The organism is Glycomyces xiaoerkulensis (assembly GCF_002798405.1).
GTDB classification, from domain to species: Bacteria; Actinomycetota; Actinomycetes; order Mycobacteriales; family Micromonosporaceae; genus Glycomyces; species Glycomyces xiaoerkulensis.
This window is the reverse complement of the sequence record NZ_PGGV01000016.1, coordinates 114,700-341,131: the sequence shown is the minus strand read 5'-3', so window position 1 is coordinate 341,131 and position 226,432 is coordinate 114,700. Positions and strand designations below refer to the sequence as shown.

The window sequence follows — 226,432 nt, the reverse complement described above, 5'->3', positions numbered from 1 at the left end:
GCATCGCCAACTGCAGCAGCGCCCCGTCGCCGGTGAGGTAGTAGAACCGGGCGCCCGAGGCCTTCGCGCCGCGCTCGGTGTCGAGCAGGCCCAAGGCGGTGCCGAGATCGAGGTGGTCCCGGACGTCCTCGGGGACGGCGGTATCGCCGACCTCCTTGAGGAGGACGAAGTCGTCCTCGCCGCCCGCCGGTGCGCCGTCGGCGACCAGGTTCGGCAGGGCCTTGCCGGCGGCGTCGAAGGCGGCGGCGGTCGCCGTCACGCGCGCCTCTGCGGCCTTGACCTCCTCGGCGAGGGTCTTGGTGCGCTCCAGCAGCGCCTGCTTCTCCTCGCCCTGGGCCTTCGCGATCTGCTTGCCCAGGCCCTTCTGCTCGGCGCGGAGGGCCTCGAAGGACTGCAGGGCACTGCGGTGGTCGGAGTCGGCCGACAGGAGCGCGTCGACGGTCTCGGGGGAGTCGCCGCGCTTGCGCTGGCTGTCGCGGTAGGCGTCCGGATTCTCTCGCAATGCTCGCAGATCGATCACGTCCCCAGATTACCGGCCTGGTCTCGCGACCCGACAAAGCCTTATCGTGGCCGTGTGCCGGTGGAAATGAACGCGAAGGAATTCGAAGCGGCCGTGGCCGACGCGCTCGACGCGGTGCCGCACGAGCTGATGGACATGTTGGACAACGTGGTGGTCCTGGTCGAGGCCGAGCCCGAAGGGCCCGACAAGGACCTGCTCGGGCTCTACCAGGGCACGGCGCTGACCGACCGGGGCTGGGAGTACGGCGGGGTCCTGCCCGACACCATCACCATCTACCGGGGGCCGACGCTGCGGATGTGCTCCAGCAGCGACGAGGTGGTCGACGAGGTCGCGATCACCGTGGTCCACGAGATCGCCCACCACTTCGGCATCGAGGAGCACCGGCTGCACGAGCTCGGCTGGGGCTGAACCTGGACCGGCGCAGATGCGAGCCTGATGGCAGGTATCGCTCGCATCTGCCGGTATATGATGCGTCCTGTGACGCATTTCCGCATCGGTGAGGCCGCCGAGCTGCTCGGCGTCAGCGGCGACACCGTGCGCCGCTGGATCGACGGCGGCCGCCTCGCCGCCGACCGCGACCACCAGGGGCGCCGCCTGATCGACGGGGTGGACCTGGCCGCCTTCGCCCGCTCCCGCGCCGCCGGCCCCGTCGCGGGCGCCGATTCGACCTCGGCGCGCAACCGACTCCGCGGCATCGTCACCGCTGTGGTCAAAGACCGGGTCATGGCCCAGGTCGACCTGCAGGCGGGACCGTTCAGAGTCGTGTCGCTCATGAGCCGCGAGGCCGTCGACGAACTCGACCTCCGGGTCGGATCGGTCGCCGTGGCCGCGGTCAAGTCGACCACGGTGGTCGTCGAACGGCCCGGCGGCGCAGGCGAGAAGGAGCAACCGTGAAACGCGCCGCCGCGGCCGTGGCCGCCCTCACCGCCGCGCTGACCCTGACCGCCTGCGGCGGCGACGAGGACGGCGCGATCCACGTGTTCGCGGCCGCCTCCCTCACCGAGGCGTTCACCGAGATCGGCGAGGACTTCGAGCGCGCGAACCCGGACGCGAGCGTGGTCTTCAGCTTCGCCGGCAGCTCCACGCTGGCCGCCCAGATCGGCGAGGGCGCCCCCGCCGACGTGTTCGCCTCCGCCGACGCCGCCACCATGGACACCGTCGTCGGCGACGGTCACGCCTCCGAGGCCGAAACGTTCGCGCGCAACCGGCTCGTCATCGCCGTCCCCGAAGGCAACCCGGACGGCATCGCCGGCCTCGGCGACCTCGCCGGTCCCGGACTCCGGGTCGCCGTGTGCGCCCATGCGGTCCCCTGCGGAGCGGCGTCGCAGACCGCGCTCGAGGCCGCCGGAGTCGAACTGACCCCCGCCACCTACGAGACCGACGTCAAGGCCACCCTCGCCAAGCTCACGCTCGGCGAGGTCGACGCGGCCCTGGTCTACCGCTCCGACGTCCAGGCCGACCGGGACGGCGTAGACGCCGTGGCGTTCGCCGAAGCCGACGCGGCCGTCAACGACTACCGGGTCGCCGTCCTCACCGAGGCCGCGAACCCGGACGCGGCCGAGGCGTTCGTCGCCCACCTCGGGTCGGAGGCCGCGCTCGAGACGCTCACCGCCGAAGGATTCCGGACGCCATGACCGCCCCGGCAGCACCGACCGACCGCCGGCGGGGGCCGCACCGGCGGCGAATACCGGTCGCGCTGCTCGTCCCCGCCCTACTCGGCCTGGCGTTCCTGGTCCTGCCGCTGCTCGGGCTGCTGCTGCGCGCCCCGTGGTCGACCATGCCGGAACGACTGACCGAACCCGGTGTGCTCGCCGCGCTGTGGCTGTCGCTGCGGACCGCTACGGCGGCCACGGTGCTCAGCCTGGTGCTCGGCATCCCGCTCGCCTGGCTGCTCGCCCGCGTCGACTTCCGCGGGCGGAGCCTGGTGCGGGCGCTGGTGACAGTGCCGCTGGTGCTGCCGCCGGTGGTCGGCGGTGTCGCGCTGCTGCTGGTCTTCGGCCGCAGCGGCCCCGTGGGCTCCCGGCTGGACGAGGCGTTCGGCATCACCCTGCCGTTCTCCACCGCCGGAGTGGTCATGGCGATGACGTTCGTGGCGATGCCGTTCCTGGTCGTGTCGGTCGAAGGCGCGCTGCGCGGCGCCGACGTCCGGTTCGAGGAGGCCGCGGCGACGCTCGGCGCGGGCCGCTGGACGGTCTTCACCCGCGTCACGCTGCCGCTGATCGCGCCCGGCATCGCCGCCGGGACGGTCCTGTGCTGGGCCCGCGCCCTCGGGGAGTTCGGCGCGACCATCACCTTCGCCGGGAACTTCCCCGGCCGCACCCGGACGATGCCGCTGGCGGTGTACCTGGCTCTCGAGACCGACCTCGAGGCCGCGATCGTGCTCAGCCTGATCCTGCTGGCCGTCTCGGTCATCGTGCTGGCGAGCCTGCGCGACCGCTGGACGGCCGCCCCGTGAGCGCCGCGAGCGAGGGCCTCGACTCCCATCTGGTGGTCGACCGCGGCGCCTTCCGGCTCGACCTCGAACTGCGCGCCGCCGCCGGCGAGACCGTGGCCCTACTGGGCCCCAACGGGGCCGGCAAGACCACCGCGCTGCGCGCCCTGGCCGGACTCGAAGCGCTCTCGGAGGGGCACATCGCCCTCGACGGACGCGACCTCGACCGGCCCGGCAGCCGGCGGTGGACCGCGCCCGAGCACCGCGGCATCGGCGTCGTCTTCCAGGACTACCTGCTGTTCCCGCACCTGAACGCGCTCGACAACGTCGCGTTCGGGCCGCGCCGCCGGGGCCTGGGCCGAAGCGCCGCCCGCGCCAGGGCCGCGGCGCAACTGGATCGCGTGGGCCTGGGCGAGCTGGCGAAGCGGCGCACGCGGCAGCTCTCGGGCGGGCAGGCCCAGCGGGTGGCGCTGGCGCGGGCACTCGCGCTCGACCCGGGCCTGCTGCTGCTCGACGAGCCGCTGGCCGCACTGGACGCGCGCACCCGGCTCGACACGCGTGCCGAGCTGCACCGGCACCTCTCCGACCACCCCGGGGCGGCCGTGTTGGTGACGCACGATCCGGTGGACGCCCTGATGCTCGCCGACCGGCTCATCGTCGTGGAGGAGGGGCGGGCCGTCCAGGAAGGCGACGCCGAGTCGATCACCGCCAGGCCCCGCACCGACTACGTCGCCCGCCTGGTCGGGCTCAACCTGTACCGGGGCCGGGCCGAGGGCCACCGGCTGCGGCTGGACTCGGGCGGGGAGCTGGCGGTCGCCGATCCGCTCGACGGCGAGGCGTTCGCCGCCTTCCGGCCGAGCGCGGTGGCGCTGCACCCGCGCCGCCCGGAGGGCAGCCCGCGCAACGCGTGGCCGGCGACGGTCACCGGGGTCCACCGGCACGGCGACAACCTGCGCGTCCAGCTCGACGGGCGGCTCCACGCGGTCGCCGACGTGACCCCGGCCGCGGCCGCCCAGCTCGGGCTAGGTCCGGGCCAGCGCGTCTGGGCGGCGGTCAAGGCCGCCGAGATCCGCGCCTACCCCGCTTGAGTCGTCGGTCTCGCGGCGGTCGGCCCGGCGGACCATCGGCAGGCAGCAGGCCACGGTGGCGATGGTGCCCAGGCCGATCAGCAGGTAGGTCTGCCGGGTGGAGAGCACCTCCGCGAGGGCGCCGCCGAGGACGAAGCCGCAGAGCATGGCGGCGTTGATGATGCCGTTGACCTTGGCGCCGGCGCGCCCGCGGAAGCGTTCGGGCACGCGGCGGGCGATCGAGACCTGGGTGATCGAGTTCATCGAGGCGTTGATGAGGCCGCCGATCAGATAGAGCGGCACCAGCATGAGCACGGTCGGCAGGGGCGAGCTGAACAGCAGGGTGATCACGCCCATGCCGGTCAGCGCCCCCATCAGGAGCAGGGCGAGGCGGCCGTCGCGCGCGACGCGGGCGATGGCCGCGGCGGTGATCCAGGCTCCGGCGGCCATGCCGGCGGTCCAGGTGGCGTTGATCAGGCCGTAGGTGCTCTCGGAGGCGCCGAAGACCTCGCGGACCAGGAAGACTTCGAGGACGTTGGCCGCGCCCAGGCAGGCGATGACGGCGGCCAGCCCGATCACCATGGCGGTCAGCAGCCGGTCGCCGCGCAGGTGCCAGGCGGGCCGCTCGGTGTTCCCGGCGGGGGCGGTGTCGCGGCGGACGCCGCCGCGGCGGGTGCGGACGTCGCAGGACAGCAGGGCCCGCAGCAGGGCGCAGCTTGCCGCGACCAGGAGCGCGGCGCCGGTGCCGTGGGCGGCGACGATGAATCCGGCGGTCGCCGGGCCCGCGGTCATGCCCACCAGGTTGCCGGTCTGGACCGTCGCCACGGCGCGCGGCAGGTCCTTCGCGGTGGCGATGACCGGGACGAGCGCGCTGACGGTGGGGCTCAGCAGCACGGTGCCGGCGGCGTTGACCACGACCAGGGCCAGTAGCGCCGGGAGGTGGTCGGTGAGGACCATGCAGGTGATGGCGGCGGATTGCAGGAGTCCGCTTCCGGCCATGAGCGCGCGGCTGTCGAAGCGGTCGGCCATGTGTCCGGCGACGGGCGCGAGCAGGACGATCGGGAGGGTGGCGCAGAAGATCAGGGTGGCGACGGCGGCCCCGCCGAGGCCGGCGGACTGGAGCTGGAGGATCAGCGCGAAGTCGGCGGTGAACATGGCGGTGCCGCCGAGCAGTGAGCAGGCGGCGGTGGTGTAGAGGTCGGACCAGCGGGTGCCCTCGGGGAATGATGTGAAAGACATATTTCGAAAATACTATTTCAGATCTAAGTATAAAAGATGTTTTTCAGATTTTTTCGGGAAGCTTCGCGCCTAGGTGTGCGGGAAGATGCGGGTGAGGTAAGTGAGGATGACGGTGCCGTCTTCCTCGGTTCCCGAACGTGCGGCGTGCGCCAGGCTCTTGCGGGCGAACTCCTCGTTCAGCTCCATCAGCCGCGACCGGAACTCCTCGGCCTCCTCGATCGTGAGCCGCAACTGCCCCTGGGACAGGTTCGACAGGTCGCGCAGCTCCGGTTCGACCTGGTCCCTGACCTCCAGCCAGCGCTGGAAGCTCCGGGCGTGCTGGTCGTTGAACGCCTGGGCCATCTCCCGGCTGACGACCTTGTCGCTCTCGGGGGCGTCGGCCTCGGCCCCGATGTCCAGGGACTGGAACTTCAGTCGCCAGACCCGCTCGCGCGCGTCGCCCCGGTTCGGCGCCTCCTCCAGGTACCCGGTCTTGGCGAGCGTCCGCAGGTGATAGCTCATCGCGCTCGGAGTCATGCCCGCCGCCTCGGCTATCTCGGTGGCCGTCGCACCCTCGAAACCCTGGAGCCGGCGCCTGCTCAGGAAGTTGAAGACCTCGAGTCTCGCCGGGTGGGCCAGGGCCTTCATCCGTTCGGGATCGGTGATCCGGACGCGGGCCAGATCGGGCACCGGCGGTTCCGGCGGTGCGGGGGGCTCCGGTGGAGCGGGCGGCTCCGGATTCGAAGCAGACGTTTCAGGCATGCCTCTAGCTAACCACGCAGGTCCGCACCCGCGGCGAGCACTCAGCCGCCCGCGCCGCCCGCACCGGCGGCGCTGACGGCGACGGTGGCGGCGATCGAGGCCATGACCGCGGCCTGGGCGCCCTCGACGGCCTTCCGGGTGGCGTGGCCGCCCCACATGCCTTCGGAGATCGCCTTGAAGACCTTGCGGGCCCGCCGGTGGTCGCGCCCGGGGAGGGCGGCCTTCTCCAGGTTGAGGGCGTAGACCAGCGAGGCGAGCGCGGCGGTGCGGGCGTCGTCCGTGCCCTCGGCGTCGGCGGTGGCCGCGAGCCGGTTGCGGGCGTCGTCCTCTACGGCGGAGTCGCCGGGCAGGTGGCGGTGGAAGGGGATGAATCCGAGCGCCTTCTCCCCGCGGTGGACCAGGAGGCCGCGTGCTACGAGGCGGTCGAGGACCGCCCGGCGCTTGCCCTTGGCGGCCCGCTGGACCGCCGCCTGGGGTTTGCGGGGCCCGTCGGCGGCGAGCTTGTGCAGCGCCTGGTCCAGGAGCGGGTCGCCGGTGGGTGCGGGCTGGACGACCCGGACCTTGCCCTCGATGACGTCGATGCGTCCGGCCAGGGCCAGTTCCAGGATGGTCGCGCCGCCCAGGCCGATTTCGAGTTGGCTCGATTTGTTGAACCCGGAGGAGTCGTCGTAGGCGAGCAGGAGCACTTCGTCTAGCAGGGAGGCCATGCCGTCAGCCTAGGACGGATCGGCCGGCCGCGGGAATCACTCGTGGCCTGCCTCACGCAGGCGCCGGAGCCAGGCGGTGGAGTCGGCGAAGTCGGCGTCGGTCTGGCCCGGAGGCGCCGGGACCGGCGCGTCGGCGTGGTCGCGGCGGTAGGAGCCGAGGTAGCGGACGTCGGCGCAGATGCGGCGCAGCCCCATGAGCGCCTCGCCCATCCGGGCGTCGTTGAGGTGGCCGGCGCAGTCGAGGAAGAAGGCGTAGCGGCCCAGTCCCTCGCCGGTGGGGCGGGACTCGATGCGGGTGAGGTTGATGCCGCGGATTGCGAACTCGGTGAGCACGGCGAGCAGGGCGCCGACCCGGTCGTGGTCGATGTAGACGGCCAGGGAGGTGACGTCGTTGCCGGACGGCTCGGGAGGCGGCCCCGGCCTGACGACGTGGACGAACCGGGTCTCGGCCCTCGCGTTGTCCCCGATGTCGAAGGCCTGCACCGGAAGCCCGGCGGCCTCTGCGGTGAACGGCGCGCAGACGCAGGCGTCGGCCTCGCCGCGCCGGACCTGCTCGGCGGCCTCGGCGGTGGACAGCGCCTCGAGGGACCGCGCCGAAGGCAGTTCCCGCCGCAGGTAGCCGCGCACTTGCGCGAGGGCGTGCGGATGCGAAGCGACCGTGGCGATCTGGTCGGTCGCCTTCGCCGAGGCGAGTACGAACGTCACCGGCAGGACGACCTCGCCGGCGATCACCAGCGGGTCACCGCCGACCAGCTCGTCGACGGTGACGGTGACCGTCCCCTCCTGGGAGTTCTCCAGCGGCACGAACCCCGCGTCGACCTGCCCGCGGCGCACGGCCTCGAGCACCTCGGCGACCGAGGACATCGGGGCGGTGTGCGCGCCCTTGGCGTCGGGCAGGCGCCGCAGCGCGGCCTCGGTGAAGGTGCCGCGAGGGCCCAGGTAGGCGAACTCCATGCGCCAACGCTAGCAAGCTCGGGCTGAGACGGTTGTCTCACTGGAGCCCCGGCGTAGACGGGCGGGTTCGGGTCACGTATGCTTGTCGGGCCCGAGCGGAATTCCGCGGTGGTAAGCCCAGTGATTTCGAGATGCGGCGCTTCGCGTCGACTGTCAAGCCGCTGAGAGCCCCCATCGTCTAGAGGCCTAGGACGCCGCCCTTTCAAGGCGGTAACACGGGTTCGAATCCCGTTGGGGGTACACCGAGGCGCGGTTCCGGTCACACGGAAGCGCCTGGTATAAATTAAGAGGTCTTACGACCTTGGAGGATCTCGATCCACTCAAGGTCCCGTGGAGCAGTACGGAGTGCTCGCCGCCCTGTCAAGGCGGAGGTCGCGGGTTCAAATCCCGTCGGGACCGCAGAAATGGCCCGCTGGACGACCAGCGGGTTTTTGCTTGCCCCATCGGAACGCGCACCGCCGGTCAGCGTCGGCCTCCGGTGGGGTCCGGCGGCGGGCCCGCCTCCCCGGACTCTCTGAGCCGGGCCGCCCTGGCACGGTCGTCCTCGGTTTCGCGGACGGCTTCCTGCTCCGGGTCCTCGGGCGGCGCCTCGGTCTCCTCGGCGAAGACGTCCCAGCTGTCGACCAGGGCGCCCGCCTGCGGGTCGGCATCGTCCCGTCCCTCCTCGGAGACCTCCTCGTCCGGCTCCTCCGGGCGCTCCTCTTCCAGCGCCTCGTCCAGCGGCACCCCCGTCCGCTCCTCGGCGGGGGTCGTGCCGTGTCTGGTGACGCCCCGGTAGTCCTCGGCTTCGAGGATCTCCTCCTCGAGTGGCTGCTCGGTCCGCTCCTCGTCGTCGACGTAACCGAACGCTTCCTTCTCGTCGGCCGAGTACGGCCTGCGGTCGTCCGACATGGCTCCTCCTTCGCTCCGTACCCGGGGGCTCGGGATTGGTTACCCACGCAAACCGATTCGACTCCTCCGGCGGCGGGCGCTAGCGTGAGTCGATGACGTGGACTATCAAGCCGATCGAGCGCGAGCGCCCGCCGAACACCGGCCCCGAGCGCGACATGCTGGAGGGCTTCCTCGACTACCACCGCCGGACGCTGCTGGTCAAGAGCTCCCGACTGCCCGAGGACCGGCTCAAGCGGGCCCCGGTCGCGCCCTCGGGGCTGTCGCTGCTGGGACTGATCCGGCACCTCACCGAGGTCGAGTACGCGTGGTTCTCCCAGTGCGTCGACCGGCGGCCCGCCGACCAGATCCCGTACTACGCTCGCGAAGGCGACAGGGAGGTCGTTTTCGGCCAGGCGTCCCGCGCCGACCCCCGGGAGGCCGTCGAGCGCTACCGGCAGGCGATCGCGGACTCCCAGGCGGTCGCCGCCCGGCACGGCCTCGACGAGGTCTTCGAGCATCCGCGTTTCGGCCGCATGAGCATCCGCTGGCTGTACCTGCACATGATCGAGGAGTACGCCCGCCACAACGGCCACGCCGACCTCATCCGAGAGTCCATCGACGGCGTCACCGGGGAATAGAGCCCACCGGCGTCCGCGCGTGCCCGGGATCTTCAGAGCTCGTTCATCTGACATTCACCTTTCCCTTGAATATTGTGGTGTATGACGAAAAGCGAGCCTTTGACCCCGTTCGGAGCCGATCTGCCCCCGGACCGGTTCCTCGACCGCGAGGAAAGCTGGCTGCGCTTCAACGGCCGAGTGCTGCGCCTCGCCCAGTCCCCCGAGCTGCCGCTGCTGGAGCGTGTCCGCTTCCTGTCGATCTTCTCGTCCAACCTCGACGAGTTCTTCATGGTCCGCGTCGCCGGCCTGATGCGCCGCATCGCCACCGGCCTGCCCGTCCGCACTTCCTCGGGCAAGCCGCCCCAGAGCGTCCTCCACCGCATCGCCGCCCTCGCCCACCGGCTCAGCCTCGAGCACGCCGAGTACTTCCGCGACGAGATCGCGCCGCTGCTGGCCAAGGAGGAGATCGCGATCCTCCGCTGGGAAGACCTCGCCGAATCCGAGCGGGGCCCGGTGCACGAGCTCTTCCGCACCCATATCTACCCGGTGCTCACCCCGCTCGTCGTCGACCCCGCCCACCCGTTCCCGTACATCTCGGGCCAGTCGCTCAACCTCGCCGTCCAGGTCAGCGACCCCCGCAAGGGCGTCATCCGCTTCGCCCGCGTCAAGGTCCCGCCGCTGCTGCCGCGTTTCATGGCCGTCTCGCCCGGCCGGTTCGTGCCTCTCGAGGACGTCATCGCCGCGCATCTCGACCAGTTGTTCCCCGGCATGGACGTCCTCGGCCACCACACCTTCCGGGTCACCCGCAACCAGGACCTCGAGATCGACGAGGACATCACCGAGAACCTGCTGCAGACGCTCGAGCGCGAGCTGCTCCGCCGCCGGTTCGGGCCGGTGGTGAGGCTCGAGGTGGAGGACACCATCGACCCCGGCGTGCTCGAGCGGCTCACCACCGAACTCGACGTCGGCGACGAGATCGTCTACCGGCTGCCCGGCCCGCTCGACCTCGCCGGGCTCGGCGCCATCGCCGACCTCGACCGCGCCGAGCTGAAGTACCCGCCGTTCCGGCCCTCGGAGAAGGTGCTGCCGCCCGACGCCGACCTGTTCGGGGTGCTGCGGGAGCAGGACGTCCTCGTCCATCACCCCTACGACTCGTTCACCACCTCGGTCGAGCGGCTCATCGAGGAGGCCGCCGCCGACCCGCAGGTCCTGGCCATCAAGCAGACCCTCTACCGCACCGGCGGCAAGTCCCCGATCGTCGACGCGCTCATCAGCGCCGCCGACGCCGGAAAGCAGGTGGTGGTCGTCGTAGAGCTCAAGGCCCGCTTCGACGAGCAGGCCAACATCGACTGGGCGCAGAAGCTGGAGCAGGCCGGATGCCACGTCATGTACGGCATCGTCGGACTCAAGACACACTGCAAGCTGGCGCTGGTCGTGCGCGAGGAGAACGATGGGAGCCTGCTGCGCTACAGCCACATAGGGACCGGCAACTACCACCCCAACACCGCGCGGCTGTACGAGGACTTCGGGCTGCTCACCAGCGACCGAGCTGTCGGCGAGGACGTCAACGCCGTGTTCAACCACCTCACCGGCTACTCCCACGCCGAGGAGCACCAGCGCCTCCTGGTCGCCCCGCGTTCGCTGCGCTCGGGCCTGATCGACCGGATCGAGCGCGAGATCGAGAACCACCGCAACGGGCTCCCGGCCGGGCTGCGGTTCAAGTGCAATTCGCTGACCGACGACGACATGATCGACGCCCTCTACCGCGCCTCCCGCGCCGGAGTGCCGGTCGACCTGCTCGTCCGCGGCATCTGCGCCCTCCGCCCCGGGGTGCCGGGCCTGTCCGAGCGCATCCGGGTCCGCAGCATCCTCGGCCGCTTCCTGGAGCACTCCCGGATGTACGTGTTCGAGAACGGAGGCGACCCGGAAGTATGGTTGGGCAGTGCGGACCTGATGCACCGCAACCTCGACCGGCGCGTCGAAGTGCTGGTGCAGGTAACCGGCGATGCCCATCGGCGCCAACTGATCTCGGTGCTCGATCGCGGCATGGACGACGGGACGCGCATGTGGCGGCTCGGACCGCTGGGACTGTGGTCCCGTCCGTCCACCGGCATCGAACACCAGGAAGTCCTCATGCAGGAGCACCGTTGAACCGACCCGAGATCTTCGCCGCCGGCGCCGTGCTGTGGCGGCCGGGCCCCGGCGAGCCCGAGCTGGCGTTCATCCACCGCCCCAAGTACGGCGACTGGTCGTTCCCGAAGGGGAAGCTCAAGCGGCGCGAACACCTGCTGGCGGCCGCCCGGCGGGAGGTGTACGAGGAGACCGGCATCCGGCCCGTGCTCGGTCGGCCCCTCGCGCCGTCCTTCTACGACAAGGAGGGCCGGCTCAAGCGGGTCGACTACTGGTGCGCCACGCCCGCCGCCGAAGCGGTCGACGACGCGGTTGATCCGAGCGAAGTGGACGGTCTGGAGTGGGTGCCGCTGAGCCGCGCCGCCGAACGGCTCACGCACGAGCGCGACCGGCCGGTCCTGGCCGACTTCGCCTCGAACCCGGTGCGCCGGACGGTCCCGTACATCTTCGTGCGGCACGCCGTCGCGATGTCCAAGGCCGACTGGTTCGATCAGGACGAACTGCGCCCGCTCAACCGGCGCGGCCGCGAACGCGCCGCCGAACTGGCGGTCCTGCTGTCCGGATACCCGTCCGGGACCGCCTACTGCTCCTCCAGCGGCCGCTGCCTGGAGACGCTGCTGCCCTACTGCGCGGGCGAGGGCGTGCCGCTCATCGGCCTGCCCGAGTTCACGATCGGCGGCGCCAAGCCCGGCCGGGCGCAGCGCCGCATGGACCGGCTCATCGAGGACGGCGAACCGGCCGTCATCTGCGGCCACGGCGAGAACCTCACCGAGCTCATGGAGCACTTCTGCCACCGGCTGGGCGCCGATGCCCCGCCCGAATCCGATCTGGCCAAGGGCTCCTTCCGGGTCTTCCACACCAGCGAGGGTCGGCTGGTCGCGACCGAGCACCACGACTGACACCGTCGGCAATCCGACAAAACCGCGTCTTCGAGGTCACCCACTCGTTTTGACAGGAGGAACACCTGTCACGAAGGGACCCCTGATGCCGGGAGACGCCCACGAACTCATCGCAATGGCGATCCGGGACGAGCCTCGCACCGCCGCTTGGTTGCTCGACCTCGCGGACTTGGACCGCCGGGCCCACGTCTGCAACGGCGCCGAGACCCGCAGTGAGTCGGTCGGCTCGCCCGGGCCCACTGAGCGTCGGGCCGACGCCGTGGTTCGGCTGTCGCTGCCGAACGAATCGGACCGGATCGTCATCTGCGAGGCGCAGAACTCATGGAAGGACGAGAAGTATTACCGCCTCCCCGGGTATATGACCCGTGCGTTCGAGGATCATCGGATACCGGTGGAACTGGTGCTCATCTGCAGCGAGGACTCGCTGGCGATGCGCTACCGGAAAGGGGTGTACCTCGGCCCTGGGAACACCATGATGGTGCACGCCCTCGGCCCATCGGATTTCCCCGATCTCATCGACCCGGACTCGGTACCCAGTGTCGGGGGTGCGGTCGTGGTGGCCGCGATCTGCAAGAGACCACGGACTCGCGCACCCGAGTCGTTCATATCGACACTCGACCAGCGCCTCGGTACCATCGAAGCAGGGCGAGCCGCCGACTACGCCAAGTTCTTGCTCACGGCGCTGGCCGAGGCGCCCGCCAGGATGCTGGAGGAACTCATGCAAACCAAGTCAAGGCCCTATCACTCGGAATACAGCGACCGCCTCCGCACGGAGGGCCGGCAGGAGGGCCGACAGGAAGGCCGGGAAGAAGGCGCGGTTGAGCACGCCCGCAGCGTCCTGCTCAGGATGATCGAGACCTCCTCCGACCGCACCGCCGAGGCGCAGCGCAAGCGCATCGAGGCCTGCGACGATCTTGAGCAGCTCGACGCCTGGATCACCGAGTTCCTGGCAAAGGGTTCTGAAGCGAGCATCTTCCACCCATAGTCGCCCGAGCCTGCCGAGGGCCGGTGCGCCGGAGGCGCACCGGCCCTTCCCGTACTAGCGGCGGAGACGGATGGAGTCGAGGTAGATGCCTCCGGCCCGGAAGCGCAGGTAGAGGTCGTCGACGCCGGCGGCACCGGTCAGCGGGGCCTCGACCTCTTCGAACCGCTGCAGGTCGCCGGTGACGGGGACCGCCGCCCGCCCGAGGAGTTCGCCGTCCGGCGCGCCCCGCCGGACCTCCACCACCGGATCGGCCAGGTCGGCCCATTCGGCGGCGCTGGTGGCCGCGCGGAGCACGACCGCGGTCGCGCCCTCCAGGTTCACCTTCGTGAAGCCCACGAAGTCGCCGCGTCGCCGCGAGCCGACCGAGTGGTATCCGCCCTCGCGCGCGAGGGTGTTGAGCTTGGAGACCTCCCAGTAGGTCACGCCCTGGGCGATCGTCGCCCGCTCCCAGATGTTGCGCGTCGAGGACAGGTCGAGCTCGCCGATCGTCTCGCCTTCGATCGCCACGACCGCCTCCGGGCCCTCGGCGCCCGCGAAGAACGCGTAGCGGCCGGTCTCGACGACCCGCTTCCCGGAGACGACGTCCCAGACGAACAGGTCGTCGGGGTCGACCTCGATCGACACGCGGCGGGTCTCGCCGGGGGCGACGCCCCTGACCCGCCGGAAGCCGGCCAGTTGCCGCCGCGGGACGCGCTCGCCGTAGGCCGAATCGAGCGAGCGGGCGTACACCAGCGCCACCTCGTCCGAGGTCCGCTCCCCGGTGTTGGTCAGGTCGAACGACACGGCGAACGGCTCGGCGGCGGACGCCTGCCGCGGCACCTCGAGGCCGCCGTACTCGAAGGTGGTGTAGGTCAGCCCGTGGCCGAACGGGAAGAGCGGCTCGGCCGCCGAGTAGCGGTAGGTCAGGCCTGCGGCGATCACGTCGTACTCGAGCATGTCCGCCTGGTCGACGCGGAATTCCTCGGTCTCGGCGCCGGGTTTCGGGAGCGACTCGAGGTCGGCCGGCCAGGTCGCGGTGAGCCGCCCGGCCGGGGAGTGGTCGCCGAACAGGGCCTCGGCGATCGCGGTGCCCGCCGCCTGGCCGGCGTGGGAGGTGTACACGATCGCGGCCACGTTCGGGTCGTCGGCGGCCTCGCCGATCGCCAGCGGGTAGGACGAGACCACCACCACGACCGTCCGGCCGGGCTTGGCGGCGGCGGTCTCGCGAACCAGGTCGGCCTGGCGCGGGGCGAGGTCGAGGCCGGGGCGGTCGAAGCACTCGCGGGCGTTCATCAACGGGTGGTTGCCGACCACCACGACCGCGTAGTCGGCCTCGCCCGCGATCGCGGCGGCCGCGGCCGGGCCGTCTTCGACCAGGGTCTCGGTGAGCGGCGTCTCGGGCCGCCCCTTGGCGAGCGGGAGCGTCCCGTCCTCGGCGAGGCCGACGTGGAAGGCGTCGGCGGGCGTGATGTCGGCCTCGACGTGGTTGAGCCCGAACATGGAGATTCGGTCGCCCACGTGGCGGTAGTGGAAGTTCTGGAAGGTGAACCAGGCGTGCGCGTCGACCATCTCGTCGTCGGCGGCGACCAGGACCGGCCGGGTGTCGCCGCCGGCGGCGCCGGCCTGGTTGGTGAAGCTCGCCGGGCCGTCGCCGTGCTCGAGGATGTCGCCGGTCACGAACTTCCCGGTGCCGACGTTGCGGAACATGTACTGGTCGTGGGCCCAGTCGTAGACCTCGAAGGTCTCGTCGCGGCCGATCGATCCGGCGCGGGCCGCGAGCGTCCCATCGGCGGCCGGGGCGACGTAGTGGTCGCCGGCCCGCCAGGCGATCCGGTCGTTGCCGCGGTGGTGGGTCACGTTGCCGGCGCCGATGCGGTCGCGGATCGCCTGGAGCGGGGTGACGCGGTCGTCGACCAGGGGGCTGTAGTAGTCGCGCAGGTTCACATCGGACAGCGCTCCGAGGACGGCGACGCCGGAACCGTCCGGGAGCGGGAGCAGGTCCTCGTTGCGCAGGAGCACGAGCTGTTCCCGGGCGGCCCGGAGTGCGAGCTCGCGGGACTCGGGTCGGTCGTGCGGGGCGTCGGTCACCTCGATCCGGTTGTACGGGCAGGCGTCGCCGTCGAGGAGGCCGGTCCGCACCAGGAACATCAGCCAGTCGCGCGCGACCCGTTCGGCGTCGGCCGAGGTCAGTCCGAACAGGCCGCGCCGGACCGCCTCGGCGGCCTTCTCGCCCAGCGGCAGTTCGGAGCCGTCGCGGAAGTTCGTCTGTCCCGCCTTGAGCATCAGTCCCGAGGCGTAGACCAGGATCTCGTCGGCGTCGATCCGGCGGCCCTCCTCGGCCGCCAGAGCCGCAGGATAGGGCACGTCGCGTGCCTCGGGCGTCTCCCAGGTGTCGAACGGTGCGCCCTTGGTGGTGTTGAGGTTGACCGCGTCCCAGCCGTCGGGCAGGAACATGAACCCGTCCGGCGCCCATTCGCGCCGCAGCGTGTCCATCATGGGTCCGATGATCGCCGGTACGCCGTTGACGAGGTTGTAGGCGGTCATCGCTCCGCCGACCGCGCCGGCCTCGACCGGTTTGCGGTAGGGCACGGCCTGGTATTCGTGCAGCGCGCGCACGCTCATCGACGACGAGGTGCGGTGGCGGTGCCATTCGTGGCAGTAGCCGAGGAAGTGCTTCATCTGCGGCAGCACGCGCACGTACTCGGGGTGGGGGCCGCGCAGGCCGCGGGCGTAGGCGGTCGCCATCGCGCCGACGTGCAGGGGGTCCTCGCCGAAGCCCTCTTCGTAGCGGCCGGCCAGGGGGTTGGACCGGATGTCGGCGACCGGCCCGAAGGCGGCCAGGGCCTCGGGGTCGCGGGAGCGCATCTCGTGGGAGACGACCTCGCCGATCCGTTCGAGCAGTTCGGCGTCCCAGGTGGCACCGAGGCCGATCGCCTGCGGGAACAGGGTGGCGTTGCGGTGGTGCCCGGAGCCGTGCAGGACTTCGGCGAAGCGGTTCTGGAAAGCCGGGAGCTCGTAGCCGTCGGCGAGGGTCAGGCCCTCGGGGATGCCGCCGAAGCAGTGGAGCTTCTGCTCGTCCGACATGAGGGCGAGGATCGCTTCGACGCGTTCGGCGGTGGGCCGGGCGGGGTCGAGGTAGGTCGGTTCGGCCATGGTCTTCCGTTCGGTGGGGTGTCAGTGGCCTCCGAACATTACGACGTACGACCCGACAAATTCAAGTGGGAATCGGGGCCTCGCCCCCGACCGCTACCATCGCTCCCATGCTCCGCCCCCCAACCCCGCTCCCCGCCCTGGGCATCGACTTCGGCACCTCCCACACCATCGCGGTGGTCCGGCGACCCGACGGCAGCGTCCGGCCGCTGCTGTTCGACGGTGCCCCGCTCATGCCGTCGGCCGTGTGCGCCGGGCCCGACGGCGGCCTGCTGGTGGGCAACGACGCCCTCCACAGCGGACGCCGCCACCCCGAGCGGTTCGAACCGAACCCCAAGCGGCTCATCGACCGCGGCTCGATCCTGCTGGGCGACGACGAGTACCGGGTCGTGGACTTGATCGCCGCGGTGCTGCACGCGGTCGCCGACGAATGCCGCCGCGTGGTCGGACCGCCCCGGCAGGTGACGATCACCGTCCCGGCCGTGTGGGGCCCGACCCGCCGCCGCGTCATCGAAGCCTCCGCCGCCGCGAGCGGGCTCGGCCGCGTGCGACTGGTGCCCGAACCGGTCGCCGCCGCCACCTACTACGCCGACGCCCTCAAGCACCACATCTCCATCGGACAGTCCGTCGTGGTCTACGACCTGGGCGCCGGAACCTTCGACGCGAGCGTGGTGCGCCGCACCGCGAACGGCTTCGAAACGGTCGCGCTCGACGGCCGCGGCGACCTGGGCGGCCTCGACATCGACGCCGCGCTCATCGAGCACCTGGGAAGGACGTACGGCGAGCACGAGGCCTGGCCGCGCCTCACCGGCCCGGCCACCTCGTCCGAGCGCCGCCGCTCCCGCGAGTTCCGGGAGGAGATCCGCGGCGCCAAGGAGCGCCTCTCGCGCCACCAGCAGGTCGACATCGCCATCCCGCTGCTGGAGGTCGACGCCCACCTGACCCGCGCCGAACTCGAACAGGTCGCCGCCCCGCACCTGGAGCGGACGATCCGGGTCACGCGGGCGGTGATCGAGGCGGCCGGACTCGACCTCGGCGGCGGCTCCGGCGTGTTCCTGGTCGGCGGCGCCAGTCGCATGCCGCTGGTGGCGACCGTCCTGCACCGCGCCCTCGGCGTCGCTCCGACCGTCCTCGACCAACCCGAGGTCGTGGTGGCCGAGGGCAGCGTCCTGTGGACCGAGGCGCAGCCGCCCGCTCCGGCCCCGCCGGTTGTTCCGAACGCCGCCACCGGCCCGACCGGGGGCTCGCTGCCGCCGACCCCGACGCCGCCGCCCGATCCGCCCTCCGCAGCCGAACGGGCCGCGAAGAAACGGCGCACCAGGCGGATCGTCCTGGCGGTGGTCCTGGTCGACATCCTCATCGTCGCCTCACTCATCCTGTCCCTCCGTCCCGACGGCGACGGCGGCGACGGCGGCGACGGCGGCGACGGGACACCGGTGAACGCGTCGGTCTCGGTCGAGCTGCAGACCGAGGCGACCGCCCACGAGGGCGCGGTCAGATCGGTCGTGACCGTCCCGGACGGCCGGTACTTCACCGCCGGCCAGGACCGCACCGTCAAACGGTGGGACACGGGATCGCTCGAGGCCGAGGTCGAACTCGAATACCCCGTGTTCACCATGGCCGCCGTGCAGCATTCCGACGGCGACCCGCGGGTGGTCATCATCGACGCGCGCTTCGGGATCCACTTCTGGCACCCGGACGAATCCGACCTCGAGACCCTCTTCGAACCCGACGAGGACGCCGACCCGAGCGCGATCCGGCGGTTCAAGGTCGGTACCTACGACGGCCACGCCACGTTGGCGGCCATGAGCGACGCCGGCTACGGCGCCTTCGACCTCGAGGACCGGACCCCGCTGACCGATGGCGCCGAGTTCACCGAGGAGCAGGGCAACGGCTACTCGAACTTCGCGGTCTTCGACGACGCCATCGACGTCGTCACCGTCACCGCCGGGGGCGAACTGGTACGCCACGACGCCGAAACCGGCGAGGTCGCCGACGTCGAGTTCGAGCCTCCGACCGACTGGGACTCCGGCGACACCCCCGAGTCGCTCAGCGTCGTCAAGATCGGCGGCACGCCGCACGCCATGGTGCTCAAGGAAGGCGACTTCCACTTCTGGAACCTGGAGACCGGCGAATTCGGCTGGAGCACCGGATGGGAGCCCGACACCGGATCGCGTCTCGTCACCGAGGCCGTGACCGTCGGCGACGGCCACGCGCTCATCGCCTACGGCGGCGACAGCGGGGCCGAACTCGCCGACATCGCCACCGGCGAACCGCTCGCCGACTTCGACCGGACCGACTCGGTCGATCCGAGTCCGGTGATGAGCGCGGCAGCCGGAACCGACCGCGGGGATACGATCGCGATCACCGGTCACGACGACGGGACCGTACGGCTCTGGAAGCTCGAGGAAGGCTGAACCTTGATTGTCCTCATCATCGCCCTGATCATCGTGGCGGCCGTCGCGGTCGGCTACTGCATCTGGGCGCTGCGCCAGGAGCGGACGGCCGAGACCGTGATCGACCTCCCGGCTCCAGCCCACCGGGTGTGGGCGGTGCTGACCGACTTCCCCGCCTACGGCGAGTGGAACCCGCTCATCACCGAGATCAGCGGCCAACTGGGCGAACAGGACCGGCTCGAAGTGGCCCTCGCCCGGAAGGACGGGAAGACCGTCCGGCTCCGCCCGACCGTCCTGCGGGTCTCCCCGGCCCGGCAGATCCGCCTGCTCGCCAAGACCGGCCCCGGCGGCCTGCTCGTCGGCCAGCACTACTTGGTGCTCGAACCCAGAGAAGACGGCACCACCAGGCTCGTCCACGGCGAGCGCTTCACCGGCCTGTTGGTGCCGTGGATGCCGGACCTGGTGGCCGAGACCGAGGAGCAGTTCGACTCCATGAACGCAGCGCTCCTCGACCGGGTCAGGTTACGGACGCGGGTCGGCGCCGCGGCATCCGCCGCGGCGCCGACCCGTTTGCTGGACCCCGTGGTTTACAGCAGGCCGGCTCCCACCAGGCCGGTAGCGTCGTCGACGACGCCCTCGGGGGCGGCACCGCCGTCGAGCAGCCCGCCGACGACCGGAACGCCGCCGGTCACCGAGTCGGCGGCGCCGGTCACGGTGTCGAGCCCGGGGACGCCGCCCGCGGGGAGCTGCTCCTCGACGCCCGCCGCGCCGGCGGACTCGGCCGAGTCCGACTCCTGGTAGCCGCTGTGCTTCTTGTGGCTACCGCTCTCGTCACCGGGCATGTCGGCGTCGGCGCCGCCCTCGCAGGAGGCGTCGGCGGCACCGAGGACCGCGATGGCGTTGCCGCACACGTTGACCGGCGCCTGCACCGGCGCGTAGACCTGGTTGCCGTTGCCGAGTCCGGTGTTGTCCTGCGTGGTCAGATCCTCCACGGGACCGTCGTTCGAGGCCGAAGCCCCGCCCTCGCATTCGGCGCCGGCCGCGCCTCCGATCGCCAGCGCGTTGCCGCAGGCGTTGATGGGCGCCTGGATCGGCGCCAGCAACTGGTTGCCGTTGAGCAGTCCGGTGTTCCGCTCGCTCGTCACCGTCGAACCCGAGCCGGCCTCCTCGATGGAGGCGTTCGAGCCGCCGGTCGACCAGGCGTCGGCCGCACCGCCGACGGCCGCGGCGTTGCCGCTGATCTCGGTCGGGACCTGCACCGGCGCGTACGCCTGGGTGCCGTTCAGCAGGCCGATGTTGTCCTGCGTGGTCAGGTCGCCGCCGACGCCGCCGTTGGTGGCCTCCGCGCCGCCCTCGCAGGCCGCGTTCGCGGCCCCGAGGACCGCGGCGGCGACACCGCACACGTTGACGGGCGCCTGCACCGGGGCGACCACCTGGCTTCCGTTGACCGCGCCGACGTTGTCGGACGTGGTGATGTCATCGCCGGCCGCGTGCGCCGTACCGGCGCCGGCCACGAGGACAGCCCCCGCAGCGATAGCACCGCTCTGTGCAGTCTTGCGTGCCCATGAATTGTTCACGAACCGTCACCTTTCAGGGTTCTCGTCGTTGCATCACGTGTCCCCCGTGAAGCTCCCCGACTCCGGTCCGCGGGCGCACCCTCGGACTGGAGTGGAGATTCGTGCCGGTGAGCGGGACGCCCAGGACCGGGCCCGTGTCCTGGTCCGTACCGCTCACCGTGATCCGCCGGCCGGGGACGGAAGCGACGGTGAGATCCGTCCGAGGCCGAGGCGGTCGTCTCGCTAGAAGGGCAGCGGGACCGGAAGGCCGCCGCCGAGGTCTCCGAGCAGGTCGTCGACCGGGCTGCCCGCCGGAGCGGCACCCTGGTCGGCGGGCATGTCGGTCTGGTCGGTCCGGGCGTCGGCGGGAGCCGGAGCGGTCTGGCTCGGGGCCAGAGTATCCAGACCCGGAGCCGAATCGACCGGGAGTCCGTCCAGACCGGGCACCGCCCCGGTCGGGTTCGGCAGGCCCCCCAAGAGCTCGGGAGCCGCCTGGACGTCGTCGAGATCGGCCTGGTCGGCTTCGGCGTCGGCGGCCTCGGCGGCCGTCCCCGCGAACAGCAGAGCCCCCGTGGCGATCCCTCCGACGAAGGTCGCCTTACGCATGGCGCGCATTTCCATCTGCTATCTGTCGCCTTTCTTCAGACCACACGGGCGTCCGCGGTGCGGCTGGGGAATCAGCGCAGCGCGAGGCACCGTGAGGACCAAGTTCGTGAGTTGTCAGTTCGGTCGCAGCGAGCCGGGGCGCGTCGCGCTCGCCGGTGGCGGCCCTCAGCCGCAACCGCGCCGACTGGAACGCCGACGACGGGTCGAGGGCCGTGCACGCTGCTGGCGGTCCGGTGACACCTCCGGCCGCCGACTCCGCGGACCGTTGGCCGCGCAGCCACCCTGACTAACTGAGGAGATGCGGAAGCGGTTACGCCCGCACGCGAAGAAATTCGAAAACATCGGTGCCTTGCCGCCGACCCGACACTTTCGGACCCGTTTGCCCTAGAGAGTTACCTTCTTGTGCCGCTTGGACTCCCAGACCATCGCGGTGAGCACCAGCGCGGCGCCCAACAGCGCCAGCAGGATCGGGCCGGCCACCGGACCCGAGGGCGCCTGGAGCGCGTTCTGCTCGCTCTGCCAGGGCCACAGGGCGCGCAGCGATCCGGCCAGGAGCCCGGCCAGGACCGCCATCGTCGCTTGTCGACGGTGGTGGAGGAGCCACTGGAGGAGTTTGACGAACGAGCCCAGTCCGATCATCGCGCCGAGAGCGAAAGTCCCGATGAAGGCGAGGTTCCGGTCGTCGACGGCGTGCTGGACCGGCACGTACAGGCCCAGGGCCAGCAGCAGGAAGGAACCGGACACGCCCGGCAGCACCAGGGCGTTGACGGCGACCGCGGCGCCGAGGAACACCATCCACAGCGGCGGGTCGGACAGCTCGGCCTCCGGCAGGCCGGTGAGAAGGAACGACACGGCCGCCGCGGCCACAAGGAGCACGACATCGAGCACGCGGAACCGGTGCGGCATCATGCGGACGGGCACGGCGACCGAGACGGCGATCATGCCGAAGAACAGCCCCAGCATCGGGGCCGGGTGCGACTCCAGCAGCGGGGCGACGGTCTGCAGCGTCAGCAGAAGCACGACGGCCATGCCGGCCAGCACCGGAACCAGCAGCGGCCAGTCGACGACCTGGAGTGCCCGCAGGCCCGGGCCGAACCCCCGGCGCTTGACCGGCCCGGAGACGAGGGCGCGGGCGGCGTGCAGCAGCTCCCCGGCGGCGTCGATCAACTGGTCGTACAGGCCCACCACGAGGGCGATGGTGCCGCCGGAGACGCCCGGCACGCCCTCGGCGGCGCCGATGAGGCCGCCGCGGAGGGCCGAGAACGGGGCGGAGCGCCACGAGGTCCGCCGACGCGGACCGCCCCGGGAGGCGGGGTCGACCGGGACCGGGCCGTCGTCGGTGCTGTGGTAGATCGTCACGCCGCCAGCCTAGTCGGCCCGCATCGGAGGCGCCTCGGTCGTACGGGTGGTAATGCGCGCTCGCGAACCCGGGCACCTTGCGTTCGCGCATGTGCAGGGCCGGGCCATACTTAGTGGTAAATCGCGGAACTTACGGCTCGCACGCCCATCGTGGGGCCGGATGACTGCTCGCAAGGGCGGCGTGGAGGGAGGGCTCGATGAGTCGCACGGTCGGGCCGTACAAAGATGTCGAGACCGCTCGTGTCGAGGGCGCCTATGAGCTGTGCGAAGGCGTCGACGAGACCGGGCGGGCCGTGCACATCCTGACACTGGGCACGAGCTCCGCCCGGGACCCGGCCCGCCGCGGCCTGCTGTCGGACACGGTGGCCTGGGCCTACGCGACCGCCGGCCCGGACGACGCGCCGATCCTGGTGGCCGACCTCGAGGGCGAGCAGCCCTATGTGGTGGTGCTGCGCGATCCGCGGCTGCGCGGCGCCGACCGGATCATGGAACGGCTGCTGTCGCTCGGACCGGCGTCGGGGCCGCTGCCGGCCGGTTCGGCCCCGCACCGGCCGCAGGCACCGGCGTCCCCGGCCGGGCCGCCCTCGGCGCCTCCGATGTCGCCGGCGGTGGCGATCCCGCCTCCGAAGCGGCGCTCGCAGGTGCGGCCGATCCTGATCGGGATCGCGAGCGTGGTGGTGATGACGGCGCTGGTCGTCGGCGGTTGGATCATCTGGACGGCGCTGGCCTCGGGCGACGGCGACGGCTCGTCGGCTCCCGCGGCCGACGAGCGCGAGTCGGCGGTCGGCGAGGAAGCCCCCGAGGACGCGGCGGCGGAGGAGGCGCAGGTCCCGGAGTGGGACCCGGAGGCCTCGGACGTCGCGCTGGCCGGTGAGCCGTTCGGCGAGTCCGCGGACACGAAGGTCGTCGCCTACGAGGGCTGGCCGTTCGCCTTCCGGACGCCGGCCGACTACGAGTGCGCCCGGGACGAGGCGTCCACCGAGTGCAGTTCCGCCGGCGGGGACTCGACGGTGCTGGTGGCGTGGTCGGTGTGCGAAGGCGACTGCGGCGAGGCGGCTCGGGAGGAGCTGCGGCGGCAGCTCCCGTACCAGCCGATGCAGTTGCTCGAGAACGGGGACGCCGCCTTCTCGGTGCGGACCCCGTACGGGGAGTGGAAGGCCTCGCTGAGCGTGTTCCTGCCCGGCGGCGAGGAGACGCTGCACGTGACGGCGGTGATCGAGGCCGACCAGGAGCGGGCCGGCGAGGTCCAGCCGGTCCTCAACGACGTGTTCAACCAGGCGTGGTCGCTGCCGCGGGAGTGACCGGCGTCAGCCGCCCGACGAGTAGGCGTCCCAGGCCTGGAGGACGGCCTCGACCGCCGAGGCCGACTGCTCCGGGGGCTGGGGGACCGACGGGCCGAAGCCGGAGGCGCTCAGTATTTCCGGGTACTCGGGCAGCCCGTAGGAGCGCAGCAGGTTGTTCGCGGCCTCGCGGCGGTCGTCGTCGAGGTCGGCATCGATCAGCATCGGGTATTCGAACTGGCCCACCTGGGCCGGTCCGATCGGCTCCTGGAGCCCGGCGCCCTCCTGCTCGTTCAGGCGCCGCACCTGTGCGGCCGACATGACCTCGTAGGCGTCGTCGGAGGCCCCGGAGGCGGAGTCCTCGGTGACGCCGAACAGCACCATCCACTTCAGGCTCGCCGGGTCCTCCCGGGGGTTCTCCAGCGACACCTCGACGCCGTCGGGGGTGACCTGGTCGGTCGACTCCCCCTCGGGCAGCGCGAGACCGACCGCGCTCGAGGCGGTCGAGGTGTTGAGCACGTCCCACTGCTCGTCCAGATCCCGCTCGGGGATGTGGAGCCACAGCCCGGTCTCGGGAATCCACACGTCGGCGTCGACTTCGTCGATCTCGGTGCCTTCGGCGGCGGTCACGTCGATCTCGGCGCACACGTCGGAGCCCTTCTCGGGCGCGCCGCCTCCGGCGTCGACGAACTCCTCCAGGACCGGCGCCAGCTCGGGCGCGGCGGCCACGGTCAATGTGGTCTCGGTCCCGCACGATTGCACGTGCGCGATGGCGGCATTCAGCGTATAGGCCGTGACCGGCCCGAACACGGCCAGCAAGGCGACGCCGCCCAGAAGGCGCCGACCCTCCTTGGAGAGTCGGTGCGGTCTGCGGTGTCTGCCGGTCATGCGACCAGTGTATGGCCGGACACAACCTGAGTCGAGGTCTGCCTATTCGGTTATCCGCCCCGGCCGGGGCGACCGGCCGGGGGCGGTTCAGCGTCGACGGCGCCGCTTGGGCGGCGTCAGCAGGTCGGCGACGATCCGCATCGTTTCGGGGACGAGGCGGAAGTAGGCCCACACCCCGCGCTTGTCGCGCTCGACGACCCCGGCCTCGACCAGGATGCGCAGGTGGTGGCTGACGGTCGGCTGGGACAGGCCCAGCGGCTCGGTCAAGTCCGCAACGCAGGCTTCCTGATCGGGAGAGGCCTGGATACGGCTGATGAGCTGGAGACGGTTCGGGTCGGCAAGTGCTTTTAGGACACCTGCGATGCGCTCGGCGTCGGCAGAAGAGAGCGTCTCTCCGCTGACCGGCGAAACGGGCGTCTCGGCCTCAACGGTGACTCGCACCATGATCGCGTTCCTTCCGGATGGTTCCAGGCGGGGACCGGACGATTGGCCGCGCTGCCATCAATCCAGTTCCAACCCTGAATATGCCCTTGCGTTGTGGCCGGGCGGTAACGGCTACACTTCCGGCCCGCAAAAGGTTCGGTTCCTTGGATCCGAATGGGAGCTGCACCACGGCTCCTACCTGATCCACAACCGAGAGTACGCCGCAGTCGCCACCTGGACCAGCGATCCCGCCGGCCCGGAATTCCACGACTCGACCACTCTCGACGGGCCGTGGAGAAGCTACCAGGGCTAATATCAATACACGCCAATATTTAACCGTTTACCGGTTGCCGCCGTGAGATGGAAGTCACGCTCTGTTGGTGATGTGCGTCTCATTATCTAGAACTATCCGCTGGTCCGCAGCGTAGGGACCTCGGCAGAGAACCCCATAGGATGTTTTCCATAGAGCATCCGGCTCATAACGAGTCGTACAGGAGTATTGTAATAGTACGACGCGACTCACACCCAGAACGACAACTCCGGCCGTCCCCTGCAAACCGGACTCCGAGAGGCCGGTCCGCGCAATCGCCCGCGGACGGAGTCACTCCGGGCGCCCGGCCATTCCGGCCGCGCCGCGCGCGGCCGTTCTATCGAAAAGTCCGTTCAAAGAATGGGTCCCGTCCCCCCGGAACAATCCACCCCTTCGACTACCGCACGCGCGGCGGCGCGGTGGAATCGCGCTCGATCAGCTCGGCTTCAATGGAGAGCTGCTCGGGGAACTCACCGTCCTCCTCCACGGCCGCCTCCAGCGCTTTGGCCCCCATGTCGTGGAGCGGCAGCGCCACCGTCGTCAGCGACGGGGTCAGGTCGCGCACCACCGGGATGTCGTCGAAGCCGGCCACCGACACCTCTTCCGGGATCCGGACCCCGCCCTCCCGCAGCGCCGTGCACAGGCCGGTCGCCTGCACGTCGCTGGTAACGAACACCGCCGTCGGCAGCTCGCCGCGCTCGAGCAGCTCGCGCCCCGCCTGATAGCCCCCGTCCCGGCTGAACTTCGAGGCGACGTGGACGAGCTTCGCGTCCGACGGGAGCGCATCGGCGAAACCGTCGCGCCGCTCCCGGACGACCTGGAGCTTCTCCGGCCCCGAGACCACCGCGAAGTCGCGGTGGCCGATGCCGACCAGATGCCGGGCCAGCGCGCCGGCGCCCTCGCGGTTGGCGGGACCCACCACCCGGCCCGGCAGCCCCGGCTGGCCGACGCTGACGACGGTCGCACCGAGCTCGAGCAGGTCGGACAGGTGGTCGGCCAGCCGGCCCTCGGCCGCTTCGTCGGTGGTTCGCGAGCCGGCGACGATGACCGCGCGGGGCCGGTAGCCGCGCAGCGAATCGAGGTGCTGCACCTCCGAGTCGGGGTCGATGCCGGTGTCGGCGATGAGCACCCGGACGTTGCGGCGGGCGGCCTCGGCGAGGACGCCGCCCGCGATCTGGCCGAAGTAGGGGTCGGTCACGTCGTGCAGGAGCAGGGCGACCGTCTGCGAAGTGGACCGGGCCAGGACCTGCGCCCCGACGTTGGGGGCGTATCGCAACCGGCGTGCCGCCTCTCTCACCCGTTCGCTCAACTGATCGCTCACGCGGTGAGGGGATCCGTTGAGGACGCGGGAGGCGGTGGCCACCGAGACACCGGCGGCTCGGGCGACATCGGCCAGTCGGGCCGGCTGTTTACGTTCCATTTCGCTGAGGCTACCGACTCTCTGAAAGCGCTGCTCAGGCGGTCCTGAAGCGCCGTTCCCTCCATACGCGCCATACCACATACGCCACAGCCGCAACGCCGATTCCGGCCGCGGCGATCTTGAGTCGCTTCGGCCCCGACAGGGCGGGCCGGAGCTCGACCGGGCGTCGGAAGGTCAATTGCGGCCAGCCCTCCTCGGCGGCCAGGCGCCGCAGGCCCCGGTCGGGGTTGACCGCGCGCGGGAAACCGACCGCCCGCAGCATCGGCTCGTCGGTGATCGAGTCGGAGTAGGCGAAGGACGCCTCCAGGTCGATGCGGCGCCGGGAGGCGAACTCCCTGATGGCCTCGGCCTTGGCCGGCCCGGCGGCGTAGAACCCGATCTCGCCGGTGAACCGGCCGTCGGGGCCGATGAGCATCCGGGTGGCGATGACGTCGGTGACCCCGAGCATCGTGCCGATGGGCGCGACCATCTCCTCGCCGGAGGCGCTGACCAGCACGACCGCCCTGCCGGCGGAGCGGTGCGCCTCTATGAGGGCGGCGGCCTCGGCGTAGACGAACGGGTCGATCAGCTCGTGCAGGGTCTCCTCGACGATCTCCCGGACCTGGTCGGCGGGCCAGCCGCGGGAGAGGGCCGCGACGTAGTCGCGGGTGCGCGCCATCTGCTCCTCGTCGGAGGACCTTCCGAGCCGGAACGCCAGGTGCGAGTAGGCGACCTTCAGGACGTCGCGGCGGCCGAGCAGGCCGCCCCGGTAGAGCGGGCGGCTGAACGCGAGGGTGCTCGCCTTGGCGATGACGGTCTTGTCCAGATCGAAGAAGACCGCCCCCTTGGCCTCGCCCTCGGGCGCCGAAGGGGCGGGATTCGGCTTGAGCGAGAGTGCCGGCGAGCCATGGATCGGCTCCTCTGGGATCATGCCGCCAGTCTAGGCGCAACCGCCGACCGCCACCTCCGGTTATCGAGCGGCCTTCCGGGTGGTGTCGGTCGCGGCCCGTAGGCTTGCGCCATGCCGAAGAGCCAGCGGATCTCCTACGCCTGCGCCGCATGCGGGCATCGCGTCGCCAAATGGGTCGGCCAGTGCCCCGACTGCGGGGAGTGGGGTTCGATGGAGGAGTCCGCGGCCCCGCCGCGGCGGACGGCCGGTCCGGCGGCGCCCGTCTCGAGCGCGCGCCGGCCCGCGTCGCCGGCGCGTCGGATCGGCTCGGTCTCCGCCGAGCAGGCGGCGAGCCTGCCGACCGGGATCGGCGAGTTCGACCGGGTCATGGGCGGCGGGCTGGTCCCCGGCGGGGTCACGCTCATCTCCGGGGAGCCGGGCGTGGGCAAGTCGACGCTGCTGCTGGCGGTGGCCCACCGGTTCGGCGAGGCCGGGTACGGCCGCGCGCTGGTGGCGACCGGCGAGGAGTCGGCCTCGCAGGTGCGCCGCCGGGCCGACCGGACCGAGTGCCTGTCCGAGGAGCTGTACCTGGCCTCCGAGACCGACCTGGCCGCGGTGCTCGGGCACGTCGACGACGTGAAGCCGTCGCTGCTCATCCTCGACAGCGTCCAGACGGTCATCGCAGGCGACGCCGACGGCGTCCCGGGCGGGGTCACGCAGATCAAGAGCGTCGCCGGCGCGGTCATCGCCGAGGCCAAGTCCCGCGACATGGCCGTCGTCCTGGTCGGTCACGTGACCAAGGACGGCAACATCGCCGGGCCGCGGGCGCTGGAGCACCTGGTGGACACGGTGGTGCACTTCGAGGGCGACCGGCATTCGATGCTGCGGCTGCTGCGCGGGGTGAAGAACCGCTTCGGGCCGGCCGACGAGGTCGGCTGCTTCGAGATGACCGAGGACGGGATCGTGTCGCTGGCCGACCCGTCGGGGCTGTTCCTGGACGACGCGCCGAGCGAGCCGACGCCGGGGACGTGCGTGACGGTGACGATGGAGGGCCGCCGGGCGGTGCCGGTGGAGGTGCAGGCCCTGCTGGGCAAGTCCATCAAGGACGGCGCAGTGCCGCGGCACACGGTCTCGGGGCTGGACCAGGCCAGGCTGAACATGGTCCTGGCGGTGCTCACCCGACGCGGCGGCCTGCGGTTGCTGGACCGCGAGGTGTACGCGACGACCATCGGCGGCATCCGGGTGCGCGAACCGGCCTCGGATCTGGCGCTGGCGCTGGCGCTGGTGAGCGCCGAGCAGGAGATCGCGGTGAGCGCGGACCTGGTCGCGATCGGCGAGGTGAGCCTGACCGGTCAGGTGCGGCGGACGGTGAACGCCGACCGGCGGCTGTCCGAGGCGGGGAGGCTGGGTTTCAAGACCGCGATCGTGCCGCGCGGCTCGGTGGTCGAGCGGCACCGGGGCATCGAGGTGATCGAAGTGGAGACGATCAACGACGCCAAGCAGGCGGCGGCCCGGTCCTGGGCCCGGCGAAGCTGAACCTATCGGCATGCCGCGACCCGACGGTCGGCGAGGAGCTTGTCGACCGCCTCTTCCGTCCGGGTGAACAGTTCGCGGTAGTGGCGCTCCCGGGCCTGCCCTTGGAGGTCTTGACCCTCACTGTCGAACAGGGCGGCCACATGGGTGTCCGGTACGTCGCAGAACTCCGAAACCCCCCGCTTCAGCGGCCCTTCCAGGAGCGTGATCACCAGATCGGAGTTCGGGTCGTCCTGAGTGAGCCCGGCCAGGCCGAGCCACAGCATCCGCTTTCCCGCCATCGGGGACTTGCTCCGGCCGTAGGTCAGACCGTAGTTCCAGACCCGATCGAACCATCCCTTGAGGAGGGCAGGCAGCCCGAACCACCAGACCGGGAAGACCGGGACGATCACATCGGCCGCGTGGACGCGGTCGACCTGAGCGTGGACCTCCTCGGAGTAGCGCTTGTCGCGGTTGCCGTAATCCGGCTCGTCGGCAACGTTGTTCCTGGGATCGAATCCCTCGGCGTGGAGGTTCAGGAGGTCGATCCGGTATCCGGCGGCCTCCAGTCGCGTCGCCGCCCGGTCGGCCACGGCCGCGGTCAGCGCATCCGAGCGATGGTGGGATACGACGACCAGGGCGGTGAGTTCGGCATCGGTGGCGCGGTCTTCGGTGTGTTCGCTCATGGATCCAGTACAGTCCGGATTCGCTGGACGGGCCATGGCCGAGGACCACCTGTTCCTTGGTCATCGTCTACTCTTGCGCGCGTGGATCCCATGAGTCACATGCTCGGCGGTATCCGCGCCGAGGGCGCGTCGGTGAGCCGGATCTCCCTGGAACCGTCGTGGACGACCCGCTTCGCCCACGAGTCCTCGCTGACCATGCTCACGCTCGTCGTCGGCGGCGGCTCGGTGATCCTCGGCGACGGCTCCGAATACGTGATGAACGCCGGCGACACCGCCCTGGTCAAGGGCCCCGAGCCGTTCCGACTGGCCGCCGCCGTCCCCGGGGATTCGCTGCGGACCGGTGAGGGCACCCGCCTCGGCGACCGGTGGCCGGACCAGGGCGAGGAGCGGACCACCGCGGTCGTGGGCGCCTACCGGTCCACGCGGGCCGGCCACGAGCGCCTGCTGCGAGCACTGCCGCAGGCCCTGGTGCTCCACGAGGAGACCGACGACGTGCTCTGGCTCCAGTCGCTCGAGGACGCCCTGCGCCGCAGCGACCGGGCCGGAGGCCAGGCCATGATCGACCGCGTGCTGGACTGGGGGCTCGTCTGCACTCTGGGCTGCTGGTTCGACATGCAGGGCCGAGAGGCCCCACCGTGGTACCTGGCGGTGACCGACCCGGTCGTCGGACCTGCGCTCGAGACCATCCACCAGTATCCCGCCGAACCGTGGACCGTCGGTTCCCTGGCGGCGGAGGCGCACGTCTCCCGCGCGTACTTCGCTCGGCGATTCACCGAGGCCATGGGCCAGGCGCCCCTGCGGTATCTGACCGAATGGCGTATGGACCTCGCCGAGGAGCTTCTGTCGGATCCGAATCCGAGCGTGCGGGAAGTGGCCGCAGCGGTCGGATACTCCGACCCGTTCGCCTTCAGCACGGCTTTCAAGCGGCACCGGGGCATGAGTCCGAGGGACTTCCGGACTCGACACGGCTGAGCGCCCGCCCCGGAGCCGTTCCTCGCGCATGCCGGTCCCGCTCAAGGCAGCCGCCCGGTAGCGGGCCGTTCGGCCCCGAGCCCCGCCTACCCTGGAGACCATGCGTCGAAGCACATCCGCCCCGTCCGGAACGTATGCCCCTACGGCAACGCCCGGTGGCGCTTCGATGCCCGCGCAGACGACTTCGAACCGAACGGATGCGTGTCGGCAATGTCAGTACAACGCCAGATCCCGAGGGTCGACCGCACCCCGAAGGAGACGATGTGAGCATCCCGAACGAACGCCGGAAACTCGGCCGCACCGGCATCGAGGTCACGCCCCTGTGCATCGGGACGAGTCCGCTCGGCCGACTCGAAGACCCCGGTGATTTCGACAGCGCCGACGCACGCGCCGTCGCGACCGTCGAGGCGGTGTTCGACAGCCCGGTCAACTTCCTCGACACCTCGAACGGCTACGGCATCGCCGAGCAGCGCGTCGGCGCAGCCGTCCGGAAACTCGGCGGCCTGCCCGAAGGCTTCGTCCTGCAGACGAAGGTCGATCCGGATCCGGTCACGAAGGACTACTCCGGGGCGCGCGTCCGCGCCTCGGTCGAGGAGAGCCTCGAGAGGCTCGGCGTGGACCACCTGCCGATCCTCGCGCTCCACGACCCGGAGTTCATGTCGCAGGACGGGTTCGCGCCCGGAGGCGCGCTCGAAGCGCTCGTCGAGTTGCGGGACGGCGGCGTCGCCGACCACCTGGCGGTGGCGTCCGGCGCGCTCGAGCTGAGCGAGCGCTACCTGGACACCGGCGAGTTCGACGTGGTGCTCAACCACAACCGCTTCACGCTGCTGAACCGCTCCGCGGAGGCGCTCTACGCGAAGGCGCGCGAGCAGGGCATCGGCGTGCTGAACGCCGCGCCGTACGGCGGAGGCATGCTGGTGAAGGGGCCTGAGGCGCAGCCGAAGTACGCCTACAGGGTGCGCGAGGACGCCTTCCGCGAGAGCGCGGTCGCGATGGCGGCGGCCTGCGAACGCGCCGGAGTTCCGCCGGCCGCTGCGGCGCTGCAGTTCTCCATGCGCTCGCCGCTGGTGGACTCGACGGTGGTGGGCGTCACGCGTCCCGAGCGGGTGCGGGAGTCGCTGGACCTGATGGCCGTCGACATTCCCGCGTCGCTGTGGGAGGAGCTCGACGCGCTCGCCCCGGAGGCCTCGATCTGATCGGAGCGATCGAACCGTCCTGCGGGGCGTCCGGGTTCAGCCGAGCCAGAACCGATTGACCTCGCCCGAGCCGGCGGTGACCAGCACCGGCCGTCCGTCGAGTTCGGAGACGGCGATGTGTTCGAATCCGAGTCCGGGCATGTCGGTCTCGAGCAGGATCTCGCCGGAGGCGACGTCCCAGAACGCCATCGTGCGGTCGAGGGTGCCTGCCGCACCGACCAGGGTCCCGCCGATCTCGACGACCGTCATCGCCTTGACGGTGCTGCCGTCGATGTTGACCTCGGGGCCGTACTCCCGGTTCGCGGCCACGTCCCAGGCGACCGCGTTGCCGCCGAAGTCGCCGGACACCACCAGGACGGTCTCGCCGAGGTAGCCCACGGCGAACTCGCTGACGCTTCGGTCCTCGTGCTCGTACATGGGGTAGTCGTGGAAGAGGGATCCGGTGCCGAGGTCCCAGGCGCCGACGCCGTACTCGCCGCCGACGACGTTGGCGGCGACCAGTACCGACTGCTCGCCGATGTCGATGACGTCGCCGTAGCCGACCGAGAGTCCCAGGTCGTAGGTGTAGTGCTCGATCGGGTCGAGGGTCGCCAGATCGGTCACGGTGATCTCCTTGCCGGCGTTGACGAACACCGGCTGCCCCCGGTATTCGGTGACGGTGGTGATGTCGTAGTCGCCGCCCAGGTCGATCTCGCCGAGATTCTCGCCCGAGGCGAGGTCCCAAGCGTGCGCCAGTCCGACTTCGACGGAGATGACCACGACCTCGCCGTCGACCTCGGCCGCGTGGAGTTCGGTGACGGCGTTCTCGTGCTCGGACAGCGGCGGCGCGGCCTCTTCGCCGGTGTCGAGGTCGTAGATCTCGACGTCGCCGTCGCGGGTGCCGGACAGCACGACCGGAGTGCCGTCGAGCTCGGCTACGGTCATCGCCGAGGCTCCGGCCATCCCGAGAGACCAGGTCTCGCCGATCTGCTCGCCGAGCGAGTCCAGGTCGGCGTCTTCGAAGGAGGGGATGGCGCGCATGGAGGCTGCGGCCGGATCCGCTCCGCTGCCGGATCCGGTGGATTCACCGGTGGTCTCGCCGGTCGGATCGATGGTCGCTTCATCGGCCGGGTCGTCGCCGCAGGCGGCGAGCGCCCCGGCGAGCACCACACCGGTCGCGGCGGCGACCGGCCTGCGGAGGGAGTTGAGTGCCATGCGAATCGGGTCCTCTCGTGCGGTCGTCGGCTCTGGTCAAGAAACCTAGTCGGTGGCGTCAACCCGGCCATGGACGGGCGGCCGCGGGCGCTGCGACACGATGTGACCTGGGGAGGTCGAAGTCCGAATCGTTCCCGACTCGGGCGTCGGTGCGCCTAGAGGCCGAGCTTCACCAGGTCGTTCCTCGAGGCGACGCCGAGTTTGGGGTAGGCCTTGTACAGGTGGTATCCGGCCGTGCGCGGGCTGAGGTAGAGCTGCTCGCCGATCTCGCGGTTGCTCAGACCCGCGGCGGCGAGCTTCACCACCTGCAGCTCCTGGGGTGTCAGCCGCTCGGACAGGTCGGGCTCGGCCTCGATCGGGCCGGAGTCCCCGGCCGCTCGGAGCTCGCGGCGGACCCTGTCGGCCCACGGTTTCGCGCCCAGCCGCTCGAACACCTCCGCGGCCGTGCGCAGCCGCGCCTTGGCCTCGTTGACTCTTCTGGCGCGCCTGAGCCATTCGCCGAGCAGCAGGTCGGTCCTGGCCGTCTCGAACGGGAACGGGTCGTCTTCGCGGTGCAGGTCGGCGGCGCGCTCGAAGTGCTTGCCCGAGTCGGCCTCGTCCGACAGCAGCCCCCGACAGCGCTCGACCATCGCCGCCCAATGCGGCTTCCCGGTCGCCGCGGCCCAGGTCTGGAACCAGGACCAGGCGTCGCCGATCCGTTCGGGACGGCCCGCGCGCACGGCCGCCTCGACCACGACCGGCACGTGCGTGAGGGCGTCCCCTGGCGCCTGCGAATCGAGGTGGGCCAGGTACCGCTCGAGCGCGTTCCCGTAGCGGCCGGAGCTGAAGTCCAGCAGCGCCAGCGCCGTGTCGGTGGAGACCGACGTTTCCGGGGCGCCGTCGGTGGCCCGCTCGATGATGTCGCGGGCGCGGGTTTCGTCGCCGCGCAGCGCGGCGATCGGGGCGAGCACGTGGGCGCGGGCCCGCACCGGCCAGATCCTCTGGCCCAGTTCGTCGGAGATGTCGACGGCGCGGTCGGCGAGGGCTTCGGCCTCCCGCCAGCGCCCCCGGTGGAACTCGGTGATGCCGTTGAGGACGAGGACCCTCGGCAGCGGGCCGGAGGCGCCGATCTCGCGGCACTCGCGCACGAGGTCGGCGGCGTCGCGTTCGGCGGCGGCCATGTCCCCGATCATGGTGTGCCACCAGATCATCATGGCACGGTTGGACAGCGAGTTCTGGCTCTGGAATCCCAGGTGCACGTCGATGAGGCGGCGCAGGGAGTCCACGCCTTCGGCGACGGTGACCGAGCACGAGCGGTTGAATCCGGCCGAGGCGATCGCGAGGTCGCGGACCAGCGGCGCATGGTCGAGGCCGAGGCGTTCGGCGTGCTCGGCGGCCACTTCGGCGCGGGAGAAGTCGCCGCTCTGCCAGGCCAGCTCGACGGCGCGGAACAGCGGGTATCCCGCCGCTTCGTGCCGCCCGGCCATGAAATGGTCGGCGGCCTCCATCCACAGCCGGTAGGCCTCGCGGCCGTCGCCGCTCCAGGAGGCGACCGAGGCGGCGACGGTGTAGGCGCGCCCGAGGACGGTCCGGTCGCCGGTGAAGCGGCCGACCTGGAAGGCCAGTTCGGCGGCCTTCGGGCCGTTGCCGGCGGTCAGGGCGGCTTCGGCCGCGCGCATCAGGCGGCGGCCTTTCTGGGAGCCTTCCGGGCTGAAGGAGGCGGCGCGCTCGAAGATGGAGTATTCGACCGAGTGTCCGCCGCACCCGGCGGCGCATTCGGCCGCGACCTCCAGGTTCTCGGCGATCTGCTCGTCGGGCCCGGTCGCGGCGGCGGCGAGGTGGAAATAGCGACGGTGGTCCTCGGGGGCGTAGGACTCGGCGAGGGTCCGGTGCGCCTCCAGGCGGCGGTAGCTCGGCGCGCTCCGGTAGGCGGCGTTGCGGATGAGGGGGTGGCCGAATTCGAAGCGGCCCTGGTGGTGCCGGATGAGGTCGTCGGCTTCGGCGGGGGCGAGATCGGCGAGGGTGGAGCCGAGTTTCTCTGCGGCGGCGAGGATGAGTCCGCTGTCGCCGGAGTCTTCGGCGGCCACCAGGAGCAGGAGGGTACGGGTGGCCTCCGGCAGGCGCTCGATGCGGTCGGTGAAGGTCTGCTTGAGGCGGACGGTGGTGGAGCGGCGGTGGCCGGGGAAGGCCGCGGCCAGGCGAGGGTCGGTCTCGACCGGCGGCAGTTCGAGGAGCGCGAGCGGGTTGCCTTGGGCGGCTTGGAGGATGCGTTCGCGGGTGGAGGGCGACAGACCGGTCATGCGCTTGCCGAGCAGGTCGGTGGAGGCGTCTTCGCCGAGGGGGCCGAGGTTGAGCTCGTCCAGGCCCGGGGCGGGGAAGTCGGGGGCGTAGCCGTCGCGGGCGACGAAGACCATGGCGACGCGTTCGGCGGCGAGGCGGCGGGCGGTGAAGAGGAGGACGTCGGCGGAATCGCGGTCGAGCCAGTGGGCGTCGTCGACGATGCAGAGGACGGGGCGGTCGTCGGCGGCCTCGGAGAGGAGGCCGAGCACGGCCAGACCCACGGCGAAGCGGTCGCTGCCGGGACGGGCCTGCCCTTTGGGGATTTCGATCAGGCCCAGGAGGATGCGCAGGGTCCGGGCCTGGGGTTCGGGGAGGGCGTCGAGGTGGCCGGCGAGCGGATGGAGGAGGGCCTGGAGGCCCGCGAACGACCAGGTGGTCTCGCTCTCGACCCCGACGCAGCGCAGCACGTTGAAGTCCCCGGCGGAATCGGCGGCGGAGTCGATCAGGCTCGACTTGCCGATGCCGGCCTCGCCGCGGACCACCAGCGCGGCACCGCGCGATGCGCGTGCGTCGTCGAGAAGGGACTCGAGGGCGGCGGTCTCGGCGGCGCGTCCGTGCAGCATGGCTCCAAGCCTAGCTCTGCGCAAAGGCCGCAGAACCCCCCGAATCCCAGGTCGGACCTTCTCGGTGCCGCTGCCGCGGCGCCGCCGAAGGCCGGCGGTCCGGCGCGGCGGCGCCGGACCGCCCCCTCACGCCGGCAGCGGGGCCTCCTTGCGGGCACTGACCAGCGCCCGCGCCCACCACCGGAGCTCGTCGAGGAACGCCTTGGCGAACGGCTCCGAGTCGGCGAACCCGGTGAACTCGCCGTTCTCATCGAGCTTCTCCCAGTACATCGGGAAGGCCAGCGAATGCCGGATCGTCATGGCGCGCACCTCGGGGAAGATCTGCCGCAGGTGCTCGACCGCGCGCACGCCCCCGGATCCGGCGCCGTACGAGATCAGCCCCACCGGCTTGGCGTGCCACTCGTGCATGAAGTAGTCGATGGCGTGCTTCAACTGGGCCGGGTAGGAGTGGTTGTACTCGGGAGTCACGACCACGAAGGCGTCGGCCCGGTGCAGGCGTTCGCCCAGGCCGGCGACCGGCTCGGAAGGCCGCTCCGGCGTCGCCCACATGTCCCGCTCGCCCAGGTACTGCGGCAGGCCCGCCTCGCGCAGGTCCACCAGGTCGACCTCGAAGTCCCCGTGCGCCTCCGCCTGCTCGGCGATCCACTCGGACGGCACCGGGCCCCAGCGGCCCTCGCGCGTCGAGCCGATGATGACGGCCAGCTTCAGCCTCTCTGACATGTCGTTCCAACTTTCATCGGTTCGGTACGGGTTCGGGAACGAAGCTACGGACGGACCGACTGGAGGCGCATCCGTCGGCCGACCGGCGGCCGACCGGTCCAGTCGGCCCCGCCGGGCTGAGCCAGTCGGTCGACGGATGCCGCACGCGTCGGCCCGTCCGTACGTTCGGGACCATGACGAACACACTCGACCCGGCCCCGGAGGCCGAGCGCACCCGGTGGGGGACGATCCTCGCCGTCGGCTTCGCCCAGCTCGTCGTCGCCGGCGGCATGTCCGGCGTCGCGGTGGGGCTCCCGCCGATCCGCACCGCCCTCGGCGTCAGCGAGGCCGCCACCGCCTGGGTCCTGCTGGCCTACGCACTGCCGATGGGCGCGGTCGCCATCGCCGCCGGGCGGCTGGCCGACCGCGCCGACCTCCGCGCGGTCGCGGTGTTCTCGATCGGCGGCCTCACCGTCTTCTCCGCCGCGGCCGCTCTGGCACCGAACTTCGCGGCCCTGGTCGCGGCCAGAGCCGCCCAAGGGCTGCTGGGAGGGCTGCTGTTCGGGATGACCGGCCGGATCGTGGTGACCTGCTCGATCGAAACGCAGCGCGGCCGCGCGATGTCGGCGATCACCCTGATGATGACCATCGGCGGCATGGGCATGATCGCCCTCGGCGGCTTCATCGTCGCCGCCTTCGACTGGCGGGGGCTGTTCTGGATCTTCGCCGTCGCCGGGGCCGGCGCCGTCATCGCCCTGCGGGCGACGGTGCCGAGCAACGGCACCGGCCTGCCGCGGGTGGACCGGACGATCCTGATCGACCTGGCGACCTCCGGCGGCGCGATCTTCACGTTCCTGCTGGCGTTCGAATACCTCGACCGGGCCCCGTGGATCGCGCTCGCGGCGCTGGCAGCCAGCGTCGCGCTGGGGGCCGTGTGGGTCCGTCGGCCCGACTCGGCGCCGACCGTGGCGATGCTGCGGAACCCGGCGATGGCCGGTGCGCTGCTGAGCCTGACGCTCATGTCCGCGTTGACCGGCCTGCTGAACTTCAGCCTGCCGTTCCTGCTCACCGACGTCCACGGGGTCAGTCCGGACCTGGTCAGCACCGTGCTGCTGGCCTTCGTCGGGGGCCTGGCGGTCATGACGCCCGTCTCGGGCTGGCTGGCCGACCGGTTCGGGGCCGGGCGCGTCTCACTGGGCGGGGCGGGCCTGCTCCTGGCCGGGATCGTCCCGCTCCTGCTGGTCGACGAGTCGACCTCCCCGGCGGGCATCGGCGTCCGGATCGCGGCGATCGGCCTGGCCTTCGGCGTGTTCAACACCCCGATGAACACTTATCTGCTCGCCACCGCTCCGAAGGACCAGTCGGGCACGGCCGGGGCGTTCATGGCCACCACCCGCACGATCGGCACCTCGCTGGGACCGGTCCTGGCGGCGCTGGCCTGGGGCCTGGGGGCGACGGCGATCGACGGGTACCGGCTCTCGGCTTGGACCGTCGCCGCGACCATGCTGCTGGGAGCAGCCGCCATGGCTACTACGAAACCGTGGCGGTCCCGCACTCGAAGCGGTCGCCCGTTATACGGCGACGACCCGAAGTGTCGATTCCAGGCCGAGGAAGTCATCCGGATTCCGGGTGTAGAGCGGGATCTCGTGAACCGAAGCGATCGCCGCGATCATCAGATCCATTTGGCGCGGCTTCGGAGACCGGCCCTGCGACAGCACAAGTGCCGCAAGGGTGCCGAATCGACTCGCGGCCTCACCGTCGTACGGCAACGGTTCGAAGTCAGCGACCGCGGCGCTGAGTTTCTCCAGACGCACCGCGCGCTGCGAGGACGACCTCGCCATCGCAATGCCTTGGTGCAGTTCGGTCATAGTGACGGCGGTCAGTTCGGGGACGTCGGGAAGCAGATCCAGTTCGACGTCCTGAAGGTCGATGTACACGCAGGTGTCGAGCACTCCTCGAGGCTCAGTCTCGTGCATCGGCCCGCTCCCAGGGGTCGTCGTCACCGACTCGGTTCTCGCCGAAGAATTCGTCGGCTTCTCTGCGCATCTCCGCGTAGTCGACCGGAGGGAGCCTCCGGTGCCGCTCCATCAGTTCCGCGGAGGAGACCTTCCGGCGCCGACTGCGAGGGCGCACCTCCGCCACCTCGATACCGTTCCGCGTGATGACGTAGGTTTCCCCGTTCTCAACGGCAGTCATCACGGCCGCAGAGTTGTTGCGGAATTCGCGCTGGGTGATCGTCTCCATACGGAGTACGATAGCACCGCGGGACACGTGGGGCTACCGGGCGACGGTCCGCACCTACAGGTTGAGCTTGGCCAGTTCGGTCCTGGAGGAGACCCCGAGCTTCGGGTAGGCGTTGTAGAGGTGGTAGCCCACCGTCCTCGGGCTGACGAACAACTGCTCGCCGATCTGGCGGTTGGTCAGGCCCTCGGCGGCCAGCCGCACTACCTGCAGCTCCTGCGGGGTCAGCCGCTCGGCCAGGTCCGGGCCGGTCTTGATCGCCGTCGAGTCCCCGGCCGCACGCAGCTCGCCCTGCGCCCGCTCGGTCCACGGGTTCGCGCCCAGCCGCTCGAAGACCTCGGTCGCCTCGCGCAGATGCGCCCGGGCCTCGTTGATCCGGCGCTCGCGCCGCAGCCACTCGCCGAACACCAGCTCGGTGCGCGCCCGCTCGAACGGGTCGATGTCGTCGGCGTGGTGCAGCTCCACCGCCCGCGCGAAGTGCGCGCCCGCCTCCGCGTCGGCATCCAGCAGCCCGCGGCACCGCTCCACCAGCGCCTCCCAGTAAGGGCGCCCGGTCGCGTCGGCCCAGTCGGCGAACCAGCCGAACGCCTCCTTGACCTCCTCGGCCCGGCCGGCCCGGAAGGCGGTCTCCACCAGCGTCGGCACCTGCGTGAGCAGCTCCATCGGCGTCGAACCCTCGACCAGGCGGTGCAGCCGGTCGAACGCGGCCTCGTACCGGCCCAGCCCGAGATCGAGCAGCCCCAGCGACGTGTCGGCCGGGATCACCGAATCCTCCGGGGCGTCCTCGATCGCGGCGGCGATCAGCTCGCGGCATCGCCGCTCCTCGCCGCGGATCGCCGCGATCGGTAGCAGCACCCAGACGCGGCCCTGCATGAGCGCCCGGCGGTCGTTCGTCTCCGCAGCCAGCTCGATCACGCTGGTCGCCGCCGCCTGCGCGTCCGCGTAGCGGCCGTAATGCAACTGCGTCTGCGCCTGCACCAGCAGCGCCTGGATGAGCGGGCTCGTCGCGCCCGCCTCGCGGCAGTCGCGGACCTTCTCGCTCGCGGTCAGGTGCGCGGCCGGCACGTCCCCGGCCAGCAGCCGCCAGCGCGCGGCCAGCACCTGGTCGAAGCGGCGGAAGTCGTCGTGGAGCGGCTGGTAGTAGTCGTAGAGGCTCCGCAGGGCGTCCACGGCCTCCCCGGCGGTCACCCACGGGCGCCGGTTCAGCCCGGCGGCGGCGCGGGCGAGGCGCTTGGCCCAAGTGTTGTTCGAGCCGCCGAAGCGGGTGGCCAGCTCGTTCGCGTACTCGACCTTCGCGAAATCGCCGGTCTCCCACGCGTTCCACACCCCGCGCAGCAGCGGGTAGCCGGTGTTCTCGTGGCCGGTCACCGCGTAGTGCTCGGCCGACTCCATCCACACCTCGAACGCGCCCGCGTCCCCGGCCCACGACAGGATGGTGGCCCGGATGAGCGCGGTCCGCGCCAGCAGCACGTGGTCCTCGGTGAGCCGCTCGGCCTTCTCGGCCAGCTCCAGGGCCTTCTCGACCAGGCCGGCGGCGTAGGCGGTGTGGGAGGCCTCGACCAGGCGGCGGGCGCGCTCCTCAGCCTCCGGGGTGAAGGACGCCGACCGTTCGAGCGCGGCCATCTCCGCTACGCATCCGCCGCGTTCGGCCTCATAGGACGCGATCGATTCGAGTGCGGCGGCGGCCTTCTCGTCGGGGCCGGTGGTGGCCGCGGCCAGGTGGCGGGCGTGGCGGATGTCGCCCTCGCCGAACGCCTCGGACAGGGCCCGGTGGGCGTCGATGCGGCGGGTCCGCGGCGCCGAGTGGTAGGCGGCCGAACGGATCAGCGGGTGGACGAACTCGATGCGCCCCATGTGGTAGCGGACCAGGTCGTCGATCTCGGCGGGCTCCAGGTCGGACAGGTTCGCGCCGAGCCGCGCGGCGGCCTCGGTGATCACGGCCGTCTCGCCGGTCTCCTCGGCGGCGGCGACCAGCATGATGGTGCGGGTGCTCTCGGGGAGGGCGATGATCCGCTCGGTGAACGCCTGCTTGATTCGCGAGGTGGTGGTGTAGCGGCTGTTGGAGGCCTCGGGGCGGTGCATCGGGTCCTCGTGGTCGGCGACCGGGAGCTCGAGGAGCGCGAGCGGGTTGCCCTCGGCGAGGCGGAGGATCCAGTCCCGGCTGGTGAACGGCACGGCGTCGGCGCGGGTGTCCAGCAGGGCCTGGGAGGCTTCGGCGTCGAGCGGGCCGAGCGTGAGTTCGGCGATGCCGGGGGCGGGGAAGACCGGGGCGAAGCCGTCGCGGACGACCATGACCATCGCGACCGACTCGGTGGTCAGGCGCCGGGCGGCGAACAGGAGCGCGTCGGTGGAGTCGCAGTCCAGCCAGTGGGCGTCGTCGATCACCACGTACACCGGGCGCTGCGCCGAGGCGTCCACCAGCAGGTTCAGCACCGCCAGGCCGACCTGGAGGCGCTGGGCGCGGCCGGCGCCGTCGCCCATGCCGAGCGCGGTGCGCAGGGCCTCGGCCTGGGCGGCCGGGAGGTTGTCGATGCGGTCGAGCAGGGGGTGCAGCAGCATCTGCAGACCGGCGTACGACCAGGTGTGCTCGGCCTCGACGCCGAGGGTGCGCAGGACGGTGAACCCGTCGGCGCGGTCGACCATGGCGTCGACGATCGCGGATTTGCCGATGCCCGGTTCGCCCCGGACCACCAGCGCGCCGCCGTGGCCGAGGCGGGCACCGTCGAGCCGGGCCTGGACGGCGTCGACCTCCGCATCGCGTCCGTACAGGACGGTGCGGGAGGCGTGGTTCGGCGCGTCGCAGTAGGTGGGGGCCGTGCCGTCGACTCGGCATTCCACCGCGGCTTTGCTCGTCATGACCCCGATTGCGGGGCGGGCGGTGGACTTCACGTCGACTCCAGTCCTCGTCGCGACAGGGCTCCCACCAGGGTAACCGCGGACCGGTGGGGACGCATCCGTCATTCGACTGGGGTCTGCCGGGGCGGGCCCGACTTGGCTCGGCGACCGGCCGATTCCCAGTCATCCGCACCAGTCGATCGACCTACTCCCGCGCGGGCGGGCCGCCATAGCTTCGGGGCCATGGAAACCACCGCTCGTTCGAAGCACACGACGGCCGACGCGATCGGCTGGGTGCCGGTCGCGTCGGCCGCTTACGCGCAGGCGGCCGCCTTCGCATCGGCGGCCGTGCTCGCCTTCCTGGTGACCGACGCGAGCGCGGCCTTCGGGGCCGCCGGCGGATCCCGGCTGTGGCCGTTGGGCGTGTACGCGCTCGGGCTGGCGGCCGCGGCCAACGCCACGCGCCAGGCCGGGCCGGTCGGCCGGGCCCGGTACAGCGGGTCGGCGGCCCTGGCCGGGTTGACGCTGTCGGCGGCCGCGGTCGCGCTGGCGCCGAGTTTCGCGTTCCTGCTGGTCGTGTCCCTGCCGATGGGAGTCGCGGCCGGGCTGGTGATCGCGATCGCGGGCCGGGTGCTGGTGGCCGCGCGGGTCGGGGACGGGACCGGTTCGGTGGCGCTGTCGGCGCTGGCGGCGCTGGCCGGGGTCGGGGCCGGTGCAGGGGCGCTGGCGGCGCTGCCGGCTTTCGGCTGGCGGGGCGTGTTCGGGCTGGTCGTGGTGGCGGCGGGGCTGGCGGCGTGGAAGTTCGCCGAGCACGCCCCGCCGGAGTGAGCTGCCGGGTATTCGGAGGTTTGCCCGGCTGTACGGGCGCCGATTCGCCATCCATCCTGTGGCCGGCGCCCGGCTCGGGGCCTGGGTGAGGTTCGAGACACCCGGGCCCCGTTTCGGTTTCACGGGCGCTGGGTCAGGCGTGTTCTCGGGCCCGCTCGCAGGAGGCCGGATTCGAGTTCGCGGCCCATGATGTCCTGGGCCAGTCCCGCCACTTCGAGCAGTGCCTCGAGGTCGACGCCGGTCTCGACGCCCATGTCGTGGAGCATGTGGACGACCGCTTCGGTGGCGACGTTCCCGGTGGCTCCGGGGGCGAAGGGGCAGCCGCCGAGGCCGCCGACGCTGGCGTCGAACTCGGTGACGCCGCGGTCCATCGCCGTCAGCAGGTTCGCCAGGGCGGTACCGCGGGTGTCGTGGAAGTGCATCAGCATCGGCAGGTCGGTCTCGACCGCGTCCAGCAGGTCGGTCACCCTCCTGGGGGTGGCCATGCCGGTGGTGTCGCCGAATGCGACGCGGTCGGCCCCGGCCTCGGCGGCCCGGTCGACGATGCCGGCCACTCGCGCCGGGTCGACGTCGCCCTCGAAGGGGCAGCCGAAGCTGGTCGCGATGATCGCCTCGACTCCGGCCAGGTGTTCGTGGGCGAGCTGGACGATGTCGCGCAGTTCGGTGAGCGAGTCGTCGGTCGAGCGGCCCACGTTGGCCCGGTTGTGGGTATCCGAGGCCGAGACCACGACTTCGACGGCGTTGAATCCGGCCTCGAGGGCCCGGTGGACGCCCTTGAGGTTCGGGGCGAGCGCGCTGTAGTGGATGCCCGGGTGGCGCTCGACCGACCGCCACACCTCGTCGGCGTCGGCCATCTGCGGCACCGCCCCCGGGTGGACGAAGCTCACCGTTTCGATGCGGGCCAGTCCGGTGCGCGCCAGAGCGTCGATCAGGCGGACCTTGTCGGCGGTGGGCACGGGCGGTTCGTTCTGGAGGCCGTCGCGCGGGGCGACCTCCCGCAGCGAGACGCGATCGGGGCGGTGCACGGGCGTCCCTCCCTTCGACTCAGCCCATGCTATCCCACTATCCGGGAGCGAGCGAGCGGAGCGCGGCCTCGCGAAGCAGGTCCCTGACCTCGTCGGGGCCGACCTGGTCGCCCAGGGCCAGGAACGGGGTGGAGTTCATCAGGCCGAACGCCCCGTGCGCGAGCACCCGCGCCTGCTGGGGCTTGAGGCCGTCGGTCAGCTCGCACAGCACCCGCACCCATTCCTCGACGTAGAGCCGCTGCAGCTTGCGGACCTCGCGGCGGGGCTCCTCGGGGAGCCGGTCCAGCTCGTGCAGGTGGAGGATGACGATCTCGGGGGAGTCGACGGTGACCGCCAGGTGGAAGTCGACCAGGGCCTCGAGCGCGGCCCGGGGGTCGGCCGAGTGGAGGGAGGCGTAGTGGCGGCCGCCGGTGAGCAGGCGCTCGGAGACCGGGATGAGGGCGTCGGCGAGCATCTGCTCCTTGCCGCCCTTGAAGTGGTGGTAGAGGGCGGGGCCGGTGATGTTCGCCGCGGCCCCGATGTCGTCCATTGAGACCCCGTGGTACCCGTGTTTGGCCAGGAGTTTCACCGCGACGTCGAGGATCTCGCGGCGGCGCTTGGAGCCGGCGCGGCCGCCTGCGGCGAAGCCGGCGAGCCGTCCGACGGCATCGTCTGGTTCGAAGTTCACCAGCTCCAGGGTACCGTTCAGTCGGAGGGCCTCCGCTGTTCGACGGGGCTGTCGCTGAGCAGGTTCTGGATTTCGCCCTGCATCTCCGCGTTCTCGGTGTCGGCCTCGGCGAGCGCGAAGTTCCCGTTGCGCACGTCCATGATCGACTGGTAGGAGTTGACGCGCATGCGGGGGATGCAGTGCGGGTATTCCTTGACGATCCAGGCGATGAGGTGTTCGCGCACCTCGCAGCGCAGGCTCCACTGGTTGGAGGGGTTCTCCGCCGAGATGGTCAGGCGGATGCGCATGTAGGGGCCGACCGCGTCGATCACGTCGATCCCGGAGTAGCGTCCGTCCCAGAGCGGGTTGACCGTCAGGAAGCGCCGCAGTTCAGCGCGCGCCTCGGTGACCGGCAGCCGCCAGTCGACGTCGATCGAGATCGTCCCCAGGACCGCGGGATTGTTGCGGGTCCAGTTGACGTAGGGCTTGTCCTTGAAATAAGAGGTCGGCATGACCATGCGGCGCTCGTCCCAGATCCGGACGACCACGTACGACAGGGTGATCTCCTCGATGCGCCCCCATTCGCCCTCGATGACCACCACGTCCTCGAGCCGCAGCGCGTCGCCGAACGCGAGCGCCATGCCGGCGAACACGTTCGACAGCATCGCCTGGGCGGCCAGGGCGGCGACGACACCGGCGACGCCGGCGGCGCCGAGCATGGTGGTGCCCAGGGCCTTCAGCTCGGGGATGTTGAACAGGACGATGCCGACCGCGACCAGCCACACTCCGGCCGAGATGAGCCGGTAGAGGACGATGACCTGCGTCCGGCGCTTGCGGCCGTCCACATCGTCCTGCTGGAGGGAGCCCCAGCGGTCCTGCACCGGACTCTTGGCGGCGCTGAGCAGGTTGGACACGAGCCACGCGCCGCTGGCGACGGTGCCGAACAGCAGCCCCTGGCTGAGGTCGGCGTTCCATCCGTCCTCGCCTCCGCCCCAGCCCGATTCGTCCTGCTGGACGAACAGCAGGATCTGGACGCCGCCGGTGGCGGCCATGACCTGGGCCGGGCGCAGGGCCTTTCCGATCAATTCCGACCAGCCCTGGGAGGCGTGGCGCAGCAGCAGCCATTTCACCAGAAGGCGGGCGAGGCTCACTACCAGGGCGGAGAGGAACGCCACCGCGATGATCATCATCCAGGGGTCGAGGTTGCGCATGGAGACAGGTTATAGGTCCGCGCATGAGATGCACTCATCACGGGGCCGCCGAATGGAACCGGCCGTATTCCGGTTTCCCGGAATACGGCCGGCGGTCGAGCAGCGGAATTCGATTCTTCTTGCGCCGTAAGGTCATTACGGCTGTTCCGAGCGGCCGGTCTCGGACCTGGCCTCGGTCTGGGCGTCGGTGCCCGAGCCGTAGCGGCCCGAGGAATAGCTCTGCCCCATGGGATCGGCGGGCTGCTGCCGGCTGGAGACGGACTCCTTGGCACGGGCGGTCTCGGTCTCGGCGCTGCTGAGCATCCGCTCCCAGCGATCGCGCATCGGGCCGATGAGGCCGCCGCCGACGCCGACGATGATCACTCCGGCGATCGAGGCGAACACGGTCCACATGATCGGCTCGGTGACGGTGTCGGCGATGCCGGCCTGGCCGGTCGCGGCCACGGCGCCGATGAAGATGATCGCGACCTGGGCGATCCGCGCGAGCGTCTTGCCGTAGGCCGTTTCCGAGAGCACGCCGCTGATCAGACCGAACACCGCATTGGCGACCGCGAAGGCCACCACCAGGATCAGGATCGCGACGAACAGGCTCGGCAGCCAGGCGACCAGGGCCGTCAGCAGCTCCGACACCGGGTTGGGCCCGAAGGAGCCGAACGCCACCTGCAGCACGAACAGCAGCAGCATGTAGTAGATCAGCTTGCCGAACAGCCCACTCATCTCGTAACTGCCGGTGAAGCGTCGCAGGCCGGACCTCTCGCCGAGCCGGTCGAGCCCGACCTTGGCCAGTAGCTTGCCCACCAACTTGCCGATCCATTTTGCGATGAACCAGCCGATGAGCAGGATGGCAAGGAACGCGAGGGCTCTGGGCACGAATTGCACGATGTCGTCGAATGCATTCTGGAGGCTCTGCATAATATCCATGAGCGCAGAATAAGACAACAATCGGCGACTCCGTCGACTTTCCGATAAATGTCGCTCGATCAGGTGGGCCAAACGCGCCAGCTTTTCCAGGATTTACTCGGAGTCGGACCGCGCTGGCCCTGATAACGAGACGCATTCACGCTCGAACCGTAAGGGTGCTCGGCCGGGGACGACAGCCTGAAAACGCACAACTGCCCGATCTTCATTCCCGGCCACAGGGTGATCGGCAGATTCGCGACGTTGGACAGTTCCAGAGTGACGTGCCCGGAGAAACCGGGATCGATGAATCCGGCCGTCGAGTGGGTCAGCAGCCCCAGGCGGCCGAGGCTCGACTTGCCCTCGAGGCGCGCGGCCAGATCCTCGGGCAGCGTGAATATCTCCAAGGTCGAGGCGAGCACGAATTCCCCGGGGTGCAGCACGAACGGTTGGTCCGGGGCGACCTCCGCCGATTCGGTGAGCTCGTCCTGGCGTTCCGCGGGGTCGATGTGGGTGTACTTCTGATTGTTGAACACCCGGAAGCGCCGGTCCAGACGCACGTCGACGCTCGAGGGCTGGATCAGCTCGGGCTCGAACGGCTCGATGCCGAGCCGCCCGGCCTTGACGGCGCCGGCGATGTCGCGGTCGCTTAGCAGCATGGCCTCAGGCTAACGCCTCGTCCGGCCGTACCGCGTAGGCCACGGTCCCCAGCTCGACCAGGTCCCAGTCGTCCGGGACGATCGCGTCGCAATCGTCGATCTCTTCGGCGCAGACGACGGCGTCGACCTCGCTCACCTCGGCTCCGGGACGGCCGGGGACGACCGACCGGAGCGCCACCAGCTCGACCTCGTCGGGCAGCAGGATCCACCACGGGTACTCCCAGGAGTCGTTGCCCTGGACGAGGCCGACCGTCTCCACGCCGGAGCCGGCCACGGCCGCGGCCGCCTCCTCGTACTGCGGGAGCCATTCGAGCCGGCGGACGAACTGCTCCTCCCGATCGTCGATGGTGAACACCGACCAGGCGCCGGTCAGGCGGCGCGGATACCCGTAGGCGACCGTCAGCAGTCCCGCCAGGGCGGCGGTGACGGCGAAGACCGAGACCAGGCCGCAGGCGATGACCCGGCGCCGGCGCCGGTACAGGCCGCGGGAGAGGACGGCCAGCAGGATGCCCCCGGCGGGGGCGGCGAGGACGACCAGGAACATCACCAGGCGGTTGATCCACGGCTGCCAAGCGACGGTGGCCGCCAGCAGGACGAACGCCGCCACCAGCGCCGAGGCGTAGGCGCGCCGCAGGCCCGGGCCCTGCCACAGGAACCGGGCCAGCCCTGCCAGGACGGCCAGCGCGGTCAGCGGGAACGCGGCCCGGTCCTCGTCGGGATACCAGGCCGGGACCGGGAACGCCGTGCCTTCGAAAGTGACGGCCGGGTCGTTGACCTCGACGCCGACCAGGTCGGCAAATCCGTCCACGCCGGAGGCGAGAGCGTCGGCGAGCGGCCGGATCGGGGTGTCGAGGGCGGTGTGGGCGATGCGCAGCCCGTTGACGGCCAACAGGCGGGGATCGGCGGTCTCGGTGCCGACCGAGTCGCGCAGCACCGGCGGCCCGAGCGGGTGCCCGAACGTCGAATGCATGCGGGCCAGGAACGGCCCGACCAGGGCGATCGCCAGGACGATGACGGCGACCGAGGCGAGCACGGTGCGCAGCCGGTCGACTCGGGCGGTCGGCATGAAGTCGCGCGAGCACTCCTCGGGCTCGTGGCCGCACGCGCAGCGCCGCCTGCGGTGGCGGTCGCGGCGGAGCCGACCGATGCCCCACAGCAGCAGGAGCGGGCCGGCGGCGAGCAGGCCGGTGGTCTTGGTGACGGCGATCAGGCCGAGCGCGAGGCCGAGGAAGAGCGCGTCGGAGCGCGGCGGTGCGGCCGCGCCGCGGCCCGCGCCGAGCAGGCCCGGGCCGCCGTGTTCGCCGGGTCGGGTGAACTCGTCGAGGACGAGGGTGGCCAGGCAGGCGACCCAGGCGGCGGCGACCAGGTCGACCTGGGTGCTGGAGGCCTGGAGCAGGATCTCGGGGGTGGTGGCGAGGAGGAAGACGGTGGCGACCTGGGCCATCGGGCCGCCGCCGAGCTGGGCGGTCAGGCGGGAGGCGGCCAGGGCGGCGCCGATGGCGGCGAAGTACTGGAGCAGGTTGTAGGCGGCGTCGCCGCCGGTCAGGAGCCGCAGGTGGGTGAGGAGGTATTCGGCGCCGGGGCTGATGTCGACCTGGCGGTGGATCTCGGTGGCGTAGGGCGCGACCGAGCCGTTCTGGACCCAGTGCTCGATGCGGGGCAGGTGGTAGGTCTGGGAGTCGAAGTTGCCCGGAGAGGCGGCGACCGCGAGCACTCCGGCGCTGAGGAGCAGGATGGCGATGATGCAGGCCAGCGCCCACTGCCAGGCCGGGGCGGCGGCCGCGGCCGACCGGGTCCGCCGCCAGGTGCGGCGGGTGGCACCGCGTCCGCCGCGCAGGCGGTCGCCGATGGCGCGGACGGGTGCGGCGTCGCGCAGGAGGCGGGCGGCCACGGCCGCAGCGACGGCGGCGGTGGCGGCGATCCAGGCGGCGGCCAGGGGGCCGGGCGCGAGGGCGCCGAGGGCCGAGAGGAGTTCGACGGTGCCGATCGCCCAGGCGCCCAATAGGACGGCGGCGCGGATGACGGCCAGCCGCATCGGCGCGACGAAGGAGCCTTCGAAGGGGCGGAGGGCATAGGCGAGCGCGGGCAGCAGGACCAGGAGCCACAGAACGAGCAGCACGGCTCCATTGAACCTCACCCTCCGGCCGATGCCGCCGCCGAGTTGAGGCGTTATGGTAATCGAGTCGTGTTCAGACGCGGGGGACGGAGCAGCAATGTTGTTGTCGATTCTCGTTCCGGTATTCAATGAGGCGCACCTCGCCGCCGGAACGATGAAGGACCTCCTGGGCGTGGAGTTCCCCTGCGAGACCGAGATCGTGGTCGTGGACGACGGATCGCGCGACCGCTCCTGGCAGGTGCTGCAGATCTTCGACGATCAGCCCCGGGTGAAGCTGATCCGCCACACCAGGAATCGGGGGAAGGGCGCCGCGATCCGCACGGCGGCCGAGTCCGCCTCGGGCGATTACGTGGTGGTGTACGACGCGGACGGCGAGTACGAGGCGAGTGATCTGCCGCGGCTCTTGGCGCCGGTGCTCGACGGCCGGGCCGAGGTGGTGTACGGCTCGCGCTCGTTCGGCTCCCATTCGGCCTATTCGTTCTGGTATGTAATGGGCAATAAGGGCATCACGCTCGCGGCCAACCTCCTGTTCAATTCCTATATCTCCGACCTGGAGACCTGCTACAAGCTGATGCCGCGCAGGCTGTACCTGGACCTGCGGGTGCGCTCGGCGGGGTTCGGCATGGAGGCGGAATTGACCGCCAAGCTCCTCAGACGCGGCGTGCGGCCCTTCGAGGTCCCGATCTCCTACACCGCCCGCACCCGCGAGGACGGCAAGAAGATCACCTGGTCCGACGGCGTCCACGCCCTCTGGCTGCTCGGCAGGGAGCGCCTCCGGCGGCGCTGAGCGCTCTCGGACCGCGGCCGCGCGGACCGATGGCCGGGTGCTAGCGCGTACGGAGGACGCCGCGGACGGCCAGGACCGTGAGCACCGCGAAGACCGGGTAGAGGACCGCCCCGACGGCCAGTTGCTGGAGCATCTGGGCGACCGGTCCGTAGTGGTGGACGTGGTCGATCTGGAGCGCCGGGTCGCCGAAGGCGCGCGTCGCGGCATCGGACAGCGGCGTGCCGCGCCCGACCAGCGCGTCGTGGACCAGCGGACCGGGGGCGGTGACCAGCGCGAACGCCACCCCTGTGAGCAGTGCGAACCAGGGCCACGCCCGCCGGGGCCGCTGCGGTCCGGCGCGTCGCCGCCGTGCGATCCGGACCGACCAGCCGGTCAGGAACGGCAGCGTAACCGCCAGCACCGGGGTCAGGGTGAGGAAGGCGATGGTGTCGTCGAGGAGCCAGTGCACGTACCAGGGAATCGGCGGGCCTCCCTTCTCGAGCGCGGTCGAGTGGTACCAGAAGAGCGCCAGGCCGGCCCCGTAGCAGTAGGCGGCGCTGATGAGCAGCAGGGTCAGCGCCGAGAGCGGGTCGCGGTAGTAGTCGCGGCAGTGGGTCAGCAGGCTCCGCGGTGTCGGCGGCGGCATCGTTCCGGCCTCCGGTCGGCGGGCCCGGGGGTCGAAGACGGCGCGGACGGCCGCGGTGTGGTCGGGGGAGCGCATCGGGATTCCTTTCATCGGGGAGCGGTGCGGCCCTGGCGCGGCGACGGTGCATTGGAGCGCTCCCAATCGATGCGGAGTGCTCCCCGTGCACGGACGCGGGCATGGCGTGAGAGGGGGGAGTGGAGGCGCCGGCGGCCGCGACTCGGGCAGCGTGTCGGCCGGACGGTCAACGCGGGGTTCGCCCGCGGTCGCACTCAGAATACATCGATCTACTTCGATTTAATAGGGCTGAGTGCCACGAATTCACCAGCAATGGGTCTCAATCATCCGAAATCACGACATCGAGCCGCCGGGGGCCGTGGACCCCTTCCACCCGCTGGAGCTCGATGTCGCTGGTGGCCGAGGGGCCCGAGATCCAGGTCTGGGGATTGGAACGGTGCAGCCGGGGCAGCGCCTCGGCGAGGTGGCCCACGATCCGCTCGCGCTCGACGACGATCACGTGGTGGTCGGGCACGAGGCTGACCGCCCGCCGGCCCTGGGCGGGGCCGGCGTCGAGCATGATCGTCCCCGAGACGGCCACGGCCGCCGCGCAGCCGGTCAGCACCGCGTCGGCCGCATCGAGATCGGCGGTCGGCAGCCGGTCGTCCTCGACGAACTCCGCGCCACCCGTCCGCCATTCGGCGGGGAGGTCGGCCGGGACCACCACCCGCCTCGCGTCGCCGAGCGCGTCGGCGATCGCCCCGGTGCCGCGGTGGACCCGGGCCCGGTAGTCCTCCAAGCGGTCTATGAGCAGATCGACCACGTCGGTCCCGGGTTCGAGCGCGCGCCGGTAGTCGCGCGGCACCTCCGGCGCCGGGCCCGCGCCCTCCAGGGATTCGCGCAGCCGCGCCAGGATCTCCTCGCGGGCGTTCACCGCTCCCGCTCCTTCCACCAGTCTCTGAAGCTCAGCCGCGGCGGCACGCTCATGTCCCGGCTGCCGGTCCACTTCGACCCCGGCCACGGCAGCCGGCGCACGTGTCCGCGCCCCCGCCACGGCCGCGAGAGGAACCGGGCCGCCCGCAGCGCCGCCCGCCAGAGCCGCGGGCGCGCCATCACACGCTGAGCCGCGCCCATGACCGCCCGCTCCCCGGCGCCGTGCGGCCCCTGCCGGCGCAGGTGCACCAGGACCTCGGGGATGTTGATCTTGACCGGGCAGACCTCGTAGCAGGCCCCGCACAGGCTCGAGGCGTACGGGAGGTCGTCGTGCTCGCCCGGTTCGAGCTGCGGGGCGAGGATGGCTCCGATCGGCCCGGGGTAGACGTGGCCGTAGGCGTGGCCGCCGGTGCGCTCGTACACCGGGCACACGTTCAGGCACGCCGAGCAGCGGATGCACGACAGCGCCTGCCGTCCGACCTCGTCGGCCAGGACGCCGCTGCGGCCGTTGTCGAGCAGGATGATGTGCACGTCCTCGGGGCCGTCGCCCTCGGTCGCACCGGTCCAGACCGAGGTGTACGGGTTCATCCGCTCCCCGGTCGAGGACCGGGGCAGCAACTGCATGAACACCTCGAGGTCGTCGAAGCGGGGCAGGAGCTTCTCGATCCCGACGACGCTGATGAGGGTCTCGGGCATGGTCAGGCACATCCGGCCGTTGCCCTCGGATTCGACCACGACCAGCGCACCCGACTCGGCGATCGCGAAGTTCGCGCCCGAGACGGCGACCTTCGCCGACAGGAAGCGGCGGCGCAGATGCAGCCGGGCCGCCTCGGCGAGCGCGGCCGGGTCGTCGGTCAGGTCCGAGGGAGCGTCGGGCATCCGCTCGTTGAAGATCTCGCGGATCTCGGTGCGGTTGTAGTGGATCGCCGGGACCAGGATGTGGCTCGGCCGGTCCTCGGCCAATTGCACGATCAGCTCGGCCAGGTCGGTCTCCCAGGCCGCCAGACCCTCGGCCTCGAAGTGCTCGTTCAGCTCGATCTCCTGGGTGGCCATCGACTTGACCTTGACCACCTCGTCGGCGCCGGCCTCGCAGGTGATCCGCGCGGCGATCCGGTTGGCCTCGGCGGCGTCGCGCGCCCAGTGCACCCGGGCGCCGGCGGCCCGGGCGTTGCGCTCGAATTCGAGCGCCAGTTCGGGGAGGCGGTGCTGGACGTCGGCCTTGACCGCCGCCGCGGTGCTGCGCAGCTCCTCCCAGTCGTCGAGCTCGCCGGCGACGTCGGTGCGCTTGGCGCGGATGGCGCCGGTGGCGTGCGCGAGGTTGGACCTCAGTTGCGGCATGCCGAGGGCGACCTTGGCGGCCTTCGGGAACGCGGTGCTCATGGGGCGCTCGCAAGGATTTCGGCGTAGTGGATCGGTTTCGGCACGCCGCGGCTGGCGCGCGCGGCGCGGGACAGGCCGCCGCCGATGTGGCTCAGGCACGAGTTGTCGGCCGCGGCCAGGTATTCGGCGCCGGTGCCGGCGGCGTTGCGGCACTTGTCGTCGAGCATCGCCGAGGAGACCTCGGCGTTCTTGAGCGCGAAGGTGCCGCCGAACCCGCAGCACTGGTCGGGCTCGGGCAGGTCGATCAGCTCGATGCCGCCGACGGCCCTGAGCAGGCGCAGCGGCTTGTCGCCCAGGCCGAGTGCGCGGGTGCCGTGGCAGGTGGGGTGGTAGGTGACGGTGTGCGGGAAGCGGGCTCCGACGTCGTCGACGCCCGCCTGGTCGATCAGGAACTCCGACAGCTCGTACACGCGGGCGCCGATGCCGCCGCCGATGAGGTCCGGGTACTGGTCGCGGGCCATCGCGGCGCACGAGCCCGAGGGGGTCACGATCGCCTCGTATTCGCCGAAGGCGCGCTCGAAGCCGCGGGCGAGCCCGGTGGCGTGGTCGCGGTAGCCGGAGTTGGCGTGCATCTGGCCGCAGCAGGTCTGCGCCTGCGGGAAGTCGACCTCGTATCCCAGGCGCTCCAGCACGGTCACGACGGCTTTCGGCGTCTCCGGATAGAGGGCGTCGTTGACGCAGGTGATGAAGAGACCTATGCGGTTCAAGGGGTACGGTTCACCTCACTCCCGGGGCCCCACGGCCGCGTCGGCGCGGCCGAAGGCCGCGGCGTGCCGCGCGTGGGAGCCGTTGAGGTGGCGACGCATCGCCTCCTCGGCTGTAAGCGGTTTCCGCTCGATGATAGCCTCCGCGATCGCCAGATGCTCGGCCTCGGTCTCCTCGATCGCCTTCGACCCGATGTGGGAGCGGTGGAGGTGGAGGTGGGCGTCGAGGCGGTCGATGGCCTGCGCCAGCATCCGGCTGCCGCTGAGCCGCCCGACGCAGTTGTGGAACCGCTTGTCGGCCTCGGTGAACTCGAGCCGGCTCAGCGGGGCGTCGGCGCTGAACTCGGGGGTGCGCGCCAGCGCCCGCAGGTTCTGCTCGAGGTCGCCCTCGTGCCGGTCCGGATCGCGCCCGGCGGCGCGAGCGGCGGCGACGGGCTCGAGGAGCCCGCGCATGTCGAACAGGTCCTCGAACTCGTCCTCGGTCAGCAGGGAGGTGACCTTGTACCCGCTCAAGGGCCTGCGCTCCACCAGGCCCTCGATCTCCAGGCGGGCCAGGGCCTCGCGGATCGGCGTCTGCGAGATCTCGAGGCGCTTGGCCAACCCGTCGATGCTGAGTTTCGCCCCGGGCTCGAGACCGCTCTGCATGATCCGCGATTTCAGCTCGGTGTACGCCTCATCGGCGAGCGTCTGCCGCTCGGGCCACACCAGTGCTTCTCCCATAGGATATATCCTATAGGATGTCGTCGAGACCGCTTCGACACACACGCCGATCGCCCCGAAGCGTCGCACATGTCCGCATTGGAGTTGCTCCGTGGCCGATGAACGCCCCGCCCTAGCGCGGCGCCGCCTCGGTGACACCGACGTGTCGGTCACCGCCGTGGGCCTGGGGTGCGCGCCGCTCGGCGGGCTCTTCACCCCCGTCGACCCCGCCGTCGCCGAGGCCACCGTCAAGGCCGCCTGGGACGGCGGCATCCGCCACTTCGACACCGCCCCGCACTACGGCGCCGGGCTCTCCGAGGAACGTCTCGGGAGCGCTCTCACAAATTTGCGGCGCGGCGAGGCCGCGGTCTCGACCAAACTGGGCCGCGTCCTGGTCGACCACGAAGGCCCCTGGGACCTGTGGGCCGAGGACAACGGCAAGGCCTCGGCCTTCGACTTCTCCTACGGCGCCGCCGACGAAGCCCACCGCGGCAGCCTGGCGCGGCTCGGGCTCGACCGGATCGACATCGGCCTGATCCACGACCCCGACGACCACCGGGACGAGGCCGTCGCCGGCACCTACCGGAGGCTCGCCGAGCTCAAGCGCGACGGGGCGGTCGGCGCGATCGGCATCGGCATGAACTCCACCGGCGCCGCCGCCGACATGCTCGCCCGCGCCGACTTCGACGTCGCCCTCATCGCCGGGCGCTACACCCTGCTCGACCAGTCCGCCCTCGCCGAGCTCTACCCGCTGTGCCGGGATCGGGGCGTCTCCGTCATCGCCGCCGGAGTCTTCAACTCCGGCATCCTCGCCGACCCCCGCCCCGGCGCCACCTACCAGTACACCGCCGCCGACCCCGGCGTCCTCGCGCGCGCCCGGGCCGTCGCCCGAATCTGCGCGAAGCACGACGTACCATTGCGAGCCGCGGCGCTCCAGTTCCCCGCCGCCCATCCCGCGGTGGCGTCGATCCTCATCGGCGCCCGCACCCCGGCCGAGGTCGAAGACGCCCTCGCGATGTTCGCCCACCCCATCCCCGGAGCGCTGTGGCATGACCTCAAGCGGACCGGGCTGCTGGCCGAGGAGGCTCCCCTACCATGACATCCCGCCTGGTCATAGACGCGCATCACCACGTCTGGACCGCCGACTACCCGTGGCTCGCGAGCAAACCCGAGTTCGCGACCATCCGGCGCGACTACGGCATAGCCGACCTGCGCGCCAACCTCTCCGCCGCCGGAGTCGACCGGACCGTGCTGGTCGAGGCGGGCTGGGGGCACCCCTCCGAGACCGTCGAGTTCCTGCACCTGGCCGGCGCCGTGGACGAGATCGCCGGCGTCGTCGGGTACATCGACCTGCTCGACCCCGACCTGCCGTCGGTCCTGGCCCGCTACCAGGCCCACCCGCGCTCGCGGTACCTCGCGGGCCTGCGCGACCAGATCCAGGCCCGACCCGAGGCCGACTTCCCGGCCCGCCCCGAGGTCATCGCCGCCCTGGGGCGCATCGCCGCGGCGGTCCCCACCTTCGACCTGGTGGTCAGGGCCGACCAGATTCCGGCCGCGGCCAAGGCCGCCCAGGCGGTGCCCGAACTGACCTTCGTCCTCGACCACCTTGGCAAGCCGCCGATCCGCGACGGCTCCGACGGGCTGTGGTCCTGGCGCGAGGCGCTCGCCTCGCTCGCGGCGCAGCCCAACGTGACCGCCAAGCTCTCCGGCCTGGTCACCGAGGCCGACTGGCGGGTGTGGACCGCCGACGACCTGCGGCCGTTCGTGCAGACCGCCCTCGAACTGTTCGGACCCGACCGCCTCATGTTCGGTTCCGATTGGCCCGTATGCGAACTGGCCGCCACCTACACTCGCGTCAAGGAAGTGCTGACCGAGATCGTCGGCCACGAGGACCCCGACGTCTTCTCCGGCACCGCCGCGAGGACCTACAAGTTGGGAATTGTATGAAATACCTTCGCATCGGCGCTCCCGGCCTGGAGACCCCGATCGTCGCCCACGGCGGGAAGCACTACGACGTCTCGGGGCACTACGGCGACATCGACGGCGACTTCCTCGCCCGCGGCGGCGTCTCGAGCGTGTCCGGATTCGCCGAGGTCGACATCGCCGGCGAGCGGATCGCGCCGCCGATCTCCCGGCCCGGCGCGATCGTGTGCATCGGCATGAACTACGCCGCCCACTGCGCCGAATCCGGGGCGCGGCCGCCCGCCGAACCGGTGGTGTTCTACAAGCACCCCAACACCATCGTCGGCCCGGCCGACCAGGTCCGGATCCCGCGCGGTTCGACCAAGACCGACTGGGAGGTCGAACTCGGGGTCGTCTTCGGCAAGCGCGCCTCCTACCTGGAATCCGAGGCGGACGCCCTCGACTGCGTCGCCGGCTTCGTGGTCGCCAACGACATGTCCGAACGGGAGTTCCAGATCGACCGCTCCGGCGGCCAGTTCTCCAAGGGCAAGGCCTGCCCCACCTTCTCCCCGCTCGGCCCGCACCTGGTGACCCCCGACGAGATCGAAGACGTCCAGAAGCTCCGCATGTGGTCCAAGGTCAACGGCCGGATCCGGCAGGACTCCAACACGTCGGACATGATCTTCCCGGTCGCGCGCATCATCCACCACATGTCGCAGTTCATGGCCTTCGACCCCGGCGACCTGCTCCTGACCGGCACCCCCGAGGGCGTGGCCCTGTCCGGCCGCTTCCCCTACCTCCGGGCCGGGGACGTCGTCGAGGTCGGCGTCGACGGCCTCGGCGCCACCGAGAACCCCCTGGCGCCGGCGTGATCACGGCCGTCGACGTGCTCGACGTCCGCTTCCCCACCTCTGCGAGCCTCGACGGCTCCGACGCGATGAACCCCGACCCGGACTACTCGGCCGCCTACGTGGTCCTCCACGCCGACGACGGCTTCGAAGGCCACGGGTTCACCTTCACCATCGGCCGCGGCAACGACGTCTGCTGCGCCGCCATCGAGGCGCTGGCCGATCACGTGATCGGCCGGGACGTCGACGACCTCGGCGAGTTCCACCGGCGCCTGACCCACGATTCCCAGATCCGCTGGCTCGGCCCCGAGAAGGGGGTCATGCACCTGGCCGCGGCCGCGCTCGTCAACGCCGCCTGGGACCTCGCCGCCCGGCGCGCGGGAGTCCCAGTGTGGAAGTACCTCTCGGGGCTGACCCCCGAGCAGATCGTCGACTGCGTCGACTGGCGCTACCTCAGCGACGCCCTCACCCCCGGCGAGGCGCTCGACCTGCTGCGCGCGGCCGAGCCGGGCAAGGCCGCCCGGATCGCCGAGCTCGAGCGGGACGGCTACCCGGCCTACACCACCTCGCCCGGCTGGCTGGGGTACTCCGACGAGAAGGTCGTTCGGCTCGCCCGCGAGGCCGTCGCCGACGGCTACGGCCAGATCAAGCTCAAGGTCGGCGCCGACCTGGCCGACGACCGGCGGCGCCTGGCCGCCGCCCGCGAGGCGGTCGGGCCCGACGTGCGCATCGCCGTGGACGCCAACCAGCGCTGGGACGTGGACCGGGCCGTCGAATGGGCCGGTGCGCTGGCCGAGTTCGACCCGTGGTGGATCGAGGAGCCGACCAGCCCCGACGACGTGCTCGGCCACGCGGCGATCCGGCGCCGGGTGGCGCCGATCAAGGTCGCCACCGGCGAGCACGTCCACAACCGGGTCATGTTCAAGCAGTTGCTGCAGGCCGGGGCCGTCGATGTCCTCCAGCTCGACGCCGCCCGGGTGGCCGGGGTCAACGAGAACCTCGCCGTCCTGCTGCTGGCCCGGCGCTTCGACGTCCCGGTGTGCCCGCACGCCGGCGGGGTGGGCCTGTGCGAACTGGTCTGCCACCTGTCGATGTTCGACTACGCCTCGGTCAGTGCGACCATGAAAGACCGGGTGATCGAGTACGTCGACCACCTGCACGAGCACTTCGTCGCGCCCGCCGTCGTCGAGAACGGCCGCTACCGGGCGCCGGACGCGCCGGGGTTCTCGGCCGAGATGAAGCGGGAGAGCCTGCATCGCCACGCCTTCCCGAACGGTCCTGAATGGAGACAACACCATGGCTGATTTCAAGGGACTCACCGTCGCCGTCTCCGGCGGGTCGTCCGGCATCGGCGAGGCCGCCGCCGACGCCTTCGCCGCCCGCGGCGCGAACGTCGCCGTCCTCGATCTGAACGAGAGCCCGAAGCACTGGTCGGCCCGGTGCGACGTGGCCGACGACCACCGGGTGCGCCAGGCGGTCGAGGCCGTCGTCGATCACTTCGGCGGCATCGACGTCCTGGTCAACAACGCCGGGATCGGGGCGGTCGGCACCGTCGAGGACAACTCCGACAAGCAGTGGGTCCGGGTGCTCGACGTCAATCTGCTCGGCATGGTCCGACTGGCGCGGGCGTGCCTGCCGCACCTGCGCGCCTCCGAGTCGCCTGCGATCGTGAACACCTCCTCGATCGCCGCCACCGCCGGCCTGGTGAAGCGGGCCCTGTACTCGGCGTCGAAGGGCGCGGTGCACTCCCTGACCCAGGCGATGGCCGCCGACCATGTGGCCGAAGGCATCCGGGTGAACTCGGTGGCCCCCGGCACGGCCGACACCCCGTGGATCGGCCGCCTGCTCGACCAGGCCGAGGACCCCGAGGACGAACGCCGGAAACTGGAAGCGCGCCAACCGACCGGCCGCCTGGTGGGCCCCGAGGAGGTCGCCGAGGCGATCGTCTACCTCGCCTCCCCGGTCAACAAGTCGCTGACCGGCACCAGCGTCGCCGTCGACGGAGGCATGTCCGGCCTCCGCCTCGTCCGCTGACGGCACCCGCGCGGCGATCTCCCGACCCGTGGCTCCACACCTCGAAGTGGACGCCGAACCCCTCGGCGGCGCCGTCGCATGCAGTGCCCACGGTGCGGTGTGGACCCGGTCACCGATTCATCGTTGCGGGATGGACATCGGGATCGATGTTTCTGTTGCGCCCGTCACTCTCTCCTTTGGCCGAAAGGGAAAGCGATCAGGGTGACCATTGAGGCGCATGTCTGCGGCTCCTGAGCCCGCTGTGCCGATCGATGCCGAATGGGCGCAATACCCGTGCGTCGCAAACTGCAGCATTTATACCGACCTGATAACAACTCAAGCCCATTTCGGAAGTGGAGCCGCCGGATTTAAGGTTCACAAGCGAATATCCAGATATGCCATCCGAAACGAACCGGGCCGGGACCGGGCGCCGAAGCGCGGGCATCAAGGACCGGGGTGTGACCGTTGCCGACGACGCCGTCGTCGAGCAGCTCCTCCGGCCGATGCGCCGCTACATCCCCGTCGATTGGTTCGACTGGGAACCGTACGCCGAGCGGCCCCGGAGCCTGCGGCCCGACCTGTGGCTGCTCGCCGCGTTCCTGGTCATGTCGGCGCTGCTCACCTTCCCCTCGCCGCTGGTCGAGCTCGACTACGAACTGCGTCTGTGGGTGATAGAGCACAAAGTACAGTGGCTTTGGGATGCCGGACGCACGGTCGTGCTGCTGGGCCAGGCGAAGTACGTCGCGCCGCTCACACTCGCCTTCGCCGTCTGGTGCGCACTGCGGTCGAGGTCCATCCGCCCGATGCTGATGTACGTGCTGTCGTTCATCACCCTGGCGGTCATCCTGGGCATGAAGCACCTGCTGGGCCGCCCGCTCTCCCAGCATCCGTTCGCCCTGGGGAAGGTCTCGCCGGAGGGGCCGATGCTGTTCACCTACCACCCGGAGGGCGGCGGCGCCATCACCGACGCGACCGCCTACCCGTCGGGCCACGCGGTCAACTCGATCCTGCTGTTCGGCCTCATCGTCATGCTCATCGGCGGGCTGCTTCCCAGGTGGCTGCGCTTGACGCTGCTGATCGCACCGCCGGTGCTGGTCGCGGTCGGACAGGTCTACACCGGCCAGCACTGGCTGCTGGACGAGCCGGCCGGTTTCATGCTGGGGATCGTCATCCTCCGCGCGGCCAAACGCGTCGACTGGCACGACCTGCCGCTCGGGCCGCTGCGGGTGTTCGACCCGGCGCGGCGCAGCACGATCCTGATCCTCACCATCCTGATCGTGGGCGTGATGATCACGCCCACCCTGCCACTGGTACCGGCGCTGATCTCGGCGGCGGTCCTGCCGGTCCTGGGACTGGCGTGGCTGCTGCTGACCACCCGGTCGGCGAGGCGGCGGGAGGCCGCTGCCGTGCCTAGGCAGGCTTCCGGTAGTTCCCGGTCAGCTTGACCGCGTCGTCGCCCTCGGCGACCTCGCCGATCACCCACGACTCGAGGTGGCGGGCGGTCAGCACCGCCAGCGAACGGTCGACCTGGTCGGGGGCCACCACGGCGATCATGCCCACGCCCATGTTGAAGGTGCGCTCCATCTCCTGGTCGCTGATGCCGCCGATGCGCTGGACCACGTCGAACACCGGGTTCGGGGTCCAGGTCGAGCGGTCGACCTGGACGGTCAAGCCGTCCGGGATCGATCGGACCAGGTTGCCCGCGATGCCGCCGCCGGTGATGTGGGCGAAGGCGTGCACGTCGCACTCCTTGGCCAGCTCCAGGCACTCCTTGGCGTAGATGTGCGTCGGCGTCAGCAGCTCCTCGCCCAGGGTGCGCTGCCTGCCGAACTCGGGCACCTCGGTCGTCAGCTCCATCCCGCCGTCGCCGAACAGGGCCTCCCGCACCAGCGAGAAGCCGTTGGAGTGCAGGCCCGAAGCGCGCATGGCGATCGCGACGTCGCCGGGCTTGACCCGCTCGGGACCCAGCAGCGCGTCGGCCTCCACCACGCCGACGCCGGTGGCGGAGATGTCGTAGTCGTCGGCCTTCATCACCCCGGGGTGCTCGGCGATCTCGCCGCCGATCAGGGAGCAGCCGGCGTAGCGGCAGCCGTCGGCGATGCCGGCGCCGATGTCGGCGATCCGCTCGGGCACCACCTGGCCGGTGGCGATGTAGTCGAGCAGGAACAGCGGCTCGGCGCCGCACACCACGAGGTCGTCGACGACCATCGCGACCAGGTCGATGCCGACCGTGTCGTGGATGTCCAGCCGCTGGGCGATGACGAGCTTGGTGCCCACGCCGTCGGTCGAGGAGGCCAGCAGGGGCTTGGTGTACTTGTCGACGTCGAGGGCGAACAGCCCCGCGAAGCCGCCGATGCCGCCGACGACCTCGGGCCTGGCGGTCTTGCGGATCGATGGTTCGAGGGCCTCGACGGCCTGGTCGCCCGCGGCGATGTCGACGCCCGCGGAGGCGTAGGAGATGCTGCCCCGTCTGGTGGAGGTGCCGCTGCTCACGCTGTGGTCCCTTCCCGCACTTGCGTGCTCGCTTCGGTGGGTTGCGGTGTTGGAGACTGCGATTCCAGGAGGTGCTTGCCGATGAGGTCGGCGGCGGGGAGTTCGATCGGGTACCGGCCGTCGAAGCAGGCCATGCACAACCGGGAGGCCGGCTGCTCGGTGGCCCGCACGAGGCCCTGCTGGGAGACGTAGCCGAGGCTGTCGGCGCCGATCTGGGCGCGGATGCCGTCTACGTCGAGACTGCCGGCGATCAGCTCGGCGCGGGTGGCGAAGTCGATGCCGTAGAAGCACGGCCACTTGACCGGCGGCGCCGAGATCCGGATGTGGACCTCGACCGCCCCGGCCTCGCGCAGCATCCGCACCAGCGCCCGCTGGGTGTTGCCGCGCACGATGGTGTCGTCGACGATGACCAGGCGCTTGCCGCGGATCTGGTCGACCAGGGGATTGAGCTTGAGGCGGATGCCGAGCTGGCGCAGCGACTGCGACGGCTGGATGAAGGTGCGCCCCACATAGGAGTTCTTGGTGAAGCCCTGCCCGTACGGGGTGCCGGACGCCTCGGCGTAGCCGATCGCGGCGGGGATGCCGGACTCGGGCACCCCGATCACCAGGTCGGCCTCGACCGGATGCTCGTCGGCGAGGACGCGCCCGACCTCGACGCGGGTGGCGTATACGTTGCGCCCGGCGAGGTTCGAGTCGGGGCGGGCCAGGTAGACGTACTCGAACAGGCAGTTCTTCGGCTCGGGGTTGGCGAACCGGGTCGAACGCAGCCCGTATTCGTCGATCGCGACCATCTCGCCGGGCTCGACCTCGCGCACGAACTGCGCGCCGATGGTGTCGAGCGCGGCCGTCTCGCTGGCGACGGCCCACCCCGAGGCCAGCCGGCCCAGGACCAGCGGGTGGACGCCCTGCGGATCGCGGGCGGCGTACAGCGTGTTCTCGTCGGTGAACACCAGGCAGAAAGCGCCGCGCAGTTGCGGCAGGACGCGCTCGGCGGCGGCGGTGACCGACTCGTCGGGGCGGGCGGTCAGCAGCGCGGTGATCAGGTGCGTGTCGGAGGTGTTCTCGCCCATCTCGACGCCGAGCCGGTCGACCTCCTCGAGCAGGTCGGCGGTGTTGACGAGATTCCCGTTGTGGGCCAAGGCGATAGCGGTGCCCGTGGTGGTCGACCTGATGGTCGGCTGGGCGTTATCCCAGGTGGAGGCCCCGGTGGTGGAGTACCGGGCGTGGCCGATGGCCATGTGGCCCTGGAGCGGGGCGAGCGTGGACTCGTCGAAGACCTGGGCCACCAGGCCGAGGTCCTTGTAAACCACGGTGCGGGAGCCGTCGGAGACGGCGATCCCGGCCGCTTCCTGGCCGCGGTGCTGCAGCGCGTACAGCCCGAAGTAGGTGAGCTTGGAGACCTCTTCCCCCGGTGCCCACACGCCCACGACGCCGCAGGCGTCGCGGGGGCCGGGCTGGTCGGGATCGAGTTCCGTGGTGAGTTGACCGTCACCTCGGGTCACTGCAACTCCTCGGTTGGTGTGTGGCGGGCGGGAGGCGCCTTGTCACAGTCTATCCGAAGCGGCGGCGAACTCCACCATCCCGATCAGGCGATCACGCGCGGCGAGGCGAGGGTTCGGTCACCAGGAGCGGGGCCGGTCGTCCCACTCGCCCCAGCCTCGGCGCTCGTCGTCGCGGCGGTAGCGCGAGGGGGTCGGCGGGTCCTCGTCCTCGGGGCGCTGCGGCCGGTCGGCCCCGTACGGGGAGGCCGGCGGCTGCGATCCGTAGCCGCCCTGCGGCATGCCCTGGGCCTGCCCGGGCGCGTACGGCTCGTCCGTCGCAGGCGGCGGCGCATACGGGTCACGCCCGCCCTGCGGCGGGTACGGCGACTGCTGCGGGCTCGGCTGCGGCGACGGGCTCGGCTGCGGCGGCGGCGCGTACGGGTCGTGTCCGGCTGGCGGCTGCGGCGACGGGCTCGGCCGAGGCGGCTCGAACATCGACGAACCGGTCGGCGGCGGCGTCGGCGACGGATGCGGCTGAGTGGCGGCCGGATCGCCGAACGAGCTCTGCGGGGGCCGCGCCGGGGGCGGGCCGCCGGGCCCGCCGGCCTGCGGCATCACCTGCGTGGAGTCGCCGCCGGGGCCCTGGGGGGCGCCGGGGACGTTCGGGGGGCCGCCGGGGGCTCCCGGTCGACCGGGCCCGCCGGGTCCCTGGACGGTGGAGAGGATCCGGGTGTCGTCCTCCGGGGGCGGGCCGCCGGGCCCGCCGGCCTGCGGCATCACCTGCGTGGAGTCGTCGCCGGAGCCGTAGGCGGGGCCGAACGCCGAGCCGGGGGCGCCGGGAGCCCCCGGAGCGCCGGCCTGGCCGTCCTGGACGAGCGGTCCGTTGTGAACCATGGTGGGGGCCTCGGCCCCCGGAGCCGGCCCCGACTGGTAGACACCGGGGCTGCCGACCTGGGCGGCGGTCGGCTGGTGGTCGGGGGGCCCTTCGGGGAAGCGGTCCTCGGCGCCCACTTCATCGTCGTCCTTGCCGCCGCGCAGCAGGAAGATGATGCCGACGATGCCGCCGACGACCAGCAGGCCGCCGACGATCAGGAGGAAGAGCAGCGTCCCGGACATGCCGCCGCCCTCGGCGGCGGCCACCGACGGCGTGGGCTCCTCGCTGGCCGCCTCACTGGTAGCCGCTTCGGTGGTCTCCTCGGCTTCTTCTTCCACCGGGTCGATGGTCATGTTCTGGCTGAAGCCGGTCCCCTCGGCGACGTCGAACTCCGTCTCGCGGTCTTCGAAACCCTCTTTGGAAACGGTGAGTTTCAACGTGCCGGGCGCGATGAAGGTGCCGTCGTCGCTGCCCTCGAAGCGGAACTGACCGGAGCCGTCGGTGCTGGTCTCGTGGTCGGTGCCTTCGCCGTCGGTGAGCACGACCTTGGCGCCGTCGATCGGTTCGGCGTTCGAGGTGACCTGGCCGGCGACCTCGGTGACCGAGCTCGGCCCGGCCTGGGCGTGGCCGGCGACGGTGACGCTGGTCTTCTGCTCGCCGTTGCCCCGGCCACCGGCGTTGATCTTGAGTTCCCCGGTCTTCGTCTCTCCTTCGGGCAAGTCCGACTCGCCGACCGGGGCGATCACGAACTGGATCTGGCGCTGCTCGTTCGGCGTCATGCCCGAGCAGGTGGCCTGGGCGACGTTGGTTCGGGTGCAGGCGCCCTCCTGAACGTCGATGCTCGCGAGTTCGTCGAGGCCCGAGAGTTCGGCGGTGATGACGACGTCCTGCGGACCCTTGTCGCCGTCGAAGGTCGCCTTGACTTCGTGGGTGACGTACGCGGGGGCACCGCCGACGTCGACCCACTGGTCGTGACCGGTGGAGATCCAATGCTCGAAGTCGGCGGCGTGAGCGGCCTGCGGAAGAGCGAAGGCGCCGAGCAGGACGCCGAAGAGCGCGGCGAGTCCGACCAGGCGTGTGCGCAGGCGACCCCGTGGCCTCGGCCGAGACGGGGAGAGGCTACTCTTGGCCCAGCTCCGATCGGCCTCTGCGGCAGTCATCTACATCCCCTCCTGGGCATGCCCAAGGGCACTGTTCACCCACTGTCGCGGGTCGTCGACGCCACTATGCCTGGTCTCAATTCGGTTACGGGACGCGGGTATGGGCACAGCGGCGCGCGCCGAACGGCTCGGCGCCACCCCGCGAATTCTAACCTTGCATGAAGGAATCTCCATGGATGCTGTGGCCGACGCCATCGCCGCGTTGGACGACGACAGGGCACCGGATCGCGAGACGCTCAAGGGCGCGGTGCGCGAACTGCTGGGGCGACTGGCAGAGCGCGCACCCGGGCATTCGGTGGAAGTGCGGGTGCCACCGTACGGGGCGGTGCAGTGCGTCGCCGGCCCCAGGCATCGCCGCGGGACCCCGCCGAACGTCGTCGAATGCCCGCCGCTGGTCTTCCTCGAACTGGCCGCCGGGCGGATCCGCTTCGACGAAGCGGTCGCATCGGGCCGGGCCACGGCCTCCGGGCAGCGCGCCGACCTGTCGGAGCAGTTGCCGCTCATCTGAAGCATGAATTCTCGGTGAACGGTCCCGCACCGGCCGGAGCGGGACCGCCTCGTCGACGCTATTCGCCCAGGCCCGCGCCGATGCGGCCCTTCCAGGCCGCCGCGAGGTCGTCGCGGGTGATGTCGAAGTGGTCGCGCAGGTGCAGCCCGTCGGTGCTCGAGTCGGTCACGCCCAACGGCGTGATCGGCACTCCCCGCTGCTCGCACGCCCCGCGCACGGCCACCTCCTGGCCGCGCGGGATCACGATGAGCACCCGCCCGGTCGATTCGCTGAACAGGTAGGTGAACGGGTCGACGCCCTCGGGCAGCAGGACCTGGGCGCCGAGCTCCGAGCGCATGATCGCCTCCACCAGCGCCTGCGACAGCCCGCCTTCGGACAGGTCGTGCGCGGCCGCGATCTGCTCGGTCGAGGCCAGGCGCGCGAGCAGTTCGGCCAGCTTCATCTCGTGGTCGAGGTCGACCTTCGGGGGGACCCCGCCGAGGTGGCGGTGGGCGGCCCAGGCCCACTCCGAGCCCGAGAGCTCCTCGGCGGTCGTGCCGAGCAGCGCGATGGTGTCGCCGGCCTCCCCCAGCCCGACCGGGATCCGGCCCCGCACGTCGTCGATGACGCCGAGCACGCCGATCACGGGCGTCGGGTGGACGGCCTCGCGCCCGGTCTGGTTGTAGAAGGAGACGTTGCCGCCGGTCACGGGGATGCCCAGGCGCTCGCAGCCGTCGGCGATGCCGGTCACGGCGCGCTCGAACTGCCACATCACGTGCGGGTCCTCCGGCGAGCCGAAGTTCAGGCAGTCGGTGACCGCGATCGGGGTCGCACCGGTGGTCGCGACGTTGCGGTAGGCCTCGGCGAGCGCCGACTGCGCCCCCGAGTACGGGTCGAGGCGGGCGTAGCGGCCGTTGCCGTCCAGGGAGATCGCGATGCCGACGCCGGTCCGCTCGTCCAGGCGCAGCACCCCGGCGTCGTGCGGGGCGGCCAGGACGGTGTTTCCGAACACCGAGGAGTCGTACTGCTCGGTGACCCAGGTGCGGTCGCACAGGTTCGGGGAGGCGGCCATGTCGAGGACGGTCTGCCGCAACTCGTCGTCGCCGGACGGGCGCGACAGCGTCTCGGCCCGGTCGACGGCGACGAGCGCCCGGTCGTTCGGTTCGGCGATGGGCCGCTCGTAGACCGGGCCCTCGTCGGCCAGGCTCGCCGGCGGCACGTCGACGACGGTCTGGCCGTGGTAGTCGACCACGAGCCGGCCGCTGTCGGTGACGGTGCCGATCTCGGTGGCCAGCAGGCCCCAGCGGTGGGCGCGTTTCAGGACGGTCTCGGCGTGGGCCGGGTCGACGATGAGGAGCATCCGCTCCTGGGACTCGGACGCGAGGATGTCGTGCGGCTCCATGCCGGCCGCGCGCAGCGGAACCCGTTCGAGGTCGACGTGCATGCCGCCGTCGCCGGCCGCGGCCGTCTCCGACAGGGCGCAGGTGAGCCCGGCGCCGCCGAGGTCCTGGATGCCGACCACGAGTCCGGCGTCGAACAGTTCCAGGCAGGATTCGATGAGGAGTTTCTCGGTGAACGGGTCGCCGACCTGCACCGAGGGTCGCGAGTCGGCGTCGCCGTCCTCGTCGAAGGTGGCGCTGGCGAGGACCGAGACGCCGCCGATGCCGTCGCGGCCGGTCTTGGCGCCCAGCAGGATCACCGCGTTGCCGACGCCGCTGGCCTGCATCGACTGGAGGCGGCGCCGCGGCATGATGCCGACGCTGAGCGCGTTGACGAGCGGGTTGCCCTGGTAGCTGGGGTCGAAGACGGTCTCGCCGCCGATGTTGGGCAGACCGACGCAGTTGCCGTAGTGGCCGACGCCGTCGACCACGCCGGGCAGGACGCGGGCGGTGTCGGGGTGGTCGGCGTCGCCGAAGCGCAGCGAGTCCATCACCGCGACCGGGCGGGCGCCCATGGCGAGGATGTCGCGGATGATGCCGCCGACGCCGGTCGCCGCCCCCTGCTTGGGTTCGACGTAGGACGGGTGGTTGTGGGACTCGACCTTGAAGGTCACCGCGATCTCGTCGTCGACGGCGACCACGCCGGCGTTCTCGCCGATCCCGGCCAGCAGGCGGTCGGTCTTCGGGTTCTTCCGCGCGAACTGGCGCAGGTGGACCTTGCTGGACTTGTACGAGCAGTGCTCGGACCACATGATGGAGTACATCGCCAGCTCCGACTGGGTGGGCCGGCGGCCGAGCACGTCGCGGATGCGTTCGTACTCGTCTTCCTTGAGCCCCAGTTCGGCGTACGGCTGCTTCTCGTCCGGCGTCGCCGAGGCGACGCCGACGCTGTCGACGACGACGTTGAACCGGCTGGTCATCTGACGGCTCCCTCGTTCAGGTGGGCCAGGACCGAGGCGACGACGCCGAGCCCGTCGGTGGACGGGCCGGTCAGCGCCTCTACGGCGTGCTCGGGGTGGGGCATGAGTCCGACGACGTTGCCCGCCTCGTTGCAGACCCCGGCGATGTCGCGCATCGCGCCGTTGGGGTTGTCGAGGTAGCGGAACACGACCCGGCCGGCGGACTCGAGTTCGTCGAGCGTGGCCTCATCGGCCACATAGCGGCCCTCGCCGTGCTTGGCCGGGAACACCACCTCGGCGCCCTCGCCGTAGGCGCGGGTCCAGGCGGTCTTCGCGGTCTCGACGCGCATCCGCGCGGGCCGGTTGCGGTACCGCAGGTGGGCGTTGCGCACCAGCGCGCCGGGCAGGAGGTGGGACTCGCACAGCACCTGGAATCCGTTGCAGACGCCCAGGACCGGCAGGCCGGACTTCGCGGCGTCGGCGATCAGGCCCATCACCTCGCTGAAGCGGGCGATCGCGCCGCAGCGCAGGTAGTCGCCGTAGGAGAAGCCGCCGGGCAGGATCACCGCGTCCACGCTGCGCAGTGCGGCCTCGTCGTGCCACAGCGAGACCGGTTCGGCGCCGGACAGGCGCACGGCGCGGGCCGCGTCCCGGTCGTCGAGCGAGCCGGGGAAGGTGACCACGCCGACGCGGGCGCCGGTCCCGCGGTCCCGGCGCTCCTCGGGCACGACGCCGCTCATGCGGCGTCCTCCGCGGCCACCGAGATGTGGAAGTCCTCGATAACGGGGTTGGCCAGGAGCTTGTCGGCGATGATCCGCGTCTGGCGCTCGAGGTCGGTCGCGTCGTCGTCGAAATCGAGCTCGACGCGCCTGCCGATCCTCACCGAGGACACTCCGTTCACACCGATGCGGGGCAGCGCCCCGAGCACGGCCTCGCCCTGCGGGTCGAGGATTTCGGGTTTCAGCATCACGTCGACCACTACTCGGGCCACGATCGCACTCCTGTCGGTCACTTGGACGGGACGGGACCTAGCATATTCAGCGCCTTTGGCCCGGGCCAGTCGCGCGCGCAGCGGCTCGGTTCTGAGTCACAGGAAGTCATAGGATGTCTCCGGGCCGGTAGGCGGCCGCCTCTGGGTGGGCTTTCGCGGCCTCGGCCACCCGATCGGCGACCCGGTCGATCTGACTCCTTGCGGCACCGGCGAATTCACCCGGATCGGCTACGAGACCCGAGAGCGCGTCGCGGTCGAGCGGGAGCCGGTCGTCGGCGGCGAGCCGGTCGAACAGGTCGTTCTCGCGGCGCCCCTCCTCCCGCATCGCGCGGGCGACGGCGACCGCGTGCTCCTTGATCGCCTCGTGCGCGTCTTCGCGGCCCGCGCCGCGCTTCACGGCCTCCATCAGGACTTTCGTCGACGCCAGGAACGGCAGGTACCGGTCGAGCTCGGCGCCGACGACCGCCGGGTAGGCCCCGAAGTCATCGACAATGGTGAGAAACGTCTCATAGAGCCCGTCGACGGCGAAGCACAGGTCCGGCAGCGCGACGCGGCGGACCACCGAGCAGGACACGTCGCCCTCGTTCCACTGGTCGCCGGCCAGCTCGCCGAGCATCCCCGCGTAGCCGCGGGCGATCGCGGCCAGTCCGTTCACCCGCTCGGAGGAGCGGGTGTTCATCTTGTGCGGCATGGCCGAGGAACCGACCTGGCCCTCGGCGAACCCCTCGGTGGCGAGCTCGGCTCCGGCCATGAGCCGGACCGTGACCGCCGCGCTCGAAGGCGCGCCCACGGCCTGGACCAGCGCGGTGGCGACCTCGTAGTCGAGCGAACGCGGATAGACCTGGCCGACCGAGTCCATCACCCGCTCGAAGCCGAGGTGGGAGGCGACGCGCCGCTCCAGCTCACCGAGCCGGTCGGCGTCGCCGCCGAACAGGTCGAGCTGGTCCTGCGCGGTCCCGACCGGGCCCTTGATGCCCCGCAGCGGGTAGCGGCGCAGCAGGTCCTCGATCCGGTCGTAGGCCGCCAGCAGCTCCTCGGCCCACGAGGAGAACCGCTTCCCGAGCGTCGTGGCCTGGGCCGGGACGTTGTGGCTGCGTCCGGCCATCACCAACCCGCGGTGCTGCTCGGCGCGCGCGCCCAGCCGCACCAGCGCCGCCACCAGCCGGTCGCGGACCAGCTCGAGCGACTGCCTGACCTGCATCTGCTCGACGTTCTCGGTCAGGTCGCGGCTGGTCATGCCCTTGTGGATGTGCTGATGGCCGGCCAGCTCCGAGAACTCCTCGATGCGGGCCTTGACGTCGTGCCGGGTGACGCGCTCGCGCGCGGCGATCGACTCGAGGTCGACGGTGTCGAGGACCCGCTCGTAGTCGGCGATGACGCCGTCGGGCACGGTCACGCCCAGGTCGTGCTGCGCCCGGAGCACGGCGAGCCACAGCCGGCGTTCGGCCTTGATCTTGCCGACCGGGTCCCAGATCTCGCGCATCCGCTGGGACGCGTACCGCTCGGCGAGCACATTCGGAATCACCGGCCCATCATGACATCGGGCACGCGCTCGCCCGCGCAGCGTCGGCGCGCCTGTAGGCCGGCCCGCACCGGCCCCGTAAACTGGCCCCGTGCGAGTACTCCTGATCGGCTCCGGCGGCCGCGAGCACGCCGTGGCGGCGGCGCTGGCCGCCGACGAATCCGTGGAAACGCTCATCTGCGCCCCCGGGAACCCGGGCATGGCCCGGCTCGGCGAGTGCGTCCGGATCAACCAGAGCGACCCGGCCGCGGTCGCGTCGCTCGCGGTGACCTCCGCCGCGGACCTGGTGGTGGTCGGACCCGAGGCCCCGCTGGTCGCCGGAGTGGCGGACGCGGTGCGCGCCAAGGGGATTCCCGTATACGGACCGGGCCGCGAGGCCGCCCGCATCGAGGGTTCGAAGTCGTTCGCCAAGGACGTCATGGCCGCCGCCGGGGTGCCGACCGCACGGGCTCGCTCGTGCGGGACGCGGGAGGCGATCGAGGCCGCACTCGACGAGTTCGGTGCACCGCACGTGGTCAAGGACGACGGGCTGGCCGCCGGCAAGGGCGTCGTCGTCACCGAGGACCGCGAGGAGGCCCTGACGCACGCGCTCGACTGCGAGCGGGTCGTGATCGAGGAGTACCTCGACGGCCCCGAGGTCTCGCTGTTCGTGATCGCCGACGGCAAGAGCGCTCGCGCGATGCTCCCGGCGCAGGACTACAAGCGCATCGGCGAGGACGGGCTGGGGCCGAACACCGGAGGCATGGGCGCCTACACGCCGCTGCCGTGGGCCCCGGACGACCTGGTGGCCGACATCATGGGGCGCGTCGCCGAGCCGACGCTCGCCGAGCTGGCCGCCCGCGGGACGCCGTTCGTCGGCACCCTCTACTGCGGCCTGGCGCTCACCTCGAAGGGCCTCAAGGTCGTCGAGCTCAACGCCCGCTTCGGCGACCCGGAGGTCCAGCCGATCCTCGCGCTGCTGGAGAGCCCGCTGGGCGAGCTGCTCTACGCCGCAGCGACCGGGAAGCTCGAGGACTTCGGGCCGCTGTGGTGGCGCGAGGGCGCGGCGGTGAACGTGGTGATCGCCAACGAGGGATACCCCGGCGAGGTCGTCAAGGGCCGGCCGGTCTACGGCGCCGACGAGGCGGGCGTGCTCCACGCCGGGACCGCCCTCGACGCCTCGGGGCAGCTCATCGCCACCGGCGGACGCGTCGTCAACTGCGTCGGCACCGGCGACTCGGTGGCGCAGGCCCGCGTCGAGGCATACGAGCTGGCCGACGGCGTGAAACTCGAAGGCGGCTACCACCGCCGGGACATCGCCGCCGGTCTCTGAACCGCGCTCGCGGCGCGTTCGCGCCACAATGAGGAATGAGCGCAATCGACATTCGACCCGCCCTCCCGGCCGAGCTCCGGGACGCGGCGGGCCTGCGGTGGTCCTGGGAGCACGAGCACCCGCCGGTCCCCCGCATCGACCGCGAGCGGTACGTGGAGGCCTTCGCCGAGTGGGCGGCCCGGCACACCGAATCGCACCGGTGCCTGGTCGCGGCGCGCGACGGCCAGGTCGTGGGCATGGCGTGGCTGGCGGTCGCCTCGCGCCCGCCGACCCCGCGGGACTTCGATCGGGCCTGCGGCGACCTCCAGTCGGTGTACGTGCTGCCCGACGAGCGCGGCCGCGGCGTCGGGGGCCGCCTCGTCGCGGCCGTGCTCGAGCTGGCGCGGGACCTCGGGCTCTTCCGGGTAACGGTCCAGGCGGGCAGCGAGTCGGTCCCGTTCTACACCCGGCAGGGCTTCGCCGCGACGGCCGGATTGCTGATCGCCGAGCCGTCCGCGTCCGACGACGGATGACGATCCCGCTCGCCGACCGCGCGGCCGGGGGCCGGAGTACGGCCCGGCTCGGGTGCGGCGGTCGGGCCTCCAGCCCGGCGAGCCGTACGGGCCGGGTCCTGATGCGGCCGGGAGTTTCGCTCTCCGGTGGCGGGGCGGTTTTGGCGTACGCTGAAACAGACCAAGGGAGGTTTCCTTCCGTTGGTATTGGGAGGTGGGCCGCCGTTCTGTTTTGCTCATAGGTGGGCGGCCCACCGGTCCATTTGCTTTTGTCGGCTGCGCGTGGCGCTTCATTCGACGGTCGCACAGGTTCGCGGCTCGGACGACCAGCGACACGCGCGCCGCTCCCGTCTCAACAGTCCTTGATGGTGCCCTTCGGTCACATCAGATTTTCGTAGGGCCGTGCTATTCCGTCGTAATGCTTGGCTCAGGAACGGCTGTGTTTCACGACTCAATGGGAAGCGGGTCCCTGGCGATCGGGCACGACATGCACCTGGGGCCGCCGCGTCCGCTGCCGAGCTCGGAACCGGGAATGGTCATGGTCTTGATCCCCGCCCGTTCGAGACGGCCGTTGGTGACCGTGTTGCGCTCGTAGGCGACCGCGACCGCCGGGGCGAGGGCGAGGGTGTTGTTGCCGTCGTCCCACTGCTCGCGCTCGGCGGTGACCACGTCGCGGGCGCCGGTGTGGATGATCTCGATCCGCTCGACCCCGATCGCCTCGGCGGCGGCGTCGAGGAAGCTCCTCGGCCCGTCGATGGCCGGGTCCTCGCCGTCGCCGGGGGTGATCGTGTAGGCGTCGAGCCGGTTCTCGGCCGGCGCGTACATCACCATGCGGTCGACGTCGACCATGGTGCAGACGGTGTCGAGGTGCATGGTCGCGCGCCGCTGGGCGATGGGGACGGCCAGGACGGTGCGGACGGTGCCCCGCTCGAACACCCGCCGGGCCAGGCGCTCGACGCCGGCCGGGGTGGTGCGCTCGCCGACGCCGACGGCGAGGACCCCGGGCGCCAGCGCGAGGACGTCGCCGCCCTCGAGGTGCTCCAGCGACGGGTCGTAGATCTTGGGCACGTCGGCGAAGCGATGGTGGTGCCGGTAGATGACGCTGGTCAGGGACGTCTCGCGGCGGCGCGCGGGCATGGCGAGGCTGGTGACGGCCACCGCGTCGCCGATCCACACCGACGAGTCGCGGGTGAACATCATGTTGGGGAGCGGCTCGATGACGAAGTCGGTGCCGCGCATCAGCTTGCCGCGCAGGCTCCCTCCCGAGCCGAACTCCTCTTTGGTCAGACCCTCGACGAGGACCGCGGCCAGCCGCTCGGGGCCGAGATCGGAGAGGTAGGCCCGCAGTTCGCGTCCGAGGGTCTGGCCCAGGCGGGGGTCGGCGGCGGCCGAGGCGATCGCCTCCTCCCGCGCCTCGGGGAGGTAGAGGCACTCGGTGAGCAGGGCGCCGACGTAGAGGACCTCCACGCCGTGGTCGAGCAGGGTCCGGGCGAACCGGTCGTGCTCGGCCTGGGCGCGCTCGACCCAGGGGACGCCGTCGAACAGGAGGGCGCCGTTGTTGCGGGGCGTCAGGCGGCGCAGCTCTCCGCCGGGCCGGTGCAGGATGACGCTCCGCAACCGGCCGACTTCGGAATTGATCCCGAACGATCGTTCAGTCGAACTCATGATCCAGACAATAGAGGCACTGCCACCGAAGATCAACTTTTCCCTGTTATCGTGGATAGACCCAGCGTGACGACAACCCCCGGGATATCCATGACACAACTGGAATTGGTCATCCCCCTTCGCGCCCCGGCACCCGGCACCGATGGCAGGCGGCTTCATCCCGGGCTGGTTCCGTGGCGTGCCGCGGTGTGCGCGAGCACCGATCCCTGCCTGCTGCTCGCGGCCGACACGCGCATCGTGGCGGTCGCCGAGGCGGCCAAGGAGATGCTGCGACTGCCGGTAGACGTGGAGACGGCCCGCCCCCGATTCCTCAACGCCGGATTGAGCTTTCTGGACTTCACCGCGGACGCGAATCCGCTGGGCGAGGCCGAGCTGGCGCGGCTGGCGCCGATCCAGGCGCTGCAGACCGACGCCCTGGAGCACGGCCTGATGCGCCTGGAGCAGGGCGGGAGCCACCGGACGTTCGACGTGATCGCCTCCCCGCTGCACTCCCCGCCGCAGCTCGACGCGATCGGCTCGCTCGCCTTCGTCACCGCGGTCGGCCTGTAGGCCGCGGCGCGCACCGGACGTCCACCATCACCGTCCATACGCGAACGCTCACTTGCGACCGGTCCCTACCCTGTAGGCATGGCTCCGTCCCCCTACCGGCCCGGCGACTCCGAAGGCCGTCGCCCCGACGCCTTCACGATCGGGTCGGTGCTGCCCGAAGCCGGAGCCCCGCAAGGACGCGGGCCGGGACTCTGGCTGATCGGCGGTGGAGTCGTCATCGGGCTCGGCCTGGTCCTGGGCGCGATCCTGTGGATCGCGCAATCGCTGTCCGGCGGCCCCGGACCGACCGATCCGGAGACCACGGCAGAGGCCGCCGGCGGTTCGAGCTCCCCGCCCCGTTCCTCCACCGATCCCGCGGCGGACGACTCCGGCGAGGCGGAGGACCCGTTCGCGGCGGCCGAGGCCGCGGCGACAAGCTTCATGGAGTACATGGTCGGCTGGAGCGACGCGGACGTCGCGGAGTTCGCCTGCAGCGAGGTCGAAGCCGACGACATCGACCAGGCCGCCGCCGAGCTCCAGGACAACCCCGAAATGGCCTTCCTGGACGACATCCGCGTCCACGACTCGTATTACGAGGGCGACGACATCCACGTCGTCATGGCCTTGAACGTCGCCGACGAGGTCGAAACGACCGACCCGCTCGTCGTCACCGAAGAGGACGGGGCCTGGCTCGTCTGCGGCTCGCTCGACTAGAGCATCTCGGTCTCGCCCAGGCGGTAGATCACCGCGTCGTCGGAGCGCTCGACCTCCACGCCGGGCGGATCGGTCTCGAGATCCAGGCGGTCCCAGTCACTACCAGGCAGCCAGTCCGGGATCACCACCACCGTCTCGATGCCGGCCTCCCGGAGCGCTTCGATCGCGCCCGGGTCCGGGAAGGTCGTCGACAGCTCCCTGATGCCGGCCTGCTCGTCCGGAGTGAAGGCGGAGACGCCGTTGGCCATCTCGGGGAAGCCGTCGATGCTCCAATACTGGACCTGCGTGTCGCGGCCGTCCGACGGCAGGAACAGCACCGGCCCGTCCAACTCCGACATCGCCACCGGGGCCGGTTCCGGCTCGTGGTCGTCGGCGACCGTCAGGCCCTCCAGCAGGACCAGCATCAGCGGCAGGAACAGCAGCGCGTGCGCGCGCTTCGGCGCCTTGACCACCAGCCGCCGGTCGACCCGCTGGCTGTGGGCGATCGCGTCGGCGTCGTCGGCGATGCGGGTCAGGATCCCGGCGGCGAGGACCGCCAGCAGCAGCGTCATGTAGATGACCAGCCGCCCGGGCGTCCGGATCGCGTCGAACCCGGGCACGTAGTCGTAGAGCAGCACCCACGTCCAGGCGCCGTCGTCGAGGAAGTTCGGGCCCATAGCCAGCGCGAACGCGACGCCGAGGCCCAGTGCCAGCCAGGCCCGCTGCCGGCGGCGCCACGACGACCACATCAGTCCGGCCAGCGCGAGCGAGAGCAGGGTGAAGCCGACCAGCATCGCCTGCTCCGGCGGCCAGGTCATGTCCTCGCGGGCCGCGGCGTGGGCCTCGCCCCACAGCCGCGACTCGGGCGGGCCGATGATGAAGCTCTGCCAGGTGGGACTGAACCAGGAGATGTAGTCCAGGTCCCGGATCGCCTCCGGGTGGGCGCGGGCGACCACGGCGTGCTTGTCGGCGAGCCACAGCACCCCGAGGCTGAAGACGACGCCGCCGGCGCCGTCGGCGGTGAGCGTCTGCCAGCGCAGCCGGGGCCGCTTGGTCAGCCAGAACATGCCCACGACCACGCCGATCACGAGCAGCAGGTATACGAACGGGACGCCGAGTCCGGCGCCGATGCTGAACTGCCACAGCGCGGTCAGCCATCCGGCGACGATCCACCCGGGGCGCCGGCGTTCGGGCCTGAACCCGTCGCGCAGCGACCAGCCGTGGCCGCGGGCGAGCATCGCCAGCGCCAGTGCGATGCCGCCGCAGGAGAGGACCTGGAGGTGCCCGGCCTGGCCGAGTTTCCAGGGCGCGTAGGCGAAGGCGGCGGCGCCGACGGCGGATCCGGCGACGCGGGCGCCGAGCTGTCGCAGCAGAGCGTAGGCGCCGAGGAACGCCAGCGCGAACGATCCCATGTAGAGGACGTTATAGACGACCAGGGCACTGGTGGTGTCGGTGGCCAGCAGCGCCGCGGGGGCGTAGCCGAGGAGGGTGTCGGTGAACAGGTAGGAGTCGGCGGAGGGCCAGAAGCTGTTGCTGGTCCAGAGGCCGGCCGGGTCCTCGCGCAGGGAATGGCCGAGCCATCCGAGGGTGTAGGTCAGCAGCAGCGGGTCGCCGGTGTCGTGGGGGACGACCTTGTGGATGTCGCGGGCGAGCGGCCAGGTCATGGCGGTGGCGAGGAGGGCGCCGACGAACGCGGCGGCGGTCCGTTCGGAGGTGGCGGCGCGGCGGGCGAGGCGGGCGAGGCGGCGAAGCCACCCGGGGCGGCCCGGGCCGGTCTCGTCGGCGAGGGTGTCGCCGGCGGCCGCGAACCGCTGCCAGCGCGCGGCGTCGGCCTCGGGGTCGGTCCGGTCCGCGGTCTCGGGCGCGGAGTCGGCCGGGGACCCGTCGGCCCCGGGCTCGGGCTCCTCGGCTTCGGGTGCTTTGTCGGTGATCGCCATGAGGGAGGATTCTCGCCGTCTCGGATAGTGGTGTCTCGGCTCATCCTACGGTCGGTCGGCACGTGCGGCTCGGAAGCGTCGGCGCCGCGCCGGATCGGGCAATGAGTCCCGGTGCCGCCCGTCACCTCCGCCCGGCTCGCTCGTTGAACGGTGTTGAGACCTGAATCCCGCGATCGCCGCGGAGCCGTACGCATCCGGATACGCAGTTGGAGAGACGCAGGCATGGGAAGACACACCACGAAGCCGGGGGAGTCGTCGCGAGCTGAGGCGCGTCCGCCGCTGCCCTATCCGGTGGGCGACGGGCGCATCGGCCCTTCGTCGCGGTCGGCGATGGAACGCCGGTCCCGGCGCCGCCGGTCGCGCCTGGCGGCGCTGTCGGCCGCCTCGATGCTCGCCGTCGGCGGCGCGGCCGGCGTGAGCATGGCGACCGCCGATGAACCCGAGGCCTCCTCGAGCGGGGAGATCGCATTCAGCGGCGGCTGCGGCACGCTCAGCCTGGTCGGCCCCAGCTCGCAGCCCGACTCCGAGGAGATCACCGTCACCGAGGGCTCGCGGGTGAGCTACCGCAACGACCTCGGCGTCGGCGCCGAGCTCCACGTAGGCGACAGTGTCTACGAGGTCGGCGCGGACTCGACCGAGCAGTTCGTCATGAACCGGTCGGTCGAGGTCGCGATGGTCCCCGACTGCCCCGGCCTGTTCGCCGAGTACGACTCCGCGCAGGTGAACGTCGTGGCGGCCCCGGCGGACGAGGACGAGTCCGACCGGCCCGAGGGCGACGGCGACTCGACCGGTCAACTGCCCGACCCGGGCGCCGATTCCGGCTCGGACGGGCCTTCGGGCTCCGAGGCGGACGCCGAACAGTCCGACCGGCGGGGCGAGGGTCCCGACCTCCGCGGCGATCAGAGCGACCAGACCGGGCGCGAGGCCGAGGACGGCGAGGACGGCGAAGACGAGCGGGAAGAGCAGACCGAGCAGGACGAGTCCGAGGTGGACGCGTTCGCCCCCTCCGAAGGCGACGAGGCGGGCGTCGACGGCGGTTTCACCCCGGCGAGCGACGAGGTGGCCGCGGTCGACGCCGAGGCGGTCTCGGACGGCGCGAGCGGGCTGCTCGCGCTGGTGGCGATCGTCTGCCTGGTGGGCGTCGCCGCCGCGGCGATGCGCACCATTCTCAAGCAGCGGGCGGCGGCATGACCTCCCGGTCGGCGATCCCGGCGGCGCCGGGGCCCCGGCGCCGCGCGGCGGTGTCTCCGTGAGGCACTGATCCCGGGCTGTCGCGGTGGTCATTTCCTCCCCAGGTCCCACACCGAGAGCCCTGGTCAGTGCCTCACGGTCCCCCTCGGCCGCCGCAGCGGGCGTTGATCCGGCCCGCTGCGGCGGGCGTTTCGTACGCCGGCGCGTGTAGCGTTATTCAAGTGTTACCGCCGGGGCCCTTCGCGTCATCACCCTCGCGGTCGTAAATTGGCACAGACCCGGCTTGTCGCCGAAAGACCTCCTGCTTTAGCGTGGTCCGGAGTCCGGTGTCATCAGTCCTCCCCAGTCAAAAGTCAGGTACCCCACAGTGACCACCAAGCCGAAATCCTCGCGGCGGCTTTGGCCCTTCCTAGCCGTCCCGGCGCTCGCCGTCCTCGTCGCCGCGGTCATCTATGTGGGCGACTTCTCCTCCGAGGACGCGGGCGTCGCCGGCGCCGCGAAGGAAGAGCTCCCGGGATCGCAGGTCGGCGAGTCCGAGCTCGCCGACTCCTCGCTGCGCCCGGACCCGGGCGAGCAGCACGCGGCCGCGCAGGACCAGTTGCAGGCGGCGCTCGACGAGGCCGTCGAGGACTACCTGTCCGAGATCGAGGACCAGAACCTGTACGTGTCGGTCGCGGTCGGCGACGGCGAGTTCGAGCTCGGCTACAACGGGGACGAGCAGCACGACACCGCCTCGATCGTCAAGGTCGAGATCCTGATCATGCTGCTGCGGCACTACGAGACGGTGGAGGCGATCCCGGACTGGGTCATCGGCGAGGCGGAGCGGATGATCAAGGAGTCCGACAACGAGGCCACCAACAGCATCCTGTTCGGCATCCTCGACGGGCACGCCACGATGCGGGAGGCGCACGAGCTGCTGGGTCTGCCCGGCACCGAGCCGCACACGACCGAGCGCTGGGGCCTGACCCAGACCACCGCCGCCGACCAGCTTCTGATCCTCGACTTCGCGCTCTACGAAGGCGTGCTCAGCGAGGCGCAGGCGGAGCTGGCGCGCGGCCTCATGGGCGACCTGGCCGACTTCCAGGACTGGGGCGTCAGCGCCGCGGCCGAAGCGGGCGAGACGGTGTGGATGAAGAACGGCTGGGACACCCGCACGGACCTGGGCGGCGAATGGCTCGTCAACTCGGTCGGCATCATCGAGGGCGAATCGGAGGAGCCGGTCAGCATCGCCGTCCTCACCGGAGGCTCGGCCTCCGAGGAGGCCGGGATCGCCCTGACCGAGGACCTCGCCCGGATCGCGCGAGAGGTCATCGACACCGACCCGTACGCCTGACCGCGAACCCTGGGCCCTATATCCTATAGGATATAGGATGCTCGCTATGAGCGAGCTTTTCTCCGCGCTGTCCGACACCGGGCTCACCCCGGTCACCGACGCCGACGTCATCGCCGCGCACTCGGTCGACCACGCCCGCCTCGTCGAGCCCGGCCGCGCCGCCGCACTGATCCGCGCCCGCTCCACCGAAGAGGTCGCCGCGGTCCTGCGCGTCGCCGCCGAGCGGGCCGTGCCCGTGGTCCCCCAGGGCGCGCGCACCGGCCTGGCCGGTTCGGCCACCGCCGTCGACGGGGCGATCCTGCTCGACCTCTCACCCATGGACTCGATCCTGTCGATCGACCCGGTCAACCGGATCGCGGTGTGCCAGCCGGGCGTCCACAACGCCGAGATCTCGGCCGCCGCCGCCGAGCACGGCCTGCGCTACGCCCCCGACCCGAGCTCCTGGCGGATCTCCACGATCGGCGGCAACATCGCCACCGCCGCCGGCGGCATCTGCTGCGTCAAGTACGGCGTCACCGCCGAATACGTCCTCGGCCTGGAGGTGGTGCTGGCCTCCGGCGAGATCATGCGGTGCGGGCGGCGCACCGCCAAGGGCGTCGCCGGCTACGACCTGGTGCACCTGTTCTGCGGCTCCGAGGGCACGCTCGGGGTCATCACCGAGGCCACCGTCAAGCTCTCCCCGATCCCGCCCGACCGGCTGACCCTGGCCGCCGTCTTCGACACCACCGCCGCCGCCGGCCGCGCGGTCACCGCGATCATGGCCGCCGGAGCCCAGCCGAGCCTGCTGGAGCTGATCGACAACGTCCACCTGCGGGCCCTGGAGGACCTGCGCCCGATGGGGCTGCCGACCGACGCGGCCGCCCTGCTGCTGGTGGCCGCCGACGCCGACCCGAACCTCGAACTGGCCGAGATCGAGCGGCTCTGCGGCGGCGCCGGGGCCGCCGAGGTCTTCCGGGCGACCGACGCCGCCGAGGCCGACGCACTGCTGGAGTCCCGGCGCCAGGCCCTCCACGCGATGGAGCGGCTCGGGACGGTCCTGGTCGACGACGTGGCGGTGCCGCGCTCGCGGTTGGCCGAGGCCCTCGATGGGATCCAGGCCGCCTCGGAGCGGCACGGCGTCGTCATCGGGGTGATCGCACACGCCGGTGACGGGAATCTCCATCCCAATATCGTGGTCGACGCGGACGACGGGGACTCGGTGGCGGCGGGCCGGGCCGCCTTCGACGAGATCCTGGAGCTGGCCCTGGGGCTGGGCGGCACCGTCACCGGCGAGCACGGGGTCGGGACGCTCAAGCGCGAATGGCTCGAGAGGGAAGTCGACCCGGTGAACCTGGCGGCGCAGCGCCGCATCAAGGCCGCATTCGATCCGCTGGGGATCCTGAACCCGGGAAAGATTCTGGCCGGCTGACGAGCCGAAGGCCCTATACCGATCCGTAGCGATTCCGTTACATGATAATGGGGCCGCAGTGCTTGCCCATTCACTGCGGCCCCGATAAAGTGGAGGAGCTCCACTTTTCATTGGCACCGGTCGGGCTGTGCCCGATTGCCCTGACCGGTTATGTGCCCCCGGATTGTTCCGTGCCTCCCAGAAGACTGCCCATGTCCATCTGTTCGGCTTGTCGGCGTGACCGGAACGATTTTTACTATGAGGACCGTCTCTGAGTACGGCCTGTGGCGAGGCTGAGAAAACCCTGGGAATCGATGCCGAACCGTTACGAAGGCACCTCGAATCCGGCGAGTTTGTGCAGCTCAGCCGTGATGTCCGGGCGTTGATCAAGAGCCGCCCCATCGATTGTTGTGATAAACGCCACACCACGGACCGACGAGCTCAGCCACGCCGCCTCGACCCGCTTGAGCTCGGCCGCCGTGATCAGTCGCTCCGCAGTCCGCAGCCCCGCCTTCGGCGCGTTGTCCAGCAGGAACGCGCTCGTCGTCCCCGGCAGGACGCCGCTGGACAGATCCGTGGTGCACAGCGTGTCGCCCTCCAGCCACAGCAGCGAGGAGGTCGGCCCCTCCAGCGCGTAGCCGTCGGCCGAGACCCACAGCGCATCGTCGGCACCCTGCGACTTGGCCCAGCGGCCGACCGCCATCTGCGTCGCGTACGACAGCGCCTTGACCCCGCCTAGAAGCCACGGGGCTCTGCCCCGCGCGTCGGCGTCCACCCCCAGCGAAGCCGTGACCACCCTCAGTCCGTCCCGCCGCGGCAGGGTCCGCTCCCGCGGCACCGGATCGATCGTCGCGAACACCGTCGGCGGGCCGCCGTGCTCCCGCCCGCGGGTAGCGACCAGGCGCAGCGCGCCCTCTCCGGCCGAGCGCTCGCGCCACGCCTCCAGCGCCCGCTCGGCCAAGGCCGCCAGCTCCTCGGCCGGCGGCAGCTCGAACTCCATCCGGCGCGCCGAATTCACCATGCGCGCCAGGTGCCGGTCGAGCAGGAACGCCCGCCCGTCCCGGACGTTGATCGTCTCGAACACCCCGTCGCCGCGGAGCACGCCCAGATCGTCGGCGCACAGGATCGGCTCGTCGGAGTCGACGACTCCTCGGTGCAGTACTGCAGTAACCATTGCCATGGAGTCATTCTCCTCCCGGCGCGAAGTACGATTCACCCATGCCCACCGAAGCCGAGTCAGATACCGAACTGGCGGCGGTGCTGCGCTCCAAAGGCATGCGCATGACCGCGCAGCGGCAGCTCGTGCTCGATGCGGTGCACGAGCTCGGGCACGCGACGCCAGAGCAGATCCACGAACGCGTCAGGGACCACGTCGACGGGGTGAACATCACCACCGTCTACCGCACCCTCGACCTGCTCGAGGAGCTCCAACTGGTCTCGCACACCCACCTCTCCCACGGCGCCCCCACCTACCACCCGCCCGGCGACCGGGGGCACGCCCACCTGGTGTGCCACCGTTGCGGGCGGATCATCGAAGTCGAACCAGCGGTGTTCGCGGACGCGCGCAAGGAGGTGGCCGACCGGACCGGTTTCGTCCTCGACGTCGGCCATGTCGCGGTGTTCGGAACCTGCGCCGAATGCTTGGAGAATCGTCAATGACCGAGACAGCCCCGTCCCCGCTGCTGGAGGTGCCCGGTGCGGTCGCCGACGACGCCGGGCGCATCGCCCGCCACTACGGCAGCCCGCTGGTCGAGCAGCGCAAGGCCGCCGGGGCCGGGGCGATCTTCGACCGCTCCGACCGCGAGATCATCACCGTCGGCGGCGAGGTGCGCCTCGAATGGCTGCACTCGCTGTCGACCCAGCACCTGACCAGCCTCGAGCCCCACCAGGGCACCGAGACGCTGTTCCTGTCGCCCAACGGCCGCGTCGAGCACCACGCCGCCGTCTACGACGACGGCGAGACCGCCTGGCTCGACACCGAGCCGGGCGCCGGCGAGCCGCTGCTGAAGTTCCTGGAGCTGATGAAGTTCCGCACCGAGGTCGACATCCGCGAAGTCAGCTCGGAGTGGGCCCTGCTCACCTACACCTACTCCGAATCCACCGAGGCGCCCGAGCCGGCCCGCCAGCCGGTGCCGGTCGCCAAGTTCGCCTCCAAGGACCTCCAGGCGGTACCCACCGCCGTCTACGCCGGAGCCGCGCTCGACCACACCGCCGGCTGGACCCGCCGCACCGACGCCCTCCGCGAAGGCACCTACGACGTGATGATCCGCCGCGAGGACGTCGCCGAGAACTTCACCGGCCCCGACACCGTCCACGCCGGCTCGTGGGCCTTCGACGCCCTGCGCGTCCAGGCCGGCCTGCCGCGGTTCGGGACCGACACCGACGAGCGCACCGTCCCGCACGAGGTCCCGGCCTGGCTGACCGGCGCCATCCACCTCGACAAGGGCTGCTACCGCGGACAGGAAACGGTCGCGAAGGTCCACCACATGGGCCAGCCGCCGCGGCGGCTGGTGCGGCTGCACCTCGACGGCACCGACGAGCACCCGCCCGCCCCGCGCACCCCGGTGACGCTGGAGGGCAAGGAGGTCGGCTTCGTAGGCACGGCCGTGCAGCACTACGAGGACGGCCAGATCGCCCTGGCGATGCTCAAACGCACCGTCGCGGGCGACCCCGAGGCGCGCCTGACCGTCGGCGACCAGATCGCGACCCAGTGACCGACGAGACTCAGAACGTGAAGCTCATGACCGCGGCCGACTCCGAGGCGGCCGCGTCCTCGAAGAACGCCACCAGACCGGCGTAGTAGGACTCCAGATAGGCCAGGTCGTCCCCGTCGTCGCCCCAGACGCCGGGGTAGACCTCGGCGGACGTCATCGCTTCGGGGTCGAAGTGGGCGGACAGCCGCTCGAACGGCAGCTTCCCGAACCGCTCGGACAGTTCCCGCACCGACTCCGGCGGCCACGAGAACATCGTGCCCTCCTCATCGATGAGGCCCCCGTCCATGAGGAACTCGAGGCCGAAGCCGGCCCCGTCCAACAGGTATTCGATCCCGGCCCACGCCTTGTCGAGATAACCGTCGGGATCGGCCTCGGCGCGGTTCTCGTCCTCCAGCAGGCGCTCGGCGAACTCTGGATCGGCCTCGGCGCGGTCGAGCTCCTCGGGGGTGACCTTGATGAACGAGATGACCTGTCCCACGGCGGATGCTCCTGTTCGTCGGGTTCCGAATCCGGCGCGGACGACCGTATCGGCGAGGTCCGACGGTCCCGCCGCGAAGCCGGACGCGTCTCATCGTCCGCGATCGGGCGGCGAGCGAACGCGCGCGAGGCTAGTCTCCGCGGTATGGCAGCTTCCTATCGCGGCGGCGAACCCGTCGCAGAAATCGTCCGCTCCGGCTTCACCGAGAGCATCCACCGGGGCAGCGTCGCCGTCACCGACGCGGCCGGCCGACTGGTCGGCTCGATCGGCGATGCCCACGCCCCCGTGTTCGCGCGCTCGGCCAACAAGCCGCTCCAGGCGGTGGGCGTGCTCCGCGCCGGCTGGAAACCCGACAGCGACCCCGACCTGGCGATCGCCGCGGCCAGCCACCGCGGCGAACCGTTCCACGTCGCCCGGGTCGAATCGGTGCTCTCCCACGCCGGTCTCGGCGAGGAGCGGCTCCAATGCCCGCCCGACCTGCCGGGCGACCCCGCCGCCCGGCGCGCGGTGGTCGCTGTCGGCGCCGGAGCGCGGCGGGTCTACATGAACTGCTCGGGCAAGCATTCGGCGATGCTCGCCGCGTGCGCCGCGTGCGACTGGGACCTCGACACCTACCGCGAACCCGACCATCCGCTGCAGGACCGGATCACCGCGACCGTGGAGGAACTGTGCGGCGAGTCGGTGACCGCGATCGGCGTCGACGGCTGCGGCGCGCCGGTGCTGGCCGAAACCCTGGCCGGCCTGGCCCGGGCGTACGCCCACCTGGTCGCGGCCGAGGCCGGTACGCCCGAGCGCACCGTGGTCGACGCCATGCGTGCGAACCCGATGCTCATCGACGGCACCGAAGGGGGCGACCACCGCTCGATGGCGGCGGTGCCCGGCCTGCTGGCCAAGGGCGGCGCCGAGGGGCTGCATGCGGTGGCGGTGCCGGGGGTCGGCGCCGTGGCGGTGAAGATCGACGACGGGGCCGGACGCGCCTCGTTGCCGGTGGCGCTCCGGGCGCTGACGACGATGGCCGGATTCGAATACCCGGAGGCGGCCGGGCCGGTGGTCGAGGCGCTGACGTGGCCGGAGGTCTACGGCGGCGGCCAGCCGGTCGGGAGGCTGCGCACCCTGCTGTAGTGGCGCAGCGCTCAACCCGGGCAATACCCGCTCGCCACCTGCGGACGGGACAGGGTAGTATCGTCGCGTCGGCATCGCCGACGTACTCAACGCGAGTGGCGCCTGGGTTCTCAGGTCCGCCGCTCGCGGGCGCGAGTGGCGGAATGGCAGACGCGCTGGCTTCAGGTGCCAGTGTCCGAAAGGACGTGTGGGTTCAACTCCCACCTCGCGCACCGCCCAAAGCCCGGTGGTTCGACCACCGGGCTTTTTGTATGTTCGTGCCCTCCCCTGGGCGTTCGCACCTCCCGGAGGGACCAATGCCGTTCGCTTCCGCGTTAGGCTCGGGGGAGAGGGAGCAGTACACGCCGAGACGACTTTGGGGACGCGTCAGACGATGAGCGAAGAGAACACCGAGCCGGAGCGCGACGAGCGAAGCGAGCACGAGTCGGACGACGAGTTGCTCATCGTCGACGCCGAGGGCAATCCGATCTCGGCCGACGAGGCCGCACGGCAGCTCGAGGCCGCCGGGCAGGAGGGGACCGAGACCGACCCGTCCAAGCTCGTCGCCGAACCCGCCAAGGTGATGCGCGTCGGCTCCATGATCAAGCAGTTGCTCGAGGAGGTCCGCGCCGCCGAGCTCGACGACCGCGGCCGCCAGCGCCTGCGCGACATCCACGCCCGCTCCATCTCCGAGCTCGAGTCCGGCCTGGCTCCGGAGCTGCGCGACGAGCTCGAAAGGCTCTCACTGCCGTTCACCGAGGACGTGACGCCCACCGAGGCCGAGCTGCGCATCGCCCAGGCGCAGTTGGTCGGCTGGCTCGAGGGCCTGTTCCACGGCATCCAGGCCGCGCTGGTGGCACAGCAGATGGCGGCCCGTCTCCAGCTCGACCAGATGCGGCAGGGCGACATGCGGGCCCTGCCTTCGGGCGGCAACGATCTTCCGCCTCAGTTGAGGGCGATCATGGCCGAGCGCGCCGCACGCGGCGACGATCACGATCACCATCCAGGTCAATACCTGTAGTCACGGCCGATGCCATAGACTCGGCCTGCCTTTTCTCGGCGAGGCCCGCGTGCCCGGGATATCGACCAACCCTTCCCACCGCCGGGGTGAGAACCACTGGAGAGCTGAACACGGTGCTGTACAAGACGCTGCAATGGACGGCCGCCCCGACGATCAAACTCATCTGGCGGCCCTGGATCGACGGCAAGCAGAACATCCCCGAGACCGGCCCCGTCATCATGGCGTCGAACCACCTTTCGGTCGCCGACCACTACTTCCTGGGTCTCACCACCAAGCGCCACATCGCCACGATGGCGAAGATGGAGTACTTCACCGGGGCGGGCGTCAAGGGCCGGATCATCTCCAGGACCGTCAAGGCGCTCGGCCAGGTGGCCGTGGACCGCTCCGGTGGACGCCGGAGCGCCGCCTCGCTGGAGCCGTCGCTGAAGGTGCTCGAGGAGGACCGGGTGTTCGCGATCTTCCCCGAAGGCACGCGCTCGCCCGACGGGCGGCTCTACCGCGGCAAGCCGGGCGTGGCGCGGTTGGCGCTGGCCTCGGGTGCGCCGGTGGTCCCGGTGGGGATGATCGGGACCGAGCGGGTGCTGCCGATCGGGGAGTCGCGCCCGCGCGTGGCACCGGTGGGCGTGCGGATCGGCAGGCCGCTGGATTTCAGCCGCTATGCGGGTATGGAGAACGACCGGGTGATCATCCGGGCGGTGACCGACGAGATCATGGACGCCATCCGGCAGCTCACCGGTCAGGAGTACGTCGACAAGTACGCCAAGCGCGAGCGGCCGGGCAAGGACGAACCCGAGTCCGATTAAGACGGTTCGGCGCCGTTGGGCGGCGTGGTCGGGTCGTCGGTCCCGGGGGTCGTCTCGGTGTCGGCGCCCGCGCCGCCGGGGGTCGGCTCGCCGTCCGGGGGCGGTCCGTCGTTGCCGGCCGGCAGGTCGGATTCCTCGGCGATGGTGATCCCGAAGACGGTGACCGGCTGGGGCGGTTCGCCGTCGTAGACGGTCGATCCGGGGACGGCCGCGAGCTCGTCGAGCACTTCGAAGCCGTCGACGACGCCACCGATGACGCTCACGCCTTCGGTGGGGACCGCTTGGCCGCGGATCAGCGTGAAGGCGCTGCCGGCGTCGCCCTTGTCGTCGGTGACCAGGGCTAGCACGTCCGCCACGTCGACTCCGGCCATGCCGACCTCGGTGCGGTGTCGCCATCCGGGCCCGAAGGTGCCGTCCGATTCGGGGTCGTATGCGGGGCTGCCGCATCGCAGGATCGCGTACGGGTTCTCCTGCCGGGTGGTGAGCCGGTCGCATTCGTGGACGTCGTAGTATCCGGCCTCGGCCAGGTGCAGGAAGGCGGCGACACCGCAGGGGGCCACGTCGCCCCACAGCATGACGTCGATGTCGCCGTGGCTGGTCTCGATGGTGACGATCGTGCGGTCGGCGGGCTCGTCGAGGCGCGGCGGCTCGACCGTCGGCTCGGCGTCGCCGGCCTCGACCACACCGCACCGCTCGTGGATGACCTCTCCTGCGGCCGGGGCGTCGTCGCCGTCGTCGCGGAAGGCCAGCCAGGCGACCCCGGCGACCGATCCGGCGGTGAGCGCGAGGGCGCCGAGCCCGGCCAGACCGCGTTTCCATCCTCCTCGGCGCTGCCAAGGGGGCGTGCCGCCGTAGGGGTTGGCGGCTACTGGCTCGTACTCGGTCTCGGCTCCGCTGCCGCTGGACTCCATGCTTGTGCATCGTACGGTGCGTCGTCTCGCGCAAGGTACGCATATGCGACGCATATCAGGCCGTAAGAGACCGCCACACCCACGAGCGCCCCGGGCGCATAGCCGTCGGGCGGCACGACCACGGCGGCGGCGAACAGGCCCGCGAGGTAGCCGACGTTGTAGATGGTGTCGTTGACGCTGAAGACCCGGCCCCGGTATCGGTCCTCGACGCCGCGCTGGATGCTGGTGTCGACGGTGATCTTGATGCCCTGCGAGGCGATGTTGACCAGCAGCACGGCGACCGCGAACATCACCGGTTTCATGGTGCCGGCGAGGGCCGCCACGACCACCGCGCACAGGGCCATGAGCATCACGGCCCAGTTCTTGGGCCCCCATACGCGTGTCGCCCGCGGCGTGACCACGGCGGCGGCGAGCACCCCGAGGTTGCCCATGATGGCCAGTACCAGCAGCCAACTGATGGTGGTGGCCCGGCTCGGGTCGGACTCGACGTTCCAGAAGAAGCCCATGAACAGCGCGATCGCGATGATGAACACGATGCCGTACAGGAACCGGTGGGTGCCCTGGAGGGCCATGATCAGCGCCGGGCCGCGGCGGCGGGAGAGGTGCCTGAAGCCCTGGAGCATGCCGACCGTGGTCGCCGCGACGCCCCGCCACAGGCCGGTCCGCTCGGTGTCTTCGGCGTCCGGCCCGAGTTCGGAGCGGGCGAACGCGGCCGAGACCAGCGTCGCCGAGACCAGGTAGCCGACGCCCGCGGCCAGCGCCAGCATCGAGTAGGAGATGCCGGAGTCGACCAGCCGCGCCACGCCGGTGGTGGCCAGGCCGAGCCCGTAGGCGAGCGCGCCGAGCGTGGAGGCCAGCGAGTTCGCGGTGACCAGTTCGGGCGGGTCGACCACGTGCGGGTGGGAGGCGCCCAGGCCGGCCAGGACGAAGCGGTTGGCCGCCAGCACCACCATCGCGCACAGCACCCAGGTCCAGTCCAGACCGGTGGGGAGGGTCAGGGCCACGACGACGACCAGCGCGGCCCGGAGCACGTTGGCGCCGCCGATGAGGCGGCGGCGGCTGAAGCGGTCGAGCACGACGCCGACGTAGGGTCCCAGCAGCGAGTACGGTCCGAGCAGGAGCGCGACGGCGGCAGCGTAGGCGAACGGGTCGGTGCTGTCACCGAGGGCGGGGTTGAAGAAGACGCTGAGCGCCAGGGACGCCTGGAACATGCCGTCGCCCGCCTGCGAGGTCAGCCGCACGGCCAGCAGTTTGCGGAAGCGGCGGTTCGCAGCGAGGGTCCGGACGTGTCCGTCGGTGCGCATTGTCCGAGGATAACTCCACAGGGTGGTGAGGGAGGCCCCGTTGTTCGCGCCCTCGGGGCCTCCCGTTTCGCAGCGGTCGGGCCGCCGTCACCGGCCTTCGATGAAGTCGTTGACGGCGACGCGGGCGTCCTCGTCGGAGAACTGCTCCGGCGGGGACTTCATGAAGTAGCTCGAGGCGCTCGGCACCGGGCCGCCGATCCCGCGGTCCCTGGCGATCTTCGCCGCGCGGACGGCGTCGATGATGACCCCGGCCGAGTTCGGCGAGTCCCACACCTCCAACTTGACCTCCGCGTTGAGCGGTACGTCGCCGAAGGTGGTGCCCTCCAGGCGGATGTAGGCCCACTTGCGGTCGGACAGCCACGGCACGTGGTCCGATGGACCGATGTGGACGTCGGCGCCCTGCATCTCGTGCGGGATCTGGGAGGTCACCGACTGGGTCTTGGAGACCTTCTTCGAGACCAGGCGGTTGCGCTCCAGCATGTTCATGAAGTCCATGTTGCCGCCGAAGTTGAGCTGGTAGGTGCGGTCCAGCCGCACCCCGCGGTCCTCGAACAGCTTGGCCAGCACGCGGTGGACGATCGTGGCCCCGACCTGGGACTTGATGTCGTCGCCGACGATGGGGAGCCCGGCGTCGGAGAATTTCCGGGCCCACTCGGGGTCGGAGGCGATGAAGACCGGCAGGGCGTTGACGAACGCGCAGCCGGCGTCGATCGCGGCCTGGGCGTAGAACTTGGCGGCTTCCTCGCTCCCGACCGGCAGGTAGCAGACGAGCACGTCGGCTTGGGCTTCGCGCAGGGCGGCCGCGACGTCGACCGGCGACTCGGAGGACTCGGTCACCATCTCCTCGTAGTACTGGCCCAGGCCGTCCAGGGTGGGTCCGCGCTGGACGCTCACGCCGGTCGGCGGGACTTCGGCGAACTGGATGGTGTTGTTCTCCGAGGCGTTGATCGCGCTGGAGAGGTCCTGTCCCACCTTCTTGGCGTCGACGTCGAACGCCGCGGCGAACTCGACGTCGCGCACGTGGTAGTCGCCGAACTGCACATGCATCAGGCCGGGGATCCGGTCCTCGACCGCGGCGTCGCGGTAGTATTCGACGCCTTGCACGAGCGACGAGGCGCAGTTGCCCACGCCGACAATGGCCACGCGTAGCTTACCCATCGCGCATGCCTCCTTTGTCTTGTTTACCTGGTTCTTCATCCTCTGCGGCGGCCTGGACGGGCCGCTGCCGGCCGGCCAGCCGGTCGCCGAATTCGCTTCGCCCCGTGGCATAGCCCTCCTGCTCCGAGGCGATGAGCTCGTTGAGCCACCGCACTTCCCGCTCGGCGGTCTCGAGCCCGTGCCGCTGCAGTTCGAGCCCGTAGGCGTCGAGTCGCTCGGCGGTGCGGGCAAGGGCCTCGCGGATCCGCTCGCGGCGCTCTTCGACCCTGCGTCGGCGGGCCTCCAGGATGCGGAGGCGCGTGGCCGGGTCGGTCCGGGAGAAGAACGCGAAGTGCACCCCGAAGAGGGCCTCGTCCGCGGTCTCAGGGCCGGCTTCGGCCATGAGCTGGGCGAAGTGTTCCTTGCCCTCCGGGGTCAGTCGGTAGACCTTGCGGGCGCGGCGACCGGTGAGCAGCGGTTTCTCTGCGGTGCCCTCTCCTGGGACCTCTTCGACGATGAGTCCGCGCTGACGCATGCGTTTGAGGGTGGGGTAAAGGGAGCCGTAGCTGAAGGCGGCCCTGATGGCCCCCAACAGGGACAGCAGGCGTTTCCGCAGTTCGTATCCGTGCATGGGGGATTCGTGCAGGAGCCCCAGGATGGCGAGCTCGAGCATCGGCGTCCCTCCTTCCACGGGTGAGCCGCGGGCCGTCCGTCGGGCCCGACTGCTCGTCGGCCGTACGATGCCGCGTGTTCGCGGCGGCATCGCGGATCGATCTGACGGTTCGATGTATCGAGCCGATACATCTAGGAATACTTTAGCGACGGGGTCAAATCACGTCAAGGGCGGGCTCGAGACCCTGTTCAGGCCGGCTCTCATCCGCTAAGCTCGGCAGGATCAACCGATCTGGTGGGTTTCTCCTGGCTGGCGTGTGCGAGACTGCGGGACACCGGGTCGTCGAACGAAGGCGACCGCCGATCGACAAAATGCCGCCGCGACCGGGCACCCCCACGCTGGGCGCGGGACCAAGGCGAAGCCGTTTGGCGGCTCGCGAGCGCCGTGACGCTGGCGTGCGGCCATAACCTGGCAAATCACGTGGATGGTTGAGCATGAGCGACTACGGTTATCGTCCGACTCCACCCCCAGAGGACGGACGACCCTTCGGCGACGCCGCCCCTCGGGGAGGTTCCCGCGGGAGCGCGTCGGTGCGCGGCTCCGCCTCGCCGGGCGCCGCCCCGAACCAGCCTCAGGGAGGCGCCGACTACGGCTGGGGACCGCAGCAACCGCAGCCGCCCCGCCACGGCTCCCACTCCGGCGCCGCCAGGCCCGGGGCCTACGGCCGCCCGGCCTCCGGCAGCGCCTCGGTCGGGCGGGCTTCAGGGTCGGCGTCGGTCGGCGGCGGGCGCGCCTCGGTCGGCTCGGCCTCCGTGGGCGGTGCCGCCGGCAGCGCCCCTGTCGGATCCCCCCGCCCCATCGACCTCGGCGAACCCGAGCCGCAACCGGTCAGCCCCGCCGGACCCGGCCACGGCCGGGCCGCCGGCAGGCGGCGCGCCGGAGCCGGCCCGCTGAGCGAGGACGACCTCGCCGAGCGCAAGAAGCTGAAGAAGAAGCGCCGCCGCCGGAAGATCTACGCAGGCCTCATCGCCGTCGCCGTCGTGTTCGTCGCCGCGATCACCGTCGTCGGCGCCTGGTTCTTCCAGGAGGTGCCGCTGCCGCAGGACGTGCGCCGCGCCGGCGAGTCCAGCACCTTCTACTACGCCGACGGCTCGAGCGAGGCCGGCGGCTACGGCGAGACCCTGCGCAAACTTGTCGACTCCCCCGACGAGATCCCCGACACCGTCGCCCAGGCGCTGGTGAGCCTCGAAGACCGCAAGTTCTACGACCACGGCGGCGTCGACTACCAGGGCACGATGCGCGCGCTGGTCAACAACGTCACCGGCGGCGACACCCAGGGCGCCTCGACCATCACCCAGCAGTACGCGGGCATGGTCGCCGAGATCCGCGACGACATCTCATACGGCCGCAAGGCCCGCGAAGCGGTCATGGCGATGAAGCTGGAGCAGGAGTACAGCAAGGACGAGATCCTGATGTTCTATCTCAACCTTGCCTACTTCGGCCGCGGCGCCACCGGCGTCGAGGCCGCCGCCCAGGTCTACTTCGACGAGCCGCTGGACGAGCTCGACCACGCCGAGGCGGCGTTCATCGTCATGCAGGTGAAATCGCCCAACGGCGCCTACGACCCGTTCATCGCCGACGACGAGGGCGCGGCCGCCGAGGCCCGCTGGAACCACACCATGGACTCCATGGTCGAGACCGGCTACCTCAGCCGGTCCGAGCGCGAGGAGTTCGAGTTCCCCACTCCCATCGAGGACTTCGAGGTCCGCGGCTCCTGGGGCGGCGACACGCCGCTGGGGTTCATCGTCAACGAGCAGGACGGCTACATCTTCGACGAGCTCCACGACCGCTACGGCATCGCCAAGGAGCAGTTGTACGGCGGCGAGGGCCAGGAAGGCGGCTACTCGGTCGTCCTGACCATCGACGAGGAGATCCAGGAGTCCCTGGAGCAGACCGGCTCGCGCGGCGAGATCATGCTCGAGACGAACGACGACGGCGACTACGTCGACGAAGACGGCGAGGTCGTCGAATCGCCGAACGACGCCGCGAAGATCGAGACCGACGACGGCTACTGGCAGTTCGAGAACGACAACGAGGACGCCACCCTCTACGACTACGACCCGTCGATGACCAACGCGATGGTCGCGATCGACTCCGACACCGGCGGCGTCGCCGGCTACTACGGCGGCGACGACGGCTTCGGCATCGACAAGGCCGGGCCCGAGTCACCGCACCCGCCCTCGTCGACGTTCAAGATGATCACCGCCGCCACCGCCATCCAGAACGACGACTCGATCGAATCGTGGTGGAACGCCGAGTCCCCGCGGCAGTTCGACTCGCTCACCGACGACGCGAGCCAGAGCTGCATCGGCGGCGGCGAGTACCCCGACTGCACCCTGCGCAACGGCAACCAGTCGGCGGGCCGGCTCGACATCACCCTCACCGATGCCGTGCGCAGGTCGAAGAACACCCCAATGTACGCGATCAGCGAGAAGTACGACGCCAGCACCATCCTCGACAACGCCGACAAGATGGGGCTGGAGCAGATGAGCCAGACCGTCCAGGTCTTCGACGCCGACGGCGAACCCAACGACGTCAGCATCACCTACCGGCTCCACGACGACGGCACCTACACGATGCACGCCGCCACCGTAGACGAAGCCGGCGACTACGTCGTCGACGAGCTCGGCAACGTCGACAAGGAGGCCCCGATCCGGGTCGACGACGACTGCAACCCGGTCCCCGACGACGAAGGCCGGCTCGTGGTCGACGAGGACGGCGAACCCGACCGCTGCACCATCGGCAACAAGGGCGGGACCGACCCGTTCTACCACCACCTGGCGTTCGGGCAGTACCCGACCAGCGTCCGCGACATGGCCTCGATGTACGCCACCATCGCCAACGACGGCGTGTACAACGAGACCCACTTCGTCAAGGAGGTCCGCGACCGCGACGGCGAAATCGTGGATCCGAAGCGCGACCTCCACTCCGAGCAGGCCATCGCGGTCGAGACCGCCCGCGACCTCCAGTGGGTCGGCTCGGAGATCTCCGGCGAGACCCAGGCCGAGCCCTTCAGCCGCCCCTACTTCGGCAAGACCGGAACCTGGGAGGCCACCGGCAAGGACAAGGACGGCAACGACTACCCGTCCAGCTACAACGCCCACGCCTGGTACGTCGGCGCGATCCCCCAGCTTTCGATCGCCGCCTGGGTCGGCAACATCACCTCCGAGTCCGACCCGATCTCCGACCCGAACGGCGACTACAGACACGTCTACGGCTCCAACACCGCCTACCCGGTCTGGTACGACGCCATGACCCGGCTCCTCGAGCAGAAGCAGGACGCCGAGGGCTGGGAGACCATCGAATGGGAGGGCCCGGTCAAGAAGGGCACGGCCACCACCTCGGACATCGAGAACGAGGACGGCTCGATCGACCCGGAGAGCAAGTACTGCCAGGAGAACGAGGACGACCCCAAGTGCGGCGCCGACGAGGAAGAGGACGAGGATGCCGAATGCCGCGGCAACGGGAACGGCAACAACCAGGACTGCGACGACGAGGGCGAGGGCGGCGACGACACGACCGACCCCACCGATCCCGGTGACGGCGACGGCGACGAAGGCGACGAGGACTGCGGCGGCTGGTTCGATCCCTGCACCGAGGAGCCGACCGACGACGAAAGCAGCGGCGACGGCGGTGGCGGCGACGGCGGCGAAGAAGAGCCGACCGATGACGAAACATCGTCCGACGATTCCCTGGATCCGCCCGGACAGCAGGACAACTAGCCGCCCGCACCGGCCGTGACCGGCGCCCTGCGGCATGGGACATACTGTGTCCCATGCCGCAGACGCGTCCACAGCCCCCAGCGCCAGCCGCGCCCTCGCTCCAGGACCGCTTCGTCCGGTTCCTGTCCGGTTTCCTCGGAGGGCCGCTCGGCGACCACGCCCACAACCCGCCGCGACGCCGCTTCTGGACGCCGCTGCGGGTCATCCTCTTCACCGGCCTGATCTTCTTCGCCATCTCCTGGCTGCAGAAATACCCCTGTTCAGGAGGAGGCTGGCTCGACTGGAGTCAGTACACCAACGCCTGCTACACCGACATCCGCGCCCTGTGGGGAGGCGAACGACTCCACGAGGGCGCCATCCCCTACCGCGACCACCCGGTCGAATACCCGGTACTGACCGGATGGTTCATGGGCGTGCTCGGACAGATCGCTTACCGCGTCGGCAACATCGCCGAAGTCGACGGCGGCACGGTCTTCTACCACCTCAACGCCGTCACGCTCTTCGCCTGCGGCATCGCCGCCATCGCGATCCTCTACAAGATCCGCTCCGCCGGCACCCGCACCGACCTGCGCTCCCCCGAACTGACCGAAGTCGCCGCCTCGGCCCGGGAGCGACCGGGCCGGCCGTGGGACGCGATGATGCTGGCCGCCGCCCCGGTCGTCCTCGTGACCGCCACGGTCAACTGGGACCTGTTCGCCATCGCCCTCTCGATGCCGTTCTTCCTGTACTGGCAGCGCGACCGCCCGGTGCTGGCCGGGCTGTTCCTCGGCCTGGCCGTGGCCGCCAAGTTCTACGCCCTGCTGTTCATCGGTCCGCTGCTGGTCCTCGCGCTGCGGCAGCGGCGCCTGCTGCGGGCCCTGATCGCCACCGCCGCCGCCGCGGTCACCTGGGCCGCGATCAACGCCCCGGTCGCCGCCTTGTGGCGGGACTCGTGGCTGCGGTTCTTCGAGCTCAACTCCGAGCGCCCGGTCGACTGGGGTACCGGCTGGTACGTCGTGCGCGGACTGTTCGGGTGGGAAGAGCTGTGGAACCCCGAATTCGTCAACGACGCCTACCTGGTGCTGTTCGCGCTCTCCTGCCTGGCCATCGCCGGGCTCGGCTACTTCGCCCACCGCGGCGCCGAACCCGGCGACGACGTGGTCCCGCGCCTGGCCCAGCTCTGCTTCCTGGTGGTGGCCGCGTTCCTCCTGTTCGGCAAGGTCTGGTCCCAGCAGTACGTGCTGTGGCTGCTGCCGCTGGCGGTCCTGGCCCGCCCCAAGTGGGGCATGTTCCTGGTCTGGCAGATCGCCGAGATCGGCTACTTCATCGCCTTCTACGGCAAGATGCTGCAGGTCTCGGCCGAGGACGGCCGCGGCATACCCGAATGGACGTTCCTGACCGCGGCCTCGGCGCGCTGGCTCGCGGTGGCGGCCATGTGCGCGTTCGTGGTCTGGGAGATCCTCAATCCGCGTCGCGACGCGGTGCGATTCCTTCGGCCTCGGCCCACGCCAGCAGTTCGGCCTCGGCCTCCTCTCGACTCAGCGGACCCCGCTCCAACCGCTGCTCCTTGAGGTGCTTCCAGGCCTTGCCGACCGCCGGGCCCGGTCCGATGCCGAGCAGCTCCATGATCGCGTTGCCGTCCAGGTCGGGGCGGACCGCGCGCAGGTCCTCCTCGGCGCGGACCCGGGCGATCCGGTCCTCGAACCGGTCGTAGTCGCGCTGGAGCCGGTCGGCCTTGCGCCGGTTGCGGGTGGTGCAGTCGCTGCGGACCAGTTTGTGCAGCCGCTCCAACTCGGCGCCGGCGTCGGTCACGTAGCGGCGCACCGCCGAGTCCGTCCAGCCGGCGTCGCCGTAGCCGTAGAACCGCAGGTGCAGGGCGATCAGGAGCGAGACCGAGGCGATGTCGGACTTGGGGAAGCGCAGCGCCCGCATGCGCGCGCGGGCCAGGCGGGCGCCGACCACGTCGTGGTGGTGGAAGGTGACGTTGCCGCCCTTGGTGACGCCCTTGGTCTCGGGTTTGCCGATGTCGTGCAGCAGCGCGGCCATCCGCAGGATCAGGTCCGGGCCGCCGTCCTCGTGCCCGATCGCGTTGCGCAGCACCCGCAGCGAATGCTCGTAGACGTCCTTGTGCTGGGCGTGCTCGTCGATCTCCATCCGCAGCGCCGGAAGTTCGGGCACGAACCGCTCGGCCAGGCCCGTCTCGATCAGCACCCGGATCCCGATCACCGGGTCGGGCGCGAGCATGAGCTTGGAGAATTCGTCCCTGATGCGCTCGGCGGTGATGCGGTCGAGTTCGGCGGCCATGTCGCGCATCGCCGCCAGCACCTCGGGCGCGATCGCGAAGTCGAGCTGGGCGGCGAAGCGGGCGGCCCGCAGCATCCGCAGCGGGTCGTCGGCGAAGGAGGACTCGGCGCTCGCGGGGGTGCGGACCGTGCGCTGGGCCAGGTCGCGGATGCCGCCGAACGGGTCGCAGAAGGCGTGGTCGGGCAGGGACACCGCCATGGCGTTGATGGTGAAGTCGCGACGCTCCAGGTCGTCGACGAGGGTGTCGCCGTACCGGACGACGGGGTTGCGGCTGACGCGGTCGTAGGCGTCGGCCCGGAAGGTCGTCACCTCGGCCTGGACGCCGTGGAAGAGCCCGCCGACGGTGCCGAAGGCCGCGCCGGTGGTCCACACCGTCGAACAGGCCTCGCGCAGCAGCCGCTCGGTCTCCTCGGGCCGGGCGTCTGTGGTGAAATCCAGGTCGTTCACGCTCCGGCGCAGGATCGCGTCGCGCACTGAGCCGCCGACCAGATGCAGTTCGAATCCGGCGTCGGCGAACACCCGACCCAGCGCGTCGGCTACGTGAGGCACTGTGATTTCGTTACCACTATTGTTGTCAGACATCGCCGGGCAAGCTTAGCGGAGAGAGCGGGAATGGCCGAAAGTAGAGCGAGACCTGATCGCGGTCCGCAGGCCTCGCCTTCCGGCCCTGGAGACCGGCCGGTCACCGGGAACGGATTCGGCCACGGCGATCGCGCCGCCGGGTCGGAGCAGTTCCATGCGCCCGAACCGGCCGGAACCCCCGCACCCGGCGAGGGCCGCGGGCGCGGCGTCGCCCGCTCCAGCCTGCTCATGGGCGCCGGGTCTCTGGTCAGCCGCGTCACCGGCTTCGGCCGCACGGTCGTCATCAGCGCCGCCATCGGCGCCGGGCTCCTGGGCAACTCCTACACCACCGCGCAGTATTTCCCCCAGATGATCTACGAGCTCGTCATCGGCGGCGTGTTCGCGAGCATCATCCTGCCGCTGTTCGTCAAGTCCCACAAGAACGACTCCGACGGCGGCAACGCCTTCGCCCACCGCCTGCTCACCCTGGCCCTGCTGGCGCTCGCCGGCGCCGCGCTCATCGTCACCCTCGCCTCGCCCCTCATCGCCAGGGGCATGTCCGAGCCCGACCAGCACGACCTGGTCACGCAGCTTTCGTACCTGATGCTGCCCGCGCTGATGTTCTACGGCCTGTTCGCGGTCCTGTCGGGGGTGCTCAACTCCCGCGAGCGGTTCGGCGCCCCCATGTGGGTGCCGATCATCAACAACCTGGTCGTCATCGTCGTCGGCGCCGCGTTCTTCCTCAGCTACACGCGCGACGCCGTCCCGGACTCCGACGGCCGGCTGTTCTACGACGCCGACCAGGTCACCACCGGCATGCTCCTGCTACTCGGCGGCGGCACCACCGCCGGCGTGGTCATCCAGGTGGCCAGCCTCTGGCCGGCGCTGCGCCGCGCCGGCTTCCACTGGCGGTTCAGGTTCGACTTCTCGGCGCTGCCGCTGCGCGAGATCCGGCGCCTGGCGTCCTGGACGTTCCTGTTCGTGGCCGCCAACCAGATCGCGGTCATGGCCGTCATCAAGCTCGCCAACGCCGCCGCGGGCGGCCAGGGCGAGGAGGGGCCGTTCATCCCCGGCACGACCGTATACAACAACTCCTATCTGATGATGATGATGGCCCACGGCATCGTTGCCGTCTCGGTCATCACCGCGATCATGCCGCGCATGACCCGCGCCGCCGACGACCGGCACTGGCCGGAACTGGCCGAGCACCTCTCCGGCGGCATCCGCATGGCCTCGTTCCTGCTGGTCCCGATCGCGGCGGCCTTCATCGCCCTGCACGAGCCGTTCGCCCGGGCGATCTTCCAGTGGGGCGCCTACAGCCCCGAGGAGGCCTACGCCACCGGGACCGTGCTGGCGGTCGTGGGCCTGGTGCTGCTGCCGTTCTCGGTGAGCCAGCTCCAGATCTACGCGTTCTTCGCCCAGACCGACACCAGGGCGGTCGCGCTGTTCAACCTGCCGGTCATCGCGATCCGCATCGGCGGCTACCTGCTGGCCTTCGCGCTGCTGCCGCTCGAGTGGGTCGTGGTGGGCCTGTTCGCCGCCAACGGCCTCTCGTATCTGGTCAGCCTGTTGCTATCGATGTCGCTGCTGCGCAAGCGCATAGGCTTGCTCGGCATGCGCAAGGTGTTCCTCGTGCTGCTGCGCACGGCCCTGGCGGCGGCCCTCGCCGGCGCCCTGGCCTGGCTCGGCTGGCTCGCCTGGCCCGATGTGACCGACTCCAAGATCGGACAATTGGCGGCGGCGACGGTGCTGGGTGTGGGCCTGCTGGCCGTCTACTTCGCCGCCTGCCTGGTCCTCCGCGTGGGTGAGATGACGTCGTTCCAGGCCACAGTGCGCGCAAAACTGCGCAGGTGAGCCAAGTACCATCCATACGTGTGCCACCGCCCTGAGCGAGATCACGGAGCCATAACATGACAGGACGCCGCGGAGGCGTCCGCGCCGGAAACTGGCACCGGCCGGCCCCGTGCCCGGTCGCACTGAGAGGGGAGGACCCCGCATCATGAGTTCTGTGGAAGTGCCGTCCGTGGGCGACCTGCTCGCGGAGCGGTACCGCCTCGAAGAACACGTCGGAGGCGCAGGCGGCCACCGCCAACTGTGGCGGGGCACCGACATCCTGCTCCACCGCAACGTCGCAGTGGTGCTGCGCTCCCCCGGCGGCGAGGACGCCGCCGAGACCCTGACCGCCGCCGTCGCCGCCTCGCGCGCGCAAGCCGACTCGATGGTCGACGTGTACGACGCGGTCGACGAGGACCGGTTCGCCTACGTGGTCCGCGAATGGGTCAGCGGCTCCTCGCTGCGCCACGTGCTGGCGCGGCGGCCGCTCGCGCCCACACACGCGCTCGAGCTGGTCGCGTCCGTCGCCGACGCCACCACGGCCCTCCACGAGGGCGGGGTCACCCACGGCGACCTGCACCCCGGTTCGGTGCTGCTGTCCGAGGACGACCGGGTCATGGTCACCGAGCCCCGCAACGAGCCCGGCCACACCCGGGTCGGTGACGTCCGCGCCCTCGGCGCGACCCTCTACGCCTGCCTGACCGGGACCTGGCCCGCCATCGTCCCGGCCGAGGACGTCGGCCTCCCCGACGCCCCGCTCGACGACTGGGGCCGGCCCCTGGAGGCGGCCGCGGTCGTGCCGAACGTGCCCGCCTCGCTCAGCCGCCTCACCTCCGACCTGCTCGACGCCGCCGAGGCCCCGCCGTCGGCCGCCGAGCTCGCGGTCGAACTGCGCCGCCTCGCGGGCAGCGGCGGGGCCGGGCCGCTCGACGCGATCGGCGGCCCCGACCGCGGCGCCGAGGCACCGCCGGCCGGGATGAAGCGCCTGGCGATCATCGCCGCCACCGTCGCGGTCGTGGTGTTCACCGGCGTGGTCACCAGCGCCCTGGTCTGGGGCGGGGGCGAGGACGATTCCGGCGCCGACACCTCGCTGGGTCTCACGGGCGACGGCGCCGCCAACGAGGACAAGTCCCCCTCCGACTCCGAGTCCGAAGTCGCCGCCCCCGCCGAGGTCGAACTGACGCTCGACGACGTCCGAGTGGTGGACCCGCCCGAAGGCGACCGCAACGAACTCGAGGGCATCGAGGCGGTCGTCGACGGCAACGCCTCCACCGGCTGGTCGACCAACACCTACTACAACCGCTCCAACTTCGGGAACCTCAAGCCCGGCATGGGCATTCTCATCGATCTCGGCGACGAGGAGGAGGTGGCCTCGGTGCGGGTCCAGATGACCAGCGCCGGCGCGACCGTCGGCCTGCTCTCCGGGGACGAGGACCCCGGCGACAGCAGCGACGGCGACCAGGCCATCGTCGACTCCTTCTCGACCCTCGCCGAGCCGGTCGAGGACGCCGACACCAACCTCGAACTCCAGGCCGGCGGCGAGTCCACCCGCTACGTGGTGGTGTGGATCACCGACCTGCCGCCAGTGTCCGACGGTTACAAGATCACCATCAGCGACATCAAAGTCTTCGTACGGTAGGAAGCCATGCCCGCCGCCCCCAGCCCGCCCGAGCCCGGACCGCCCGCCGAACCCGGCCTCGGCTTCGCGGCCGCACAGGCCGGCGACGCCGAGCTGCTCTCCCGTCACGTCGCGGGCGACCGCGACGCGTTCGGCGAGCTGTTCCGGCGGCACCGCGGACGGCTGTGGGCGGTCGCGGTGCGCACCCTCGCCAACCCCGACGACGCCGCCGAGGCCCTCCAGGACGCCATGATCAAGGCCTACCAGGCCGCCGGCTCGTTCAAGGGCAACTCGGCGGTCACCACTTGGCTGCACCGGATCGTCGTCAACGCCTGCCTCGACCGCATCCGAGCGGCCGGGCGCCGCCCGACCGTCCCGCTGAGCGAGGACGACCGGACCGTCTCCGACCGCGGCGACCCCGGCGACTCGGACCTCAAGCTCCGCGTCCGCCGGGCGCTGGCCGAGCTCCCGTTCGACCAGCGCGCGGTGCTGGTCTACATCGACATGCTCGGCTACCCGGTCGAAGAGGTCGCCGCCATCCTCAAGGTCCGGGCCGGGACGGTGAAGTCCCGCGCCTCCCGCGGCCGGCGGCGCCTGGCCGCCGCCCTGCCCGAGCTCGACCCGGCCGCGGCGCCGGTCACCGACGGCGGCGGGAACCCCGGTCGCCGACGCGGCGTCGAACCCGGCAGACCACCGGGGCCGGGATCGATCCGAGAGGAGGGAGGCCGCCGATGAGCCCGCAACGCCACGACGAAGCCGAGGCCACCAGGGCGCTCCGTTCCGCCTCGGATCAGTACGAGGGCCTCCCCGGGAACGTCGCCGACCGGCTGGACCGGGTCCTGGACCAACTGCCGACGGCCGACACCCTCCACGCCGGCGAGAACCGGCGCACCGCCGGATGGGCCGAGCGGATGCGCGCCAGGCGGGTCCGCTACGCGCTGGTGAGCGCGGCGGCCGCGCTGCTGGTGACGATCGGCGGGGTGGCGGTCGCCCTCCAGTACGTGAGCGGCCTGCAGGAGGACTCGGCGACCGTGGCCGACGCCGGAGGCGACGATGGGGGCGCGCAAGCCGAGTCCGAGGAGGACCCGGAAGCGGCCATCAGGGAATCCGAGCTCGAGGCGGACAGCGGCGAGGACTTCGCCGAGGAACCCGAGAGCGCCGAGGAGACCACCGGCATCGCCACGTTCTCCACCGGCAGGGACTACCAGGAGGGCAGCGACCTGCTGTCGGCGCTGCGGGAGCTGAGCGCCGACAGCGCCACCGAGGCGGTGCCCGAGGAGCTGGAGGCGCTCGCCGAGGGCGGGCGGCTGTGGCAGGACTGCCAGGAGGCGCTCGCCGAGGCCTACGAGAGCCTGCCGGTGGCGGTGGACTTCGCCCGCTACGACTCCGAGCCGGCGGTGGTGGCGCTGCTGGTGTCGGATTCGGGGGAGATCGCGGTGGCGGTGACCCCGGAGTGCGCGCAGGGGGAGATCGAGCCTCTGGTCTTCCAGCAGTAGGCCCGCGGGCGCTGCCGGGACGTGAGTTCGCACACGTTGGGGGTCTTCGCCCGTCACAGGCCGGACGCGGACCGGCTCCGCGGAATTTCCTGCCAATAGGATGGCGTTGAAGCTGTCAGCCTCGGTAGGACGCCGCCCGCGAACGCCCCCGCGCGGCGTCCGGGGAACGCCGCAACATCGTATAGGAGCACATCCCGGTGAGCGAAACACGGAACGTCATCATCATCGGCTCGGGACCGGCCGGGTACACGGCCGCGCTGTACACCGCACGCGCTGACCTGCGCCCACTGGTCTTCGAGGGCTCCCAGTTCGGCGGCGCGCTCATGCTGACCACCGAGGTGGAGAACTACCCCGGGTTCCCCGACGGGATCATGGGCCCGGATCTGATGGACCACTGGCGCAAGCAGGCCGAGCGCTTCGGCGCCGAGCTGGCGGCCGAGGACGTCACCAAGGTCGAGCTCGACGGCGAGGTCAAGCGCGTGTGGGTCGGCGACCGGGAGTACCGCGCCAAGACCGTCATCCTCTCGATGGGTTCGGCCTACCGTTCGCTGAACGTGCCGGGCGAGCACGAGCTGATGGGCCGCGGCGTCTCCTCGTGCGCCACCTGCGACGGCTTCTTCTTCCGCGACCAGCACATCGCGGTCGTCGGCGGCGGCGACTCGGCGATGGAGGAGGCCACGTTCCTCACCAAGTTCGCCTCGAAGGTGACGATCATCCACCGCCGCGACGCCTTCCGCGCCTCCAAGATCATGGCCGACCGCGCCCTGAACAACCCCAAGATCGAGGTCGAGTGGAACACGGTCGTCGACCGGATCCTCGGCGAGGGCGGCAAGGTCTCCGGCGTCGCGGTCTCGGACACCGAGAGCGGCGAGCAGCGCGAACTGCCCGTGACCGGACTGTTCCTCGCGATCGGGCACGACCCGCGCTCGGAGCTGGTCAAGGGCCAGGTGGAGCTCGACGAGTCCGGCTACGTGCTGGTCGACGCTCCCAGCACCCGGACCAACCTGGAGGGCGTCTTCGCCGCCGGGGACCTGGTCGACCACACCTACCAGCAGGCGGTGACCGCCGCCGGCACCGGCTGCTCGGCCGCGCTCGACGCCGAGCGCTACATTTCCAGCCTCGCCGACTGAGCCCGACCACCGCTTAGCAGAACCGACGAACAGGAGGATGCCCATGGGCGCCATCAAGCCAGTAAGCGACGCCGACTTCCAGACCGAGGTGCTCGAATCCGACAAGCCCGTGCTGGTCGACTTCTGGGCCGAGTGGTGCGGCCCGTGCAAGAAGGTCTCACCGGTGCTGGAGGAGCTGGCCACGGAGTCCGATGCGATCCGGTTCCGCAAGCTCGACACCGACGCCAACCCGGAGACGGCCCGGAAGTTCCAGGTGATGAGCGTGCCGACGATGATCCTGTTCAAGGACGGTCAGCCGGCCGACCAGCTCATCGGGGCGCAGCCCAAAGCGGCCATCAGGAAGTTCCTGGAGAAGTAGCACCGCATCGAGGGCGGTGGGCCGACCGGTTCGGCCCGCCGCTCCTTTCGTGTTCAGGCGCGGCGCGGGATCCCCGGGCGGCCGTCGCGCGGGCGGACTATGCCCGGCTCGTCGAGACCGGGCGCGTCGAAGAACTGCTCCAGCTCGGAGTCGTCGAGCTCGAACCACTCCACCGTCCGCGGAACCTCGAAGGTGTCGGCGGCCTGCTGGTCGCGGTCGGCCGGCGGACGCAGCTCCAGCCGCAGCCGGGGGTAGCGCGGGTCGAACCGCACCGTCTTGAACCCCACCGAACGGTAGAAGTCCGCCGGCACGAGGCACGCGTTGGACTCGCCGCGGGCGTCGCCGAACGTCTCGATCGCGTAGACGCCCCGCCGCGCCACGTCGGCGGCCACGGCCTGGACGAGCTGCCGCCCCAGGCCGGTGCCGGTGTAGGCGGGCCGGACCAGCACCGTCATGAGCAGCGCCGCGTCCGGCGAGACCGGCCCTGACGGGAACTCCACCGCCCGCGGCACGAACTTCGGCGAAGCGAAGGTGACATAGCCGGCGACCACGTCGCCGTCGTAGGCGATCCGGCCGCAGCCGCCCCACTCCAGCAGGGTGTGCGACAGCCAGGCCTCCTTCTCGAGCGCAGGGTCGCCCACCTCCCCCGTGGCCTCCGCGCACAACGGGGAAAGCTCCCAGAACACGCAGGCGCGACACCGTTTCGGCAAGGCGTCGAGGGTGTCGAGCGTGAGGTTGACCAGGCGCCTATGCACCTACCCAGATTACGTCGACCGGGCGTTCATATGGTGGAAAACACGCATGGCCGTCGTTCGCCGTGCTAGTAGGGTAGGTCGATCGGTGTCGCGGACCCGTAGGGTGTGGTGAGCGGCGCCGTCTTTCGGGCGGAGCCCGCGGGCCGCATCGGCCCGGTGATTTCGACGTCGCGACCGACGCCCCACAACCCAAAATCCGTGAGAAACTCTAATTCCAGGCTCGCGGCCCCGGCCGCGGCAGCCGTGCAGGCCCTTGAAGGAGGTCTCCGCGTGTCCGGTACAACACTCGACGATTACACCGGTCGGTACGCATCCCGGGTTCACGGGATGGCACAGTCGGAGATCCGGGCACTCTTCTCGGTCGCCTCGCGCCCCGAAGTCGTCTCCCTCGCCGGAGGGAACCCCTACACCGCCGCGCTCCCGATGGACGACCTCGGCGAGATGTTCACGAGGCTGCTGGCTCAGAGCGGTCCCCAAGCGCTCAGCTACTGCCCCGGTCAGGGCAGCACCGCGCTGCGCGAGACCCTGTGCGGGGTCATGGAGCTGTCGGGCATCACCGCCTCGGCCGACGACCTCGTCCTCACCAACGGCGCCCAGCAGGGCCTCGACCTGCTCGCCCGCACCTTCCTCGACCCCGGGGACATCGTGCTCGCCGAGGGCCCGACGTACGTCGGCGCGCTCGGCGTCTTCCAGGCCGCGCAGGCCGACGTCCGCCACCTGCCGATGGACCGCGACGGACTGGTGCCCGAAGGGCTCGAAGAGGCGCTCGCCGGTCTGCGGCGCGAAGGGCGCGAGGCGAAGTTCCTCTACACCGTCCCGACCTACCAGAACCCCGCCGGCGTCACCCTCTCCGAGGATCGCCGCGAGCGGATCCTGGAGATCGCCGAACGGCACGGCCTGCTCATCATCGAGGACGACCCGTACAGCATGATCTCGTTCGAGGGGGCGCCGCCGGCGCCGCTGCGGGCCCGGGTGGACCGCGGTGTCATCTACCTCGGCACGGTCTCCAAGATCTTCGCCGCCGGGCTCCGGCTCGGCTGGGTGCTCGCTCCACCGGCCGTCCGCGACAAACTGCTCCTGGCCGTCGAGGCATCGATCCTGTGCCCCTCCTCGCTCATCCAGGAGGCGACGCTGCGGTTCTTCACCGAGATGGAGTGGCGCCAGCAGGTCAAGGTCTTCATCACCCTCTACCGCGACCGCCGCGACGCGCTCATGGCCGCGCTGACCGACTTCATGCCCGAGGACACGGGCTGGACGCACCCGGGCGGCGGCCTGTTCGTGTGGGCGACCCTGCCCGAGGGGCTCGACTCCAAGGCCATGCTCCCGCGTGCGTTGCAGGAACGGGTCGCGTACGTGCCGGGCACCGGCTTCTACGCCGACGGGAACGGCCGGCGCCAGATGCGCCTCAACTTCTCGACCCAGTCGGCCGACTCCATCCGCGAAGGGGTGCGGCGCCTGGCCGGGGTGGTCGCCGGCGATATCGAGCTGCGCGACACCTTCGCCGGGGGTGCGGCATGACCGAGAGCGCCGCAGCATCCGACGCCCGCGTCCTCATCCTCGCCGGCGGCATGTCGTACGAGCACGAGATCTCGATGAAGTCGGGCCGCCGCTCCGCCGCTGCACTGCAACGCCAGGGCATGGTGTGCGAGATTCGCGACCTCGACGGCGACCTGCTGCCGAGCCTGCAGGAGTTCCCGCCCGACGTCGTACTGCCGCTGGTACACGGCGCCCCCGGCGAAGACGGCTCCCTGCGCGGCGTGCTGGAGCTGTCGGACATCCCTTTCGTCGGCACCGACGCCTTCGGCGCCCGGCGGGCGTGGAGCAAGGCCACGGCCAAGGACCTGCTCCGGTCGGCCGGCCTGCCGACCGCCGACTGGGCGGTCATGCCCCGCCAGGCGTTCTCCGACTTCGGGGCCCGCAAACTGCTCGACCGCATCGCCGCCAAGATGGGACTGCCGCTGGTCGTCAAGCCGAACTCCGGCGGCTCGGGACTCGGCGTGCACGCCGTCCGCAAGGAGGACGACTTCCCCTCGGCGATGATGGGCTGCTTCTCCTACAGCGACGAGGCGCTCATCGAATCGTTCGTCGAGGGCCGCGACATCGCGGTCGGGGTGATCGACCTCGGCGACGGACCGATCGCTCTGCCGCCGGTGGAGATCACGCCGCTGCACGGCGACTACGACTACGCCGCCCGCTACAACCCGGGGGCCACGCGGTGGACCGTGCCGGCCGACCTCGACGGGGCCACGTCGGCCCGCGTCGCCGAGGTCGCCGTCGGGGTGCATCGGACGCTGGGCCTGCGCGACGTCTCCCGGGTCGACCTCATGGTCGACCGGGCAGGCGACATCCAGGTCCTGGAGGCCAACGTCGCCCCCGGCACCACCGAGACCTCCCTGCTGCCCATGGCGGTCGAGGCCGCGGGCATGGACTTCGGCGAAACGCTTGCGACGATGGTCCGCCGGGCGCTCGCCCGCAGCTAGTCCGACCCGACCGACGTTCGGCCGCCGATGTTTCACGTGAAACATCGGCGGCCGTTTCAGTCGGCGCTGAGCCACGCCGAGATGTACTCCAGGTTCATCTGCCACTCGTACTCGTCGATCGGCGGCAGGACCTCGTCCCACATCGTCATGAACGGTCCCCGCAACTGCAAATAGCCGTGCGGGCGGGCGAGGAACCACATCTGGAGATGGGCCGTACCGTCGCCCCAGCGGTTCACGTGGACCTGCGCGACCGACTCGAGGGAGCGGATGGCCCGTTCCAGGCGGACTGTCAGCACCCCGAGCTCGGCGGCGTGCATGGTCGACAGGTCACCGAGGTCGAGGTGGGCACGCGGCTCCAGGATCACCACCACCGGCAGTCCGCTCGGCTTGGGCGGACTCTTCAGCCGCCAGCGCTCGTCGGTCCACAGGTAGGCGCTGTCGGGCGTGTGGCAGGCAGAGCACTGCTCCTGACGATCGCCTCGGCGCGGCGGCTCGGTGCCCACCGGCTGCTGGAGCGGCTTGAGGCGCAGGTCGCCTTCGAAGGGGAATGCGGGCCAGTCTACGAATGCGGGCAGTGCGGACTGGGCGCCGCCGGGGCGCCGGCCATGTGACCGGTGCTGGTTTGCTTGACCTGACTGGGGACTCGGGCCGGGGGTACTCGCTGATGCCACCCTCGAAAGGTACCGCATGCCCGTGAGTCTGGAAACCGCCGGAATCAACCTCTTGGCGAAGCTTGCGAAGCCTGAAGCGACCGTCACCGTTCGCATCACCCCCGCACCGACTCGAATAGTGCGTATCCCACGCAGATACCCGGATTCGGGTGCGATAGTGACGTGCGCCCATATGGCGGGAAGCCCCTGTCGGCGAGCCGGGGACGTAGGGCAAGCTGGTAGGCGTGCATGCAACAGTGACTGATAGCTCCACGCCAGAGGCGTCGCCCGGAAACGAGGACGACGTCTCAGTCTTGGTGGATCCGCCGGTCACCGCCGCGCTCGTCGATGAACTCAGCCACCTCTGGGTACGGGTTACGAACGCCGGCGGTTCCGTCGGGTTCGTCCCGCCGGTGAGCCTCGACCGGGTTCGCCCTCACACCGTGTCCATTCTCTCGCGAGTGATCGACCAGACTGACACGCTGGTCGCTCTACAGGAAGGAGCCGCCATTGTCGCTTGGTGTGTTCTCACATCAAACGACAGCCCGCCGCGGCAGGGATGGCGCTCGATCCGCCACGTCCAGGTCGACCCGGAACGTCAAGGCAGCGGCATCGGTGGCAAGCTGCTGGCGGCGGTCGATGAAGTGGCTCGCGAGGATCTCAAGCTGGAGGCGCTGAGCCTCAAGGTCCGCTCGGGCACCGGTGCCGACGCCTTCTATCGGCGGCACGGGTTCACCGAGGTCGGTCGCCTGCCGCGCGCGGTGCGAGTGGCCGACGACGATTACCGCGACGACATCATCATGTGGCGGGAACTGTCCTGATCCGCCGGCGAACCGGACCGTCCGCATGACGGCGCGGCGATGACCGCACCGGTCCCGGGAGTTCGAACTTCCAATACGACCGACGATGGGGTGGGGTTCCAGTTGGAACCCCACCCCATCGTCGTCGCGGGGGCCGGCGTCTCGAGACGTTTCACGTGAAACATCAACGCCGAGATCCGCCGACCGGTGCGGGTCGTCGCCGACTGCGGCGACGGTCCCGGCTCGCGGGCCTACTCGACGCCGATCTGCTCGACGATCCGGTCGAGGTCGGACAGGGAGCCGAACTCGATCACGATCTTGCCCTTCTTCCGGCCCCACGTGACGTTGACCTTCGTCTCGAAGTGGTCGGACAGCCGCTCCCGCAGTTCTTCCAGCCCCGGGGCCTTGATCCGGTCCTTCGGCGCCGGTCGGTTGGCCTCCGCCTTCGGCTCCGCGGATTCGGGTGATTCCGATTCCTCCAACCGGCAGGCGGTCACGAGTTCTTCGGTGCTGCGGACCGACAGTCCCTCGCTGATGATCCGCTCGGAGATGTGCTCCTGGGTGTCGTTGTTCTCCAGACCGAGCAGAGCGCGGGCGTGGCCCGCCGTGAGCACGCCGGCGGCCACCTTCGTCTGGACCGTCCCCGGGAGGCTCAGGAGCCGGATCATGTTCGAGATCTGCGGACGGCTCCGACCGATCCGCTTGGCGAGCACTTCCTGCGTCACGTCGAACTCTTCGAGCAACTGCTGATAGGCGGCGGCTTCCTCGAGCGGGTTCAGCTCGACCCGGTGGATGTTCTCCAGCAGCGCTTCCCGAAGCAGCTCCTGATCGGTGGTCTTCCGGATGATCGCCGGAATCGTCTCCCACCCCAGCGCGGTCGCGGCGCGCAGACGCCGCTCGCCCATCACCAGTTCGTAGCGCGCCCCGTGGGCATCGGCCGCCGCCTCGGGGTCGGTCCGCTCGCGCACCGCGATCGGCTGCAGCATCCCCACTTCCGACAGGGACGTCTCCAGTTCGGCCAACTGATCCTCGTCGAAAACCTGCCGCGGCTGCTTCGGGTTGGTGGAAATCTCCTCGACCGGAATCAGGCGGAAACTGGCGCCCGGTACCGGAACCAGTTCCGGTGCGGTCTCGCCCTCGTCCTCCGGCTCGGGCTCCGTTTCACGTGAAACATCGGCGGTCTCCGCCGGCGATGTTTCACGTGAAACGTCGCGCTCGCTCGGCACCGCCTGCTGCGGAGTTCCGTTCGGTTTCTGGGGAGCTTCGTCGATCTCCTCGGCTTCAGTGGTCATGTCCTCGGCCAGGCCCGTCGGGATCAGCGCCCCGAGCCCGCGACCGAGCCCTCCACGTTTCGTCGCCGTCATCGACTAGTTCCCACCCTTCTCGCTCGTTTGACTCTGCCGCCGCGAACTTGATTTCGCGCCCCGGAGGGCGATCTCCTCGGCCGCCTCGAAGTAGCTCGTCGCACCCCGAGATCCAGGATCGTAAGTCATGATCGATTGGCCGTAACCCGGAGCCTCCGAGAGTCGGACGCTGCGCGGCACCACCGAGTCGAGCACGATCTCGTTGAAGTGGCCGCGCACCTCCTGCTCCACCTGATCGGCGAGCTTGGTCCGCTTGTCGTACATGGTCAGCAGAATCGTCGACACCCTCAGGCGCGAGTTCAGGTGCGCCTTGACGAGCTCGATGTTCCGGAGCAACTGGCCGAGCCCTTCGAGCGCGTAGTACTCGCACTGGATCGGAATGAGGACTTCTTCGGCCGCGACGAGCGCGTTGACCGTGAGCAGACCCAGCGAGGGCGGGCAGTCGATGAAGATGTAGTCGACCTCGCCCTCGAAGGCGGCGATGCTCTTCCGGAGCCGCGCTTCACGTGCAACCACGTTGACGAGTTCGACCTCTGCGCCGGCCAGATCGATCGTGGCCGGAACGCAGTAGAGCGAGGGAATGCCTTCGACCCGGTGCGCGACCTCGTGTAGCGGCGCGTTGTCGACGATGGCCTCGTAGACGCTGTTGAGTCCCGCGCCGTGCTCGACGCCGAGCCCGGTGGAGGCGTTGCCCTGCGGGTCCAAGTCGACGACCATGACGCGGTTGCCGTGGAGGGCCAGCGCGACGGCCATGTTGACGGCGCTGGTGGTCTTGCCGACCCCGCCCTTCTGATTGGCCACCGCGATCACTCGCCGATGCGCCGGCCGCGGCATGGAGACGCTTCCGGCCGGATTCAGCACCCGCACGGCCCGCTTCGCCTCCCGAGCCAGCGGGAGGTCGTCTCCGGCCGGATCCGATTGCTGCGGGATCTCCCCGCTGCGTTCTTCCAACCCGGATGCGGCACCGCCTTCGGCGGCGCCCACCTCATAGCCATGGGATTCCCGGATCTCTTCCTGCCGGAAGTCGGCGCCGGAGGCGGCGGCCTCACGCGCGGTGTGACGTCCGGACCTATCCGCTTTCGATGTGGGCTTTCGCATTTCGTCCCGTTCCCCGCTGTGGTTCGGCAGTTCGTTCTTGCCGGGGAGAACCGGGTCCGTCTCGTCGGTCGCGTACTGAGCGCCCGGCCCGGTCTCCTCAGGGAACGATTCTGTCCCAGCGGAGCCGTAGCCCGGTGCTGCGCCACCCGGCGACTCGGAAGTTTCTCGGTACCGCCGCCGAGGAGGGGACTGCTCTTCGCTCACAGCGGCATCGAGGACGTCCTTGATGCGGCGCTCAGCAGGGGTATCGCCGCCAAGGGAGCTCTGTTGTTCACGATCTTCTGGAGGAAGGGGGTCGCGCACATTCACCGCCACAGATTACGGGCCGGATGTTTCACGTGAAACATCGACCCCGTTCTTGAAGAAGCTTACGAGCCATACACTAGCCCAACTCCCAGACCCGTGTACAAGCCAAGCGGACAACGCCGGGTCTCAAAGACCGAACACGTTCGGCCACATGCACTCTGGGATTCAGATGGAAGCAGTCGGCCGCTCGGCCCTTGGACGACATTCAGGGGTGGCCGCCCCGGGTCGTGATCGACCTCAGGGCGATACCGCTAGCGGATCCGAACCGCCCGAACCACGGTCGTCGGCACGGTGAAGGCCGGCTCCCGCAGCTTCGAGGCGCCGCACCGCTCCACCGTCACCTCGCCGCCGCCGGCGGCCCGGATCCGCCCCTCGTCTCGCTCGATTTCCTCCGCGGCGCTTCGGCCCTTGATCGCCAGCATCGCACCGCCCTTGCGCGCCACCGGCAGGCACCAGTCGGCCAACCTGCCCAGCGGGGCAACGGCCCTCGAGACCACCGCGTCCGCCTTCCCCAGCGGCGAAACCTCCTCCGCCCTGGCACGCAGCACTTCCACATTGTCGATCCCCAGCAGCGCCACCACCTCTTCGAGAAAGGTCACCCGCCGCTGCATCGGTTCCACGAGTGTCACCCAGAGGTCCGGGCGCGCCAGCGCCAGCGGGATCCCCGGCAGGCCCGCGCCGGAGCCCACGTCGACCACGTCCGCCTCGGGCTCGATCAGCTCACCGACCACCGCACTGTTCAACACGTGGCGCCCCCACAGGCGCGGCACTTCCCGCGGACCGATCAGCCCGCGTTCGATCCCCGCGGTCCGCAGCAGGCCGACGTAGTCCTCGGCCCGGTCGATCCGCTCTTCATCGTCCCCGAAAACAGAGGCCAATGTTTCACGTGAAACATTGGCCTCTGCGGCTTCGGAGCTCCTCGGCTCCCGACTCATTCGCTTACTCGGGCCGGACCACGACCCGGCGGCGCGGTTCGGCGCCCTCCGACTCGCTCTGCACACCGGCGGTGGCGTTGATGACGTCGTGGACGCACTTGCGCTCGAACGCGCTCATCGGATCCAGCTTGACCGCCTGTTCGCTGTCGATGACCTTCTTCGCCGTCCGCTCGGCCAGGTCGCCCAGCTTCTTGCGACGCCCCGCACGGTATCCGCCGATGTCCAGCATCAGCCGCGAGTGGTCACCGATCTTCCGGTACACCGCCAGCCGGCACAACTCCTGCAGCGATTCGAGGGTCTGCCCCTTGGGGCCGACCAGGTTCCCGAGCTGTTCCCCCACGATCTCGACCTGCGGCCGGTCGCCGACCACGAGCTCGTCGATGTCGCCGTCGAGGTCGAGGATGTCGAGCAGGCCTTCCATGTAGTCGGCGGCCACTTCGCTCTGTTCGAACAGTTCGTCTTCGGAGGCCACCTCGTCCTCCCGCACCGTTGCTCCCATAATTGCTAACTGTGTCCTATCACTAGAAATAGCCTAGTTTTTGCCCCATTATTCGCGACTCTAAACCGCCTACGCGGCCCGCGAGCCGCCCCCCTTGCCCTTCTTCTTCTTGCCCGCCTGCTGGGCGCCGCTGACCTTCTTGGCCCGCGCGATCCGCTCGGCCCGCGATAGGTTCTTGCCCGATCCCGGGCCGGCCGGCTTCTTGGGCGGATTGCTCTTCGGCCGGTCGTTCACCCTGTCAGCGTTCTTCGCGTCGTCGCCGCCCTCGTCCTGCGCGGGCCGCTCCGGCGCTTTCTTGGGCTTCTGCCCGGGCTTGGGCGCCAGCGACTTGCGGCGCTCTTCGGCCTCCCGCTCCTCTTCCAGCATCTTCTCGTGCGCCTTGGTCCCCGGCTTCGGGGGCTTGACCGACGCGTTCTGCTTCGGCGGCGGGTACTTGCGCAGGACGTACTGCTGCTGCGCCAGCGAGAAGAGGTTGTTCACCGTCCAGTAGATGACCACGCCGATCGCGAAGATCGAGCCCGAGAAGATCAGGATCACCGGGATGCCGTACAGCATCACCTTCTGGATCATCCGCTGGTTCGCGTCCTCCGACCAGCCGGTCTTCAGGATCATCTGCCGGGTGGTCAGGAACGTGGTGACGATCATCGCCGCGATCAGCACCACCGCCACCACGCGCACCACGATCGGGTCGGATCCGACCTCGGTGATGTCGGTGGACGGCGAGCTCAGCGAGGACCAGAACGGGGCGCCGAACAGCTTCGCCTCGATGTAGGTGTTCCAGTGCGAATCGGCGCCGTCGTGGTAGCCGGTCCACCCGTACAGGTCCGTGTTCTCCGTCTGGTGCGGATCCGGGCGCCGCAGCACCCAGAACAGGCCCAGGAACACCGGAGCCTGGATCAGGATCGGCAGGCACCCCATCAGCGGGTTCGCCTTCTCCTTGCGGTACAGCTCCATCATCTCGCGCTGGAGCGTCTCGCGGTCGCCCTTGTACCGCTCCTGGAGCGCCTTGATCTCCGGGGCGAGCTTCTGCATCGCCCGCTGGGACCGGATCTGCTTGACGAACAGCGGGAACATGATCACCCGCAGCGTGATCACCAGGCACACGATCGCCAGCACCCACGCCCAATCGGTGGCGAGGGCCTCGGCGCCGTTGAATACGCTGCTCCACAGGTCGTGCCAACGCAGCAGCAGCCACGACACGCCTATGTAGATCCAGTTCAAGCTCACTGACGGACTCCAGTCGTTTCCATGCCGACGCGCGGCTCGCTCATCGACCGGTGCTGCCGTGGCGGAGGCACCGGGTCATGGCCTCCCGGATGGAAGGGGTGGCACCGTCCCAATCGCCGCAGGCTCAACCATAGGCCACGGAAGGCCCCGTGCCGGGACAGCGCCTCGAGGGTATATGCGCTGCAGGAGGGGTAAAAGCGGCACCGGTTCGGCAACGCCGGACTTATCCACCGACGGTACGCGATAATCGGCGCGCGCAGTGTGCGGGTGGTCAGGCGCGAGACCTGCGCGATCATGACGCGTCCCGACCGGCACCGGTCTGAGGCGAGGGCCTGCGGGAGCGGCGTCCTCTGCCGTTCGGGGACCGGCCGCTGCGCGCCGCGGCCACGGCCCCGGCCAGGTCCCGGCTCAGTTGGGAGTAGTCGCGTTCGGCGGCCTTGGGGGTGGCCCGCACCACCACGTCGGTCCCGGGCGGCCAGGTGCGCAGCAGCTCTGCCGCCGCGTGCCGCAGGCGGCGCTTGACGCGGTTGCGCACTACGGCGTTGCCCACCGCCTTGGATACGACAAAACCCGCCCGTGCCGTGGATTGTCCTTCGGCATCGGACGGTTTCGTCGGGCTTTGCGCCTCGCCGCTCGGCGGCGCCCAGTGGACGACCACGCCGCCCCGGGCCGCCCTGCGGCCGCGCTTCAGCGCCACGCTGAAGTCCCGGCTGCGGCGAATGCGCGCCTCGGCTGGCAGCACCTGGATCACGTTCCCCGGGGACGGGCGCCGGCTGAGCGTTGATCGCTCAGACGGTCAGGCTCTTGCGGCCCTTGCGGCGACGGGCGTTGATGATGGCGCGACCGGCACGGGTGCGCATGCGCAGCCGGAAGCCGTGGGTGCGCTTGCGCCGGCGGTTGTTCGGCTGGTAGGTGCGCTTGCTCACGTCGGACTACTCCCATTACGTATCAGTTGGTGTGGCGTCGGCTCCGCGCCGGGCGCGGGACCTGCATGCGAGCACGAGGCCGCGACGCAAAGTTCAGCCTAGCAGGGCTTTCGGGTGCCTTTCGCGGCGCGGAAGGCGGGTGTGGCATGCCCCTCGGGGTTCGAGGGCAACTCGGACATGTTACGCGCCGTTCCAGGGCCGCGGCCACCGCACCCGGTGGCCGCCGGGCCGGTTTCCACAGGGTGAGCAGGGTCGCCACCCGCCTGTGGATAACTTCCCCCGATCGGTGGACGCCTTCGGCGCTCGCCCAACGAAATCACGTGACAATATGACCGTAATCGCAGTTCAGCGGCGCATGACGAGCGATTCGGCGGGGAGCGGGCGATATGCACAGGCCACTTGACCGCCTGTGGATAACCTGTGGAAAACTGCTTAGACGCACCGCGGGCGACCGCGTTGGAAGGTGTGGATCGACGCCGGTGGGGATAACCGCTACGGGCCGCTCGAATACGAAAGTCTAGCGCACGGGAGCACGACGCGTGCGCGGACGCCGATGAGCATGATGAGGGATGGCGAAGGTGACCGACCGAGATCTCGCGGAAGTCTGGTCGGCGGTGACAGCCGAACTGACGGAGGCGTCGGTGCTGACCCGCCAACAGCAGGCGTGGATGAGGCTGACCCAGCCGGTCGTGGCGGTGAACGGCACGTTCATCATCGCCGCGCCGAACAAGTTCGCGCGGGCCGCGTTCGAATCGAAGCTGCGCGACCCGATCAGCGAATCGCTGTCCCGACGCTTGAGCCAGCCGACGCAGATCGCGGTCACCATGCAGGACAACTCCGGAGAGGCCCCGGCCGACCTGCCGGTTCCGGCCCCGGCGGCCACCCCGCCGCCCCGCGACGACGGCGACGCCACGCTGGTGTTCGAGATGCCCAAGATCGATGCGACGCCGCAACCGGGGCCGGGCGAGGACGGTGCCGAGAACGGCCCCCCGAGCCTGTTCGACACCGACGCCTTCCGCGTCGCCGAGCGCGGGCGGTCCGAGCCCGACCGGCCCGCCGACGAGTCCGAGCGCCCCGGCATTCCGCACCAGCAGCAGCGCCCCGAGGACGACGACTCCGAGGACGAGGACCGGTCGGCCGAGCCCGGCGGTTCGCCTCCGGTGCCGCCGCCGCCCTCGTCCGACCCGGATCCGGATCGGCGCGGCGGCGTGTCGAAGCCGGCGAAGCAGCCGGCGACCAGCTCAAACGGTGTCGACGGGATCGGGCGGCTCAATCCCCGCTACAACTTCGACACCTTCGTCATCGGCTCGTCCAACCGCTTCGCGCACGCGGCGGCGTTCGCGGTGGCCGAGGCTCCGGCGAAGGCCTACAACCCGCTGTTCATCTACGGCGGGTCCGGGCTGGGCAAGACCCACCTGCTGCACGCGGTCGGGCACTACGCCTACGACCTCGGCACGGCCCTGTCGGTGCGGTACGTGACCACCGAGGAGTTCACCAACGACTTCATCAACTCGCTGTCGGACCGCCGGCAGCAGGCGTTCCAGCGCCGCTACCGCGATGTGGACATCCTGCTCATCGACGACATCCAGTTCCTGATGGACCGCGAACGGACCCAGGAGGAGTTCTTCCACACCTTCAACGCGCTGCACAACGCGAACAAGCAGCTCGTGATCTCTTCCGACCGCTCGCCCAAGCAGCTCCAGACCCTCGAGGACCGGCTCCGCACCCGCTTCGAGTGGGGCCTGCTGGCCGACATCCAGCCGCCGGACCTGGAGACGCGCATCGCGATCCTGCGGAAGAAGGCGGTCCAGGACGGGCTCAACATCCCCACCGACGCGGTCGAGTTCATCGCCTCGCAGATCCACCAGTCGATCCGCGAGCTGGAGGGCGCGCTCATCCGGGTGGCCGCCTACGCGAGCCTCAACCGCAAGCCGGTCGACCTCGGACTGGCCGAGGAGGTGCTGCACGACTTCATCCCCGAGGGCGGCCAGACCCCGGAGGTCACGGTCGACCAGATCATGCAGTCCACCGCCGACTACTTCGGCGTCCAGGTCTCCGACCTCAAGGGCAACTCCCGCTCGCGGGTGCTGGTCAACGCCCGCCAGGTGGCGATGTACCTGTGCCGGGAGCTGACCGACCTGTCGCTGCCGCGCATCGGGCAGGCGTTCGGCGGCCGCGACCACACCACGGTCATGCACGCCAACAAGAAGATCCGCAAGCAGATGGCCGAGCGGAGGGCGCTGTACAACCAGATCGCCGAATTGACGAACCGTTTGAAACACACCGACGAATGAGCCCCCTGTGGACAAAGCTGTGGACAACCTGTGGAAAAAGCCGGATTTCTGTGGAAAGGCTGTGGACGGAGTGTGGAAAACCGTCGGAGCCATGAATTAAGCTCGCGTTTTCCCTGTGTACAAACTTGTGGAGAAGTTGTGGAAAAGCTGTGGAAACTGCTGTGGACGAGATGTGGAAAACTCGGCACATGGCGCGGCCTGTGGATAAACTGCCGATTCATCCACAGGTTCTCCACATCCCGTCCACAGGCCGATATCGACACCTAGCAGGGGAAAGACCGGTTTTCCACAGTATCCACAACAGCGACGACGACGACGATAGTTATATCTATAGAGAGTTCATTAGTAGTAGCGCTGTGAACAACCGAGCTTCAGCCAGATGAGGAGCGAGCACGCCATGAAGTTCCAAGTTGATCGAGACACGTTCGCCGACGCGGTCTCCTGGACCGCCAAGAGCCTCCCGGCCCGACCCTCCGTCCCCGTGCTCGCCGGCGCCCGCCTGTCGGTCGACGAAGGCAAACTGACGATCTCCGGATTCGACTACGAGATCTCGACCCGCGTCAGCGTGGACGTCACCGGGGAGTCGGCCGGTACGGCCCTGGTGTCGGGCAAGCTGCTGGCCGAGATCGTCAAGGCGCTCCCCGGCAAGCCGGTCGACTTCACCGTCGACGGCCCGCACGCCGAACTCACCTGCGGGTCGGCGCGGTTCACCCTGCCGACCATGCCGCTGGAGGACTACCCGAGCCTGCCGCAGATGCCCGAGGCCATCGGCACCATCGAGACCGAGGACTTCGCCCGGGCCGTCGCGCAGACCGCCATCGCCGCCGGCAAGGACGAGACCCTCCCGACGATGACCGGCGTCCAGATCGAGATGACCGGCGGCGGCATCGGCTTCCTGGCCACCGACCGCTACCGCATGGCCATCCGCGACACCGACTGGGAACCGGGAGCCTCCGACGTCGACGTCACCGTCCTGGTCCCGGCCAAGGCCCTCGCCGACACCGCCCGCACCTTCGGATCCATGTCGGGACCGGTCACCGTCTCCGTCCCGACCGGAACCGACGGCTCCCCCGGCATGGTCGGCTTCACCGCCGGCGGCCGCCAGACCACCTCCCGGGTCCTGGACGGCCAGTTGCCGCCGCTGCGCAGCCTCCTGGCCACCTCCTACAGCACCACGCTGCGCGTCAAGACCTCCGAGCTGACCGAGGTCGCCCGCCGCGTCGCCCTCGTCGGCGACCGCAACTCGCCGATCCGGCTGTCGTTCGACGACGACGGACTCGTCGTCGAGGCCGGCGGCGCCGAGGACGCCAAGGCCAGCGAAGCGATGGACTGCACCTTCACCGGCGAGGCCGGCAAGATCGCCTTCAACCCCGCCTACCTGCTCGACGGACTCTCGGTCGTCGACGCCCCGGTGACCGCCTTCAAGATGAACGAGCTCGGCAAACCGGTCGTGATGACCGGCGAGAGCGAACCCGACGCTGAGGAATCGGACACAAACTACGACGGCTACCTGTACATGCTGCAACCATTGCGTTGGGACGCCTAGCGGATACTCCGCTCGGGCGCGCACATCGCTCCGGCTGCGGAAGGGGGCGCGGCATGCAACTGGGCATGATCGGGCTCGGCAAGATGGGCGGCAACATGAAGTTGCGGCTCGAACGGGACGGACACCGGGTCGTCGGCTACGACCGAGACCCGGACAAGTCCGACGTCGGCTCCCCGGCCGAACTGGTGGAGGCGCTCGAGGCGCCCAGAGCGGTCTGGGTCATGGTCCCGGCCGGCGCGCCCACCCGCTCCACGGTCTCCGAGCTCGCCGGCCTGCTGTCGGCCGGCGACCTCGTCGCCGACGGCGGCAACTCCCGCTTCTCCGACGATGAGACGAACGCGGCGCTGCTGGCCGAGCACGGGGTCGGCTACGTCGACGTCGGCGTCTCAGGAGGCGTCTGGGGCTTCTCGGAGGGGTACGCGCTCATGGTCGGCGGACCGGCCGCCGACGTCCGGCGCCTGGGACCGGTCTTCGAGACGCTCAAACCCGAGGGCGACTTCGGCTACGTCCACGCCGGCGGCGTCGGCGCCGGCCACTACGCCAAGATGGTCCACAACGGCATCGAGTACGCCATGATGGCCGCCTACGCCGAGGGCTACGAGCTGCTGGAGGCCAGCGAGCACGTCGACAACGTCCCCGAGGTCGTCAAGTCCTGGCGCTCGGGCACCGTCATCCGCTCCTGGCTGCTCGACCTGCTCGACCGCGCCCTCGACGACGACCCGGAGCTGGCCGAGATCCGCGGCTGGGTCGAAGACTCCGGCGAAGGCCGCTGGACGGTCGAGGAGGCCGTCCGCCTGCGGGTGCCGCTGCCGGTCATCGCCGACTCCCTGTTCGCCCGCTTCGCCTCCCGGCAGGACGACTCCCCGGCCATGAAGGCCATCGCGGCCCTCCGCAACCAGTTCGGCGGCCACGCCGTCAAGCCCGAATAGCGCCCGGTGCATCATAGAGACGTGCGTGTTCGACAGCTCCAACTCACCGACTTCCGGTCCTACGCGCACGCCCAGATCGCGTTCGACGAAGGACCATCGATCCTGGTGGGCCCCAACGGGCACGGCAAGACCAACCTGGTCGAGTCGCTGATCTACCTCGCCAATCTGCGCTCGCACCGCGTCTCCAGCGACGCGCCACTGGTGCGCAGCGGCGCCGACCAGGCCGTGATCCGCGCCGAAATCGTCCACGACGCCCGCAGGCTGCTGCCGGAGCTGGCGATCGTGCCCGGCAAGTCCAACCGGGCGCGGCTGAACAAGACCCCCCTGCCGCGGCCGCGCGACCTGGTCGGCGCGCTCAAGGCCGTGGCCTTCGCCCCCGAAGACCTGGCGCTGGTGCGCGGCGAGCCGTCGGTGCGGCGCCGCTACCTCGACGAACTGCTGTGCGCCCGCTACCCGCGGTTCGCGGGGGTGCGCGCCGACTACGAGCGGGTGCTCAAACAGCGCAACACGCTGCTGCGGACCTCCTACCTGGCCAAGAAGACGGGCGGACGCGGACCCGGCGCCGCCGAACTGGCGACCCTGGACGCCTGGGACGCCCACCTCGCCGAGTACGGCGCCGAGCTCCTGGCCGGGCGGCTCGCGCTCGTCGCCGACCTGAACGAACCGCTCGCCAAGGCCCACGCCCGCATCGCCGACGGCCGGTCCGAGGTCGCCCTCGCCTACGCCTCCGAGCTCGGCGACGACCTCACCGCCGACCGCGAGGTCCTCAGCGCGCGCCTGTCCGCCGCGCTCGCCGCGGCCCGATCCAAGGAGATCGAGCGCGGATCCACCCTCGTCGGCCCCCACCGCGACGACCTCGAACTGGCCCTCGGCACGCTCCCGGTCAAGGGCTACGCCTCCCACGGCGAATGCTGGTCGGTCGCGCTGGCGATGCGCCTGGGGGCGTTCGAGCTGCTGCGCGCCGACGGCGCCTCGCCCGTCCTGGTCCTTGACGACGTGTTCGCCGAGCTCGACACCACCCGCCGCGAACGCCTCGCCGAGTACGCCGAGGCCGCCGAGCAGACCCTCATCACCTGCGCCGTCGCCGCCGACGTCCCCGACCGGCTGGCCGGCGCCCGATTCGACGTCTGGGAGGGGGAGATCCGCCGTGTCCTCTGACCCGCACCGGTCCCGGTCGGTCCGCGGCCGCTCCGACGATCCGCGGTTCCGCAGGGAGTGGTCCGGACCCGGACCCGACAAGCGGGACCCCGAGTCCATCGGGAGCCTGCTGGGCCAGGTGGTCCGCAGGAAGGGGTGGACCGGGAGGATCTCGGGCGCGGCGGTCTTCGGACGCTGGAGCGAGATCGTCGGCCCCGAGATCGCCGACCACTGCCGCCCCGAGCAGTTGGTCGACGGGGAGCTGCTAGTCGTGGCCGAATCCAGTGCCTGGGCGACCCAACTGCGGCTGTTCTCCAAGCAGATCTACGGCAAGATCACCGCCGCTCTCGGACCAGGCGTCGTCAAACGCCTCAGGATCGTGGGGCCGAAACAGCCGACTCGTTCGTACGGGCCGAGGCGAGTACGGTTTAATGGCTCTCGTGACACATTCTGAGGCTGGACGCCCCTAGGTCCGTAGGGGGGTTCATGTCCTCGACTCCCGGTACGACTGTGACGACATCACGCCCCAGAGACAGGCGAAACCATGCTCGACCGCAGTAAGATTGTCAGATGTGCGGCGGTCGGCGCTGGCAATGCGTCCGACCGCCTCCTTGATGAGGGAACCGCGGGCGTTAACGGACAGGAAGCACGGTTAACGGCCAGAAGACTGAAAGTGTCACACCCGTGGACTAGCTTTCTCACTGACGGTGAACGACGACAGAAGGAGTTGCCGGTGGCGGCGAAGAAGCAGGACGACTACAGCGCCAGTTCGCTGACCGTCCTCGAGGGCCTCGAGGCGGTCAGGAAGCGCCCGAGCATGTACATCGGCTCGACCGGTGAGCGCGGCCTGCACCACCTCCTCCAGGAGATCGTCGACAACTCAGTGGACGAAGCGCTCGCCGGGTACTGCAGCCAGATCGACGTCACGCTCCTGTCCGACGGCGGCGTGCGCGTCAGCGACGACGGCCGGGGCTTCCCGGTCGACCTCCACCCCAAGCTCAAGAAGCCCGGCGTCGAGGTCGCCCTGACCGTCCTCCACGCCGGCGGCAAGTTCGACTCGCAGACCTACGCGGTCTCCGGCGGCCTCCACGGCGTCGGCGTGTCGGTCGTCAACGCCCTGTCCACGCGGCTCGAGGTCGAGATCCGCCGCGACGGGAACGTGTGGCGCCAGAGCTACAAGAACGCCCTGCCCGGCCCGCTCGAGAAGGGCGAGAGGACCGGCGACTCCGGGACCATCCTCAGCTTCTGGCCCGACGGGGACATCTTCGAGACGCTCGAGTTCGACTACAAGACGATCTACCGCCGCCTCCAGGAGATGTCCTTCCTCAACAAGGGCCTGGCGATCACCCTGCGCGACGAGCGCCCCCAGCGCATCGAGGAGGAGGGCGACACCAAGGTCGTCACCTTCAAGTACGACGAGGGCATCGCCGACTTCGTGCGGCACCTCAACGCCACCAAGAGCTCCATCCACCCGACCGTGATCTCCTTCCAGGCCGAGGAGGACCAGCAGTCGGTCGAGGTCGCGATGCAGTGGAACGAGTCCTACGGCGAGTCGGTCTACACCTTCGCCAACGCCATCAACACCCACGAGGGCGGCACCCACGAGGAGGGCTTCCGGGCCGCGCTGACCAACGTCGTCAACCGGTACGGCCTGGAGAAGAAGATCCTCAAGACCGACAAGGACCGCCTCTCCGGCGACGACATCAGGGAGGGCCTGGCCGCGATCATCTCGGTCAAGCTGCGCGAGCCGCAGTTCGAGGGCCAGACCAAGACCAAGCTCGGCAACACCGAGATCCGCAGCTTCGTGCAGAAGGTCTGCAACGAGTGGCTCCCCGACTGGCTCGACCGGCACCCGCGCGAGGCCAAGACCATCATCCAGAAGGCCTCCAGCGCCGCGCAGGCCCGCAAGGCCGCCGCGCAGGCCCGCAAGCTGGCCCGGCGCAAGAGCCTGCTGGAGACCTCCTCGATGCCGGGCAAGCTGGCCGACTGCCAGTCGACCAACCCCGAAGAGTGCGAGATGTTCGTGGTCGAGGGCGACTCGGCCGGCGGCTCGGCCAAGCAGGGCCGCAACCCGCGGACGCAGGCGATCATGCCGATCCGCGGCAAGATCCTCAACGTGGAGAAGGCCCGCCTGGACAAGATCCTCAAGAACAACGAGGTCCAGGGCATGATCACCGCGCTCGGCACCGGGATCCACGAGGAGTTCGACATCGAGCGGCTCCGCTACCACAAGATCATCCTGATGTCGGACGCCGACGTCGACGGCCACCACATCAACACCCTGCTGCTGACGCTGCTGTTCCGCTTCATGCGGCCGCTGGTCGAGCTCGGCCACGTCTACATGAGCCAGCCGCCGCTGTACAAGATCAAGTGGAACAAGAAGGGCGACGTCGTCTCGTACGCCTACTCCGACACCGAGCGCGACCGGCTGGTCGAGGAGGGCGTCGCCCAGGGCAAGCCCGACCCGCGCCGGTCCGACGGCGTCCAGCGCTACAAGGGTCTGGGCGAGATGAACTACACCGAGCTGTGGGAGACGACGATGGACCCCGAGCGGCGCAACCTCCTCCAGGTCCAGCTCGACGACGCGGCGACCGCCGACGAGCTCTTCAGCGTCCTCATGGGCGAGGACGTGGAGAGCCGGCGCCGCTTCATCCAGGAGAACGCCAAGGACGTCCGGTTCTTGGACATCTAGGCCCGTTCACGATCCCGTCCGACGAAGCAAGGAAGCACTGGTGCCTCAGAACAACCAAGACCAGCTCGACCTACTGGAGAGCCACGGCCGCATCGATCCGGTGGGCATCGACGTGGAGATGCAGCGCTCCTACCTCGACTACGCCATGAGCGTGATCGTGGGGCGGGCGCTGCCGGACGTGCGCGACGGCCTCAAGCCCGTCCACCGGAAGATCCTGTACGGGATGTACGACGGCGGCTACCGGTCCGACCGCGGCTACGTGAAGTGCTCCCGCGTCATCGGCGACGTCATGGGGCAGTACCACCCGCACGGCGACTCGGCGATCTACGACTCGCTGGTGCGTATGGCCCAGAGCTGGAGCCTGCGGTACCCGCTCATCGACGGCCAGGGCAACTTCGGCTCGCCGGGCAACGACCCGGCCGCGGCGATGCGGTACACCGAGAGCCGGCTCGACCCGCTCGCGATGGAGATGCTCCGCGACATCGACGAGGAGTCGGTCGACTTCGAGCCGAACTACGACGGCAAGACCACCGAGCCGACGATCCTGCCGTCCCGGATTCCCAACCTCCTGGTCAACGGCTCCGAAGGCATCGCGGTCGGGATGGCCACCAAGATCCCGCCGCACAACCTGCGCGAGATCGCAGGGGGCGTGAACTGGTGCCTGGACCACCCCGAGGCCACCGAGGAGGAGGCCCTGGAGGCCCTGCTCGGCATCGTCACCGGTCCCGACTTCCCGACCGGCGCGACGGTGCTGGGCCGGGCCGGGATCGAGGACGCCTACCGGACCGGCCGCGGATCGATCAAGATGCGCGCCGTGGTCGAGGTCGAGGAGGACAACAAAGGGCGCGCCTGCCTGGTCGTCACCGAGATGCCCTACCAGGTCAACCCCGACAACCTGGCCGAGCGGATCGCCGACCTGGTCAAGGACGGCAAGCTCAGCGGTATCGCCGATATCCGCGACGAGTCCTCCGGACGCACCGGGATGCGGCTGGTGGTCGTGCTCAAGCGCGACTCGGTCCCCAAGGTGGTGCTGAACAACCTCTACAAGCACACCCAACTGCAGGAGACGTTCGGCGCGAACATGCTGGCGCTGGTCGACGGGGTGCCGCGCACCCTGAACCTGGCCCAGTTCATGCGCTACTACGTGGCCCACCAGATCGACGTGATCGTGCGCCGCACCCGCTACCGGCTGCGGAAGGCCGAGGAGCGGGCGCACATCCTGCGCGGCCTGGCCAAGGCCCTCGACCTGCTCGACGAGACCATCGCGCTGATCCGGCGCTCGCCGTCGGCCGAGGAGTCGAAGGCCGGCCTGATGGACCTGCTCGACGTCGACGAGATCCAGGCGACCGCGATCCTCGACATGCAGTTGCGCCGCCTGGCGGCCCTGGAGCGGCAGCGGATCGTCGACGAGCTGGGCGAGATCGAGACCAAGATCGCCGACTTCAACGACATCCTGGCCCGGCCCGAGCGGCAGCGCTCGATCGTCAGGGACGAGCTGAAGGCCGTCGTCGACCGCTGGGGCGACGAACGGCGCACCACGATCCTGCACGACGCCGGCGAGGTCTCGATGGAGGATCTCATCGCCCGCGAGGACATCGTGGTCACCATCACACGCGGCGGCTACGTCAAGCGCACCAAGACCGACTCCTTCCGCTCCCAGAAGCGCGGCGGCAAGGGCGTCCAGGGCGCGCACCTGAAGCAGGACGACATCGTCAGCCACTTCTTCGTGTGCACCACCCACGATTGGATCCTGTTCTTCACCAACAAGGGCCGGGTCTACCGGGCCAAGGCCTACGAGCTGCCCGAGGCCGGCCGGTCCGCGCGCGGCCAGCACGTGGCGAACGTCCTGGCCTTCCAGCCGGACGAGACGATCGCGCAAGTCATCAAGCTGCATTCGTACGAGCAGACGCCGCACCTGGTGCTGGCCACCCGCGACGGCCTGGTGAAGAAGAGCCGCCTGGCCGACTTCGACTCCCCGCGCACGGGCGGTATCGTCGGCATCAACCTGCGCGACGGCGACGAGCTGGTGGGCGCCGCGCTGATCACCCCCACCGACGACCTGCTGCTCGTGTCGCGCAAGGCGCAGTCGATCCGCTTCCAGGCCTCCGACGAATCGCTTCGGCCCATGGGCCGCGCGACCAGCGGTGTGATCGGCATGCGGTTCGTCGGCGATGACGAATTGCTCACCATGATCGTGCTGCGCGATAATATGGACATCCTCGTGGCCACCAGCCGCGGATATGCGAAACGAACTCCGGTCGAGGCGTATCCGCAGCAGGGCCGCGGCGGAAAGGGCGTTTTGACGGCGAAGATCACGGAACGACGTGGCGATTTGGTGGGGGCGCTGTCGGTTACGCCCGATGACGAGCTGTTCGCGATCACCTCGGAAGGAGGCGTCATCAGGACTCCGGTCAAACCGGTCCGCCAGACCACGGACCGCAACACCATGGGGGTCAAGCTGATCGACCTGCCCGACGAGGTCTCGCTGCTCGCGATCACCAGGAGCGCCGAGGAACCCGACGAGGGGCAGGACGAGTAGATGACGGAAGCGAAGGCCAACACTGCGGAGACCGAGTCTCGCGAGGACGTGGACACGGACTCGGACGATGATCCGGTCGAGCAGTCGGAGGTGGACGAGACGCCGTCTACTGACTCGACCGAGGCCGACGAAGAGGACAAGACTCTGTCGATCCGCCGCCCGCCGGGGATGACCCCGCCGCCGGTCACGCCCGAGTCGGTCCCGGAGATGGAGGGGCCCCAGCCGCCCGTGACCAGTTCGGCCCGGGTGGCCGACGCGGTCCGGGCCGCCAGGGCCGCGGTGTCGCAGGCGGCCTCGCGGGGACCGCGCCGGGCGCGGCTGCGGCTGAAGCGGATCGACCCGTGGTCGGTGATGAAGTTCTCCTTCGCGGTCTCGATCGTGCTGTTCATCGTCATGGTCGTGGCGACCACGGTGCTGTACATCGCGCTCGACGCGATGGGTGTGTTCGACACCGTCAACGACATGCTGGCCATGCTCATGGGGACCAACGGCGAGGCCGGCGTGGAGACCGAGAACTTCCGGATCACCGCCAAAGGCGTGATCGGGGCGGCGGCCCTGCTGGGCGTGGTGAACATGGTGCTGTTCACGGCCCTGGCCACGCTGGGCTCGTTCATCTACAACGTGTGCGCCGACCTGGTCGGCGGCATCGAGCTGACCCTCGCCGAGCGCGACTGAACCAGGCTTCGCGACGGCCCGCGGGCTCTCCCGCGGGCCGTTCTTCCTTTCACTTCGCGGCCGCCGTCCGGCGGGTTCGTACGGGGAGGCGGCGCGAGTGACGGCCGTCCCGGAGGCGAGGGGGCCCGGGTGGCATCGCCATCCAAGGTGGGGTAACCTTTCTCAGCGTTGCCGATCAGGCGATCCCGAGCGGGCCCGCGGGCCCCTCGATATCCAATAATCTGGGGCTATAGCTCAGGCGGTTAGAGCGCAGAGCTGATAACTCTGAGGTCGATGGTTCGAGTCCATCTAGCCCCACCGCAGACCCGCCGGAAACGGCGGGTTTTTTCGTTCCCGGCCACCCCGGCGCGCTCCGGGGACCTCGCTGGGGCGGCGACACCCGCGACCGGCCCGAGACCTACGCGTAACGTTGTTCGCTATGCTGTGTCGCATCATGCGATGTCGAATCGGACATTGTTTTACATTTCAAGCTCTGGTATAGGGGGCCTGGGTTCATGTGGAAGAAGCTTTTGATCGTCGCCGGCGCCGCGACGGTCGCTGTGGTGGTCGCGAAGAAGGTCAAGGCGATCAACGACGAGCGCACGCTCTGGCACGAGGCCACGACCTCCGCCGAGGACGTACGCTGACGGAAGGCGTTAGCCAACTCACTGCGCTCCGGGTATCCTCGCTCGTGCCGCGAGCACGGCGGGGATACTCGTACGGATCGCAGTACCCTTCAGGGGTCCGGGGCTATAGCTCAATTGGCAGAGCACCGCTTTTGCAAGGCGGAGGTTAGGGGTTCGATTCCCCTTGGCTCCACTCTGATTCCCCAGGTCACTGACCTGGGGGTTTTTCATGTCCACCTGAGGCGGTCGCTCGTGGCGGTGCGTGGACTCTGCTTTCGTTCACCGCGGACGCATGCTTCGAATCCGGCGAAGAAGGATATCGAGTTGGCCGGAGTTCCGTGCTCTGGCAGGATGCGCCCCATACCCACCCCTACCCGGCAGATCCGCGCGCGGTTCGACGCGGAGACGATCACCGTCTATCAGGCCTACGACCCTGCCATTGCCGAACCGGCCCTGGCGGCGCAGACTTTCACCAGTCCGTTCAAGCGTGGACGGATGACCTGGATCAAGCCTTCGTTCCTGTGGATGATGTACCGCTGCGGCTGGGCGACCAAGCCCGGCCAGACCCGAGTGCTCGCCGTCGACCTCACCCGCACCGGGTTCGAATGGGCCTTGGCGCACTCGTGCCCGAGCCGCCCGGCCGACGGCGAGGACCCCGAGGCATGGCGTACTCGGCTCGCCGCCGCACCGGTGCGAATCCAATGGGACCCCGAGCGCGACCTCCGATCGGCACGCCTGGAGCACCGGTCGATCCAGATCGGCCTGTCGGGCGCGGCGGTCGACCGGTATGTCGATCAATGGATCACCGCGATCACGGACGTCACCGACCTGGCGCACCGGATCGCGATCGACGTCGGGGCGGGCCGCATCGAGGACGCCGAACGGCGACTGCCGATCGAAAGGCCCTACCCGCTGTCCGCCGACCTGCGTGAGGTATCCGACGGCTGAGCGCAGCGGCAGACCCGCGCCGGTCGAGGCGGCGTGCGAGGCAATCGCGGCATTAGACGCCTTGCGTGCCTTACGGATCACCAGCGCAACCGACTGAGTCGTGTCGGGGCTCGGTGTGGCGGCGCGGCGTCGAGGGCCGCGGAGTCCGTCCCCGCTACCGATCGGAGTCCGCTCGGTGTACCGCCAGCCCCCGCAGCATCGTGTCGAAGGCGTCGTCCCAGTGGCGGCTCGCCTCCTCGGCGCTGCCGAGTGCCGCGCGCAGTTCGAGGCTGCACAGTCCGTGCGTCAGTCCGTTGAGCCTCAACGCGACGTCTTCGGGCTCGGCCGGTGCGAAGACGCCCGCCTCGACACAGCGGGCCACCGCCTCGACCAGTGCGTCGTAGGTCGGCCGGATCAGATCGGCGACCTCTTCGTCGGGCTCGAATTCGGGCACGGGCCTGCCGAACATGAGCTCGTACAGGTGCGGATTTGACAGGGCGTTGGCACGGTAGGCGCGGCCCAGTGCCGCCAGGTCGGCGAGGGGGTCGCCGGTGCGGGGGACGGCCTCGAACGCCTCCGCCAATCGCTCGAACCCGGCCAGGAACATTTCGCGGACCAGGCCGGCCTTGTCGCCGAAGAGCTTGTAGACCGCCGTGGTCGACACGCCCGCCCGCTGCGCGACGCGGCGGGTGCTGAGGGCCGACGGACCCTCGGCGGCCAGGAGCCGACCGGCGGTGTCGATCAGTTCGCGGCGGAGTTCGCCGTAGTCGCGGTTCCGTGGTCTTGCCATACCGGAGATAGTACCGTAACGTCGTTACAAAACATCGTTACCTAACTTGATTCCGGAGCACCGACATGTCCGAACTGCACGTGGTCCTCGGCGCCACCGGCGCGATCGGCGCCGCGGTCGTCGCGGAACTGACCGACCGGGGCCACCGGGTGCGCGCCGTCAGCCGCAACGGCGGCGACCCCGACGGCTTCAAAGCCGATGTCGCCACCACCGAAGGAGCCGTAGCCGCCTGCGAGGGCGCCGACGTCGTCTACCAGTGCGCGCAGCCGCCGTACGCAGGCTGGACCGAACGGTTCCCGGGCCTCGTCGATGCCGTCCTCACCGGAGTGGAGGCCGCCGGCGCGAAGCTGGTCATGGCCGACAACCTCTACGTCTACGGCCCCGTGGACGGTCCGATGACCGAAGACCACCCGTACGAGGCCGCCTACCCCAAGGGCCGGGTGCGCGCCGAGATCGACCGGCTGATCCTCCGGGCCCACGACTCGGGGAGGATCCGCGCCGCGCTGGGGCGGGCCTCCGACTACTACGGCCCCGGCGGGGTCGCCACCATCCTCGGCCCGAACGTGTTCGCCGCCGCAGTCGAGGGCAGGACCATCCGCTGGGTCGGTGACCTCGACCAGCCGCACACGGTGTCCTACCTGCCCGACATCGCCGCCGCCCTGGCGACACTCGGCGAACACGACCACGCCGACGGGCGCGCCTGGCACCTGCCGGCCGCCGACGCGGTCACCGGACGGGAGTTCCTCGCCCTGGTGCGGGCCGCGGCCGGCGGCTCGCCCAGATCCGCCGGGCTCGGCCGCGGAGCGGAGCGGCTCATCGGGCTGTTCAACCCGACGGTGCGCGAACTCGCCGAGACCCGGTACCAGCGGGACCGCCCGTTCGTCGTCGACGACTCGGCCTTCCGCGAAGCGTTCGGGCCGGTCCAGGTCACTCCGCACGAGGACGGAGTGTCGGCCACGCTGGACTGGTACCGGCATCGCCGCTGACGATCACGCCGGACCGGATCCGTGCGATAGGTTCACCGGATGAGCACCGACCCGACCTCGCGCCTGCGGATGATCTGCCGGGGCCTGCCCGAAGTGACCGAGCGGCCGAGCCACGGGACCCCGGCCTGGTTCGTTCGCGGCAAGCGGATGTTCGCCCAACTGTGGCATCGGGGCCACCACGACGAGGAGTTCCCGCAACTGTGGTGCGCCGCGCCGCTCGGAGCGCAGGAGGAGTCGATCGCGCTCGACCCGCGGCGGTACTTCCGGCCCCCGTACGTCGGCCACCGCGGTTGGATCGGCCTGCGGCTGGACGGCGAGCCCGACTGGGACGAGATCGCCGACCGCTGCGAGGACGCCTACCGGTTCGTCGCCCCGGCGAAGCTGGTCTCGCAGCTCGACCGGGACGGCGGCTGACCCGCTACATTCGATGGCGTGTCCGAGTCGCCGAACCCCCCGCTGAGCCGGGTCCTGCGCGCCACGCCTGTCCCGGCGCTGCTCGCGGTCGCCGGCGGCGGCGCGCTCGGGGCGCTCGCCCGCTACGGCCTCGGCGCCGCCCTACCGCACGAACCCGGCCGGTTCCATCCGGCGACCTTCGCCGCCAACGTCACCGGCGGCCTCCTCATCGGCGCGCTCATGGTGACCGTCACCGAGGTCGCGCCCGGCACCCGGCTCATCCGGCCGTTCTTCGGCGTCGGCGTCCTGGGCGGGTTCACCACCTTCTCCGCTTACATCCTCGACATCGGGCGGGCCGCGAACGGCGGAGCGACCGCCCTGGCGGTGACCTACGCGTTCGCCACCCCCGCCGCGGCCCTGGCCGCCGCGGCCGCCGGCATGTGGGCCGCCCGCCGACTCCTGGTGCGCCACCGCCGGGAGGACCGATGATCCTGCTGCTCGTGGCGGCCGGAGCGGCCGTCGGTGCCCCACTGCGATTCCTGACCGACCAGGTCCTCGCCCACTACGCGGGCCGCCGCCTGCCGTGGGGGACGCTGGCGGTGAACGTGAGCGGCTCGGGCCTGGCCGTGTTCCTGGCCGTGACGGTGAACGACCCCGGCTGGACCGCGCTGCTCACCGTCGGCTTCTGCGGGGCGCTCACCACCTACTCCACCCTCTCCTACGAGACCCTGCGGCTGGTCGAGGACGGCCGCCGGGCGCACGCGCTCGCGAACGTCGCCGCCAACCTCGCCGGGGGCCTCACCGCCGGACTGACCGGCCTCGGCCTGGCCCACCTGCTCACCGGCTGACCGCGACACGCCGCCGGCCGAGGTCCGGCGCTCACCACCCCGCGTGGCAGAGGATCGGGGTCCAGCCCGTCGCTTCGAGAGGAACCCGCGATGCAGCTCCGCCGCAACCTGCCGCTCGCCATCGCGCTCCTGGCGCCGCTGCTCACCGCCCAACCCGCCGCCGCCGAGTCCGACCGGCAGGTCTGGCTCGTCGAGCTCGACGACGGGGCGAGCGCCTCCCGCCTGGAGGCGGCCGCCCCCGAATTCGGCTTCGAGTTCCGGCACGACTTCAGCCGCATCTGGAACGGCGCCTCCATCGCCGCCGAATCCGCCACCGCGCAACGGCTCGAAGCGCTCGACCTGGTCGACCGGGTCTGGGGCGACGTCACCTTCAGCGGGCCGTCGATTCCCGAGACCGGGCCGACCGAACTGGCGCTCGCCACCGAGACCACGAACGCCGTCGACGCACACGCGCGCGGCGTCGACGGCTCCGGCGTCAAGGTCGGCGTCATCGACACCGGCATCGACTACACCCACCCCGACCTCGGCGGCTGCTTCGGACCCGGCTGCCGGGTCTCGACCGGCACCGACTTCGTCGGCGAGGAGTTCGCCGACCCCGACACCGACGAGCCCGAACCCGACGACGACCCGGCCGACTGCGCCGGGCACGGCACGCACGTAGCCGGTATCGCAGGCGCCGACGGCGAGGTCACCGGGGCAGCGCCCGCGGTCGAGCTCGGCGCCTACAAGGTATTCGGCTGCGAGGGGTCGACCAGTGCCGAAATCATCATGCAGGCGATGGAACGCGCCCTCGAAGACGGCATGGACGTGGTCAACCTCTCGCTCGGACAGTCGTTCCAGTGGCCCGGCTACCCGACCTCCGAGGCCGCCGACGCGCTCGCCGCCGAAGGGATCGTCGTCGTCGCCTCCATGGGCAACTCCGGCCATTCCGGCGTCTGGTCGGCCTCGGCCCCCGGCGTGGGCACCGACGTCATCGGCGTCGCCTCCACCGACAATCCGGCCCGGCGGATGCGGGCGGCCGACGTCGAGGCGCTCGACCGGCGCATCGGCTACGCCGTCCTCGACCAGGCGCCCGAGCCCGAGACCGGCGACGCGACCGACCCGCTGGTGTGGTTCGGCCGCGCCTGCGCCGACGACCCCGCCGAAGGCGACGTCGACGGCAAGGCGGCACTGATCGTCCGCGGCGAATGCACCTTCAACGAGAAGTACGAACGCGCCGTCGAGGCGGGCGCGACCGCCGCGGTGATCTACAACGACCGGGCCGGCCCCTTCGGCGGCACCGGAGCCGAGGACCTCGGCGTGCCGCTGGTGGCGGTCACCGACACCGACGGCGAGGACCTGCGCGATCTGGCCGCGATCGGGGCCGAACCCGTCCTCGAGTTCACCGGCGCCACGGTCCTGGTCGACCTGCCGCGCGGCGGACTCGCCTCCGACTTCTCCTCCTACGGACCGTCCCCGGACCTCGGCTTCAAACCCGACCTGTCCGCGCCCGGCGGCGGCATCTGGTCGACCTTCCCGGTCGATGAGGGCTCCCACCGGTCGCTGTCGGGCACCTCGATGTCGGCCCCGCACGTCGCCGGCGCGGCGGCGCTGCTGCTGCAGACCGAGCCCGGCCTGGACCCGGCGGCCGTCCGCACCCGGCTGGCGAACACGGCCGAACCGATCGAGTGGGGCGAGAACCCCGAACTGGGCCGCCTGGAGGCGACGCACCGGCAAGGCACCGGCGTGATCGACATCGCCGCGGCGCTCGACGCCGGCGGCTCCCTCGAACCCGGCGGCATCGGCCTCGGCCACGGCACCGGACCGCGCACCTTCGAGGTCGAGCTGTCCTCGCGGGAGTGGATGCCGCGCACCTACCGGCTCCGCCACGACCCGGCCATCGCCACCACCGGCGACATCCGCGACACCGGCTTCCACGTGGCCGAACCGGAGGTGACATTCCAGCCCGAGCAGGTCACGCTGCGCCGCGGCCGGAGCGCGACCGTCACCGTGACCGTGGAACCGAGCCCGGACCTGCCCGACCGCAGCGTCTTCGGCGGCCGCGTCGTGGCCGAACCGGTCGGCGGCGGCACCGAACTCGCGACCGCCTACGCCGGCTACCTGGGCGACTACCTCGACCTGCCGATCCTGGAGCACCCCGACTACCCGAAACTCGCCGTCGCGGTCGACCAGGACCCCGACACCGGCGAGATCGACTACCGCGACCTGAACGACGACGAGACCTTCGAGATCGGGGGGACGCTGCCGTCGGCCCTGGTCTACCTGGGGCACATGCCGGCGGCGATGGAGATCGACGTCGAGAACGCCGACACAGGCGAGGTCGTCGAGTGGGACCGCGAGGAGTTCCTGCCGCGCTCGCCCGGCCCCGACGACACGATCGCGATCGACCTGTCCGACTTCGACGACGACAGGCCCGGGGTGCTGGAGCCCGGCCGGTGGCGCATCGAGGTGCGCGTCCTCAGCGCGCTCGGCGACCCGGACGACCCCGACCACTGGGAACGGTGGCGCTCGGCGGCGGTCGAGCTCGTCGGATAGCTACCGGCGGTGGACGATCCGGGCCCCCGCCTGATCGCGGGGCATCATCGTGATCTGGTCGACGTTGACGTGGGCCGGGCGGGTCGCCGCCCACGCCACCGCCTCGGCGACGTCCTCGGCGCTCAACGGCGTCATGCCCTCGTAGACCGCCTCGGCGCGCTCAGCGTCGCCGGAGAAGCGGACCAGGCTGAACTCGGTCTCCACCAGGCCCGGGTCGATCTCGCAGACGCGGACCGGCTCCCCGAGCAGCTCCAGCCGCAGCGCCCGCGTCACCGCGGCCTCGCCGTGCTTGGCGGCGTTGTAGCCCGAACCGCCCGGGTAGGGCTCCCGGGCCGCGATCGAACCGATGGTGATCACCTGCCCGTTGCCCGAATCGATCAGGAGCGGCAGCAGCGCCTTGGTCACCCGCGCCCAACCGAGCACGTTGACCTCGTACATCCGCCTCCAGGCGTCGAGGTCGGCCTCGGCGACCGGCTCCAGCCCGAAGGCGCCCCCGGCGTTGTTGACCAGCAGATCGCACCGGCCGAGCCGGGCGACGAAGGCCGCCACCGATTCGGGGTCGGTCACGTCCAGGGGCCTCGCGACGGCCCCGGCCGCCTCGGCGGCCTCGGCCAGGCGGTCGGAGCGGCGGGCCCCGGCCACCACCTCGAATCCGGCCTCGGCCAACGCTCGGGCCGAAGCGGCGCCGATGCCGCTGCTGGCGCCGGTGACAACGGCGACTGGTCGGTCACTCATCGGTCCCCTCCCCGGTTGCGCGATACCGCCGGCGACGATACCCGGTCGTCCCCGTTCCCACAGTGCGGCCGCGGGCGGCCGTCCGGCCCGGGGCGGCCGTACCATCGTCGGCGACGCCGGTTCCGGGACGGCCGTATGCCGGCCCGGCTAAGAGGGAACGCTGGTGCGAATCCAGGACTGCCCCGCAGCGGTGAGAGGGAACGAAAGTCGCCATGGAGCACTTGGCCCGGGTCCCGTTTCCCGTGCACATGGGGAACGGGCGGATGGAGGCCTGGGAAGCGGCGGCCGGTAGGAGCCGGAGCAAGCGGCGCGCCCTCGAGTCCGAATACCTGCCGACGTACCGCGCACGCTCGTGCGCGGTCCACGCTGTCCGAGTTCGAGGGAACTGACACACATGAGTACCGCTAAGAAGACCGTGCACGCCACCGTGCTCGGCTACCCGCGCATCGGCGCGAACCGAGAGCTCAAGCGCGCCGTCGAGGCCCACTGGTCCGGACGCCTGGACCGGGCCGGACTCGACGCGGCCGCGGCCGAGATCCGCTCCCAGATGCTCGACGACCTCGCCGCCGCGGACCTGCACTCGGTGCCGACCGGCACCTTCTCGCTCTACGACCACGTGCTCGACACGACCGTGGCCGTCGACGCGATCGCCGACCGCCACCGCCGCGACGACGAGACCGCCACCTACTTCGCCGCCGCCCGCGGCGACGACCGGGCGGTGCCGCTGGAGATGACCAAGTGGTTCGACACCAACTACCACTACCTGGTGCCCGAGATCGGGCCGCGGACCCGGTTCCGGGCCCGGCCCGAGAAGGCGCTCGGCGAATTCGACGAGGCCCGCGAGCGCGGCCTCGAGGCCCGGCCGGTGCTGCTGGGGCCGGTGTCGTTCCTGCTGCTGGCCAAGCCCGCCGCCGACGCCCCCGCCGGCTTCGCGCCGCTGGACCGACTCGGCGAACTGGTCGAGGTCTACGTCGAACTGGTCGGCGCGCTCACCGAGGCCGGCGCCGAGCGGGTGCAGCTCGACGAACCGGCGCTGTGCGCCGACCGGAGCCGGGAGGAACTCGACGCGGCAGGCTCGGCCTACGAGCGGCTGTCGGAGGCGGCCGAACTGCTGGTGACCGGCGGCTACGGGCCGTTCGGCGAGGCCCTGCCGGTCCTGCTGGAGGCCGGCGTGCAGGGACTGGCGCTCGATCTGGTGCGCGGTCGCGCCGACCTCGAAGCCCTTGAGTCGCTGGATGTTTCACGTGAAACATTCATCCTGGCCGGAGCGGTCGACGGGCGCAACATCTGGCGCACCGACCTGCTGTCGGCCGCGGCGGACCTCGAACGCCTCCACCGCCTCACCCACCGGCCCGGGGTGTCGACCTCCTGCTCGCTGCTGCACGTACCGGTCGACCTCGACGCCGAGCACGACCTGCCGAAGTCGCTGACCGAGCGGCTGGCCTTCGCCCGCCAGAAACTGCGCGAGGTGGTGAGCCTGTCCCGGCCGGACGCGCCCCGGCTCCAGCGGCCGACCGCGCCGACCGAATGGCGCGACCGGACCGTCCGGTCCCGGCTGGCGGCACTCCCCGACGGCACCGACCGCCGCGTGCCCTACGGCCGGCGCGCCGCGGCCCAACCGGAGCTGCCCCCGCTGCCGACGACCACCATCGGGTCCTTCCCGCAGACGACCGAGCTGCGCAAGGCCCGCGCCGCCCGCCGCCGCGGCCTGATGATCGAGGCCGACTACAACGCCCGGATGCGCTCGGAGATCGCCGAGGTCATCGCCGAGCAGGAGAAGCTCGGCCTCGACGTCCTCGTCCACGGCGAACCCGAGCGCAACGACATGGTCCAGTACTTCGCCGAGCAGCTCACCGGCTTCGCGGTGACCGCGGCCGGCTGGGTGCAGTCCTACGGATCGCGATGCGTGCGCCCGCCCATCCTGTACTCCGACGTCGCCCGGCCCGAGCCGATGACCGTCGAGTGGATCTCCTACGCCCGGTCGCTGACGTCCAAGCCGGTCAAGGGGATGCTCACCGGCCCGGTGACGATCCTGGCCTGGTCGTTCGTGCGCGACGACCAGCCGCTGGCCGACACCGCCGACCAGGTCGCGCTGGCGCTGCGCGACGAGGTCGCGGATCTGGAGCGGGCCGGAACCCCGATCATCCAGGTCGACGAGCCGGCGCTGCGCGAGCTGCTGCCGCTGCGGGCGGCCGGCCGCGAGCGCTACCGCGAATGGGCCACCCGGGCCTTCCGCATCGCCACCTCCGGGGTCCGGCCGGAGACGGCGATCCACACCCACCTGTGCTACTCGGAGTTCGGCGACGTCATCGACGCGATCGGCGACCTCGACGCCGACGTGACCTCCATCGAGGCCTCCCGCTCGAAGATGGAGGTCCTGGCCGACCTCGATCGCGCCGACTACCGGCGCGGCATCGGCCCGGGCGTGTGGGACATCCACTCCCCGCGGGTGCCGTCGGCCGAGGAGATGGCCGCCTCGCTGCGGCTCGCCGTCCGGGCCGTCGACCCCCGCCGGGTGTGGGTCAATCCCGACTGCGGGCTGAAGACCCGCCGCTATGAAGAGGTGCGGCCGAGCCTGGCGAACATGGTCGAGGCCGCCCGCACCGTCCGCGGCGAGCTGGGATAGCCGCCGCGTGCCCGGGACCGGGGCCGGAAACGCCAGCGGAGCCGTGGGCGGGGGCCGGCCCCGGACGGGGACGTAATCTTGAACCGTGGCGATAGACAACTACCGCATCGTGTCCGAGCCGGTGTCGGGGGACATGGCGGGCCTGGCCAAGGCGAGCATGGACTGGCGCCGCCTGGCGCACAACGTCGAGACGCTGGCCGGGCTCACCGCAGCGCCGCAGATGGCGATGATCAAGGCCGACGCCTACGGCCACGGCCTGGTCCCGGCCGCGCGCATCGCCGCCGAGGCCGGGGCGGCCCGATTCGGCGTGGCGACGCTGCGCGAGGCCTGGCGGCTGCGGCGCCTGCCCGACCTGAGCCGGGTGCCGGTCATGGCGTTCATGTACACGCCCGACCAGCCGGGCCTGGCCGAGACGATCGGGGCCGGAGCCGAGATCGGGATCTCCTCGGTGCCCCAGTTGGAGGCAGTTGCCGCCGCGGCCGAACGGGCCGGCCGTGCGGCCCGCGTCCACCTCAAGGCCGACACCGGCATCTCCCGCGGCGGCGTGGTCGAGGCCGAGTGGGAGGCGTACGGCGAGGCCGCCGCCAAGCACCGGGCCGCCGGCGCGATCGAGGTCGTCGGCGCCTGGAGCCACCTGGCCTGCGCCGACGAGATCGGGCATCCGGCGGGCGATGAGCAGAAGGCCGCCTTCGAGCGGTTCCTCGCCGCGGTCGCCGCCGCCGGTCTCGAACCGGAGGTGCGGCACCTGGCCAACTCCGCGGCGCTCATCAGCGACCCCGAGACCCACTACGATCTGGTGCGGCCCGGCATCGCCCTCTACGGCTACAACCCGGTGCCCGAGATCGCGGTGGACCTGCGGCCGGTGATGGAGTTGCGCGGGCACGTCATGACCGTCAAGCGGCTCCCGGCCGGGACCGGCATCTCCTACGGGCACACCCACCACCTCGAACGCGACTCGAACGTGGCGCTGGTGCCGCTGGGGTACGCCGACGGGATCCCGCGCATCGCCTCCGGCAGCGCCGAGGTCTACCTGGCCGGGCGGCGCCGCCCGATCCTGGGCCGGATCTGCATGGACCAGTTCGTGGTCGACCTCGGCGACGAGCTGGTCAAGCCCGGCGAGCCGGTCATTCTCATCGGCGCCGGCGACCAGCATCCCGACGCCGACGACTGGTCGGCGTGGGCGGGGACGATCCCCAACGAGATCCTCACCGGCATCGGGGACCGCGTCCCCCGCTACTGGAACCGGGGGTTGCATTGAGCAGACGCACCGCACGCCGGGCGGCCCTCGCCGGCGGGATCGCAGGGGGCCTCGCCGCCGGGACCGCGCTCGCGGTCGCCTTGCCCCGCTACCTCGCCCGGCGCTCCCGCGACGGCGCCGGCACCGGCGACCCGTACGCGACCGAACCGTTCGAACTGCCGCCGACGACCTCGGTGCGGACCGTCGTCAGCCGCGACGGCGTGCCGGTACACGTGGAGACGGTCGGCCCCGACGACGCCGACCTCACCGTGGTGTTCGCCCACGGCTACCTGCACGACTCCTCCACCTTCTACTTCCAGCGCAAGGCGATCGCCGAAGCCGCACCTGCCGGCTGCACGATGCGGGCGGTGTTCTACGACCAGCCCGGCCACGGCCGGTCCGGACCCCTGCCGAGCACCGAATACTCGATCGAGGACCTCGCCGCGACCCTGTGGGACGTGATCGCGGCCGCCGCCCCCGACGGGCCGCTGGTGCTGGTCGGCCACTCGATGGGCGGGATGACGATGCAGGCGTTCGCGCGCCTCTACCCCGAGCGGTTCCGCGAGCGGGTCAAGGGGACGGCGTTCCTGTCGACCAGTGCGGCCGGGCTCGACACCGTCGAGACCAAGCCGATGCGGGCCCTGCGGCGGATGCGGCGGACGGTCCTGCCGATGCTCCAGCAGATCCCCGGCTGGACTCCGCAGTTGATCGACCGGGCCCGGCTCCTGTCGGGCGACATCGGTTACCTGGTGGTGCGACGCAACGCCTTCGCGGGGTCCGATCCGCCGCATTCGCTGGTCGAACTGGTCGAACGCATGAACCGCCACACCCCGCTGCAAAGCGTCGTCGGCTACGTGCGCGCTATCCTCGACCACGACGAGACGGCCACCCTGCACGAGTTCGAGCGGATGCCGGTCCTGGTCGTGGTGGGCGACAGCGACATCCTGACGCCGCCGCAGCATTCGCGGCGCCTGGCGGACGCGATCAAGGGCTCCAGGTTCGCGCTCATAGCCGAGGCGGCCCACTCGCCGCAGCTCGAGTATCCTGGGGAGATCTCACAACTGCTGTTGGAGATAATTGACAAAGTCGCGGTCGACATCGGCCCGTCCGGAACCGCCGTGGTGAGCGGGAACGCCGCCCACCCGCGGCGACCCCGCCGGGCCGCGGGCCCCGAACGCCGCGGCGACCGGTCGTGGACCCCGTTCTCCCGGGCCGCATCGGGCGCGGAAACCGACGCAGACAGAGGAGTGACATCGTGAGGCTGACCATGCCGACAGCCGCCTGCACGCACGAATTCGGGAAGCGCCTCGCGGCGCTGCTCCGCGCGGGCGACCTCGTGATCCTCACCGGCCCGCTCGGGGCCGGCAAGACCGCCCTCACCCAGGGCATCGGCGACGGCCTCGAGGTCGCCGGCCGCATCACCAGCCCGACCTTCGTCATCGCCCGCGGCCACCGCGCCGGGCCCGCCGGGCTGCCCCTCCTCCACGTCGACGCCTACCGGCTGGAAGGCCTCGACGAACTCGACGACCTCGACCTCGACACCGACGCGGCCGACTCGGTCACCGTCGTCGAATGGGGTGCCGGCCTGGCTGAACGCCTGGCCGAGTCCCACCTGGAGGTCGCGATCGAGCGCCACGGCGACGAGTCCCGCGAGATCGCGCTCCACCCCCGCGGCGGCGACTGGGCCGAGCGCGTCGACACCCTCGCGGAGCCGGTGGGCGCGGCCGCATGAACGTCCTCGTCGTCGACACCTCGACCAGCGCCGTCCAGGCCGCGATCGTCCAGATCGACGGCGACGAGCTGTACCTGGAGTCCTTCCGCCGCGAGATCGACGGCCGCGGACACGTCGAGCGACTCTCCCCGTTCATCGAAGCGTGCCTGGAAGAGTCGAACCTGAAGCCGAGCGGTATCGATGCGGTCGTGGCCGGCACCGGCCCCGGCCCCTACACCGGGCTGCGGGTCGGGATGGTCACCGCCGCGACCTTCGCCGCCGGGCGCGGCATCCCGGTCTACGGGGTCTGCTCGCTCGACGGGATCGGCGGCAGCGCGCGCGGCCGGGCGCTGGTGGCGACCGACGCGCGTCGCAAGGAGATCTACTGGGCCGTCTACCACAACGGCGCCCGCCAGGGCGATCCGCAGGTCGGCAAGCCCGCCGAGCTGCCCGACCTGGAGGCCGACTACGCGCTCGGCGAGGGCGCGGCCAAGTACGCCGAGCGGCTTCGCATCCCGGCCGAGGAACGTCCGGTCTACCCGGATCCGGTGAAGCTCGTCGAGCTGGCCGTGCCGCGCGTCCGCGACGGCGCGCCCACCGAGCGGTTGACGCCGCTGTACCTGCGCCGCCCGGACGCGAAACCGGTCAGCCCCTAGGCGTGGTAGAGGTGTAATGGTGGACGGGGACTTGCGGATCGGCCGGTTGCGCTGGTGGCACCTGCCGGCCGTGGCCCGGATCGAGCAGGCGGTCTTCGGCCCCGAGGCCTGGAGCGAGGGCCTGCTGTGGACCGAACTCGCCGCCGGGCACGACTACCGGGCCGTCTTCGACGGCGACCGCCTCCTGGGGTACGCGGGCGTGGCGTTGGGCGGCAACGAGGCCTGGATCAACAACATCGCAGTGGACCCGGCGGTGCGGCGGCGCGGTATCGCCACGATGCTGATGAGCGACCTGCTCTCCCGAGTCCGCCTCGCGGGCGCGAAGGCGGTGTTCCTGGAGGTCGCGGTCGACAACGGGTCGGCCCAGCGGCTGTACGACCGGTACGGTTTCTACGGCATCGGCGTGCGCAAGAACTACTACCAGTTCACCGGCACCGACGCCGCGGTGATGAGGATGGATCTATAGATGAGTGAACCGTTGGTGATGGGCATCGAGACCTCGTGCGACGAGACCGGGGTCGGGATCGTGCGGGGGACGGATCTGCTCGCCGACGAGGTGGCCTCCTCGGTGGAGGAGCAGGCGAGGTACGGCGGGGTGGTCCCCGAGGTCGCCTCGCGTGCTCACCTGGAGGCGATGGTGCCGACCGTGCAGCGCGCCCTCGACGAGGCGGGGGTGACGTTGCACGACCTCGACGGCATCGCCGTGACCGCCGGGCCGGGCCTGGCCGGGGCGCTCATGGTCGGGGTGGGGGCGGCGAAGGCGTACTCGCTCGCGACAGGCGTGCCGCTGTACGGAGTCAACCACCTCAGCGCTCACATCGCGGTCGACACGCTGGAGAACGGCCCGATTCCGGAGCCGTCGATCGGGCTGCTCGTCTCCGGCGGGCACTCGACGATCATGATGGTCGAGGATCTGGCCGGCGAGGTCAGCCAGCTCGGCGCCAGCATCGACGACGCCGCCGGCGAGGCCTTCGACAAGGTCGCGCGCCTGCTGGGCCTTCCCTTCCCCGGGGGGCCGTACATCGACAAGGCTGCCCGCGAGGGCGACCGGGCGTTCGTGGAGTTCCCGCGCGGCCTGACCGCCGCCAAGGACATGGAGCGGCACCGCTACGACTTCTCGTTCTCCGGGCTCAAGACCGCGGTCGCCCGGTGGATCGAGGCGCAGCGGGCCGAAGGCAAGGACATCCCGGTGAACGATGTGGCCGCCGCCTTCCAGGAGGCGGTCTGCGACGTATTGAGCCGCAAGGCGATCCTGGCGGCCAAGGAGCAGGGCGTGGAGACATTGCTCCTCGGCGGCGGGGTGGCGGCGAACTCCCGGCTCCGCAGCATGGCCGTGGAGCGGGCCGAGCGGGCCGGGTTGACACTCCGCTTCCCGAAGCCGAAGCTGTGCACCGACAACGGCGCGATGGTCGCGGCCCTGGGTTCCCATCTGGTGGCGGCCAAGGCCGAGCCGTCCGCGATGAACTTCCCGGCGGACTCCTCGATGGACGTAACGGTCGTGAGCCTCGCCGACAAGCTCGATTGAGCATGGCAGTGACGCACTTCTACGCCTTTGAACTGCGATTCACCGCCCCACCCGGTGGGGACGTCATTGACGCCTTGTACGAAGCGGGCTGGGACGATGCTGTGATCTCGCTCGACCCTTGCACAGGTGGCCAGGGGCAGGCGATGTTCGATCGGGAAGCACCATCTGCGGTGAAAGCCGTGGTCTCGGCGATCCGGCAAGGTCGCCTGGCCGGTATCGAACTGACCGGCGTCTCCGAGGACCTTGTCACGTTCGGCGAAATCGCCGAGCGCACCGATCGGACCTTTGCCACTGCGGATCACTGGGCTACCGGTCGGCGGGGCCCCGGAGGGTTCCCTGCGCCGAAAGTCGCTCGGCCGAGAGTGAGCCTCTACTCCTGGGCCGAGGTGGTCATGTGGCTGGCGTCGCACGGTTTGGCCCGGATGTCTTCGGCCGATGTGGAGATCGCCCGCGTCTGCGAGGCGGCCGACGCCATGATCCGAGTGCAGAGACTGCAAAGTCGACTTCCCGCTGAGGACCGAGAAGCGCTGACCGATGCGGTTGCGTGACTCGACTGAGCGGACGGTACGCGAGTACCGGGCGATCCCGGTGACTCGCGAAGAAGCTGGACAGCTATTCGAAGAGTACCGCGATCTGTAGGTCTTCGCCACGACTGAACCGGCCCGTTATTGCGACCGTTCGCCGGAGGTTCCGGCGGTCCGGTCCATCGGGCTAGCCTGGCGGTCATGAGGAATCCTCCCGAACCTCTCGTGCGGCGCCGCTCCGCTCGGGTCCTCATCGTCGATGAGAGCGACCGGGTGCTCCTGCTGCACAGCTCCGGTTTCGTGACTCCGGAATCGCAGTATTTCGTCACCGTCGGCGGCGCGGTCGACGAGGGGGAGTCCCTCGCCGAGGCGGCGGCGCGGGAGGTGTTCGAGGAAACCGGCCTGCGCGTCGCCCCGAGCGATCTCGAGCCGACGGTCGCGCGCACCGCGGGCGAACTGTGGTTCGGTCAGGAGGAGGCTTCGTACTTCTTCCTGCGGACACCGCGGTTCGACCTCGACTTCGACGGCCTGGAAGGGACCGAGGTCCAAGAGATCACCGGGTACGCTTGGCTGGGGCCGGATCAGCTCCGGGAGGTCGACGACTCGGTCTTCCCCGTACCGATAGCCGCGCTGGTGGAGCGGTGCGTCAGCGGAGACATCCCGGCCGTGCCGGTCGAACTCGACTGGCCCGGATGGCGCGGCGACCTCAAGCGCTGCCCGATCCCGGGAGGGGCGACGCCCTGAACGGTCCCGGACCGAAATCCGATGCGGCGCCTGACGACCGGTGCCCGAACGAGACTGGACGGCCGCCGAGCGTCCCGGGATACTTGACCGATGCGCGCGATCGACGAAGCACCCCGTATCGATCGGCGCGGAGCGCGCGGCATCGTCATCGACGAGCGGGACCACGTCCTCTTCATCGGTCGCGCCGCGGTTCCCGAGCGGCCGGCGTCCTGGATCATCCCCGGCGGCGGCATCGACCCCGGCGAGGCCCTGGCCGAGGCCGCGGCCCGAGAACTGTTCGAAGAGACCGGACTCGTCGTTCCCGCCGAGGAGCTCATCGGACCGGTCGCCCGCCAGCTCTTCCGGGGCTGGAAGGACGAGGCCCCATTCGTGCAGGAGAACCACTTCTTCTTCACCCGCGCCGCCCGTTTCGAGCCGCGCATCTGCGGTGGCGAGGCCTATGAGCAGGACCTCGAGTTCAGGTGGATCCACGTGGACCGGATCGCCTCGACCGACGGCCTGCGCAGGGCAGAGCCGCTGCTCCGGTTGGTCAAGCTCCTCACCGCCGGGGACGTCCCGGTCGAACCGCTGCGGCTCGAACCTGCCGGCAGGCCGTTCGCCTAGTTGGTCTCGGCCCCATAGAGCCGTAGGAACATCCGCACCCCCTCGGCGACCATCTGCTGGATCTCCTCGTCCCCGATCGGCAAGGCCCCGAGGAAGGTGCGCTCGGCTATCGGGGTGAAGCTCAGCAGCGTGTAATACGCGGCTGCCTTGTCGGCGTCCTCGAAGTCGAGCAGCCCCCGCTCCCGCATCGCCAGGAAATGCGCGGCGATGTCGCGCTGCGACCGGACCGGACCGGCCTCCAGCCAGGCGTCGACGACCTCCCGCGGGAGGTGCTTGACCTCGGCGCGGACGGTCCGGGCGATCGCGGCGTGCTCCTCGGGGGCGTTGAAGATCGCCTGCACCCGGTCGACGCCGAAGTCGATCAGGTCCCGCTCGAGGTCGAGGATCTTGCGCAGGTGCCGGTCGGCCAGGAGAGCGATGGCGTCCGAGAGCTCGTGCGTCGCTTCGAGGGCGGCGAGGCGGAACAGCGCCGCCTTGTCGTCGAAGTGGTTGTAGATGGTCTTCTTCGACACACCGGCCTCCCGGGCGATGGCATCGACCGTCGCGCGCGCGAACCCGTCCCGGCCGAACACCAGGTTGGCCGCGCGCACGATGGCGCGGTGCTTGTCGGGCCTGCCGGTCCAGACGACGTCGGTCCCCATCTCCGCCCTTCCGTTGCGTTCATGCGGACCTCAGTCTATTGACCGGAGGGGCCCGGACCCCTCCGGCTGGCGGCCTCAACGCAGGAAGGCCGACACCTCCTCGAAGAACCGTCGGGGCTGTTCGGCGAAGGTGATGTGGCCGCTGTCGAATTCGACGTAGGTGCTGCCGGGGATGCGCTCGGCCAGTTCGGCGGTCAGGTCGACCGGCACCGTCCCGTCTTTGCGGTTCCCGATGACCAGGGTCGGCGCGGCCACGCGCGGCAGCGATTCGCGGATGTCGACGCGCAGGTCCAGGTCGATGTGCCGCAGCGTGCCCTCGTCGGGGACCATGCCGGCGTTGACCGCCGCCAGGGTCCCCTCGTCGAGCCCCCCGAGGAACCCGGGGCTGAACGCGGCCACGGTGGCGAACTTCCCGAACCGCTCGGGGTCGGAGGCCAGCGACCGCCACAGCTCGAAGCTCTGCCGCATCGCCGGGTGGTCGGCGTGGGGGAACCCGGCGACGCTGACCACCCGGCGGACCAGATCGGGCCGGCGCGCGGCGGCCGCCGCGACCAGGGTGCCGCCCAGGGAGAAGCCGACCAGGTCGGCCGGCCCTCCCCCGGAGTCCTCGACGACCGCGATGATCTGCCCGACCAGACGCTCGACGGTCAGCTCGCCGCCGTCGTCGACGGTGTTGCGCGCCCCGGACAGGTCCGGGAGCACGATCGTGCGGCCCTCGGTGAACTCGTCCGGGGCCTGGCCCCAGACGAGCTCGGCGCCGCCCGAGCCGGTGCCGTGGACGAGCACGGTCTTGGGGCCGTTACCGCTGATCTCGTAGTGGACCTTGGCGTCGTCGACGGTGATGGTTGGCATATCCTGCTCCGTTCCTTGAGGAAACCAGTGGGTTTCCTCGAATGTACACCCGTAGGTTCCGTGTGGAAACCGTATGGTGCATATGTGTTCGGAGTCACTGCACAGCAAAGCGGGGCCGACCCGGATGACCGGGTCGGCCCCGCCGTTCGGAGGCTCGGTTCGTGCTACAGCTCGGTCTCCGAGCGGTCGGCGGACCACTCGGTGTGGAAGACGCCCTCCCGGTCGACCCGCCGGTAGGTGTGCGCGCCGAAGAAGTCCCGCTGACCCTGGACCAGCGCGGCCGGAAGGCGCTTGGAACGCAGGCCGTCGTAGTAGGCCAGCGCCGACGAGAAGCCGGGGGTCGGGATGCCGGCCCGCACCGCCGTGGCCACCACGCGCCGCCAGGCTTCCTGGGCGTCGGTGACGATCTTGGTGAACTCGGGGGCCGCCAGCAGCGTCGGCAGCTCCGGATTCTCGCGCCAGGCGGCGGTGATCTTGTCGAGGAACCCGGCCCGGATGATGCAGCCGGCCCGCCACAGCGTCGCGCACGAGCCCAGGTCGATGTCCCAGTCGTACTCGGCGCTGGCGGCGGTGAGCTGGTCGAAGCCCTGGGCGTAGGCCACGATCTTGGAGGCGTACAGCGCCTGGCGCACGTCCTCGACGAAGGTCTCGGGCAGGTCGACCCTGCCGTCGGGCCCGGCCAGGACGCCGACGGCGCCCTCGCGCTGCGTGGTCCCGCTCGAGAGCGCCCGCGCGAAGGTGGCCTCGGCGATGCCGGTGACCGGGACGCCGAGGTCGAGCGCGTTCTGCACCGTCCACCGGCCGGTGCCCTTCTGGCCGGCCCGGTCGAGCACGACGTCGACGAACGGCCTGCCGGTCGCGGCGTCGGTGTGGCCCAGCACCTCGGCGGTGATCTCGATCAGGTAGGAGTCGAGCTCGCCGCCGTTCCACTCGGAGAAGATCTTGCTCAGCTCGGTCGGTTCGATTCCCGCGCCGCGGCGCAGCAGGTCATAGGCTTCGCCGATGAGCTGCATGTCGGAGTATTCGATGCCGTTGTGCACCATCTTGACGAAGTGTCCGGCCCCGTCCGGGCCGAGGCGGGTGCAGCACGGGGTGCCGTCGGGGGCCTTGGCGGCGATGGCCTCCAGGATGGGGCCGAGGCTCGCGTAGGACTCCTCGGAGCCGCCGGGCATGATGGACGGGCCGTTGAGCGCGCCCTCCTCGCCGCCGGAGACGCCGGTGCCGACGAAGTGGATGTCCCGCTCGCGCAGCGCGGCCTCGCGGCGGCGGGTGTTCTCGAAGTGGGCGTTGCCGCCGTCGATGATCATGTCGCCGGGCTCCATGAGCTCGGCGAGCTGCTCGATCACGGCGTCGGTGGCGGGTCCGGCCTGCACCATGATCATGGCCTTGCGGGGCCGCTTGAGGGAGGCTACGAAGTCCGCGAGCTCCTCGGAGGGGACGAAGTCGCCCTCGCCGCCGTGCTCGGCGATCAGCTCCTCGGTCTTGGCGTAGGTGCGGTTGTAGACCGCGACGGTGAAGCCGTGGCGGGCGAAGTTGCGGGCGAGATTGGAGCCCATGACGGCCAGTCCGACCACTCCGATGTCGGCGGTGCTCATGTACCGAGTCTCCCTACTTTTCTCGAGTGGCCCCTCGGCGACGCCGTCGGAGCCCTGGATCTACTCAGCGTGCATGTCCGATTCTCGCTGAGTCCGGCGGCGTCGGTGTCGCCGCGGCCCATCGTATCCACGCTGCGGGACCGTTTTCCAAGCGGCGACGACACGGTGACGAGAGTCCTTCCGTCGCACGTCAACGGGGCATAGGCTGTGAGGGTGCGTTATTACGAGACGGTTCTCGACCTCATCGGAGACACCCCCCTGGTGAGGCTCAATTCGGTCACCGACGGGGTGGCGGCGACGGTGCTGGCGAAGATCGAGTACCTCAATCCCGGCGGTTCGGTCAAGGACCGCATCGCCGTGCGTATGGTCGACGAGGCCGAGGCCTCCGGCTCCCTCGGGCCCGGGGGCACGATCGTGGAGCCCACCAGCGGCAACACCGGCGTGGGGCTGGCGATGGTGGCCCAGCAGCGCGGTTACCGGTGCGTGTTCGTCTGCCCCGACAAGGTCTCCGAGGACAAGCGGAACGTGCTCAAGGCCTACGGCGCCGAGGTGGTCGTGTGCCCCACCGCCGTCGACCCGGAGGACCCGCGCTCGTACTACAAGGTCTCCGATCGGCTGCTGACCGAGATCGAGGGCTCGTGGAAGCCCGACCAGTACTCCAACCCGGCCAATCCGGCTTCGCACTACCACCGGACCGGCCCGGAGCTGTGGGAGCAGACCGACGGGGAGATCACTCATTTCGTGACCGGCATCGGCACCGGGGGGACCATCACAGGCACCGGCGCCTATCTCAAGGAGGTCTCCGGCGACCGGGTCCAGATCGTCGGCGCCGACCCCGAGGGCTCGGTCTACTCGGGCGGATCGGGGCGGCCCTACCTCGTCGAAGGGGTCGGCGAGGATTTCTGGCCGGAGAACTACGACCGCGGCCTGCCCGATCGGATCGTGGAGGTCACCGATTCGGAGTCGTTCGAGATGACCCGCCGCCTGGCCCGCGAGGAGGGCCTGCTGGTGGGCGGCTCGGCGGGCATGGCCGTGGTGGGCGCTCTCGAGGTGGCGCGCGAGGCCGGTCCCGAGGCGCTGGTCGTGGTGCTGCTGCCCGACGGCGGGCGCGGTTACCTGTCGAAGATCTTCAACGACGGTTGGATGACCGAGTTCGGCTTCATGGGGGCCGGGTCCGGCTCGACCACCGTCGGCGAGGTGCTGGCCGGAAAGGGCGGCGACATCCCCGAGCTGGTCCACGTCCATCCGAACGACACCGTGCGCGAGGCGATCGACATCATGCGCCGGTACGGGGTCAGCCAGATGCCGGTGCTGGGGGCGGAGCCGCCGGTGATGAGCGGCGAGGTCGCCGGGGCGGTGGCCGAGCGCGAGCTCATGGACGCCCTGTTCAAGGGCAAGGCGACGCTGCACGACTCCATCGAGGGGCACGTCGGCGGCCCGCTGCCGACCATCGGCTCGGGCGAGCTGGTGGATCGGGCGGTGGAGGTGCTCGAGGACAACGATGCGCTGATGGTCTTCTCCGAGGGGAAGCCGATCGGGGTGCTCACCAGGCAGGATCTGCTCAGCTACGTGGAGCGATGAAAGCGGTGACAATCTGAACCGATTCCTCTCGCTGCCCGTGGGAGCGCTGGGCAAATCGGGCGGACGGGAATCTCTCCACCTGCGGACTCTTGACACGCGACCGGGAATCGACAACCATGATTGTAATTTCTGTTAGGAATATTTACTATCATGGAGGGCGCCTTGAAACGCACCCGAACGGCGGCGCTGATCGCCGCCTCCACCCTGATCGCGGGGGCGGCCGCCGCCGTCCCGGTCGCCTTCGCGACCACCGCGTCCGCCGCCGAATGCCAAGGGGAGCCCTGGGACGCGGACACCGTCTACTGGGGTGACGACCTGGTCAGCCACCAGGACGAGGAGTACCGCGCCCAGTGGTGGACCCGCGGCCAGGAACCCGGCACCACCGGCGAGTGGGGCGTGTGGGAGCACCTCGGCGCCTGCGACGGCGCCGGTGACGACCCCACCGCCGAACCGACCGATGAGCCTACTGACGAACCCACCGACGAGCCGACGGACGAGCCGACCGACGCCCCCACGACCGGTCCGCCCCCCGGCGACGGCGAGACGACGCTGACCGGCTACTGGCACAACTTCGACAACGGCTCCACCGTGATGCGCCTGTCCGAGATCCCCGCCGCCTACGACATCGTGGCGGTGGCCTTCGCCGACGCCGTCCCGAGCCCGGTCGGCGCGGTCGACTTCACCCTCGACTCGGACGTCGCGAACCAGCTCGGCTACACCGAGGCCGAGTTCAAGTCCGACATCGCCGCGATCCAGGCCGAGGGCCGCAAGGTCATCATCTCGGTGGGCGGCGAGAAGGGCAACGTCACCATCAACGACGCCGCCTCGGCCGACGCCTTCGCCGAATCGGTCCTTTCGCTGATGGACGAGTACGGCTTCGACGGCGTCGACATCGATCTCGAGCACGGCATCGACGCCTCGGCGATCGAGACCGCGATGCGGGCCGTCCACGCCGGCGCCGGATCGGACCTGGTCTACACCATGGCCCCGCAGACGATCGACTTCCAGTACGAGAGCGCCGGATACTACCAGTTGGCGGTCAACACCAAGGACATCCTGACCATCGTCAACATGCAGTACTACAACTCCGGGTCGATGCTCGGCTGCGACGACCAGGTGTACTCGCAGGGCGACGTCGACTTCATCACCGCGCAGGCGTGCATCCAGCTCGAAGCCGGGCTCGCGCCGAGCCAGGTCGGCCTCGGCCTCCCGGCCGTGGCGAGCGCCGCCGGGAGCGGCTACGTCGACCCGGCGATGGTCAACGACGCCCTCGACTGCCTGACCCGGCTGGCCAACTGCGGCGACTTCACGCCGAGCCAGGCCTATCCGGGCATCGGCGGCGCGATGACCTGGTCGGTCAACTGGGACGCCACCAGCGGCTACCACTTCGCCGACACCGTGGCCGGCCACTTCTCGACCCTCCCTTAGCCCCACTCCGTTCCGCGGCCGCCACCGCGGAACCAGGGCGGGCCCGGCGAGCGCACAACGCCGACCGGGTCCGCCCGCTCCCGATCCGACGTGCGAGCACGAGCCCGGCCCGGTGCCGTCAATGTGATCCTCGGCGCAGGGCGACACACCGCCGGAAATACGACCCCTCATGCTTGTTGTTGACGCTTAATCTCCATTCATGCCGAAAACACCTCATGAGGCCCTGCACCATCTGTTCCGGGACGACCCGGACTTGTTCCGCCGAGCGCTGAAGGAATGCCTCGGGGAGGACTTCCCGGTCTTCCGAGGCGTGGCGGCCATCGACTCGGACCTCACCGAAATCAAGCCCGTCATCCGCGAAGTGGACACGGCGATGCGGATCGAGACCGACACCGGCGCCGAGATCCTGGTCATCGAACCGCAGTCGACCGTGCCCACCCGGGCGAAGCAACGGGCATGGCACTGGTACCTGGCCTACCTCGAGGCGTACTTCGGACTTCCCGCCACGCTGATCATCCTGACCGCCGATCCGGCCACCGCGGCGGCCTGCCGGGCCCCGATGACGCTCGGCCCGGAGCGGCGGGCCTCGGCCACCATCCATCCGTTCGTCATCGGCCCCGACAACACGCCGTTCATCACCGATCTCGCTCAGGCCGCCGAAGACATCATGCTGGCCATCATGGCGGCTCTGACGCATCGGAACCACCCCGACATCGCCATCGCCCTGGACGTCCTGGCCGAGGCCCTCGACGGGATCGACCTCGAATCGGCGAAGTTCTTCGCCGAGTACATCGAGGTCGGTCTCGGGGAAGGTAGCGCACACGACCACTGGAGGAGCATAATCATGACCATGACCTACCCGTTCGCTTCCGGACTGCGCCGAGAGCTCAAGGCCCTGGGGCGTGCCGAAGGCCGAGCCGAAGGCCGTGAGCAGGGCCGAGCGCAGGGCCGTGAGCAGGGCCGAGAGCAAGGACGAGTGCAGGGCCGGGCCGAAGCGCTGTTCGGCCTGCTGTCGATGCGCGGCATCGAGCTGCGCGCCGAAGACCGGGACCGCGTGCTCCGCTGCGAGGACGAGCAGATCTACCTCGGTTGGCTCCAGCGGGCGGCGACGGCCGAGACCGCCGCCGACGTTTTCGAACCGACCGACTGAGACCGCCCCAGCGTCGTCTACGACCCGATCTTGATCTTCGGTTTGCGGCCGATGGACAGGACCGGGTCACGGGTCTCGGCGAAGAAGTCGTTGCCCTTGTCGTCGACGACGATGAAGGCCGGGAAGTCCTCGACCTCGATCTTCCAGACCGCCTCCATGCCCAGCTCCGGGTACTCCAGGACCTCCATGGCCCTGATGTTCTCCTCGGCGAGCTTCGCGGCCGGTCCGCCGATCGAACCGAGGTAGAAACCGCCGTGCTCCTTGCACGCATCGGTCACCTTCTGCGAACGGTTCCCCTTGGCGAGCATCACGAACGAACCGCCGGCGGCCTGGAACCGGTCTACGTAGGAGTCCATGCGGCCGGCGGTGGTCGGGCCGAACGAGCCCGAGGCGTAGCCCTCGGGGGTCTTGGCCGGACCCGCGTAGTAGACCGCGTGCTCCCGCAGGTAGTCGGGCATCGGCTCACCGGCGTCGAGGCGCTCCTGGATCTTGGCGTGGGCGATGTCGCGGGCGACCACGAGCGGACCCGACAGCGACAGCCGGGTCTTCACCGGGTACTTCGTCAGCTCCTCGCGGATCTCGGACATCGGCCGGTTGAGGTCGATGCGGACCACGTCGCCGTCGAGGTCGTCCTCGGTCGTGTCGGGCATGTACCGGCCCGGGTCGGTCTCGAGCCGCTCCAGGAACACCCCCTCGGAGGTGATCTTGGCCTTCGCCTGCCGGTCGGCCGAGCAGGAGACGGCCAGCGCAACCGGCAGCGAGGCACCGTGCCGGGGCAGCCGGACGACGCGCACGTCGTGGCAGAAGTACTTGCCGCCGAACTGGGCGCCGATCCCGAACCGGCGCGTGAGCTCCAGCACCCGCTGCTCGAGCTCGACGTCGCGGAAGCCGTGGCCGCCGGGCGAGCCCTCGGTGGGCATGCCGTCGAGGTACTTCGCGGAGGCGTACTTGGCGGTCTTGAGCGCGTACTCGGCGCTGGTGCCGCCGATGACGAGCGCGAGGTGGTAGGGCGGGCAGGCGGCGGTGCCGATCTGGCGGAGCTTCTCGTCGAGGAACGCCATCATCGCGTCGGGGTTGAGGATGGCCTTGGTCTCCTGGAACAGGAACGACTTGTTGGCGCTGCCGCCGCCCTTGGCCATGAACAGCAGGTTGTACTCGTCCCCGCCGTCGGCGTAGAGCTCGATCTGGGCCGGCAGGTTCGAGCCGGTGTTGCGCTCCTCCCACATCGACAGCGGCGCCATCTGGCTGTAGCGCAGGTTCAGGTCCCGGTAGGCCCGCCAGACGCCCTCCGAGAGGTGCTCGGCGTCGCGCATGTCGGTCAGGACGTTCTGGCCGCGCTTGCCCATGACGATCGCGGTACCGGTGTCCTGGCACATCGGCAGGACCCCGCCGGAGGAGATACCGGCGTTCTTGAGCAGGTCCATCGCCACGAAGCGGTCGTTGCCGCTGGCCTCGGGGTCGTCGAGGATCGAACGCAGTTGCGCCAGGTGCGCCGGGCGCAGGTAGTGGGAGATGTCGTGGATCGCTTCGGCGGCCAGGTCGGCGAGCACCCGGGGCTCGACGGTGAGGAACCGCCTGCCGGCGGCCTCGACCGTGTTCACCCCGTCCGCGGTCAGCAGGCGGTACTCCGTCGTGTCCGGGCCGATGGGAAGCAGGTCGGTGTATTGGAACTCAGCCGTCACGACACCCAACTTAGCGCGAGCGGCGGCCCTGCGTTGTCGGCGGCCATTGGTAGCGTCACACCTGGGCGGCGCGCCGCGGGCGCACCGCCCATATGCAGGTACGATTACCGGGTTGTCCGCCGTCGAGCGGTCAACGAGCAAGTCATCCTCCTGCCACGGAAGGACCGTGGCCGTCGAGACCAGAGGAGGTGGAGCGATCTTGCGGCATTACGAACTCATGGTGATCCTCGAACCGAATTTCGAGGAGAGCCAGGTCAGCCCGACGCTGGAGAAGTTCCTGAAGGGCGTCAAGGACGCCGGGGGCGCGGTCGACAAGATCGACGTCTGGGGAAAGCGTCGTCTCTCCTACGAGATCGAGAAGAACAGCGAAGGCATCTACGCCGTCGTCGACCTGCAGTCCGAGCCCGCACCCGTGGCGGAGTTGGAACGGCAGATGCGGCTCAACGAGTCGGTGCTGCGGACCAAGGTGCTGCGGCCGGAGCTTCGGTAACCCGACATTGCAACTGCGAGACCTTAAGGAGTAGAGGTCATGGCAGGAGAGACAGTCATCACGGTTATCGGCAACCTCGTCGACGACCCCGAGCTCCGGTACACGCCCTCGGGGGCCGCCGTTGCGAAGTTCCGGATCGCCTCCACGCCGCGCACCTTCGACCGGGAGTCCGGTCAGTGGCGCGACGGTGAGGCGATGTTCCTGACCTGCAGCGTGTGGCGGCAGTACGCCGAGAACGTGGCCGAGTCCCTGTCGCGCGGTTCGCGCGTGATCGTGCAGGGGCGGTTGAAGCAGCGCAGCTTCGAGACCCGCGAGGGCGAGAAGCGCACGGTGTACGAGATCGACGTCGACGAGGTCGGCCCGGCGCTGCGGTTCGCCACGGCGAAGATCACCAAGACCAGTGGCGGAGGCGGCGGCCGTTCCCAGTTCGGGGGCGGCGGCGGTGCTTCGGTGCCGGACGACCCTTGGGCGTCGGCCGCCCCGGCGGGCGGCTCCTCGTCCGGCCAGGGCTTCGACGAAGACCCGCCGTTCTAACCGGGTCCGGCCCGGATCGATCTGAAGTAAGGCAAGAAGAAGGACATGGCCAATTCGAAGTCGGCTCCTCTGCGGAAGCCGAAGAAGAAACCGAACCCTCTGAACAAGGAGGGCATCACCTACGTCGACTACAAGGACACGGCGCTGCTGCGGAAGTTCATCTCCGACCGCGGCAAGATCCGTGCCCGCCGCGTCACGGGGGTGACCTCCCAGCAGCAGCGGCAGATCGCCGCGGCGGTCAAGAACGCCCGCGAGATGGCGCTGCTGCCGTACACCAGCCAGAGCCGTTAGGAAGGAGTGAGCTTATGAAGATCATCCTGACTCATGAGGTCCCCGACCTGGGCTCGGCCGGTGAGGTCGTGGACGTCAAGCCGGGCTACGGCCGCAACTACCTGCTGCCGCAGGGCCTGGCGATCGCCTGGACCAAGGGCGGCCAGAAGGAGGTCGACGCGATCCAGCGCGCTCGCGCCGCGCGCGCGATCCACGATCTGGATCAGGCCCGCCAGGTGGCCGAGCGGTTGAAGCAGACCGACGCCCACATCGTCGCCCGGGTGGGCGACGCCGGGCGACTGTTCGGCTCGATCACGGCCTCCGACGTGGCGAAGGCGGTCGAGGAGGCGGGCGGCCCCAAGGTCGACCGCCGCCGCGTGGAGCTGCCGGGGACCATCAAGGCGACCGGCACCTACGACGTCCAAGTGAAACTGCACCCGGAGGTGACCGCCAAGTTCAAACTGCAGGTCACCCCGGCCAAGCGCCGCGCCAAGAAGTAGCGTCCGGCGCGATACGGGCCCGGCCGCCTCGCTGAGGCGGCCGGGCCTTGATCTGTCCGCCGGGGTCGGAGTCCGCGCGGGGGCTCCGACGTGTGTCCACGAGCATGGCCGGGCGCTGCCGGCGCACGACGAACGGCCCCGAATTCCGCCGACCGGCCCGGCGGCGCCGGGGCAACGGTCGCTCAGTTCGTCCAGCCGGCCGTGCGGAGGATGACCGTCACCAGCCCCGCGCCGAGGATCGCCGCCGCGGTGCCGGCCACCCCGGCGCGCCAGCCGGCGCGCGGGAGCCGCAGCAGGACCGCCACGAGCAGGCTCGCCGTCAGCGAGGAGGCTATCCACGCCCAGCCGCCCGAGACCGCCGCCGCGATGCGCGCCGCGGCGGTGCAGCCGGTGGCGGCGCAGTTGGCCTCGACCGCCGGTTGCGAGACCACCCACACCAGGTAGGCGATCGCCGGCACCACGTACCAGGCCAGCGTTACCAGCAGCGTCGGCGTGAACGCCCGCTCGCCGGGGCGATCGTCGCCGTCGGGGTCCAGGCGCGGTCGGCGCTCGGGGCGCTGATTCGGCGTCATGTGAGCCTTCCTCCGATGGGAGCGCGTCCGGTGTCGCCCTCACCATACCGGTGAACTTGGCACGAAGAAATTCTCGTCCACAGGCAGTGGATAACGAACGACCTGGTCAAGGTTGCAATGTGAGCGCAGTTCTCATTGATGTCCACAGTCCGTCCACAGATCCACCCAAGTTATCCACAGGTTGTCCACAGACTTGTCCACAGGTTGTCCACAGGGGCGTTTGCTTCAATAGCGGCGACGACATAGCGTCGTTGAGGCCCCGGGCAGTCGCACCCGGGCGGTAGATTCTTCGTGAACGCACGGTGACCGAGGGGGTGGGCGACATGACCGATGTGTCCACGGGCAGCGCCTACGCGCGTGAATCCAACGGCGCCAACGGCTCATCGTATTTCGACTCCGCCCCGCAGGACGACCGCTTCGGCGGCGCCCGCGCCTTCGAACGCACGCCCCCGCAGGACCTCGCCGCCGAGCAGTCCGTGCTCGGCGGCATGCTCATGAGCAAGGACGCCATCGCCGACGTGGTGGAGACGCTCAAGGCGAGCGACTTCTACCGGCCCAGCCACGGCATCATCTTCGACGTCATCTGCGACAAGTTCGCCGGCGGCGACCCGGCCGACGCGGTCACCGTCGCGGCCGCGCTCGCCGACTCCGGCGACCTGGCCAAGGTCGGCGGCGGCCCTTACCTGCACGACCTGCTCGACGCCGTCCCGACCGCCGCGAACGCCGGGTACTACGCCCGCATCGTCAAGGACAAGGCGATCCTCCGCCGCCTCATCGAGGCCGGCACCAGGGTCGTCCAGCTCGGCTACGGCTCCGGGCAGGGCGGCAGCGACATCGACGACCTGGTCGACCTGGCGCAGCAGGCCGTCTACGACGTCACCGAGAAGCGCCAGAGCGAAGACTTCTCGGTGCTGTCGGATCTGCTCCAGCCCGCCATGGACGAGATCGAGGCGATCGGCGCCAACCAGGGAGTGCTCACCGGCGTGCCCACCGGCTTCGCCGACCTCGACCGGCTCCTCTCGGGCCTGCAACCGGGCCAGCTCGTCATCGTCGCCGGCCGTCCGGGCCTGGGCAAGTCCACCGCCGCTATGGACTTCATGAGGCACGCCTCGCTGCACCACCGGCACCCGGCGGCCCTGTTCAGCCTCGAGATGAGCAAGCTCGAGATCGTGATGCGCCTGCTGAGCGCCGAGACTCGGGTGCCGATGCACGTCCTGCGCTCGGGGGACCTGTCAGACGACGACTGGACCCGCCTGGCCAAGCGCATGGGCGACATCTCCGAGGCGCCGCTGTTCGTCGACGACACCGCGTCGATGACGATGATGGAGATCCGCGCCAAGGCCCGCCGCCTGAAGCAGCGGCACGACCTCAAGCTGCTGGTGGTCGACTACCTTCAGCTCATGACCTCCCCGAAGAAGGTCGAGTCGCGCCAGCAGGAGGTCTCCGAGATCAGCCGCGGACTCAAGCTGCTGGCCAAGGAGATCGAGTGCCCGGTCATCGCCGTCGCCCAGCTCAACCGCGGCCCCGAGCAGCGCACCGACAAGCGCCCGGCCTTGAGCGACCTACGTGAGTCCGGCTCACTCGAACAGGATGCGGACGTGGTTCTGCTTCTGCACCGCGACGACTACTACGACAAGGAGTCCCCGCGCGCCGGCGAGGCCGACTTCATCGTCGCCAAGCACCGCAACGGCGCCACCGACACCATCACCGTGGCCGCGCAGCTCCACCTGTCGCGGTTCGTCGACATGGCCATCTGAGCCTCAACGCCACCACTCCACCAGCAGCGACGGCCCGGCCGACCGCCTGCCCGACGGCGCCGCGGCCCGTTCGGGCGCAGCGGCGGCGGCGTCGCGCAGCGCCAACCACCATCCCAAGAGGATCGCCGGGTACAGCAAATAGCCGAAGCGGGTCGCGGGCATCAGCAGGAACGCCGCCGACAGACCCGCGGCGCACCACAGCGCGGCCCCCGCCGCGGTCTCGGGCGGGCGCTGCCACAGCAGCGCCGCGATCAGCACCGCCGCCGCACCCAGCAGCGCCGGGGCGATCAGGTCCCCGAACGGGACGTACTCGGCGATCAGGAAGCCCGGCAGCGGCGACCGCGCCGGAGACTCCACCACGCCGTGCCCCAGACCGAAGGCGACCGAGTTGTCGGCGAAGCCCCGGAAGTCGACCAGCAGCACCGGCAGCAGCGACACCGCCACCGGCACGGCGAAACCGCCCAGATGGCGCCGCAGGCACTCGGGACCGCGCCGCCGGACGAGCAAGGCCAGCACCACCGCCACCGGCCAGGCGAACAGCTTCAGCGACGCCGCGGCCCCCACCGCGAGGCCCGCACCGAACCACCGCTCGCGGGAGCACAGCGCCAGCGCCAGCACCGCCAAACAGACCACCGGCATGTCGTCGCCTCCGGTGGCGAACGTCAAGGCGCACACCGGGAGCAGCACGCTCGCCTGGAACGCCCGCAGCAGTGTGCCCTTCCCGGCGGCGCCCCGCAGCAGCCGCATCGCCCCGTAGAGGCAGGCCGCGGCCGCCAGCATGAAGAAGATCCGGGCATCGGACCACCAGTGGTCCCCGAAGACCGCGTCCGGAACCCCGAACAGCGCCATCGCCGGCTGGTACGGGTAGTAGCCCAGCAGCGGCTCCGGCAGCGCGGCGATCTGGTCGGCGTGCAGATAGGGGCTGCCGGTCTCCAGCAGCCGCCGCCCGGCGTCCTCTACGACCACGACCTCCTCCTGGGCGCGGCCGGCCACCCCGTCGGCGTGTTCGATCGCCTGGGCCAGCAGCGGGATCGCCGCGACCGCGACCCCGGTCGCGCCCGCCACCAGCGCCCGTTTGAACCAGGTGACGCCCACCTGGGCGAGCAGCATGGCGAGCGCGAACGCGGCCGGAGCGTAACCGCCGACGGCGATCGCGCCCCAGTTCCGGTGGGGTTCGAGGGTCGACCAGAGCGCGGTGGCGCCGGCGGCCAGCGCCGCCAGGGCATAGAGGGACAGATCTATTGCGAGCGGTCTTTTCGACACGCGTTCAGCGTACGGGGACTCGTGCCCACACTTCCTGTGTGCCGTCGCCGAGGGGCCGGGAGCCCCAGCGGCTGGACAGTTTGGACACGATGAGCATGCCGCGCCCGTGCGCCGAGTCCAGGTCTATGGGGAGCACGTGCGGGTGGGTGGCCGAGCCGCCGTCGAGGACGCGGACCTCGACGTCGGTGGCGCGGATGGCGACGCCGACGCAGACGTCGCCGCCGGGCAGGGGCTTGGCGTGCCTGACGGCGTTGGAGACCAGTTCGGTGGCGCATACCAGCAGGTCGTCGCGGCTGTCGTCGGGGAGTTCGGGGAGCGCTGAACGGAGCCAGCGGCGGACCAGGTTGGGGGCGCTGGCCTGGTGCGGGACCCGCAGCCGCTCGGATGCCGGTTTGGCGGCTGGCATGGCGACTCCCTCCCACCTGGTTGCGCCTGTCGGCAGCTATACAGCAACCTACCCGCTGCTCGCCGATGTCGCCAGCATTACGTCGGACGCCGAGTGCGTCATCGGGGCGAATCCGTCAGCGCCTTCCTGATCGCGGCGGGGCGGTCGGTGAACAGGACGTCGGCGCCGGCCTCGGCGAGGCGTTGGGCGGTTTCGGCGTCATTGACCGTCCAAACATACGCCTCGTAACCCTGCTCGTGGGCGCGTTCGAAGAATGTCGGCGTCGATTCGACGTGGTCGACCTTCGAGCTCAGCGCTTGCACCCCTTCGGGAGGGCGGCGGAACGGGTACTCGAAGATCCACACCAGCGGGGTGGTGTTGTCCAACCGGCGCCAGGTCTTCAGCGCCGCACGCGAGAACGACATGACCGTGGCCTGGAGGCCGGGCCAGCGCCGCAGGGTCTCCCACAGCCGCATCTCCAGGCGCGGCCCGAACTTGGAGGGGTGCTTGGCCTCGATGTAGAGCCGGATGTCCCTGCCGGAGTCGGCGACCAGTCCGAGGACGTCCTCGATGGTGGGGATGCGGGCGGCCTCGGGGTCGGAGCGGCAGTCGGGGTGGCGGGCGGCGAAGTTGAGTTCGCGGAGCTGGGCGAGGGTCATGTCGGCGATCGCGCCCCGGCCGTCGGAGGTGCGTTTGACGGTGCGGTCATGGTGGAGGACCAGGTGGCCGTCGGCGGTGAGCCGGAGATCGAACTCGAACCCGTCGGCGCCTTCGACGATCGCCTGCCGGTAGGCGGCGAGCGAGTGCTCGGGAAGGAATTCGCTCGCGCCCCGGTGGGCGGCGATCAGCGGTTGGGACACACCACGACGATAGCCGGAGGCGGGTGACAGTATCGAGGCGTGCAGACGAACAGTAACGGCTTCGCCGACCTCGGCTGGGCGAAGATCGACACGGACCGGCCGGCCCGGACCGGGTCGGCCGAGGCGGTGTACGCGGCGGGCAAGTCGCCGCAGCAGGTCGTCGATGCGCTGCGGGTGCTGCGCGCGGCGCATCCGGGGCGGCCGGCGGTCGCGACCAGGTGCGACGAGGCGTGCCTGGCGGCGGTGGCGGAGGCGTTCGGTGCGGAGGCGTCGTGCGAGGCCGGGACGGCGGCGGTCGGGGCGTTCGGCGAGCCGGAGACCGGGCCGGTGGCGGTGGTGTGCGCGGGTACGTCGGATCTGCCGGTCGCCAAGGAGGCCGAGCTGGTGGCGCGCGCGAACGGGCTGGACGCGGTGCTGCTGGCCGATGTCGGCGTGGCGGGCCTGCACCGGCTGCTGGAGCAGGTCCCGGCGCTGCGGGAGGCGGTGTGCGTGATCGTCGTGGCCGGGATGGACGGGGCGCTGCCGAGCGTGGTGGCGGGTCTGGTGAGCGCGCCGGTGATCGCGGTGCCGACCTCGGTCGGCTACGGGGCGGCCTTCGGCGGTCTGGCTCCGCTGCTGACGATGCTGAATTCCTGTTCGCCGGGGGTGACGGTGGTGAACATCGACAACGGTTTCGGCGCGGCGGTGGCCGCTTCGCGGATCTTGAATGTGAAGGCGGACCGGTGACCGAGGCGTGGTTGGACTGCTCGGCGGGCGCGAGCGGCGACATGTTCCTGGGGGCGCTGGTCGGCGCGGGTGTGGACCTGGCGGTGATGCAGGAGGCGGTCGACGCTCTGGGTGTCGAGCCGGTCCGGTTGACCGCGCGGTCGGTCGAGCGGCACGGCCTGGCGGGGGTGAAGGTCGACGTCGAGGCTCCTGAGGCGGCGTTCGACCGCCACTGGCAGGCCGTCCGGGGCCTGATCGAGGATGCGGGCCTGGGCGACGGGGTCAAGGCGCGGGCGCTGGAGGCATTCGGGCACCTGGCTGCGGCCGAGGCGGCCGCGCATGGGATCGAGGTCGAGCGGGTGCATTTCCACGAGGTGGGTGCGCTCGACTCGATCGCCGACATCGTGGGTGCGGCCGCGGGGCTGGAGGCGCTGGGGGCGGACCGGGTCACCGCCTCGACGGTGACGGTCGGGTCGGGGACGACGCGCGGTTCGCACGGTGCGATCCCGCTGCCGGCCCCGGCGGTGCTGCGGATCCTGTCGGAGGCGGGAGCGCCGGTGGTGGGGGCGGTGCCGTACGAGTCGTGCACGCCGACCGGCGCGGCGCTGATCGCATCGAGCGCGGGCGGCTGGGGCCCGATGCCGGAGATGGTGGTCGAGCGGATCGGCGTGGGCGCCGGCGGGAAGGACCCGACCGAGCGGGCGAACCTGCTGCGCATTGTGGTCGGCCGGGAGGTCGGTGCCGCCGCCCCGAAACCGGTGGTGATCGAGACCAATGTGGATGACTTCGATCCGCGGCTGTGGCCGGGCGCGCTGGCGGCGCTGCTGGAGGCCGGCGCCTCGGACGCGTGGCTGACGCCGATCCTGATGAAGAAGGGCCGGCCGGCGCACACGGTGCACGTGCTGTGCCGGGCCGAGGCGGTCGAGGCGGTGCGGTCGGCGCTGGTGCGCCATACGACCACGATCGGAATGCGTTCGTACGAGATCGAGAAGTACGCGCTGGAGCGCCGGTACACCGCGGTGCGGGTCGGCGGGCACCGGATCGGGGTGAAGATCGCCGCCGAGGGCGGTGAGGTGGTCAACGCCTCGGTGGAGTACGAGGACGCGGTGGCCGCGGCCGCGGCGCTGGGCCGTCCGGTGAAGGTCGTCATCGCCCAGGCGACCGCGATGGCGGCCGAGCAGTACGGTTGAGCCTCCGGCCGCAGCGGCCGGACCGGTCGACTCAGGTGTGGTCGTGGGCGGCGCCGCCCTCGGGGACGGTGCCGATCTCCTCGCCTTCGCCGAGCACCACGAACTGGCCCATCATGCCCGCGTCCTCGTGCATCAGGATGTGGCAGTGGTACATGTACGGCAGGTTCGGATCCGAGTAGTCGGTGAACCGCATCGCCAGGCGGTACCGGCGCTGCGGCTCGAGCTGCACGGTGTCCTTCCAGCCGCGCAGGAACGGCGGCGGCTCGTCGCCGTCGACGGTGAGCACCTGGAACTGCACGTCGTGGACGTGGAAGTTGTGCAGGTAGCCGTCGTTGTTCTGCACCTCCCACACCTCGGTGGTGCCCACCCGGGCGCCGAAGTCGATGCGCTCCATGTCCATCTGCTCACCGTTGATCGAGTTGAACCCCGCCAGGCGGAAGGACCGCTCCCGAGCGACCGGGTCGCCGCCGACGTCCGGGGCGGTCCCCATCGCCGCCGGGATCTCGGTCTCGTCGGCGGGCGCGTCGGCGACGTGGAACCGGCAGACGTCCAGCCGGTCGTCGCCGCCGTTGAGGCGCCCGAACGGGCCGGTGTAGCCGAATTCGGCCGGGTACGAACGCAGGTCGACCGTCTCTCCGGGCTCGAACGCCGCCACGATCTCGGCCCGCTCGCCCGGTGACAACTGCAGCCGGTCGGTCTCCCAGGCCTCGGGCAGCAGCCCGCCGTCGGTCGCGATCAGCGAGAAGGGCCGGTCGTCGGAGAACCCGAAGTTGTACAGCCGCGAGTTCGAGCCGTTGAGCAGCCGCAGCCGCACCAGCCGCGTGGACACCTCGAAGTAGGGGCCGAGCGTGCCGTTGACCAGGATCCGGTCGCCCAGCACGCCCTGCGTGCTCATGAACGAGGAGCGCTCGTCGAACTGGTTGCCGCCGTCGAACTTGCGGTCCTGCACGATGAACGGCACGTCGTCGACCCCGTAGGTGCTCGGCAGGTTCAGCGACTCCGACACCTCGTCGTCGATGATGAACATGCCCGCCAGGCCCCGGTAGACGTGGCGGCCGGTCCGCCCGTGCGGGTGCGGGTGGTACCACAGCGAAGCCGCCGGCTGGTCGATCGTCCACTGGGGCGCCCACAGTTCGCCGGGCGCGATCCACTGGTGCGGCCCGCCGTCCATGACCGCCGGCAGGTGCATGCCGTGCCAGTGGAGCGAGGTGTTCTCCTCCAGGCCGTTGCCGATGGTGAACGCGACCTCCTCGCCGCGCCGGGCCCTGATCGTCGGGCCCAGGAAGTCCTGGTTGATTCCCCAGGTCTCGGTGGCGCGGCCGTTGCGGAACCGCCTCTGCCCCGTCCGGATGTCCAGATCGAAAACGCGCGCGCCCGAGGCGTCGAGCTCCGATTCGGCCAGCGGCGGGACCGCCAGTGCGGTGTCGAAGTCGACCTCGCCGACCGTGTCGAGCTTGGCGGTGCCGTACAGGTACGCGACGGTGCCCCCGCCGCCGAGCGCGAGGGCCCCGACGCCCCCGCCGACGCCGATGAGGGTCCACTTCAATGCCTTGCGCCGTTTCATGGTGGCAATGCTGCTGGCCGGGAGGCGGCGTCGGCATCGGGCGACGGAGGTCAATCCGTGTACCACCGGGGGATGAGGAGCGGGCGGCCAATGCACCCGCGGTTGCGCCGTCTCAGGCTTCGGTGAGGTATCCGCGCAGGTGGGCGGCGTTGACCGCTTCGGTGCGGTTGGAGACTTCGAGTTTGGCCATGGCCCGCGACAGGTGGACGCTGACGGTCTTCTCGGAGATGTAGAGCTCGGTGCCGATGCGCCGGTTGGTCAGGCCCTTCGCCACCAGGCGCAGCACGCTCAGCTCGCGCGGGGTCAGCGGGCCGGAGTCATTGCCCGGGAGGTCGAGGCGGGCCCGTTCGGAGAGCGCGGTCAGCTCGCCGAGCAGTGGTGTCGCGCCGAGTCCGGCGGCGGTCCGCTTCGCTTCGGCCAGGTTCGCGGCGGCCTCGGCCCGGTCGTCGGGGGTGCCTCGTGCCAGGAGCGACTCGGACAGGCGCCACTGGGCGTAGGCCTGCCGGTACGGTTCGCCTTCGCCGGCCTCGGCGTAGGCGAACGCCTCGTGCACCCGGCACCAGAGGTCGGGGTCGCCTCCGCCGTCGAGGCGGTCGGCCTCGGCCTCCAGTTGCGCGGCCCAGGCCCGGCCTTCGGGGCCGATCGTGCCCGACAGCGGGCGGCCGTGGGAGAGGAAGTACCGGCCGCGGTCGGCCAGGCGCTCGCCGGAGCGCACCGCGTGCTCGGCGCCGTCGGTGTCGCCGTCGCGGCGGCGGCGGTGCGCCAGGTCGGCGGCGGCGCCGATCCCGACCACGGTCACCGACACGCCGGCGAGGTGGTAGCCGCTCATGTTCTGGAGCCGGTCGGCGGTGCGCTCGGCGATCTCGACCCCGCGCTCGGGCCGGCCGCGCCAGCGTTCCAGTTCGGTCCCGCACAGGCCCGCCAGGCACAGGACCTGGCCGTCGATCTGCCAGCGGTCGGAGAGGTAGGCCAGGCGCCGGTCGGCGACGTCGAAGCGGCCGCGGGCGACGTCGACCAGCAGCGCCGCCGCCGCGAGGCGGGTGACCACGACGCCGGGGAGGACGCTGGAGGCGATCGCGCCGGCCGCGTCGGCCTCGTCCCAGCGGCCGAGGATGAAGTTGCACACCACCAGCCGCACCGCGGTTTCCAGTCCGAACGAGCTCCAGTGCTGTCCGGTCTCGCGGGCGCGGGCCAGGCCGCGCTCGAAGTATTCGAGGCACTCGGCGATGCGGGCGTGTTCGACGAAGAAGATGCCGGGAACGAAGTGGGCGCGCAGTTCGACCTCTTTCCAGTCGCCACCGCCGGCCAGTTCCAGGGCCTGTCGGCAGCGCTGGACGGACCGGTCGATGTCGCCGCCGGTGCGGAAGTCGGCCGAGGCGGCGGTGATCATCGCGTCGGCCTTGGCGGCGATGTGGGGTCCGGTGCCGTCGATCGCGTCGGCGGTGGCGATGGTGCGCTCGGCCCACCCGGTGGCGCACTCGTGGTCGCCCAGGCTGTTGCAGGCGCGGGCCATGACCGCCTGCACCCAGGCCATGGTGGGGTGCGGCTCGTCGTCCTTGACGAGGTCCCATGCTTCGCCGCAGATCCGGTGGGCTTCTTCCTCGTTGCCCTCGACGGCCAGCAGGTGCTTGGCGTACTTGCGGCGGCAGGCGGCGGCCTGGACCGGGGTCTCGTCCCGATCGGCGAGGGCGACCGCCTCGCTGGAGTACGCCAGCGCCCGCTTGATCTCGCCGCAGGCTTCGGCCTGTCCGGCGGCGATCAGGGTCAGGCGAAGTTCGCTGACGCCGTCGGGCCGCCGCTCGGCGGGGACGCGGTCGAACAGGCGCAGCGCCCGCTCCAGGTGCAGCAGCGCTTCGGCCGGGGCGGCCAGTTCGACGGCCTCCCGGGTGGCCTGCACCGATGCCGACAGTGCGGTGGGCAGGTCGCCGGACTCGTGTGCGTGGTGTGCGAGTTCGGCGGCGGCGCCCTTGCGGGTGTCGTCGGCCAGGGATTCGGCGATGCGGTGGTGGTAGCGGCTGCGTTCGCCCGGCAGGAGGTCGGTGTAGACGGCCTCGCGGAGCAGGGCGTGCCGGAACGCGTAGGTGCCGTTGCTCTTCTGGACGATGATGCCGTGGGAGATGGCCGCGCGCAGCGCCTGGTCGAGTTCGCGTTCGGATTTGATGCCGGTCTCGTCGAGCAACGACCAGACCGCGGCGTTGAGCCGCTGGTAGGTGAACTGGCGGCCCATGGCCGAGGCCAGGCGCACGACCTGTTGGGCGGTCTCGGGCAGGCGCTCGGTGCGGGCGAGGAGGACCTCGGCGAGTTCGAAGGTGACGGTGTGGGTCTCGGCGGCGGCGAGTTCCTCGGCGAGGAAGGCGTTGCCTTCGGAGGCGGCGGCGATCTTGGCGACGGTCTCCTCGTCGAGGCCGCTGTTGAGCTCGCGGACGAAGTGGATGGCGTGCTGGGTGTCGAACGGGTCGACGTGGAGGCGCTGGACGGCGGGCAGCCGCACCATCTCGGCGAGCAGCCGGCGCAGCGGGTGGGTGCGGTGGAGGGCGTCGGCGCGGTAGGTGCCGACGATGAGCAGGCGCTGGTCGACCAGGCGGGAGGCGAGGAAGGCGAGCAGGTCGCGGCTGGAGCGGTCGGACCAGTGGAGGTCTTCGACGGTCAGGACGACCGGTTGCTCGGCGGCGAGGTCGGCCAGGGCGGTGTGGAGGGCCTCGAACAGGCCGAGGCGGCCGAGTTCGCCTTCGGCGGGTTCGGACAGGCCGGGCAGGAGGGGGCGCAGGCCCGGATGGGCGGCGACCAGCTCGGGCCGGAGGCGGGAGAGGGATCCGGCGGCTTCGGCGAACGGCAGGTAGGGGAGGGCGGAGTCGGCGGTGTCGAGGCAGTGGCCGGCGACGGTGAGGGCGCCGTCGCCGGCGATGGTGTCGAATTCGTGGAGGAGTCTGGATTTGCCCACTCCGGCGTCGCCGGAGACGATGACGGCCGCCGGTCGGCCGGAGCGGGCCTGGTCGAGCGCGTCCCGCAGCGTCGCCAGTTCACGGTCGCGGGCGAAGAGCGGGAGATCGGAACCGAGGCGCGGCATGTCGATAATCATGACATGACCTCATGACGTTCCGGTGTTTTTATTTCGCCGTCTGGAACCGGCGCACGCGGCGGGCCCTCCGTCCTACGCTGCGGCGCAGGTAGGCCGCGAGACGCGCGGCGGCTCCGGTCCGGCGTCGGCCTCCGGCCCGGTCGCCGCATGCTGCGGCGATGCGCCGGTGGTCGGCTTCGGCGATCAGTTCGCGCGACCGGGAGCTGTACAGGTAGTGCAGTTCGAAGTCGTTCACGGGGTTTCCTTGGTGTCGTCGTTTCCGTTGACACCAAGTCTTCGGCTGAGGCCGGGGCCCGTGCATCAGCACATCGCGTCGGAACCGGCGCGGAGCCCTTACCTCTCCTCGGCCTAAGGCCCCTCAGGGGGCCTTACCTCGGCCTGCGCGGGCATGACGCCGACGGGGCAGGAGAGACCGTTGGGGCCGTGGTTGCAGTAGCCGCCGGGATTGTGGAACAGGAACTGCTGGTGGTAGTCCTCGGCGAGCCAGTAGGGGCCGGCCGGGACGACGGCGGTGGTGATCGGCCCCAGGCCCGCCTCGCGCACGCGCGGCTCGAACGCCCGCTTGGTGGCCTCGGCGATCTGGCCCTGCTCGGGCGTGGTGGTGAAGACGACCGACCGGTACTGGGAGCCGATGTCGTTGCCCTGCCGCATGCCCTGGGTCGGGTCGTGGTTCTCCCAGAAGACCTTGAGCAGTTGCTCGTAAGGGACCTGTTCGGGGTCGAACACGACCCGGACGGTCTCGGCGTGCCCGGTCGTGCCGGTGCAGACCTGCTCGTAGGTGGGGTTCGCGGTGTCCCCGCCCATGTAGCCCACCGAGGTGGTCCACACTCCGTTGGTCTGCCAGAACAGCCGCTCGGCGCCCCAGAAGCAGCCCATACCGAAGTAGGCGATCTCGGATTCGCCCGGAGCGGGGCCTTCGATGGGGTGCTTCAGGACCGGATGGATCTTGGTGGCCATCCGGCAAGTGTGGCACGGGCGAAATACGGTCGCCAGGCGGCGACGCGGAACATTAGCTTGAACGCATGGTTTCAATCATCCGGAAGGTCGCGGTCGACAGCCGCGACTCGTACGCGCTCTCGAAGTTCTGGGAGCAGGTCACCGGCTGGGGCGAGGACCCGGAGGATCCCAACGAGCCCGAGCACGAGGAGAACTACATCGGTCCGGGCGACGGCCGTCCCGGACTGCTCTTCATCAACGTTCCCGAGGGTAAGCAGGTCAAGAATCGCCTGCACCTCGATCTGGAGCCCGAGGGCGCGACCCGCGACGAGGAGGTCGAGCGGGTGCTCGGCCTCGGCGCCACCCTCGTCGACGACCACCGCAGGCCCGACGGCCGGGGCTGGGCGGTGCTGGCCGACCCCGAAGGCAACGAGTTCTGCATTCTGCGCTCCGCGGCCGAACGCGCCCAGGGTTGAGGCGGGGCCGGGGCGCCCCGTTCGGGGCGCCCCGGCCCCGAAGTCCGATCGGGGTTATTCCTTGTCGACCATCGTGTCGAGTTCGCCGTCGCCGGAGGAGTCGACCGCCGCGGAGTCGAACTTGCCGTCGCCGTCCTGATCGAGCAGGACGTTGTCGATCACGCCGTCGCCGTCCCGGTCGACCGCCTTCATGTCGGCCACGCCGTCGTCGTCGACGTCCACGTGGTACTCGACCGATCCGTCCTCGTTGCGGCGCACGCCCACCGTCTCCTCGTGGCCGTTGCCGGTGATGTCCATCTTGTGTACTTCGTCGAAGCCCATGAGGCAGCCCCTAAGTGAAGAAGGTACGTATCCCCTGCAGCCTAGCGTGGCTATGCATGGCCACCGCCCAGTCGGTCGGTTAGCGTTAGGGGCATGCACGAGGGCCACGGATTCTCCACACGCGCGATCCACGCCGGCCAGGAGCCGGACCCGCTCACCGGTGCCGTGGTACCGCCGATCTACCAGGTCTCGACCTACAAGCAGGACGGCGTGGGCGGCCTGCGCGGCGGCTACGACTACTCCCGCTCCGGCAACCCCACCCGCGCCGCCCTCGAGACCTGCCTGGCCGACCTCGAAGGCGGCACCGGTAGCTTCGCGTTCGCCTCGGGTCTCGCCGCCGAGGACACCCTCCTGCGGGCCCTGCTCGAACCCGGCGACCGGGTGGTCATCCCCGACGACGCCTACGGCGGCACGTTCCGGCTGTTCGACAAGGTCACCTCCCGCTGGGGCCTGCGGTACGCTCCGGTACCGATCACCGACCTCGGCGCCGTGGCCGAACGCGTCCGCGAAGGCGCGCGCATGGTCTGGGCCGAGACCCCGACCAACCCGCTGCTCAACCTCGCCGACATCGCCGAGCTCGCCGGCCTCGCACACGAGCACGGCGCGCTCCTGGTCGTGGACAACACCTTCGCCGGCCCTTACCTGCAGCGGCCGCTGGCGCTCGGCGCCGACGCGGTCGTCCACTCGACCACCAAGTACCTCGGAGGACACTCCGACGTGGTCGGCGGCGCGATCGTCGTCGGCGACGACGCCCTCGCCGAACCGATCGGATTCCACCAGAACTCCATGGGCGCCGTCGCCGGACCCTTCGACTCGTGGCTGACCCAGCGCGGCGTCAAGACCCTCGCCGCCCGCATGGACCGCCACTGCGACAACGCCGAGGCCGTCGCCGAGTTCCTCGCCGGCCACGACGCGGTCGCCGAGGTCCTGTACCCGGGCCTGTCCACCCATCCCGGCCACGAGGTCGCCGGCAAGCAGATGCGCCGCTACGGCGGCATGGTCTCGTTCCGCCACTCCGGCGGCGAGCAGGCCGCGGTCGAAGCGTGCAACCGCACCGAGCTGTTCACCCTCGGCGAGTCGCTCGGCGGAGTCGAATCCCTCATCGAGCACCCGGGCCGCATGACCCACGCCTCGGCGGCCGGATCGGCACTCGAGGTGCCGGCCGACCTGATCCGGCTCTCGGTCGGCATCGAAGACCCCGACGACCTCCTGGCCGACCTGCGCCAGGCCCTCGGAGGCTGAACCACGGCGGCCGGGCCGCCCCGAAATCCCAACGAACACCGAGTCTCTGAAAGGACGTGCCGTGAGCTGGTCGGGAACTACCGCGCACCAGATCGCCAAGGCGGTCAGGCGAGGCGACGCCGACGCCGCCGTCGTCGTCGACCACCACCTGCGCCGGATCGAGGTGTACCGGGAGTCGGCCGACGCGCTCACCTCGGTGCGCAAGGTCGAGTCCCTGGCCGAGGCCGCGGCGGTCGACCAGATCGACGACCGGTCGGCGCTGCCCGCCGCCGGAGTGCCCGTCGCGGTGTGCGAGCAGCTCCCGGTGACCGGCCACGCCCCCCGCCTGGGATCCAACGCGACGGTGCTGCCGATCGCCGAGACCGACCACCAGGCGGTGCAGCGCATCCGCGGCGCCGGCGCCGTCGTGACCGGCTTCGGCCGCTCCTCCGAACTGGGCCTGTGGCCGGCGACCGACGACGACGGCAACGTCCCGGCCAGCCCGTGGCGGCCCGACCGCGGCGTCGGCGGCCCCAGCGGCGGAACCGCCCTGGCCGTGGCCGTCGGCGCGGCCCCGATCGGCATCGGCCTGGACGGCCCCGGTTCGGCCGGCGGCGTCCGCACCGCCGCCGCGGCCTGCGGACTGGTGGCCTACAGTCCCGAACACGTACCGGCCGACATCAACACCGACCCCGACCACTGGCTCGGCGGCCACGTCGGGGTCATGGCGACCACCGTCGACGACGCCGCGCTCGCGTACGCGGCGCTGACGCACCGGGCGCCGCGGGCGACCGGCGACCCCGGGCGGCTGCGGATCGCGGCGACCAACGGCGTCGCGCTCCCGGCCCGCGTCGACGAGGAGGCCACAAAATCGCTGCTCAGGGCGGTGCGCTGCCTGACCGACCTGGGCCACGACACGTTCCGCTCCCGCCCCAGGTTCGGCCCGCGCCTGGCCGGTGCCTCGTCCGGCGCGTGGTCGTGCGCAGCGTACCTGCGCAGCCTCAAGTGCGGCCCGGACGGGCTCCAGCGGCGCACCAGGCGCATGGCGGCCCTGGGCGAGAAGACGTACCTGCGCGGGCTCTTCGGCGGCGTGCTCGGCGACGGCGGCCGGGTGCGGCGGCATCTGGAGGACTGGTTCGACCAGTCCGATTACGACCTGCTGGTCACCCCGGGGCTGCCGGGCCCGTCCCCGGCGGCCGAGCGGTGGTCGGATCAGACGCTCCGCTCCAACGTCGTCCACCTGGCCTCGGCGGCGGCGTTCACCGCCCCGTTCGGACTGGCGGGCCTGCCGTCCCTGGTGGTCCCGGTCGGGATGCGCGGCGACGGGGTCCCGGCGACGGTCCAGTTGGTCGGCCCGCCCGGCTCGACCGGACGGCTCTTCGACGTGGCGGCCCAACTGGTGGCGAAGCTCCGGCCCCGCCGCTACGCCCCCGGCCTGATCTGGGATTAGCGCGAGACGCGCCCGGCCCGTATGGGCCGGGTCACTCGCCGAGGAAGTCCAGCAGCAGCCGGTTGACCTCGTCGGCGCGTTCGGTCGGGACCAGGTGCCGGGCGCCCTCGATCGGTTCGATTCGGGCGCGGTCGATCTCGGCGGCGATGGCCTCGGCGTCCGCGGCGGTCGTGACCTCGTCCTCGGTCCCGTACACGACCAGTGTCTCCGCTTCGACACCACCGAGCCGGCCCCGCAGGTCCCACCGTGAGAGCGCCTCGCAGCAGGCGGCGTACCCCTCGGCGTCGCAGGCCGCGAAACGGCGCCGGATGTCGGCGACCACCTGGGGGTCGGACTCGCGGAACCGCGGCGTGAACCAGCGCTGCATCGCACCGTCGGCGAGGGCGCCGCACCCCTCGGCCCGGGCGGTGGCGGCCCGCTCGCGCCACGATTCGACCGTCCCGAGCTTCGGCGCCGTGCTCATGAGCGCGAGTTTTCGTACTCGCCCCGGATGCCGCAGCGCCGCGGTCATGGCGATCGCCCCGCCCAGGGAGATCCCGACCAGGTGCGCCGACGGCGCACCGACGAAGTCCATCAGCTCGGCGACGTCGTCGGCCAGGTCCTCGACCGACCACTGACCGGCCTGCACGGCGGTGCTCCCGCCGTGCCCCCGCGTATCGAACCGCACCAACCGGAACCGCTCGCTCAGCGGCCCGACCTGCGGTCCCCACATCTCCAGCGTGGCGCCCAGCGAACCGATCGCGACAACCGCCTCGCCGGACCCGTCGACGGCATGGTGGGGAATCAAGCCACAACCTCCTCCGCTTCGACCGAACCCCCAGCCTAACGGCGTGACCGGCATCTCCAGGACCTGGCTGGGGAGCAGACTTCAACGGTGTGTAAACTGGTCCCGGTTCCGATGCTTCGGAGCATCCCAAGGGGCTATGGCGCAGTTGGTAGCGCGTCTCCATGGCATGGAGAAGGTCAGGAGTTCGAATCTCCTTAGCTCCACCACGAACCGGCATTCGCCGTATCGGGGATCATCGTGGCGATGGTCCCTTTTTCCGTGCCCGACGGGGCGCGTCGGGCGGTCGCACCCGCCCCGCACCCGCCGCCGTCTTCGGCCGTCGGCCGAAGACGAGTCGGGCGGGAACGGGGGTCGCGGGCGTACCGACCCTGCTAGTCGACGACGTTGACGTACTCGACGGGCGAGTAGACCCATTCGGTGGTGTCGCTCCCCTGGTAGGCGAAGTACCAGTATCCGTCCTCCTGGGCTACGCCGTAGCCCCACAGCACGCCGTTGCTGTACGTGGTGAGGTCGTCGAGGTACTGGATGTAGGAGCTGCCGTAGGGCCGGAACGCCAGCTTCACCGGGTGTCCGCTCTCGCCGGTGTAGCCGCTGCCGGAGGACCAGTCGGCGAACTCCAGGGAGCCGATCGTGCTCACCGTGTTTCCGGGGCTGGTCACCGGCGGCGACAGGTCCATCTCGATCTTCGAGTCGCGTTTGATGTAGAAGCTGTCGAGGTTTCGCTCCCAGGAGTCGGGGTGGCCGCCGGCTGCGTACCAGTACTCGTACCCGGAACCGACCTGTCCGGGAATCACCATTGCGTCCAGCGTCCAGCGCCCGGCCGAGGCGTTGCTCAGTTCCGAGCCCGCCTCGGGGGTGAACTCGAAGGTGCAGTCGGCCCGGGTGTCGGTGACTTCGACGCAGCGCCCGCTGCCGAAGTCCCAGAGATTGGTGCCGTCGGGTCCCTCCAGTGTGGCCCAGGCGAGATGCCTGATCCCGGTGTCGTGGCGGGCGGTGATGTTGACCTCGACGGTCGCCGACTCGTTGGGACCGAGTGCGATCCCGTATGAGTCGATGTCGGCCGAGAGGATCTCGGCGGGGTCGGGCGGCTGGGCGTGTGCGGGAGCTCCGAGCAGGGGCAGGCTCAGGACGCCGGCGGCGATCGACGCCAGTATGCCTGCGGAGCGACGCTTTCGGTCGGGGGCCATGCTGCTGTCACGTTCCTTCGCTGCAATCGGCGGAACAATGGGACGCTTCACATAGTACCGCCGGGAACGGGATCACCGCAGTACAGCGGCATTGGGCACCAACGGGGTCCATTGCAAGGGAAGAACCGTTCGGTGGGCAAATGTCCCGTATGGGTTCCATGTCGAGATGCGACCACCGCCGACGAACCAGGACCCTTGTGGATCCGTCTTCTGAATAGCCCTTTCGGACTGTGGGACGACCGCCGCGTACCGCCGGTCACCGGTCGGCCGAGCGCAGCGGATAGCCGTACCGCCGCAGGAACGGCAGGGCCGCCGCGCTCGCCAGCCACCGGTCCAACGGGCGCTGGCTCGCCCGCCACTCGCCGTCGGGCCGGACGGTGACCCGTCCGGCAGCCCGGCCGGACGGATTGCCGGCGATGGCGTGGCTCGCCGGAACCTGCACCGTGCGGTCGTCCAGGAACGCCGAACCGGTCGGCGGCGTGCCCGCCAGGGCCGCGACCGCGTCCACCGCCGCGCGGGGCGCGGCGGCGAAGTCCTCGTACCGCAGCCGCATCCCCCGGTCCGTGCCGGCGCGGTGCAGCACCGTCTCCGAGCCGAGGTTGAGCAGGTCCCAGCGCAGCGTGGCGTCGAGCGCCCCGCGTGTTCGCACCGGAGCGCCCGCGGCGCCGGTGTAGCGCCGGGCGCGCCAGGAGTACGCGGAGGCCCGCGGGTCGCGGACCAGGTGCACGAAGTACGGGTCGACGCCGGGCATGCCGCGGACGACCATCGCGTACGACGGCCGCTTAGAGGTGTCCACGATGGTCTCGCACCCGGTCACTTCGGTGATCGCGGCGTAGACCCGTGCCATGGCCTCCCGGTAGCGCTCGAGCGCCGGCCAGCTCCCGCCTTTGAGCAGACGCGGCAACCGGGATTCGCCCAGCACCTCGTGCTGCCACCGGGCCACCCGGCCGCGGTCCAGGTCTTCCAACCGCGCCAGCACCCGCGACCAGACGGGGCACCTGCTGACGGGCTCGCCGCAGGCGCACGGCGAGTCTTGGACGAGCACGGGGTCCCACAGTGTCCGCACCTCACCGGCCGAGAACCACCCGTCCGGCGCGCCGAGCACCTTCCCGACGATCGTGCTTCCGCTGCGTCCCCTCCCGAGCAGGTAAATCACGCGCATGACCGAACTCGCCGACGCTCCACGGCGATACACCTCCGCTCGCGCTTCTGTTGTGCCCCATTTCACAAGCCGACTCTATGTCCCCGGCCGCCGCCTGTCAGTAGGGGAGGCGGAACGAATTTCGTCGGCGCGGCGGACGGCGCACCGGTCAGGCGGTCACGACGGCGAGGATTTCGCCGTAGGCGTAATCGGCCCCGGGCCTCAGTCGATGACCGCGAACGACCCGGACTGCAGCTCCCCGACCCGGCGACCGCCGGCGTCCCGGCTCCAGAAGGAATGGATCGTGCCCGCGTTGAAGTTCACCGCCTGCGACACGGTGATCCCCGACGACTCGGTCCAACTGACCATATGGACCCCCGGCGCCACCTCGGCGGTCCGCAGCCGCACCTCCTCCGAGGCCCCCTCGGCCAGCCCTTCGACGGCCTCGTAGTGCAGCGTCGTCCCGTCGGCGGAGTAGATGTTGTGGTACACCGCCCCGTTGTCGGCCTTGAACTCGATGGTCTTGCCCGCAAAGACGGATTCGCCCATATCCCGCTTCCTTCCTCGGCGGCGCGTACGTCTGCCTTCAAGCTAGGCCGACCGGCGCCGCTCCGGCAGCGGTTTCGCCCGGTCGGCGAGGCCGTTCGCGATCGCGGCCCGCACCCCGCCGCCGATTCCCGGCATACTCGTCCCATGGGAGAGTTGCAGGAAATGCCGACCGACTGGAACCGGGCGCTGGCCATCGTGGCCCACCCCGACGACATGGAGTACGGTGCCGCCGGCGCCGTCGCCGCCTGGACCGGGCAGGGCCGCGACGTCCGGTACCTGATGGTCACCCGCGGCGAGGCGGGCATCGACACCATCCCGCCCACCGAGTGCGCGCCGCTGCGCGAAGCCGAGCAGTTCGACTCCGCCGCGATCGTCGGGGTCGACACGGTGGAGTTCCTCCACTACCGCGACGGCGTCATCAGGGCCGGCGTGCCGCTGCGCCGCGACCTGGCGTCCGCGATCCGCCGCCACCGGCCCGAGTTGGTGATCACGCTCAACCGCCGCGAATACTGGATGCCGGGCACCTGGAACAGCGCCGACCACCGCGCGGTCGGCGAATCGGTGCTGGACGCGGTCGCCGACGCGGGCAACCGATGGATCTTCCCCGAACTGGTCGGGAACGGCCTGGAGCCGTGGCAGGGCGTGCGCTGGGTGGCGCTGGCCGGTTCACCGGAGGCGACGCACGCGGTCGACACGACCGCCACGATGGAGACCGCGATCGCCTCGCTGGCGGCGCACCGCACCTACATCTCGGCGCTGTCCGACGCCGAACCCGAGGCGTACGCACGGGACTTCCTGACCGGCATGGGCGCGATGGGCGGCGAGCGGTTCGGCACCGAGTTCGCCACGGCCTTCGAACTGGTCTCGGTCTAGTCCTGCCCGGGCCGGACGTCGCCCACGATCGAACCCGAACCCGTCTCGGATTCGGCCTCGAGGACGAAGTAGTCCCCGCCGGAGTCGCGCGAACCCGAGCCGTGGCTGAACTGGGCCGCCAGCGTGTACTCCTTCGGTTCCAGTTCCTCGCCGTCGAGGAGCGTCCACCGGTACACCAGGAACCCGTCCCGCTCGAACACGTCGGGCTCGCCGAAGAACTGGTCGGCGGTCGTCCACGCCTCGAAGTACTCGAGGTCCTCGCGCTGGACCACGTGCAGCTCGACGGTCAGGTCGGTGATGGTCTCGCTCGAGTCGAGGACCAGGTCGGTCTGCGTCCACCACTCGTTGCTGCCGTCGTTGACGTAGGCGTCGATCCGGCAGCAGTCGAGCTCGTCGACCGGCTGGCGACGCTCGGGCGTCACCTCCGGCGAGGTGGCCGAATCCGAAGGATCCTCGGAAGTCGGCCCGCTCTCGCTCTCGGCGCCGGTGGGGGCCTCGGACGTCGGCCGCGGCCCGGGACCGGAGCTCGTGGCCTCACCCGGCGGGACCGGCTCCGAAGCGGGCTCGAGCCAGTAGCCGACCGACACCATTGCGGTTATGAGGACCACGGCGAGTCCGGTCGCGATCGACAGGTGCGGGACGCGGGACCGGATCGGTCGGGCCTTGACCATCGACGGCTCGCGCGCGCCGGCGGCCACCCGCTCCCACATGCGGTCGGCGTCGGGCCGGAACTCCTCGGCGGCCATGTGCAGCCGCTCGCGCATCTCGTCGTCGTTCACAGCCGCGCCCCCCTTCCGAGGCTCCTCCACGCCGTGCGTTCGTCCCCGCCGTCCGCGGCGAGCAGTCTACGCAGTTCGGCGAGGGCCTTGGAGGTCTGGCTCTTGACGGTGCCGACCGAGACGCCGAGCGCCTCGGCCGTCTCCTGCTCGGACAGATCGAGCGAATGGCGCAGGACCACGCAGGCGCGTTTGCGGAACGGCAGCCGGGCCAGCGCACGCCGCACGTCGACCACCGCGGCCAGGTTCGGCTCACCGGAGGACTCGGCCGGACTCCGCCAGAACAGGACGTTGCGGCGTCGCTCGCGCACGGTGGTGCGGATGCGGCTCTTGGCGAGGTTGGCGACGATGCCGCGCGCGTAGGCCAGCCGTGCCTCCTCGCGCCGTACCTCGTACCACTGCTTCCACACCGCCAGCATCGCGTCGGAGGCGATGTCCTCGGCGGCGGACCGCTCGCCGACGACCAGCCAGGCGAACCGGGCCAGTTCGCGGTGGTGCTGTTCGAAGAAGGCGCGAAAAGCATCCTCTTCGGGCGAGGCGGGGACGTCCAAGGGGGTCCTCCGGGTCCCAGAAGGTGCAGGCGAGCCGGAGTTTAGCAGCGAGTCGGCCGCGGGCAGCATAGTACCCGCGGCCGCTCGCCGGTCGGCGCGCTTGCGAGTCGAGGCCGGTTGCCGTGGTCCGGCCAGCGCACCGTTCGCGTCCGGCTCGGTGCCCTGAGGGTCGTCCGCGGTAGCGCGCCCGTCGGTCCCCCGTTCAGAAAGGGTCACCGTGCCTTCGGCGGAGTGGAACGTCGGTATCGTGACGCCGTCGAGCCTCATCGTCGTCCGCTCTGAAGTAGGTGCGGTGCGGCGGAGCCGGGTTGCCGCACCACTGGGTAGTTGCCACCGCACCGCGGAAGGTTGCCGCCGGGTTCGGAGTTTTTTCCGGCGGCCCCGCCGCGCGGGTGCCGCGCCCGCGGAGGCGCCGATAGCGCTTGCTGCCGAGTATTGTGCCCGGGACCGGGGTAGCCGTAGGCTGAGTCCGCCCCGGCTCCCGCCTTTGGAGGTAGACCCATGGAACCGCTACGGCCGCACCGGCTCCGGCCGGGCGACACCGTCGTGATCGCCGCCCCCTCCGGGCCCGCGCTCTCCACCCGCCGCCACCAGCTCGACGCCGCCGTCGACACCCTCGAGGAGATGGGTTTCAGCCCTCGCCCGTCGCCCCTGGTCGAGAGCGGCGCCAAGCACTTCTGGCGTTCGGGCACCCCGGCCGAGCAGGCCGCGGAGATGAACGACCTGTTCGCCGACCCCGAGGTCCGAGCGATCGTCCCCTTCAGCGGCGGCAACGCCACCACCGGCTATCTCGACCGCATCGCCTACGACACCGTCCGTGCCGACCCCAAGCCGATGCTCGGCTTCTCCGACATCACCGCCCTCCACCTGGCGCTCTACTCCCGGACCGGACTGATCGGGCTCCACGCCGACTTCGCCGCGCCCGGCTTCGGCGACATGTGGCTCGAGGCCGAGTCGCGCCGCCGCCGGGAGCTGTTCGACCTGTACCGGGACCTGCTGACCGGCCGGACCGGGGAGGTCCCGCTCCCCGCCTACCTCGACTGGGAGACCTGGAAACCCGGCCGGGCCTCCGGTCACCTGGTCGGCGGCCTGCTCGACCGGTTCGTCCGCCTCCAGGCGACCCCGTACGCGCCGGCCCCCGAGCGGTTCGACGGGGCGATCCTGTTCTGGGAGGACGTCGGCCGCAAGATCGGCCACATCTGGAACGACCTGCACGCCCTCCGTCTCGGCGGCGTCCTGCACCGCATCGGCGCGATGGTCGTCGGCATCCCCTCCGAGATCGAGGCCCCCGGGGCCGACTACGGGGACGCGACGGTCAAGGACGTGGTGCTCGAGGTGATGGACGGCATCGACGTCCCGGTCCTCGCGGGAGTCGACTTCGGACATACCGCGCCGAATCTGCCCATGCCGATCGGACTGCCGGCGGCGGTCGACGCCGACGCGCCCGACCTCCGCCTCCTCGAATCCCCGGTCGTCTAGACGCCCGGCGCCGGTTCCGCTTTGTGTCGCAATTCCGTCCGCATTAGTGGTTGCTTTCCTTTGGACCTTCAGGCACGGTTGGTAGACATGAAGATCCGTACGGCCGGACCCGCAGACGCAGACGAGATCGTGGAAGTCCGGAACGCCTCCTGGCGGGCCGCCTACCGCGGCCTCATCGCCGACGACACCCTTGCGGCACTGCGGGACGAGCCGGGGGAGGCGTTCGTGATGAACCTCAGCTCCCCTCCGCCGTTCTGGCTCACCCTGGTCGCCGAGCGCGGGCCCGACGTGATCGGCTACATCATGCTCGGCTGGGACACCAGGGAATCCGATTCGGACCAGACCGGCCCGGGCGAGCCCGGTGAAGTGTGGGCGCTCTACGTCCACCCCGACCGCTGGGGCACCGGAGTCGGCCGGGCACTGATGCGCGAGGCCCACAAGGCCCTCGACGAATTCGGGCTCGCCCCGATCCGCGTGTGGGTGCTCGAGGGCAACGACGTCGGCCGCCGCTTCTACGAGCGGTACGGCTTCGTTGCCGACGGCGAGCGCACCGACTACGAGGTCGACGGCCGGACGTACCCGATCGTCCGCCTCGCCCTCCCCGGGGACCGGGTGGCCGACGAACTGGTCTGACTCCTACGGCATCCGGACCGTGGCCAGCACCGGCGCGTGGTCGCTGCCGTCCTTGTCCAGGACCTGGAAGTCCAGCACCGCCGCGTCCTGCTCGACCAGCACGTGGTCGAGCGCCACGCCGGGCGGCCGCACCAGGCCCCTGAGGTAGCCGCGGACCGGACGCCAGGTCGCGGTCAGGCCCCGGCCGGTGGCGTCGGCGGCGTCGGTGTACCCCGATTCGAGCAGTTCGCGCATCGCGTGGTGGTCGAGCGTGGCGTTGAAGTCCCCGGCGAGGATCCACCGATCGTCGCCGTCCGGCCGCGGCAGCTCGGCGAAGTCCTGCTCCCACTCCGGAATCCGGTGGGGCGCATAGGGCGCGGCGGTATGGACGGCGAGGAACCGCACCGTGGACCGGTCCGGCAGCGATACCTCGGCGGCGATCTGGTGGAAGATCCCGTCCGGCTCCAGCTCCTCCAGCCGCTCCAGTGGGTGGCGGGAGTACAGCGAGGTCCCCTCGGCGGCCCGGCCGGTGGTCGTGATCGCGTGCGGCAGCCGCTCGGTCAGGCCCAGCTCGGCCAGCCGGTCGATCGCGGGCGCGGTCGTCTCCTGGACGCTCAGCAGGTCCGGATCGTGCTCGTCCACCAGGTCGACGACGTGCCGAAGGTTCGCCTCCCCGACGTAGAGGTTCACCGAAAGGACCGTGAGCGACTCCCCCGCGGCGGCCGGCTGCGGATCGGCCACCGCCCGCGGCACCACCGCCGCGCTCAACGCCAGCGCCATCGCCGCGGTCACGGCCGCGGCCCGCCAGTGTCGCACCAGCGCCTGCAGTCCGGCGCCGACCAGGGCCGCGACGGCGACGTACGGGGTGAACGACACCATCGCGACCGGCGCCCAGCCGGTCTCCAGGCCGTACAGCCGCATCGCCGCATAGGCGATGAAGCCGAACCCGGTCGTCCACGACAGCGACCGGACGATCCGCCCCCGGTACCAGGGTGCTTTGGTGCGTTGGGCTTCGGGCGGGCCGGGTCGGTCGAGTTCGGCCGTCCGCCCGCCCGGACGTGGCTCGCTCATCGCGGCGAGCCTAGCCGACCGGAGCCCGTGGCGCCGCTCACCCCATCCGGTGGACCATCCGGACGTAGTCGCCGAAGGCCCTGTCGACCATGTCGAAGTCGAGTCCGTAGTGCGTCAGGCTGTATTCGTGGCCGCGCTTCATGCCCGGCCGGGCCAGCACGGTGCCGAGGTTGTCCTCGTCGTCGGCGGTCCACTCCATCTCCAGGCGCTCGAAGACGCCCGGCAGCTCCTCGTACGGGTTCGCGGTCAACTGGTGGTAGGAGACGTCGACGATCCGGTCCCGCGGCAGCCGGGAACGGCTGTCGCGCGCGGTGCGGATCATGTTCGACAGCATCTCCAGCCAGTCCGCGCCGATGTCGCGCGGATCGTAGGTGCTGTTGCACAGCGCCACCCCGGTCTCCATGAGCGAGCACCACGAGCCCATGACGGTGTTCGGGTCGCGGTGGGTCCACATGATCTTCGCGTCGGGGAAGACCCGCAGCAGGGTCTCGAGGTAGTCCAGGTGGTAGGGCGACTTGAGGACCCAGCGCCGTTTCGGGGCGCCGAACTGGAGGACCTGCAGCACCTGCTTGTAGTAGCGGAGGTCCTCCAGGAAGTCGTGGTCCTCGAGCCAGCGGCGGTACTCGGGCATGCGGTACGTCACCAGCCAGTACTTGCCGTGCGGCAGCGCGAACACGCACTCCTCGGGGGACTCGGGCTCCATGGGGTGGATCTGCGGCAGGACCGGGGAGAAGAAGTGGCCGAACGAGGCCGAGCGGGCCGAGACCCTCTGGCGCCGCCGGCGCAGCGCCCGGTCGATGTCGGACCGGTCGGTGGCCTGGAGCTCCCACATCAGCGGGGCCCGGTGGCCTTCGGGGCGGGCGAGGATCTTGTGGGCGAGGGTGGTGGCGGTGCGCGGCAGCCCGGTGACGATGATGGGCCGCTCGATCGGCTCGTCGGCGATCTCGGGGTGCTCGGCCAGCAGCCGCCGCACCCGGAACCGGTTGGTCATGCGGGAGCGCAGGTCGCCGAGCCCGCCCACCCAGCCCAGCGGCGAGATCGAAGGGACCGAGGCGATCCGGTGGAGGAGGCGGCGGTAGTCCTCTACGAACGCCTCGTCGCCCTCGGCGGTGCCGCCGGAATCGGCCTCGGCCTGCCGGAGGGCCTTGTCGAACGCGGCGTCGGGATCGGAGCGCCGGCGCCTGGACGACGATCGCAGCACGGCGTTGACGGGACCGACCAGTCTGGAGGTGCGTCGCATGGGATTCGGTTCCTTTCGTGGGGGCTCCGATCCGAATCCTGGCACACCATCGCTTGTGGGCCCGGCGAGGGTGCTTGCGGCACCGGCGCACCGGTGCCGCAAGCGGGTTTCCAGGCGGATGCGTTCAGGCCTCGGCGGGCTGGGGCGCGCCGCGGTCGGCCCGGATCCGCTTGGCCGCACCGCCGGCGCGACCGGCGACCGCCATGATCAGCAGGCCGTTGACCGCGTGGAGGCCGAAGATCAACTGGCCCACCACGGTCCCGTCGACGCTGACGAGGGCGATGACCGACTGCAGGATCACCAGTCCGAAGGCGATCGACGCCAGTGCCACCGGCTTGCCGCCGGCGCGGGCCAGAGCCGCCAGCGGGATCGACACCAGCGACAGCAGGGCGATCAGGCGGCCGTTCATGATGTGCAGCTCGTACGCCTCGGCCGGCGCGCCGACGGCGATCGCGCCGTAGCCGGCCAGGAAGATCTGGACGCCGAGCAGCGCACTGATCACGGCCATCCAGATGCGGAACAGATTAAGCATGGAGAACACCTCTCTCGGCGGGTTCGGTTCGGATCGGGCCCGCCTGGATGCGGTCGGCGGCGTGCACGACCGCGAACGCGAACAGGGACACCACGGAGTGGTCGGCCAGCGCTCCGGCGCGCCACGCGGCCACGTCCTCATCGGTGACCGAGCCGGGATCGAGCGCGGCCGACGCCGCCAGCCGGGCACCGAGCGCCACCCGGCCGGGCAGCGCCCCGATCCCCGCCGGCTCCGGCGGACCGGGCACCGGACCGGTGCCCCACCGGTCGACCGCCTCCGCGACCGTCCGCCGGACCGCGGCGGCGGCCGGCTCGCCGAGCAGGCCGCGGCCGCACGAGGCGGTCGCGCGCAGGTGCGTCCACGCCGTCCCGACCGGCGAGTCCCCGGCCCAGGCCGGGACGCCCAGGTCGAGGCCGGACCACTCCTCCTCGAGCCAGCGGGGCCGGCGGTCCAGCACCGGCAGGCTCGCGCCCGGCTCGAGTCGGGCCGCGACCCGCTCGCGCAGGGGCCGCGAGGCCACCGACCGCCCCAGCCGAGAGGCCGTGACCGGATGCGGGGCGGCGTCGGTCGCCATCACCTTCACCAGGCGGGTGATGATCTCGAAGACCAGCGCGGTGCCGATGAACCGCGGCGCGGCCCCGGCCGGGAACGGCCCCTCCGCGCTCGGCGAGATCGCCCACGCCGCCGCGTCGGCGTGCGAGGGCGGGGTCCGGCCTTCGCGGAGGGCCTCGGCCGACTCGTGCTCGCCGAGGGCGTGCAGCATCGTGGCGTGGGCGTCGGTGCAGAACCCGCACGAGTTCTTCACCGAGATCGCGGTGGCGACGACCTCCTTGGCCGTCCGCTCCGCCGGGCCGCCGACGAACAGCGACTCGCGCAGCAGCGCCCACACCGAGGCGAGCAGCTCCGGGGCGGGGGTGAGCATCAGGAACGGCGCGCCGGGGCGGCCCACCTCGGCCCTGGCCTGACGCAGGACCTCGGCCACCACGCCTTCGGCGGGTCCGGGGTCGACGGGTGTGACGTGTCGGATTGAGGGTGGCATGGGACTGCTCCTCGAACGGGTTCGCGGCGGGGTGTCGCCCGCCTGCCCACGAGCCTTCCCCGAGCGGGAGCGAACGTCGTCGACCCTGGGCCGACAATCCGGTCGGCGCCGTGCGCCTCAGCCGGCCCGGCCGCGTACCACACCGGTGGTACGGGTCCTCTGGAACCGCGGGCCGACGCGCCCGCCACCGAAGCCGCTTACGATGAGGGCATGTCAGAACGCCTCGGCCCCGACGGCCGGCCCGGACCGCTGCGCCGGCTCAGCGGCCGACGGCTCGACATCCTGGTCGCGGGCCTCACCCTGGCGCTCTCCCTCGGCACCGGACTGTCCACAGTCCTGCTCGAGGACCGGCAGCTCGGCCTCGGGTGGCTGCTGCTGACGATCGGCCCGCTGTCGCTGCTGGCGTGGCGCCGCTACCCGCGCACGGTCATGGTCGCCTCGGTCCTGGCGCTGGCGGCGATGAACCACCTCGACCTCGGCCCGCTCCCGGCCGTGGCCGCGCTGTTCGCCATCGGCTTCTCGATGTACCGCGGCGCGCGGGGCCTCACGGTCGGTACCGTCCTGGGCTTCTCGGTACTGACCGCCTTCGGCAACTGGCAGGCCGCCGACTGGAACTTCACCCCCGCCGGCCTCCAGCAGACCATGCTCGTGATCGGCTGGCTCCACGTCGCGATGATCTCCGGGGAGTCGAAGCGCCAGCGCGACGCCTACATGGAGGAAGCCGAACGCACCAAGGAGGAGGCGCTGCGCCGCAAGGCCGCCGACGAGCGCGTGCGGATCGCCCGCGAGCTGCACGACGCCCTGACCCACTCGATCTCGGTCATCCGGGTCCAGGCCGGTGTCGCGGTCCACTTGGCGCGCAAGCGCGGCGACCGGCCTCCCGAGGCCCTCGTGGCGGTCGACGAGGCCGCCAAGGACGCCACCCGCGAACTGCGGGAGACGCTGACGATGCTGCGAGGCGACGAAGGTCCGCGCCTGGGCCGCATCAAGGACCTCACCAGCCGCTACGACGGGCTCGGCTTCGAGATCGGCGTCGACTGCCCCGGATGCGACCGGCTCGAGGTCGGTCCGGACGCCGACCACGCCGCCTACCGGATCGTCCAGGAGGCGCTGACCAACGCCGTCCGGCACTCCGGCGGCGACCGGATCGAGGTCGCGATCGACGTGCTCGACGACCTGCTGCACGTCGACGTGGTCGACAACGGCGCCGCCGACCACTACCAGCCCGGCCGCGGCATCACCGGCATGCGGGAGCGCGTCGACTCCCTCGGCGGCTCGCTGGTGGTCGGCCCCGACGCGGGCGGCTTCGCCGTGCGTGCGCGCCTCCCGGCCGCGGACCGGGCCGCCGAATCCGAAGGGACCGCCGCATGATCAGGGTGCTGCTCGCCGACGACCAGCCGCTCATGCGGGGCGGCTTCCGCGCGCTCATCGACGCCGAGGACGACATGACCGTCGTCGCCGAGGCCGCCGACGGGCCCGCGGCGGTCGAACTCGCCCTCGCCCACCGTCCCGAGGTGGCCCTGATCGACGTCGAGATGCCCGGTGGCGACGGCATCGAGGCCGTCCGCGCCGTAGCCGAGCGCCGGGAGCTGGCCGGGCTGCGGGTCGTGATGCTCACCAACTACTCGTTCGACTCCTATGTGTTCGACGCTCTCCGTGCGGGCGCCGCCGGCTACCTGGTCAAGGACACCGAGCCCGGGGAGCTGCTGCGGTGCGTGCGCGCGGCCGCCGCCGGCGAGACGCTGCTGTCGCCGGCGATCGCCTCGAAGCTGGTGGCCGAGTATGTGGCGCATCCACCGGCGCGCCTGGCCGGGCGCGTCGAGGGGCTCACCGAGCGGGAGTCTGAGATCGTCGCGCTGGTGGCGCGCGGGCTGTCCAACGGCGAGATCGCCGAGCGCCTCTACATCAGCCCGGCGACGGCCAAGACGCACGTGCACCGGGCGATGATGAAGCTGGCCGTCCGCGACCGGGCCGGACTGGTGGTCTTCGCCTACGAGTCGGGGCTGGTGCAGCCCAAGGGCGCGGAGTGAGCGGTCATCCGGCGGCGGCTTCGTCCTCGCGCTCGGGCCGGAGGGCCGAGGCGTTGTATTCGGATCCGAACAGCAGCACCGCGTTGGTGATCCACAGCCACACCAGGAACACGATGGCGCCGCCGAGCGTGCCGTAGGTCTGCTCGTAGTTGCCGAAGTTGGCCACGTACAGCCCGAACAGGGCCGAGGCGGCGACCCAGAGCACGACCGCCAGTACCGCTCCGGGGGCGCGGAACCGGAAGGTGGTGCGCACCGCCGGCGACAGCCAGTACAGCAGCGCCACGATCACCATCACCAGCACCAGGATGGTCGGCCACTTGACCCATTGCCAGAAGGTCGAGGCGACAGCGCCGGCACCGAAGGCCCGGCCGAACTCGGCGGCGACGGTGCCGCCGGTGGCGGCCACCACCGCGCACACCGCGGTGAGCGCGCCGACCACCACCGTGAGCACCACGCGGACGATGAGGACGATCCACAGTTTGCGCGTCTCCTCGGTCCCGTTGACCGCGTTGGTAGCCCGCATGAACGCGCCGATGTAGTTCGAGGCGGCCCACAGGGCGGCGAGGAGGCCGACGGCCGCGAGCACGCCGGCGGTGGCCGGGTCGGTCTGGAGGCGGTCGACGGCGTCTTCGACGATTTCGGCGCTGTCGGCCGGCAGCAGCTCGCGGACGCCGTCGAGGAGGGCGTCGGTGGCGTCGTCGCCGAGCAGGCCGATGATGGAGGTGCCCACCAGGATCGCCGGGAACAGCGACAGCACCGAGTAGTAGGTGAGCGCCGCGGCGTTGTCGAAGCGGCTTTCGGTTATGAACCGCTTGACCGCGGCCACCAGTGATCTCCGGCCCATGGCCACTATCGTGCCAGCCCGGGCCGGGCGGCGGGTGTCAACGGGGGATGCGGTGGTCGTCGCCGCTCTCGCGGGGCGGTTGGACCTGCGTGGTCACCGCCCAGATGACGAACACGTCGACGGCGAGGACGAACGTCGATTGGAAGGGGAACTGCGGGGCCAGGAGGCATTGGTTCACCGCCGAGACGACGGTGATCAGCAGCGTCGCGGCCGCCCAGGCGCGGACGCGGCGCGGGCGCCGCGGGGCGGCGACCAGGACCAGTCCGATCAGGAGTGCGGAGGCGCCGACGGCGACGTTGACCCAGCCCCATCCGGGGCTGTCGGTGCGGTACCAGTAGGCGCCGCCGGAGAGGACGAACGCCTCGCCCTGTGCGATGGCGTAGCCGATGAAGATCTGCCAGCCGCCGACGGCGAGCAGCCCGATTCCCGCGATGAGGAGACCGCCGGGGTGGCGGCGATCGGGCGGACTCCAGTCCTGCCGGGTCAACGGCCACCTCCCGCCGCGGGTTCGCTTGCGATAACAGCTTAGACAACCGTCGGACTCCTATGTGTCCTGGCGAGCGGCGGCCGGTATCCGCGTCAGCCAGTTCTCCAGTAGGGCGCTGCCGTCCTCGGTAAGGATGGACTCGGGATGGAACTGCACGCCTTCGACGTCGGCGGCGCGGTGGCGCAGCCCCATGACGAGGCCGTCGGCGGTGGTGGCGGTGACCTCCAGCGGCGGTGCGACGGTGTCGGGCTCGACCGCGAGCGAGTGGTAGCGGGTGGCCGTCAGGGGGTTGGCGCAGCCGGCGAAGAGGCCGTCGCCGTCGTGCTCGATCGGGGAGGTCTCGCCGTGCCGCAGTTGCGGCGCCTGCGCGACGGTCGCGCCCCAGTGTTCGGCGATGACCTGGTGGCCCAGGCACACTCCGAGGATCGGTACGCGGCCGGCGAAGCGGTCGAGCAGGTCGTGGCCGAGCCGGGCCTCTTCGGGTCGGCCGGGTCCGGGCGAGAGCAGCACCCCCGCCGGCAGCAGGGCCTCGGCCTCGGCGACGCTGGTCTCGTCCGACCGGCGCACCTCCACGCGGGCGCCGACGGCGCGCAGGTAGCTGACGATGGTGTGGACGAAGGAGTCGCGGAAGTCGACGACCAGGACGCTACCCATCGCCCTCTTGGTCCTCCGCGTCTTCCGGAGGGGCCGCGGTTTCCCAGTCCTCGGGATCGAAGTCGGTGTCGCGGCAGTCGACTCCGGGTGTGCAGGTGGGTTCGTCTCCGGCGGGCTCGCCATCGCCCTCCTCCTCGTTCACCAGCGACCCGCCGTCGACCTCGACGTTGCTCCAGGGCATGTGCGGACGGACGGCCGGGAAGGCCACGAACCACAGCAGTGCGAAGGCACCGGCGGTCAGCGCGAGCGACCCGATGAGCTTGCCCGGCAGGCCCCCGGGGAGTTTCCTCCAGATCCATCCGTACATCTCACGCCTCCGGGTCGATCGCTTCGTCGGGCAGATCGCCCTGCGGGTCGCGCTCGTGGGTATCGGTCAGGGTGCCGAAGACGACGTAGCGCTCGAAGTTGTCCCACAGCGGGTGGCAGGTGAACAGCGTGAGCCAGTAGTCGTCCTCGCCCGGCGGGGTCCCGGGGTTCCGCGGGACGGGCGCGGTGATGTCGACCGCGGTCTCGTCGACCACGACGTGCTCTTGGACCTCGTAGACGTAGAAGGACTCCTTGGTCTCGATCACGACCTTGTCGCCGACCTCCAGGTCGCGGATCTTCTGGAAGATCGCGGGCACGTTGTGGCCGGCGAGGGTGAAGTTGCCCTGCTCGCCGGGGTAGGCGCCGTCGAGGTAGCGGCCGGGCGCGTACTCGATGTCGGACAGATCGGTGCCTTCGACCAGGGTCCAGGACTCGGCGCGGATGTCGGGGGCCCACATGCGGGCGAAGGCGTCGCCGAGTTCGGGGACCGGCGCCCCGTCGACGCCCTCCTCGCTCTCGGCCTCGGTCTGGTCCCAGACGACGTCGAGGCCGCCGGACAGGTCGTCCTGGGCGGCGTTGATCTCGGCGGAGACGCCGAAGATCTCGTAGGCGGCGTACAGCAGGACGATGACGCCGAGGCTGATGAGGATCTCGCCGGCGCCGCGGACGCCTTTGCGGAGGCCGCCGGCGAAGTCGCCGCGGTGGCGCTTGACCGACCGCTTCTTGCGGACCTCGCTGTCGGCGCCGGCCGGGGCGGGGACCTCGCCGGAGGGGATCTGCGGAAGGACCGCGGTGCCGTCGGGCTCGGGGATGAGGCCCCCGGCTCCCTGCTTGCCGGTCGAGGGCGGCCGCAGGGGCATGGTCTGATCGTGCGGCGGGTTCGAGCCGGGCGCGCCGCCGGGCACGGAGGCTTTCCCGGAGGCGGCCCCGGCCGGTGCCGAATCGGCGGCGGGCCGTGCGGCGCCGGACGGGCGCGCCGGACCCGGCCCCGGTGCCGACGCGGACCCGTGCGGATACGGCGACGGTTTGGGGCTCGACGCCTGCGGCGTCGACGGCGGCGAGACGGACGCCGAGGCCCGGGGAGCGGACGGGGGCGGGGTGGCCCGGCCGGGGTCCCGGTCCGGTCGCGGCGCGGGCGGCGACTCCTCCGCGAACGGCGACCACTCCTGATTGCTCACCTGGGAATCTCGCCTCCGTCGGATCAAGTGATCGGCTCGTTGGGAAAAGGCTCCGTAACCATAACGCCTCAGGACAGGGTATGGTCACGTCCCGATCTCAAGTATCGCCCGAACGGGCAAAGCGGTGTGTACCGGTGCTCACGGTACTCTGGTTTTGGATAAGTACCCCAGTTGGAGAGTATTCGATGCCGAAGTCACGCGTGCGAAAGAAGAAGGTCTACTCGAACCCGAGCGGCAAGGGCTCCCAGGCCGGCGACAGCTACGAGCCCAGCCCGATGTGGGTGCCGATCACCGCCGTCGCGCTCATCGTGATCGGCATCGGGTGGCTGACCCTGTACTACTTGTCAGGGCAGGAGTACCCGGTCGGCGTGTGGGGCTACTGGAACCTCGCGGTGGGATTCGCCAGCATGGTCGCGGCCCTGCTGGTCCTCTCCAAGTGGAAGTGACCCCCGGCGGCACGCCCCTGCCGGACCGAGGTCCCCGGCCCGACCCAAGCGACGCGAATCCTATATCCTATAGGATGGCTTTCCTATAGGATATAGGATATTTCCTATAGGATCCGCTAGCGCAGCAGCTCGAACACCGTCGCATTCGCCATGCCGCCGCCCTCGCACATCGTCTGCAGGCCCCGATGCGCACCGGTGTCCCGCATGTAGTGCAGCATCGTCGTCGCCAGCCGGGCGCCGGAGGCACCCAGCGGGTGGCCCAGCGCGATCGCGCCGCCGCGCGGATTGAGACGCTCCTCGTCGGCCCCGGTCTCGGCCAGCCACGCCAGCGGCACCGAAGCGAACGCCTCGTTGACCTCGAACACGTCGATCTCGTCCAGATCCAGGCCGGCCCGCCGCAGGATCCTCGCCGTCGCCGGGATCGGCCCGTCGAGCATCATCACCGGATCCGCACCGACCGTCGCGGCCGCCGCGATCCGCGCCAGCGGCGCCACTCCGAGTCGGCGAGCGTGCTCGTCGGTGGTGACCACCAGCGCCGCCGCCCCGTCCGAGATCTGCGAGGACGAACCGGCGGTCACCGAGCCCTCCGCGCGGAACGCCGGCTGCAGCGCCGCCAGCTTCTCCCGGTTCGTGTCCCGCCGGATCCCCTCGTCGGCGCGCATCTCGGCCAGCGGCGCGATCTCGGCCTCGAACGCGCCCTTGTCGGTCGCGTCGGCGGCCTTCCGGTGGCTGGCCAGCGAGAACTCGTCCATCGCCTCGCGCGGGATCCCGTACCGCTCGGCCACCAGCTCGGCGCCCACACCCTGGTCGAACGGCATCGCCCGCGCGGCGTCCACCCGGTCGGAGTACCGATCGCGCACCGCCGGCCCGTACGGCTCGCCGGCGCCGGCGCCCGTGTTCGACCCCATCGGGACCCGGGTCATCGACTCCACGCCCCCGGCGACCACTACGTCGGCGTGCCCGGCCAGGACCGCCGCGGCCGCGTTCGCGATCGCCTGCTGGCCGGAGCCGCACTGCCGGTCGATCGAGGTGCCCGGGATCGCCTCGGGCCACCCGGCGGCGAGCACCGCGTTGCGCGCCACGTTCCAGGACTGCTCGCCGACCTGCGAAACGCAGCCGAGCATCACGTCGTCGACCGCGTCCGGCTCCAGCCCGGCGTGGTCGAGCACCGCGTTCAGGGCGTGCGAGGCCAGGTCCACGGCGTGGACTCCCGAGAGAGCGCCACCGCGCTTGCCGACCGGTGTGCGCGCGGCAGCGAGGACGACCGCCTCAGGCATTTCGGTACACCGGCGTGATCAGTCCGCGCGCCAGGACGTTGAAGGTGATGTTGGCCGCCCCCTTCGCCATCGAGGTGTCGGACGGCAGATCCAACCGTTGCTTGAGCGCGTGGACGGCGAAGATGTAGCGGTGCTCGTAGTCGCCGGGAGGCGGGGCCGCCCCGGCGAAGCCGACCTTGCCGGAGTCGCTGCGCAACTGCACCGTGCCGCCCGGCGGGTCGGCGTCGGCGCCGGAGGGCAGTTCGGTCACCGACGGGTCGAGGTCGAGCACCATCCAGTGCCACCAGCCCGATCCGCTCGGGGCGTCGGGGTCGAAGCAGGTGACGGCGAACGCCGCGGTCTCGGACGGGAAGCCCGACCAGGCCAGGTGCGGCGAGACGTCCTTGCCGGCCACCTGGTCGGGAGGGAGCGTCTCGCCGTCGGAGACGTCGTTCGAGGTCACCTCGAACGACGGAACCCGCGGCAGGAAGTCGTACGGCCAGGGAGCCTTCGGACGATCGAGCGTCATCGATCTCCTCCTCATGCTTGATCATGAATGCTCGGCAATGCTCGTGCTCGGCGACGCTCGCGGGGGCGAATTCCCGCCGCGCCGCGATGCGGCGGACCCGCGAACCCCCAAGGGGCCCGGCGGTACCCCCGCATCAGCACCGTATCGCGCGTGGCGGTGCGCATGTCGCCGACCGGCGCGACCGACCCGACGCCGCCGGGCGGGCGGTCGACGACGGGCCGCCGGGCCGCATACGCTGTTGACATGCCGAACACCGACGTCATCTCATTCTCCCGGGGCGCCCCGTCGCTCGACATCGTCGACACCGAAGGACTCAAGGCCGCCGCCGCGGCCGCGCTCGACTCCGACCCGACGCGGGTCACCGGCTACGGCACGTCCGTAGGCTACCCGCCGCTGCGCGAGTGGATCGCCGCCAAGCACGACGTGGCCGTCGAGAACGTCCTGGTCACGAACGGCTCGATGCAGGCCGACGCGTTCCTGTTCGACGAACTGGTCGAGCCCGACGCCGCGGTCATCGTCGAGCGGCCCACCTACGACCGGACGCTGCTGGGCCTGCGCAACCGGCACGGGCAGCTCCACCCGGTGACGGTGCGGGCCGACGGCGTCGACGTCGACGAGCTCGAAGGCGTACTCAAGGGCGGGGTCCGGCCGAGACTGGCCCACATCATCCCGAACTTCCAGAACCCGGCCGGCGTGACGCTCTCGGGCGAGAAGCGCACCCGCCTGCTCGGACTGGCCGAGGAGTACGACTTCACCATCTTCGAGGACGACCCCTACCTGGACATCCGCTTCCGGGGCCGGCAGTTCCCGACGATGCTGTCCCAGGACCGGAACGACCGGGTCGTCTACGCCTCCTCGTTCTCCAAGACCGTCTGCCCGGGGCTGCGCACGGGGTACCTCGTCGGTCCGGCGGATCTCATCAAGCGGATCGCCACCGCCGCCACCAACACCTACATCGCGCCGAACATGTTCGCCCAGGCCACCATCCACCAGTTCGCCGCCTCCGGCGACTTGGAGCGGTCGATCGCGACGGTCAAGGCGGCGCTCGAGGAGCGGGTCGACCAGCTTTCGGCCTCCCTGCGTACGCACCTGCCGAACGCCGAGTTCGTGGTGCCCGACGGCGGCTATTTCCTGTGGGTCGACCTCGGTGAGGGAGTCGACTGCGCCAAGGTCGCCGCGGCCGCGGCCGACGAGGGCGTCCAGGTGGTCAAGGGCACCGACTTCGTCGTCGACGGCGGCGAGTCCTGCCTGCGGCTGGCCTACTCGGCGGTACCCGCCGACCGGATCGACGAAGGGGTGCGCCGCCTGGCCAAGGCCGTCGAGGCCGCGCGAGCCCGATGAACACGTGCGGTAACGCTCCCAAGACCTATTGTCGATGATTGGTGGCGGTTATGCGACATGGCGTATAACCGCCACTGTCGAACCCTTCACATTACGTCGAAGGGACGCGAGAATCGGAGTCGTGAACGCGGTGGTCGTCGGCCTCGCTCCCGGAGCGATCGGTCGGCACGGCCGCGTGGAAGGACCGAATTCCCGCCCCCATTGGCGCCGGGCCGGTGAACTCGCCCACTCCCCCCCGGGGCGAGGGCGCCGGTCCGGCGTTCTTTCTCCCGTCGGAACGCGTCGACCGGTCCGGACGTTCAGACGGGCCGGGCCGATCGATCGGCCCGGCCCGTCTGAACGTCCGCTCAGGGTGCCCCGATCCGGACGCGGCGTGTGCGCCGCGCACCGACCCGGGCACCGCCCGGACAGCCGGAAGCGGGCCCCGCGGCGCTTCGCGCCGGGAGCGCCGTCAATCGAACCGAGCCGAGCCCGAGTGCGCACCGCTAACGCGACACGCTGTCGACCAGTTCCTCATTGATCGCCTCGTCGGTGATCTGCGGCTGCTGGCGCCTCTCGGCCTCCTCGGTGTCGTCCAGGAGCTCGTCGGCCAGCAATGACTCGCCGAGCGACTCGCTGCGGCGGCGGTACATCAGGTACGCGACCGCGCCCGCGGCGGCCGTGACCCCCGCACCGACGCCCGCGGCCACCCAGGGCCACTTGGGAGCGCGCCGCTTCTTCAGTCCGACCTTGGTCAGCACGACGTTCACCCTCGGCGCCGCCGCCTCCCTGGTCCCTCTCGCCGCAGCGGACCCCGCCCGCTTGAAGCTGGTCGCCCCCTGGGTCAGGTTCTCCCTGACCTCCTTGACCGGCGCCGTGGAATTCCGGCTGAAACCCATCGTGTTTGCCTCCTTCAGGTAACTCCGTATCCCTCATGTTGCACCGGGTTTCGACACTCGTCGAGGGAAACGGGGTAGAAAGTTGGACCAACCTGGTGCGTCTGGCACCATGGACGGCATGACAAAGGCGACTCTGCAGACGAACGTCGGCGACATCAGGATCGAACTGCTCGACGATCACGCGCCCAAGACGGTCGCGAACTTCGTCGGACTGGCCGAAGGAACCAAGGAGTACACCGACCCCAACACCGGTCGGCCCGGCTCGGGCCCGTACTACGACGGTTGCCTCTTCCACCGTGTCATCGACGGCTTCATGATCCAGGGCGGCGATCCCACCGGCACCGGCCGGGGCGGCCCCGGATACCAGTTCGCCGACGAATTCCACCCCGACCTGCACTTCGGACAGCCGTACCTGCTGGCGATGGCCAACGCCGGGCCCGGCACCAACGGCTCCCAGTTCTTCATCACCGTCGCCCCGACGCCGGGACTGAACGGACGGCACGCCATCTTCGGGACCGTCGCCGACGACGAGTCGAAGGCCGTGGTCGACCAGATCGCCAAGACCCCGACAGGTCAGCAGGACCGCCCGGTGAACGATATCGTCATTAATTCGGTGAGCATCGAGAAGTAGATGAGCGAGGAGCAGTCGCCCCCGGTCTGCTATCGCCACCGGAACCGCCAGACCTATCTGCGGTGCGTCCGCTGCGATCGGCCCATCTGCGCCGACTGCCGCATCGACGCCCCCGTCGGATTCCAGTGCCCCGAGTGCGTCGCCGAGGGCAGGAAGACGATGCGCCGGGCCCGCTCGGCCTTCGGCGGCCGCGCCTCCACCTCGTTCGGCGGTTCCTCCTCCGGCGAGGCCGGCACGGTCACCAAGGCCATGATCGGCGTCAACGTCGTCATGTTCGTGCTGACGCTGGCCGTCGGCGGCAGCGCGGCGATCGGCGGCGCAGTCACCGAGCTGCACTTCGCCCTGGCCGAGTACTCCCGGCCCGCGCAGGCACCGGTGGAGCTGCTCGGGAGCCGCTACCTGCTGCCGACGGTCGCCGCCGGCGGCGAGTACCGGCTGCTCACCTCGACGTTCATGCACTTCGGGGTCGTGCATCTGCTGTTCAACATGGTGGTGCTGTGGATCCTGGGCCGCGTGCTGGAGAAAGACCTCGGGTCGCTGCGCTACCTGGCGGTGTACCTCCTCTCCGGGTTGGGCGGGAGCGTGGCGACGTACGTGTTCGCCAACCCCGAGACCTGGTCGGCCGGGGCCTCCGGCGCGATCTACGGCCTGTTCGGCGCGCTGATCATGGTGAACCGGCGGTTGAGCCGGGACAACAGCGGCCTCTACGTACTGCTGGGTCTGAACCTGGCACTGACGTTCCTGGTGCCGACGATCAGCATCACCGGCCACCTCGGCGGACTGGTGGGCGGCGCGCTGTGCGGGGCCGTGCTGTCGTTCACCCCGCGGCCGCACCGCCGCATCCTGCACTGGGTGGGCTTCGCCGCGATCCTGGCGCTGCTGTTCGTCCTCACCGTCTGGCGCACCGGCGTCCTGACCGCGGCGTACGGCGTCACTTGAGGTCGGCCGCCCAGGCGCGGGCCTGCTCCAAGTCCTCCGGCGTGTCGCAGTCGAACCACGGCGGCGGCCCCGAGTAGTCCCAGTGGACGGTCGTCGTCCCGATCCCGGCGAACAGGAGCCTGGCCGGATCCCCCGGCTTCGCGCGCGCCGCGTTCGCACGGACCGCCTCGGTCGGCCAGACGCCGCACAGCCACTGCCGCCTGCCGGCCTCGTCGCAGTAGACCGCGCCCGCGTCGCCGCCGGCCCGGTCGGCCGCGCTCACCAACTGCGTCAGCGCCTCGGCGGTCAGGAACGGCAGGTCCCCCGGCAGGATCGCGACGCGCGGGTGTCCGGTGGCGACCTGCCCCAGACCGGCCGCCACGGCCCAGGCCGGTCCCGAGCCCGGCGGGTCCTCCACGACCGACGCCACCCCGTCGGGGAGCGGGTCGGCGGTCGGCGGCCTCCGGCCCACCACCAGGCGCGCGGCGTCGGGGCAGGCGGCGAGCATCCGCTCCAGGATGGTCGAACCGCCCACCACCAGTTCACTCTTGGCCGCCCCGGCGAGTCTCCGGGCCCGGCCCCCGACGAGGAAGATCGCGGCGAGATTACTCGGGGACTCTCCCATGGACCCAGACTAGCCACCGCCGCTCCCGCAGGGGAGGCCACCGCCGATCCGGGACAGCGCCCCGGGAGGGATCCCCGCCTGGAGCGAGGCCATGAGCATCTGCGCCAGCCGGTAGTTCGGCTGCCACTGCAGGGCCCGCTCCAGCGCCTCGGCGGCGAGCACCCCGTTGCCGTTCCGGTAGGCCGCGAATCCGGCCACGGTGGCCGCGGGCGCCGCCAGGTCCTCGGCCAGGTGCCGCGCCAGCCAGACCCACAGGTCGGTCCGGTTTCCCGGGAAGCGGCCCGAATTTATCCGGCGCAGGGCGTAGTCGCGGACGTCCACGTCGCCGAGCGCGAGCCCGAGGGTGGCGATGTCGTCGAATCCCGGCAGTTCGCCCGCACCGAGCCAGTGGTCGACCGCGTGCAGGTCCCGGCCGCGCTGCTCGGCCCAGTCGATGCCGGCCTCGGCCCGGAGGGCGGCCTCGACCGCTCGGGCCACCGCCTCGCGGCCGGAGGGCTCGGCCGGGTCGAGCTGCGCCGCGACCTCGGTGCGGTCGTCGAGGGCGTGCGCGCCGGCGACGGCGACCTCGCACGAGGCCGGCGAGGTCTCCGGCACCGGCAGGCCTTCGGCGGGGCAGCACGCTCCCGCGCAGCCGAGGCTGAACCACCGGCCGTCGGTGACCCGCAGCCGGTCGACCGCCTCGATCCCGGCCGCGTGCAGGCGCAACGCGGTCCGCGCGAGCGAGGCCTCGGCGACCTCGCGTTCGCCGTAGACGATGAGGACGGCCGCGTCGCATTCGTTGCGGCACAACTGCGGCGTGAGGTCGTAGAGGTGCTCGATGTGGTCGGCCGACCCGGGCAGGTCCACCCGGAAGGTGCAGCGGACCTCGAACCGGTGCAGCCCGACGACCACGAGGCTGCACTCGGGGTGGAAACCCAGGAGCAGCGGGACGGTGGTGATGATGTCGGTGGGACTGTTGAGCTTGATTTGTGCCTCTGTCAAGTTCATGTGACCAGCGTCCGCCCGCTGCCGACCGAAGACAATCATTCATATTCACCCTGTGGATAACCCGCTGCCGCCTGTGGACAAGTTTGAGTCGAATGCGCTCCTACCAGCGGATTCGTGCCGATCGAGGTCGACGGCACCCGGAGCGCGGAGCGGCCGCACGGAGGCGGAGGCGGCGACTAGGCTGGAGAATCTGAAATCCGGGGCCCGGCATCCCGGTGCACAGCGAGCGAGCGTTCAGGGAGCGTCAGGTGTCGAAGCAGTTCGTCCATCTTCACGTGCACACCGAGTACTCGATGCTCGACGGGGCGGCCAAGCTGGGGCCGTTGTTCGAGGAAGCCGACCGCCTCGGGCAACCCGCCATCGCCATGACCGACCACGGCAACATGTACGGCGGGTACTCCTTCTACCACCAGGCCAAGAAGTCCGGCGTCAAGCCCATCCTCGGCATCGAGGCCTACCTGGCGCCGCACGACCGGTTCCACAAGAAGCCGGTGTTCTGGGGCGAGCCGGGCCAGCGCGGCGACGACCTCTCCGGCGCCGGCTCCTACACCCACATGACGATGGTCGCCAAGAACTCCGCCGGGGCCCGGAACCTGTTCCGCCTGTCGAGCAAGGCCTCGTTCGAGGGCTACTACTACAAGCCCCGCATGGACCGCGAGCTGATCTCGCAGCACGCCGACGGGATCGTCGCCACCACCGGCTGCCCGTCGGGCGAGGTCCAGACCCGCCTGCGGCTGGGGCAGACCGAGGCCGCCTACCAGGCCGCCTCCGACTACCGCGACATCTTCGGCGCCGAGAACTACTACCTCGAGCTGATGGACCACGGCAACGCCGTCGAGCAGCGCGTCCGCGACGAGCTGTACGAGATGGGCCGGAAGATGGGCCTGCCGCCGCTGGTCACCAACGACTCCCACTTCGTAACCGAAGGGCAGAAGGACACCCACGCCGCGCTGCTGTGCGTCCAGTCGGGATCCACCATGGACGATCCGAAGCGGTTCCGGTTCGACGGCGACGGCTACTTCCTGCGCTCGGCCGACCAGATGTACGCCGTCCGCAGCGACGACCTCTGGCAGCGGGGCTGCGACAACACGCTGCTGGTGGCCGAGCAGGTCGAGGGCTACGAAGACATCTTCGACCACCGGGACCGGATGCCCACCATCGAGGTTCCCGAGGGCCACGACCAGGGGTCCTGGCTGACCCATCAGGTCATGGACGGGCTCCGGGAGCGGTTCGGCGGCGGGATCCCGGACGAGTACGTCGAACGGGCGCGGTTCGAACTCGACGTCATCATCAAGACCGGCTATCCCTCCTACTTCCTGGTCGTCGCCGACCTCATCGCCCACGCCCGCTCCATCGGCATCTACGTCGGGCCCGGCCGGGGCTCGGCGGCCGGATCGCTGGTCGCCTACGCGCTCAAGATCACCAACATCGACCCGCTCCCGTACGGCCTGCTGTTCGAGCGGTTCCTCAACCCCGAGCGCGTCTCGATGCCCGACATCGACATCGACTTCGATGACCGCCGGCGCGGCGAGATGATCACCTACGCCACCGAGAAGTACGGCCAGGAGTTCGTCGCCCAGGTCATCACGTTCGGCACCATCAAGACCAAGGCCGCGCTCAAGGACGCCGCCCGCGTCCACCACGGCCAGCCGGGCTTCTCCATCGCCGAGCGCGTCACCAAGGCCCTGCCGCCGCCGGTGGCCGCCAAGGACATCCCGCTCGAAGGCATCACCGACCCCGATCACCCGCGCTACCAGGAGGCGGCCGAGGTCCGGGGCCTGATCGAGAACGACGGCGAGGTCCGCCAGATCTTCGACACCGCGCTCGGCCTGGAGGGACTGATCCGCAACGCTGGCGTCCACGCCTGCGCGGTGATCCTCTCCTCGCAGCCGCTGGTCGACTGCATCCCGATGTGGGCCAGGCCGGACGGGTCGATCATCACCGGCTGGGACTACCCGTCCTGCGAGGACATCGGCCTGCTGAAGATGGACTTCCTGGGGCTGCGGAACCTCACCGTCATCGGCGACGCCATCGAGGCGATCAAGGCCAATAGGGGCGTCGACATCGACCTCGACACGCTCCCGGTCGACGACCCGAAGGCGTACGAGCTGCTCGGCCGCGGCGACACCCTCGGGGTGTTCCAGCTCGACGGCGGGGGCATGCGCGAGCTGCTCAAGCGCATGAAGCCCACGGAGTTCAACGACATCGTCGCCGTCCTGGCGCTCTACCGGCCGGGCCCGATGGAGGCCAACTCCCACAACAACTACGCCGACCGCAAGAACGGCCGCCAGCAGATCACCGCGATCCACCCCGAGCTGGCCGAAGCGCTGGAGGAGATCCTGGCCGAGACCTACGGCCTGATCGTCTACCAGGAGCAGATCATGCGCATCGCGCAGAAGCTGGCCGGCTTCTCCATGGGCCAGGCCGATGTGCTGCGAAAGGCCATGGGCAAGAAGAAGCTCGCCGTCCTGGAGAAGATGTACGGCCAGTTCGAGGACGGCATGGCCGCCAACGGCTTCTCCAAGGAGTCGATCAAGACCCTGTGGGACATCATGCTGCCCTTCGCCGGGTACGCGTTCAACAAGTCGCACGCCGCCGGCTACGGCCTGGTCGCCTACTGGACGGCCTATCTCAAGGCCAACTTCCCGGCCGAGTACATGGCGGCGCTGCTGACCAGCGTCGGCGACTCGAAGGACAAGTCCGCGGTGTACCTGTCCGAATGCCGCAAGATGGGCATCACCGTCATGCCGCCGGACGTCAACGACTCGCGGCACGTGTTCCACCCGGTCGGCGAGGACATCCGCTTCGGCATGGGGGCGGTCCGCAACGTCGGCGCCAACGTCGTCGAGGGCGTCATCGAGGCCCGCGAGGGCCAGGGCTCCTTCACCGACTTCAAGGACTTCCTGCAGAAGGTGCCGGCGCAGGTGTGCAACAAGCGCACCGTCGAGTCGCTGATCAAGGCCGGCGCGTTCGACTCGCTCGGCCACACTCGGCGGGGCCTGGCCGAGGTGCACGAGAAGGCGATCGACGCGATGGTGTCGATCAAGAAGGAGGAGGCCCGCGGCCAGTTCGACCTGTTCGGGGGCATGGCCGAGACCACCGACACGCTGGGGATCGACCTGACGATCGGCGATGAGGAGTGGGACCGGCGCGACAAACTCGCCTTCGAGCGGGAGATGCTGGGCCTGTACGTCTCCGACCACCCGCTCAACGGTTTCGAGCGGCTGCTGTCGTCGAACGCCGACCGGCCGGTCGCGGCGCTGCACGGGGAGGAGCTGAACGACGGCGCGAACGTGAAGGTCGCCGGCATCCTGCAGAACGTCGCCAAGCGCGTCACCAAGCAGGGCAAGCTCTGGGCCTCGGCCACGCTGGAGGATCTGGCGGGCTCGATCGAGGTGCGGTTCTTCCCCAACACCTACGAGATGGTCTCCGATTCCCTGGCCGACGACCTGATCTGCTGCATCAGGGGCAAACTCGACCGCCGCGACGGCACCGCCCAGCTCATCGCCCAGGACCTGGCCGTGCTCGACACCTCCAGCGGCCCGGAGGCCAGTTCGGCGCCGATCACGCTGTCGCTCAGAGCCGGCGCGGTCAACGAGAACCTGATCGAACGGCTCTCGGACACCTTCCGCACCCACCGCGGGGAGGCGCAGGTCCGCGTCCAGCTCTCGGGCGGACCCAAGCCGACCATGCTGGCGCTGGGCGACGAGTGGCGGGTCCGCCCCTCGGTCGAGCTGTCGGCGGACCTCAAGGCGCTCTTGGGGGCCGGCGCGCTGACGAACTGAACCCCGCCTGTTCCGGCCGCGGCCTCGGGGACTGACCTGCAGGAGATCCGCGCCAATGGGTTCAAACTCGCCCGACGTCCCGGCTCAGTCCTCGAAGTCGACCCCGGCCAGGGCCGCCGACCGGAAGTCGGCGAGCCGCTCGGCCTGCTCGGTCACGGCCCGCTTCGCCGCTGGCTGCAGCGACCGCCACGGCCGCACGGCGACCCGCAGCCTCTTGCCGGACTTGCGCGGACGCCAGGATCCGGCCACCTCGCCGTCGACCAGGACCGCCCCAGGACGGCCGAGCACCGGCCACAGCTCCTTGGCCCGAGCCGCATCGGGCACCAGCGTGGACCGGTCTCTGGCCTGGAGGAACAGGTCGAACGGACCCAGCAGCCGGGTCGCCGCGGACGGCTCCGCCGACCGCAGCGCCTCCTCGTCGTCGGCCAGGATCCAGCGTGACCGGCCTTCGACCGACACCTCGACCGCGTCTTCGGGCCAACGGGCCTTGACCTCCTTGACCGGGGAGTCGATGAACTCGGCCGCCTGCTTGAACGTGGCCGGACCGAGCAGGCGCAGATAGGCGCGCACCGGATCGAAGCGCGGCTCGGTGCCGGAGGCCGGCTCGAACCCCGGGATGGGCCGCAGCACCGGCGGCGAGGTCCCCGGCTCCAGCTCCAACCCGGCCCGCACCGCCGAGAGCCGGAACGGCTGCTCGTAGAGGTGCACCGCGTCGCAGACCCGGCAGTACCGGTGGTACGGCTCGGGCATCGCCGCCGAGACCTTCTCGGACAGTTCGCCCTTGCCCACTGGCGCGGTGACGATCGAGCGCATCCGCTCGGCGACCGCGTCGAGCGCCTCGAGGTTGCCGATACCGGCGGCCTGCAACGGTTTGGAGGCGTCGAAGATCCGCTTGCCCGCGTCGGCGTCCGACCACGGCGCGACCGCGGCCGCGATCCGGCCGACGTCGCCGCGCCGGTACCGGTGCGGCGCGCCGCGGAGCGTCCACAGCAGCACGAAGTCGTCGTCTGAAGCCGCAGAGAGATCGACGCCGCGCAGCGCCAGTGCCCAGCCGGAGCCGTCGGGGCCGGAGTCCTGCGCGCCGATGTCCAGCACGGCCGTGTCCGCCACCGCGCCGCGCTCGCGGTCGAGCTGCTGTGCCCGGACGCGGTAGCGCAGCACCTGTCGCCGATCGATCATCTCCCCACGGTAAGCCTCCGGGCCGACATAAGGGCCCCAGCGCGAAGCGGGAGTGCCGATCCGTCTCACGCTCGGGACGATTTGACTGCATCCGGCCGCCGTGATTAATATAAGTGTGAACTTATAAAGGAGGAATCATGGAAATCAACTCCGATCCCCTGGAGACGGTGAACCTGGTGGGCCGGGAGATCCGCAGCGGCACCCGCGACGGCGAGCCGACCAAGATCGCGGTCGCCCGCCGCAGGTACTCCGCCGAGCGCCCCGACGTGTGGGACGCGCTCACCAACCCCGAGCGGCTGCCGCGCTGGTTCATGCCGGTCGAGGGCGACCTGTCGGTCGGCGGCCGCTACCAGCTCGAAGGCAACGCCGGCGGCGTCATCGAAAGCTGCACCGAACCCGAAGGCTTCAACGTGACCTGGGAGTACGGCGGCCAGGTCTCCTGGCTCCAAGTCAAACTCAGCGACACCGGCCGCGGCACCCTCCTCGAGCTCACCCACGAGGCCCACGTCGACCGCGACTTCTGGGAACAGTTCGGCCCAGGCGCGACCGGCGTCGGCTGGGACCTCGGCCTCCACGGCCTCGACCAGCACCTCACCAGCGGCGCCGACCTCGACCCGACCGCCGCCGAGGCCTGGACCCTCAGCCCCGAAGGCAAGCGGTTCATCCGGAGCGCCGCCGAACACTGGGCCGAGGCCGCGGTCGGCGACGGCGACGACCCCGAGCAGGCCCGGTCGGCCGCCGAGCGTACGGTCGCCTTCTACACCACGCCGCCGGAGGCGGCCGACCAGGAGGGCTGATGTCGGGCGAGGTCTTCGACGCGCTGGGCGACCCGGTTCGCCGTCGAGTCCTCGAACTCCTCGGCGAGGGCGAACGCCCGGCCGGGGCGATCGCGGCGGCGCTGCGGGACCGGTTCGGGATCTCCCAGCCGGCCGTCTCCCAGCACCTGCGGGTCCTGCGCGAGGCCGGACTGGTCACCGTCCGCACCGAAGGCACCCGCCGCATCTACGGCGTCGACACCGACGGGCTCGCGCTGGCCCAGGAGTGGCTGGCCCGCTTTGCCGACGCCTTCGCCCAGCCGCTCGACGCCCTGGAGACCGAGCTCGCTCGTGGCCGCCGCGAACGCCGCCTGGCGGACGCCGCGGATCGGGAGCGGCGGCCTCCGGTCCAGCGCCGTCCCCCAGGGGCCGCGGCCGGTTGAGCGTGTCGCTACCGACGATCGCGAGACGGCGAAAGGGCCGCGCCGGACCTTCCCACCAAGACGTCCGACGCGGCCCCTTGCCTCCCTCGGCCCAGGCTCTGTGCGGGGACCTGCCGAGGGAAGTAGGTCGGGTGCGGCCTCCCGGCGGGAGGCACGGGGACTGTGGACAACGACTGCCGGAAAGCCGCACCCGAGTCCGGGTCAGGCCCTTACCGGGCCTGTTTCCATTTGCCGTACAGGTCGATCACCTGCCGGCGCAGCCGCTCTCGCAGCTCGGGCGTGGGGAAGCGCCAGTGCGAGGTGCCGTCGAGGTAGAGGGTCGGTGAGTCGGTCTCCATGCCGGCCACTACGCCGAGGTACTGGGCCAGCTCTCCCGGAGCGATGCGGAGGCAGAGCACCGACCCCCAGTCGGGATCGAAGAGGCAGCGGACGCGCGTGGGTCCGACGAGGATGATGCCCACCTCGATGTCGTCGGGGGCCGCCGGCGGTACGTCGGATTGCGCACTCGGATACAACACCACTGCCTCCAATAAGGATTCTCGTCTTCTTCGTGCACGGTTGGCGTCCGGGAGCCGCGAGTAGATCGGGAGGTCGCGGACTCCCGGACATTTCCCCACCTGTCGCGAGTCCCTGGCGTACCCGCGACGACTTCAATCTATGCGTCGTTTCCCCAGGTGGCAAGGGGACACGGCTTCCTAGTTCATTGAGGGAGAGGGCCTTCCAAGAGACTGGTCCAAAAATTTTGGCCAAATCCTTTGAGGCCATTCCCAGTGGGGGTTATCCAGTTCGAGGACGCATGCCATCATGGATGGCTATCAGTGTCATTCCCACCGAATGCGGGGTTCATCTCATGGCGCGTAGGTCGCTCTCGGAGTGGTACGTCATCGCAGAACTCATCGACCGGATGCATGCGGCCGGAGCCACGGAGGCCGAGGTCGCCGAGCTGCTGGGGTACTCCACCCAGACGATCGTCAACTGGAGGAAGGGATCCGGACAGCCCTCGGTCGGCGACGTCCGCGAGTTCTTCGCCCACTTCGGCAACGGCGACGAGGAGGCGATGCTGTACATGCAGCAGGTCGTCCGCAACAAGAAGGCGGACCTGAAGATCATGGAGGCGGATCCGCGCTTCAACATGCTCATGCTGGGCAAGGGCGAGCTGCACTATCGGTATCTCTTCAAGTGGTGGCCCGGCATCTTCCCTGGGATCGTTCAGACGCGGAGTTTCCATTTTGATGTCCTGCAGCCGCTGGACGGGAACAGCGACGAAGTAGCCGAGCGCAGTTGGGATTTCAAACAGCGTCGGGCCAAGGGAATCCGGAGCCGTGCAGACGACTATGAACTGGCCATCATCATTGGAGCGTCAGCCTTTCTATGGTTGAGCGCGTTGACTCCCAGTTCTCGCCGCCAGCAACTAGACCACCTCAAGGAGTGCAATACCTGGCCTGGATGGGATATCCGAGTTATGGCCGGTCCCAATACGCTCGGTAGCGGATATGAGCTGTTCCTACCGGATGGCAAGACCACCGCAGGGCCGGGCTTTGTCTATACGGAGGTCCGCGACCGTAGTTGGTGCGTCGAGGAATCGAAGCGGGTGAAGCTGTACCATGAGCCGATAAAGCCGAACTGGGCTCGTGCGACACCACTGGAGGAGTTTCTCGATGCAGAGCGCGACCGCTTGGCGTAAGAGCACCCGCAGCAGCGGAACCAATGACCCCAACTGCGTCGAATGCCGTCAGACCTGGCGCAAGAGCACCCGCAGCAGTGGCACGAACTCCAACAACTGCGTCGAGGCCCGTACCAGCGGCGGGGCGTTCCAGGTCCGCGATAGCAAGCTTGGCCACGAGTCCCCGGTCTTCGACCTGGGGGCGGCCGACTTCGCCGGACTTCTCAGCGCTGTGGAACGCTTAGGCTCCTCAGAGTAGGGATCCTCAGTCGATCGTCGGGAACATGCGCGCGATCCGGCGCCAGTCTCGCCGGGCTATGAGCCATTCGCGCAGCGTCGTCGGTACCAGGGTTCCGTCGCCCCGTTCCAGGTGGACTCGGCGCTTCGAGATGACGAACCGCTCGCCGTCGCGGAGCACGTATTCGTTGTAGATCTTCGGCCACTGGGTCTTGAGCACGATGCGCCGCTCCTCCACGGTCCCGATTGAGAAGATCAGCATCGGTAGATGCACGACGACGCCCACGCCGGTCATGAACAGGAGGGCATTGAGGACCTCGCGCGGGCCGACCGCTTCCCTTTCGTACAGCAGGCCGTATGCAAGGATCAGAACGGTGATCGTTCCGGTGACGACCACCGTGATCCGGGCCGAGTAGCGAATCTTCATCACCTGATCGTCCCAGTGCTACCGCGACCGCCACGTGCCCCTTCCGCTCGGTCACGGCCGGTGGTCGTCCGCAGTCTCGCCGCAGCAGTCGTCGGCCTCGGCTACATGGTCGGCCGGGATCGCGCAGTCGTCGCAGTGTTCGCCCCGCCAGGCTTCGACGCCCTCGCGGAAGGCGACGGCGGCGATCACCAGCGCCGCGATGGGGTCGGCCCAGGACCATCCCAGCGTCGCGTTCAGCACCAGGCCGGCCAGCAGGACGGCGGAGAGGTAGGTGCACAGCAGCGTCTGGGTGGAGTCGGCCACGACCGTGGCCGAGCCGAGCTCGCGGCCGGTGCGGCGCTTGGCCCAGACCAGGGCGGGCATCACGACCACCGAGACCGCGGCGATCCCGATTCCGACCGGGGAGGGCTCGGCCTCGCCCTGCCCCAGCAGGGAGCGGACGGCGTCGACGCTGATCCAGGCGGCCAGGGCGAAGAACGAGGCCGCGATCAGCTTCAGCGCCAGGCGCTCTCGGGACTCGGGAAGGCGGGAGCGGAACTGCCAGATCACCACCAGGGCCGAGGAGACCTCGATGAAGGAGTCCAGGCCGAAGCCGATGAGCGCGGTGGAGGAGGCCGCGGCACCGGCGGCCACGGCGACGATTCCCTCGAGGAGGTTGTAGCCGGCGGTGGCGTAGCCCAGGTGCAGGCTGCGCCGGTTCAGCGTGGCGCGCCGCTCCGCGGTCAGACCGGCCGCGCTCACCGCTCGGCTCCGGCGGTCTCGGCGGCCGCGGTGCCGTAGGTCGGGCACAGGGCCACGGCGCGACCGGTGGCGGCCAGGACCTGCTCGGCCGTCTCGAGCAGGTCGATCAGTTCGGGGCGCGACAGCGCGTAGAAGGACTGGCGCCCTTCGCTGCGGTAGTCGACCAGGCCGCAGTCCCGCAGGCAGGCCAGGTGCTTCGAGACCGTCGACTGGGCCAGGCCGAGCTCGCCGGTCAGGTCGACCACGCGGGCCTCGCCGCAGGCCAGGCGCTGCACGATCCGCAGCCGGGTCTCGTCGGACAGGGAATGGAACAGTGCCGCTGCGGGGGCCACGCCCGCCTCGATCTCGGTGGTCATGCACCGCACAGAATCAATCGCCATATGGCGATGGTATCCCGAATTGGCGATGAATGTCGAGCGGCCCGCCTCAGGTATCCGCCGGGTCGGTGCGCGGCCGGTGCGTCCGCCCCGGCTCAAGCGGGACATTGCCTCTTCTCGCCGACGCGCGGACACCGGAAGTGCGTAGGCTGAACCCATGGCACCGGACCAGGCACAGCAGACCGCGGCAACCGAGCACTCCACAAAGGGCGCATACGTCACCGGCGAGGAATTCACCAGGGACACCAACTACATCGAGGATCGCGTCGTGGCCGACGTCGAGGCCGCCCGTGCCGCGCCGGCGGAAGCCTCCTCCAAGATCGGCGACCCCAGGATCACCGGCCTCACCGAGGGCGCACAAGCCTGGCCGGTCGAGCCGGGCCGGTACCGGCTCGCGGCCGCGCGGGCCTGCCCCTGGGCGCACCGCTCGATCATCATCCGCCGCCTGCTCGGACTCGAGGACGTCATCTCTCTGGCCACCCCGGGCCCGACCCACGACGTCCGCTCCTGGACGTTCGACCTCAGCGTCGACGGCCGCGACCCCGTGCTCGGCACCGAGCGGCTGCAGGAGAACTACTTCAAGCGCTTCCCCGACTACCCGCGGGGCATCACCGTGCCCGCCCTGGTGGACATCCCCTCCGGCGGCGTGGTCACCAACAACTACCCGCAGCTCACCTTCGACTTCTCCACCCAATGGGCCGCCCACCACCGGGAAGGCGCGCCGAACCTGATCCCGTCCGAGCTGATCGACGACATGCTCCCGGTGATCGAGCGGATCTACCACGAGGTCAACAACGGCGTGTACCGCGCGGGCTTCTCCGGATCCCAACGCGCCTACGACCTCGCCTACAAACGGCTCTTCGGAGCGCTCGACCTGCTCGAGGAGCGGCTCGCCGACCGCCGGTACCTCATGGGCGACCACATCACCGAGGCCGACGTCCGCCTGTTCACCACGCTGCTGCGGTTCGACCCGGTCTACCACGGGCACTTCAAATGCAACCGCAACAAGCTCACCGAGATGCCGAACCTGTGGGCCTACGCGCGGGACCTGTTCCAGACCCCCGGCTTCGGCGACACCGCCGACTTCGACCAGATCAAGCGCCACTACTACGTCGTCCACGAGGACATCAACCCCACCCAGGTGGTGCCGGCCGGCCCCGATCTGGAGAACTGGCTCTCCGACCACGGCCGCGAGAAACTGGGCGGGTCGCCGTTCGGCCGAGGCACCGCTCCCGGCCCGGTCTCGGCCGAAGAGGAGCCGCCCGGAGCCAACCCGCTCTACCGGCGCTGAAGCTGGCGACCTAAACGCCCAGCTCCGCGAGCACGGCTCTGATCGCCGGGCTGGCGTCGGCGCTGCGCCGCCACGCCGCGTGCACCTCGCGTCGCGGCGGCCGCCGTAGCGGCCGGACCACGAGTCCCTCCTTCAGAGGCGGGCGGGCGAGGCGGGGGATCAGGGCGACCACGTCGCCCGAGGCGATCAGCGACAACTGGGTGGAGAAGTCGTCGACCAGGTGGCGGACGTCGGGGTCTTCGGGCACGTCGGCGAGCAGCCGCCGGAACCACTGGTGGCACACCGTGCCGGGCGGGCTGGTCACCCACGTGCGGCCGGCCAGGTCGGCCTTCGCCAGTGGCGGGTCGCGCCGCGCGAGCGGATGCGTGCGATGCACGACGAGGTCACCGACGTCGGTGTGCACCCGGCGCCCGGTCAGCGATGCCGGCAGCGGGGCCGGCAGTCCGTCGGCGTCGTGGACGAGCGCGAGGTCGGCGATGCCGGACTCGACGCTGTGAATCGCCTGGTCGGGGTCCTGCTCGGTGAGGTTCACCCGCAGGTCGGGGCACCGGGCCGACAGTCGCGGCATCACCGGGGAGAGCAGTCCGCGGATGCCGGTCGAGAAGGCGACCACCCGGAGGAGGCCGCGCGGGGCGCCCTCCGAGACCGATCTGGCCGCTTCGGTGCAGCGTTCCAAGGCCTGGAACACGCCGGGCGCCGAGTCGACGATGGCCCGCCCGGCCGGAGTGAGCACCACCCCGCGCCCGGCCGCCGCCAGCACGGGCACCCCGACCTGGCGTTCCAGCCGCTTGATCTGCTGCGACACCGCCGAGGCGGTGAACCCGAGTTCATCGGCGGCCCGAGCCAGGGTCCCGAGCGAGGCCACCGACCGCAGCGCCTGCAGCGCCCCGACGTCGATCATGAAGCCATGCTACGCAATATCGGCAAGAAAGCTTCGCTGGACCGCACCTGTCAACGGTGGCAGGATCAAGCCATGACCCACCCGCAGCACCCGGCCGACCTGCTCTTCGGCTCCAACCTCGTCGCCGTGGTGACGCCGATGCGCCCCGGCGGCGCCATCGATGAACCCGGGCTCGCCGACCTCGTCGACCACCTGCTGGCGACCGGATGCGACGGCATCGCCGTCGGCGCGACCACCGGCGAGTCGCCCACCCTGACCGAAGCCGAGGCCGCCAAGCTCGTCGGCGCCGTCGCGGGCCGGTCGCAGGGACGGGCCCGGGTGGTCGCCGGCATCGCCACCGCCGACACGGCCGCCGGCGTCCGGCGTGCCCGCGCTGCCGAAGCCGCCGGGGCGGACGCGCTGCTGCTGTCCTGCCCCTACTACTCCCGACCGCCGCAACGCGGCGTGGTCGCCCACTGCTCGGCGGTGGCCGACGCGACCGAGCTGCCCGTCATGCTTTACGACGTCCCCGCGCGCACCGGCATCGCGATGGAGGCGCCCACGCTGATGGAGCTCTCCGCACATCCCCGCATCCGGGCGGTCAAGGACGCCAAGGGCGACCTGTTCGAAGCGATGTCGGTCATGTCCGGCACACCGCTGGCCTACTACTGCGGTATCGACGAACTCAACCTGGCCTACCTCGCGTGCGGGGCCACCGGCGTGCTCAGCGTCGTCGGCAACGTCGCCGCCGACCGCAACGCCGAACTCATCCGAGCGGTGCGCGGCGGCGACCTCGCCTCGGCGAAGGCGATCCAACGCTCACTGCTCCCCTTGGTGGACGCCGTCATGCGCACCTCGCAGGGGGCCGTCACGTCCAAGGCGGCGCTGGCCGAGCTCGGAATCATCCCGCACGCGACGGTGCGCCTCCCACTGGTCGAATCGCCGCCGCACGACCTGGAACGGCTCCGGCAGGCCCTGGCGGCCGTCGCCGCACCCGCCTGACCGTGCGGCGCCGGTCCGGAGCGATGTCACACTCGCGGCCCCGCAGGACTCTCAATCGATGACGGGCGCGAGAGCCGCGCCCCGGACAGAGAGGCCCGCACCAATGAGACTGGTCATCTTCGGCGCGAACGGCGGTACCGGCCGCCGGCTCACCCGGCAGGCGCTCGACGCCGGCCACCACGTGGCGGCGGTGACGCGGAACCCCGACTCGTTCCCCGTCGAGCACCGCCGACTCGACCTCGTCGAGGCCGACGCCCACGACGCCGAGGCGGTCGCGAAGGCCGCCTGCGGCGCCGACGCCGTGCTCTCGACGCTCGGAGTCGGCTTCACCCGCCGACCGATCACGGTCTACAGCACCGGCATCGCCAACATCATCGCCGCGATGCGCGAGCACGGTATCGCCCGGGTGGTCGCGGTGACCTCCAGCGCGGTGGAGCCGCACCACCACGCCGAGGGCGGACTCCTCCTCAACCGCGTCCTCCAACCGCTGGTCACCCGGACGATCGGGAAGACCACCTACGACGACATGCGGGCCCTGGAAGGCCGCCTCGCCGACAGCGGCCTGGACTGGACGGTCCTGCGCCCCTCCGGGCTCTTCGACACCGACGCGGTGAGCGAATACCGGCTTCGGGAGGACCACGCCGACGGCGTCTTCACCAGCCGTGCCGACCTGGCCGCCTGCATGCTCGCCCAGGCCGCCGACCCCACTTGGATCCGCAAGCGGGTCGCCGTCTGGACCACCGAGGGCACGCCGAGTATGCGGCGGATGATCCTTGGCGAGGCGTCCGGCGGGCGAACGGCGGGCGACCGATTAGACCCACTGGGCCCGGCGGGCGGTGCGCCGCAGCACCCGCAGCAGGACCGGCCCGGTCAGGACGATCAGCAGGGCGGTGGTGACCGCCCGCCCCAGGTCCCAGCCGAGCGAGGTCGCGAAGGTGTAGGCGAGCAGGCGCGGCAGGTTCTCGCCGGCGCCGCCGCCCGGCACGTACGCCAGGTTCCCCTCGGTGATCGCGAACGGCCAGAACGACAGGTTGAGCAGCAGGCCGAAGGCCAGCGAGGCGACCACCGCGAACGCCGCGAGCATCGCCAGCTCCCCGGCCCGGCCGAGGCGGGTCGACGGCGCCGCCCCCGGCAGCAGCCCGGCGCCGAGACCGACGAAGGCCGCGGCGAACATCTGGTACGGCATCCACGGGCCCACCCCGCCGGTCAGCAGCGCCGAGGCGAACAGGCCCGTGTTGCCCAGGATGAAGCCGAATCCGGGCCCGAACACCCGGCCGGCCAGGATGATCAGGAAGAACACCGTCTCCACTCCGGCCGCCCCGGCGCCGAACGGCCGCACCGCGGCCACCACCGCCGACAGCACGCCCAGCATCGCCACCGCCCGGGCGTCCATCCCCCCGTCGGCGAGCTGGACCAGCACCACCGCGGTCACCAGCGGCAGCAGCAGCGCGAACAGCCAAGGCCCCGAAGTCGTCTCGGTCAGCGCGCCGCCCGGAGCGGCCAGCAGCGGCCACGAGGTCGCCACCAGCCCGAACGCCGCCGCCAACCCCAACGCGAGGGCCCCGCGCCACCGGATCGCCGTGCGGGGGCTAGCCGGGCTCGCCATCGGAGGCCTCCAGCGCCGCCGCGACCTCGCCGACCGTCAACCGGCCGGGGATGACCTTCTCCACCTGCGGGGCGAACATCGGCGAGGCCGAGACGATCTGCCGGGCCGGTCCGTCCGCCACCACTTCGCCGTCGGAGAGGATCACCACCCGGGAGGCGAACTCCGCCACGAACTCCACGTCGTGGGTCGCGACCATCACGCAGTGCCCGGCGTCGGCCAGTTTCCGCAGCCGCGCCGCGAGCGCCTCCTTCCCCGGGTAGTCCAGGCCGCGGGTCGGCTCGTCCAGCAGCAGCAGCGGCGGTGCCGCCGTGAGCGTCACCGCCAGCGCCAGCGCCAGCCGCTGCCCCTCCGACAGGTCCCTGGGGTGCGCCGCCTCATCGAGGTCCTCGACCAGGTCGGCCAGGATCTTCGCGCAGGTGCCCGCCGGGGCGCCGCCCTCGCGGTCGGCGGCGGCGCATTCGGCGGCGACCGACTCGGCGTAGAGCAGGTCGGCCGGCTCGGCCGGGACCAGTCCCGCCAGCGTGCGGCGCCGGGCCGCCTTCGACTCGGCCGGGTCGGCGCCCTCGATCGCCACCGACCCGCTCGACCGCCTCCCGGTGCCCTGCAGCGCCCACAGCAGGCTCGACTTGCCCGAGCCGTTCCGGCCCATCAGCGCGATCCGCTCGCCGCGGCTCGCGTCCAGGTCGATCCGGTCGACCGCCCGGACTCCCGGGTAGTCGACGGTGACGGCACCGGCCCGCAGCAGCGGCGCATCGCTCGGCTCCGGCTCGGGCTCGGTCGGGGCCGGGTTCGCCAGCGCTTCGCGCAGGGGCCCGGCCGACCGGCGGGCCTGCCGGATCGTCACCGGCGGCCCGGGCCACCCGGCCAGCTTGCCCAGGTGCACGACCGGCGGCGCGACCGGAGAGGCCGCCAGCACCGCCCCCGGCGTCCCGGAGGTGACCTCGCCGCCGTGCAGCAGCAGCGCCGAATCGGCATACTGCGCCACCCGCTCCAGGCGGTGCTCGGCCAGCAGCACCGTGACTCCCAGGTCGTGGACGAGCCGGTGCAGCGCCGACAGCACCTCGTCGGCCGCCCCGGGGTCGAGTGCCGAGGTCGGCTCGTCGAGCACCAGCGCGCTCGGGCCCGCCACGAGTGCGGCGCCGATCGCCACCCGCTGCCGCTGGCCCGAGGAGAGGCCGGCCAGGGCCCTGCCGCGGACGTCGGCCAGCCCCAGCAGGTCGACGATCTCGGTGACGCGCTTGCGCATCGTCGCCTGCGGCAGCCCGAGCTGCTCGGCGGTGTAGGCCAGTTCGAGTTCGACCTCGTCGGTCACGAAGCCGGCGAGGGGGTCTTGGGCGACGTAGCCGACCACGTCGGCGAGGTCGGCGGGGCTCGCCTCCCGCACGCTGCGGCCGGCGACGGTGATCTCGCCGCTCATGGTGCCGCCGGTGAAGTGCGGGACCAGGCCGTTGACCGACCGCAGGAGCGTCGACTTGCCGGCCCCGGTGGTGCCGACCAGCAGGCAGAACTCGCCTTCGGGGACCGCGAAGGTGACCTCGCGGAGGATCGGCCGGTCGCCGTAGCCGAAGGTCACCGAGTCGAAGCGGATCATGCGGGGCCTCCTTGCGGGATCCGGGCCGGGACGAGTGCGGCCGGTGCGGCGGCGATGAGGATCCCGGCCGCGGCGGCGGCCGGCAGGGGCGGGGCGGTGAGCGGGCTGGTCGCAGGCCAGACGGCTCCGGCCTCGACGGCGCCGCTGACGACGGTGCCGGCGACGGCGGCCGAGCCCGCGGCGAGCACCGCCCAGTCGCGGGGGCCGAACCGGTCGGTCCGGTAGCGGGTGTGCGGGACCCGTTTGGAGGCGAAGGCGATGCCGAACACGGCCGCCGCCGCGCCGATCGCCAGCAGGCCCCAGGCGACGGGCGCGGGGGTGGCTTTGCCGAGCAGCGCGTAGGCGCCTGCGCACAGCCCCAGCAGCCCGGTGAGGAGGAACGCGGAGGTGGCGCGCCGGGCGGGCGCCGGGATGCCGGCGGCGCGGCCGTAGCCGCGCGAGGCCATCGCGGCGGCCAGGGCCAGGGACCGGTCGAGCGCGTCGTGCAGGACCGGGACGACGACCGTGCGCATCAGGTTCGCCGGGTTCCGCCGGGTGTTGCCCCGCAGGGCCCGGGCGCGGCGGATCCTGGTCACGCTCGACACCAGTTGGGGGGCGACCGACAGCGCCACGACGACGGCGACGCTCACTTCGTACAGCGCCGCCGGCATCGAGCGCAGCAGCCGCCTGGGGCTGGCGAGGGCGTTCGCGGCCCCGACGCACACCAGCAGGGTCGCCAGCCGCAGGCCGTCGTAGGCGGCGGCGAGGGCGCCTTCGGTGGTGACCGCGCCGCCGAGGCGGAATCCGGCCGCCCAGTCGGGGAGCCGGACCTCGGGCAGGCGGAACAGCACCGTTGCGCCTTCGGCGCCGCCGAAGATCACGTAGAAGACCATGCGGACGGCGATCGCGGCGGCCCCGATCAGCAGGAAGACCCGGTAGGCGCCCGACCAGGGCTCGTCGCCGCGGCACCAGGTCACGACCAGGCCCGAGACGCCGATGATGAGCAGCAGCAGCCACGGGTTCGCGGTCCGGCTGGCCGCGGTGGCGAGCAGCAGCGCCCAGCTCCACCACGCGACCGGGTGCGCGCCGGTCACGGTGTCCGGCGTTCGCGCAGCCGCCAGATCGCGAGGCCGGCGACGGCCGCGAGGATCACGATCGCGACGATCCAGGTCGGCGACGGCGTCGAGGAGGTCTCCGGGTCGGCCGTGGATTCGGGCGCGGCGGCCTCGTCCGGGTCGAGGTCCGGCGGGGCGGAGCCGTCGCCGAAGACCCAGCCTTCGACGTCGCCGTCGTCGGGGTCGGCGGTGCCGGCGCCGACGTTGGAGAATTCCCAGGCGCCGTCGGCGGCCCGCCAATAGGACCAGGACCGGTCGGCCGGCGGCATCGGGCCGCAGTCGGTCTCGGGGAATTCCTCGATCCGGCACACCGCGCCGGGGAAGCTCGCGACCTCGGTGACCGCGAATCCCGCCTGGTCGAGCGCCTCGATGCCGCTGCCCGGGTCGTCCTCGGCGCAGCCGACGACCGGCGCCTCGCGCATGCCCGCGTCGGCACCGGCCTCGCCGAAGTCGACCACGACCGCCACGCCGTGGCAGTCGTCGTGGGCGCCGACCGGTGCCGCCCACGCCAGGGCCGCGGCGCCGAGCAGGGCGGCCGCGGCGCTGGCGCGGGCGGCGGCGTGCCGGATCACTCGTCGGCCTTGGCCTCGGCGTTGCCGCGCCGGACCCGCACCAGCGTGTAGGCGACGATCGCGGCCAGCAGGACCGCGGCGCCGACGATCAGCCACGGCGCCCACGAGTCGGAGTCCTGCTGCTGTTCGGGGTCGTCGGCGGTGGGGGCCCCGTCGCCGCCGGCCTGGGTGGCGCATTCGACGGCCGGGATCCCGTCGCTCTGCTCGGAGGCGTCCAGTTCGGCCAGGTGCTGCCCCGACAGGGGGATCAGGGCCTGCGCGGTGGCCAGCACCCGCATCGATTCGCCCCACTCCTCGTCCTCGGGGTCGGTGGCGCGGACGGCGCCCTCGGCGTCCTCGCCGCAGCCGAACTGGAGTCCGATCAGGAACGCGGTGGCCAGTTCGGCGGCCTCGGTGCGCTCGGCGCCGAGCAGCGCCTGCCCGGCGTAGGCGGTCGAGTTGGCGTTCTCGCCGAAGCCGTTGTCGAAGCCGCCGCTCTCGCTCTGGTGCTCTTCGAGCCAGGTGACGGCGTCCGCGTGGGCGTCGGCGGCGGGCTCGCCGATGACCTGGAGGGCCGACGCGGCCGGGCCGGTCGTGTCGGGGTCGCCGGAGCAGTCGCCGCCTTCGGGGGCCTCGAAGGTGAAGCCGCCGTCGTCGCACTGGGCGGCCAGCAGTGCCGCGGCGACCTCCTCGGTGACCCCGGCCTCGCTGCGCGAGAGTCCGAGCGCGGCCCACGACAGCGCGCCGGGGTCGATGCCCTCGACCGAGGCGTCGGCGAGCTCGTCGGCGAGCTTGACGCCGCCGAAGTCGGCGGGATCGCCGCCGGCGGTGGCCACGGTGAACATGACCTTCCCGGCCGCGCCGGGGCTGAGCTGCGGGTCCTCGGATTCGTCGCCGGCCGGGTAGATGTAGGCGCTCAGCACGTCCGGGTCGTTGAGCCATTCGAGGGTGGCCTCGACCTGGTCCCCGCCGACGCCGGCGGCCATGAGGCCGATGGCGGCGTCGAGGGAGCTGGAGACGTCGCCGTCGGACCACGACGGGCCGTCGGCCTCGGACGCGAGCCAGGCGGCCGCGGCCTCGGCGGGGGCGTCGAAGGTGTCGTCCTGGGCGTGGGCGGGAGAGGCGGTGGCGAGCCCGATGACGGGCAGGGCCGCGGTGGCGGCGAGGATCCGGCGGACCGGATTGCGCAGTCGAGTCGACTGGTGGCGCATTGCCTGACCTTTCTGAAGCATTCGCGAGGTCTCGGGCAGGCGGCGGCGCCGCAAGCGCCTGCAGACCGCGACAGGCGTTGACGATGTTGGACACTGGCTTCCGGCGGGCATTCGGGCTCACGCGGGTGGGCCGAGCCGTTGCTGCTGAGAGGCTGGCTCGGCGAGAGTTCGAGGTCGAACCGCGACTACCGTTGCGGGTCAGCGCCGGCTTCCGACCGGACTTCCCCCGCAGGAGGCCTGTTGAGTTTGCGTTCATTCTCTAGGGCGACGCTACGGGGTGTCAAGGCGGTGGTGCGGTGAGTGGATCCGTTCACTCGCGCACCGGGGGTGCCGCCGCCCATTCCGGTCATTGACCGGTAGCACCGGGTGTCGATACGGTGCAAATGTGAATAGAAATAAGAATGCCGACTTGGACAGAGTCCTGAGGGCGGCGACCAGAACCTTTCTCGAAAACGGGTTCTCGGCAACCTCCATGTCGGACCTGGTGGCGGCCACCGGCATGAATCGCGCCGGCCTCTACTCCTCGTTCGGATCCAAACATCAGCTCTACATCACCGCGCTCGCGCGCTACCGCGAGGACACCGAACCCGAGATACGCACGATCGCCCGCCGGGCGCTCGAACGCGACCCGGCCGATCAGGTCGACGCCCCCCGCGTGATCGGCGACATCCTCGAAGTGGTGGCCAGGCACAGCAAGGAAGGCGGGTTCGTCCTGCGCGCCGCCGTCGAACTTGCCGACGACCCGGCGACCGTGCGGCGGGTCCAGGACGCCTGGTCCGAGCTGGAACGCGATCTGACCGCGATCCTGGCACGCGCGGCCGACCAGGGCGAGACCGCGATCGACGACCCCCGCCGCCTGGCGCGGACGGTCCTGGTGTTCATCCAGGGCGCCTACGTCGTCGGCCACGCCGACGAGGACGACCGCCGACTCGCCGACGCCGTGGCCGGGCTGACCGGGCTCCTCTGAACCGGACGCGGACGCCCCACCCCGCGCCTCACAGCCCTTCGGCGACCGAAGCCCCGATCCGGAGCCAAGCGGCCAACGACGCTCTGCTCAACGACTCGTAGCGGATCGGCTCCCCCGAATCCAGCAGCTTCTCGTACGGCGCCAGCAGCACCGCGCGCGTCCTGGCCGCGAAGTGACGCTGCACCGCCGGCAGGTCGACGTCCTTGCGATGGGCCGGCATCGAGACCACCGAGACCGCGCCCCGCACCAGCTCCCGGCGCCCGGTCTGCTCCAGGTGGTCGAGCATCCTGGCCGCGGTCTCGGCCGAGTCGTTGCGGGCCGACATGGTGACCACGAGCTGATCGGTCGCGTCGATCGCCGCCTGCCAGTTCGCGGCGCGCACGTTGTTGCCGGTGTCGACGACGATGAGCTTGTAGAACCGCGAGACCGCTTCGCGCAGGTCGCCGAAGGCGTGCGAGGTGAGCATCTCCCCGGCCGTGGCCGACTCGTCGGAGGCCAGGACGTCGAACATCGCCCCGCCCTGGGCGCGCACGTACTGCGACAGATCGCCCACCCGCCCGGTCGGGCCCTTGAAGTGATCGAGGTCGCGCAGCAGGTCCCGGACGGTGCGCAGGTGGAAGTCCTGCTGGGCTCGCATGCCGAGCGTCCCCTGCGTCTCGTTGTTGTCCCAGGCGAGCACGTAGCCGCCGCGGGCGCGACCGAACGTCAGCGCGAGCATGAGGACCGCGACGGTCTTGCCGGCCCCGCCCTTGGGATTGACGACGGTGATCTGGCGCAGCCCGCCGAAGTTGCGGCGCACGGTGTCGACGTGGTAGTGCCTGGTGCGCTCGCGGGCGCTCGGCGGCAGCGACAGCAATCCGAACGACAGCCGGTTGAGCGCGGCGCGCAGGCCGGTCTCGGCCGAAGGTTCCTCCGGCGGCACGACGCGGCGGCCGGCGAAGTCGTCGGCGGTGACCGCGACCGGCTCGAGTGCCCCGGGGTGGTCGGGGAAGGCCGGCACCGGGCGGTCGGCCGGCGGCGGCTCCGGCCGGGCCGGCTTCCCGCCCGGCGCCCGGTCCGAACCCGACCGCGCCGCGGGCTCGGACCGCTCGCCTTGCGGGACACCGGTCTCGTGCGGGGCGAACGGCGACCAACCTGGAGCATCGCGCCGGCGCAGAGGCACAGTGTCCTCCTCGGTGTGCTCCATGGGCCCTCCCTAGGTCGACTGCTGCGGTCTGCGACCTATTGTGGCCTATCGAACCGTGGTCGCGCGGGAACTCCGCGTCGCGACCGCGCGGCGCGCTCAGAGCAGCCGCGGCTGCTCAGGGCCCGAACGCGTCACCGGTACCATCCCGAATGGACTGAAAAGGCCCTGATCTACATCGGCCAGGAGGGGCGAGCCGAGCCCGGTGTGGCTCACATAGGCCAGATCCCGAGTGCGGCTCAGGGCGACGTAGAGCTCGCGGCGGGCCACGGCGGTGTTCGGCCAGGCCTCCTCGGTGACCCCGGTCAGGCACACCACGCGGTACTCGCCGTCGGCGGCCTCGGCGACCGACACGCCGCCCGGGCCGATCACGGCGATCTCGTCGTCGGCGACGCCGAACTCGTCGAGGCGGCCGATCAGGTCGTCGACGAAGCGCTTCTCGTCGTCGCCGTCGACCGCGTAGCACCGTCCGATGCCCGACCCCTCCAGGGCCGGCCGCTGCGGCTGGGTGAGCCGACCCGGCACCCGGCTGATCGGCTCGATGACCTGCGAGGAGGCGACCAGGACCGCGGCGGGGCTGCGGTGGTTGCGCGAGAGTCGGACGACGTGGGCCTGCGCGAACTGGTCGGCGAAGGCCTTGAACGCGGCGGGCTCGCCCGAGCACAGCGCCGAATCGGGATCGCCGGTGGCGGTGACGTCCGCACCGGGGCGGCGCTGCTCCATCAACTGCCGGTAGAGCCGCATTGGCATCCGCGGCAGGTCGTCGACGAACAGGTGGCCCAGCTCCGGGGCGACGCGCCGGTAGGAGGAGCCTTTCGAGTTCTCCCCGGTGAAGTCGGCGAACTCGGCGACGGTGATCCGGGCGGCCTCGTCGCCGAGCAGCTCGGCCAGCTCGCGGCGGATGCGCGCGGCGCCGGCGGCGGAGGCGGCCACGACCAGGCACTGCCGGGCGGGCACGCCCAGCTCCTGGACGAGGTAGGCGACGCGCCGGATGAGCAGGTGGGTCTTGCCGGTCCCGGGAGCGGCGTTGACCAGCAGCGGCCCGGGGCCGGCCGAGGCCGCCACGCGCTGCATCGCGTCCAGGGAGTCCAGGAGACCGGCGCCGACCTCGGCCATGCCGGTCAGCAGCGGGGCCGAGTCCTGCCGGGGATCGGGGGCCGTGGTCGTCAGCACCGGCTCCGGCATCGGGACGGCCTCGCGCGCGGACCTGGAATGGTGCCGGCCCGGACGGCGACGGCGCTCGGCAGTGGTCCGCATGTCGGCTGACAGCTCGAACAGCGGGGACGCCACCTGTGGTCTCGATCGTTCGTCAGGTCGGCGCACCACTGCATCCTCGCAAACGGGAATCGGTGGGGGCCAGGCGGCTCCCCGGAGGCACAGTCCGAGAAATCCTCACCCTCCGGCGAAGGGCGGGAGCACCTCGACGGTGACCCCCTCGGCGAGCGGCGCGTGCTCATCGCGCGCGGTCAGGCCGTCGACCAGGATCGTGGCCACCTTCAGGATCCGCTCCAGGCCGGGGCCGTGCCGCTCGGCCAGCGCGGTCCGAAGCTCGGCGACGGTCGCGGCCGCCACCCGCTCCTCGGCGCGGTCGGCGGCGGCCTTGGCGCCGGCGAAGTATCTGACCCGCACCGGCATACTCAGCCCCCGATCGCCGACATGGGCCGGGAGGGCTGGAGGAACGACGGATCGTCGATGCCGTGGCCGGGCTTCTTGCCCCACATCGCCTCGCACCAGCGCGCGGCGATCTCCTCGTCGCCGGCCCCGGAGCGGGCCAGATCGCGCAGGTCGGTCTCCCCGGTGGCGAACAGGCAGTTGCGGACCTGGCCGTCGGCGGTCAGCCGGGTGCGGTCGCAGTCGCCGCAGAACGGCCTGGTGACCGAGCCGATGACGCCGACCTTGGCGGGGCCGCCGTCCACCAGCCAGGTCTCGGCCGGAGCCGAGCCGCGGTGCGCCGGGTCGGGCGTGAGGTCGAACTCGGCCCGGAGGGCCTCGAGGATCTCGGCGGCGGTGACCATCTGGTCGCGGCGCCAGGTGCCGCCGGCGTCGAGCGGCATCTGCTCGATGAACCGGAGCTGGTAGTCGTGGGCGAGCGCGTAGCGCAGCAGCGCGGGGGCCTCGTCGTCGTTGATGCCGCGCATGAGCACGGTGTTGAGCTTGACCGGGGCGAGTCCGGCCGCCGAGGCGGCCTTGATGCCGTTGAGGGTCTGGTCGAGGCGGTCGCGCTTGGCCAGTTCCTTGAAACTGTCGCGGTCGATGGTGTCCAGGGAGACGTTGACGCGGTCGAGCCCGGCCTCGACCAGCGGCACGGCCAGGCGTTCGAGACCGATGGCGTTGGTGGTCAGGGAGACCTCGGGGCGTGGCTCGAGGTCGGTGACCGCGTCGATGATGGATCTCAGGCCGGGCCGCAGGAGCGGCTCGCCGCCGGTGAAGCGGACCTCGGTGACGCCGAGCCTGGTGACGGCGATGCCGACCAGCCGGATCACCTCGTCGTCGGTGAGCATGGTCGGTTTCGGCAGCCACGGGAGTCCGGCTTCCGGCATGCAGTAGGTGCAGCGGAGGTTGCAGCGGTCGGTCAGCGAGACCCTGAGGTCGGTCGCCACCCGGCCGTGGCGGTCGCGCAGGCGTGGGCTCGACATAAATCGAGCCTAGTCCGTAGAAGTGACAGTTTCGTTAAGTGCGACGAGACGTGCAGGTACCGGGCGGGTGGGCGGCGGATTCGGCCGACCCCCCGCGGTTGACACCCCTCGATGTCTCTCGTAATATGACGGCACCCTCACCGAAAGTTTCAAATTGGTTCCGAAACTTTCGCTACCCCGCTAATCCCTCTGCTCCGGAGCTGAAGAACATGACAGATCGACCCCCGTCCCATCTGCGCCGCATCGGTGCGCTCGGAGCCGGAGCGCTGCTGCTGCCGACAGCCGCGCTCGCCTTCGCGCCCTCTGCGGCCGCCCAGGAACCGACGGTCGTCTACGAAGCCGACTTCGACGACGGCGACCTGAACGGCTGGACCGAACGCGGCGCGGTCACCCTCTCGGTCGAGGACGGCAGTCTGCTGACCACCGACCGCGGGGACACCTGGCAAGGCCCCGCGCTCGACGTCACCGACATCATCGCCCCCGGCGGCACCTACGAGATCGAGCTCGACGCCCGCCTGGCCGACGGCAGCCCCGGCGACGCGCTCACCGTGACCATCGAGAGCACCACCGACGGCGAGTCCAGCTACGACAGCATCGCCTTCGAGGCCGCCGCGAGCACCGACTGGAACACCTACGGCGGCGAGTACAGCACCGGCGGGGCCGACAGCCTCACCCTGTACGTCGAGTCCCCGGTCGTCGAGGACTCCTACTACATCGACAACGTCGTCATCACCGAACTGGACCCGCCCGGCGTCGAGCAGGACATTCCGAATCTCAAGGACGAGCTCGGCGACCACTTCCCGATCGGCGCGGCCGTGGACGGCCGCGACATCGTCGACCCCTCGGCGGAGCTGCTGAACAAGCACTTCAACTCCATCACCGCCGAGAACCACATGAAGCCCGAGTCCATCCAGCCCACCGAGGGCGAGTTCGACTGGACCGAGTCCGACGAGCTGGTCGACTACGCCGAGGCCAACGGCATGCGCGTGTGGGGCCACGTCCTGATCTGGCACAGCCAGACCCCCGACTGGTGGTTCGAATACCCCGAGGACCACGAGAACGCCGGCGAGCCGCTCGGCAGCTCCGATGAAGACCGCGACATCATGATCCGGCGGATGGAAGACCACATCGGCGCCATCGCCGAGCGCTACGGCGACAGCATCTGGGCCTGGGACGTGGTCAACGAGGTCATCAGCGACAACAACGACGAGGTGCACCGCAACAGCCGCTGGTACCAGATCTTCGAGGGCACCGACTACGTCAACCAGGCCTTCGAGATCGCCCGCGCCGAGTTCGACGCGGTCGGCGCGACCGACGTCCAGCTCTACATCAACGACTACAACACCGAGAACCCCGGCAAGCGCGACAACATGTACAACCTGGTCGAGGACCTGCTCGCCGACGGCGTCCCGGTCGACGGCGTGGGCCACCAGACCCACGTCAACCTCAACACCTCGCTCGACCAGATCGAGGACAGCATCGTCAAGTTCGACCAGCTCGGCCTGTCGCAGGTCATCACCGAGCTCGACGTGGTCATCGGCGCCCCGACCGAGGACGAGGAGTTCCCCGAGCTGGAGGACCGGCTCATCGAGCAGGGACACTACTTCCGGGACCTGTTCGACATGTTCCGGGACCACTCCGACAAGATCGACACGGTCACCGCCTGGGGCCTCCACGACGGCCGCACCTGGCAGCGGACCCGCGAGACCCCGCGGCCGCTGGAGAGCCCGCTGATCTTCGACGACCAGCTTCAGTCCAAGTGGGCCTACTGGGGCATCGTGGACCCGAGCGAACTGCCCGAGCTCCCCGACACCGAGGAGCCCGATTACGCCCGCGTCCAGGTCCCGCGCGCCGACACCGCCCCGGTGATCGACGGCGAGGCCGACGAGGTGTGGGACACCGCTTCGGAGGTGACCACCGAGGTCCACGTCGAGGGCAGCGAGGACGGCGCCAAGGCCCAGGTCTCGCTGCTGTGGGACGAGGGCTCCTTCTACGCCCTGTTCGCGGTCGCCGACCCGGTCCTCGACGACGCCAGCGCCAACGCCTGGGAGCAGGACTCGGTCGAGCTGTTCCTCAACCCGGGCAACACCCGCACCGGCGGCTACGACGAGTCCGACGGCCAGTACCGGGTGAACTACGAGAACGTCGTCTCGGTCGGCGCCAACGGCCCCGACGCCGGCGAGATCACGAGTGCGACCTCGCAGGTCGACGGCGGCTACCTGGTGGAGGTGTCGATCGAGCTGGCCTCCGAGTTCGCCGAGGTCGGCGTCGAGCAGGGCCTGGAGCTGCAGGTGAACGACGCCGCCGACGGCGAGCGCACCGCGGTCCACACCTGGTACGACCCGACCGGCCAGTCGTGGAACACCAACGCCGACTGGGGCATCGCCGAGCTCGTCGAGGACCTCGACGGCGCCGGTGACGGCTCCGGCGGCGGGAAGCTCCCCGCGACCGGCCTCGGTCTGACCGGCGGCATCGCCGCCGCGGCGGCCCTGGCCATCGCCGGAGCGATCGCCCTGTGGCTGGTGCGCCGCCGTCGCATGGCTGCCGACTGGGGCGAGTAAGACCTCTCCTCCCGTTGCAGATGGGCCGGCCCGCCGCGGAAGCGGCGGGCCGGCCATCGTCGTCTCGGGTGTCAGGAGAAGCGGGCCACGACCTCCATCAGCGGCCCCCGGAAGGAGCGGCCGAACAGGGTGGTGTGGACCAGCAGCGGGAACAGTTGGTGGAGGCCGATCCGCTCCCGCCAGCCGTCGGCGAGCGGGGCGACTTCGAAGTAGCCGGCGAGGATCTCCTCGTACAGCGGCACCCCGCCCCACAGCGGCAGGTTGGCCAGGTCGGTCTCGCGGTGCCCGCCGTGCGCGGCCGGGTCGATCATCCAGGCCCGGTCGGCGGCCCAGTGGACGTTGCCGAACCACAGGTCGCCGTGGGTCCGGGCGGGCGGTTCGGGCGGTCCGGCCAGCTCCGGGAGCCTGCCGGCGAGGGCCTCGATCGCGGCCGCGTCGGCCGCGTCCAGCGCCCCGTTGTCGCGCGAGGGCCGCAGGTAGGGCTCGATGCGGCGCGCCGCGTACCACTCGGGCCAGTCCGGCCCGGCCGGGTCGTTGTCCATGAACGTCTCGCCGATGTAGCCGCGCCACGGGGCGCCGAACCGCTCGGCCCCGGCCTTGTGCATGAGGGCGATCCGGCGGCCCAGCTCGACCGCGTGCTCGACGGTGGGTTCGGCCGGCTCCAGCCACGGCTCGACCAGGATCCGGTCGTCGGCGTAGAGGACCTCGACCACCGATTCGCACGCCTCGCGCAGCCAGCGGAGCCCGTTGGCCTCCGCGGCGAGGTATCCGGGCCGGTCGCCGTGGGCGAACTTGGCGAACGCCGAGGAGCCGTCGTCGAAGGTCAGGCGCTGCGCCGAGGCCGACGCTTCGGACTTGACCGGGGTGGTGCGCACCCGCTGGTGCTCGATGAGCGCCGGGAGCAGCCGCAGCCGCTCCCGGTCCGATGCCTCCATGCCGCTCAGGAGAGCCGTTCGGCCACGTAGTCGATCGACTCGGTCAGCTTCGCGGCGTCGGCGGGGTCGACGGCCGGGTAGGTGGCGATGCGAAGCTGGTTGCGGCCGAGCTTGCGGTACGGCTCGGTGTCGACCACGCCGTTGGCGCGAAGCACCTTCGCGATCTCGGCGGCGTCGACACCGTCGAAGTCGATCGTGGTGACCACGTTGGAGCGCAGTTGCGGGTCGGTCACGAACGGGTCCGCGAAGTCGCGCGATTCGGCCCACGAGTACAGCGTCCCGGCCGAATCGGCGCAGCGGTCGGCGGCGGCTTTGAGGCCGCCGGCGGCGTTGAGGGCGTCGACCTGCTCGGCGGCGAGGAAGACCGTCGCCACCGCGGGGGTGTTGTAGGTCTGGTCCTTGCGCGAGTTGTCGATGGCGGTCTTCAGGTCCAGGAAGGCCGGGATGTAGCGGCCGGAGGCGGCGATGCGCTCGGCGCGTTCGATCGCGGCCGGGCTCATCAGCGCGATCCACAGGCCGCCGTCGGAGGCCAGGCCCTTCTGCGGCGCGAAGTAGTAGCAGTCGGTCTCGGCCGGGTCCACCGGGAGTCCGGCGGCGGCGCTGGTCGCGTCGTGGAGCATCAGGCCGTCGGCGGCGACCCGCTTGACTTCGACGGCGACGCCGGTCGAGGTCTCGTTGTGCGGGGTGGCGTAGACGTCGACGCCTTCCTCGGCGGTCAGGTGCGCGGCCGTGCCGGGTTCGGCGGTGACGACGGTCGGGTCGGCCAGGTGCGGCGCGGCCGCGACCGCCCCCGCGAACTTGGAGCCGAACTCGCCGAAGCTGGCGGCCTGGACGCGGTGGTCGACCAGTCCGAAGACGGCGGCCTCCCAGAAGGCGGTGGTGCCGCCGACGCCGACGATCACCTCGTAGCCGTCGGGGAGCGAGAAGAGCTCGGACAGCCCCCGGCGCAGCCGCCCCACCTGGTCCTTGACCGCGCTCTTGCGGTGGGAGGTGCCCATGACGGACTTGCCGGCGTCGGCCAGGGCGGCCATCGCCTCGGTCGGCACCTTGGAGGGGCCGGATCCGAATCGCCCGTCGGCGGGAAGCAGTTCGGCGGGGATGGTGATCTCGTCGGTCACTGTCGGCTCCGTTCTCGGTCGGTCCTGCGCCTCACTGTAGTCGGGATCAGTCGTCGCGCCGCCGCGCGGGGGCCCACGCGGTGGGCGGTCCGTCACCGGCCGCGGCCTCGGCGGAGTAGAGCGCGCCGTCGGCGCCGACCGCCCACAGCCGCAGGATGCCGGCGGCGTCGAAGGCGAGGGCGGGCCGCCGGGTCAGGACGACGTCGCCGTGGCCCCAGCGGATCCGGGGCCGCTCGGACGGACCGTGCTCGAGGGCCTCGACGCCGAAGACGGCCACGGCGGCGGCACCGGCGCCGTTGTCGGCGGCGATGGCGACCGTGCCGTCGCCGGAGACGGCCACCGACGGCGGCATGATGCCGCCTTCGAGCCGCAGGAGGGTCGCCGTCCAGGTCCGGCCGCGCCCGAAGTGGACCACGACGTCGGCGCTGCCGCCGGAGCGGGAGGCGAGGACGATGCGCCCGCCGGGCCCGCCCGCGGCGGCGACGGCCCCGGCGGGGGCGTAGCCGGGCTCGCCGCCGACGTGCGGCAGGTCGAGGTCGCGGACGGTCCAGCCGTGGCTGGTCCACCGCCAGATCGCAAGCCCGGAGGGGGTGGCGCCGACGATCTCGATGCGGCCGTCGGCGGTGGCGTAGGCGTGCGGGGAGTCGTGGATCATGGGGCCGTCGAGTTCGGTCCAGTCGGTCCAGTCGCGGCCGACCGGCTTGGTGCGGACGGCGATGGCGCGGTCGGGCGCCCGGACGGCGACCAGGGCGGTGGTGCCGTCGTCGGCCGCGGTCGGCGGGCCGATACGGCGGGCGTACTCGCCGGTCCCGGCGGGGTTGCCCAGATCGGTCCACCGCCCGGTGGCCAGGTCGAGGCAGTGGAGGTCGCGGACGTGGGCGGCCGGGTCGTGGGTGTGGTCGGCGCGGATGCCGAACACGCGCGAGCCGGCGGTGGCGATGCCCGGAAGCAGGTCGGGCCCGCCCATTTCGGTCGATCCCGGTCCGCTGTGGAGGCGCAGGCGGGTGCCCTGGACGGTCAGCGCCCGGTGCCGCCCTCCGGTCTCGGCGGCGGCGACGGCGGCCGCGTAGCGCGGGTGGGTGCCGAGCCCGTAGGAGTCGCCGGTGCCGGGGCCGACGACGACGCGGTCGCCGCAGCCGACCGGGTCGCCGCAGTCGAAGCCGTCGGCCCAGGAGTAGAGGTTCAGGGCCCGGCCCTTGGCGTCGCGGTCGGCGGCGCCGAGGTTGCCCGGCCAGCGGCGGTTGTAGTAGCCGCGCCAGGATTCGATGACCGCGGCTCCGGCCCATTCGCGGGCGGCGTCCCATGCGAACAGGGCGGCGGCGGTGTGGTCGATGTGGTCGGAGTAGCCGCGCTGCTCGGCGCCGAGCCGCTCGCCGACGACCGGGTCGGGATCGGGGTCGAGGGTGTTGACGACCGTCGGCCGGTAGTGGTCGAGCAGCTCGAGCAGGCTGCCGGTGACCGTCTCGCGGTCGACGGCGGTCGCGTCGGTGAGCGGGGAACCGGTGGGCGGCAGCACCAGCGAAGACCGCAGGTCGCCCTCCCACAGACCGAGCAGGCGCGTGTAGCGCCCGGTGATCCGGCCCAGGTTAGTCCACAGTGAGCAGAAGATGAGCTGGACGTCGGGGCGTCGGCGCAGCAGGCAGACCTCGACCTGCTGACCGGAGCCGAGGACGGCGCGGGAGCGATCCCAAGGCGATTCGGAGTCGCCGGTGGCCATGTGGGCGTAGGCCCGCCGCAGCCCGGTGTTGCGGGCGGCCGAATAGCCGGCGTAGTCGGGAGCGCCGGCCGGGTCGCGGGTGTTGCGGCCGTCGGACTCCCCGGCGGTGAGCACGACGGTGCAGAGGGCGGCCCCGGCCGCCAGGACGCGGGCCATGCGCGGGTTGATGAAGTACAGGCAGTCGTCGGGGTGGGCGACGACCTGCAGGTGGACCGGCCGGGTCCGGGGCGGGGGCGGCAGGGGGCGTTCGTCGCGGCCCGAGTCCCACACCGACCGGGCGCTCTCGGCTCCGGCGGCGGCCACGGCGAGGCCGGCGAGGCCTCCGACCAGGAGGTCCCGCCGGCGCAACGAAGATCGTCGGGGCACGGGGGCCGGGGAGGGCATCGGTGGTCTCGTTCGGCGAAGTCAGCGGTGGGTTTCCGGCCTCATCCTATCCGAACGAGCCGACTCGGGCGGGGCGCTACTTCCAGCCCTCCACTTCGGATGGCCGACGGGGTCCGGGGCCGACGTACTTGGCCGAGGGGCGCACGATCCGGCCGAGCTTCTTCTGCTCGAGGATGTGGGCGCTCCAACCGGCGACGCGGGCGCAGGTGAACATCGGCGTGAACAGTTCGGAGGGCACCTCGGCGAAGTCGAGCACCACCGACGACCAGAACTCGACGTTGGTGGCGAGCACGCGGTCGGGCTTGCGGGCCTTGAGCTCGGTGAGCGCGGCGCGCTCGAGGGCCTCGGCGATCTCGTAGCGGGGCGCGCCCAGCCGCCGGGCGGCGTCGCGCAGCACCCGCGATCGCGGGTCCTCGGCGCGGTAGACGCGGTGGCCGAAGCCCATGA

At 70.9% G+C, this 226,432-nt stretch carries 212 protein-coding genes, 6 tRNA genes, 6 pseudogenes and 1 riboswitch (2 of these 225 running past the window's edge); of the genes and pseudogenes, 112 read left to right on the top strand and 112 right to left on the bottom strand.

Annotation, left to right across the window (positions count from 1 at the left end; translation table 11 throughout):
* A protein-coding gene (gene serS / locus CUT39_RS07275) for a serine--tRNA ligase (RefSeq protein ID WP_100445288.1) crosses the window boundary here: on the bottom strand, positions 1-520 show its 5' end (the start). 737 nt of this gene lie to the left of the window's left edge; only the first 520 of its 1,257 coding nucleotides appear in the window; it begins with the start codon at positions 518-520; its stop codon lies off the left edge, out of view.
* Positions 521-580: 60 nt separating this feature from the next.
* Between serS and CUT39_RS07270 the strand changes: the two genes are divergently transcribed.
* The 5 genes from CUT39_RS07270 to CUT39_RS07250 all read left to right on the top strand — a co-directional run bounded on the left by CUT39_RS07270 (position 581) and on the right by CUT39_RS07250 (position 4,039).
* On the top strand, positions 581-928 hold the full coding sequence (locus tag CUT39_RS07270) for a metallopeptidase family protein (RefSeq protein ID WP_100445369.1): 348 nt from the start codon (positions 581-583) through the stop codon (positions 926-928).
* Positions 929-997: 69 nt separating this feature from the next.
* A complete protein-coding gene (locus CUT39_RS07265; protein ID WP_100445287.1) occupies positions 998-1,414 on the top strand; it encodes a TOBE domain-containing protein in 417 nt (138 codons plus the stop codon).
* Complete coding sequence (gene modA, locus CUT39_RS07260) at positions 1,411-2,154, top strand: molybdate ABC transporter substrate-binding protein (protein ID WP_100445286.1); 744 nt, start codon at positions 1,411-1,413, stop codon at positions 2,152-2,154. The genes CUT39_RS07265 and modA overlap by 4 nt, the downstream gene beginning before the upstream one ends.
* Entirely contained in the window at positions 2,151-2,975 is an 825-nt protein-coding gene (locus CUT39_RS07255) for an ABC transporter permease (RefSeq protein WP_100445285.1), read from the top strand. The genes modA and CUT39_RS07255 overlap by 4 nt, the downstream gene beginning before the upstream one ends.
* Positions 2,957-4,039, top strand: coding sequence for an ABC transporter ATP-binding protein (locus tag CUT39_RS07250; RefSeq protein WP_408611120.1), 1,083 nt, complete (start codon positions 2,957-2,959; stop codon positions 4,037-4,039). The genes CUT39_RS07255 and CUT39_RS07250 overlap by 19 nt, the downstream gene beginning before the upstream one ends.
* Here the strand turns inward: CUT39_RS07250 and CUT39_RS07245 are convergent.
* The 4 genes from CUT39_RS07245 to pheA form a co-directional block, all read right to left on the bottom strand.
* Complete coding sequence (locus CUT39_RS07245; protein WP_100445283.1) at positions 3,974-5,257, bottom strand: MFS transporter; 1,284 nt, start codon at positions 5,255-5,257, stop codon at positions 3,974-3,976. The genes CUT39_RS07250 and CUT39_RS07245 overlap by 66 nt on opposite strands.
* Before the next feature lie 69 nt (positions 5,258-5,326).
* Positions 5,327-5,926 (bottom strand): ArsR/SmtB family transcription factor, encoded by a 600-nt coding sequence (locus CUT39_RS07240; RefSeq protein ID WP_198586937.1) that lies wholly within the window; start codon positions 5,924-5,926, stop codon positions 5,327-5,329.
* Between the two features lie 113 nt (positions 5,927-6,039).
* On the bottom strand, positions 6,040-6,705 hold the full coding sequence (locus tag CUT39_RS07235; protein ID WP_100445281.1) for a GOLPH3/VPS74 family protein: 666 nt from the start codon (positions 6,703-6,705) through the stop codon (positions 6,040-6,042).
* A 36-nt stretch (positions 6,706-6,741) separates the two neighbouring features.
* The gene (pheA, locus tag CUT39_RS07230) at positions 6,742-7,659 is read right to left on the bottom strand and encodes a prephenate dehydratase (protein ID WP_100445280.1); all 918 of its coding nucleotides are present in this window, start codon (positions 7,657-7,659) and stop codon (positions 6,742-6,744) included.
* Positions 7,660-7,826: 167 nt separating this feature from the next.
* On the opposite strand from pheA, the gene CUT39_RS07225 reads away from it, so the two are divergent.
* Positions 7,827-7,899: transfer RNA gene (locus CUT39_RS07225), tRNA-Glu, on the top strand.
* A gap of 84 nt (positions 7,900-7,983) precedes the next feature.
* Positions 7,984-8,058 (top strand) — tRNA-Asp (locus CUT39_RS07220).
* A 63-nt stretch (positions 8,059-8,121) separates the two neighbouring features.
* Here CUT39_RS07220 and CUT39_RS07215 read toward each other — a convergent pair.
* Positions 8,122-8,550, bottom strand: coding sequence for a hypothetical protein (locus CUT39_RS07215; RefSeq protein WP_100445279.1), 429 nt, complete (start codon positions 8,548-8,550; stop codon positions 8,122-8,124).
* Between the two features lie 92 nt (positions 8,551-8,642).
* On the opposite strand from CUT39_RS07215, the gene CUT39_RS07210 reads away from it, so the two are divergent.
* The 4 genes and pseudogenes from CUT39_RS07210 (at position 8,643) to CUT39_RS07195 (ending at position 13,160) form a co-directional block, all read left to right on the top strand.
* On the top strand, positions 8,643-9,167 hold the full coding sequence (locus tag CUT39_RS07210) for a DinB family protein (protein WP_100445278.1): 525 nt from the start codon (positions 8,643-8,645) through the stop codon (positions 9,165-9,167).
* Between the two features lie 81 nt (positions 9,168-9,248).
* A pseudogene (locus CUT39_RS07205) lies at positions 9,249-11,337 on the top strand (RNA degradosome polyphosphate kinase); the annotation flags it as partial.
* Complete coding sequence (locus CUT39_RS07200; protein ID WP_408611119.1) at positions 11,327-12,175, top strand: NUDIX hydrolase; 849 nt, start codon at positions 11,327-11,329, stop codon at positions 12,173-12,175. The pseudogene CUT39_RS07205 and the gene CUT39_RS07200, both read left to right, overlap by 11 nt.
* A gap of 85 nt (positions 12,176-12,260) precedes the next feature.
* A complete protein-coding gene (locus CUT39_RS07195) occupies positions 12,261-13,160 on the top strand; it encodes an RpnC/YadD family protein (RefSeq protein ID WP_100445275.1) in 900 nt (299 codons plus the stop codon).
* 54 nt (positions 13,161-13,214) lie between these two features.
* Here CUT39_RS07195 and CUT39_RS07190 read toward each other — a convergent pair whose 3' ends face one another.
* Complete coding sequence (locus CUT39_RS07190; RefSeq protein ID WP_100445274.1) at positions 13,215-16,292, bottom strand: glycoside hydrolase family 3 protein; 3,078 nt, start codon at positions 16,290-16,292, stop codon at positions 13,215-13,217.
* A gap of 107 nt (positions 16,293-16,399) precedes the next feature.
* Here CUT39_RS07190 and CUT39_RS07185 point away from each other — a divergent pair, with 107 nt between their 5' ends.
* On the top strand, positions 16,400-18,706 hold the full coding sequence (locus CUT39_RS07185; RefSeq protein WP_100445273.1) for an Hsp70 family protein: 2,307 nt from the start codon (positions 16,400-16,402) through the stop codon (positions 18,704-18,706).
* A gap of 33 nt (positions 18,707-18,739) precedes the next feature.
* Positions 18,740-19,132 (top strand): annotated as a pseudogene (locus CUT39_RS21070) (SRPBCC family protein); the annotation flags it as partial.
* A 140-nt stretch (positions 19,133-19,272) separates the two neighbouring features.
* On the opposite strand, the gene CUT39_RS07175 reads toward CUT39_RS21070, so the two are convergent.
* The 3 genes from CUT39_RS07175 to CUT39_RS07165 form a co-directional block, all read right to left on the bottom strand.
* Positions 19,273-20,262 (bottom strand): chaplin, encoded by a 990-nt coding sequence (locus CUT39_RS07175; RefSeq protein WP_100445271.1) that lies wholly within the window; start codon positions 20,260-20,262, stop codon positions 19,273-19,275.
* A 222-nt stretch (positions 20,263-20,484) separates the two neighbouring features.
* Positions 20,485-20,856: a hypothetical protein gene (locus CUT39_RS07170; RefSeq protein ID WP_157930528.1), complete on the bottom strand. Its 372-nt coding sequence runs from the start codon at positions 20,854-20,856 to the stop codon at positions 20,485-20,487.
* Positions 20,857-21,231: 375 nt separating this feature from the next.
* Entirely contained in the window at positions 21,232-22,206 is a 975-nt protein-coding gene (locus CUT39_RS07165) for a DUF368 domain-containing protein (RefSeq protein WP_198586935.1), read from the bottom strand.
* A 197-nt stretch (positions 22,207-22,403) separates the two neighbouring features.
* On the opposite strand from CUT39_RS07165, the gene CUT39_RS07160 reads away from it, so the two are divergent.
* Positions 22,404-23,507: a hypothetical protein gene (locus CUT39_RS07160; RefSeq protein WP_100445269.1), complete on the top strand. Its 1,104-nt coding sequence runs from the start codon at positions 22,404-22,406 to the stop codon at positions 23,505-23,507.
* 6 nt (positions 23,508-23,513) lie between these two features.
* On the opposite strand, the gene CUT39_RS07155 is transcribed toward CUT39_RS07160, so the two are convergent.
* Positions 23,514-24,374 (bottom strand): hypothetical protein, encoded by an 861-nt coding sequence (locus tag CUT39_RS07155; RefSeq protein ID WP_157930527.1) that lies wholly within the window; start codon positions 24,372-24,374, stop codon positions 23,514-23,516.
* Between the two features lie 87 nt (positions 24,375-24,461).
* Entirely contained in the window at positions 24,462-24,818 is a 357-nt protein-coding gene (locus CUT39_RS07150; RefSeq protein ID WP_100445267.1) for an ArsR/SmtB family transcription factor, read from the bottom strand.
* Between CUT39_RS07150 and CUT39_RS07145 the strand changes: the two genes are divergently transcribed.
* A complete protein-coding gene (locus CUT39_RS07145) occupies positions 24,817-25,110 on the top strand; it encodes a hypothetical protein (RefSeq protein ID WP_157930526.1) in 294 nt (97 codons plus the stop codon). The two genes, CUT39_RS07150 and CUT39_RS07145, sit on opposite strands and share 2 nt — an antisense overlap.
* A 394-nt stretch (positions 25,111-25,504) precedes the next feature.
* Here the strand turns inward: CUT39_RS07145 and CUT39_RS07140 are convergent, their stop codons facing one another.
* Complete coding sequence (locus CUT39_RS07140; RefSeq protein WP_100445265.1) at positions 25,505-26,527, bottom strand: LacI family DNA-binding transcriptional regulator; 1,023 nt, start codon at positions 26,525-26,527, stop codon at positions 25,505-25,507.
* 34 nt (positions 26,528-26,561) lie between these two features.
* A complete protein-coding gene (locus CUT39_RS07135) occupies positions 26,562-27,437 on the bottom strand; it encodes an HAD family hydrolase (RefSeq protein ID WP_100445264.1) in 876 nt (291 codons plus the stop codon).
* A gap of 90 nt (positions 27,438-27,527) precedes the next feature.
* Here CUT39_RS07135 and radA point away from each other — a divergent pair, with 90 nt between their 5' ends.
* The gene (gene radA / locus CUT39_RS07130; protein WP_100445263.1) at positions 27,528-28,931 is read left to right on the top strand and encodes a DNA repair protein RadA; all 1,404 of its coding nucleotides are present in this window, start codon (positions 27,528-27,530) and stop codon (positions 28,929-28,931) included.
* 2 nt (positions 28,932-28,933) lie between these two features.
* On the opposite strand, the gene CUT39_RS07125 is transcribed toward radA, so the two are convergent.
* Entirely contained in the window at positions 28,934-29,593 is a 660-nt protein-coding gene (locus CUT39_RS07125; RefSeq protein WP_100445262.1) for an NAD(P)H oxidoreductase, read from the bottom strand.
* A gap of 81 nt (positions 29,594-29,674) precedes the next feature.
* Here CUT39_RS07125 and CUT39_RS07120 point away from each other — a divergent pair, with 81 nt between their 5' ends.
* Positions 29,675-30,565, top strand: coding sequence for an AraC family transcriptional regulator (locus CUT39_RS07120; RefSeq protein ID WP_198586934.1), 891 nt, complete (start codon positions 29,675-29,677; stop codon positions 30,563-30,565).
* Between the two features lie 263 nt (positions 30,566-30,828).
* Entirely contained in the window at positions 30,829-31,761 is a 933-nt protein-coding gene (locus CUT39_RS07115) for an aldo/keto reductase (protein WP_198586933.1), read from the top strand.
* A 36-nt stretch (positions 31,762-31,797) separates the two neighbouring features.
* Here CUT39_RS07115 and CUT39_RS07110 read toward each other — a convergent pair whose 3' ends face one another.
* The 3 genes from CUT39_RS07110 to CUT39_RS07100 form a co-directional block, all read right to left on the bottom strand.
* The gene (locus tag CUT39_RS07110) at positions 31,798-32,955 is read right to left on the bottom strand and encodes a WD40 repeat domain-containing protein (RefSeq protein ID WP_100445259.1); all 1,158 of its coding nucleotides are present in this window, start codon (positions 32,953-32,955) and stop codon (positions 31,798-31,800) included.
* Between the two features lie 155 nt (positions 32,956-33,110).
* Positions 33,111-35,837, bottom strand: coding sequence for a helix-turn-helix transcriptional regulator (locus CUT39_RS07105; RefSeq protein ID WP_100445258.1), 2,727 nt, complete (start codon positions 35,835-35,837; stop codon positions 33,111-33,113).
* 126 nt (positions 35,838-35,963) lie between these two features.
* Complete coding sequence (locus CUT39_RS07100; RefSeq protein ID WP_100445257.1) at positions 35,964-36,557, bottom strand: NADPH-dependent FMN reductase; 594 nt, start codon at positions 36,555-36,557, stop codon at positions 35,964-35,966.
* 173 nt (positions 36,558-36,730) lie between these two features.
* On the opposite strand from CUT39_RS07100, the pseudogene CUT39_RS20190 reads away from it, so the two are divergent.
* Positions 36,731-38,095, top strand: a pseudogene (locus CUT39_RS20190) (MFS transporter); the annotation flags it as partial.
* A 12-nt stretch (positions 38,096-38,107) separates the two neighbouring features.
* On the opposite strand, the gene CUT39_RS21705 reads toward CUT39_RS20190, so the two are convergent.
* Genes CUT39_RS21705 through CUT39_RS07075 form a run of 3 tightly spaced genes read right to left on the bottom strand, consistent with a single transcriptional unit; the run spans position 38,108 to position 41,633 of the window.
* The gene (locus tag CUT39_RS21705; protein ID WP_100445256.1) at positions 38,108-38,512 is read right to left on the bottom strand and encodes a type II toxin-antitoxin system VapC family toxin; all 405 of its coding nucleotides are present in this window, start codon (positions 38,510-38,512) and stop codon (positions 38,108-38,110) included.
* Positions 38,499-38,780, bottom strand: coding sequence for a type II toxin-antitoxin system Phd/YefM family antitoxin (locus CUT39_RS21700; protein ID WP_100445255.1), 282 nt, complete (start codon positions 38,778-38,780; stop codon positions 38,499-38,501). Before CUT39_RS21700 ends, CUT39_RS21705 begins: the two co-directional genes overlap by 14 nt.
* A gap of 54 nt (positions 38,781-38,834) precedes the next feature.
* Complete coding sequence (locus CUT39_RS07075; protein WP_198586932.1) at positions 38,835-41,633, bottom strand: ATP-binding protein; 2,799 nt, start codon at positions 41,631-41,633, stop codon at positions 38,835-38,837.
* Between the two features lie 222 nt (positions 41,634-41,855).
* On the opposite strand from CUT39_RS07075, the gene CUT39_RS07070 reads away from it, so the two are divergent.
* Positions 41,856-42,440, top strand: a complete 585-nt coding sequence (locus CUT39_RS07070; RefSeq protein WP_100445253.1) for a hypothetical protein — start codon at positions 41,856-41,858, stop codon at positions 42,438-42,440.
* A gap of 119 nt (positions 42,441-42,559) precedes the next feature.
* Here CUT39_RS07070 and CUT39_RS07065 read toward each other — a convergent pair whose 3' ends face one another.
* From CUT39_RS07065 to CUT39_RS07040, 6 genes are all read right to left on the bottom strand, one after another.
* Positions 42,560-43,465 (bottom strand): hydroxymethylglutaryl-CoA lyase, encoded by a 906-nt coding sequence (locus CUT39_RS07065; RefSeq protein ID WP_100445252.1) that lies wholly within the window; start codon positions 43,463-43,465, stop codon positions 42,560-42,562.
* 37 nt (positions 43,466-43,502) lie between these two features.
* Positions 43,503-44,048 (bottom strand): TetR/AcrR family transcriptional regulator, encoded by a 546-nt coding sequence (locus CUT39_RS07060; RefSeq protein WP_408611118.1) that lies wholly within the window; start codon positions 44,046-44,048, stop codon positions 43,503-43,505.
* Positions 44,049-44,149: 101 nt separating this feature from the next.
* On the bottom strand, positions 44,150-45,322 hold the full coding sequence (locus CUT39_RS07055) for a mechanosensitive ion channel family protein (RefSeq protein ID WP_100445250.1): 1,173 nt from the start codon (positions 45,320-45,322) through the stop codon (positions 44,150-44,152).
* 135 nt (positions 45,323-45,457) lie between these two features.
* Complete coding sequence (locus tag CUT39_RS07050; protein ID WP_232805644.1) at positions 45,458-46,315, bottom strand: mechanosensitive ion channel family protein; 858 nt, start codon at positions 46,313-46,315, stop codon at positions 45,458-45,460.
* Entirely contained in the window at positions 46,303-46,878 is a 576-nt protein-coding gene (gene dcd / locus CUT39_RS07045) for a dCTP deaminase (protein ID WP_100445248.1), read from the bottom strand. The genes CUT39_RS07050 and dcd overlap by 13 nt, the downstream gene beginning before the upstream one ends.
* A 4-nt stretch (positions 46,879-46,882) precedes the next feature.
* A complete protein-coding gene (locus CUT39_RS07040) occupies positions 46,883-48,997 on the bottom strand; it encodes a hypothetical protein (RefSeq protein WP_100445247.1) in 2,115 nt (704 codons plus the stop codon).
* A gap of 94 nt (positions 48,998-49,091) precedes the next feature.
* Between CUT39_RS07040 and CUT39_RS07035 the strand changes: the two genes are divergently transcribed.
* On the top strand, positions 49,092-49,781 hold the full coding sequence (locus CUT39_RS07035; protein WP_100445246.1) for a glycosyltransferase family 2 protein: 690 nt from the start codon (positions 49,092-49,094) through the stop codon (positions 49,779-49,781).
* A gap of 40 nt (positions 49,782-49,821) precedes the next feature.
* Here CUT39_RS07035 and CUT39_RS07030 read toward each other — a convergent pair whose 3' ends face one another.
* The 5 genes from CUT39_RS07030 to CUT39_RS07010 form a co-directional block, all read right to left on the bottom strand.
* Positions 49,822-50,481, bottom strand: coding sequence for a hypothetical protein (locus tag CUT39_RS07030; protein WP_100445245.1), 660 nt, complete (start codon positions 50,479-50,481; stop codon positions 49,822-49,824).
* 259 nt (positions 50,482-50,740) lie between these two features.
* Positions 50,741-51,334 (bottom strand): LutC/YkgG family protein, encoded by a 594-nt coding sequence (locus CUT39_RS07025; RefSeq protein ID WP_198586931.1) that lies wholly within the window; start codon positions 51,332-51,334, stop codon positions 50,741-50,743.
* Positions 51,331-52,713 carry a lactate utilization protein B gene (locus CUT39_RS07020; RefSeq protein WP_100445244.1) on the bottom strand — a complete coding sequence of 461 codons (1,383 nt, stop codon included), beginning with the start codon at positions 52,711-52,713 and terminating at the stop codon, positions 51,331-51,333. Before CUT39_RS07020 ends, CUT39_RS07025 begins: the two co-directional genes overlap by 4 nt.
* Positions 52,710-53,420, bottom strand: coding sequence for a (Fe-S)-binding protein (locus tag CUT39_RS07015; protein ID WP_100445243.1), 711 nt, complete (start codon positions 53,418-53,420; stop codon positions 52,710-52,712). The genes CUT39_RS07020 and CUT39_RS07015 overlap by 4 nt, the downstream gene beginning before the upstream one ends.
* 15 nt (positions 53,421-53,435) lie before the next feature.
* On the bottom strand, positions 53,436-54,137 hold the full coding sequence (locus CUT39_RS07010) for a GntR family transcriptional regulator (protein WP_100445242.1): 702 nt from the start codon (positions 54,135-54,137) through the stop codon (positions 53,436-53,438).
* A gap of 91 nt (positions 54,138-54,228) precedes the next feature.
* Here CUT39_RS07010 and CUT39_RS07005 point away from each other — a divergent pair, with 91 nt between their 5' ends.
* The 6 genes from CUT39_RS07005 to CUT39_RS06980 all read left to right on the top strand — a co-directional run bounded on the left by CUT39_RS07005 (position 54,229) and on the right by CUT39_RS06980 (position 60,324).
* The gene (locus tag CUT39_RS07005; protein ID WP_100445241.1) at positions 54,229-55,215 is read left to right on the top strand and encodes an aldo/keto reductase; all 987 of its coding nucleotides are present in this window, start codon (positions 54,229-54,231) and stop codon (positions 55,213-55,215) included.
* Complete coding sequence (locus CUT39_RS07000) at positions 55,212-56,063, top strand: amidohydrolase family protein (RefSeq protein WP_100445240.1); 852 nt, start codon at positions 55,212-55,214, stop codon at positions 56,061-56,063. The genes CUT39_RS07005 and CUT39_RS07000 overlap by 4 nt, the downstream gene beginning before the upstream one ends.
* Positions 56,060-56,890, top strand: a complete 831-nt coding sequence (locus CUT39_RS06995) for a fumarylacetoacetate hydrolase family protein (RefSeq protein WP_100445239.1) — start codon at positions 56,060-56,062, stop codon at positions 56,888-56,890. Before CUT39_RS07000 ends, CUT39_RS06995 begins: the two co-directional genes overlap by 4 nt.
* A 65-nt stretch (positions 56,891-56,955) precedes the next feature.
* Complete coding sequence (locus tag CUT39_RS06990; RefSeq protein WP_100445366.1) at positions 56,956-58,170, top strand: enolase C-terminal domain-like protein; 1,215 nt, start codon at positions 56,956-56,958, stop codon at positions 58,168-58,170.
* On the top strand, positions 58,163-58,900 hold the full coding sequence (locus CUT39_RS06985; RefSeq protein WP_100445238.1) for an SDR family NAD(P)-dependent oxidoreductase: 738 nt from the start codon (positions 58,163-58,165) through the stop codon (positions 58,898-58,900). The genes CUT39_RS06990 and CUT39_RS06985 overlap by 8 nt, the downstream gene beginning before the upstream one ends.
* A 437-nt stretch (positions 58,901-59,337) precedes the next feature.
* Positions 59,338-60,324 (top strand): phosphatase PAP2 family protein, encoded by a 987-nt coding sequence (locus tag CUT39_RS06980; protein WP_157930524.1) that lies wholly within the window; start codon positions 59,338-59,340, stop codon positions 60,322-60,324.
* Here CUT39_RS06980 and purM read toward each other — a convergent pair.
* From purM to CUT39_RS06965, 3 genes are all read right to left on the bottom strand, one after another.
* A complete protein-coding gene (gene purM / locus CUT39_RS06975) occupies positions 60,290-61,435 on the bottom strand; it encodes a phosphoribosylformylglycinamidine cyclo-ligase (protein WP_100445365.1) in 1,146 nt (381 codons plus the stop codon). The genes CUT39_RS06980 and purM overlap by 35 nt on opposite strands.
* Positions 61,369-62,874: an amidophosphoribosyltransferase gene (gene purF, locus CUT39_RS06970; RefSeq protein ID WP_100445236.1), complete on the bottom strand. Its 1,506-nt coding sequence runs from the start codon at positions 62,872-62,874 to the stop codon at positions 61,369-61,371. Before purF ends, purM begins: the two co-directional genes overlap by 67 nt.
* 117 nt (positions 62,875-62,991) lie before the next feature.
* Complete coding sequence (locus tag CUT39_RS06965) at positions 62,992-64,887, bottom strand: carboxypeptidase-like regulatory domain-containing protein (protein ID WP_100445235.1); 1,896 nt, start codon at positions 64,885-64,887, stop codon at positions 62,992-62,994.
* Between the two features lie 172 nt (positions 64,888-65,059).
* Here CUT39_RS06965 and CUT39_RS06960 point away from each other — a divergent pair, with 172 nt between their 5' ends.
* Positions 65,060-65,395, top strand: a complete 336-nt coding sequence (locus CUT39_RS06960; protein WP_100445234.1) for a sterol carrier family protein — start codon at positions 65,060-65,062, stop codon at positions 65,393-65,395.
* A gap of 58 nt (positions 65,396-65,453) precedes the next feature.
* Here the strand turns inward: CUT39_RS06960 and purL are convergent, their stop codons facing one another.
* From purL to purB, 4 genes are all read right to left on the bottom strand, one after another.
* On the bottom strand, positions 65,454-67,733 hold the full coding sequence (purL, locus tag CUT39_RS06955; protein WP_100445233.1) for a phosphoribosylformylglycinamidine synthase subunit PurL: 2,280 nt from the start codon (positions 67,731-67,733) through the stop codon (positions 65,454-65,456).
* The gene (gene purQ, locus CUT39_RS06950; protein WP_100445232.1) at positions 67,730-68,452 is read right to left on the bottom strand and encodes a phosphoribosylformylglycinamidine synthase subunit PurQ; all 723 of its coding nucleotides are present in this window, start codon (positions 68,450-68,452) and stop codon (positions 67,730-67,732) included. The genes purL and purQ overlap by 4 nt, the downstream gene beginning before the upstream one ends.
* A complete protein-coding gene (gene purS / locus CUT39_RS06945; RefSeq protein WP_100445231.1) occupies positions 68,449-68,703 on the bottom strand; it encodes a phosphoribosylformylglycinamidine synthase subunit PurS in 255 nt (84 codons plus the stop codon). Before purS ends, purQ begins: the two co-directional genes overlap by 4 nt.
* Positions 68,704-68,809: 106 nt before the next feature.
* On the bottom strand, positions 68,810-70,228 hold the full coding sequence (purB, locus tag CUT39_RS06940) for an adenylosuccinate lyase (protein WP_232805642.1): 1,419 nt from the start codon (positions 70,226-70,228) through the stop codon (positions 68,810-68,812).
* Positions 70,229-70,316: 88 nt separating this feature from the next.
* Here purB and purD point away from each other — a divergent pair, with 88 nt between their 5' ends.
* Both purD and CUT39_RS06930 read left to right on the top strand, forming a co-directional pair.
* The gene (gene purD, locus CUT39_RS06935; RefSeq protein WP_100445229.1) at positions 70,317-71,537 is read left to right on the top strand and encodes a phosphoribosylamine--glycine ligase; all 1,221 of its coding nucleotides are present in this window, start codon (positions 70,317-70,319) and stop codon (positions 71,535-71,537) included.
* 35 nt (positions 71,538-71,572) lie between these two features.
* Positions 71,573-72,049 carry a GNAT family N-acetyltransferase gene (locus tag CUT39_RS06930; RefSeq protein WP_100445228.1) on the top strand — a complete coding sequence of 159 codons (477 nt, stop codon included), beginning with the start codon at positions 71,573-71,575 and terminating at the stop codon, positions 72,047-72,049.
* 423 nt (positions 72,050-72,472) lie between these two features.
* On the opposite strand, the gene CUT39_RS06925 is transcribed toward CUT39_RS06930, so the two are convergent.
* Positions 72,473-73,693, bottom strand: a complete 1,221-nt coding sequence (locus CUT39_RS06925; RefSeq protein ID WP_100445227.1) for an arginine deiminase — start codon at positions 73,691-73,693, stop codon at positions 72,473-72,475.
* A gap of 186 nt (positions 73,694-73,879) precedes the next feature.
* Between CUT39_RS06925 and CUT39_RS06920 the strand changes: the two genes are divergently transcribed.
* A complete protein-coding gene (locus tag CUT39_RS06920) occupies positions 73,880-74,242 on the top strand; it encodes a hypothetical protein (protein WP_100445226.1) in 363 nt (120 codons plus the stop codon).
* A 78-nt stretch (positions 74,243-74,320) separates the two neighbouring features.
* The gene (locus CUT39_RS06915; RefSeq protein WP_100445225.1) at positions 74,321-74,935 is read left to right on the top strand and encodes a hypothetical protein; all 615 of its coding nucleotides are present in this window, start codon (positions 74,321-74,323) and stop codon (positions 74,933-74,935) included.
* Here the strand turns inward: CUT39_RS06915 and CUT39_RS06910 are convergent.
* A complete protein-coding gene (locus CUT39_RS06910; RefSeq protein WP_100445224.1) occupies positions 74,932-76,851 on the bottom strand; it encodes a hypothetical protein in 1,920 nt (639 codons plus the stop codon). The genes CUT39_RS06915 and CUT39_RS06910 overlap by 4 nt on opposite strands.
* Before the next feature lie 222 nt (positions 76,852-77,073).
* Between CUT39_RS06910 and CUT39_RS06905 the strand changes: the two genes are divergently transcribed.
* The 3 genes from CUT39_RS06905 to CUT39_RS06895 all read left to right on the top strand — a co-directional run bounded on the left by CUT39_RS06905 (position 77,074) and on the right by CUT39_RS06895 (position 80,783).
* Entirely contained in the window at positions 77,074-78,042 is a 969-nt protein-coding gene (locus CUT39_RS06905; RefSeq protein WP_157930523.1) for a hypothetical protein, read from the top strand.
* A gap of 367 nt (positions 78,043-78,409) precedes the next feature.
* Entirely contained in the window at positions 78,410-79,375 is a 966-nt protein-coding gene (locus tag CUT39_RS06900; RefSeq protein WP_100445222.1) for a serine hydrolase, read from the top strand.
* Positions 79,376-79,412: 37 nt separating this feature from the next.
* A complete protein-coding gene (locus CUT39_RS06895) occupies positions 79,413-80,783 on the top strand; it encodes an FAD-binding oxidoreductase (RefSeq protein ID WP_408611115.1) in 1,371 nt (456 codons plus the stop codon).
* 304 nt (positions 80,784-81,087) lie between these two features.
* Here CUT39_RS06895 and CUT39_RS06890 read toward each other — a convergent pair whose 3' ends face one another.
* Positions 81,088-81,942 (bottom strand): aminotransferase class IV, encoded by an 855-nt coding sequence (locus tag CUT39_RS06890; RefSeq protein ID WP_100445220.1) that lies wholly within the window; start codon positions 81,940-81,942, stop codon positions 81,088-81,090.
* Between the two features lie 38 nt (positions 81,943-81,980).
* On the opposite strand from CUT39_RS06890, the gene CUT39_RS06885 reads away from it, so the two are divergent.
* Both CUT39_RS06885 and ygfZ read left to right on the top strand, forming a co-directional pair.
* On the top strand, positions 81,981-82,421 hold the full coding sequence (locus CUT39_RS06885; RefSeq protein WP_100445219.1) for a Fur family transcriptional regulator: 441 nt from the start codon (positions 81,981-81,983) through the stop codon (positions 82,419-82,421).
* The gene (gene ygfZ / locus CUT39_RS06880; RefSeq protein WP_100445218.1) at positions 82,418-83,476 is read left to right on the top strand and encodes a CAF17-like 4Fe-4S cluster assembly/insertion protein YgfZ; all 1,059 of its coding nucleotides are present in this window, start codon (positions 82,418-82,420) and stop codon (positions 83,474-83,476) included. The genes CUT39_RS06885 and ygfZ overlap by 4 nt, the downstream gene beginning before the upstream one ends.
* A gap of 10 nt (positions 83,477-83,486) precedes the next feature.
* Here ygfZ and CUT39_RS06875 read toward each other — a convergent pair whose 3' ends face one another.
* The gene (locus CUT39_RS06875) at positions 83,487-83,954 is read right to left on the bottom strand and encodes a YfbM family protein (RefSeq protein ID WP_100445217.1); all 468 of its coding nucleotides are present in this window, start codon (positions 83,952-83,954) and stop codon (positions 83,487-83,489) included.
* A 144-nt stretch (positions 83,955-84,098) separates the two neighbouring features.
* Here CUT39_RS06875 and CUT39_RS06870 point away from each other — a divergent pair, with 144 nt between their 5' ends.
* The 4 genes from CUT39_RS06870 to CUT39_RS06855 all read left to right on the top strand — a co-directional run bounded on the left by CUT39_RS06870 (position 84,099) and on the right by CUT39_RS06855 (position 86,879).
* Entirely contained in the window at positions 84,099-85,076 is a 978-nt protein-coding gene (locus tag CUT39_RS06870) for an asparaginase (RefSeq protein WP_100445216.1), read from the top strand.
* 129 nt (positions 85,077-85,205) lie between these two features.
* Positions 85,206-85,288 (top strand) — tRNA-Leu (locus CUT39_RS06865).
* 161 nt (positions 85,289-85,449) lie between these two features.
* Entirely contained in the window at positions 85,450-86,076 is a 627-nt protein-coding gene (locus CUT39_RS06860) for a bacterial proteasome activator family protein (RefSeq protein ID WP_100445215.1), read from the top strand.
* Between the two features lie 86 nt (positions 86,077-86,162).
* The gene (locus CUT39_RS06855; protein WP_232805641.1) at positions 86,163-86,879 is read left to right on the top strand and encodes a lysophospholipid acyltransferase family protein; all 717 of its coding nucleotides are present in this window, start codon (positions 86,163-86,165) and stop codon (positions 86,877-86,879) included.
* Here CUT39_RS06855 and CUT39_RS06850 read toward each other — a convergent pair.
* The 4 genes from CUT39_RS06850 to CUT39_RS06835 all read right to left on the bottom strand — a co-directional run bounded on the left by CUT39_RS06850 (position 86,876) and on the right by CUT39_RS06835 (position 90,904).
* The gene (locus CUT39_RS06850; RefSeq protein ID WP_157930522.1) at positions 86,876-87,790 is read right to left on the bottom strand and encodes a peptidylprolyl isomerase; all 915 of its coding nucleotides are present in this window, start codon (positions 87,788-87,790) and stop codon (positions 86,876-86,878) included. The genes CUT39_RS06855 and CUT39_RS06850 overlap by 4 nt on opposite strands.
* The gene (locus tag CUT39_RS06845) at positions 87,745-89,094 is read right to left on the bottom strand and encodes an MFS transporter (RefSeq protein ID WP_100445213.1); all 1,350 of its coding nucleotides are present in this window, start codon (positions 89,092-89,094) and stop codon (positions 87,745-87,747) included. The genes CUT39_RS06850 and CUT39_RS06845 overlap by 46 nt, the downstream gene beginning before the upstream one ends.
* An 87-nt stretch (positions 89,095-89,181) precedes the next feature.
* Positions 89,182-90,252 (bottom strand): inositol-3-phosphate synthase, encoded by a 1,071-nt coding sequence (locus CUT39_RS06840; RefSeq protein WP_100445212.1) that lies wholly within the window; start codon positions 90,250-90,252, stop codon positions 89,182-89,184.
* Entirely contained in the window at positions 90,245-90,904 is a 660-nt protein-coding gene (locus CUT39_RS06835; RefSeq protein WP_100445211.1) for a PadR family transcriptional regulator, read from the bottom strand. Before CUT39_RS06835 ends, CUT39_RS06840 begins: the two co-directional genes overlap by 8 nt.
* Positions 90,905-91,434: 530 nt before the next feature.
* Between CUT39_RS06835 and CUT39_RS06830 the strand changes: the two genes are divergently transcribed.
* Together CUT39_RS06830 and CUT39_RS06825 are read left to right on the top strand one after the other, a co-directional pair.
* A complete protein-coding gene (locus CUT39_RS06830; protein ID WP_114149488.1) occupies positions 91,435-94,626 on the top strand; it encodes a transglycosylase domain-containing protein in 3,192 nt (1,063 codons plus the stop codon).
* Positions 94,627-94,679: 53 nt separating this feature from the next.
* Positions 94,680-96,176, top strand: coding sequence for a glycosyltransferase family 87 protein (locus CUT39_RS06825; RefSeq protein WP_100445209.1), 1,497 nt, complete (start codon positions 94,680-94,682; stop codon positions 96,174-96,176).
* Here the strand turns inward: CUT39_RS06825 and CUT39_RS06820 are convergent.
* The gene (locus CUT39_RS06820) at positions 96,067-97,491 is read right to left on the bottom strand and encodes a CCA tRNA nucleotidyltransferase (protein WP_100445363.1); all 1,425 of its coding nucleotides are present in this window, start codon (positions 97,489-97,491) and stop codon (positions 96,067-96,069) included. The genes CUT39_RS06825 and CUT39_RS06820 overlap by 110 nt on opposite strands.
* 30 nt (positions 97,492-97,521) lie before the next feature.
* Between CUT39_RS06820 and murJ the strand changes: the two genes are divergently transcribed.
* The 6 genes from murJ (at position 97,522) to trxA (ending at position 103,905) form a co-directional block, all read left to right on the top strand.
* On the top strand, positions 97,522-99,324 hold the full coding sequence (murJ, locus tag CUT39_RS06815) for a murein biosynthesis integral membrane protein MurJ (RefSeq protein ID WP_157930521.1): 1,803 nt from the start codon (positions 97,522-97,524) through the stop codon (positions 99,322-99,324).
* A 145-nt stretch (positions 99,325-99,469) separates the two neighbouring features.
* Entirely contained in the window at positions 99,470-100,942 is a 1,473-nt protein-coding gene (locus CUT39_RS06810) for a protein kinase family protein (protein WP_100445207.1), read from the top strand.
* Positions 100,943-100,948: 6 nt separating this feature from the next.
* On the top strand, positions 100,949-101,656 hold the full coding sequence (gene sigM, locus CUT39_RS06805; protein WP_100445206.1) for an RNA polymerase sigma factor SigM: 708 nt from the start codon (positions 100,949-100,951) through the stop codon (positions 101,654-101,656).
* A complete protein-coding gene (locus CUT39_RS06800) occupies positions 101,653-102,417 on the top strand; it encodes a hypothetical protein (protein ID WP_100445205.1) in 765 nt (254 codons plus the stop codon). Before sigM ends, CUT39_RS06800 begins: the two co-directional genes overlap by 4 nt.
* A gap of 197 nt (positions 102,418-102,614) precedes the next feature.
* Entirely contained in the window at positions 102,615-103,547 is a 933-nt protein-coding gene (gene trxB / locus CUT39_RS06795) for a thioredoxin-disulfide reductase (protein ID WP_100445204.1), read from the top strand.
* Between the two features lie 43 nt (positions 103,548-103,590).
* Positions 103,591-103,905 (top strand): thioredoxin, encoded by a 315-nt coding sequence (trxA, locus tag CUT39_RS06790; protein ID WP_100445203.1) that lies wholly within the window; start codon positions 103,591-103,593, stop codon positions 103,903-103,905.
* Between the two features lie 53 nt (positions 103,906-103,958).
* On the opposite strand, the gene CUT39_RS06785 is transcribed toward trxA, so the two are convergent.
* On the bottom strand, positions 103,959-104,660 hold the full coding sequence (locus tag CUT39_RS06785) for a GNAT family N-acetyltransferase (protein WP_100445202.1): 702 nt from the start codon (positions 104,658-104,660) through the stop codon (positions 103,959-103,961).
* Positions 104,661-104,930: 270 nt separating this feature from the next.
* Here CUT39_RS06785 and CUT39_RS06780 point away from each other — a divergent pair, with 270 nt between their 5' ends.
* Positions 104,931-106,178: an aminotransferase-like domain-containing protein gene (locus tag CUT39_RS06780; protein WP_100445201.1), complete on the top strand. Its 1,248-nt coding sequence runs from the start codon at positions 104,931-104,933 to the stop codon at positions 106,176-106,178.
* A complete protein-coding gene (locus CUT39_RS06775; protein ID WP_100445200.1) occupies positions 106,175-107,140 on the top strand; it encodes a D-alanine--D-alanine ligase family protein in 966 nt (321 codons plus the stop codon). The genes CUT39_RS06780 and CUT39_RS06775 overlap by 4 nt, the downstream gene beginning before the upstream one ends.
* 65 nt (positions 107,141-107,205) lie before the next feature.
* Here CUT39_RS06775 and CUT39_RS06770 read toward each other — a convergent pair.
* A pseudogene (locus CUT39_RS06770) lies at positions 107,206-107,715 on the bottom strand (hypothetical protein); the annotation flags it as partial.
* A 332-nt stretch (positions 107,716-108,047) separates the two neighbouring features.
* Between CUT39_RS06770 and CUT39_RS06765 the strand changes: the two are divergent.
* On the top strand, positions 108,048-108,611 hold the full coding sequence (locus tag CUT39_RS06765; protein WP_157930520.1) for a GNAT family N-acetyltransferase: 564 nt from the start codon (positions 108,048-108,050) through the stop codon (positions 108,609-108,611).
* A 230-nt stretch (positions 108,612-108,841) separates the two neighbouring features.
* On the opposite strand, the gene CUT39_RS06760 is transcribed toward CUT39_RS06765, so the two are convergent.
* From CUT39_RS06760 to rpmH, 8 genes are all read right to left on the bottom strand, one after another.
* Positions 108,842-109,954, bottom strand: a complete 1,113-nt coding sequence (locus CUT39_RS06760) for a ParB/RepB/Spo0J family partition protein (RefSeq protein WP_100445198.1) — start codon at positions 109,952-109,954, stop codon at positions 108,842-108,844.
* Positions 109,955-109,957: 3 nt separating this feature from the next.
* Positions 109,958-111,052, bottom strand: a complete 1,095-nt coding sequence (locus CUT39_RS21560) for a ParA family protein (RefSeq protein ID WP_100445197.1) — start codon at positions 111,050-111,052, stop codon at positions 109,958-109,960.
* Positions 111,053-111,609: 557 nt separating this feature from the next.
* Positions 111,610-112,293 (bottom strand): 16S rRNA (guanine(527)-N(7))-methyltransferase RsmG, encoded by a 684-nt coding sequence (gene rsmG / locus CUT39_RS06750; RefSeq protein ID WP_100445196.1) that lies wholly within the window; start codon positions 112,291-112,293, stop codon positions 111,610-111,612.
* Positions 112,294-112,297: 4 nt separating this feature from the next.
* On the bottom strand, positions 112,298-112,792 hold the full coding sequence (locus CUT39_RS06745) for a Jag family protein (protein WP_100445195.1): 495 nt from the start codon (positions 112,790-112,792) through the stop codon (positions 112,298-112,300).
* A gap of 69 nt (positions 112,793-112,861) precedes the next feature.
* Positions 112,862-114,019, bottom strand: coding sequence for a membrane protein insertase YidC (gene yidC, locus CUT39_RS06740; protein WP_100445194.1), 1,158 nt, complete (start codon positions 114,017-114,019; stop codon positions 112,862-112,864).
* A complete protein-coding gene (gene yidD / locus CUT39_RS06735; RefSeq protein ID WP_100445193.1) occupies positions 114,016-114,315 on the bottom strand; it encodes a membrane protein insertion efficiency factor YidD in 300 nt (99 codons plus the stop codon). The genes yidC and yidD overlap by 4 nt, the downstream gene beginning before the upstream one ends.
* Complete coding sequence (gene rnpA / locus CUT39_RS06730; RefSeq protein ID WP_100445361.1) at positions 114,312-114,761, bottom strand: ribonuclease P protein component; 450 nt, start codon at positions 114,759-114,761, stop codon at positions 114,312-114,314. Before rnpA ends, yidD begins: the two co-directional genes overlap by 4 nt.
* A gap of 46 nt (positions 114,762-114,807) precedes the next feature.
* A complete protein-coding gene (gene rpmH / locus CUT39_RS06725; protein ID WP_100445192.1) occupies positions 114,808-114,945 on the bottom strand; it encodes a 50S ribosomal protein L34 in 138 nt (45 codons plus the stop codon).
* A gap of 578 nt (positions 114,946-115,523) precedes the next feature.
* Between rpmH and dnaA the strand changes: the two genes are divergently transcribed.
* The 12 genes from dnaA (at position 115,524) to CUT39_RS06670 (ending at position 128,310) form a co-directional block, all read left to right on the top strand.
* Positions 115,524-117,239, top strand: coding sequence for a chromosomal replication initiator protein DnaA (dnaA, locus tag CUT39_RS06720; protein ID WP_269799148.1), 1,716 nt, complete (start codon positions 115,524-115,526; stop codon positions 117,237-117,239).
* A gap of 397 nt (positions 117,240-117,636) precedes the next feature.
* Entirely contained in the window at positions 117,637-118,785 is a 1,149-nt protein-coding gene (dnaN, locus tag CUT39_RS06715) for a DNA polymerase III subunit beta (RefSeq protein WP_100445190.1), read from the top strand.
* Between the two features lie 53 nt (positions 118,786-118,838).
* Positions 118,839-119,714, top strand: coding sequence for a phosphogluconate dehydrogenase (NAD(+)-dependent, decarboxylating) (gnd, locus tag CUT39_RS06710; protein ID WP_100445189.1), 876 nt, complete (start codon positions 118,839-118,841; stop codon positions 119,712-119,714).
* 21 nt (positions 119,715-119,735) lie between these two features.
* The gene (recF, locus tag CUT39_RS06705) at positions 119,736-120,872 is read left to right on the top strand and encodes a DNA replication/repair protein RecF (RefSeq protein WP_100445188.1); all 1,137 of its coding nucleotides are present in this window, start codon (positions 119,736-119,738) and stop codon (positions 120,870-120,872) included.
* Positions 120,862-121,305, top strand: a complete 444-nt coding sequence (locus tag CUT39_RS06700; protein ID WP_100445187.1) for a DciA family protein — start codon at positions 120,862-120,864, stop codon at positions 121,303-121,305. The genes recF and CUT39_RS06700 overlap by 11 nt, the downstream gene beginning before the upstream one ends.
* 279 nt (positions 121,306-121,584) lie before the next feature.
* A complete protein-coding gene (gene gyrB, locus CUT39_RS06695; RefSeq protein WP_100445186.1) occupies positions 121,585-123,543 on the top strand; it encodes a DNA topoisomerase (ATP-hydrolyzing) subunit B in 1,959 nt (652 codons plus the stop codon).
* A 118-nt stretch (positions 123,544-123,661) separates the two neighbouring features.
* Positions 123,662-126,082 (top strand): DNA gyrase subunit A, encoded by a 2,421-nt coding sequence (gyrA, locus tag CUT39_RS06690; RefSeq protein WP_100445360.1) that lies wholly within the window; start codon positions 123,662-123,664, stop codon positions 126,080-126,082.
* A complete protein-coding gene (locus tag CUT39_RS21450) occupies positions 126,083-126,757 on the top strand; it encodes a DUF3566 domain-containing protein (protein WP_100445185.1) in 675 nt (224 codons plus the stop codon).
* 223 nt (positions 126,758-126,980) lie between these two features.
* Positions 126,981-127,054 (top strand) — tRNA-Ile (locus CUT39_RS06680).
* A 197-nt stretch (positions 127,055-127,251) separates the two neighbouring features.
* Entirely contained in the window at positions 127,252-127,383 is a 132-nt protein-coding gene (locus tag CUT39_RS21060) for a DLW-39 family protein (RefSeq protein WP_232805635.1), read from the top strand.
* Positions 127,384-127,482: 99 nt separating this feature from the next.
* Positions 127,483-127,555 (top strand) — tRNA-Ala (locus CUT39_RS06675).
* A gap of 158 nt (positions 127,556-127,713) precedes the next feature.
* Entirely contained in the window at positions 127,714-128,310 is a 597-nt protein-coding gene (locus CUT39_RS06670; RefSeq protein ID WP_100445184.1) for a DUF4291 domain-containing protein, read from the top strand.
* Positions 128,311-128,464: 154 nt separating this feature from the next.
* On the opposite strand, the gene CUT39_RS06665 is transcribed toward CUT39_RS06670, so the two are convergent.
* On the bottom strand, positions 128,465-129,079 hold the full coding sequence (locus tag CUT39_RS06665; RefSeq protein WP_100445183.1) for a TetR/AcrR family transcriptional regulator: 615 nt from the start codon (positions 129,077-129,079) through the stop codon (positions 128,465-128,467).
* Between the two features lie 65 nt (positions 129,080-129,144).
* Between CUT39_RS06665 and CUT39_RS06660 the strand changes: the two genes are divergently transcribed.
* The 5 genes from CUT39_RS06660 (at position 129,145) to CUT39_RS06640 (ending at position 133,841) form a co-directional block, all read left to right on the top strand.
* The gene (locus CUT39_RS06660; protein WP_100445182.1) at positions 129,145-130,065 is read left to right on the top strand and encodes an NAD-dependent epimerase/dehydratase family protein; all 921 of its coding nucleotides are present in this window, start codon (positions 129,145-129,147) and stop codon (positions 130,063-130,065) included.
* A gap of 39 nt (positions 130,066-130,104) precedes the next feature.
* On the top strand, positions 130,105-130,479 hold the full coding sequence (locus tag CUT39_RS06655; protein WP_100445181.1) for an MmcQ/YjbR family DNA-binding protein: 375 nt from the start codon (positions 130,105-130,107) through the stop codon (positions 130,477-130,479).
* Between the two features lie 18 nt (positions 130,480-130,497).
* Positions 130,498-130,947: a fluoride efflux transporter FluC gene (locus tag CUT39_RS06650; RefSeq protein ID WP_100445180.1), complete on the top strand. Its 450-nt coding sequence runs from the start codon at positions 130,498-130,500 to the stop codon at positions 130,945-130,947.
* Positions 130,944-131,306, top strand: coding sequence for a fluoride efflux transporter FluC (locus CUT39_RS06645; protein WP_100445179.1), 363 nt, complete (start codon positions 130,944-130,946; stop codon positions 131,304-131,306). The genes CUT39_RS06650 and CUT39_RS06645 overlap by 4 nt, the downstream gene beginning before the upstream one ends.
* A 90-nt stretch (positions 131,307-131,396) precedes the next feature.
* A complete protein-coding gene (locus CUT39_RS06640; RefSeq protein ID WP_100445178.1) occupies positions 131,397-133,841 on the top strand; it encodes a S8 family serine peptidase in 2,445 nt (814 codons plus the stop codon).
* On the opposite strand, the gene CUT39_RS06635 is transcribed toward CUT39_RS06640, so the two are convergent.
* A complete protein-coding gene (locus tag CUT39_RS06635) occupies positions 133,842-134,576 on the bottom strand; it encodes an SDR family NAD(P)-dependent oxidoreductase (RefSeq protein WP_100445177.1) in 735 nt (244 codons plus the stop codon).
* Positions 134,577-134,676: 100 nt separating this feature from the next.
* Positions 134,677-134,927: riboswitch (cobalamin riboswitch) on the top strand.
* Positions 134,928-134,970: 43 nt separating this feature from the next.
* Here CUT39_RS06635 and metE point away from each other — a divergent pair.
* The 10 genes from metE to CUT39_RS06585 all read left to right on the top strand — a co-directional run bounded on the left by metE (position 134,971) and on the right by CUT39_RS06585 (position 144,202).
* Complete coding sequence (gene metE / locus CUT39_RS06630; protein ID WP_100445176.1) at positions 134,971-137,202, top strand: 5-methyltetrahydropteroyltriglutamate--homocysteine S-methyltransferase; 2,232 nt, start codon at positions 134,971-134,973, stop codon at positions 137,200-137,202.
* 133 nt (positions 137,203-137,335) lie between these two features.
* The gene (gene alr / locus CUT39_RS06625; RefSeq protein WP_198586949.1) at positions 137,336-138,460 is read left to right on the top strand and encodes an alanine racemase; all 1,125 of its coding nucleotides are present in this window, start codon (positions 137,336-137,338) and stop codon (positions 138,458-138,460) included.
* Positions 138,457-139,698, top strand: a complete 1,242-nt coding sequence (locus tag CUT39_RS06620) for an alpha/beta fold hydrolase (protein ID WP_157930519.1) — start codon at positions 138,457-138,459, stop codon at positions 139,696-139,698. The genes alr and CUT39_RS06620 overlap by 4 nt, the downstream gene beginning before the upstream one ends.
* A gap of 8 nt (positions 139,699-139,706) precedes the next feature.
* Positions 139,707-140,171 (top strand): tRNA (adenosine(37)-N6)-threonylcarbamoyltransferase complex ATPase subunit type 1 TsaE, encoded by a 465-nt coding sequence (gene tsaE / locus CUT39_RS06615; protein ID WP_100445358.1) that lies wholly within the window; start codon positions 139,707-139,709, stop codon positions 140,169-140,171.
* Entirely contained in the window at positions 140,168-140,806 is a 639-nt protein-coding gene (gene tsaB, locus CUT39_RS06610; RefSeq protein ID WP_100445174.1) for a tRNA (adenosine(37)-N6)-threonylcarbamoyltransferase complex dimerization subunit type 1 TsaB, read from the top strand. The genes tsaE and tsaB overlap by 4 nt, the downstream gene beginning before the upstream one ends.
* A gap of 19 nt (positions 140,807-140,825) precedes the next feature.
* Entirely contained in the window at positions 140,826-141,272 is a 447-nt protein-coding gene (gene rimI, locus CUT39_RS06605; protein WP_408611112.1) for a ribosomal protein S18-alanine N-acetyltransferase, read from the top strand.
* Positions 141,273-142,331, top strand: a complete 1,059-nt coding sequence (gene tsaD, locus CUT39_RS06600) for a tRNA (adenosine(37)-N6)-threonylcarbamoyltransferase complex transferase subunit TsaD (RefSeq protein ID WP_100445173.1) — start codon at positions 141,273-141,275, stop codon at positions 142,329-142,331.
* Between the two features lie 8 nt (positions 142,332-142,339).
* Positions 142,340-142,879, top strand: a complete 540-nt coding sequence (locus tag CUT39_RS06595; protein WP_157930518.1) for a hypothetical protein — start codon at positions 142,340-142,342, stop codon at positions 142,877-142,879.
* 177 nt (positions 142,880-143,056) lie between these two features.
* The gene (locus CUT39_RS06590; RefSeq protein ID WP_100445356.1) at positions 143,057-143,599 is read left to right on the top strand and encodes an NUDIX hydrolase; all 543 of its coding nucleotides are present in this window, start codon (positions 143,057-143,059) and stop codon (positions 143,597-143,599) included.
* A 90-nt stretch (positions 143,600-143,689) separates the two neighbouring features.
* Positions 143,690-144,202: an NUDIX domain-containing protein gene (locus CUT39_RS06585; RefSeq protein ID WP_100445171.1), complete on the top strand. Its 513-nt coding sequence runs from the start codon at positions 143,690-143,692 to the stop codon at positions 144,200-144,202.
* Here the strand turns inward: CUT39_RS06585 and CUT39_RS06580 are convergent.
* The 3 genes from CUT39_RS06580 to gndA form a co-directional block, all read right to left on the bottom strand.
* Positions 144,199-144,843, bottom strand: a complete 645-nt coding sequence (locus tag CUT39_RS06580; protein ID WP_100445170.1) for a TetR/AcrR family transcriptional regulator — start codon at positions 144,841-144,843, stop codon at positions 144,199-144,201. The genes CUT39_RS06585 and CUT39_RS06580 overlap by 4 nt on opposite strands.
* Positions 144,844-144,918: 75 nt before the next feature.
* The gene (locus tag CUT39_RS06575; protein ID WP_100445169.1) at positions 144,919-145,695 is read right to left on the bottom strand and encodes an alpha/beta fold hydrolase; all 777 of its coding nucleotides are present in this window, start codon (positions 145,693-145,695) and stop codon (positions 144,919-144,921) included.
* A 164-nt stretch (positions 145,696-145,859) separates the two neighbouring features.
* Positions 145,860-147,290: an NADP-dependent phosphogluconate dehydrogenase gene (gene gndA / locus CUT39_RS06570; RefSeq protein ID WP_100445168.1), complete on the bottom strand. Its 1,431-nt coding sequence runs from the start codon at positions 147,288-147,290 to the stop codon at positions 145,860-145,862.
* A 213-nt stretch (positions 147,291-147,503) separates the two neighbouring features.
* Between gndA and CUT39_RS06565 the strand changes: the two genes are divergently transcribed.
* From CUT39_RS06565 to CUT39_RS06555, 3 genes are all read left to right on the top strand, one after another.
* Positions 147,504-148,871, top strand: a complete 1,368-nt coding sequence (locus CUT39_RS06565; protein WP_100445167.1) for a cystathionine beta-synthase — start codon at positions 147,504-147,506, stop codon at positions 148,869-148,871.
* Positions 148,872-149,033: 162 nt separating this feature from the next.
* Complete coding sequence (locus CUT39_RS06560) at positions 149,034-150,299, top strand: chitinase (protein ID WP_232805632.1); 1,266 nt, start codon at positions 149,034-149,036, stop codon at positions 150,297-150,299.
* 199 nt (positions 150,300-150,498) lie between these two features.
* Positions 150,499-151,449, top strand: coding sequence for a hypothetical protein (locus tag CUT39_RS06555; RefSeq protein ID WP_157930517.1), 951 nt, complete (start codon positions 150,499-150,501; stop codon positions 151,447-151,449).
* A gap of 17 nt (positions 151,450-151,466) precedes the next feature.
* On the opposite strand, the gene CUT39_RS06550 is transcribed toward CUT39_RS06555, so the two are convergent.
* On the bottom strand, positions 151,467-153,131 hold the full coding sequence (locus CUT39_RS06550; protein ID WP_100445164.1) for a fumarate hydratase: 1,665 nt from the start codon (positions 153,129-153,131) through the stop codon (positions 151,467-151,469).
* A 199-nt stretch (positions 153,132-153,330) separates the two neighbouring features.
* Here CUT39_RS06550 and rpsF point away from each other — a divergent pair, with 199 nt between their 5' ends.
* The 4 genes from rpsF to rplI are packed head-to-tail and all read left to right on the top strand — an operon-like array spanning position 153,331 to position 154,925.
* On the top strand, positions 153,331-153,621 hold the full coding sequence (rpsF, locus tag CUT39_RS06545) for a 30S ribosomal protein S6 (RefSeq protein ID WP_100445163.1): 291 nt from the start codon (positions 153,331-153,333) through the stop codon (positions 153,619-153,621).
* Positions 153,622-153,660: 39 nt separating this feature from the next.
* Positions 153,661-154,155 (top strand): single-stranded DNA-binding protein, encoded by a 495-nt coding sequence (locus CUT39_RS06540; RefSeq protein WP_100445162.1) that lies wholly within the window; start codon positions 153,661-153,663, stop codon positions 154,153-154,155.
* 45 nt (positions 154,156-154,200) lie between these two features.
* Positions 154,201-154,446, top strand: a complete 246-nt coding sequence (gene rpsR, locus CUT39_RS06535) for a 30S ribosomal protein S18 (RefSeq protein WP_100445161.1) — start codon at positions 154,201-154,203, stop codon at positions 154,444-154,446.
* A gap of 14 nt (positions 154,447-154,460) precedes the next feature.
* Positions 154,461-154,925, top strand: a complete 465-nt coding sequence (rplI, locus tag CUT39_RS06530) for a 50S ribosomal protein L9 (RefSeq protein WP_100445160.1) — start codon at positions 154,461-154,463, stop codon at positions 154,923-154,925.
* Between the two features lie 182 nt (positions 154,926-155,107).
* Here rplI and CUT39_RS06525 read toward each other — a convergent pair whose 3' ends face one another.
* The gene (locus tag CUT39_RS06525; RefSeq protein WP_100445159.1) at positions 155,108-155,497 is read right to left on the bottom strand and encodes a hypothetical protein; all 390 of its coding nucleotides are present in this window, start codon (positions 155,495-155,497) and stop codon (positions 155,108-155,110) included.
* A 323-nt stretch (positions 155,498-155,820) separates the two neighbouring features.
* Here CUT39_RS06525 and dnaB point away from each other — a divergent pair, with 323 nt between their 5' ends.
* Positions 155,821-157,254: a replicative DNA helicase gene (gene dnaB, locus CUT39_RS06520; RefSeq protein ID WP_100445355.1), complete on the top strand. Its 1,434-nt coding sequence runs from the start codon at positions 155,821-155,823 to the stop codon at positions 157,252-157,254.
* Positions 157,255-157,257: 3 nt separating this feature from the next.
* On the opposite strand, the gene CUT39_RS06515 is transcribed toward dnaB, so the two are convergent.
* The 3 genes from CUT39_RS06515 to CUT39_RS20185 all read right to left on the bottom strand — a co-directional run bounded on the left by CUT39_RS06515 (position 157,258) and on the right by CUT39_RS20185 (position 159,762).
* Entirely contained in the window at positions 157,258-158,517 is a 1,260-nt protein-coding gene (locus tag CUT39_RS06515) for a glycosyltransferase 87 family protein (RefSeq protein ID WP_100445158.1), read from the bottom strand.
* A gap of 4 nt (positions 158,518-158,521) precedes the next feature.
* Positions 158,522-158,923 (bottom strand): ATP-binding protein, encoded by a 402-nt coding sequence (locus CUT39_RS06510; protein WP_100445157.1) that lies wholly within the window; start codon positions 158,921-158,923, stop codon positions 158,522-158,524.
* 98 nt (positions 158,924-159,021) lie between these two features.
* Positions 159,022-159,762: a glycerophosphodiester phosphodiesterase gene (locus tag CUT39_RS20185; protein ID WP_157930516.1), complete on the bottom strand. Its 741-nt coding sequence runs from the start codon at positions 159,760-159,762 to the stop codon at positions 159,022-159,024.
* A gap of 39 nt (positions 159,763-159,801) precedes the next feature.
* On the opposite strand from CUT39_RS20185, the gene larB reads away from it, so the two are divergent.
* Complete coding sequence (gene larB, locus CUT39_RS06500; RefSeq protein ID WP_100445354.1) at positions 159,802-160,488, top strand: nickel pincer cofactor biosynthesis protein LarB; 687 nt, start codon at positions 159,802-159,804, stop codon at positions 160,486-160,488.
* Positions 160,485-161,657 (top strand): nickel pincer cofactor biosynthesis protein LarC, encoded by a 1,173-nt coding sequence (gene larC, locus CUT39_RS06495; RefSeq protein ID WP_100445155.1) that lies wholly within the window; start codon positions 160,485-160,487, stop codon positions 161,655-161,657. The genes larB and larC overlap by 4 nt, the downstream gene beginning before the upstream one ends.
* Positions 161,658-161,688: 31 nt before the next feature.
* On the opposite strand, the gene CUT39_RS06490 is transcribed toward larC, so the two are convergent.
* From CUT39_RS06490 to msrA, 4 genes are all read right to left on the bottom strand, one after another.
* Positions 161,689-163,221, bottom strand: coding sequence for a multicopper oxidase family protein (locus tag CUT39_RS06490; RefSeq protein ID WP_100445154.1), 1,533 nt, complete (start codon positions 163,219-163,221; stop codon positions 161,689-161,691).
* 112 nt (positions 163,222-163,333) lie between these two features.
* Positions 163,334-166,288, bottom strand: coding sequence for a helix-turn-helix transcriptional regulator (locus tag CUT39_RS06485; RefSeq protein WP_198586926.1), 2,955 nt, complete (start codon positions 166,286-166,288; stop codon positions 163,334-163,336).
* A gap of 40 nt (positions 166,289-166,328) precedes the next feature.
* Positions 166,329-166,535 (bottom strand): hypothetical protein, encoded by a 207-nt coding sequence (locus CUT39_RS06480; RefSeq protein WP_100445152.1) that lies wholly within the window; start codon positions 166,533-166,535, stop codon positions 166,329-166,331.
* Between the two features lie 113 nt (positions 166,536-166,648).
* Complete coding sequence (gene msrA, locus CUT39_RS06475) at positions 166,649-167,257, bottom strand: peptide-methionine (S)-S-oxide reductase MsrA (RefSeq protein WP_100445151.1); 609 nt, start codon at positions 167,255-167,257, stop codon at positions 166,649-166,651.
* Between the two features lie 65 nt (positions 167,258-167,322).
* On the opposite strand from msrA, the gene CUT39_RS20180 reads away from it, so the two are divergent.
* Positions 167,323-167,712, top strand: a complete 390-nt coding sequence (locus CUT39_RS20180; RefSeq protein WP_157930515.1) for a VOC family protein — start codon at positions 167,323-167,325, stop codon at positions 167,710-167,712.
* Between the two features lie 54 nt (positions 167,713-167,766).
* Here the strand turns inward: CUT39_RS20180 and CUT39_RS06465 are convergent, their stop codons facing one another.
* Entirely contained in the window at positions 167,767-168,033 is a 267-nt protein-coding gene (locus tag CUT39_RS06465; RefSeq protein ID WP_100445149.1) for a hypothetical protein, read from the bottom strand.
* 93 nt (positions 168,034-168,126) lie between these two features.
* On the opposite strand from CUT39_RS06465, the gene CUT39_RS06460 reads away from it, so the two are divergent.
* Both CUT39_RS06460 and CUT39_RS06455 read left to right on the top strand, forming a co-directional pair.
* Positions 168,127-169,275, top strand: coding sequence for a cystathionine gamma-synthase (locus CUT39_RS06460; RefSeq protein WP_100445148.1), 1,149 nt, complete (start codon positions 168,127-168,129; stop codon positions 169,273-169,275).
* 61 nt (positions 169,276-169,336) lie between these two features.
* On the top strand, positions 169,337-170,704 hold the full coding sequence (locus tag CUT39_RS06455; protein WP_157930514.1) for an amidase: 1,368 nt from the start codon (positions 169,337-169,339) through the stop codon (positions 170,702-170,704).
* A gap of 31 nt (positions 170,705-170,735) precedes the next feature.
* Here CUT39_RS06455 and CUT39_RS06450 read toward each other — a convergent pair whose 3' ends face one another.
* Positions 170,736-171,491 carry an alpha/beta fold hydrolase gene (locus CUT39_RS06450; protein WP_198586925.1) on the bottom strand — a complete coding sequence of 252 codons (756 nt, stop codon included), beginning with the start codon at positions 171,489-171,491 and terminating at the stop codon, positions 170,736-170,738.
* A gap of 130 nt (positions 171,492-171,621) precedes the next feature.
* Here CUT39_RS06450 and CUT39_RS06445 point away from each other — a divergent pair.
* Positions 171,622-171,697 (top strand) — tRNA-Ala (locus tag CUT39_RS06445).
* 165 nt (positions 171,698-171,862) lie between these two features.
* On the opposite strand, the gene CUT39_RS06440 is transcribed toward CUT39_RS06445, so the two are convergent.
* From CUT39_RS06440 to CUT39_RS06430, 3 genes are all read right to left on the bottom strand, one after another.
* Positions 171,863-172,678: a hypothetical protein gene (locus CUT39_RS06440; RefSeq protein ID WP_100445145.1), complete on the bottom strand. Its 816-nt coding sequence runs from the start codon at positions 172,676-172,678 to the stop codon at positions 171,863-171,865.
* Between the two features lie 256 nt (positions 172,679-172,934).
* A complete protein-coding gene (locus tag CUT39_RS06435; protein ID WP_100445144.1) occupies positions 172,935-173,840 on the bottom strand; it encodes a sulfotransferase in 906 nt (301 codons plus the stop codon).
* A gap of 201 nt (positions 173,841-174,041) precedes the next feature.
* Complete coding sequence (locus CUT39_RS06430; protein ID WP_100445143.1) at positions 174,042-174,368, bottom strand: phenolic acid decarboxylase; 327 nt, start codon at positions 174,366-174,368, stop codon at positions 174,042-174,044.
* A 144-nt stretch (positions 174,369-174,512) separates the two neighbouring features.
* On the opposite strand from CUT39_RS06430, the gene CUT39_RS06425 reads away from it, so the two are divergent.
* Positions 174,513-175,241, top strand: a complete 729-nt coding sequence (locus CUT39_RS06425; protein WP_100445142.1) for a PIG-L deacetylase family protein — start codon at positions 174,513-174,515, stop codon at positions 175,239-175,241.
* Here the strand turns inward: CUT39_RS06425 and CUT39_RS06420 are convergent.
* Both CUT39_RS06420 and CUT39_RS06415 read right to left on the bottom strand, forming a co-directional pair.
* A complete protein-coding gene (locus tag CUT39_RS06420) occupies positions 175,238-176,020 on the bottom strand; it encodes a hypothetical protein (RefSeq protein WP_100445141.1) in 783 nt (260 codons plus the stop codon). The two genes, CUT39_RS06425 and CUT39_RS06420, sit on opposite strands and share 4 nt — an antisense overlap.
* Positions 176,017-176,568 (bottom strand): SigE family RNA polymerase sigma factor, encoded by a 552-nt coding sequence (locus tag CUT39_RS06415; protein WP_232805631.1) that lies wholly within the window; start codon positions 176,566-176,568, stop codon positions 176,017-176,019. The genes CUT39_RS06420 and CUT39_RS06415 overlap by 4 nt, the downstream gene beginning before the upstream one ends.
* A gap of 501 nt (positions 176,569-177,069) precedes the next feature.
* Here CUT39_RS06415 and CUT39_RS06410 point away from each other — a divergent pair.
* Both CUT39_RS06410 and CUT39_RS06405 read left to right on the top strand, forming a co-directional pair.
* Positions 177,070-178,047: a S66 peptidase family protein gene (locus CUT39_RS06410; protein ID WP_100445139.1), complete on the top strand. Its 978-nt coding sequence runs from the start codon at positions 177,070-177,072 to the stop codon at positions 178,045-178,047.
* 87 nt (positions 178,048-178,134) lie between these two features.
* Positions 178,135-178,680, top strand: coding sequence for a GNAT family N-acetyltransferase (locus CUT39_RS06405; RefSeq protein ID WP_100445138.1), 546 nt, complete (start codon positions 178,135-178,137; stop codon positions 178,678-178,680).
* A gap of 3 nt (positions 178,681-178,683) precedes the next feature.
* On the opposite strand, the gene CUT39_RS06400 is transcribed toward CUT39_RS06405, so the two are convergent.
* From CUT39_RS06400 to CUT39_RS06385, 4 genes are all read right to left on the bottom strand, one after another.
* Positions 178,684-179,730 (bottom strand): endonuclease/exonuclease/phosphatase family protein, encoded by a 1,047-nt coding sequence (locus CUT39_RS06400; RefSeq protein WP_100445137.1) that lies wholly within the window; start codon positions 179,728-179,730, stop codon positions 178,684-178,686.
* Between the two features lie 37 nt (positions 179,731-179,767).
* On the bottom strand, positions 179,768-180,970 hold the full coding sequence (locus tag CUT39_RS06395; protein WP_100445136.1) for a sulfotransferase family protein: 1,203 nt from the start codon (positions 180,968-180,970) through the stop codon (positions 179,768-179,770).
* A gap of 124 nt (positions 180,971-181,094) precedes the next feature.
* The gene (locus tag CUT39_RS06390) at positions 181,095-181,502 is read right to left on the bottom strand and encodes a DUF6220 domain-containing protein (protein ID WP_100445135.1); all 408 of its coding nucleotides are present in this window, start codon (positions 181,500-181,502) and stop codon (positions 181,095-181,097) included.
* Positions 181,495-182,541: a carboxymuconolactone decarboxylase family protein gene (locus tag CUT39_RS06385; RefSeq protein ID WP_100445134.1), complete on the bottom strand. Its 1,047-nt coding sequence runs from the start codon at positions 182,539-182,541 to the stop codon at positions 181,495-181,497. The genes CUT39_RS06390 and CUT39_RS06385 overlap by 8 nt, the downstream gene beginning before the upstream one ends.
* 210 nt (positions 182,542-182,751) lie before the next feature.
* Between CUT39_RS06385 and CUT39_RS06380 the strand changes: the two genes are divergently transcribed.
* Positions 182,752-183,912: a sensor histidine kinase gene (locus CUT39_RS06380; RefSeq protein WP_100445133.1), complete on the top strand. Its 1,161-nt coding sequence runs from the start codon at positions 182,752-182,754 to the stop codon at positions 183,910-183,912.
* A complete protein-coding gene (locus CUT39_RS06375; RefSeq protein ID WP_100445132.1) occupies positions 183,909-184,571 on the top strand; it encodes a response regulator in 663 nt (220 codons plus the stop codon). Before CUT39_RS06380 ends, CUT39_RS06375 begins: the two co-directional genes overlap by 4 nt.
* A 4-nt stretch (positions 184,572-184,575) precedes the next feature.
* Here CUT39_RS06375 and CUT39_RS06370 read toward each other — a convergent pair whose 3' ends face one another.
* From CUT39_RS06370 to CUT39_RS06350, 5 genes are read right to left on the bottom strand one after another with little or no spacing between them, the layout of a single operon-like run.
* The gene (locus tag CUT39_RS06370; RefSeq protein ID WP_100445131.1) at positions 184,576-185,415 is read right to left on the bottom strand and encodes a YihY/virulence factor BrkB family protein; all 840 of its coding nucleotides are present in this window, start codon (positions 185,413-185,415) and stop codon (positions 184,576-184,578) included.
* Positions 185,416-185,452: 37 nt separating this feature from the next.
* The gene (locus tag CUT39_RS06365) at positions 185,453-185,902 is read right to left on the bottom strand and encodes a DUF7144 family membrane protein (protein WP_100445130.1); all 450 of its coding nucleotides are present in this window, start codon (positions 185,900-185,902) and stop codon (positions 185,453-185,455) included.
* Positions 185,903-185,959: 57 nt separating this feature from the next.
* Positions 185,960-186,556, bottom strand: coding sequence for an anthranilate synthase component II (locus CUT39_RS06360; RefSeq protein WP_100445129.1), 597 nt, complete (start codon positions 186,554-186,556; stop codon positions 185,960-185,962).
* Positions 186,549-186,863: a hypothetical protein gene (locus CUT39_RS06355; protein ID WP_100445128.1), complete on the bottom strand. Its 315-nt coding sequence runs from the start codon at positions 186,861-186,863 to the stop codon at positions 186,549-186,551. The genes CUT39_RS06360 and CUT39_RS06355 overlap by 8 nt, the downstream gene beginning before the upstream one ends.
* Position 186,864: 1 nt before the next feature.
* The gene (locus tag CUT39_RS06350) at positions 186,865-188,040 is read right to left on the bottom strand and encodes a class E sortase (RefSeq protein ID WP_157930513.1); all 1,176 of its coding nucleotides are present in this window, start codon (positions 188,038-188,040) and stop codon (positions 186,865-186,867) included.
* 185 nt (positions 188,041-188,225) lie between these two features.
* Between CUT39_RS06350 and CUT39_RS06345 the strand changes: the two genes are divergently transcribed.
* Positions 188,226-188,486 (top strand): cell division protein CrgA, encoded by a 261-nt coding sequence (locus tag CUT39_RS06345; protein WP_100445126.1) that lies wholly within the window; start codon positions 188,226-188,228, stop codon positions 188,484-188,486.
* A gap of 116 nt (positions 188,487-188,602) precedes the next feature.
* Here the strand turns inward: CUT39_RS06345 and CUT39_RS06340 are convergent, their stop codons facing one another.
* Positions 188,603-189,763 carry a thiolase family protein gene (locus CUT39_RS06340; protein WP_100445125.1) on the bottom strand — a complete coding sequence of 387 codons (1,161 nt, stop codon included), beginning with the start codon at positions 189,761-189,763 and terminating at the stop codon, positions 188,603-188,605.
* The gene (locus tag CUT39_RS06335; RefSeq protein ID WP_100445124.1) at positions 189,756-190,271 is read right to left on the bottom strand and encodes a YbhB/YbcL family Raf kinase inhibitor-like protein; all 516 of its coding nucleotides are present in this window, start codon (positions 190,269-190,271) and stop codon (positions 189,756-189,758) included. Before CUT39_RS06335 ends, CUT39_RS06340 begins: the two co-directional genes overlap by 8 nt.
* Positions 190,272-190,514: 243 nt before the next feature.
* On the opposite strand from CUT39_RS06335, the gene CUT39_RS06330 reads away from it, so the two are divergent.
* Positions 190,515-191,612 carry an aminotransferase-like domain-containing protein gene (locus CUT39_RS06330; protein WP_100445123.1) on the top strand — a complete coding sequence of 366 codons (1,098 nt, stop codon included), beginning with the start codon at positions 190,515-190,517 and terminating at the stop codon, positions 191,610-191,612.
* A gap of 485 nt (positions 191,613-192,097) precedes the next feature.
* On the opposite strand, the gene CUT39_RS20175 is transcribed toward CUT39_RS06330, so the two are convergent.
* Positions 192,098-192,490: a hypothetical protein gene (locus tag CUT39_RS20175; RefSeq protein WP_157930512.1), complete on the bottom strand. Its 393-nt coding sequence runs from the start codon at positions 192,488-192,490 to the stop codon at positions 192,098-192,100.
* Between the two features lie 118 nt (positions 192,491-192,608).
* Here CUT39_RS20175 and CUT39_RS06320 point away from each other — a divergent pair, with 118 nt between their 5' ends.
* On the top strand, positions 192,609-193,121 hold the full coding sequence (locus CUT39_RS06320; RefSeq protein WP_100445353.1) for a peptidylprolyl isomerase: 513 nt from the start codon (positions 192,609-192,611) through the stop codon (positions 193,119-193,121).
* On the top strand, positions 193,122-194,060 hold the full coding sequence (locus tag CUT39_RS06315; protein WP_100445121.1) for a rhomboid family intramembrane serine protease: 939 nt from the start codon (positions 193,122-193,124) through the stop codon (positions 194,058-194,060). It begins immediately after the preceding gene.
* Here the strand turns inward: CUT39_RS06315 and mobA are convergent.
* Both mobA and CUT39_RS06305 read right to left on the bottom strand, forming a co-directional pair.
* Complete coding sequence (gene mobA / locus CUT39_RS06310) at positions 194,053-194,664, bottom strand: molybdenum cofactor guanylyltransferase (protein WP_198586924.1); 612 nt, start codon at positions 194,662-194,664, stop codon at positions 194,053-194,055. The genes CUT39_RS06315 and mobA overlap by 8 nt on opposite strands.
* Positions 194,665-194,673: 9 nt before the next feature.
* Positions 194,674-195,651: a DUF4192 domain-containing protein gene (locus tag CUT39_RS06305; RefSeq protein WP_157930511.1), complete on the bottom strand. Its 978-nt coding sequence runs from the start codon at positions 195,649-195,651 to the stop codon at positions 194,674-194,676.
* Positions 195,652-195,899: 248 nt separating this feature from the next.
* On the opposite strand from CUT39_RS06305, the gene dnaE reads away from it, so the two are divergent.
* Complete coding sequence (gene dnaE, locus CUT39_RS06300) at positions 195,900-199,436, top strand: DNA polymerase III subunit alpha (protein ID WP_100445119.1); 3,537 nt, start codon at positions 195,900-195,902, stop codon at positions 199,434-199,436.
* Between the two features lie 84 nt (positions 199,437-199,520).
* Here dnaE and CUT39_RS06295 read toward each other — a convergent pair whose 3' ends face one another.
* Complete coding sequence (locus CUT39_RS06295; protein ID WP_100445118.1) at positions 199,521-200,615, bottom strand: winged helix DNA-binding domain-containing protein; 1,095 nt, start codon at positions 200,613-200,615, stop codon at positions 199,521-199,523.
* Between the two features lie 137 nt (positions 200,616-200,752).
* Here CUT39_RS06295 and CUT39_RS06290 point away from each other — a divergent pair, with 137 nt between their 5' ends.
* A complete protein-coding gene (locus CUT39_RS06290) occupies positions 200,753-201,412 on the top strand; it encodes an SRPBCC family protein (RefSeq protein ID WP_100445117.1) in 660 nt (219 codons plus the stop codon).
* Positions 201,412-201,813, top strand: a complete 402-nt coding sequence (locus tag CUT39_RS06285; RefSeq protein WP_100445116.1) for an ArsR/SmtB family transcription factor — start codon at positions 201,412-201,414, stop codon at positions 201,811-201,813. Before CUT39_RS06290 ends, CUT39_RS06285 begins: the two co-directional genes overlap by 1 nt.
* A 209-nt stretch (positions 201,814-202,022) precedes the next feature.
* Here the strand turns inward: CUT39_RS06285 and CUT39_RS06280 are convergent, their stop codons facing one another.
* Entirely contained in the window at positions 202,023-202,331 is a 309-nt protein-coding gene (locus CUT39_RS06280; protein ID WP_157930510.1) for a hypothetical protein, read from the bottom strand.
* 290 nt (positions 202,332-202,621) lie between these two features.
* On the opposite strand from CUT39_RS06280, the gene CUT39_RS06275 reads away from it, so the two are divergent.
* Together CUT39_RS06275 and CUT39_RS06270 are read left to right on the top strand one after the other, a co-directional pair.
* On the top strand, positions 202,622-203,497 hold the full coding sequence (locus tag CUT39_RS06275; protein ID WP_100445114.1) for a Scr1 family TA system antitoxin-like transcriptional regulator: 876 nt from the start codon (positions 202,622-202,624) through the stop codon (positions 203,495-203,497).
* A complete protein-coding gene (locus CUT39_RS06270; protein ID WP_100445113.1) occupies positions 203,472-203,735 on the top strand; it encodes a DUF397 domain-containing protein in 264 nt (87 codons plus the stop codon). Before CUT39_RS06275 ends, CUT39_RS06270 begins: the two co-directional genes overlap by 26 nt.
* A gap of 6 nt (positions 203,736-203,741) precedes the next feature.
* On the opposite strand, the gene CUT39_RS06265 is transcribed toward CUT39_RS06270, so the two are convergent.
* From CUT39_RS06265 to CUT39_RS06255, 3 genes are read right to left on the bottom strand one after another with little or no spacing between them, the layout of a single operon-like run.
* Entirely contained in the window at positions 203,742-204,140 is a 399-nt protein-coding gene (locus CUT39_RS06265; protein ID WP_100445112.1) for a hypothetical protein, read from the bottom strand.
* Positions 204,141-204,191: 51 nt separating this feature from the next.
* Positions 204,192-204,881 carry a cation transporter gene (locus CUT39_RS06260; RefSeq protein ID WP_100445111.1) on the bottom strand — a complete coding sequence of 230 codons (690 nt, stop codon included), beginning with the start codon at positions 204,879-204,881 and terminating at the stop codon, positions 204,192-204,194.
* Entirely contained in the window at positions 204,878-205,261 is a 384-nt protein-coding gene (locus tag CUT39_RS06255; RefSeq protein ID WP_232805630.1) for an ArsR/SmtB family transcription factor, read from the bottom strand. The genes CUT39_RS06260 and CUT39_RS06255 overlap by 4 nt, the downstream gene beginning before the upstream one ends.
* 154 nt (positions 205,262-205,415) lie before the next feature.
* Between CUT39_RS06255 and CUT39_RS06250 the strand changes: the two genes are divergently transcribed.
* The gene (locus CUT39_RS06250) at positions 205,416-206,549 is read left to right on the top strand and encodes a glutathione S-transferase C-terminal domain-containing protein (RefSeq protein WP_100445109.1); all 1,134 of its coding nucleotides are present in this window, start codon (positions 205,416-205,418) and stop codon (positions 206,547-206,549) included.
* Positions 206,550-206,559: 10 nt separating this feature from the next.
* Here the strand turns inward: CUT39_RS06250 and CUT39_RS06245 are convergent, their stop codons facing one another.
* Entirely contained in the window at positions 206,560-207,450 is an 891-nt protein-coding gene (locus CUT39_RS06245; protein ID WP_100445108.1) for a LysR family transcriptional regulator, read from the bottom strand.
* 72 nt (positions 207,451-207,522) lie between these two features.
* On the opposite strand from CUT39_RS06245, the gene dapA reads away from it, so the two are divergent.
* Together dapA and CUT39_RS21695 are read left to right on the top strand one after the other, a co-directional pair.
* On the top strand, positions 207,523-208,431 hold the full coding sequence (gene dapA, locus CUT39_RS06240; RefSeq protein WP_100445107.1) for a 4-hydroxy-tetrahydrodipicolinate synthase: 909 nt from the start codon (positions 207,523-207,525) through the stop codon (positions 208,429-208,431).
* Positions 208,432-208,489: 58 nt separating this feature from the next.
* Positions 208,490-209,125, top strand: a pseudogene (locus CUT39_RS21695) (NAD(P)-dependent oxidoreductase); the annotation flags it as partial.
* Positions 209,126-209,242: 117 nt separating this feature from the next.
* Here CUT39_RS21695 and CUT39_RS20675 read toward each other — a convergent pair.
* From CUT39_RS20675 to CUT39_RS20170, 5 genes are read right to left on the bottom strand one after another with little or no spacing between them, the layout of a single operon-like run.
* Complete coding sequence (locus CUT39_RS20675; RefSeq protein WP_198586923.1) at positions 209,243-210,037, bottom strand: ECF transporter S component family protein; 795 nt, start codon at positions 210,035-210,037, stop codon at positions 209,243-209,245.
* Complete coding sequence (locus CUT39_RS06230) at positions 210,021-211,628, bottom strand: ABC transporter ATP-binding protein (RefSeq protein WP_100445105.1); 1,608 nt, start codon at positions 211,626-211,628, stop codon at positions 210,021-210,023. The genes CUT39_RS20675 and CUT39_RS06230 overlap by 17 nt, the downstream gene beginning before the upstream one ends.
* Positions 211,625-212,701 (bottom strand): CbiQ family ECF transporter T component, encoded by a 1,077-nt coding sequence (locus CUT39_RS06225; RefSeq protein WP_100445104.1) that lies wholly within the window; start codon positions 212,699-212,701, stop codon positions 211,625-211,627. The genes CUT39_RS06230 and CUT39_RS06225 overlap by 4 nt, the downstream gene beginning before the upstream one ends.
* Complete coding sequence (locus tag CUT39_RS06220; RefSeq protein WP_100445103.1) at positions 212,698-213,294, bottom strand: hypothetical protein; 597 nt, start codon at positions 213,292-213,294, stop codon at positions 212,698-212,700. The genes CUT39_RS06225 and CUT39_RS06220 overlap by 4 nt, the downstream gene beginning before the upstream one ends.
* Entirely contained in the window at positions 213,291-214,505 is a 1,215-nt protein-coding gene (locus CUT39_RS20170) for a hypothetical protein (protein ID WP_157930509.1), read from the bottom strand. Before CUT39_RS20170 ends, CUT39_RS06220 begins: the two co-directional genes overlap by 4 nt.
* Positions 214,506-214,761: 256 nt before the next feature.
* On the opposite strand from CUT39_RS20170, the gene CUT39_RS06210 reads away from it, so the two are divergent.
* Positions 214,762-215,451, top strand: a complete 690-nt coding sequence (locus tag CUT39_RS06210; RefSeq protein ID WP_100445102.1) for a TetR/AcrR family transcriptional regulator — start codon at positions 214,762-214,764, stop codon at positions 215,449-215,451.
* 28 nt (positions 215,452-215,479) lie between these two features.
* Here CUT39_RS06210 and CUT39_RS06205 read toward each other — a convergent pair.
* The 4 genes and pseudogenes from CUT39_RS06205 to moaA form a co-directional block, all read right to left on the bottom strand.
* Positions 215,480-216,604: pseudogene (locus CUT39_RS06205) on the bottom strand (MinD/ParA family ATP-binding protein); the annotation flags it as partial.
* Between the two features lie 129 nt (positions 216,605-216,733).
* Positions 216,734-217,957, bottom strand: a complete 1,224-nt coding sequence (locus tag CUT39_RS19970) for a UvrD-helicase domain-containing protein (RefSeq protein WP_157930508.1) — start codon at positions 217,955-217,957, stop codon at positions 216,734-216,736.
* 69 nt (positions 217,958-218,026) lie between these two features.
* Positions 218,027-218,269, bottom strand: coding sequence for a MoaD/ThiS family protein (locus CUT39_RS06195; protein WP_100445101.1), 243 nt, complete (start codon positions 218,267-218,269; stop codon positions 218,027-218,029).
* A 2-nt stretch (positions 218,270-218,271) separates the two neighbouring features.
* Positions 218,272-219,270: a GTP 3',8-cyclase MoaA gene (gene moaA / locus CUT39_RS06190; RefSeq protein WP_100445100.1), complete on the bottom strand. Its 999-nt coding sequence runs from the start codon at positions 219,268-219,270 to the stop codon at positions 218,272-218,274.
* A 209-nt stretch (positions 219,271-219,479) separates the two neighbouring features.
* Between moaA and CUT39_RS06185 the strand changes: the two genes are divergently transcribed.
* Positions 219,480-221,831: an endo-1,4-beta-xylanase gene (locus CUT39_RS06185; RefSeq protein ID WP_198586919.1), complete on the top strand. Its 2,352-nt coding sequence runs from the start codon at positions 219,480-219,482 to the stop codon at positions 221,829-221,831.
* Positions 221,832-221,902: 71 nt separating this feature from the next.
* On the opposite strand, the gene CUT39_RS06180 is transcribed toward CUT39_RS06185, so the two are convergent.
* The 4 genes from CUT39_RS06180 to CUT39_RS06165 form a co-directional block, all read right to left on the bottom strand.
* Positions 221,903-222,766: a fructosamine kinase family protein gene (locus CUT39_RS06180; protein WP_100445098.1), complete on the bottom strand. Its 864-nt coding sequence runs from the start codon at positions 222,764-222,766 to the stop codon at positions 221,903-221,905.
* Between the two features lie 5 nt (positions 222,767-222,771).
* Positions 222,772-223,884 (bottom strand): phosphoserine transaminase, encoded by a 1,113-nt coding sequence (serC, locus tag CUT39_RS06175; protein WP_100445097.1) that lies wholly within the window; start codon positions 223,882-223,884, stop codon positions 222,772-222,774.
* Between the two features lie 46 nt (positions 223,885-223,930).
* Positions 223,931-225,949 (bottom strand): PIG-L family deacetylase, encoded by a 2,019-nt coding sequence (locus CUT39_RS06170; RefSeq protein ID WP_198586918.1) that lies wholly within the window; start codon positions 225,947-225,949, stop codon positions 223,931-223,933.
* 112 nt (positions 225,950-226,061) lie between these two features.
* On the bottom strand, positions 226,062-226,432 hold the end of the coding sequence (locus CUT39_RS06165) for a citrate synthase 2 (protein ID WP_100445095.1). Its footprint extends 718 nt past the window's final position; only the last 371 of its 1,089 coding nucleotides appear in the window; its start codon lies beyond the right edge, outside the window — the gene reads right to left on this strand; the stop codon is at positions 226,062-226,064.

Bases quoted from the DNA above. Each gene is read 5' to 3' on its own strand.
- CUT39_RS07255 (WP_100445285.1), top strand. From the start codon at position 2,151: ATGACCGCCCCGGCAGCACCGACCGACCGCCGGCGGGGGCCGCACCGG.
- CUT39_RS07245 (WP_100445283.1), bottom strand. From the start codon at position 5,257: ATGTCTTTCACATCATTCCCCGAGGGCACCCGCTGGTCCGACCTCTAC.
- CUT39_RS07235 (WP_100445281.1), bottom strand. From the start codon at position 6,705: ATGGCCTCCCTGCTAGACGAAGTGCTCCTGCTCGCCTACGACGACTCC.
- pheA (WP_100445280.1), bottom strand. From the start codon at position 7,659: ATGGAGTTCGCCTACCTGGGCCCTCGCGGCACCTTCACCGAGGCCGCG.
- CUT39_RS07215 (WP_100445279.1), bottom strand. From the start codon at position 8,550: ATGTCGGACGACCGCAGGCCGTACTCGGCCGACGAGAAGGAAGCGTTC.
- CUT39_RS07210 (WP_100445278.1), top strand. From the start codon at position 8,643: ATGACGTGGACTATCAAGCCGATCGAGCGCGAGCGCCCGCCGAACACC.
- CUT39_RS07195 (WP_100445275.1), top strand. From the start codon at position 12,261: ATGCCGGGAGACGCCCACGAACTCATCGCAATGGCGATCCGGGACGAG.
- CUT39_RS07190 (WP_100445274.1), bottom strand. From the start codon at position 16,292: ATGGCCGAACCGACCTACCTCGACCCCGCCCGGCCCACCGCCGAACGC.
- CUT39_RS07185 (WP_100445273.1), top strand. From the start codon at position 16,400: ATGCTCCGCCCCCCAACCCCGCTCCCCGCCCTGGGCATCGACTTCGGC.
- CUT39_RS07170 (WP_157930528.1), bottom strand. From the start codon at position 20,856: ATGCGCGCCATGCGTAAGGCGACCTTCGTCGGAGGGATCGCCACGGGG.
- CUT39_RS07160 (WP_100445269.1), top strand. From the start codon at position 22,404: ATGAGTCGCACGGTCGGGCCGTACAAAGATGTCGAGACCGCTCGTGTC.
- CUT39_RS07155 (WP_157930527.1), bottom strand. From the start codon at position 24,374: ATGACCGGCAGACACCGCAGACCGCACCGACTCTCCAAGGAGGGTCGG.
- CUT39_RS07145 (WP_157930526.1), top strand. From the start codon at position 24,817: ATGATCGCGTTCCTTCCGGATGGTTCCAGGCGGGGACCGGACGATTGG.
- CUT39_RS07150 (WP_100445267.1), bottom strand. From the start codon at position 24,818: ATGGTGCGAGTCACCGTTGAGGCCGAGACGCCCGTTTCGCCGGTCAGC.
- CUT39_RS07140 (WP_100445265.1), bottom strand. From the start codon at position 26,527: ATGGAACGTAAACAGCCGGCCCGACTGGCCGATGTCGCCCGAGCCGCC.
- CUT39_RS07135 (WP_100445264.1), bottom strand. From the start codon at position 27,437: ATGATCCCAGAGGAGCCGATCCATGGCTCGCCGGCACTCTCGCTCAAG.
- radA (WP_100445263.1), top strand. From the start codon at position 27,528: ATGCCGAAGAGCCAGCGGATCTCCTACGCCTGCGCCGCATGCGGGCAT.
- CUT39_RS07125 (WP_100445262.1), bottom strand. From the start codon at position 29,593: ATGAGCGAACACACCGAAGACCGCGCCACCGATGCCGAACTCACCGCC.
- CUT39_RS07110 (WP_100445259.1), bottom strand. From the start codon at position 32,955: ATGGCACTCAACTCCCTCCGCAGGCCGGTCGCCGCCGCGACCGGTGTG.
- CUT39_RS07105 (WP_100445258.1), bottom strand. From the start codon at position 35,837: ATGCTGCACGGACGCGCCGCCGAGACCGCCGCCCTCGAGTCCCTTCTC.
- CUT39_RS07100 (WP_100445257.1), bottom strand. From the start codon at position 36,557: ATGTCAGAGAGGCTGAAGCTGGCCGTCATCATCGGCTCGACGCGCGAG.
- CUT39_RS21705 (WP_100445256.1), bottom strand. From the start codon at position 38,512: ATGCACGAGACTGAGCCTCGAGGAGTGCTCGACACCTGCGTGTACATC.
- CUT39_RS21700 (WP_100445255.1), bottom strand. From the start codon at position 38,780: ATGGAGACGATCACCCAGCGCGAATTCCGCAACAACTCTGCGGCCGTG.
- CUT39_RS07075 (WP_198586932.1), bottom strand. From the start codon at position 41,633: ATGACGAGCAAAGCCGCGGTGGAATGCCGAGTCGACGGCACGGCCCCC.
- CUT39_RS07070 (WP_100445253.1), top strand. From the start codon at position 41,856: ATGGAAACCACCGCTCGTTCGAAGCACACGACGGCCGACGCGATCGGC.
- CUT39_RS07055 (WP_100445250.1), bottom strand. From the start codon at position 45,322: ATGCGCAACCTCGACCCCTGGATGATGATCATCGCGGTGGCGTTCCTC.
- dcd (WP_100445248.1), bottom strand. From the start codon at position 46,878: ATGCTGCTAAGCGACCGCGACATCGCCGGCGCCGTCAAGGCCGGGCGG.
- CUT39_RS07035 (WP_100445246.1), top strand. From the start codon at position 49,092: ATGTTGTTGTCGATTCTCGTTCCGGTATTCAATGAGGCGCACCTCGCC.
- CUT39_RS07030 (WP_100445245.1), bottom strand. From the start codon at position 50,481: ATGCGCTCCCCCGACCACACCGCGGCCGTCCGCGCCGTCTTCGACCCC.
- CUT39_RS07020 (WP_100445244.1), bottom strand. From the start codon at position 52,713: ATGAGCACCGCGTTCCCGAAGGCCGCCAAGGTCGCCCTCGGCATGCCG.
- CUT39_RS07010 (WP_100445242.1), bottom strand. From the start codon at position 54,137: ATGGGAGAAGCACTGGTGTGGCCCGAGCGGCAGACGCTCGCCGATGAG.
- CUT39_RS07000 (WP_100445240.1), top strand. From the start codon at position 55,212: ATGACATCCCGCCTGGTCATAGACGCGCATCACCACGTCTGGACCGCC.
- CUT39_RS06995 (WP_100445239.1), top strand. From the start codon at position 56,060: ATGAAATACCTTCGCATCGGCGCTCCCGGCCTGGAGACCCCGATCGTC.
- CUT39_RS06990 (WP_100445366.1), top strand. From the start codon at position 56,956: ATGAACCCCGACCCGGACTACTCGGCCGCCTACGTGGTCCTCCACGCC.
- CUT39_RS06985 (WP_100445238.1), top strand. From the start codon at position 58,163: ATGGCTGATTTCAAGGGACTCACCGTCGCCGTCTCCGGCGGGTCGTCC.
- CUT39_RS06965 (WP_100445235.1), bottom strand. From the start codon at position 64,887: ATGACTGCCGCAGAGGCCGATCGGAGCTGGGCCAAGAGTAGCCTCTCC.
- CUT39_RS06960 (WP_100445234.1), top strand. From the start codon at position 65,060: ATGGATGCTGTGGCCGACGCCATCGCCGCGTTGGACGACGACAGGGCA.
- purL (WP_100445233.1), bottom strand. From the start codon at position 67,733: ATGACCAGCCGGTTCAACGTCGTCGTCGACAGCGTCGGCGTCGCCTCG.
- purQ (WP_100445232.1), bottom strand. From the start codon at position 68,452: ATGAGCGGCGTCGTGCCCGAGGAGCGCCGGGACCGCGGGACCGGCGCC.
- CUT39_RS06930 (WP_100445228.1), top strand. From the start codon at position 71,573: ATGAGCGCAATCGACATTCGACCCGCCCTCCCGGCCGAGCTCCGGGAC.
- CUT39_RS06925 (WP_100445227.1), bottom strand. From the start codon at position 73,693: ATGAGTTCGACTGAACGATCGTTCGGGATCAATTCCGAAGTCGGCCGG.
- CUT39_RS06915 (WP_100445225.1), top strand. From the start codon at position 74,321: ATGGCTCCGTCCCCCTACCGGCCCGGCGACTCCGAAGGCCGTCGCCCC.
- CUT39_RS06910 (WP_100445224.1), bottom strand. From the start codon at position 76,851: ATGGCGATCACCGACAAAGCACCCGAAGCCGAGGAGCCCGAGCCCGGG.
- CUT39_RS06905 (WP_157930523.1), top strand. From the start codon at position 77,074: ATGGGAAGACACACCACGAAGCCGGGGGAGTCGTCGCGAGCTGAGGCG.
- CUT39_RS06895 (WP_408611115.1), top strand. From the start codon at position 79,413: ATGCTCGCTATGAGCGAGCTTTTCTCCGCGCTGTCCGACACCGGGCTC.
- CUT39_RS06890 (WP_100445220.1), bottom strand. From the start codon at position 81,942: ATGGCAATGGTTACTGCAGTACTGCACCGAGGAGTCGTCGACTCCGAC.
- CUT39_RS06885 (WP_100445219.1), top strand. From the start codon at position 81,981: ATGCCCACCGAAGCCGAGTCAGATACCGAACTGGCGGCGGTGCTGCGC.
- ygfZ (WP_100445218.1), top strand. From the start codon at position 82,418: ATGACCGAGACAGCCCCGTCCCCGCTGCTGGAGGTGCCCGGTGCGGTC.
- CUT39_RS06870 (WP_100445216.1), top strand. From the start codon at position 84,099: ATGGCAGCTTCCTATCGCGGCGGCGAACCCGTCGCAGAAATCGTCCGC.
- CUT39_RS06860 (WP_100445215.1), top strand. From the start codon at position 85,450: ATGAGCGAAGAGAACACCGAGCCGGAGCGCGACGAGCGAAGCGAGCAC.
- CUT39_RS06850 (WP_157930522.1), bottom strand. From the start codon at position 87,790: ATGGAGTCCAGCGGCAGCGGAGCCGAGACCGAGTACGAGCCAGTAGCC.
- CUT39_RS06845 (WP_100445213.1), bottom strand. From the start codon at position 89,094: ATGCGCACCGACGGACACGTCCGGACCCTCGCTGCGAACCGCCGCTTC.
- CUT39_RS06840 (WP_100445212.1), bottom strand. From the start codon at position 90,252: ATGGGTAAGCTACGCGTGGCCATTGTCGGCGTGGGCAACTGCGCCTCG.
- CUT39_RS06835 (WP_100445211.1), bottom strand. From the start codon at position 90,904: ATGCTCGAGCTCGCCATCCTGGGGCTCCTGCACGAATCCCCCATGCAC.
- CUT39_RS06825 (WP_100445209.1), top strand. From the start codon at position 94,680: ATGCCGCAGACGCGTCCACAGCCCCCAGCGCCAGCCGCGCCCTCGCTC.
- CUT39_RS06820 (WP_100445363.1), bottom strand. From the start codon at position 97,491: ATGTCTGACAACAATAGTGGTAACGAAATCACAGTGCCTCACGTAGCC.
- murJ (WP_157930521.1), top strand. From the start codon at position 97,522: ATGGCCGAAAGTAGAGCGAGACCTGATCGCGGTCCGCAGGCCTCGCCT.
- CUT39_RS06810 (WP_100445207.1), top strand. From the start codon at position 99,470: ATGAGTTCTGTGGAAGTGCCGTCCGTGGGCGACCTGCTCGCGGAGCGG.
- sigM (WP_100445206.1), top strand. From the start codon at position 100,949: ATGCCCGCCGCCCCCAGCCCGCCCGAGCCCGGACCGCCCGCCGAACCC.
- CUT39_RS06800 (WP_100445205.1), top strand. From the start codon at position 101,653: ATGAGCCCGCAACGCCACGACGAAGCCGAGGCCACCAGGGCGCTCCGT.
- trxA (WP_100445203.1), top strand. From the start codon at position 103,591: ATGGGCGCCATCAAGCCAGTAAGCGACGCCGACTTCCAGACCGAGGTG.
- CUT39_RS06775 (WP_100445200.1), top strand. From the start codon at position 106,175: ATGACCGAGAGCGCCGCAGCATCCGACGCCCGCGTCCTCATCCTCGCC.
- CUT39_RS06760 (WP_100445198.1), bottom strand. From the start codon at position 109,954: ATGACGGCGACGAAACGTGGAGGGCTCGGTCGCGGGCTCGGGGCGCTG.
- CUT39_RS21560 (WP_100445197.1), bottom strand. From the start codon at position 111,052: ATGCGAAAGCCCACATCGAAAGCGGATAGGTCCGGACGTCACACCGCG.
- rsmG (WP_100445196.1), bottom strand. From the start codon at position 112,293: ATGAGTCGGGAGCCGAGGAGCTCCGAAGCCGCAGAGGCCAATGTTTCA.
- CUT39_RS06745 (WP_100445195.1), bottom strand. From the start codon at position 112,792: ATGGGAGCAACGGTGCGGGAGGACGAGGTGGCCTCCGAAGACGAACTG.
- yidD (WP_100445193.1), bottom strand. From the start codon at position 114,315: ATGATCGCGCAGGTCTCGCGCCTGACCACCCGCACACTGCGCGCGCCG.
- dnaN (WP_100445190.1), top strand. From the start codon at position 117,637: ATGAAGTTCCAAGTTGATCGAGACACGTTCGCCGACGCGGTCTCCTGG.
- gnd (WP_100445189.1), top strand. From the start codon at position 118,839: ATGCAACTGGGCATGATCGGGCTCGGCAAGATGGGCGGCAACATGAAG.
- gyrA (WP_100445360.1), top strand. From the start codon at position 123,662: ATGCAGCGCTCCTACCTCGACTACGCCATGAGCGTGATCGTGGGGCGG.
- CUT39_RS21450 (WP_100445185.1), top strand. From the start codon at position 126,083: ATGACGGAAGCGAAGGCCAACACTGCGGAGACCGAGTCTCGCGAGGAC.
- CUT39_RS21060 (WP_232805635.1), top strand. From the start codon at position 127,252: ATGTGGAAGAAGCTTTTGATCGTCGCCGGCGCCGCGACGGTCGCTGTG.
- CUT39_RS06670 (WP_100445184.1), top strand. From the start codon at position 127,714: ATGCGCCCCATACCCACCCCTACCCGGCAGATCCGCGCGCGGTTCGAC.
- CUT39_RS06665 (WP_100445183.1), bottom strand. From the start codon at position 129,079: ATGGCAAGACCACGGAACCGCGACTACGGCGAACTCCGCCGCGAACTG.
- CUT39_RS06660 (WP_100445182.1), top strand. From the start codon at position 129,145: ATGTCCGAACTGCACGTGGTCCTCGGCGCCACCGGCGCGATCGGCGCC.
- CUT39_RS06655 (WP_100445181.1), top strand. From the start codon at position 130,105: ATGAGCACCGACCCGACCTCGCGCCTGCGGATGATCTGCCGGGGCCTG.
- CUT39_RS06645 (WP_100445179.1), top strand. From the start codon at position 130,944: ATGATCCTGCTGCTCGTGGCGGCCGGAGCGGCCGTCGGTGCCCCACTG.
- CUT39_RS06640 (WP_100445178.1), top strand. From the start codon at position 131,397: ATGCAGCTCCGCCGCAACCTGCCGCTCGCCATCGCGCTCCTGGCGCCG.
- CUT39_RS06635 (WP_100445177.1), bottom strand. From the start codon at position 134,576: ATGAGTGACCGACCAGTCGCCGTTGTCACCGGCGCCAGCAGCGGCATC.
- metE (WP_100445176.1), top strand. From the start codon at position 134,971: ATGAGTACCGCTAAGAAGACCGTGCACGCCACCGTGCTCGGCTACCCG.
- alr (WP_198586949.1), top strand. From the start codon at position 137,336: ATGGCGGGCCTGGCCAAGGCGAGCATGGACTGGCGCCGCCTGGCGCAC.
- tsaE (WP_100445358.1), top strand. From the start codon at position 139,707: ATGCCGACAGCCGCCTGCACGCACGAATTCGGGAAGCGCCTCGCGGCG.
- tsaB (WP_100445174.1), top strand. From the start codon at position 140,168: ATGAACGTCCTCGTCGTCGACACCTCGACCAGCGCCGTCCAGGCCGCG.
- tsaD (WP_100445173.1), top strand. From the start codon at position 141,273: ATGAGTGAACCGTTGGTGATGGGCATCGAGACCTCGTGCGACGAGACC.
- CUT39_RS06590 (WP_100445356.1), top strand. From the start codon at position 143,057: ATGAGGAATCCTCCCGAACCTCTCGTGCGGCGCCGCTCCGCTCGGGTC.
- CUT39_RS06585 (WP_100445171.1), top strand. From the start codon at position 143,690: ATGCGCGCGATCGACGAAGCACCCCGTATCGATCGGCGCGGAGCGCGC.
- CUT39_RS06580 (WP_100445170.1), bottom strand. From the start codon at position 144,843: ATGGGGACCGACGTCGTCTGGACCGGCAGGCCCGACAAGCACCGCGCC.
- CUT39_RS06575 (WP_100445169.1), bottom strand. From the start codon at position 145,695: ATGCCAACCATCACCGTCGACGACGCCAAGGTCCACTACGAGATCAGC.
- gndA (WP_100445168.1), bottom strand. From the start codon at position 147,290: ATGAGCACCGCCGACATCGGAGTGGTCGGACTGGCCGTCATGGGCTCC.
- CUT39_RS06555 (WP_157930517.1), top strand. From the start codon at position 150,499: ATGCCGAAAACACCTCATGAGGCCCTGCACCATCTGTTCCGGGACGAC.
- CUT39_RS06540 (WP_100445162.1), top strand. From the start codon at position 153,661: ATGGCAGGAGAGACAGTCATCACGGTTATCGGCAACCTCGTCGACGAC.
- rpsR (WP_100445161.1), top strand. From the start codon at position 154,201: ATGGCCAATTCGAAGTCGGCTCCTCTGCGGAAGCCGAAGAAGAAACCG.
- rplI (WP_100445160.1), top strand. From the start codon at position 154,461: ATGAAGATCATCCTGACTCATGAGGTCCCCGACCTGGGCTCGGCCGGT.
- CUT39_RS06525 (WP_100445159.1), bottom strand. From the start codon at position 155,497: ATGACGCCGAATCAGCGCCCCGAGCGCCGACCGCGCCTGGACCCCGAC.
- dnaB (WP_100445355.1), top strand. From the start codon at position 155,821: ATGACCGATGTGTCCACGGGCAGCGCCTACGCGCGTGAATCCAACGGC.
- CUT39_RS06510 (WP_100445157.1), bottom strand. From the start codon at position 158,923: ATGCCAGCCGCCAAACCGGCATCCGAGCGGCTGCGGGTCCCGCACCAG.
- CUT39_RS06490 (WP_100445154.1), bottom strand. From the start codon at position 163,221: ATGAAACGGCGCAAGGCATTGAAGTGGACCCTCATCGGCGTCGGCGGG.
- CUT39_RS06485 (WP_198586926.1), bottom strand. From the start codon at position 166,288: ATGCCGCGCCTCGGTTCCGATCTCCCGCTCTTCGCCCGCGACCGTGAA.
- msrA (WP_100445151.1), bottom strand. From the start codon at position 167,257: ATGGCCACCAAGATCCATCCGGTCCTGAAGCACCCCATCGAAGGCCCC.
- CUT39_RS20180 (WP_157930515.1), top strand. From the start codon at position 167,323: ATGGTTTCAATCATCCGGAAGGTCGCGGTCGACAGCCGCGACTCGTAC.
- CUT39_RS06465 (WP_100445149.1), bottom strand. From the start codon at position 168,033: ATGGGCTTCGACGAAGTACACAAGATGGACATCACCGGCAACGGCCAC.
- CUT39_RS06460 (WP_100445148.1), top strand. From the start codon at position 168,127: ATGCACGAGGGCCACGGATTCTCCACACGCGCGATCCACGCCGGCCAG.
- CUT39_RS06440 (WP_100445145.1), bottom strand. From the start codon at position 172,678: ATGGCCCCCGACCGAAAGCGTCGCTCCGCAGGCATACTGGCGTCGATC.
- CUT39_RS06435 (WP_100445144.1), bottom strand. From the start codon at position 173,840: ATGCGCGTGATTTACCTGCTCGGGAGGGGACGCAGCGGAAGCACGATC.
- CUT39_RS06430 (WP_100445143.1), bottom strand. From the start codon at position 174,368: ATGGGCGAATCCGTCTTTGCGGGCAAGACCATCGAGTTCAAGGCCGAC.
- CUT39_RS06425 (WP_100445142.1), top strand. From the start codon at position 174,513: ATGGGAGAGTTGCAGGAAATGCCGACCGACTGGAACCGGGCGCTGGCC.
- CUT39_RS06410 (WP_100445139.1), top strand. From the start codon at position 177,070: ATGGAACCGCTACGGCCGCACCGGCTCCGGCCGGGCGACACCGTCGTG.
- CUT39_RS06405 (WP_100445138.1), top strand. From the start codon at position 178,135: ATGAAGATCCGTACGGCCGGACCCGCAGACGCAGACGAGATCGTGGAA.
- CUT39_RS06400 (WP_100445137.1), bottom strand. From the start codon at position 179,730: ATGAGCGAGCCACGTCCGGGCGGGCGGACGGCCGAACTCGACCGACCC.
- CUT39_RS06395 (WP_100445136.1), bottom strand. From the start codon at position 180,970: ATGCGACGCACCTCCAGACTGGTCGGTCCCGTCAACGCCGTGCTGCGA.
- CUT39_RS06390 (WP_100445135.1), bottom strand. From the start codon at position 181,502: ATGCTTAATCTGTTCCGCATCTGGATGGCCGTGATCAGTGCGCTGCTC.
- CUT39_RS06385 (WP_100445134.1), bottom strand. From the start codon at position 182,541: ATGCCACCCTCAATCCGACACGTCACACCCGTCGACCCCGGACCCGCC.
- CUT39_RS06380 (WP_100445133.1), top strand. From the start codon at position 182,752: ATGTCAGAACGCCTCGGCCCCGACGGCCGGCCCGGACCGCTGCGCCGG.
- CUT39_RS06375 (WP_100445132.1), top strand. From the start codon at position 183,909: ATGATCAGGGTGCTGCTCGCCGACGACCAGCCGCTCATGCGGGGCGGC.
- CUT39_RS06370 (WP_100445131.1), bottom strand. From the start codon at position 185,415: ATGGGCCGGAGATCACTGGTGGCCGCGGTCAAGCGGTTCATAACCGAA.
- CUT39_RS06360 (WP_100445129.1), bottom strand. From the start codon at position 186,556: ATGGGTAGCGTCCTGGTCGTCGACTTCCGCGACTCCTTCGTCCACACC.
- CUT39_RS06355 (WP_100445128.1), bottom strand. From the start codon at position 186,863: ATGTACGGATGGATCTGGAGGAAACTCCCCGGGGGCCTGCCGGGCAAG.
- CUT39_RS06345 (WP_100445126.1), top strand. From the start codon at position 188,226: ATGCCGAAGTCACGCGTGCGAAAGAAGAAGGTCTACTCGAACCCGAGC.
- CUT39_RS06340 (WP_100445125.1), bottom strand. From the start codon at position 189,763: ATGCCTGAGGCGGTCGTCCTCGCTGCCGCGCGCACACCGGTCGGCAAG.
- CUT39_RS06335 (WP_100445124.1), bottom strand. From the start codon at position 190,271: ATGACGCTCGATCGTCCGAAGGCTCCCTGGCCGTACGACTTCCTGCCG.
- CUT39_RS06330 (WP_100445123.1), top strand. From the start codon at position 190,515: ATGCCGAACACCGACGTCATCTCATTCTCCCGGGGCGCCCCGTCGCTC.
- CUT39_RS20175 (WP_157930512.1), bottom strand. From the start codon at position 192,490: ATGGGTTTCAGCCGGAATTCCACGGCGCCGGTCAAGGAGGTCAGGGAG.
- CUT39_RS06320 (WP_100445353.1), top strand. From the start codon at position 192,609: ATGACAAAGGCGACTCTGCAGACGAACGTCGGCGACATCAGGATCGAA.
- CUT39_RS06315 (WP_100445121.1), top strand. From the start codon at position 193,122: ATGAGCGAGGAGCAGTCGCCCCCGGTCTGCTATCGCCACCGGAACCGC.
- mobA (WP_198586924.1), bottom strand. From the start codon at position 194,664: ATGGGAGAGTCCCCGAGTAATCTCGCCGCGATCTTCCTCGTCGGGGGC.
- CUT39_RS06305 (WP_157930511.1), bottom strand. From the start codon at position 195,651: ATGAACTTGACAGAGGCACAAATCAAGCTCAACAGTCCCACCGACATC.
- CUT39_RS06295 (WP_100445118.1), bottom strand. From the start codon at position 200,615: ATGATCGATCGGCGACAGGTGCTGCGCTACCGCGTCCGGGCACAGCAG.
- CUT39_RS06290 (WP_100445117.1), top strand. From the start codon at position 200,753: ATGGAAATCAACTCCGATCCCCTGGAGACGGTGAACCTGGTGGGCCGG.
- CUT39_RS06285 (WP_100445116.1), top strand. From the start codon at position 201,412: ATGTCGGGCGAGGTCTTCGACGCGCTGGGCGACCCGGTTCGCCGTCGA.
- CUT39_RS06275 (WP_100445114.1), top strand. From the start codon at position 202,622: ATGGCTATCAGTGTCATTCCCACCGAATGCGGGGTTCATCTCATGGCG.
- CUT39_RS06270 (WP_100445113.1), top strand. From the start codon at position 203,472: ATGCAGAGCGCGACCGCTTGGCGTAAGAGCACCCGCAGCAGCGGAACC.
- CUT39_RS06265 (WP_100445112.1), bottom strand. From the start codon at position 204,140: ATGAAGATTCGCTACTCGGCCCGGATCACGGTGGTCGTCACCGGAACG.
- CUT39_RS06255 (WP_232805630.1), bottom strand. From the start codon at position 205,261: ATGGCGATTGATTCTGTGCGGTGCATGACCACCGAGATCGAGGCGGGC.
- CUT39_RS06250 (WP_100445109.1), top strand. From the start codon at position 205,416: ATGGCACCGGACCAGGCACAGCAGACCGCGGCAACCGAGCACTCCACA.
- CUT39_RS06245 (WP_100445108.1), bottom strand. From the start codon at position 207,450: ATGATCGACGTCGGGGCGCTGCAGGCGCTGCGGTCGGTGGCCTCGCTC.
- dapA (WP_100445107.1), top strand. From the start codon at position 207,523: ATGACCCACCCGCAGCACCCGGCCGACCTGCTCTTCGGCTCCAACCTC.
- CUT39_RS20675 (WP_198586923.1), bottom strand. From the start codon at position 210,037: ATGGCGAGCCCGGCTAGCCCCCGCACGGCGATCCGGTGGCGCGGGGCC.
- CUT39_RS06230 (WP_100445105.1), bottom strand. From the start codon at position 211,628: ATGATCCGCTTCGACTCGGTGACCTTCGGCTACGGCGACCGGCCGATC.
- CUT39_RS20170 (WP_157930509.1), bottom strand. From the start codon at position 214,505: ATGCTTCAGAAAGGTCAGGCAATGCGCCACCAGTCGACTCGACTGCGC.
- CUT39_RS06195 (WP_100445101.1), bottom strand. From the start codon at position 218,269: ATGCCGGTGCGGGTCAGATACTTCGCCGGCGCCAAGGCCGCCGCCGAC.
- moaA (WP_100445100.1), bottom strand. From the start codon at position 219,270: ATGTCGAGCCCACGCCTGCGCGACCGCCACGGCCGGGTGGCGACCGAC.
- CUT39_RS06185 (WP_198586919.1), top strand. From the start codon at position 219,480: ATGACAGATCGACCCCCGTCCCATCTGCGCCGCATCGGTGCGCTCGGA.
- CUT39_RS06180 (WP_100445098.1), bottom strand. From the start codon at position 222,766: ATGGAGGCATCGGACCGGGAGCGGCTGCGGCTGCTCCCGGCGCTCATC.